This window comes from Mesorhizobium sp. 43Arga, assembly GCF_053714255.1.
The window spans coordinates 883,302-1,108,910 of the sequence record NZ_JBSKBO010000001.1; the positions used below are offsets into that span (position 1 = coordinate 883,302).

The window sequence follows — 225,609 nt, forward strand, 5'->3', positions numbered from 1 at the left end:
ACTGTCCTTGCATCTCGCCCATATCGCGGCGGAAGAGCGGCTGGAGCAGATCGACTATCTCTTATCCGAGCATCGCCGGGCACCATCCGAGGGCGGGCCGTGGAGCGGCGTCGATGACGAGCCTTCGCGCAACTGGACCAGCGGCGAAGCCGAGCCGGAAAATCCGCGGGCGGCGATCTGGATGGGCGATTTCAACATGGAGTCGGGCAGCGCCGAATACCGCCGCATCGTCGGCAGTACACCCTATCATCGGGGTGCTGCCTATCTCGACGGCTTCGTCGATGCCGCAGCCGTGGCGATCGAACCGGCTGATGACTTCCACACCCATGAGAAGATCATCGACGGCAGGCTGGCAAAGCGCCGGCTCGACCATTGTTTTGTCGGCGGGGTGTTCGCGGAGCGGGTCCGCTCGGTCGCATCCGATATAGGCGAAGTGGCGTCCGACCATTTCCCAGTCCGGGTCGACATCGATCTCGAGACGCCGCTCGGCTCGGGAGGTCGCTAAGGCCGAAATGACGCTTTTCGTCTTCTTCGCGGTGCTTGCCGCAGCCGCCATGCACGCGATCTGGAACGCGCTGGTCAAGGTGCATCTCGACCGCTTCCTGTCTATCACGTTGATGACATTGGGCATGGGGTTTGCCGCGCTGTTCGTGCTGCCTTTCGTCGAATTCCCGAAGGCCGAGGTCTGGCCATTCATTCTCGCTTCGGTGGTCTTCCACATGGGCTACCGAACCTTCCTGATCGGCGCCTACAAGGCCGGCGATTTCGCCCAGACCTATCCGCTGGCGCGCGGCACGGCACCGCTGCTGGCAGCACTTGGTGGCATCGTGGTGGTGCAGGAGGTGCCGGCGCCGTTTGCCATTCTCGGCATCCTGCTTTTGTCGGCCGGCACGCTGGTGATGTCGTTTCGCGGCGGCGCGCATCTGGAGAAGCTCAACCTGCGCGCCGTCGGCTTTGCGCTCGGCACGTCGATCTTCATTGCCAGCTACACACTGTCCGACGGCAGCGGCGCGCGGCTGGCGGCGACGGCGCAAAGCTACGCGGCCTGGCTGTTCGTCTGCGACGCGACATGGGCGCTGGTGCTGTGCCTCATCTTCCGCGGGCCCCAGTCACTGCCCGTGCTGGCGCGTGACTGGAAGGCCGGACTGTTCACCGGCGTGCTCAGTGGTGCGGCCTACTGGATCGTGATGTGGGCGATGACCAAAGCGCCGATCGCCTCGGTGGCATCGCTGCGCGAGACCTCGATCCTGTTCGCCATGCTGATCTCGGTCTATGCGCTTGGCGAGAAGATGACGGCCTGGCGCGGCGCAGCCGCGCTCAGCATCGTTGCCGGTGTCATTGCGCTCCGGCTGGGGTAAGCCGCCACTCAACCCAGGACGGTCATCACCTGGCCGCGCCGCTCCGGACTGAAGCGGATGACGACGATGATACAGACGGCGACCACGCCGGCGAAAAGCGCCAGCGCGTAACCGTAGCTGCCCCCGGGCGCCTCGGCGATTCCCGCCTGGTATGGGCCGCCATAGGACGCGGCGAGATTGCCGGCCTGATAGATGAAGCCGGGCAAGGTCGCCCGCACCGAGCCCGGCGAAAGCTCGTTGAGATGCACCGGGATGACGCCCCAGGCGCCCTGGACCGCGATCTGCATGACGAAAGCGCCGATGGCCAGCATGAACGGCGTGGTGCTGTAGGCCCAGAGCGGGATCGACGGCAGCGCGATCAGGCAGGCGAGGGTGATGGCGTTGATGCGGCCGATCTTCTCGGACAGCGCGCCGAACGTCAGGCCGCCGACGATGGCGCCGAGATTGGCGACGATCGTGATCCAACTCACCGTGTGCGGATCGAAGCCGTGCTGCTTCTTCAGGAAGGTCGGGTAGAGGTCCTGCGTGCCATGGCTGAAGAAGTTGAAGAACATCATCAGCACGACGGCATAGAGCGCGATGCCCCAGTGCTTCTGCAGCGTTTCCAGAAGCCCCGGCTTGACGGATTTCTGTGCCTCGACGAAGGCCGGCGATTCCGGCACATGCGAGCGGATGAAGAGCACGATCAGCGCCGGCAAGAAGGAAAGCAGGAACATGGCGCGCCAGCCGATCGTGTAGCCGCCGATCGTCTGCTGATAGAGCAGGCCGTAGACCACCGCCGCCAGGAGGTAGCCGGCGGGATAGCCGCATTGCAGGATGCCCGAGACCATGCCGCGGGCGCTGGGTGGTATGGATTCCATGGCGAGCGAACTGCCGAGTCCCCATTCGCCGCCCATGGCAATGCCGAACAGCGCGCGCAGGGCGAGGAAAATGCCGAGATTGGGCGAGAAGGCGGCGAGCGCGCCGATCACCGAATAGCTGACGATGTTGAGCATGAGCATGGGCTTGCGCCCATATTTGTCGGCGAGCATGCCAAAGAAAAACGCGCCGATGAAGCGCGTCGCCAAGGTCAGGAACAGTGCCTTTGAGACTGCCGGAACATCAGTGTGGAATTCACTGGCAATATCGGTGAGCAGGAATGTCAGAAGGAAGAAATCAAAAGCGTCGAGCGTCCAGCCCAGGAATGAGGCCAGAACGGTCTTCTTCTGTACGGCGGTGAGATTCAAGGCGTCCTCCCTTGGTGCCCCCAAAGGAACGATATGTCGCCCTGCTCGCAAAAGAGAACCGCGATCAGCCGGCTTTCGAAGAACAGCCGGTCACTTTTTCGTAAGGTCGAGGTCGAAGACCATCAATCCGTCCGTGCCGCCTTCGAGCGCGGCGACCAGCCGGGCGCCGGCGCGTTGATGAGCTTCATGTACCAGATAGGCGTCGCGGGCGGCGGCCTCGCGGAAATCGATGGTGAAGCCATGGCTGAAGCCGCGCGCGAAGGGCTCGGGGCTGACATTGGCGCTGAAGTGGACTGTGTCCATGCCGTCGATTACCTGCCGCAGCGCCTCGAGATCGGCATGGATGGCCGCGCGCTCGCTGTCGGGGACATCGTCGCGGAACCGGACGAAAACACAGTGCCTGATCATTCTCTTTCCCTTCAAGCAGCCCGGTTTCCGGTAAACACCGCCGGCGGCAGCGGTTCGTGACCGAGGATCAGGTCGGCACCCTTTTCGCCAACCATGATGGTCGGTGCATTGGTGTTGGAGGAGGGCACGCGCGGCATCACCGAGGCGTCGCAGACGCGCAATCCCTCGATGCCGCGCAGCCGCAAATCCGGCGTCACCACGGCCATGTCGTCATGGCCCATGCGGCAGGTGCCGACAGGATGGTGATCGGTCTTGGCGCTGCGGCAGGCATAGTCGAACAATTCGTCGTCGGTCGCGAGCGACGGGCCGGGCAGCACTTCGCGCAGCACGTAGGGCTGAAGCGCCTTCTGCCGCATGATCTCGCGCGCCAGCCGCAGGCCCTTGATCGACATGGCGCGGTCATAGGGATCGCTCCAGTAGTTAGGATCGATCAGCGGATGGTCGGCCGGGTCGGCGCTCTTCAGCCGCACCGTGCCGCGCGAGCGCGGCCGCAGGAAGGCCGAGTTCAAGGTGACGCCCGGGTTTTTCAGCTTCTCGACGCCGGCCTCGATGCCGGATCCCAGGCCGAGATGGAACTGGATGTCGGGCGAGGCGGCGGTCGGGTCGGCGTACCAGAAGCCGCCGGTCTCGAACAGGCTGGAGGCGACCGGCCCCTTCTTCAAAAGCAGATATTGCAGGCCGGCCCAGGCGGTGCGGTGCAGCTTGGCGTAATTGTCGTAGGTGTGGTCGCCAGTGCATTCGGCGATGACGAACAGATCGAGATGGTCCTGCATGTTGGAGCCGACGCCGGGCAGGTCATGCACCGGCGCGACGCCGACCGCCTTCAGGTGGTCGGCCGGGCCGATGCCGGATTGCATCAAAAGCTTCGGAGAGCCGATGGCGCCGGACGAGACGATCACCTCGCGCTCGGCGCGCAGGATATTCTTCTCGCCGCCCGGCCTGTCGACGATCTCGACGCCGACAGCGCGGCCCTTCTCTACGACGATGCGCGTCGCCAGCACATCGGTCCTGACAGTGAGGTTCTTGCGCGCACGGATCGGCTTGAGATAGGCGACCGAGGCCGAGGAGCGCCGGGCATCCTTCTGGGTCAGCTGGTAATAGCCGACGCCTTCCTGGGCAGCGCCGTTGAAGTCCGGGTTGAAGGGAATGCCCATCTCCTGGCCGGCGCGGAAATAGGCCTCGCAGATCGGCAGCGGCGAAATCGGGTTCGACACGCCGAGCGGGCCCTGGTCGCCGTGAAAATCGTTGGCGTAGCGCTGATTGTTCTCGGCACGTTTGAAATAGGGCAGCACGTCGCGGTAGCCCCAGCCGGCGAGGCCCTCTTCCTTCTCCCAGGCGTCGTAGTCGCGGGCATTGCCGCGCGTGTAGATCTGGGCGTTGATGGACGAGCCGCCGCCGACCACCTTGGCCTGCGTGTACCAGAAGACGCGGTCCTTCATGTTCTTCTGCGGCACGGTCGACCAGCCCCAGGAGGCGATGCCCTTGGTCATCTTGGCGAAGCCCGCCGGCATATGGATGTAGGGATGCCAGTCCTTGCCGCCGGCTTCCAGCAGCAGCACGGAATTGCCCGGGTCCTCGCTCAGCCGGTTGGCCAGAACACAGCCGGCCGGGCCGGCGCCCACGATGATGTAGTCGGTCATATCGTTTCCACCTACAGTCGCGGCACGGAGAGCGCGCCGTCGACATTGATGATCGAGCCGGTCGAAAAGCCGAGCCTGCCGGCGGCAAGCGTCGCCACCACCGCGCCGATGTCCGACGCTTCGCCCCAGCGTTTGGCCGGCACCAGCCCGCTGTCGATCAAGGCATCGTATTTGGCGGTCACGCCTGCCGTCATGTCGGTGCGGATGATGCCTGGCCGGATCTCGAACACGCCGATGTTTTCCGGGGCGAGCCGGAGCGCCAGGTTCTTCACCCACATGGAAAGCCCGGCCTTCGACACGCAGTAGTCGGAGCGCTCCGGCGAGGCCATCTCGGCGCTGACGGAGGTGACGGTGATGATCGATTTCGTGTGGTCGCCCGGTGTGGCCAGCATCGCCTTGGCGACGGCCTGGCTGAGGAAGACCGTGCCGCGCAGGTTGATGCCCAGCGTGCGGTCGAAATTTTCCGGCTTCAGCTCCAGCAGGTCGCCGCGCACGACAGCGCCGACGCCGGCATTGTTGACGAGGCAGTCGATGTGGCCGAAGGCGCCTATGGCCGTGTCGATCAGCGGGGCGTGGCTGGCAAGATCTGCGATGTCGCATTGGGCGTAGGCGAATTTCGCACCGTGGGAAGTGATGTTCTCGGCGAGCCCGTCAGGCGCCTGTTCGGCAAGATCGGCAACCAGAATGTCGAAGCCGGCATCGGCCAGCGCTTCCGCGCAAGCCAGCCCAATGCCGCGCGCGCCGCCGGTGACGATGGCTGCGGGGCGGGTCATTGGAAGCCAGCCCTGCGAATATGGTCCGCAACCCGCAACGCCTGAGCGGCGATCGACAGCGCCGGGTTGACCGCAGCCGAGTTCGGCAAAAAACTTCCGTCGACGACGAACAGGTTCTGGTGGTCGAACGACCGGCAGAACGGGTCGAGCGGGGAGGTTGCAGGATCATCGCCCATCCTGACCGTGCCGCACTGGTGCGATGGCGTGCGCTTGTCGAAGGGGCGCGACAGCACGATGGGATAACCGCAGGCGCGGAAGTTTTCGCGCATCACCTTGGTCAGCCCGTCGAGCGACTGCATGTTGGAGCGCCGCCACTGCATGACGATGTCCTTGCCGTCGACCATGATGCGGCTTTCCGGATCGGGCAGGTCCTCGCACATCAGGTACCAGTCGACGGCATGGCCGGCCACGAAGTCGAGCACGAATTTCGGCATCGTCTTCACATTGGCCTTGAGCATGTTGCCGTCGATCTTGCCGAGCAGCTGGACATTGCCGAGCGGCTTGCCGCCCTTGCCATCCGATAGATAATAGTCGTTCAGCATCAGCGTCTTCTGGTAGACGGCATCGTTGCGGCGGCGCGGATCGATGGCCAGCATGGCGCCGGAATTGTGGTTCATGAAGTTGCGGCCGACCTGGTCGGAGCGGTTGGCGAGGCCCTTGCCTCCCCGCTTTCCATTGGCGGATGAGGGCGAGCGCAGCAGGATGACGGCGGAATTGACCGCGCCGGCGGACAGGATGACCAGTTTTGGCGACACTTTCTTCGCCTCGCCATTCTGCCGGTAACGGACCGCGACGATGCTTTTGCCGTCGGGTGCCGCCTCGAGATACTCGACATGGCACCCGGTCTCGAGCCGGATGTTGCTGTCCCTGAGCGCCGCCGCCAGTGGCGCTGTCTGGGCGTCCATCTTGCCTTGGCCGGTGTTGGGGAAAGCGTCCCAACCGGTCTTGCCCTCCATCAGCCAAGTGTCGATGTCGACGCCGAGCGGCAGCGAGGCCGGGTGCAGGCCGAGGCCCTTCAATTCAGCACGCGCGCGCGCGATCGGCGCTTCGTCGGGCACCGGTTTGAAGGCGTAGGGAATCGAGTGGAATGGCTCGGTCGGATCCTCGCCCAGTGTGCCGCGCACGCGAAACAGCTGCTCGGCCCTGGAATACCAGGGCTCGAACTCGTCGTAGGAAAACGGCCAGGCCGGCGAGACGCCGCCAAAGTGTTCCATGGCCGAAAAATCTTGCCTGCGGTAGCGGATCAGCACCGCGCCGTAGAATTTCGAATTGCCGCCGACATAGTAGTAATTGCCGGGGTTGAAGGCAGCACCGCCAGCCTCGCGCCACATCTCCTTCGGCCGGTAGTGGCCGTCGACGAAGATCGAGCGGGTGTCGCGCGCATGCGGGGTTGCCGGCAGGGGCTCGCCACGCTCCAGCATCAGGATCGAGGCGCCGCCGCCGGCCAGACCGGAGGCAATCGTGGCGCCGCCAATGCCGGAGCCGATGATGACGATGTCCGGATTTGCCATGGCCGTCAGCGGATGCGGTTCTCGGTCGCCGGATCGAAGAACACCGCCTTGGTCAGGTTGAAGGCGAGCGGCGTGCTGGTGCCAGGCTGGATGTTGGCGTCGGCGCGCAGCCGCGCCACCACGCCCTTGCCGCCGAGATTGGTGACGGCGAAGGTGTCGGAGCCGGCCGGCTCGACGACCTCGATATGCAGGTCGGCGGTTGCGATGTTCGAGGCGTTGCGTTCGGCGCCCTCCGGATCGGTCAGTGCTTCCGGCCGCACGCCGAAGATGATCGACTTGCCTTGGAATGCCGAGAGACCCGCCGGTGCATTGGCCATCGGCAGCGTGATCGGCTCGCGCGCCTCGCGCTGCAACACGACGGACAGCGCATTGCCTGATGTGGCGATGGTCGCCGGGATCAGGTTCATGGCCGGCGAGCCCATGAAGTCGGCGACGAACAGATTGGTGGGGTTGTTGTAGATCTCGGCCGGGGTGCCGAACTGCTGGACCTCGCCGTCGCGCATGACGGCGATCTTGGTCGCCAGCGTCATCGCCTCGATCTGGTCGTGGGTGACGTAGACGATGGTGGTGCCGGTCGTGGCGTGCAGGCGCTTGATCTCGATGCGCATGTCGACGCGCAGCTTGGCGTCGAGGTTGGAGAGCGGCTCGTCGAACAGGAAGAGCTTGGGGTCGCGCACCAGCGCCCGGCCCATGGCGACGCGCTGACGCTGGCCGCCGGAAAGCTGGCTCGGCTTGCGCTGCAGGAGATGGCCGATCTGCAGGACCTTGGCCACCTTGTCGATCGCCTTCTGGCGCTCATCGGCCGGCACGCCGCGCATCTCCATGCCGAAGGAGATGTTCCCGGCCACCGTCATGTTCGGGTACAGCGCATAGCTCTGGAAGACCATGGCGATGTCGCGCTTCGAAGGGTGCAGATCGTTGATGGCGCGGCCGTCGACGCGGATTTCGCCCTCGGTGATCTGCTCTAGGCCGGCGATGGTGTTGAGCAGGGTGGACTTGCCGCAGCCGGAAGGGCCGACCAGCACCAGGAAGCCGCCCTTTTCGAGCTCGACATCGATGCCCTTCAGGATCTCAACATTCCCGAAGCGCTTCTTCAGCCCATCAATTTCCAGAAAAGCCATGGTCGTTCCTTCTGAATTGGTCAGCCTTTGACCGCGCCCGCCATCAGCCCGCGCACGAAATAGCGGCCGGCGACGACATAGACGATCAGGGTGGGCAGGGCCGCGATCATCGCGGCAGCCATGTTGACGTTGTATTCGACGACGCCGGTCGAGGTATTAACGACGTTGTTGAGCGCCACCGTCATCGGCATGGCGTCGCCGGTGCCGGCATAGGCCGAGGCGAACAGGAAGTCGTTCCAGATGTTGGTGAACTGGTAGATGACGGTGACGACGAAGATCGGCATCGAGTTCGGCAGCATGATGCGGCGGAATATCTGGAAGAACGAGGCGCCATCGACCTGTGCGGCCTTGATCAGCTCGTTGGGGAACGCCTCGTAGTAGTTGCGGAAGAACAAGGTGGTGAAGCCGATGCCGTAGACGACGTGGACGAAGACCAGATTGACCGTCGAATTGCCGAGGCCGAAGCTGGTTCCGACGGAGTTCTGCAAGCTCACGCCGAAGCGGCCGACGCTGCCAAGGATCGTCGCCATAGGCAAAAGCACCGACTGGAACGGAATGAAGCAGGCGAACAGCATCAGCCCGAACACCAGCGTCGCGCCGCGAAAACGCCATTTGGTCAGCACGTAGCCGTTGAGGGCGCCGAGCATGGTCGAGATCAGCACGGCCGGAACCACCATCTTGATGGAGTTCCAGAAATAGCCCTTGATGCCGGCGCAGGTGAGGCCGACGCAGGTCTCGCCCCAGGCCTTCAGCCACGGGTCGAAGGTCGGCGCCTTGGGCAGCGCCAGCATGTTGCCGTTCTGGATCTCGTCCATGGTCTTGAACGAGGTGACCAACATGACGAAAAGCGGCATCAGGTAGAACAGCGCGAACAGCGCCAAAAGCCCGTAGATGACGATGCGGTTGACGAGCTTGGTGTTGATGCCGCCGGAGGCCTGGCGGGCAGGGGTGGCGACAGCGCTCATCGCGGCTTCTCCCTGAGTTCCGAATAGAGATAGGGCACGATGATGGCGACGATGGTCATCAGCATGATCACCGCACTGGCCGAGCCGACGGCCATCTCGTTGCGCTTGAAGGTGTACTCATACATGAAGTTGGACGGCAGCCAGGCCGAGCCGCCGGGGCCGCCGGAGGTCAGCGCCACGACAAGGTCGTAGGACTTGATGGCGAGGTGGGCGAGCACGATGAAGGCCGACAGGAAGATTGGCCGCAGCAGAGGGATGACGATGCGGCGGTAGAGCTGGAAGGTTGTGGCGCCGTCGATCTGCGCCGCCTTCATGATCTCGCCGTCAATGCCGCGCAGCCCGGCCAGGAACATCGCCATGATGAAGCCGGAGGCCTGCCAGACGCCGGCGATGACCACCGTGTAGATGACGAAATCCTTGTTCTTGATCCAGTCGAAATGAAAGCTCGTCCAGCCCCATTGATGCAGCGTCTGTTCGAGGCCGAGACCGGGATCGAGGAACCATTTCCACGCGACGCCGGTGACGATGAAGGACAGCGCCATCGGGTAGAGATAGATCGGCCGCAGCATGCCTTCGCCGCGGATCTTCTGGTCGAGCAGGATGGCCAGGAACAGGCCGAGCGCCAGGCAGATCAGGATATAGAGAAAGCCGAAAATGCCCATATTGGTGATCGACGTGTACCAACTCGAGGGCGGGTCGGTGTCGAAGGTCCAGCCCCACAGCCGCTGATAGGCGCGCGGACCGGTGATGACATAGGACGGGAAGGTCTTGGAATTGGTGAAGGACAGATAGATCGTCCACAGGATGAAGCCGTAGACGAAGACAATGGTGATGGCGAAGCTCGGCGCCAGCACGATCTTCGGCAAGGCGTCCTGCAGGCGTGAGCGCACAGAGGGGCGTGACCGCTCCGGCGTCAGCTTGATCTGACTTGTTGCTATCGTGCTCATGAGCTCCTCCCGTTTCGGGTCGTCCGTGCTCTGCCGTCAGGCGGCAAGGCGGCCCCGTGCATACGGGTCTTCGGTCGGCATGGTGTCGAGCCGGCCAATCCTGAGATAAAACCTTCCCCGCCGAAGCGGGGAAGGTGTTCTTGTGCGTTGCGCTTACTTGGCGTCGTCGATCGCCTTGACCAGTTCGGTCACGGCCTCGTCCGAAGTCTTGATCTGACCATGGACGAACTTCGAGACGACATCCTTGTAGGCATTGGCGACAGCCGGCGGGGCGCCATAGCCCTGGGCCAGCGAGCCGAACAGCGTGCCGCCTTCATTGGCTTTCTTCAGGTCGGCGATGCCCTTCTTGCCACAGGCGTCGAAGTCGGTGTCCGGAACGTCGGTACGGGCCGGAACCGAACCCTTGACGACGTTGAAGGCCGACTGGAAGCTCTTCGACAGGGTGGCGGTGGCCAGCGCGACCTGGGCGGCTTTGCGGTCGTCCGGAACGTTGAACATGCCGAACATGTCGGAGTTGTAGATCACGGAGCCGTCAGTGCCCGGGAAGCGATAGCACAGGAAATCCGTGCCCGGGGTCTTCTTGGCGGCGTGGAACTCACCCTTGGCCCAGTCGCCCATCACCTGCACCAGGGCATCGCCCTTGATGACCATGGCGGTGGCAAGGTTCCAGTCGCGGCCCGAGAAGTTCGGGTCGACATAGGTGACGAGCTTGGCCAAATTGTCGAACGACTTCTTCATCGTGTCGGACTTGAGCGAAGCGTCGTCGAGGTCGTTGAAGGCCTTCTTGTAGAACTCGGGCCCGCCGGTCGACAGCACGACCGAGTCGAACATGGTGGCTTCCTGCCAGTTCTGACCGCCGAGAGCGAGCGGGATCACGCCCGCGGCCTTGGCCTTGTCGAGCAGGGCGACGAAGTCGTCGAAGGTCTTCGGCTCGGTGCCGCCGATCTTGTCCATCACCGCCTTGTTGATCCACAGCCAGTTGACCGAGTGGACGTTGACCGGAGCCGCCACCCACTTGCCTTCATAGACCGAGAACTTCTGCAAGGCTGCCGGGACCGACTTGTCCCAGCCTTCCTTCTTCGCCGTTTCGGTCAGGTCGCCCATCACGCCGGCAGCGGCATAATCGAGCACAGTGTAGCCGAGCATCTGCGAGGCGGTCGGGTAATTGCCGGCCGCGACCATCGCCTTCAGCGCGGTCATGGCGGCGTCGCCGCCACCGCCGGCCACCGGCACGTCCTTCCAGGCAAAGCCTTCCTTGGCCAGATCACCCTTCAGCACGTTGAGGGCAGCCGCTTCACCGCCCGATGTCCACCAATGCAGCATTTGCACTTCCTTGACGTCCGCGGCATGCGCCGAGAAGGCAAAGCTCGTCGCGAGAGCCGTTCCGATAAGCAGTTTGCGCAACATGTACTTCCTCCCTTGTTGCATTAAACGACCGGTGGAAGCCCACCGGGTTCTTCCCAACTCAGCCGACCCACCATCCGGTGCGCTGGCCGCGATGAAACTGGATTGTCTTTTCCTCGGTATAGTCCTCGACAGCGCGTTTGCCGAGTTCGCGTCCGAGACCGGACTGCTTGTAGCCTCCGAAAGGCAGCTCGGGATAACCTTCCATGAATGTGTTCACCCAAACCGTCCCCGAACGCACCCCACGCGCCACCGACATACAAGTGTCGATGCTGGCACTCCACACGCCTGCAGACAGACCATAGGGCGTGTTGTTGGCGATGTGCAACGCCTTCTCAATTGATTCGAAAGTGAGCACGGAGAGCACCGGTCCGAATACTTCCTCGCGTGCGATGGCCATGTCCTCGGTGACGCCACGGATGATGGTGGGGTCGAGATATTGGCCGGCATTGGAGGCCAGCGGCTTGCCGCCACTGTAGACGTCGCTGCCTGCGCCTGCCGCTGCCGTAACGTAACCCGTCACCTTGGCCAGATGGTCGAATGAGATCATCGCGCCGACCTTGGTTTGATTGTCGAGCGGGTCGCCGACCTTCACCCTGGCGGTGAGCGCCTTGACGGCGCTGAGAAAATCGTCGGCGATCGCCTCGTGCACGATCAGCCGGCTGCCGGCATTGCAGCATTCGCCGGCATTGAAGAAGCCGCCGAAAACCGCCGCGTCGGCGGCGGCCTCGAGGTCGGCATCGGGAAAGACGATCTGGCCGTTCTTGCCGCCAAGTTCCATAGAGACCTTCTTCAGCGACTGCGCGGCGGACGCCATGGTCATCTTGCCGACGCCGGTCGAGCCGGTGAACGACACCATCTCGACCAGGGGATGGCTGACCATCGGCGCGCCGACATCGGCGCCCAGACCGGCAAGGATGTTGACGACGCCGACGGGCAGGCCGGCCTCTAGCAGGATGTCGCCCAGCACGAAGGTAGAGGCGGAAGTCATTTCGCTCGGCTTGACCACGGCCGTGCAGCCGGCGGCGAGCGCGAAAGGCAGTTTCTGGCTGACGATCAGGAACGGGAAATTCCACGGCGTGATGATCGAAACGACGCCGATCGGTTCGCGCAGCACGACGCCCAGCATGGCGTCGCCGAGATTGGCATAGCTCTCGCCATGCAGTGTGCGGGCAAGCGAGGCGGCATAGCGCCAGATGTCGACGGCGCCGCCGATCTCGCCGCGCGCCTGGGCGATCGGCTTGCCCGATTCCAGCGCGTCGAGCCGGGCGATGTCTTCCAGCCGCCCCTCGATCAGATCGGCCGTCTTGAAGAGAATCGCGGCGCGCTCGCCGGCCTTCATGCGTGGCCAGGGACCGGTCTCGAACGCTTTGTACGCCGCCTGCACGGCCGCTTCGACCTCGGTCTCGCCGGCCTGCGCATAGCGCGAAACGGTGAAGCCGTGGCCGGGGCTCTTGCGCGCAATCGTGCGCCCGTCGCGGGCATCGACCTGCTTGCCGTCGATCAGCAGCCGGTAAGTTTTCGGCGCGGCTGAGGCCTCGGGGGGCATGGCGATGTTGAGGGGTGCGTTCATCAGGACTGTTTTCTCTAGCTTCTTGAAAATGCCGGCTTCCGCTTGGCCTTGAAGGCGCCGACACCAGCCTTGAGGTCGCCGGTGAGCGCGATGAAGCCGCTGGCCAATGCCTCGGTGGCGGCCGCACTTTCCTCGCCTTCGGCCACCGCGATCATCAGCTTGGCGGCTTCCGTCGCCAGCGGGCCGCGCTCGGCGATTTTTTCCCCCCAGGCCTTGGCTTCGTCGAACGCCTTGCCGGTCTCGGCAACGCGGTCAACGATACCCGAAGCCAGCGCGTCGGCAGCCAGAAAAACCTCACCACCCAGCGCCATGCGCCGCACTGTCTGCGCGCCGAAGCGGCGCACCGCGCGCTGCGTGCCGGACCAGCCGGGCACGACGCCGATTGAGGTTTCGGGGAAGCCCAATTTCACATGCGCCTCGGCGACCCGGAAATCGCAGGCGACGGCCAGTTCCAGCCCGCCGCCAAGCGCATGGCCGGACAGCACGGCGATGGTCGGTTGCCGCAGCCGCGCCAGCCGGTCGAAGACGCGGTGGCCGTAGCGTACCCATTGCACCTGGAAATCGGCGGCGCTCATTTGTGCCCAGGCCTCAACATCGCCACCGGCACAAAAGCCCTTGCCCTCGCCGCGCAACAGCACGGCGCGGATGCCCTCGGCCAGCTCAGTTTCGTCCAGCGCGGCTTCGAGCGCGCGCAGCATCGGGATATCCAGCGCGTTGAATTTTTCCGGGCGGCGCAGCGTGACGATGCCGATGGCGCCGTCTCTTTCGAAGGTGACGAGGCGCTCAGCCATGCGCGCCTCCGAGCGCGGCGCCGCCATTGAGAGACAGGCCGATCCGCCGATCCTGATAGAGCGCCGCCGGCGTCACCTTGAGGTCATTGGCGACGCCGAGCGGCATCTCGGCCTGCGCCAGGACATCGCGCTCGAGGTCGATGCCCGGCGCCAGTTCGGTCACCATCAATCCGTCCGGCGTCAGCTTCATCACGCAGCGCTCGGTGACATAGGTGATGTCCTGGCCTTGAGCCACAGCGCGCTTGCCGGAGAAGGAGATGTGCTCGACCTCGTTGACCACTTTCTTGACCTTGCCTTCCTGGTCGATGCGGATGCCGCCACTAGCCAGCGAAAGCTTGGCGCCGGCATTGAAGAAGCCGGAGAAGACGATCTTCTTCGCCCGCGCGGTGATGTCGACAAAACCGCCGGCGCCGGCGGTGACATGCGGCCGGGCCGACAGTTTCGACACGTTGACCGAGCCGTGGCGGTCGATCTGCAGGAAGGAGAGCAGCGAGGCGTCGAAACCACCGGCCTGGAAATAGATGAACTGGTGCGGCGAGGGCATGATCGCCTCGGCGTTGGAGGCGCAGCCGAACTTGAAGTCGAGCAGCGGCACGCCGCCGACCGCACCCTGCTCGATCACCCAGGTGACCTTGCCGTGCTGGCCTTCTTCGAGAAGGATGCGCGGCACATTGGCCGAGATGCCGAAGCCGATGTTGACGGCCATGCCGTCGCGCAATTCCATGGCGACGCGCCGCGCGATCACCTTCTGCACGTTCATCTCGGCATTGCGGAAGGTTGACAGCGGCCGGAAGATCTCGCCCGAAATCGCCGGGTCATATGGCGTCAGCGTCGTCTGCAACTGGTCGGGCGCGACCACGATATGATCAACCAGCACGCCCGGCACACGCACATCATGCGGCTTCAGCGTGCCGTTCTCGACAACGCGTTTGACCTGCGCGATGACGATGCCGCCGTTGTTACGGGCGGCGAGCGCCTGTTCGAGGCCGCCGAGATAGGCGCCTTCATGCTCATAGGTGAGATTGCCGCGCTCGTCGGCCGTGGTGGCGCGGATGATCGAAATGTCAGGCACGATCGAGCGGAAATAGAGCCATTCCTCGCCGTCGAACTGCTGTACCGAGACGATCGGCTCGCTTGCCGCCGCGTTCATGGCGCAGCCTTGGTGGCGCGGGTCGGCGAACGTGTCGAGACCGACCTTGGTCAGCACGCCCGGCCGTTTGGCGGCGGCCTCGCGGTGCATGTCGAACAGGATGCCGGACGGTACGTTGTAAGCGGCGACCGAATTGTCGCCGATCATCTTCCAAATCTGCGGCGGTTCGGCGGAAGAGGGGCCGGACGGATAGGAGCCGCACAGCGTGCGCGTCAACAGGCCGGGCTTGGCCAGATGATCGATGCCCTTGATGCCGTACATGTCGCCGGCGGCGATCGGGTGCAGCGTGGTGATGTTCTTGGGATGGCCTTCGCTGTCGAAGCGCTCGCCGATGGCGGCAAGCACCGCATCCGGACAGCCAAGACCGCTCGACGAGGAGACGGATACCGTCATGCCGTCCTTGATCAGGCCGGCTGCCTGTGCCGCTGAAACGACCTTGCTCACTTCATGCTCCCGAGTTTCGGGTCGATCTTGACGGCCTTGCCGGAGCTGGCCGATTGCAATGCCGCCTCGGCTGATTCCAGCGACCAGATGCCGTCCTCGCCGGTGGCGGCGGGCTCGCCCTTGCCGAGGATCGCGGCATGGAACTGACGCACCGATCTGACGTAGAGATCCTCGCGATCGAAGCTCAATTGCTCCTCGGCCCTGGCCGTGCGCAACAGAACCGAGCCGTCCGGCTTCTGGGTCATCACATCGCTGGCGATCAGCGAGCCTTCCGAACCATGCACCTCGAAGCCGGTGCCGGCGAATTTGGTGGTGAACCCTTCATGCGACTGGGCGATGAGGCCCGACTTGAAGCGCCAGATGCACATGGCGCCGTCCTCCAGCCCGCCGCCGGCCATGCCGACCGATTGCGTGAAGGCGGAGACCTCGACGGGATCTTCGCCAAGCACGAAGCGCAGCGTGTCGGCATCGTGCACGGTGATGTCGAGCACCACGCCGCCACCCGCTTCCGGCCTGGTGATGCGCCAGCCCTGCAGGGTCTCGGGCAGATAGACGGAATGGAAGACGCGCGCGGCGACCGGCTTGCCGATGCGCCCCGTTGCGATGGCGTCGCGCATGGCGCGATGCGCGCCGGCGTTGCGCAGATGATGGTTGGTGCCCAGCACGATGCCGGCCGCCCTGGCGGCCGCGACCATCTTGCGTGCGTCGGCGCTGGTCAGCGCCAGCGGCTTCTCGCACAGTACATGCTTTCCCGCTTCGATGGCGGCAAGGGCCTGTTCGAGATGCAGTTCGTTGGTGGTCGATATGTAGACGGCGTCGATGTCGGACTTCAACAAGGCATCCAGGGTCGACTCGGCGGCTGGAATGCCGTTTTCCCTGGCATAGGCCGTGGCGCGTTCCGGGTTGGAACTCATGACCGCCGTGATCTCGCCACCGTCTTGCGCACGAATGGCGTTGATCATGAATTGCCTGGCGATCGTGCTGGCGCCGATCAGCCCCCATTTGACACTCATGCGGCGCCTCCCGTTCCCGCAGGCCTGTTTCGCGTGCGCCGATCCGGACCGCAGCTTTCCCTGACCACGAGATTGACCGCGCCGATATGGTCTTCGGCCCGCGTGGTGCGCGACTGGATCAGCTTCAGCATGACGTGGGCGGCGCGTTCGCCGAGGCCGGCTGTGTCCACCGCGACGCTGGTGAGCGCCGGCATGTAGTGTTCGGCCTCGACCACGTCGTCGAAACCGACGACGGCGAAATCCGGTCCCGGCTCAAGCCGGCGCTTGCGCAATGCCAGCATCGCGCCAAATGCGACGGCATCGTTGAAGCAGAGGGCCGCGGTCGGCGGCTCAGCCATTGTAAGGGCGGTCTCCAGGCAAGCGAGGCCGCCTCTGCGGTTGGTTTCGCCCTCGACGACCAGCACGTCGCCGGCAGAAATACCCAGCGTCTCGCAGGCCTCGCGAAAACCGCCCAGCCGTTCCTGATAGACCACCAGATCCGAGGAACCGCCGAAGAAGGCGAGCCGGCGATGTCCTTTGGCGATCAGGTGGGCAGCGGCAAGGTAGGCGCCGCGATGATTGTCGGGCGCGATCACCGGGATGCGGCTTTCGGGCAGGCGGCGCATGGCGAAGACCACCGGCACGCCCGCCAATTCCAGCCGCCGGAAGGCGCCTGGCGTGGTGCCGCGCGCCGGCGAGACGATGAGACCGGCGACGCCCTGTTCCATCAGCGACTTCAGCACCTCTTCCTGGCGCACCGGATTCTCTGCCGTATTGGCGATAAAGGGCACGATGCCTGCCGACTGGAAGACACGTTCCATGCCGACCGCCAGCTCGGCGAAGAACGGATTGGTCAGGTCGTTGATGACCATGCCGATGACGTTGGAATGGGCCTTTCGCAGATTGGCGGCGCCGCGGTTGTAGACATAGCCGACATCCTCGATCGCCTTGCGCACCTTGACCGCGGTTTCAGGCCGGATCAGCCCGCTGCCCTGGAGCACGAGCGATACCGTCGATTTGGACACGCCCGCCTCGCGGGCAATGTCGAATATCGTGGCCTTGGCCCGGCTGGCCATGTCGATGCGTCCTCCCGGTTTCTCAATCGAATTTATTGGAACGTTCTAATCATTGCTTCAATCCTGAGTCAACTGTGAATTTTTTCTCGATCCGAAAACCTGATTGTTCGTACTCAAATGGCTTATCCAGAAAGGCTTTCCGTGCTGCAATGCAGCATTTTCAGCCAAATTCGCGTCGAATCTTAAAGCTTCTTGATTTATTGGAACGTTCCATTTAATAGCCGCTGCGAAGGGAGAGGTCGATGGATATTGTCTTGCCTGGTGAAGGTGGTCGCAGCTGCCGCTACGCGCTTGTCGGACAGCCGGTGCAGCCGGCGGTCGGCGCGCGGTTTTCGCGCATCGCCTATGCCGCCGCGCATGTCGTTGCCAACCCCCTCGAAATGACCGATCCATGGTCGCGGCCCGCGGTCGACTGGGACAGGACGATGGCGTTCCGCCATCATTTGTGGCGGCTCGGCTTCCGCATCGCCGAGGCGATGGACACGTCGCAGCGCGGCATGGGGTTCGACTGGGCCAATGCGAAGGAATTGATCCGCCGCTCGATCGCCGAGGCACGAACGGTCGACGGTGCTGATCTTGCCTCGGGTGCCGGAACCGACCATTTGGCGCCGGCCGCCGCCAGCACGCTCGACGATGTGATCGCGGCCTATGACCAGCAATTCGCTTTCATCGAAGGGCAGGGCGGCAAGCCGATCATGATGGCCAGCCGCGCATTGGCGGCTGTCGCGAAGGGTCCGGACGATTATGCGCGCGTCTATGACCGCATATTGAGCCAGGCCTCCGGCAAGGTCATCCTGCACTGGCTGGGGGACATGTTCGACCCGGCCTTGAAGGGCTACTGGGGCAGCGGCGATTTCGAGGTCGCGCTCGATACGGTGGTCGCCATCATCGAACGCCACGCAGACAAGGTCGAAGGCATAAAGATATCGCTGCTCGATGCCGGCAAGGAGGTCGCGCTGCGCAACCGGCTGCCGGACGGCGTCGTGATGTTCACCGGCGACGACTTCAACTACCCCGAACTGATCGCCGGCGACGGCAACAGGCATTCGCACGCGCTGCTCGGCATTTTCGACGCCATCGCGCCGGTCGCCAACGCCGCCCTGGCAAGGCTCGCCGAGGGCGACCGTGCCGGCTATGACGCGCTGATGGCGCCGACGGTGCCGCTATCGCGAAAAATCTTCGAGGCGCCGACCGAATATTACAAGGCCGGCATCGTCTTCATGGCCTGGCTGAACGGCCACCAGGATCATTTCACCATGGTCGGCGGCATGCAGTCGGCGCGCGGTATCCGCCACTATGCCGAAATCTTCCAGCTTGCCGACCAGGCCGGCCTGCTGGCCGATCCGGACCTGGCGGTTGCCAGGATGAAGGGTCTCTGCGCCGTCGCGGGTGTCCCGGAATGAATCTGGCCTCGTGCCCTGATCCATAGTCCTCTTTTCGTCTATGATTGACATCGCACGCGTGCGATTTCGAGAGGCCGCGCTGTCGATGAAACTAAGGATTTCCGTCGTTTTCGCGGGTTTTCTGGCGGCATTTCCCACATCCGCCGCGAAAGGCGATGACGGCGTCGATCAGGCCGCGGCCAAGGCGGCCCTGCTCGAAGCCTATCCCGGTCTTTTTACCATCTCGGGCAACACGCTGACGTGGTCGGATGGTGCCACGATGGTGTGGGACGATGGCAAGGCACGCACGCCTGAGGACCTGATCAAGTCCCCCGATATCGAGGACATGTTCCACTACGTCTATCCGACGGTCAGTGCCGGCGACCTTGTCCCTGATGTGGATTTCGATCCAGGTCGTGTTCGCAACGAGGCCTTTTTCAAGAAGCTTTATGGCGCCAGTGCCGCTGCAGTCGGCAGACATATAACGAGCATCAAATGGCTGCCCAAACAGGGCAAGTACCCGGTTCGGATAAGCTCACTCTTCGGCATCGATACGCGTCTCGCCAAAATCTCTGAAGCCTTGCAGGACATGCCCGCCGACATCAGCCGCTACGGCCTCAAGCCGGGCGGCGGTTTCAATTGGCGGGCCATTGCCGGCACCGACCAACTCAGCGTCCATTCCTTCGGCGCCGCATTCGATATCAATGTCGGTTATTCCGACTATTGGTTCTGGGCCAAGCCCGACGCCAAGGGCCGGATCCCGTTCAAGAACCGCATACCCTTGTCGATCGTCGCGCTGTTTGAAAAGCAGGGTTTTGTCTGGGGCGGCCGCTGGTACCACTACGACACCATGCATTTCGAATATCGGCCTGAATTGCTGATCTACACGAAGAAGCAGGGATAGCCGACACCTTGGATGCCTCACCGGCGGAAGCTCGGCGCAATGTGTCGATTGTCTGGTTTGGATGGTGGGCGTGACAGGGATTGAACCTGTGACCCCTGCAATGTCAATGCAGTGCTCTCCCGCTGAGCTACACGCCCATCCGACGTCGCGCATACACCATTTTTGGTCCGGCGCGTCAATAGCGAGAAAAAGGAAAGAAGGCGTCGTCTCGCCGCACCGGCAAACAAGTGCCGATGGCTAGAGCGCGCCGCGTCTAACCGGATTCAGGCGACGCGCTTTAGATCCTTGTTTTCGTGCATGTCGTCTCCCAAAATCGGGACCACCTTTGGGCGACATGCATTGGCTGGGAAGGCGGCTCAGGCCGCCTGCAGCATCTTCTCGACCTCGTTGACGAGATCGCGCAGGTGGAAGGGCTTCGACAGCACCTTGGCGTCCTTCGGCGCTTTGGAATCCGGGTTCAGCGCGACGGCCGCGAAACCGGTGATGAACATGACCTTGAGGTCGGGATCGATCTCGGTGGCGCGACGCGCCAGTTCGATGCCGTCCATCTCCGGCATGACGATGTCGGTCAACAGCAGCGAGAACGGTTCCTCGCGCAGCCGCTCATAGGCGCTGGCGCCATTGTCGAAATCGCTGACCTGGTAGCCGGCGCGTTCCAGCGCCTTGACGAGGAAACGACGCATATCGTCGTCGTCTTCCGCCAGAAGAATGCGTGCCATGATATCCCGTCCGAATCACCCGCCCGAGACTGCCGCCCAGGCAGCCCGTTAACCATCCTGTATATGAGGAGGTGACGGTAAACATCAAGTGAACGCGGCGAAGCATTATCCGCATCGGGCAGGGCGATCGGATGGCGAAATGCTGGACATGCGACCAGCAAGATGGCACTTTCAAACCATGATGCATCGGTGTTTTCGGGTTCGTGCAAATTGAAGACGGCAGCCGAGGATTTTTCGGTCGTTCAACCCTTCGAAATCCGATCGGGCGTCGAGCAGCGCGTCCCCTTCCTGTTCAACTCACCGCATAGCGGCCGCTACTATCCGGAGCGCTTCCTTGCCATGGCGAGGCTCGACCGCAACGCCATCCGCCGCTCGGAAGATTGCTACGTCGACGAGCTGTTCGGCGGCGCCGTGGCGCTTGGCGCGCCGATGCTGGCGGCGAATTTCCCGCGCGCCTATCTCGACGTCAATCGCGAGCCGTGGGAACTCGATCCGCGCATGTTCGCCGAGCCAGTGCCGTCCTTCTGCAATATCCGCTCGGCGCGGGTGGCGGGCGGCCTCGGCACCGTGCCGAAGCTGGTCGGCGAGGGGCTCGACATCTATTCCGGCCGCCTGCCGCTCGCCGAAGCCGTCGCCCGGATCGAGGCCGTCTACAAGCCCTATCACGAGACGCTGAAGCGGCTTTTGACCAGAACCCACGCCCGTTTCGGCTTTGCCGTGCTGATCGACTGCCATTCGATGCCGGCGAGCATCCGCGTCGGCGACAACGGCCTGCGGCCGGACTTCATCATCGGCGACCGTTTCGGCGTCTCGGCCACCGCGGCCTTGACAGAGACAGCGATCGGCCTCTTGACCGCGATGGGCTATACCGTCGCCCACAACAAGCCCTATGCCGGCGGCTTCATCACCGAACATTATGGCCGTCCGGCACGCCATCTGCATGCGCTGCAGATCGAGGTCAATCGCGGGCTCTACATGAATGAGCGGACGTTCGAGAAAGTCGCTGGCTTCGACGCGCTGGCCGACGATCTGACGCGATTTTCAGCGGATCTGATGGCGATGCCCGACCATCACTTCATCGACCTGCCGCTGGCCGCGGAGTGAAATAGCCGGGTCGAGACGCAGGTGTAAAAAAAGACCGCATCGTTTGCACGATACGGTCGAAGTCTAGGGAGGAAACGCCCAAGGAGGGCATGGACAGGAAACCCTGTCCGAGGTTGAGGGTATTGTGCGGTGCACAAATGTCAAGCGACCTTCAGGCTTTTTTAATTCAGAGTGATGTGGAAATTGCATTTTGGTGACGTTGGTGTGACATTTGGGCAACAAGTGTCGCGGCGAATAAATCGATAAACAGGCTTGTTTTGGCGGGAAAGTGTCGGCAGAGCCCGGTTGGGCACTCGGCAAATGCGGGAGAATCAGTTGGACGTCAGCATCGATTTCATGCGCCGCATCGCGCGCGCGGCAGCGGCCGAGACCTTGCCGCGGTTTCGGGCCCAGGGCGCCGTGGCCAACAAGGAAAAGGGCAGTTTTGACCCGGTCACGGAAGCCGACCGCGAGACCGAACGTGCCATCCGGGCGCTGATAGCGGCGCAGTATCCCGACCATGGCATTCTCGGCGAGGAGCATGGCAGCGAGAACATCTCCAGCCGGCATGTCTGGGTGATCGATCCGATCGACGGCACGCGCGCCTTCATCTCCGGCCTGCCGGTGTGGGGGACGTTGGTCGGACTGACGGTCGACGGCGACGCGGTCGCCGGCATGATGGCGCAGCCTTTCACCGGAGAGCTGTTCTACGCCAACGCCTCGGGCTCGCACTATGAGGGGCCGGGCGGTCCGCGCAAGCTTTCGACCCGCAAGACGACAAGGCTCGATGAGGCGACACTGTTCACCACCACGCCGGCGCTGTTCAAGGGCGAGTCGCGCAAGCGCTATGACGCGTTCGAGAAACAGGTGCAGCTCGCCCGCTACGGCGCCGATTGCTATGCCTTCGCCATGATCGCGTCCGGGAGCGTCGATATCGTCGCCGATCCCGGCCTGAAACCCTACGATATCGTGGCGCTGATTCCGATCATCGAGAAGGCGGGCGGCGTCGTCACCACCTTCGATGGCGGGCCGGCGGAAAAGGGTGGCGATGTGCTGGCGGCGGCGACGCCGGAGCTTCACGCCGCCGCGATGGCTGCGCTGCGCGGCTGATATCTCCGCGCTTTCTTTGAAGCAGTTGCTTCAGCGCGATCTGATCGAGCGCTGGAACTCCGCCGGCGTGCGTCCGTAGACCTGTCTGAACGACGCGCTGAAATGGCTGTGGCTGGAAAAGCCGAGGTCCATGCCGAGCGTGGTCAGATTGTCGTAGCGGCCAAGCAGGTCGAGCGCGCGCGCCAGCCGCAGGCGCAGATGATAGCGATAGAGCGGCATCGCTTCGACCTGCTGGAATATTTGCGTCAGATAGACCGGTGAGACGCCGACCTCGGCGGCAATCTCGGCCAGCGTCCAGCGCCGCGACAGATCCGACGCCAGCACCAGCTTGGCGCGGTCGACCAGCTTTTGCCGTCCGGGGCTGGCGCCCGCGATATGCGAGGTGCGCTCGCCGAGCGAGCGCCGCACCAGCGTCAGCGCCAGCGTCTCGGCCTCCAGCGTTTCGGCGACATTGCGGCTCAGGCTGTGGCGCAGCAGCGCCACCAAGGCCTGCGCGCGCGGATCGATGCGCCGGCGCTGGCGGCGAAACGCCAGGACGCCACCGGCGCGCAACTGGTCCTTCGCCGCCAGTTCCCGCAATTGGCCTTCTTCGATGACGAGGTCGAGGCAGGCGTCGCCGCCCTCGACAGGGTGGCTGATCTGGTAGGCCTCGGCCTCATTGAAGAACAGGAGCTGGTTGGCTTCCGCGACCGAGTCATTGCGGCCGACATGGCGCACGAAGACGCCGCGATAGGCAAACACCAGATGCGTCGCCGACGTGCACTCCTCATCGTTCCTGTGACGGCATTCGCCGCTACAGATGACATCCCGCACCCTGACGATGCCGGTGTCCAGAAGGAGCTGAATCGTGAATTGGGACATGGCCGTTGCGTTTTCGCTCGCGCCGGAGTGATTCCGGAATTGCGATGGGCACTCTATGCAAACCGCCTGCCCAATCCTGTCAGGAGACTTCTCGACGGACGCTTGTCAGTCCCACGGGCGACGCCTGAATTCCGAATAGGCTTCGCCGCGTGACAGACCGATGTCCTTGAGCTGTTCGTCTGTCATTTCCAGCAAGGCAACCCGGCTTCGGCGTTTCTCCATCTGGCGGGTGATCCATCTCGCCGCGGCGACGCATTGGGTGTGCAAGGCCTGCAGGGTGGTTTCGGTGCGGACTGGCGGCACCAGGGCCTGGCCAGCCAGGCGTTGTGCCGTTGCGGGATCGGTGCGCATGGCTCAATCCTCGCTCACGCCGACCGCTGAGGCGCCGGCCTCGTTCAGCGCCGTCGCGCATTCCTCGCAGCAGACCTCGACGGTCTTGCCGCCGACCTTGACGCGGATCGGGTTGGCATCCAGCTGGCAATCGCAGGCGGCGCAGGTTCTCTCGGTCATGATCTCATCTCCATGGCGTTCAATTCGACGCATTGAGATGAGCATTTCGGGACGGGCGGGGGCTGTCAGAATCTTTAGCGGTTTGCCTGCCGCGAGGAGCGGCCGGCCGATCATCCTGACAACGGTGTGTCAGCTATGCCGGCCTGTGAAGAGACCGCCGTCGGATCGTCCGAGCCGGGGATGAAGGCGTCGAAGGCGGCAAGGAATTGTTCGCGGTAGAGGTCGACCTCCTGCAGGATTTCGTGCTTCGAGCCGTCGATCATCAGCAGCGAACCAAGCCTCAGGCTTCTGGCGTAGGCTTCCACCGCCCTGGTCGAAACGACCCTGTCGGCGCCGGCGGCGATGATCAGCAGAGGCACTTGTATGCGGGCCATGAAGTCCGGGTCGCTGATGGCTTCCGACGCCTTTGCCGCCGCTTGCAGCCAGCGGATCGTCGGACCGCCAAGCGCCATTCGCGGATACTCTTCGTAGATGCGCGTGTTGCGGCGGTAGCGCTGCGGATCCGACGTCACCTTATTGGCCTCGAAAGGCAGCGTATGTCTGGGCCGTGGACCCCAGGCGGCATAGAGCCGGCCCAGCCCCAAGGCGCAGAAAACCGAACAGACGCGGCGGACCGTCCTGATCGAGACCGGCAGGTCGGGCAGGGTCAGGAATGGCGCGATCAGCACCATGCGGCGCACGCGGTTCACCATGGACGGCGCCGCAAGAAGCGCGATCACGGCCCCGGCTGAATGGGCGAGGATGTAATACGGGCCGCGGCAATCGGGTAGCACGATCTCCTCGAAGAACTGCTCCAGATCGGCCGTGTAGTCGCGGAAGGACCTGACATGGCCGCGCTGGCGATCGCGGATCAGCCGGTCGGAATCGCCCTGGCCGCGCCAATCGAGCGTGGCGACGCCAAAGCCGCGGGCGGCAAGGTCGCGGATGGTTTCGAAATATTTCTCGATGCATTCGTTGCGGCCGGACAGCACCACGACGGTGCCCCGCAGCGGGCGCGCCGCCGCCGCGAACAGGCCGTAGCGGATCTTCTTGCGGTCGCGCGTGGTGAAAAACCCGCCGGTGGCGTTTTCCGGTCGCGGATTGCCCTCGGTTTCGTGGAAAAGCGGCGTGTCGTGGAGAAGGTCCGTCATGCGGCGCTTTGTGCTCGGCGTCTTCAGGTGCCAGCCTGTCGCGGCTGGCCTCGTCAAGGTGATAGACGCCAATGCATCAAAAGCAAAGCAAATCCGGCTTGTGCCGGGACCCTGACGGGGAAGGCCGGAAGCCGCTCGAGGGCGTGCTTCCGGCCTCTGTCGATCCGGGAGGAAGGGACGTTAACACCCGGTTCGGCCTCGTTGCGGCGCCTCAGCAATCCGGCGCCGCCAATCCTTGATCCTGGAGCCACTTTAGCTGCGGCTGTCTGAACGGGCGCCGAAGCGCCGGTTCATCTGCCGTTCATCAAGGGGCAAGCCATTCCACTTTTTGCCGCCGGGCAAAAATCTTGAAATGCATTCGAGCGCTCCCCAAATGTGGAATGCGGTCGCCAATGTCGGGGCCGCTGGCCCTCCCGAAACGCCGCTTACGGGTTTCGCACCGGCCATACGCAAACCATGTTGCTCAAACAGGAGAACACCTCATGCGTCACGTTGATTTTTCCCCGCTTTACCGTTCGACCGTCGGCTTCGACCGTCTCTTCACCATGCTGGATTCGCTTGCGCAGCCCGATGGCGCGCAGACCTATCCGCCCTACAATATCGAGCGCACCGGTGAGGATTCCTACCGGATCTCCATGGCGGTCGCCGGCTTCTCGGACGAGGAAATCTCGATCGAAGCCCACCGCAACGTGCTGACCGTGAAGGGTGAGCGCAAGGACGAGGGTAACGGTGAAGGCTCCGAGCTGCTCTATCGCGGCATTGCCTCCAGGGCCTTCGAGCGCCGCTTCCAGCTTGCCGACCACGTTGAAGTCGTCGGCGCCACGCTGAAGAACGGCCTGCTCTTCGTCGACCTCAAGCGCAACATTCCCGAGGAACTGAAGCCGCGCAAGATCGCGATCACCTCGGCTCCGGCCAAGGCAAAGCAGATCGAGGCCAAGACCGCTGCGTAAATGTAGCCCAGGAACAGAAGCGTCTCCTCCCGAGACGGAAAGCGGCGCCGAAAGGCGCCGCTTTTTTGTTCTCTTTGTTTTGGGGCAATTCCTGTGGGAAACCGCCTCACACTTTTCCCGGAATTGCCCTGGGATATGGATTGTTATCCGGCGATCAGCTGGCCAAAACGGTCGACTTCCTCTGAAGTCGTGGCAAAGCTGGTGACGAAACGATAGAGCAGCTCGTCCTCGCCGATATGGCCGTCAAAGCCGTGCGGCTTGTGCCAGTCGTAGAAGGCCGCGCCCGCCGCCTGCAGCCTCCCGGCCTCGGTCTTCTTGATCACGGCGAACACCTCGTTGGCCTGCGGCAGCCAGGCCAGCTTGCCGTGGGCCGAATCCTCGATCGCCGCCGCGAGGCGGGCGGCCATGGCGTTGGCGTGGCGCGCTGTGTCGAGCCATTGGCCGTCCTCGAAATAGGCTTCGAACTGCGCGGCGACGAAGCGCGACTTCGAAAACAGCTGGGCGGCGCGCTTGCGCAGAAAGGCCAGTTCCTTGGCGCGGTCGAGGTCGAACAGCACGATCGCCTCGGCGCACCAGCAGCCATTTTTGGTGCCGCCGAAGGACAGGATGTCGACGCCGCGCTTCCAGGTCATTTCGGCCGGCGTCGTGTCGAGCGCCACCAGCGCATTGGCAAAGCGGGCGCCATCCATATGCAGCGGCACGGAATGCCGTTTTGCGATGGCCGCAATCGTCTCGATCTCATTGAGACCGTAGATGGTGCCAACCTCCGTCGACTGGGTGATCGAAACCGCCATTGGCCGTCCCCAGTGGACGATTTCCGGCGCGAAGCGGCCAATGGTCCCCTCCAGATTGTGCGGGTCGATCTTGCCCAGTGCGCCGTCGACGGCATGCAAGCGCGCGCCGCCGGAAAAATACTCCGGCGCGCCGCATTCGTCTTCGATGACATGCGATTCGCGATGGGCGAAGGAAATGCCGCCGGGTTTGTTGAATGTGGTCAGCGACAGAGAGTTGGCGGCGGTGCCGGTCGCCACGAAGAACACCGCGACCTCGCGTTCGAAAATCTCATTGAAGCGCTGGTATACCGCCTGGTCGAGCGCGCTGTCGCCATAGGCGGTGGCAAAGCCGCCGGCCGCGGCCGACAGGCCGGCAACGATATTGGGATGGGCGCCTGCCCAATTGTCGGAAGCGAAGAACATGCATCTGCCTATGTCTGGGAAAGATCGGGGTTTTGGGGAAAATCAGCACGGAGTTGAACGGTTCCAGGCGCCAACCGCAAGGGCCAGACGCCGGAAAACCGTTAAAGCCAGCCAAGCCGACGGGGCGTGGATCGGCGACTGAAGCTTACGTTTTCTCTCAACTTCACGTAATTTTATGTCGCGAAAGGCTCAAGTTTTTTGTGAATCGGTCTTGTGTGAGTCGGGGAATTCTGTCATAAAAATTTAGGACAGTAGTGCTGTCTTATTTTGTCGCACAAAACAGGCTGGATTGGCGTAACATATTGGCCTCTCCGGCTGTTGCTGCGAGCGACAGGTGGACGGCCGGACTCTGGCCTGTACGATACCAGACGCGAACCATGCGGAAAGCCGCCTGGTTCGGCAAGGATTTCGCAAGACGTGCCGCAAGGATCAGGGTGAGCCAAGCGCTTGCCGAGGCAAACCAGCGCCTGAAGGGCTGGAACGGAGGACAGGACAATGACGGACATGACGCTCTCTGCGACGAACGGCCAGGCCGCGCAGACGAAAGCGGCTGCCGTCAAAAATACGTCTCGAACCGACATTGGCCGAACCGACATCGGCCGAACCGGCTTTGCCCCACGGGGCCTCTACGATCCGCGCAACGAACATGATGCCTGCGGCGTCGGCTTCATCGTCAACATGAAGGGCGTGAAGTCGCATCAGATCGTGAAGGACGGGCTTGCCGTGCTCGAAAACCTGACGCATCGCGGCGCCGTCGGCGCCGACCCGCTGGTCGGCGACGGCGCCGGCGTGCTGGTGCAGCTTCCCGACCAGTTCTTCCGCGAGGAGATGGCGGTCCAGGGTATCGAACTGCCGCCGGCGGGCCAGTACGGCGTCGGACACTGGTTCATGCCGCAGGACGCCGCACTTCGCGCCCATATCGAGGACATCATCGCCGAATCGGCGCAGTCCGAAGGGCTGCCGCTCATCGGCTTCCGCGACGTGCCCGTCGACAATTCGTCGCTGTCGAAGGCGCCCGATATCGTCGCGTCCGAGCCGTTCCATCGCCAGGTCTTCATCGGCCGCACGGCCGAGATTCCCGATGACGAGGAATACGAGGCCCGGCTCTATCTGCTGCGCAAGGTCATTTCGGGCCGCATCTATGCCGAGAACGACAACAAGGACATCGGCGCCTATTGCGTGTCGCTGTCGGCGCGCACCATTGTCTACAAGGGCATGTTCCTGGCCTATCAGGTCGGCGCGTATTACAAGGATCTCAAGGACCCGCGCTTCGAGACCGCGCTGATCCTGGTGCACCAGCGTTTCTCTACCAACACCTTCCCGTCATGGAAGCTGGCGCATCCCTACCGCATGGTCGCCCACAATGGCGAGATCAACACGGTGCGCGGCAACAACAACTGGATGGCGGCGCGCCAGGCCTCGGTCGATTCCGAGCTGTTCGGCAACAACATCTCGAAGCTGTGGCCGATCTCCTATGACGGCCAGTCCGACACGGCGTGCTTCGACAATGCGCTCGAATTCCTGTTCCAGGGCGGCTATAGCCTCAGCCACGCCATGATGATGCTGATCCCGGAAGCCTGGGCCGGCAACAAGCTCATGGATGCCGATCGCAAGGCTTTCTACGAATACCATGCAGCCCTTATGGAGCCGTGGGACGGGCCGGCGGCGGTTGCCTTCACCGATGGCCGCCAGATCGGCGCCACGCTCGACCGCAACGGGCTGCGCCCGGCACGCTACATCGTCACCGACGATGACCGCGTCATCATGGCTTCCGAGGCCGGCGTGCTGCCGGTGCCGGAGGAGAGGATCGTGCAGAAGTGGCGGCTGCAGCCCGGGCGCATGCTTCTGATCGACCTTGCCAAGGGCCGCATCGTGCCCGACGAGGAGATCAAGTCGGAGATCGCCACCAGGCATCCCTACAAGACCTGGCTCGCCAACACGCAGCTCATCCTGGAAGATCTGAAGCCGGTCGAGCCGCGCGCGCTGCGCAAGGATGTCAGCCTGCTCGATCGCCAGCAAGCGTTCGGCTACACCCAGGAAGACACCAAGCTGTTGATGTCGCCGATGGCGACCACCGGGCAGGAAGCCGTTGGTTCGATGGGCACCGACACGCCGATCTCGGCGATGTCGGACAAGTCGAAGCTGCTCTACACCTATTTCAAGCAGAACTTCGCCCAGGTCACCAACCCGCCGATCGACCCGATCCGCGAGGAACTGGTGATGAGCCTGGTGTCCTTCATCGGACCACGGCCGAACATCTTCGACCTGGTCGGCAATTCGCGCCGCAAGCGGCTCGAAGTGCGCCAGCCGATCCTGACCAATGGCGATCTGGAGAAGATCCGTTCCATCGGCCACACCGAGGACCGTTTCGACACCAAGACCATCGACATCACCTATGGCTCGAATGAGGGCGCTGCCGGCATGCAGGGCGCCATCGACCGCCTGTGCGAACGCGCCGAGGCGGCAGTCGCCGGCGGCTACAACATCATCATCCTGTCCGATCGCCAGCTCGGGCCGGACCGCATCGCCATCCCGGCGCTGCTGGCGACGGCTGCGGTGCACCATCATTTGATCCGCAAGGGGCTGCGTACCTCCGTTGGCCTCGTCGTCGAATCCGGCGAACCGCGCGAAGTGCATCATTTCTGCTGCCTTGCCGGCTACGGCGCCGAAGCGATCAACCCCTATCTCGCCTTCGACACGCTCACCGACATGCACAAGCGCGGCGAGCTGCCGGAAGAGGTCGACGCCTACGAGGTGGTGTCGCGCTACATCAAGTCGATCGGCAAGGGCATCCTCAAGGTGATGTCCAAGATGGGCATCTCGACCTACCAGTCCTATTGCGGCGCGCAGATCTTCGACGCCATCGGGCTGAAGTCCGACTTCGTCGAGAAGTACTTTACCGGCACCGCGACGCTGATCGAAGGCGTCGGGCTGGACGAGGTCGCCGGCGAAACCGTCAGCCGCCACACGGACGGTTTCGGCAACGATCCGGTGCTGCGCAACAGCCTCGAAGTCGGCGGCGAATATCTCTTCCGCATGCGCGGCGAGGCGCATATGTGGTCGCCCGATGCGGTCGCCACCTTGCAGCACGCCGTGCGCCAGGGCTCGTGGGAAACCTTCAAGGACTATTCGGCGCAGATCGACAGCGAGACCGCCCGCGCGCAAACCATCCGTGGCCTGTTCAAGATCAGGCTGGCGGAGGAGACCGGCCGCGAGAAGGTCGCGCTCGACGACGTCATGCCGGCGGCCGAGATCGTCAAGCGCTTCTCGACCGGAGCGATGTCGTTCGGCTCGATCTCCAGGGAAGCGCACACCACGCTGGCGCGCGCCATGAACCAGATCGGCGGCAAGTCGAACACCGGCGAGGGCGGTGAAGAGGCCGACCGCTATTTGCCGCTGCCCGGCGGCGGCAAGAACCCGGAACGCTCGGCGATCAAGCAGGTCGCTTCGGGGCGGTTCGGCGTGACGGCCGAATATCTGGTCAATTCCGACGTCATGCAGATCAAGGTGGCGCAGGGCGCCAAGCCCGGCGAGGGCGGCCAGCTGCCCGGCCACAAGGTCGACGCGACCATCGCCAAGGTCCGGCATTCGACGCCGGGCGTCGGCCTGATCTCGCCGCCGCCGCATCACGACATCTATTCGATCGAGGATCTGGCGCAGCTGATCTACGATCTGAAGAACGTCAATCCGGCGGCCGATGTCTCGGTCAAGCTGGTGTCTGAAGTCGGTGTCGGCACGGTCGCGGCCGGCGTTGCCAAGGCGCGCGCCGACCACATCACCATCTCGGGTTATGATGGCGGCACCGGTGCGTCGCCGTTGACTTCGCTCAAGCATGCCGGTTCCCCATGGGAAATGGGTCTGGCCGAGACGCACCAGACGCTGGTGCTGAACGGCTTGCGTTCGCGTGTCGCGCTGCAGGTCGATGGCGGCTTGCGCACCGGGCGTGACGTCATCATCGGAGCGCTGCTCGGCGCCGACGAGTTCGGCTTCTCGACCGCGCCGCTGATCGCGGCCGGCTGCATCATGATGCGCAAGTGCCACCTGAACACCTGTCCGGTTGGCGTCGCCACCCAGGACCCGGTGCTGCGCAAGCGCTTCAAGGGCACGCCCGAGCATGTCATCAACTTCTTCTTCTACGTGGCGGAAGAGGTGAGGGCGCTGCTGGCCGAAATGGGCTATACCCATATCGACCAGATCATCGGCGACAGCGATCTTCTGGAAAAGCGCGACGTGATCCAGCACTGGAAGGCGCGTGGCCTCGACTTCTCGAAGATGTTCCACAAGCCCGATGCACCGCACGAAGCGGTGCACTGGACCGAGCGGCAGAAGCACCCGATCGACGACGTGCTCGATCGCAAGCTGATCGAGTTGGCCAAGCCCGCGCTGGAGGCCAAGCAGCCGGTCAAGATCGAGGTGGACATCCGCAATGTCGACCGTTCGACAGGCGCGATGCTGTCGGGTGAAGTCGCCAAGCGCTTCAAGCACAAGGGGCTGCGCGAGGACACGATCCAGGTGAAGCTCACCGGCACAGCCGGCCAGTCATTCGGCGCCTTCCTGGCGCGCGGCGTCTCGTTCGAACTCGTCGGCGCCGGCAACGACTATGTCGGCAAGGGCCTGTCGGGCGGGCGCATCGTCATCCGGCCGCCGGAAGAAGCCAGGATCGTCGCGGCCGACTCCATCATCGTCGGCAACACGGTGCTCTATGGCGCGACCGAAGGCGAAGCCTATTTCGCCGGCGTCGCTGGCGAGCGCTTCGCGGTGCGCAATTCGGGCGTCGCCGCCGTCGTTGAAGGCGTTGGCGACCATGGCTGCGAATACATGACCGGCGGTGTCGTCGTCGTCATCGGCAAGACCGGCCGCAACTTCGCCGCCGGCATGTCGGGCGGCGTCGCCTATGTGCTGGACGAAGCCGGCGATTTCGCCGAGCGCTGCAACATGGCCATGGTCGAACTGGAGCCGGTTCCGGAAGAAGACGACCTGATGGAAAGGCTGCTGCACCATGGCGGCGACCTCGACCACAAGGGCCGCGTCGACGTGTCGGGCGACATGACCAGCCATGACGAGGAACGGCTCTACCAGCTGATCTCGAACCATGTGCACTATACGGGGTCGGTGCGCGGCCGCGAGATCCTTGACGACTGGACGATTTTCCGGCCGAAATTCCGCAAGATCATGCCGGTCGAATACCGCCGCGCGCTGATCGAGATGGAACGCATGCGCATGGGCGTCGCGGCCGAATAGATCTGTGAGAATTGCCGGGGAGCCCAGGCTTCCCGGCCCCCTTCATCGACAGTTTGACCTCGGGCGCAAGGTTGCCATGGCTGCCTCAAGAGGTTAACGGGTGCGGCGAAAACCGCACCATCTGGACAGCAGGAACTGGACTATGGGCAAGGTAACAGGCTTTCTCGAAATCGACCGGCAGGTGCACAAGTACCAGCCGGCCTCCGACCGTATCCGGCATTTCCGCGAATTCACGCTGCCGATGTCGGACAAGGAGGTCGAGAAACAGGCCGCGCGCTGCATGGATTGCGGCATTCCGTTCTGTCACGGGCCGACCGGCTGTCCGATCCACAACCAGATCCCGGACTGGAACGACCTCGTCTACAACAGGGACTGGGACAACGCGATCCGCAACCTGCACTCGACCAACAATTTCCCGGAGTTCACCGGCCGCATCTGTCCCGCCCCTTGCGAGGAAGCCTGCACGCTGAATCTCGAAGACATTCCGGTCGCCATCAAGACGGTGGAACAGGCGATCGCCGACAAGGCTTACGAGACCGGCCACATCCGGCCCTATCCGCCGGAGAAGAAGACCGGCAAGCGGGTCGCCATCATCGGCTCCGGCCCGGCCGGCATGGCGGCCGCGCAGCAGCTCGGCCGCGCCGGCCATGACGTCCATGTCTATGAGCGCGAGAGCCGCCCGGGCGGGCTGATGCGTTACGGCATTCCCGACTTCAAGATCGAGAAGCACTATATCGACCGGCGCATCGAACAGATGCAGGGCGAGGGCGTGACCTTTCATTGCGGCGTCAATGTCGGTGTCGACAAGCCGGTGGCCGAACTGCTCGCCGAACATGACGCGGTGCTCTATTGCGGCGGCTCGGAAACGCCGCGTGCGGCCAACATTCCGGGTGACGATCTCGGCGGCGTGCATGACGCCATGCCCTATCTGGTGCAGCAGAACCGTCGCGTCGGCGGCGAGCCGATCCAGTCGGTGGCATGGCCCTCGCACCCGATCATCGCCGGCGGTCAGCATGTCGTCGTCGTCGGCGGCGGCGATACCGCCTCCGACTGCGTCGGCACCGCTTTCCGCCAGGGTGCGGTGCGCGTCACCCAGCTCGACATCCGCCCGCAGCCTCCCGAGAAGGAAGACAAGCTCGCCGTGTGGCCATACTGGGCGACCAAGATGCGCACCTCGTCCTCGCAGGCCGAGGGTGCGGAGCGCGAATTCCAAGTGGCGACGCTCGAATTCATCGGCGAGGACGGCCAGCTGACCGGCGTCAAATGCTGCGAGGTCGACGAGAAGCGCAAGCCGATCGCCGGCACCGAATTCGTCATCCGCGCCGATCTCGCCTTCATCGCCATCGGCTTTGCCGGACCGGCGATGGTGGGCGTGGCGAAGGAACTCGAGGGTGAGATGAAAATCACCACCGACAGCCGCCGCTCGCGGAATGTCGAGGCCAATGACCATGACTACAAGACCAGCGTCGACCGGCTCTACGCGGCGGGCGACGTGCGCCGTGGCCAGTCGCTGGTCGTCTGGGCGATCCGTGAAGGCCGCCAGGCGGCGCGCTCGATCGATGAGGCGTTGATGGGGACGAGCGTATTGCCCCGCTGAGTTGCGCGACGGTCTCAAGAACTCTGCGTGATTAAGGGGTGATCGCCGTCGTCGTGTCGGTCGCTGCGGCTGTCGCCGGCGGCTCGGCCTTCGGCGGCCAGGAGAAGTCGTCGGCGCGTCCTGGCGAAGCCTCCGGCGCCTTGCCTTCGATCACCAGTTTTTCACCGGGAAGCGCCGGATTGGCTTTTGCCGGGGGCGCGGCGCCGAGCAGTTCCGTGCCGCCGTCGAGCGCCGGGTCGCCGAGCAGCATGGGTGCGGTGCGGTCGATGACAATGGGTGCCGCTGCCGGCGCCGGTGCCTCGACGGGCACGCCCGCGGGTGCTGTCGCGGGGGCCACGCTGCCCGGCCCGGCCAGGCCCAGGATCTTCATTAGCGGCTTTTCGGTGTAGAAGGCGAGCTTGCGCTTGCCGGCTTTGGAGACGTTGATGCCGTCGTCGGCGCGCAGCCGCACCGGCTGGCCGTTCATGTCGGGGCCGTTGGTGACGAAGGCGCCATTCTCGTCGACGAACCCATCCCATACGTCGACGAATTCGCCGCCATGGCTTTCGGCGGCCTTGTGGTAGATGTCGTTGAAAGCCAGCATGTCGGAGGTCATCTTCGGTACCCGGAACGCTGGCAGGCCGACCCACAGGAAAGGCACCTTGGCGGTGGCGATGGCCTTGCCGAGTTCGTCGGTGCGGCGCTCATATTCCTTGGTCCAGTTCTCGGACCGGGGCTGCTCGCGCACGTCCCCCACCTTCATCTGCTGGCGGTCGTTGGAGCCCAGCATGACAACGACCGCGGCCGGTTTCTCGGTCTCGATCAGCGATTTGATCTGTTCGGGCCAGTTGTAGAAATCATCGCGCACGAAGCCGGATGAACCATTGGAGCGCGCGACGATCCTAACGGCCGGGTTGTCGGCAAAGGCTATGTCCAGGCCTTCGGCGAGGCCCGACGCCATGAAGTCGCCGACGACCAGGACGATGCGGGCATCTGGCGCCTTTTCCGCTATCGGTGTTTGTGGTTCGACCGGCGCACGCGGAACCCTTGGTTTACGCGGCTTTGGTTTTGCCTTCTGGATGTCGAGCGGCGGTTCGATCCGCTCGTTGCGGCGCGGAAACAGAAGGTCGCGCAACGACCAGCCACGATTTTGCTGCGGCTGCTCCTGCGCCATGGCCGGCACATGGAAGGCACCGGCGACGCCGATCGCCAACAGGACGATCGCCAGAAAAAGGATCGGCGTGCGACGAGCAAGGATCGCGATACGCGCGGCCGAAACCAATCACTCCTCCATCCCCTTGTGCCGGGTCCCGCGAACCGGAGCCGGTTTTGCGGCGGGGCGCAAGTTCAAAGTGCCGTGGCGCCTGATATGCGCGCCTAAAATGCGCGCGGCGCCATGGCCGGCTCTATTTTTGTCTGAGCCATTTGAGCACTTCCATGCTCGGATAGCCGTCCTGGGTCAAGCCGACCTTGGCCTGATAGGTCATGATGGCTGTTTTCGTGCCGTCACCGATCTTGCCGTCGAACTTGCCGTCATAAAGCCCGTGCTGCGAAAGCCGCTTCTGCAGCTCTTGCCTTTCCTCGAAGGTGAGCTTGGTGAAGGGCCGCTTCCAATCCTGGACAAGGCCGCTGCCACCGGCGATCTCGTCGGCGAGAAGGCCAACGGCCAGGGCATATTTGTCGGCATTGTTGTACGCCTTGATGACCGAGAAATTCCGGACCATCAGGAAGGCCGGACCGCCACGGCCGTCCGGCACTTTCAGCGTCGCCTTGTCGGTAGGGTTCTTGAACGGCTTGCCGCTCGCCCTGACGACGCCAAGCGCCTGCCATTGCGCCAGCGTCTTCGATCCGCCCGGCAGCTTGCCGGACGGTATGGTGACTTCGTAACCCCAGGTCTTGCCGGCTTGCCAGCCATTCTTCTTCAACAGATTGGCTGATGTCGCCAGCGCATCGGGGATGGAATTCCAGATGTCGCGCTTGCCGTTGCCGTCCATGTCGACGGCATAATGCTGGTAACTGGTGGGGATGAACTGGGTCTGGCCCATGGCGCCGGCCCAGGAGCCCATCAGATGGCTTTCGTCAATGTCGCCGGTCTGCAGGATCTTCAAGGCCGCGACCAGCTGGGTGCGGGCATATTTCGACCGCTTCGGGTCGCCGTAGCCCAGAGTCGCCAGAGACCGGATGACGTTGCGCATGATGTCGTCGCGCTTGAGGATCTCGCCATAGTTCGATTCCATCGACCAGATGGCCAGCAGAATGTAGCGGTCGACACCGAATCGGGCCTCGATCCTGTCCAGCCACGGCTTCCATTTCTTCGCCATCTGCTGCCCGACGGCGACCGACTGGTCGTGGACGCGGTTGTCGAAATAGTCCCAGGCGGGGGCTGTGAATTCCGGCTGGGTGCGCGCCTTCTCCAGCACGACCGGATCGGGCTCCTTGATGTCCCTGAAAGCCTGGTCGTAGACAGCGCCGGAGACACCGCCGGCGACAGCGGTGGCGCGGAAGCCGGCGACCCATTGGCGGAAACCGGCGTCGGCGAAAGCGGGTCCGGCAGGCATCAGCAGAGCGAGCGAGAAGCTGGCGGCCGTCATGACGCTGGTGAAACGTTTTGCGGCATTGCGAACGGACATGTTTTCCTCCTTCTCTGTCTCAGGAAAGACCATTCATCGCCGAACCGGGTTAGGAATTAGTTTACCATAGGCGTCGCCTGGAACGAAAAGACACCTCGATGCTTTAACCGGTGGAAGTTTCCCTCACCCGCCCCAGTAATCTTCAATTCCGGCGTGAAAATGTCGCGAGACGGGGATTGCGGAGCCGGCCAGCAAACGGATAATTGAAGGCATGAAGAGAGTTCGCAAGGCAGTTTTCCCGGTCGCCGGTCTCGGCACGCGGTTCCTCCCGGCCACCAAGGCTGTTCCCAAGGAAATGCTGACCGTCGTCGACCGGCCGGTCATCCAATATGTGGTCGATGAGGCGCGCGAGGCGGGCATCGAACATTTCATCTTCGTGACCGGCCGCAACAAGGCGGTCATCGAGGACCATTTCGATATCCAGTTCGAGCTCTATGACACGCTCGCCCAGCGTGGCAAAGACGAGCAGCTGGCCCGCCTGCAGCGGCTGCAGCCGGCGCCGGGGCAGACCAGCTTCACCCGCCAGCAGGTGCCGATGGGCCTCGGCCATGCCGTCTGGTGTGCGCGCGAACTGGTCGGCGACGAGCCGTTCGCGCTGCTCTTGCCCGACATGATCATGCAGTCGGAAAAGAGTTGCATGAAGTCGATGGTCGAGCTCTACGAGGAAACCGGCAACAACATCATTGCCGTGCAGGAATGCGACCCGGCGGAGGCCCACAAATACGGAATCGTCGGCCGTGGCGAGGATACGCATCACGGCTTCCGCATCACCGAGATGGTGGAGAAGCCGAAGACCGGCACGGCGCCGTCCAACCTCTACATCAACGGTCGCTACATCCTGCAGCCCGAGATCTTCAAGATCCTCGAAGGTCAGGAAAAGGGAGCCGGCAACGAGATCCAGCTCACCGACGCGATGCTGAAGCTGGAGAAGCAGCAGGCCTTTTACGGCTACCATTATCAGGGCCGCACCTTCGACTGCGGTTCCCCGGAAGGTTTCGTCGAGGCCAACGTCGCCTTTGCGCTGTGGCGCAGCGACATGAATGAGAGCATGGCCGGGGTGATCCGCACGCTTCTCGACGAGATGAAGCCATCAGAGCGACGTGGGGCTGCGTATTAGGCCACACCTTCGTCCACGGGCGGAGCAGGAAGCTTCGTCGCGGAGACCCCCTGGAGCTGCTCCGTTCGCGGTCCTGAACGATGTCTCCAGGCCCACCACCGCGGAGGCGCTCATAAGTCGCGGCATGGCCTGGGGTCTGCGCCGCGTCGCTTCGCTCCTTGCTACGCCCCAGGATGACGAAGATCAGACGTCCTCAGCGCTGCACTTTCAGGCCGAGATAGATGCTGTTGGCGGTGTAGTCGCGGCCGGGCAGGTTGCTGGTCAGCTTTTCGGTTCTCACCCGGGTGGTCAGGCCGGCATAGCGGTTCAGCCACCAGGTCAGCCCGGTCTCGGCGCTCAGGATCCTGTCATGGCCATCGATGCCGACATAGTCGCGCCAGTCGAGGCCCAGGGCCGCATTCGCGACAAGGTTGGCACGGATCTGCCGTTCACCGGTCAGGCGGCCGGAATAGAGGATATCGCCGCTTTCGCCCGCCGAGGTGGTGGTCTCGACCGTGGTCTTGCCGGTCAGGCCGATCGTGGTGCCGCGCTCCGGCGACCATTTGAGGTCGGCGTTGACGGTGGCGCCCGAAATCGCCCCCAGGCTCTTGTCGTCGATCGCCTCCCGCAGCCAGCCGGCGGAGAATTCGCCTGACAGCTTCTCACCCATGTCGAGCTGCAGGCCGGCGCGGGCGCCGAGGCGCGAGGAGGAACGCTCGAAGCCTTCATTGTCGATGCGCTGATCGTAGGCCCGGCGGCCGACCTCGATTTCGGTGAACGGGGTGAGGGCCGGAGAGATTTCGTAGCCGGTGCGTAAAGTCGCCGTGTAGAGCGTGTTGTCCCGATCCTTCTGCGACAGCGTGGTGCCGTCCGAAAGCTCGGCGTCGCCATAGAAGTCGTGCGAGACCGCACCGGTCAGCGTGTACCGCATCTTGCCGACGGCCTTTTCGACGCCAAGGCTGCCGTCGATCGTCTGCCGCAACGGCTGGCTGCTGACGCCGGCAATGGCGTTGGGCGAGGACGCCGTTTCCGGCACGGCCTCATAGCCGAGCTTGGCGATGGCGCGCAACTCGTTGTCGAGGTCGACATTGAGCTGGCCTTCGATGCGGCCTTGCGCATTGTGAACCCGGTAGCCCGACACGGTCTCGCGGAACAGGCCATAGCCGTCGATGGTGGCGGAGTTTTCGCGCCAGTCGGAAACGGCGGTAAAGCGCAATGCCGTTTCGGACAGCAGTGCCGACGTGCCGGCGCTGCTCGAATCGCCGTTCGTGGTGGCGGTCATGCCCTGTTCGATCGACGGGCGGATGACGAAGGAGCCCCATTTGACGCCGGTGGGCTGGAACGGATCTTCCTCGGCTTTCTTGTTCTGGCCTTCGATGGCGGCGGTGCGTTCGGCGCCGGGGTCGAGCTTCTGCCTGTCGGCGCTGTCGATGGTGAGGGCGCGACGGTTCGCTGCTTCCTGATCCGTCGTGGTGCTGCCGGTATCGTCGGTCGCGGCTTGAGTGGTGTCCGTGGTCGCGGTGGTGGCCTTCTTCTTTCTCTTCGACTTGCCGGTCGTCTTGGCGTCCGCCTTGGTCTTGTCCTGACCGGCCGTGTTCTGGCCAGCGCTCGGCGAACGGCGGCGAGGCTTGGGCGGCGTCGGATTGTCGGTGGACGTGTCGTCTGTCCCCTGCGGCGGATCGAAAATGCTGCCGGTGGCGGCATCCGTGCCCGGGTCGTCGGGGACGGCGCCGGCGCTGGCCGGCAAATAGGTGCGCGGCGGCGTATCGTCCTGCGCTGTGTTGGCCGGCTGTTGCCGGCCTTGGGTGGCAAGGGCGAGCTGCCTTGCCTTGCGCTGCTGGTCGGACCGAATCGCCGATTCGGAAACCTCGCCGCGCAGCTCCGTTTCCTGGGCGTGGAGAGGTGCCGGGCGCAGCAAAGCGAGCACACTGGTCGCCAGCAGCAAAGCGCAGACCGCCTTGCCCTGTCGTCCTCTTGATTTTTCTGGCTGGGCCCCGGACATCGCCACCACTGCTTGCGCGGCGCTGTGCGCGCCATACTTACCGAACCGTAAATGGGGATGGTTAACGGAGGGTTGAGGCGGCGATCGTTCGTCCGGTTAAAGTGCCGCTGTTTGCGGGAGCCTGTGACCTATCCGAGGCTCCGCCGCCTGGGCGCCAGCGCCATTTCTGTTGGACAGGCGGGCGGCAAAGCGCTAATCGCATCATCCATGCATGCGAGATCCCTCGATAAGAAGCCGCTGGACAGGCAAGCGTCGATCGATTCGGCGCTGAGAACGGTGGCGACCGAGCAGGCCGGGATCGCCGCCCTTGCCGAGGCGCTCGAGAACGGATTGGCCGCGCCTTTCGCGCAGGCGGTCGACGTGATCTCGAAGATCGAAGGCCGGCTGATCGTCACCGGCGTCGGCAAAAGCGGCCATATCGGCTCGAAGATCGCGGCGACGCTGGCTTCGACCGGCACGCCGGCCTTCTTCGTCCATCCCGTCGAGGCCAACCATGGCGATCTCGGCATGATCGCCAGGGACGACGCCATCATCGCCATCTCATGGTCGGGCGAGAGCAAGGAGCTGCTCGGCATCGTCGCCTATTCCAGGCGTTTTTCCATTCCGCTCATCGCCGTCACGTCAGGCGAGACATCGGCGCTGGCGCGCGCCGCCGACGTTGTGCTGCTCTTGCCGCGCACCCCGGAGGCCTGTCCGCATGGTCTCGCGCCGACGACGTCGACGCTGCTGCAACTGGTCATCGGCGACGCGCTGGCGATCGCGCTGCTCGAGGCGCGCGGCTTCACGCCGGACCATTTCCGCACCTTCCATCCCGGCGGCCAGCTCGGCGCCAACCTGACCATGGTCTCCGAGATCATGCGGGTCGGCGACCAGATGCCGCTGGCCGCGCTCGGCACCAAGATGCCGGAAGCGGTGATGACGCTGTCGCAGAAGAAGGTCGGCTGCGTGCTGATTGTCGACGCCAATGGCGAGCTGGCCGGGATCATCACCGACGGCGACGTCGCGCGCAATTTACACCGCAATCTGGCCGACGTCATCGTCGACGAGGTGATGACCCGTACGCCCAAGACGGTCGACCCGCAGACGCTAGCCGGTACTGCGATCGCGCTGCTCAACGAGCACAATATCGGCGCGCTGGTGGTGACCAGGAACAACATGCCGCTCGGCGTGGTGCATTTCCACGACCTGCTGCGCATCGGCGCTGCCTAAGGTGTATCGAGATTCAGGTCAGGCCGGTCTGCAAACGCAGGGTTCCTGCGCTTCCGGTGCTCACGTACTTTAAGTACGCTCCGCTCCGGTTCTCGGAACCCGCCTTGTTTGGTCGCTTCGCGCCCGTCTTCGACTCCGACTCGGCCTGACCTGAATCTCGACACCTTGCGCGCTGGCGCCGTTTGAAACTTAGACCCGCTCCACCGTCAGTTCCAGGTCCGTATCCGCGGCACTCGTCACGCGCACCTGCGTGCCGGCGGGCAGGTCCGGGCCGGAGACGCGCCACAGCGTGTCGCCGAGCTTGATGCGGCCGCGGCCGTCCTTGATCGGCTCGGCAAGCGTCGCCATGCGGCCGACCATCTGGGCGCCGCGCCGGTTGAGCAGTGGCTGGTCGGTCGGGTCATGGCGGCCGCCGACCAGCCTCTTGCCGACATAGGCCGAGACCAGCGACAGCGCCAGGAAGGCGAGGACCTGGACCTGCCAGGTCCAGATCGCCGCATCCCAGATCAGCAGCGATATCGCGCCGATAATCAGAGCGGCGATGCCGATCCAGAGCATGAAAATGCCGGGCGCGATGATTTCCAAGACCAGCAGCACGAAGCCCAGAACCATCCAGTTCCACGGTCCGAGTTCGGAGATGATGCGATCGATCATAAGAGTGACCTCCTATGGACTTTAGTTTTCGTTCGGCCGCACGACGGGCGGGCGGGCGGGCTGGCGCTGCGCACCGGTCGTGCCCTCGCTGCGGAAGACTTCCTTGGCGATTTCGCCGATGCCGCCAAGTGTACCGATCAGCGAGGAGGCTTCCAACGGCATCAGCACGACCTTGCTGTTGGTGGCCGAACCGATCCTGGTCAGGGCCTCGGTGTATTTCTGCGCGACGAAGTAGTTCAGTGCCTGCACGTCGCCTTTGGAAATCGCTTCCGACACCACCTGCGTGGCGCGGGCTTCGGCCTCGGCCGAGCGTTCGCGCGCCTCGGCGTCGCGGAAGGCGGCTTCCTTGCGGCCTTCGGCTTCGAGGATCTGCGACTGCTTGAGGCCTTCGGCGGCCAGGATCTGCGCGCGCTTGTTGCGCTCGGCAGTCATCTGACGGCCCATCGATTCGATCAGGTTGGCCGGCGGATTGATGTCCTTGATCTCGACGCGGGTGATCTTGATGCCCCATGGATGCGCCGCTTCGTCAACGACGCGCAGCAGGCGTTCATTGATGGCGTCGCGGTTGGACAAGAGCTCGTCGAGGTCCATCGAGCCCATGACGGTACGGATGTTGGTCATCGTCAGGTTGAGGATGGCGTTCTGCAGGCCGGAAACCTGGTAGGCGGCCTGCGCCGCGTTGAGGATCTGGAAGAAGGCGATGCCGTCGACACCGACGATGGCGTTGTCGCGGGTGATGATTTCCTGGCTCGGAACGTCGAGCACCTGCTCCATCATGTTCATCTTGGCGCCGATCCGGTCGACGAACGGGAAAATGAAATTGAGGCCCGGGCTCAATGTCTTGGTGTAACGGCCAAAGCGCTCCACCGTATAATTGTAGCCTTGCGGAATGGTCCTGATGCCCTTGATGAGAAGCACCAGTACCAGAAGGGCAAGTGCACCAATCGCAATGTCGAAACCACTGAAATCCATTTGGCTCTCCCTCAGAAGCAGGCCGCGAGAGCCACTCCCCCGCAGCCGACTTCACCAAAGACTTAAGTGTGTTTCAGGAGCGTTACAATCAGGTGATGATGGAATGTTTGTCTGTTTGCAATCAAGGGTTGAATGCGAAGAGATCTGCATCCGTGTCGACACTCCCATTGATCGAGGCCGAAATAATTTCGGAGGCGATGCTCGAGAAGGTGATGCCATTGCCGCCGTAACCCATGACCGCATGGATGCGCGGGTGCCTCGGGATGGCGCCGATATAGGGCAGGCCGGTGCCGGTTGTGCCGAAGGAACCGGCCCAGGCGAATTCAGGTCCGACGTCGAGATGCGGAAATATCAGGCCGAGTTTTTCAGAGATGCGCGCAGCCTTGTCGGGGGTCAGTTCGTCGCGCCGCGTCTCGTCGGCAAAATCCTCGTCCTCGCCGCCGCAGATGACCCTGCCGTCGGCCGTCGCGCGCATGTACAGGTAGGGGTCCGACGCTTCCCAGATGAACGCCGGACCCGGCCAGAGTTTTCGTGGCTGCGGGGGCGTCGCGATCGCCCAAGTCGAGATGATCCGGTGGGCGGCCGCTGGCACGATGTCGAGCAGTTCGTAGCCAGTGGCCAGAACCACATGCCGTGCGGTGATGGTCGGGCCATCCTTCGTGGCCACGACCACCTCGTCGGCACTGTCCTCGATCGCCGTCGCTTCGGCGGGAGCGTAAAGACGTGCCTTGCGCTCCAGCGCCTTGAGCAGCAGCCCGGCCGTCAGCTTGCGCGGGTCGAGCGCGATGTTGCCGTGGCTGAGGATGGCGCCGCCGCGGTCGATGCCGAATGTCTCGGCCAGCGGCCGCGGCGTCAGATAGGTGGCGGCGATGCCCGCTTGCCGGCGCGCTTCGGCTTCATCGTGTAGTTCTGCAGGGCCGAGCAGCGTGCCAGCCAGATAAAGCGACGGGGTGCGGCGCAGGCGACAGTCGATTGCGAGATCCTCGATACGGCCGGCCAGGTTGGACACTGCGAGGCGCGAGCGTCGCCAGGCTTGTTGTGCCCTGGTCTTGCCGATCATCTTCGAGAGCGTTGAAAGCGGTTGGTCGATTTCGAATTGCACCAGCGCCGTGGTTGCCGCGGTCGAGCCTTTCAGCGGGCCGCGCCGGTCGATGCAGATCACGGAATAGCCGTCCGCCGTCAATGCCTCGGCCGCCGTGGCGCCGCTGATGCCCATGCCGATGATCAGCACGTCGGTCTTGGCGTCCCGGATCAGATTGTCCGTCGGCACGGCTGGCGCCCGATAGGCGGACCAAACGGGTCGGCCAGTTCTGAGGTCGAGTTTGCGGGGCATCGAATTCTCCGGAAGGTGCGCCTCAACGCCCCGGAGTGGCCGTTGTTCCGGTGTTAGAGCGGCGAGCCGCTCTAACTCTTTGGTTGACGAAATTCCCAAGGGAAAAGCGCTATGCGCTTTTCCCGGGAAAACCGTTTCACACGTTTCCTGGAATTTCTCCTAGACCCAGCCGGACAGTTCGCGCCGCACCATCGCCTCGATCACCGCCATGCCCTCGGCGCTGTCGTTGAGGCAAGGGATGTGAGCGAAATTCTTGCCCCCGGCATGATGGAAGGTCTCGGCTGCTTCCCGGCCGATTTCGTCCAGCGTCTCGATGCAGTCGACGGAAAAACCGGGATTGACGATGGCGATGGATTTCACCCCGTCCTTGCCCAGTTTCTCCACCGTCTTGTCGGTGTAAGGCTGCAGCCATTCCTGGGCGCCGAAGCGCGACTGGAAGGTGGTGATCAGCTTCTTTTCATCCCAACCAAGTTTTTCGCGCAGCAGCCGCGTCGTCTCCAGGCAATGCGCCTGGTAGGGATCGCCCTTGTCGGAATAGGGTTTCGGAATGCCGTGATAGGAGGTGATGACCACTTCCGGCTCGAAATCGAGCGTTGCCAGATGCCGTTCGATCGAACTGGCGAGCGCCTCGATGTAGACGGGCTCGGCATAGTAGGGCGGCACGCTGCGGATGGCCGGTGCGCGGCGCAGCTTCATCAACGCGCGAAAAAGCTGGTCGTTGGCGGTGGCTGTCGTCGTCGCCGAGTATTGCGGGTAGAGCGGAAACGAAAGAATGCGGTCGCAGCCTTGCGCGACCAGTCTTTCGGCGACGCTCGCCGTCGAAGGGTTGCCGTAGCGCATGGCCCAGTCGACGACGACATCGGGCAGGTCGCGCAACGCCTCGGCCAGTTTTTCGCTCTGCGCGCGCGTGTAGGTGCGCAGCGGCGACTCGTTCTTCTCCTGGTTCCAGATCCGGGCATAATTGGCGCCCGACTTCTTCGGCCGCGTGGTGAGCACCAGGCCATAGAGGATCGGATACCAGATCGCCTTGTTGAGCTCGATGACGCGCGGATCGGACAGGAATTCCCTGAGATACCGCCACATCGGCTTGAAGTCGGTGCCGTCAGGCGTGCCGAGATTGACCAGCAGGACGCCGACCTTGCCGGCCCCGGCCGGCGCGTGCCCCACCGCCAGGCCAACCGGCTTGGCGGCTTTGGGATCGACAGCGGTGGCAGACGTCATAGGGGTTCTCCGGGCACGGCGTGAAACTAGCGATGGCGCGCCGGTTTTCAATGCCACGTCTGGCCGCACCTTAGCCTGAAAACGCAAAACCCGCCCGGTCTCCCGGGCGGGTTTGTCGTTGAAGGATGCGAGGGGCGTTATTTCGCCGGGATGGTCAGCGTCGCGCCGGGGGTAAGCCGATGCGGCCTTTGACCCTTGTTGGCCTCGTAGATGAGCTTCCACTTGGTCGCGTCACCATAGGCCTTCTTGGCCAGATCCCAGTAGGTGTCGCCGGTAACGATGACATGGCTGCCCGTGGCGGGTGCGGCTTCAGCGGGCTTTGCCGGTTCGGCCGGCTTGGCAGGTTCCGCCGGCGCCGGTGCCGCCAGTGCGGGCGCAGCCTCGGCTGGTTTCGCCGGTTCGGCTGGCGGCGCAGCTGCTGGAGTGGCGGGAGCCGGCGGAGCAGGTGGCGGAGGTGCCGCCTCGGTCGATATGGCCGGCGGCGTGTTGGCGATGTTGCCCGAGTTGGCGGGCAATTCGGGCATTGCCGGTGCCGCTTCCGCGGGCTTTGCCGGTTCAGCCGGTTTGGCTGCCTCGGCTGGCTTTGCCGGTTTGGCCGGTTCCGCTGCCGGGGCCGCCGCGACAGTCGCGGCGATCTCGGTGATGCGGCCGTCGAGCTTGGGCGTGTAGGGCCGGTGGGCGCCGAGATAGTCGGCAACCACCTGTTCGAGACCGGGGCCGTAGTCGTAGGCGTTCTTGGCCTTTTCGGCGAAGACCTTGTAGCCGTCGCCGCCCTGGCGGACATAATTGTTGGTGGCGACCAGATAGTCCTTGTCGGGCTTGATCGGCGTCCAGGCGCCGTTCTCCATGACCTCGACGGATTTGACGCGGCCGGCATTGGGCGCGACCGACTTGTCGAAGGAATATTTGAGGCCCGCCACCTGCGGGAAGCGGCCGGCGCCGTCCTCGATCTGGCTGAGGCCGCTTTCCAGCCCGGCGACCAGGTCGTTGCCCGAAATCTGGAAGGTCGCCAGCGTGTTCTGGAACGGCAGCACGGTCAGCACCTCGCCCATGGTGACGGTGCCCTTGTCGATCGAGGCGCGCAGGCCGCCGCCATTGGAGATGACGATCTCGACGCCCTGTCCCTTGACGCGGTCGAGTATGGCATCGGAGACGAGGTTGCCCATCGCGCATTCCTTGGCGCGGCAATTCTCGCGGCTGCCGTCGATGACATCGGTGGTCTCGGCCACTTCCTTGTTCTTCAGCGCCTCGATCGGTGCGCCGAGTTCCTTGATGCGGGCGAGCACGGCGGGGTCGGGCGTGATCGACTTGTCGAGAAAGATCGGGTCGCCACTCGCCGACTTGACGACGCCATTGTCGTCGAACACCACCTTGAACTCGCCGAGATATTTCGAATAGGACGCCGCCTGCACCACCGGCACCTTGTAGCCGTCCGGGTTGTCGACCATCGTCGGATAGGGGCCGGCCGCCTTCGGATCGGTGTTGGACAGGAGCGTATGGCTGTGGCCGCCGACGACCACGTCGATGCCCGCGATCTTGGCGATGATGTCGCGTTCCCTGTTGTAGCCGATATGGGTCACCGCGATGATCTTGTTGACGCCTTGTGCCTTGAGCTTCTCGACTTCCGCGGTGATCGACTTGACGTCGTCCGCAATCGCGATGTTTGGGCCGGGGGAGGCGAGTTCGGGCGTGTCGTTGGTGACGGCACCGATAATGCCGATCTTTTGGCCGCCGACCTCCACGACGATCGACGGCTTGATCTTGCCGGCTGCGCCGGACTTGTCCTTGGGCACGACATTGGCGCTGACGATCGGGAATTTCGCCTTGTCGAGGAAAGGCACCAGCGCGGTCTCGCCGTCGTCGAATTCATGGTTGCCGAGCGTCACCGCGTCGGGTTTCATCTGGTTGAGGAATTCCTCCTCCACGGTGCCCTTGTAGGTGGTGTAGAACAGCGATCCCTGGAAGCTGTCGCCTGCATTGAGCAGCAGCACGTTCTGGCCTTCGAGCTTCTTGCGTTCCTGGGCGATCGCCGTGATCAACCGGCCGGCGCCGCCGATGCATTCGCCCTTGGTCTCCTCGTCGGCCGAACAGGTCGACTCGTATTTGTTGTTGCCTTCGATCCGGCTGTGCCAGTCATTGAAATGCAGAATGTTCAATGTGTAGTCGGCAAAGGATGCGCCGGCCGACAGGCCAAGCGTCGATACCGACAGGGCGGCAATGGCGGCAAGCTTCTTCATCTTCGTCTCCCGGTAGGCTGATCAGAGGCGTTTAGCGCCCTTGCTTGGCTGGGGTATAACAGCCATCGCTTTGACCATGTTCCCATCGCGTTCGGGCTGACGCAAGCGGAAATGCCGCCCCTATCTGCAAGCACAAAAAAGGACGGCGGCCATTGGCCGCCGTCCTCGATGAGTCCAGCGTTCGCCGGTTTCAGGTGCGTCGCGTCAGCACGAAGTTCTGGCCGGACGAACTGGTGCAGTTCAGCTGGCTGGTGGAGATCAGCAGGCAGTTGAAGCTGACCGGCGTCTGGCGGATCAGCGACGTCCCGTTGATCTCGACCGACGTGGGGCCGGTCATCGTGTAGCTGCCGTCGGCGAGCTTCTGGCCGGTGTCGGTGGCGACGGTCGCGAACTTGCCAGCGGTGAAGGTCGACAGGCCGGTGCCCTTGGCATCGATCCAGGATCCCTCGACGCCTTTCGGCGCGGCCGCCATCGGCGGCGCGTCGGGACCGCTTGTGGTGCAGGCAGCAAGCATCATGGCAAAGGAACCCGCCATGCCGATCGAAAGAACTTTGCGCGCAATAGTCATCTGAAATCCTCTCCAAACGCATCGGTCCAAAAATCGGTTTCGATTTTGGCAGGCACGATGCGAACGTCCAAAGTGCTGGAACGGGCGGGCGTCCCGCAAGACGCACGCTGCCCCAGGCCGCATCTCTTCAATCGCCCGATTTCCGGGCGATTGCAAGGCAATGGCGTATGGTGTGCGCGGCGCTATCGCACGAGGATGTTGCGGAATTGCCACGGATCGCTGCGGTCGAGGTCCTCCGGGAAGAGTCCCGGGCGCCGGTCAAGCGGCGTCCAGTCGGTGTAATAGCCTTTGACCGGTCCAAGATAGGGCGACTGCACGTCCAGGCAGCGCTTGTAGTCCATCTCGTCGGCCTCGACGATGCCGGCATCCGGATTTTCCAGCGCCCAGACCATGCCCGCCAGAACCGCCGAGGTGACCTGCATGCCGGTGGCGTTCTGATAGGGCGCCAGCTTGCGCGCCTCGGCGAGCGACAGCTGCGAGCCGTACCAATAGGCATTCTTGTCGTGGCCGTAGAGCAGGACGCCGAGTTCGTCGACACCGTCGACCAGTTCGTTCTCGTCGAGCACGTGGTGCACTGGCTGAGGCTTGCCGGCGGCGCCGAACATCTCGTCCAGCGACAGCATCGCGTCGTTGGAGGGATGATAGGCATAGTGGCAGGTCGGCCGGTACTGGACCTTGCCCTTCTTGGAGCGAACGGTGAAGAAATCGGCGATCGAGATCGCCTCATTGTGCGTCACCAGCAGGCCATATTGCGCGCCCGGCGTCGGGCACCACGAGCGCACGCGGGTGTTGGCGCCAGGCTGCTCCAGATAGATCGCGGCCTTGGAACCGTGCTTGTGCTTCTTGCCGTTCTTCGGCATCCACTTCTCATGCGTGCCCCAGCCGAGTTCGGCCGGCTGCAGGCCTTCGGAAATGAAGCCCTCGACCGACCAGGTGTTCCAGAACACATCCATCGGCTTGGGCTTCTTGGTGCGCTGGGTGTCGCGCTCGGCGATGTGGATGCCCTTGACGCCGGCCTTTTTCATCAGCTTGGCCCAGCCCTCGCGGTCTTCCTGCGCCGGCTCCGAGAATTCGAGGCCAAGATCGGTGGCGAGGTTGACCAGCGCCTGCTTGACGAACCACGAGACCATGCCGGGATTGGCACCGCAGGTGGACACGGCGGTGGCGCCGCCGGGCTTGTCGAGTTTTTCCTCGATCATCGCCTCGCGCAGCGCATAGTTGGTGCGGCTGGCATTGTCGGCCTTGGCGTCGAAATAGAAGCCGAGCCACGGCTCGACGACGGTGTCGATGTAAAGCACGCCGAGCTTGCGGCAGAGCCGCATCAGGTCGACCGAGCCAGTATCGACCGACAGGTTGACGCAAAAGCCCTGGCCGCCGCCATTGGTCAAAAGCGGCGTCAGAAGCTTCTTGTAGTTCTTCTCGGTCACCGCTTGCTGGACGAAGGCGATGCCGCGCTCGTCGAGCAGCTTGCGATCGGTATCGCGTGGGTCGAGGACCGTCATGCGCGACTTGTCGAATTTGAAATGGCGTTCGATGAGCGGCAGCGTCCCCCGTCCGATCGAGCCGAAGCCGATCATCACCACAGGGCCGGTGATCTCACCGTAAACGGGCCAGTTTTCATTCGCCATTTTATCGAGCACTCCTCAAAAAACACTCCGGAACAGCCGCTTGGCCGCGGCGCGACAAACCATAGATCATTGTCACAATAAAGGGAAAAGCAGCGAAACGCCCGGGAACGCCGCTGTGGAGGTGCTTGGCGGTGCCACCGGGAGGCCATGGCCTGCCCGATGGCGGATGTTGAGCCGGCGTCGTATCAGCGAGCGCCACCGGACGCGTTGATGCGTTCGCCGGTCAGCCACGCCGCCTCATCCGAGGCGAGGAAGGCCACGGTCGGAGCGATGTCGTCTGGCTTGCCGAAGCGCTGGCCAAGGGGGACGCCAGCGATCAGCATACTGCCGAAATCGGTGCCAACCATGCCTTCGGTCATTTCGGTATGGGTATAGCCAGGCGCCACGATGTTGACGCGGATGTTGCGGGCTCCAAGTTCCCTCGACAGGCTAAGCGTCAGCGTATCGATCGCCGCTTTGCTGGCGGAATAGAGGCTGGTGTTCGGCACCGGGTTCCAGCTCGAGATCGTGCCGATATTGACGATGCTGCCGCCGGTCTCGGGGAAGTGGCGCATGGCCGCCTTTGTGGTCAGGATCGTGCCCAGCACGTTGGTGTCGAAGAGCCGCCGGTAATCCGCCTCACTGGCTTCCTCGAAAGTGCCGAAGCTGGCGGTCGCGGCGTTGTTGATCAGAATGCTTGGCTTGCCGAATGCGATCTCGGCGGCCTCGAACATCTTCTCGACTTCGGCTGCCTCGGCCACGTCACCCTGAACCGCGGTCGCCTTGCCACCGGCGGCGACGATCTCGTTCACCGTGCGTTCCGCAGCCTCACGGCTGGAGGCGTAGTTGACGACGACGGCGGCGCCTTCCGCCGCCAGCCGTTTGGCGATGCCCGCACCAATCCCTCGCGCGGCACCGGTGACGATGGCGACCTTGTTGTTGAGCTTGCCCATTTTGGTTCTCCGAATGGCTGGATGGATTTGACAATTCGCCAATTGGCTATTCCCAAACGGGTCAGGTAGGGTGAACATCCCCATATAACTAATTCCAAGGTGGAATAGATGGACAGGCTCATGGCGATGAACACCTTTATAAGGGTCATCGAAACCGGCTCGTTCTCGGCGGCCGCGCGGCATTTGCGCGTCGGGCAGCCGGCCGTCTCGAAGGCCATCGCGCAGCTCGAGGAACGGCTCGGCGTTCGCCTGCTGTCGCGCACCACCCGAGGTCTCTCGCCGACCGATGCCGGCCTCAGCTTCTATGAAGGCGCCAAGCGCGCGGTCGAGGAGGCCGACGAAGCAGAGAACGCGGCGCGTGGCGCTGCGGCGGCGCTTACCGGGTTGCTGCGCATCGGTACATCGGTAACCTTCGGCCGGCTGCATGTCGTGCCGAGGCTGAAAGCTTTCCTGGAAGTTCACCCGAGGCTCGACGTCGAGGTGGCGATGGACGACAGGAACGTCGATCTCGTCGAGGAAGGGGTGGATGTCATGCTGCGTCTGGGTGAAAACTTCGCCCCCGCCCATATCGGGCGCAAGATCGCCACCTGTCGTCGTCTCGTGGTGGTGGCACCATCCTACCTGGCACGTGAGGGCGAACCCATCGCGCCGGATGAGCTGTCCCGGCACGAAGCGATCCTTTTCGTCCGGGCCGGCACTTCCAATCGCTGGACATTCCGGCGAGGCGCCGAAGAGGTTTCGTTTGCCGGCCAAGGGCGGCTACGCGTGACTTCCGCCGAAGGGATACGTGAGGCAGTACTTGCCGGCATCGGCTACACCGTCGGCTCCGAATGGATGTTCGACGCGGAACTGCGCAGCGGTGCGGTACGGCCGATCCTGACCGAATGGACGCTGCCGCCGGTTGAATTGTGGGCGCTGTTTCCGGCCGGACGCAAGGCGAGCGCCAGGGCAAGAACATTCGTCGAGTTCCTGGCCGACAGCCTGTAGCGCGGCTCACCGTGTCATCGTCTTCAAATGTTCGATCAGCCGGTCGCGGTCCGATGTCAGGCCCTTGTAGTCGAGTTGGTCTAGATCGAGCGCTTCGAGCTGAGCGGCAAAGGACAGTGCGAGCGTCGCCCGGTCCGGGTGCCGCTCAAGCACGGCGAGTGGGTCGAGATGGATGCGGATGGTGAACAGGATGTCGCGTGAGGACGGCAGCTTGCGGAGCGTCTGCCGCTCGACGCGGATGAAGGCGTGCGTCCTGACGTCACCATCGGGGAAGCGCGACGGCCGGTTGGTGGCGCGGTCGATGCGCTCGACATTGGACAGCGGATGATAGAGCGCATTGTCGGCCTGGATCGACCAGTTGAAGCGTTCGACCGCCTGGCCCTGCAGGCCGTCGAACATGCGGTTGATCAATGCGGCGGGACGCGTTCCCGGACCGAAGCCCGGCACTGGCTCATGGATCTGCTGCAGCGGCTTGCCGAATTTTTCGGTGAGCGACCAGGATGAGGGGAAGCATAGTGACCCAGCGGCGAGCCGCCAGCCGCTGTCGTCGCGGCGCATCAGGATCAGGTCTTCCTGGACCAGCAGCGAGGCCGCGACGAGTGGCGCGTCGGCAAGAGCCGAAGGCAAAGCAGGGTGGTTCGCGGCGCCCACCAACTCGATGCCCGCATCGGTGCGGCGATGGGTGTGCGGAAATCGCTCCGGCAGATAGGCGCCGAGCAAGTCGAGCACTTCCCGCTGGGCGTCCCGAGTGCCGTCCTCTTCGACGAAAACCCGGTCGGGGATTTCGGCATAAAGCCGGCGCTTCTCGGCGAGATAAGGCAGAAGATGGCCGTCGACCTCGATCCAGTTTGCCGGCTCAAGCGGTTTCAGCCCGATGTTGAACAGCTTCGAGGAGCCGTCATAAGGGGTGTGGGTGGGCAGGGCCTCGACCAAACTCATGCTTCCTTGAGAGCGTCGAGACCGGCGGCGGTCATCCTGGCCAGGAATTCTGTGACCTCGTAGTCCGCGGCACCCGCCTTGGCAAAGGGGTCGGCAGCCAGCCTGGCATCGAGGATCTCGCGCGTGCATTGCGCGATTATGATGCCACCGGTTCGCGGTTTCTTCGGCCCGGAGGCGACGAAGATGCCTTCCGCATAGCAGCCCTTCAGCCATTCGATATGCGCCGCCTGCAAGCGGTCGATCTCGGTCAGAGGAACCTTGTAGTTCAGCGTAACGACGAACATGGCGCTCTCCTGGTTCACACAAGCTTTGCGGGAATCAAGCCGCGCAGCGAATTGCCGACAAAGAGTGCCTTGGCCGACTTCAGATCGTCGTAGCTGTAGATCGCTTCTTGGGCCCGGCCTTCATCCAGAAGCTCGGCGCGCAATACGCCAGGCAGCAGGCCGCAATCGAGCCGGGGCGTTGCCAGCACGCCGTCGCCGAAATCGGCGAAGACATTGGTGATGGTGCCTTCGCACATTTCGCCGCGCTCATTGGCCAGGATTACTTCGTCGGCCTGGGTGACGAGATATTCGGAACGGGCATGGGTGTAGAGCTGGCGCCGGCTGGTCTTGTGGCGCAGCAGCGTGTTTTGCGAATCGAGCCGCGTCCGCGCCAGCTGCAATATCCACACCTTGTCGGCGGCGAGCGGTTCGTAGGCCTCTGCCGAGGCCGTCGCGTCGCCGTTGCGCGCCAAAGCGAGCCGCGTGCGCATGGCGGTTCGGGCGCCATCAAGGGCATCGCTCAACACCTCGGCTATGCGTTGCGGATCGCAGGCGAAGCCGAGCTCCGCCGCCGAGCCATAGAGGCGTGCAAGGTGGCGATCGAAGCGCAGGAAGCCCGTCCCGGGCTGCCAGCGCATGGTTTCGATCAGCTCGAAATCGGCGGTGTCCCCGTCGCGAAGCGGGCTTTGAGCAGACACTCCTGATACTCCTCCTCAGCCGTCGAATCGAAGACGATGCCGCCGCCGACATTGTAGACGGCCTCGCCACTGGCAAAGAGCGAGATGGTGCGGATCGCCACGGAAAAGCGCATCGTGCCGCCGGGCGCGATCCAGCCGATGGCGCCGCAATAGACATCGCGCGGCGTGCCTTCCAGATCGTGCAGGATCTCCATCGCACGGATCTTCGGCGCGCCGGTGATCGAGCCGCAGGGAAACAGCGCTGCAAGGATCTGGCGGATGGTGAGGCCCGGCAGCAGCTTCGCCCTGACGTCGCTCACCATCTGGTGGACGGTTGGGTAGCTCTCGATGCGAAACAGTTCCGGCACCTCCAGCGTGCCGACCTCGCTGATCAGCGAGATGTCGTTGCGCAGGAGGTCGACGATCATCCGGTTCTCGGCCTGGTTCTTCTCGTCATTGCGCAGGAAGGTCTTCTGCCGCTCGTCCTCGGCCTTGGTCGCGCCGCGCGGGGCCGTGCCTTTCATCGGATGCGTTTCGATCTTCCCAGCGGCGTCGATCTCGAAGAACAGTTCGGGCGAGCGCGACAGCACGATGGGATCGCCCAGCGCCACCAGCGCGCCATACTTTACCGGCTGGCGTTCGGTCAGCGCGTCGAAGGCGGCAAGCGGGTCGCCGGACCATTGCGCCTGCACCGGAAAGGTCAGATTGCCCTGGTAGCAGTCGCCTTGCCTGATGTGCTGGTGCAGACGCGAGAAGCGCTTTTCATAGTCCTCGAAAGACCACGTCGCCCGCGCGTCGAAGATCGGGCCGTTCGGGGTTGCTGCGTTGCGTGGCGGCACCGCTTCTTCGACCGAAGCATCGAAGACACCGAGGCAGATCAGCGGCGCGCGACGTCCCCGCGGCAGCAAGGGAACGAGTTTCGGTTCGAGCAGATAGCCGGCCTCGTAGGAGAAATAGCCGGCCAGCCATTTGCCGGCGTCGTGCGCGGCCTGCGCCGCTTCCAGCGCCGGCCCGAAATCCCGGGCCTCATGCGCCACGATGATGTCGGCCGGCCGGTCGAATACGAGCTGACGCGCGCTTTCGTCGTTGCGGAAAATGGCGGCGGGCAGGGACATGGGGACCAGGATCGATGAAGCCGTCGATCGCTCTATATGGGGGACCGCTTGCGTGCAATCGAGGGAACGGCACCTTGCCCCTCAAAGCCGACCTCATGGCGGCCTTGCCTGCCAAAAAGAAATCGGCGGGGCCCATGGCCCCGCGGGCTTAACAATCTCGGCGGTTCAGGTGTTGCTGGCGGTTCCGGCTGTCGGAAATTGCTTGGCGAATTCCTTCTCGTCGCCGGCGGCGAGCAGCTTGGCTTGCTCGATCCAGCGTTCGCGGGCGATGCGGCCGTCGAAGTTCATCACGTCCTCGATCCGCTTGATGTCGGCGGCGGTCCAGGCGGCGATCTGGGCGAAAGTGGTGACGCCCTGCGCCTTGAGCAGCTTCTCGTTGACCGGGCCGATACCGATCAGCCGGCGCAGATTGTCTGATTTGCCCACCGCCGGCTTGGCTGCCGGCGGTGCGGCCTTCTTGGCGGCTGCCGGCTTGGGCGCGGCCGCACTCTTGGCTGTCGACGCAGCGGAGGCTGCAGGTTTGCTCGCGGCGGGTTTGGCTGGAGCCGCTGCCTTAGCCGCGGCTGGCTTGGCAGCGGTGGCTTTCGCCGGCGCGGCCTTCGCGGCCGGTTTGGCAGGCGCAGCCTTGGCCGCCGCAGGAGCGGATGCGGCGGCCGGCGTCGACATCAGGGCGGCCGGTGGCTGACTGGCGGCCTTTGCTCCACCCGTGGAAGCCTGCGCGTCGCGCAACTGGCGCTCGAGATCGGCGCGCGTCTTGCCGCATGCATTGAGTTCGCCGGTCAGGCGGTCGCCGTCGGCCCGCAGCCTGTCGCGCTCGCTGCGGGTGCGGTCGAGATCGCCGCGCAAACTGTCGAGCTCACCGCGTAGGCGACCCCAGATGAACCAGCCAACCAAAACGCCTACAAGGAACGCCAGGACCACGTAGAAAAAAGTGCCCATTGTCTCTCTCCAGTCAGATCCGTCTGCCGTGGGTCATGACCTTCGGCGATGGACTACTCGGTGATGGTTCCGCGGGTTCGCAGAACAGCCGGCTTCGGTTCGAGCTGTCGGCGATCGGCTTTTCCAGCCCATGGCCAACGGCCGTCGTCGCGTTCGCCTGAGCGTCACGGCCGGCTGAGATTTTCCCTCGCCGATCCGCATGGGCTCCGGCTGAGCTTGCGGCGAAGGCTATCATAGAGCTTGTGGAAAGCTATGAGAAAAACTTCCGCCGAGAGTTCTTCAAGAACAAATATTTAGCGAAAGAACAGTGCCGTCCCAACATGCATTCCGGCTAAACTGTTCTTGCAGGCGAGAGGCGTCTCAGCCGTCGAGCGTTTCCAGTTCATCGATCAGGCCGCTGATGACACCGAGCCCGATCTGCCAGAAGGCGGGGTCGGTGGCATCGAGGCCAAAGGGCGCCAGAAGCTGCGAATGATGCTTGGTGCCGCCGGCGCGCAGCATCTCGAAATACTTGTCCTGAAAACCGCGCTCGGCGTTCTGGTAGACGGCGTAGAGCGAGTTCACCAGGCAGTCGCCGAACGCATAGGCATAGACGTAGAACGGCGAATGGATGAAGTGCGGGATGTAGGTCCAGAATACCTCATAGCCTTCGCGCAGCTTGATCGCCGGGCCGAGGCTTTCGGCCTGCACTTCCAGCCAGAACTGGCCGAGCCTGTCGGATGTCAGTTCGCCGTTGCGGCGCTCGGCATGCACCTTGCGCTCGAATTCGTAGAAGGCGATCTGGCGCACCACCGTGTTGATCATGTCCTCGACCTTCTGGGCGAGCATGGCCTTGCGCTCGCGCCGGTCGGTGGTCTGCTCGAGCAGCGAGCGGAAGGTCAGCATCTCGCCGAAGACCGACGCCGTCTCGGCCAGGGTCAGCGGCGTCGAGGCCATCAGCGCGCCCTGGTCGGCGGCCAGCACCTGGTGCACGCCGTGGCCGAGTTCATGCGCCAGCGTCATCACGTCGCGCGGCTTGCCCATGTAGTTGAGCAGCACGTAGGGGTGGGCCGACGGCACGGTCGGATGGGCAAAGGCGCCTGGCGATTTGCCCGGGCGCACCGGCGCGTCGATCCAGTTGCGGTCGAAGAAGGTGCGTGCGATCTCGGCCATCTCGGGCGAAAAGCGTTGATAGGCGGACAGGACGGTGTTCCTGGCTTCGTTCCAGCCGATCACCGCTTGCGGCGTTTCCGGCAGCGGCGCGTTGCGGTCCCAGTGGTTCATTACCTCCATGCCGAGCCAGCGCGCCTTCATCGCGTAGTAACGATGCGACAGGCGCGGATAGGCCTCGCGCACCGCGGTGGCGAGCGCGTCGACGACGCCGCGCTCGACACGGTTGGCGAGATGGCGGGAATCGGCGATGTCCTCGAAGCCGCGCCAGCGGTCTGAAATTTCCTTGTCCTTGGCCAGCGTGTTGGTGATCAGGGTGAAGGTGCGCAAATTCTTGCGGAACGTCGCGGCCAGCGCCTCGGAGGCACGGCGGCGCTCCTCGCCATCGGCATCCTGCAGGCGATTGAGGGCCGGCTCCAGCGTCAGCTCCTCGCCGTCGACGTCGAAGCGAAGGTCGGTCATCGTCTCGTCGAACAGGCGGTTCCAGGCGCCGCGTCCGGTGATCGATTTCTCGTGGAAAAGCTGCTCGACGCGGTCCTCGAGCTGGTAGGGCTTGTCCATTCTGAGGTCGAGCACCCAGGGCCGGTAGTGGCCGAAAGCGGGATCGCTGGTGAGGGCGCTTTCGATCGCGGCGTCGTCAATCAGGTTCAGTTCGAGCGCGAAGAACAGGAGATGCGCGCTGGCGTCGGTCATCTTCTCCTGGACATCGCCATAGAGCTTGGCGCGCTGCGGATCGGCGGTGTTGCCGGCATAGACCAGCCCGGCATAGGAGACGATGCGGCCGATCAGTTCCTCCAGCGCCTCGTAGGCGACCAGCGCCTCGCCCAGTCTGCCGGCACCGCCGCGACCGGCCTCGGCGGCGAGCGTGCCCTTCCAGCGCGTCTCGAAAGCGATCGCGTCGGCGGCGGCTTTTGCGATGTCACGCTTCAGTTCCGGCGCTTCCATGCCGGCATAGAGGTCGGCAAGGTTCCATTCCGGCAGATCGCCAAGCTCGGCCGCGCCCTGACCGGACGCCGGTGCCGCAAGCCGCCGACCAAACATCATGCGCATCGACAATACCTTCTGTGAATTATGGGGTCAGAATCAAGCAGCAGAATCAGGGGGAACAGGGAAGCCGGTCAAATCCTAAGGAATTCGTTCACCGGGTTTTTTGAAACCTTATTTAGAACCCTGTGCCAAGATGATCCATGGGGATTTCGGGCGCAGGCAGTTCAAGACAGTCATGACAGGTTCCATTCTCATAGTCGATGACGATCCCGTGCAGCGCCGGCTGCTCGAGGCGGCGGTGACGCGGTTCGGCCACACGGCAATCGTCGTCGACGGCGGTGAGGCCGGCCTCGACGTGCTCGACGGGCCTGGCGCCCGCGACATCTGCGCGGTCATCCTCGACCTGGTCATGCCCGGTCTCGACGGCATCGGCGTGCTGAAAGCCATGCGCGAACGCGACATCACCGTCCCGGTCATCGTGCAGACCGCCCAGGGCGGCATCGAAACCGTGGTGTCGGCGATGCGCCACGGCGCTTTCGATTTCGTCGTCAAGCCGGCGTCACCAGACAGGCTGCAGGCCTCGATCGCCAATGCGCTCAAGGTCGAGGCGGTCGAGGGCGAGGTCAAGCGCACGTCGCGCAAGCGCGGCGGTTTGCTGACGTTCAGGGACATGATCACCCACAGTCCGGCCATGGACAGGGTGATCCGCCTCGGCCAGAAAGCGGCCGGATCCAACATCCCGATCCTGATCGAAGGCGAATCCGGCGTCGGCAAGGAACTGGTGGCGCGCGCCATCCAGGGCAGCGGCGACCGCCGCTCGAAACCCTTCGTCACCGTCAATTGCGGCGCCATTCCCGACAATCTTGTCGAATCGATCCTGTTCGGCCACGAGAAGGGCTCGTTCACCGGCGCCACCGACAAGCACACCGGCAAATTCGTCGAAGCGCATTCGGGCACGCTGTTCCTCGACGAGATCGGCGACCTGCCGCTCGACGTGCAGGTCAAGCTGTTGCGCGCTGTACAGGAGGGCGAGGTCGATCCGGTCGGTGGCCGTTCGACCGTCAAGGTCGATATCAGGCTGATTTCGGCGACGCATCGCAACCTCCTGCAGCAGGTCAAGGACGGCAAGTTCCGCGAGGACCTGTTCTACCGGCTCAACGTCTACCCGATCTTCGTGCCGCCGCTGCGCGATCGCCGCGACGACATTCCGCATCTGGTCGCGCATTTCATGGAGAAGGTGGCGCCCGCCGACCCGCGCCATCGCCTGCAAGGCATTTCGCCTGCAGCGCTTGCCGTACTGGAGGCCTATGACTGGCCCGGCAACATAAGGCAGCTCGAAAACGCCGTCTTCCGCGCCTCGGTGCTGTGTGAAGGCGACGTGCTCGATGTCGACGATTTTCCGCAGATCCGCGCGCAGGTGGAAGGCACCGTCAATCTCGAAACGGACGAGGCGGCACCTCGCCTCTCATCGCCTCCGGAGCTTCGCGATGAGGGGGGGGCGGCCGGCGATGCCGCTCCAGCCGGCGAGCCAGATCGGCCGGCCGTGCTTCAGCCCAGATTCGGCACGCTGCGGGCGCTCGACGAACGCGGCAATGTGCGCGCGCTGGCCGATGTCGAACTCGAGATGATCAAGCTCGCCATCGACCACTACAACGGCCAGATGAGCGAAGTCGCGCGCCGCCTCGGCATCGGCCGCTCGACGCTCTACCGCAAGCTCAAGGAATACGGCATCGACCCGGAGACGGGCCGTGTCGATCGGCTTGCTTCCTGAAGCGCGTCGCGTCGGAACGGATTGACGCGACGCGTTTTAGCTCGTTGTTCCCTGCATGTCGCTCGGCAAAACCGAGGTCCCTTTTTCGCCGTATGCATCCGACGCAAGGCCGGGACCAGCTTGCAATGGCAGGATCGGCCCTCTATCGGGGTTTCCGCCGGAATATGGCCGGCCTGTGGACAGCTCTGTTCACGCATTAAGGCTATTGGTAACAGATCGTGTTCGGCCAAAGCCGGAATCCTGATCTAAACCAGCGGTTTACCAAGAAACCTTGTGAACAATTTTTGACGGGATATCGCCATGGTGTTACCGCATTTCGGCTTCAATAAGCGATGATTAACCATTAGGATCGATATTCGGATGTGAAAACGACACATCCGTTTGGGCAAATCCGGGGACAAACGGCAGCCTGCAAGGCCTTTTGATTTGAACAGAATCGAACGACTCAAAAACGGGCGTCATGATCATTTGAGCGTCTGGCCAAGATGGCTGGCAGCGGTGATTGTCGCTTTTGGTTTTGTTGCCGCGGCGGCCACTGGCGCCAGCGCTGAAACGCGTTCGCTGAAGCTTTATCACCTGCACACGCACGAAAAGGCCGAGATCGTCTACAAGCGCAACGGCCGCTACATTCCCGAGGGCCTGCGCAAGATCAACATCATCCTGCGCGACTGGCGCCGCAACGAGCCGACCAAGATGGATCCGCGCCTGCTGGATCTGGTCTGGGAGGCCTATCGCGAAAGCGGCTCCTCCGACTATATCCAGGTCGTGTGCGGCTACCGTTCGCCGGCGACCAATTCGATGCTGCGCAGCCGCAGCCGGGGTGTCGCCGAAAAGAGCCAGCATATGCTCGGCAAGGCGATGGATTTCTACATTCCCGGCGTGCCTCTGAAAAAGCTGCGCAACATCGGCCTGAAGATGCAGGGCGGTGGCGTCGGTTACTACCCGACCTCCGGTTCGCCGTTCGTCCATATGGATGTCGGCAATGTCCGCCACTGGCCCGGCATCAGCCGCCAGGAACTGGTCAGCCTGTTCCCGAACGGCAAGACGTTGCATGTGCCGAGCGACGGCCGGCCGCTGCCCGGCTATGAGCAGGCGATGGCCGCCTACAAGGCCCGCAAGGGCGCTGGTACGCCCAATGTTGAGCTTGCGAGTGCCGGCGGCGGCGGCAAGAAGTCCGGTGGGTTCCTGTCCGCCTTGTTTGGCGGCGGCGGCTCCGATGAAGCCGACGACAGCGCCGATGTCGAGACCGCTTCGGCCGCCCCTGCGCCCAAGGCTCGGAACCTCAAGCCGGCCGCAACCGCCAAGAGCAGCAACCTGCCGGGCATCGCCGTCGTGGCGCCCGAGAATGCGCAGCGCGCCAACATTCCGCAGATTGCCGACGAGCAGGCGCCGGAGCCGGAAAAGGATACGCCGGAAACGATCATCGCCGCACTGCCGGCCAAGGAGATTCCGCTGCCCGATTTCGCGCCCCGGCCGAAGGCCAATGTCGGCGCACAGCCTGAGAACGTTCCGTTCGCCATGGCGGACGCGACGGCGACCACCGAACAGGCCGTGGCGACCGCGCAGGCGCCGGCGAACATGCCGTTCGGCAAGGCTGACCCCGCAGCGCTCGCTGCGGCGGCTGCCGCCGATCCGGCGCAGGTTGCCGTCAACAACATCCCCCTGCCGACATGGCGTCCCGAACGCACGCTGCCGGCGGATCTCGCGCCGCCGCCCAGCAAGGATGTGCTGATGGCGCTGGCGGATACGGCCGAACAGCGCAAGACCGCGACGGATGCGTTCTCGGTGCTGCCGACCGCGCGGCCCGAACCGGCCAAGCCGGACGCGGTCAAGGCCGTGCTTGACGAGGCCAACGCCCAGGTCGGCAATACCGTCGAATACAAGCAGGTTGGCAATGCGGACGAATACAAGGTTGCGTCGCTGGCTGAAGAGCCGCGCTCGGCCTTCAACGACCCGTCGGGTGTCGATGCCGCATCGCCGCGCCAGGCCGTTGCCGCACGTCCGGCCGGTTCCGATCCGGCCGCCGCGATCGGTGCCGGCGTGAAGACGACCCGCAAGGAAGCCAGGGCTACCGCCCGCGACCAGAAGCCTGGCCCCAGGGCCATGGTGGTCGCCGCGGCGCCCCAGGCCGCCCGCTGGGCGCTGACCAGCGGCGATAACGTCGCCACCGTTTCGAGCGCGACGACGGCGCCGGGCTACGCCTACAACATCGTGCACACGCCGCCGAGCGAGGTCTATACCGCCGGCTTCCAGACCGATGCCCAGGCGCCAGACCCCAGCCGCTTCACCGGCAACGCCGTCAAGTTCCTGTCGGTTGCCCGCTTCCAGACGAAGTAGCCGGCCGTCCAGACAAAGCAAAAGCCGTGCAGGGCAACCGGCGCGGCTTTTTGGTTTTCAGGATACGGCAGATGCGATGCCCCGATGCTGGGATACCACCTGACGCCGCGCGTATGTCTTGGTTCCGAGGTAGAGAAATTCCAGGAGGCGGTTTTCCCGGGAAAGGCGCCTAGCGCTTTCCCTTGGGAATTGCGTCGAAACAAAGAGTTAGGGTGGTTCACCGTTTCCATGAAACGGTGAACCACCCTAGTCGATTTCCATCGTGGCTGCTTCGCCCCTGGCCAGGAGCCGCGCGGCGTCACGCGCCGGCGGCAATCCGAAATGGCGCGCATATTCCCGGCTGAACTGGGATGCGCTTTCATAGCCGACGGCAAACGCGACACGCGTGGCGCTGCCTGGCTCCGCGATCAGCAGATGGCGCGCCTCCAGCAGCCGGACCTGCTTCTGGTACTGGATCGGGCTCATGGCGGTCGCTGCCTTGAAGTGGCGGTGAAACGAAGCGTTACTCATATGTGCCAGCGCGGCCAGCTCCGTCACATCGATAGGCTCGTTGTAGTGCGATCGTATCCAGGCGGTGGCGCGGCGGATCTGCGACAGGCGGCCGTCAGCGCGCGCGAGCTGGCGCAGCTTCGCGCCTTGCGGACCTTGCAGCAGGCGGAATGCGATCTCGCGTTCGAGCATGGGCGCGAGCACCGGAATTTCGGCCGGACGGTCGAGCAGCCGCAGCATACGGCGCCAGGCATCGAGCAACTCGTCATCCGCCCGATTGGTTACGAAGCTGTCGCCGTCGACCGCCGGTCTGTGGTCGATAAGCAGGCCGGCGATCAGCTCGATATCGATGGCGAAGGCGAGAGCCATGTAGGGACGGGCGCTGCTCGCCTCTATCAGCTGGCTGGTGGCGGGCGCCTCCACCGCATAGACGAAATAGCTACCGGCGCTGTAGGCAAGCGTACGGTCGCCGACCAGCACCGTTTTGGTCCCCTGCAGGACCAACAGCGCGGTCGGTTGACAGAGTTCGGGCAGGGGCGATGTCGGAACCTCGCTACGGCCGATCGTAACGCGCGGGATGGCTGTTTTCGTCCGCCGCCCGTGCGCATGCCGGCCCGCGAGGGCGATCAATTCCTGGAGTATGTCGTTCATCGTTCCAGAATTGCCGATCGACGAGGACCTCGCAACAGCGTGATCTGCAAACGCGCATCTGGTGACGCGCAAGCGCGCACCTGTGACGCGAAGACGCGCACTTGATTGAGAGGATTGGGCAAGAGGACGCGAGTATCCGGCGCGCATAGCCGGCCGGCACAGGTCATATCCAGGTCACCAACGGAGGCATGAACATGACGACGCAAAAGAATGCGCTGGTTACCGGCGCCAACAAGGGTATCGGCCTCGAGACCGCCCGCCGGCTGGCGGCGATGGGATTCAAGGTCTGGCTCGGCGCCCGCGACGCCGCGCGCGGCGAAGCGGCGACGCAGGCTTTGCGTAATGAAGGGCTCGATGTCGAATGGCTCGAGCTCGACGTCACCCGCGATGAGAGCGTGGCGGCCGCGGCAAGAAGCCTGGCGGCGCGGGCGTCCAGCCTCGATGCGCTGGTCAACAATGCCGGCGTCGCCCTTGGCTATGTCGAGGCGCTTGACGCGGACGGCCGCTACCAACGGCCGCCAAGCCTAGAAAATGTCGTGGATATGAAGGCCACTTATGACGTCAATGTCTTCGGCCCGGTTCGCGTCACCCAGGCGTTCCTGCCGCTGCTCCTGGCGGCGCCGGCCGCCCGCATCGTCATGGTCAGCAGCTATATTGGCTCGATCGCTCGCGCGGCCGGCGACAGCCAGTCGCCGCTTCTCATGAGTTACGGCAGCTCGAAGACGGCGCTCAACGCCATCACGGTGGCCTTTGCCAGGGAACTTGCGCCGCGCGGCATAGCGGTCAACGCGGCTGCTCCCGGCTACACCGCGACGGATCTCAACGCGGGTAAGGGTCGTCGCACGGTGCAACAGGCGGCTGAGATCATCGTGCGGCTGGCGACGCTGGAGACCGGCGGACCGACCGGCGGCTATTTCGACGAGAACGGTCCGCTGCCCTGGTGAGCGGGACCGACTATTTCCGGAGCTGGCTGGCAGCGCGTGCGAGCGCTTCGATCTCGTCCCATTTGCCGGCCTTGACCATGTCGTCGGGCGCGACCCACGAGCCGCCGACGCAGATGACGTTGGGCAGGCCGAGGTAGTCGGCGGCGTTCTTGCCGGTGATACCGCCGGTCGGGCAGAATTTGACATCGGCCAGCGGCGAGGCGAAGGCCTTCAGCGAGGCGATGCCGCCGGACTGCTCGGCCGGGAAGAATTTCAGGAAGCGCAGGCCGGCCTCGCGCGCGGCCATGATTTCGCCGGGCGTGATGGCGCCGGGCAGCAGCGGAACCTCGCTGTCGGCGGCCGCCGCCAGAAGCTCGCGCGTTATGCCGGGGCTGACGATGAAGCGAGAGCCGGCGCTCGCCGCTTCATCGAACTGCCTGCTGTCCAGAATGGTGCCAGCGCCGACAATGGCTTCCTCGACCTCGGCCGCCACCCGCCGGATCGCTTCCAGCGCATCGGCGGTCCGCAGCGTGATCTCGATCGCCGGGAGGCCGCCGCGTGCCAGGGCGCGGGCCAACGGCACGGCGTTGGCGACATCATTGATTTTCAGCACCGGGATGACGGGCTGGCCGTTGAGGAGCGACAGGAGTTTTTCGGTCTTGCTGGGCATCTGTCTCTCCATAGCCAAGGGGTGATTTCAACCGATTAGCAGACGGGTGTTTGCCTGTCCACGAAACCGGTCGCGTCGCGATGTCACGCGCTAGCGGACAGCTTACCGGCTCTTTCCCGACAGGGCCATGACAGGTGCCGAAGCCGGTTTCGCCTTGAATCGGCTTTTACGAGCGTCTAGTTGCTCTGGCAATGACACCGTCCGCTCCATCCCAGCCTGTCCGCGTCGCCGCGCTCTACCGGTTTGCCCGGCTCGACGCCTTCGAGACGCTGCGCGCGCCGCTCGCGGCCTTCTGCTGCGGCCGCGGCATCAAGGGCACGCTGCTTCTGGCGCATGAAGGCATCAACGGGACCGTCGCCGGCAGCGAAGCAGCGATCGCCGAGCTGATCGACTACATCGAAGCCATTGACGGGCTGGCGGGGCTCGAGATCAAATACAGCGCAGCCACGGAAATGCCTTTCCATCGCATGAAGGTGCGGCTGAAGCGCGAGATCGTCACCATGGGCGTCGAGGATATCGACCCGGAAACAAGCGCCGGAACCTATGTCGCGGCCGCCGACTGGAACGCGCTGATTTCCGAGCCCGAGACGATCGTCATCGACACGCGCAACGCCTACGAGGTTTCGATCGGCACCTTCAAGGGCGCGGTCGATCCGGCGACGGCGAGCTTTCGCGAGTTCCCAGCCTGGGTGGAAGCGCACCGGGCAGAGCTCGAAGGCCGCAAGGTGGCGATGTTCTGCACCGGCGGCATTCGCTGCGAAAAGGCGACCGCCTACGTGAAATCGCTCGGCTTCGAGGATGTGTTCCATCTCAAGGGCGGCATCCTCAAATACCTTGAGGAGGTTCCGGCCGAGCAGAGCCTGTGGCAAGGCGAGTGCTTCGTCTTCGACGAGCGGGTTTCGGTGTCGCACGGCCTCGCCGAAGGGGACGCGGAACTCTGCCGTGCCTGCCGCCATCCGCTGACGGCAAGTGAGCTGGCGTCGTCGAAATATGCCGCCGGCATCTCTTGCCCGCATTGCTTCGACGCCCGTACCGACGAGGACCGTCAACGCTACGCCGAACGCCAGCGGCAGGTCGAGTTGGCACAAGCGCGGGGCAAGGGGCCGCATATCGGCTCCTGATCCGGGCACCGGAGCCGCGGCGATGGCGGCCTGTCATTGCAATGTCAAGTTTCGGGACCTACGTCTTCGGCGTTCGAAACCTGCCCGTTCGGCCGGGCAAAAGCTGGAGGCACTGAATGTTCGATCCCAAGAAGCTTCTCGACGATCTGCTCGGCTCGCAAATTCCCGGCACCAGCGGCACCGTCCGCGACAAGGCGGGCCAGGCCGTGCAGATGGCCAAGGACAACCCGCTTGCCGCCGGTGCGCTTGCCGCCGTGCTGCTCGGAACAGGGGCCGGCCGCGAGGTGACCGGTGCCGCGGTGAAGCTCGGTGGATTGGCCGCGATCGGCGGCCTGGCCTACAAGGCTTATCAGAACTACAAGGCCGGCAACGCGCCGGAGCAGGCGCCCGCCGCCGGCGAACCGGAATTGCTGCCGCCGCCCAAGGACACCGCCTTCCATCCGTCGCAGGCACCGCAGGGCGAGGATGAGTTCACGCTGACCCTGGCGCGAGCAATGATCTCGGCGGCCAAGGCCGACGGCCATGTCGACGACGAGGAGCGCAGGAAGATCGCCGGCAAGCTCAGCCTTGCGGGGATCGGCTCCGATGCCGAAAAATTCCTGATGGCGGAGCTGGAACGCCCGCTCGACCTCGACACGCTGGTGGCAGGCGCCAAGACCGACGCGCAGAAGCTCGAACTCTACACGGCGTCGCGCCTAACCATCGATCCCGACACGCGCGCCGAGCGCGGGTATCTCGACCTGCTTGCCGGCCGGCTCGGCCTGCCGGACGGGCTGGTCGACCATGTCGAGGCGACGGTTTCGGCGGCCAAGGTTCCCGCAACAAAGGCCGGAACTTCGCCCAATCCACGCTGGTAGTATCAGATCGGGACAGGTGGTCTTTCGGGCGTTAAGCTTTCGTTAACTCAGGAAGCGCATGATTCTACACAGTCGGATCGGCTTTCCTCCTCCCAAGCCCGGTTCAGATCAGGGCGGTCGCCAATGACCGCCCTTTTTGTCGGCCTATGGTGGGGCTTTCTCCGAACCCAGAGTCCACTTTCGAGGGCATGCCCCCTAGGCTGCACTTGCCATCGCCGCCGTCATTTGCGATGCCTTCTGCCGAGCCAAATCCTGAAAATCAGTCGGGCACGCTCGGCGCTGCCGGAGGACATCGGCCATGACCGAAGAAAGAACCGCCATCGTCACCGGCGCCGGCACGGGTATCGGCAAGAGTGTTGCCACGGCGCTGCTCAAGGCCGGCTGGAACACGGTGTTCTGCGGCCGCCGCAAAGCGGTGCTGGATGCCGCGGTCGCCGAGGCCGGCCGGACCGAGGCCAAGGCCTTGGCAGTGGCCTGCGACATCAGCAAGGCAGGCGAGGTCGACGATCTGTTCGAGACGGTGGCGGAAGCCTTTGGCCGCGTCGACCTGCTCTTCAACAATGCCGGCATGGGTTACAAGTCGACGCCGATCGACGAGATCCCGGTCGAAGTGTGGAACGACATTGTCGGCGTCAATCTCACCGGTTCGTTCCTGTGCGCCCGCGCCGCCTTCGGCGCCATGCGCAACCAGCGGCCGATGGGCGGCCGCATCATCAACAACGGCTCGGTGTCGGCCTATGCGCCGCGCCCGGGCTCGGTGCCCTATACGGCGACCAAGCATGCCATCACCGGGCTGACCAAGACGCTGGCGCTCGACGGCCGGCCTTACGACATCGCCTGCGGCCAGATCGACATCGGCAACGCGCTGACCGACATGGCGCAGCCGATGACCGTCGGCGTGCCGCAGGCCAACGGCTCCATCGCCGCCGAAGCGGTGATGGATGTCCAGCACGTCGCCGATGCCGTCGTCCACATGGCCAGCCTGCCACTGAAGGCCAATGTGCTGTTCATGACCGTAATGGCGACCAAGATGCCGTTCGTGGGACGTGGCTGATCAGCGGACGCGGGCAGGGCTTTCGCCGCCGGCTCATTTGCCGGCCAGCGGCGCGCCGGGCTTGAACAGCACAATGGGCCTGATCTCGTAAACCGCGGTCGGATTGACACGGCGAAGGTCGCGGGCGATCGCGATGGCCTCGTCTCGCGTGGCGCAGTCGACGACATAGAGGCCGAGCAACTGTTCTTTGGTCTCGGCGAAAGGGCCGTCGATGACCACGCCGTCGCCCGGGCCACGCAAGGTGAAGGCATCCTGTGTCGCCCCCAGACGCGCGGAGGGTCCAAGCGTGCCTTCCTCACGAAGCCTTGTGTTGATCTTCAGCAACTCGGCCATCAGCGCCGCATCTTCCTGCGGCGTCAGCGCCTTGATCGCATCTTCCACGTGATAGGCAAGGATTGCATAGAACATCCGAGGAATCTCACTTCGATCTGTGTCCGAGGACCGTAGCCGTTCTCGAGATGCACGCCCAGCCTTGGCAGCTTGCCTCCGGACGGCTCATGACACCGCCATGGCAGCCGGCCACAAGCCATCCCGACCCGCGCGGCAGACGCTAAGCCTCACCTGGCGAGGAACGCCCCGATCCGTTCTAGCGCGCGCAAGATGTTTTCCTCGGAGTTGGCGTAGGAGAGCCTGACATAGCCTTCGCCGAGAATGCCGAAATCGGGGCCGCCGATCAGCGCCACGCCGGCGTCGTCGAGCAGTGCGGAGGCGAGCTTCTTTGCCTTCCAGCCGGTCTTCGAGACATTGGGGAAGGCATAGAACGCGCCCTTGGGTGTGATGCAGGAAATGTCGGGCAGAGCATTCAGCCCTTCGACCACGACCTTCCTGCGGCGGTCGAAGGCGCGCATCATGGTGTCGACGTCGTCCTGCGGGCCATCGATGGCCGCGATGCCGGCGAACTGGCTCGGCGCGTTGACGCAGGACCAGCAATTGACCGCCAGCTTGCGCACCTTGTCGTAGAGATGGGCGCCCTTGTCGCCATTCGGCCAGATCGACCAGCCCATGCGCCAGCCGGTCATCGCCCAGGTCTTGGACCAGCCATTGAGAACGATCAGCCGGTCACGGATTTCGGGGTAGCCGAGCAGCGAGCAATGAGCCTCGCCGTCATAGGTCATCACGTCGTAGATCTCGTCGGAGAGGATGGCGACGTCGGGGTGTTTTTCCAGCCCCTTGACCAGCTTCTCGATCTCCGCGCGTGGCGTGACGCCGCCGGTCGGGTTGGCCGGCGAGTTGAGGATCAAGAGCCTGGTCTTTGAGGTGATCAGCGCCAGCGTTTCTTCTGCCGAAAAGGCAAAGCCGTTTTCCTCGCGCATTGGCACGGGGACGGGAGCCGCGCCGGTGAATTCGATCATCGAGCGGTAAATGGGAAAGCCGGGGTCGGGATAGAGGATCTCAGCGCCGGGCTCGCCGAACATCAGGATGGCGGCGAACATGGTCGGCTTGCCGCCGGGCAGGATCATCACCGTCTCGGGTGACACCTCGACGCCGGTGGTGGTCAGCGTGCGCCGCACCACCGCTTCGCGCGTCGCCAGCAGCCCGTTGGCGGGCGTGTAGCCGTGGTGGCCGTCACGCAACGCCTTGATCGCCGCCTCGACGATATGCTGCGGCGTCTTGAAGTCGGGCTGGCCGATGCCGAGATTGACGATGTCGCGGCCCTGTTGGGCGAGTGCCGTGGCCCTCGCGAGCACCGCGAAGGCATTTTCCTCGCCGAGACGGTCGAAGGCCGAAATCGTGTGGAGCATTTTTCCCGTCCGTGTGGTTCTTACTGTGAGGTTGCGTTTTTGTGAGCTTCGGCCCGCAAAAGTCAAACGGATTGGAGTCTTCGGTGTCGGAAAATCTCAAGGATTGGCAGCCGCGCCCGCGCCCGGAGCGCAGGGCGATCGACGGCCGCTATGTCAGGCTTGAACCGCTGAGCGCCGCAAAGCACGGTGATGGGCTCTATGAAGCGTCTTCCGTGTCCGATGTCGACGGCCGCTTCGCCTGGCTGCCCGACTATCCGCCGGAAACCCGCACTGCCTTCCAGCCCTGGCTGGACAAGGTCGAGGCCAGCGAAGACCCGCTGTTCTTCGCCGTCATCGACAAGGCCAGCGGCAAGGTCGCCGGGCGTCAGACATTGATGCGCATCGATCCCGCTTACGGCGTCATCGAGATCGGCAACATCTATTGGGGGCCGCTGATCTCGCGCAAGCCGGGCGCGACCGAAGCGCAGTTCCTCTTCATGAAATACATTTTCGACGAACTGGGCTATCGCCGCTACGAATGGAAGTGCAACAACCGCAACGAGCCGTCGAAGCGGGCCGCGGAACGGTTCGGCTTCAAGTTCGAGGGCATTTTCCGCCAGCACCTCATCGTCAAAGGTGAAAACCGCGATACCGCATGGTATTCGATCATCGACAAGGAATGGCCGGCGCTGCGCAAAGCCTATGTAGCGTGGCTCGATCCGGCCAATTTCGACGGCGCCGGCCAGCAGAAGCGACGGCTCGAGGAGTTTCGCGCGGAATTCGGGGCGTGAGCTTCGGCGCGTAAGGGAGTTTGCCATTTGGCGCATACCCATTCCCACGACCATAGGGGCCATGATCACGGCGGCGCCGGCCATGTGCATGGCGCGACCGACAAGAAGCGCGTGCTGATCGCCGCCTGCCTGACGGCGGGTTTCATGGTGGCGGAAGCGCTTGGCGGCCTGTTCACCGGGTCGCTGGCGCTGCTGGCGGATGCCGGCCACATGCTTGCCGATGCGATCGCGCTCGGCCTGGCCTGGTATGCGTTCCATCTTGCGGGGCGGCCGGCGACCGGGCAGCTCACTTATGGCTTCGGCCGGGTCAAGACATTGGTCGCCTACACCAACGGCATCGCCATCTTCGTCATCGCGCTGTGGATCGTCTACGAGGCGTGGGCGCGCCTACGGGCGCCTGCCCTGGTGCTTGGCGGACCGATGTTGGTCGTGGCGATCCTCGGCCTGCTGGTCAATATCGGCTCCTTCCTGGTGCTGCATGGCGGCGACCGCGAGAGCCTCAACATGCGCGGCGCCATCCTGCATGTGCTGGGCGACCTGCTCGGTTCGGCAGCGGCAATCGTGGCGGCAGTGGTGATCCTTGTTACCGGCTGGACGCCGATCGACCCGATCCTGTCGGTGTTGGTCTCGCTGCTGATCCTGTCGACGGCATGGTCGCTGATGCGCGCCGCCGCCCATGTGCTGCTCGAAGGCGTGCCGCCAAGCCTCGACCGCGACCTCATCGCCACGGACATCCAGAGCGCGGTCAAGGGCGTGCGCGAGGTGCATCATATGCATATCTGGTCGCTGGACGGGACAAGCACCATGGCGACGCTGCATGCCTGCCTCGACGAGGGCCTCGATGCGCATCAGGCCGTCAGCGCCATCAAGAAGCGGCTTGCCAGCGAGCACGGCATCAGCCATGCCACCGTGGAACCGGAATTCGGCCAATGCGCCGACGAGGCCGACGACCACGATCATGAGCATGGGCACGATGCGGCCGCGCATCACAGCCACCATCACTAAGCCTGGTCGGGTACCGGCCCTGCCTCAGGAGTTCCAAAGCTTTGAAAGCCAGCTTGACGAATGCCCGCTGCCCCGGTGCTGCATGATGGACCGCGACACCAGGAATGCCGCTATTGCCGCGCTGTGGATCATGCTGCTTTTCGGCATCGCTGCCTTCTATCTGCCGACCGTGATGCTGGCACTCGGCAATCTTTCGACGGTGCTCGCCGGTATATTCGGCATTGCCTTCGTGCTGGCGTTTTTCCTCGTGTTCTGGCTGCGCGCGCGCAGCCAGCGCAAAAATCAGGGCAAGTAAGGGAATTTTGACATGCGCATTCTGATCACTGGCGCCGCGGGCATGGTCGGCCGCAAGCTCATCGCCCGGCTGGCCAAGGACGGCACGCTGCGAGCCGAGAAGATCACTGCGCTCGACCTGCACGACATCGTGCCGCCCCAGGCGCCGGCCATGGAGGGTGTCAGTATCAGCACCCACACAGGCGACCTGGCCGAGGCGGGCGCTGCCGAAAGCCTGGTCGCGTCGCGTCCCGATGTCATCTTTCATCTCGCCGGCATCGTGTCGGGCGAGGCGGAAGCGAATTTCGATCTCGGCTACCGCGTCAATCTCGACGGCACGCGCGCTTTGTTCGATGCCATCCGCCTGGCGGGCTTTACACCGCGCGTGGTTTTCACCTCGTCGATCGCCGTGTTCGGCGCGCCGTTCCCGGATGTCATTCCCGATGACTTCCATCCGACGCCGCTGACCTCCTACGGCACGCAGAAGCAGATGAGCGAGGCGCTGCTCGCCGACTATTCCAGGCGCGGCTTCCTCGACGGCATCGGCATCCGCCTGCCGACGATCTGCGTGCGGCCCGGCAAGCCGAACAAGGCGGCCTCTGGTTTCTTCTCCGGCATCATCCGCGAGCCCTTGAGCGGGCAAGAGGCGATCCTGCCGGTGCCGCGCTCCGTCGTGCATACCCATGCCAGCCCGCGCTCGGCGGTGAATTTCCTGATCCATGCGGCCGGGATCGACGGCGCTGCCGTCGGGCCGCGCCGCAACCTGACGATGCCCGGCGTCGCCGTCACCGTAGGCGAGCAGATCGAGGCGCTGGAGCGCATTGCCGGATCGAAGACGGTAAGCCTGATCCGCGAGGTGCCGGACGAGACGATCTGGGCGATCGTCAAGGGCTGGCCGACCCGCTTCGAGGCGAAGCGGTCGCGAGAGCTCGGCTTCAGCGCCGAGAAGAGTTTTGACGAGATCATCCGCGCCCACGTCGAGGATGAACTGGATGGCAAGGTGTCTTGATATTCAGGTGATGCCGGCCTGCGAACAGCTGATACCTGCGCTTCCCCGTCCTACTGCGTCGCAGTAGAACTGAGCTCACGTACTTTAAGTACGCTCCGCTCCGGTTCTCGGCATCAGCAGTTCTCGGCGCGGCCTGAGCTGAATCTCAACACAGCTTCGGGTGCCTACTTATAGTCAAACGCTGCCCGTCAAACTCGCCGACAGCAGCAGCAGCCCGAACAGGAACACGAAGGCCGCGCCGCCGATCTCGACGATCGAGTGGATGCGGTTGCCCATACGGCCGTCGCCGGCGAAGTGCACCGCCCAGTTCTTGGCGGTCACGGCAAGCGTTGCCAGCGCCGAGACGGTGATCGCGGTGCCCAGGGACATTGCCAGCACCGACAGCAGGCCGCCGAGCCAGAGCCCGTTGAGCAGCGCGAAGCTCAGCACGATCAGCGCGCCGGAGCAGGGGCGTATACCGACAGCGGCTACCGCCGACCAGGCTGTGCGCCAGTCGAAACGGTCGCCCGACAGCAGCGCCGGGTCGGGCGCATGCGAGTGGCCGCAGGTTTCGCAGACCTCGACCGCCGCGTGATCGCGATGCGCATGGTCATGGTGGGCATGATCGTGCGCGCCATGGCCATGATGGTGGTCATGCGCGGCGTGGTCGTGATGGTCGTGCGAATGGTCATGGTCGTGGTCGCCATGCCCGTGCAGCACGTGCGAATGCGCATGAGCCGAAAGGCTGTGCGCGGCATGCGAATGGCCGGCGTGGGAATGACCCGCGTGAGAATGACCCGCATGCGAATGCCCGGCGTGCGCCGCCGACAGACTGTAGGCGGGTGCCTTGCCGAACAGGCGCAGGATGGACGGGCCGAGCTTGCGCCACAGCAGCCAGGCGCCGAACAGGGTGACGAGGCCAAAGCTCATGATCTCCATGAACCAGGCCGCGTCGGTCATCGAGATGGTGGTGCCGCGCAGAACGAAATAGGCGAGCAGCATGACGGCGATCGCCGTCAGACCCTGCAGCAGTGCCGAGACGAAGGACAACAGAATGCCGCGCTTGAGCGCCACTTCATTGGCCACCATGTAGGACGAGATCACCGCCTTGCCGTGGCCGGGCCCGGCGGCATGGAAGATGCCATAGGCGAAGGACAGGCCGATCAGCACCCAGAGCTTGCTGTTGTCCTGGCGCATCGCCTTCATGGCCGTCGCCAGCGCGCGGTAGAATTCCTGTTGCCGCACATTGATCCACATCAGGATGTGGGCGAACGGACCGGTGGTGGGCGCCATGCCGTCATTGACGCCGATGCCGAGCGAGGACTGGGCCTGCGCGGCATTGGCGAAATGCATCGCGGCAAAGGTGAGGGCCAACAGGCCGAATGCCAAACGCAGGGACGGTTTCGTCACCGGCTTCATCCTTCTGGCTGACAGGTCAGTTCGAGCTTGGTGGCAAAGATCTTGCTCATGTCGGTGCCTGTCGGGTCGTTGAAGAAGGCATCCGTCAGGGTCTTCTGGTTTTCCTTGATGGCCTCGTCAGGGTCCGGACGGACCACCTTGCTGGTGCAATTCGACGGCAGGCCAGCAACCGTGATGTTGGAATCCTCGGTGAAGTCGATCGCCGTGTAGAAGGTCGGGTCATAGACGCCGATGTCGATCGTGCCGGTCAGCTTGATCGGCGCCTTGGGTGCGGACTCAAACAGGATGATCAGCTGGTCGTTGTCGAAATTGGCCATCAGATGCGGGGGCGGCACCATCGTCACGTCCTTGCCGTTCTGCGTGACGAGCTGGAAATAGTTGAATTCGGCCAGCGAGGCATGAACTGTGTCGGCGACCTCCTTCAGCTCCTTGTCGTCAAGCTTCAGGTCGGAATTCTTGTCGAACTCCATCATCACCGTACTCGAAAACAGGTCGTCGAAGCGCCAGAGATGACGCAGCGCTTTCACACTTTGGTGATCCGGGGACAGGATGACGTCCAGCCGGGCCTCGGCGAAGACGTGCGGATGCACGTAGGCCGGTCCGGTGGCGGCAAGGGTCGCCGCCAGGGCCGAAGCCAGTATGATTGCGTGCCGTTTGAGCTGCATTCCCGGTCGCGATTCCCTTGGCTTTGGAGAGATGTCGAGAGTTACCAGAAAGCGGGCGAAATTGGGACCGGGACGCGGCGAAGGTGGGTCAAGCGACCTCACGCGTCCTGAACCACTGCACAAGGAAGTCGACGAAAACACGGACCTTGGCCGGCAGATAGCGGCGGTGCGGGTAGACGGCGAAGATGCCGCCGCCCGACAGGATGCGGTCGTCGAGCGCCGTTACCAACTGGCCGCTCTTGAGATCGGGCGAGGCGATGAAATCCGGCAGGATGCAAAATCCGAGTCCCGACAGGGCCGCGGCCCGCGCCGCCATCGGGCTGTTGACCTCGATAGGGCCTGTCACCGCGACGCTCAGTTGATCGTTGTTGTCGCCCTTGAACGCCCAATTGTTCAGCCCGCGGCCATTGGTGTCGACGATGCAGGGCATGTGACCGAGATCCTGCGGTCGTGTCGGCATGCCATGCCGGGCGATCAGTTCGGGCGAGGCGCAAAGTTTCACTGAAAACGGCGCGAGCCGTCTCGCGATCAGCGACGAATTCTCCAGGCGCGAGATGCGCACGGCGAGATCGAAACCTTCCTCGACCAGGTCGACGAAGCGGTCGTCGAGCTGGATGTCGAGCACGATGTCGGGATGCTGCTTGGCGAAGTCGATCAGCGACTGGCCGATCGGTGCGTCGGCGAAGGTGCGCGGCGCCGACAGTTTGATCCTGCCGCGCACGTCGCCGGACGATTCGCGCACGGCATCCGCCAGGCTGTCGACCTCGCGCACGATCTCCGAGGCGCGCCGGTAATAGGTGTGGCCGGCCTCGGTCATCGAGAACTGGCGTGTCGTGCGGTTCAGCAGCAGCGCGCCGAGTTCGTCCTCCAGCTCGCGCACATATTTCGACAGCAGCGCCTTGGAGCGGCCGATCTTGCGCGCCGCCGCCGAAAAGCCCTCGGCCTCGACGACGTCGATGAAGGCGCGCATGCGGGTCAGTGTGTCCATGGTTCAGGCCCTTTGTGCTGCGTCGAGAAGTTTTCGGCCGAGCCGTATCAGGGCAATGTCGCTGCCGGAAGGGCCAAGCAGCGAAAGGCCGAACGGCGCGCCGGCGACCGAGCCGATGGGCAAGGTGATCTGTGGGAAGCCCGACAGGCCGGCGAGGCACAGAAGATGCAGGGCGCGCTCGCGATAGGCCTGGAACTGCTCCGGCGTCGAGTCGGCATAAGGTGCCGGGCCCGGCACCGTCGGCAGGACAAGGAAGCCGTCCTTGCCGAGCAGGGTGCTGAGCTCGCCGCGGAAGGTCAGGCGGCGCACTTTCTCGGCCTGCGCCGTGCGGTCGTCGACGGCGCGGCCAAAGCCGAAACGCTCCTCGACGCCTGGGCCAAGGTCGCGCTCGCCGCTGGTGATCCATTCGCCATGCACGCGCCAGGCTTCCCTGGCCTGCAGCCGCCGAAAGCACCAGTAGAGTTCATCCGGGGAAGAGCTGAAGCGCGTGGTCGAGGTCGCCGGCATACCGAGCACCGCGCCCGCCAGCGCCTTCATTGCGGCATATTCGGCAAGTGCGGGGCGAGCGACCATCTCGTCCAGCCAGGTCAGCGATATCGGGCGGTCCAGTGAATGCTGGTGCGGGTCGCGGCCAAGCAGCAGCTTGCCTGTTGTCTCGTAGGTCTCGATGTCGTCGGCGAACCAGCCGAACGTGTCGAAGCTCGGCGCCAACTGCATCGCGCCGTCGAGCGAGATGCGCCCATGCGTGGTGCGCAGCCCGATCAGTCCGCAAAAACTCGCCGGCGCGCGGATCGAGCCGCCAGTGTCGGAGCCGGTGGCGATGTCGGCCAGCCCGCCCGCCACTGCCGCCGCCGAGCCGGACGACGAGCCGCCGGTGACGCGGTCGGGAGCGGCCGGGTTCACCGGAAACGGAAAATGCGCGTTCTGGCCGAACAGCGCGAAGGCCAGTTCGTCGGTCTGCGTCTTGCCGACGAAGCGCGCGCCGGAATCGAGAATCGTCTGCACGGCCGGCGCCGTGCGCGAGGCGGCATTGCTTTCGGCGAATTTCCTGGAATTGCCGCAACCGGTGCGGTAGCCGGCGACGTCGTAAATGTCCTTGACGGCCAGCCGCAGGCCGCCGAGTGGGCCGAGTTCGGCATGGGCCACAGGCATCTGGCGAAGATCGAGGAAGGCGTTGTAGGGACCGTGCGTGCCTGTCATTGTTCGATATCCGGATACGGTTGCACTTACATTGTTCGATGCCGGAAATTTTACAACCTGCGATACGATTTTTATTGATTGTGAAATCCATCGCCCCTATATCGCGCTTGCCCAAAGTCGCACGTGCCTGTGGGTGTCCGCCGATCCTCGAATGGTGAGGGAAATCGGTAAGGTAACTGGAGCCAACCCCTCCAGTCGGTCTAGCGGCCAACCGCCAGCCCGAGGACACCTTGAAGCAACGACGGTGCGGGCCTTTCTGGTTCTCTGCCGGTTGTCCAAAGACCGGGGTTACTGAAGAGGCACACCTTCATTGCCGGTAGTGCGGAACGGGGTTCTCCCAATCCAAGCCAAGGCAGACAAAGCGGACCGAAGCCGGGCAAGGCCGAGGTTCATCGCCGCGAGACGGCGTTTCATGGTTCCGGGGTCTCCACCGGCTGGTTCCATGGATTTTCCGTCCCGCCTTTGTCCACCGCGTGTTCGCGAGGCCGACAGCCCGCGTCCGCACCCTTGTGCGCGCCGAAAGGCGTGTTTGGAGAAACCCGATGGCTACCCAGCGCATCCTCGACTTCCTCGCCACCCGACGTCCGTCCGGCCCTTGCCTCGTCGTCGACCTCGATGTCGTGCGTGACAATTTCCGCGCCTTCGAGAAGGCGCTGCCCGATTCCAAGATCTACTATGCGGTGAAAGCAAACCCGGCGCCGGAAATCCTGCGCCTCCTTGCTGCGATGGGCTCGTCCTTCGACACCGCTTCGGTTGCCGAAGTCGAGATGGCGATGGACGCGGGTGCGCCCGCGGACCGCATCTCCTTCGGCAACACCATCAAGAAGGAGCGTGACATCGCACGCGCCTACCAGCTCGGCATTCGCCTGTTCGCGGTTGATTGCGTCGAGGAGGTCGAGAAGATCGCCCGCGTCGCTCCCGGCGCGCGCGTGTTCTGCCGCGTGCTGACCGACGGCGAAGGCGCCGAATGGCCGCTGTCGCGCAAGTTCGGCTGCGTGCCTGCCATGGCCGTCGACGTGCTGCGCCATGCCAAGGGCCTCGGCCTCGACGCCTATGGCGTGTCGTTCCATGTCGGCTCGCAGCAGACCGACCTGACCGCCTGGGACCGTGCGCTGGCCGACGCCAAGAAGGTGTTCGCCACGTTGGCCGAGGAAGGCATCGTCTTGAAGATGGTCAATATGGGCGGCGGTTTCCCGACGCGCTATCTGCGTGACGTGCCGGCGGCCCAGGCCTATGGCCAGGCGATCTTCTCGGCGCTGCGCAAGCATTTCGGCAATGCCATTCCCGAAACCATCATCGAGCCGGGCCGTGGCATGGTCGGCAATGCCGGCGTCATAAAGTCGGAAGTCGTGCTCATCTCGAAGAAGGCCGACAATGACAATGTGCGCTGGGTGTTCCTCGACATCGGCAAGTTCGGCGGTCTGGCCGAGACGATGGACGAGGCGATCCGCTATCCCCTCGTCACCCGCCATGACGGCTCGGAGACCGCGCCTTGCGTGCTCGCCGGCCCGACCTGCGATTCGGCCGACGTGATGTACGAGAAGACGCCGTATCCGCTGCCTCTGTCGCTGACCATTGGCGACGAGGTGCTGATCGAAGGCACTGGCGCCTACACGACCACCTACTCGGCGGTCGCCTTCAACGGCTTCGAGCCTCTCCGATCCTACGTGATCTGACGGTTCTTTATTTGGCGCATTTTCGGACGGCGAACCGGATGCCACTTCGCCTGAAAAAGCGCTGAGAACCGATCAGATCATCCCGGGCAGGCGCTTGCCGCCCGCCCGGGCTCGCTTGTGGAACAGATCTCCGCTTGCCAGGGATTGCGGAAATGGAAATGTCAGTTGAAATCGTAGCTCATGCGCCGGCCTTTTCGATGGTCGCCGAAACCGTCGCAGACGTCGCGGCACGCGAAGCCTTGCTTGATCGTGCCATGGGGCCGATGCGGCGGAAAAAATCGTCTGAGAAGCTGCGGCGTGGCCGCCGGCCTTCGGAAGGCCTGGCCTTCGTCGCGCGCGATGCCTCAGGCGGCGTCGCCGGCACGGTGCGGCTGTGGGATGTCAGGCTGGGCGAGGGCGGCCCGGCGGCATTGCTGCTTGGCCCGCTCGCCGTCGATCCGTCGCTCAAGAATGCCGGCATCGGCTCGGCGCTGATGCGCCACGCCGTGGCCGAGGCGGCGCGTCTCGGCCACGCGGCGATCCTGCTGGTCGGCGATGCGCCCTATTACGGACGCTTCGGCTTCTCGGCCGACAAGACAGGCGGGCTGGCGATGCCGGGCCCCTATGAGCGGCATCGCCTGCTGGCGCTGGAACTGGTGGACGGCGCGCTGGATGGCGTGCACGGCACGCTGAAGGCTTGCGGCCGCAAGCTGAAGGGCACAGGCGCCGACGCTGGCCGCCTGAGGGCTGAGAACCGCTATTGACCATTCAAACGAAAACGCCGCCCCAAAAGGCGGCGTTTTTTGTGACTTCGGAGCGAGGCTGATCAGCCGATCAACTGGCTGAGCGCCATGGCCACCGTCATGTCGCCTTCGACTTTGATCTTGCCGGTCATGAACGCCATGGTGGGGTTCAGGTCGCCTGCGATCAGCGAATCGAGATCGTCGAGCGAGAGCTTGATGGTGCAGTCGGTGGGGGCATCGGTGTTCGAGACGGTTGCGCCATCGATGATGATAACGCCGTCGCCGCCGGTGTCGAACTTCACGGAACGATCAAACCCGCTGCTGGCCACGCGCGACTTGATCTTCTCGGCAATCTCCTGAACGCTCACGCTGTTCTCCCTGTCTGGTTGCACCTGTCGCACAGGGCATTTCGGTCCGGCCGAAGCTCGTGCGGCATTTCTGGCGACCACGGTCGCTGCCGCATATAGCTTTGGGTTGACGTTTACGTCAACGCGAATCCTGGAGGCTGGTTCCTATCGCCGCACCAGGTAACCTGTCGGGGCACCAGGGGTCAGTGAGCCGGCGGCGCGTCCGCTTCGGCCGACTTGGCGGTCCCGGCAGCCGAGGGGTCGGAATCCTGCCGGCGGCGCAGCCAGTTGTCGCGGATCTCGTCCTTGCTCAGGAAATTGACCTGATCGACCAGAACCTCATGCACCAGGTTCGCTCCGACGCGGGCGTTGACGGTGTCGCGGATGGCGGCGCGGAAGGCATCGAGATCGATCGACGCCTTCTTGGTGAAGTCGATCTGCGGATTGGCGTAGAGATAGCTGTAGACCTGGTCGGTGATCAGCGCTTCGGCCGGAATCGACAGTTTCTTTATCTGCTCCGGTTCGACGGTGTAGACGAGCTTGGCTAGGAAATAGCCGCCGATCTTGGAGTCGCGGATCAGCGGCACCGAAATGACGTCGGTCTTGACGTAATCCAGTCCGCCCAGCATCGGCTTGGGTTTCTCGCCGACGCCGCGTTCGCCGGCTGCCTGGAACGAATAGAAGACGGCGCCGAGCGTGGCGGCGCAGACCCAGACCGCGATGGCGATGATCTTGATCATTCAGAGCCCGACATCATCGCGCTCTAGAGCCTGTTCCATCCCGATTCAATCGGGATGGGGCTCTATCTCTTTGTTTGAGCGTGATCTTTTCCGAAAGCCGGCATCCACTTTTCGGGATCATGCTCTAGCCCTTCATCCGGCCGAACTCGCCTGCGGAGTAGGTGCCGTCGGTTTCGGCGCGCTGGATGGCGCTGCGCAGCAGGCTGGCGACCTCGTTGACGGCGCTCAGATGCGCCAGGATCGCCGCCTCGTTCTTCGCCAGTTTCTGGCGCAGCCGGGTCAGGCCCTCGCGATGCTGTTCGAGGAACTCGGCTTCGCTGCCGCCCTTCATGGCGCGGGTCAGCTCATAGAGATAGCGGCTCTTGCGGGCGTTCGACGCCTTGAGATCATAGCTGGTATCTCTGCGGATGCCGGCGGTCTCTTCCTCGACTACCTCCTCGATGCGGCCGATGATGGCGGCGAGGTTTCCGGGCCGCGCGAACAGGATCGGAGCCTCCGACGCGGCCGTGCGCGCCGGCAGGTTGGCAGTGAATTCGGAAGAATCGGCCATGGTGTTTCCCAGTCTAGATCTTGATGTCTGTTTTTATGGTTGTCTCGTCACCGGTCATCGACCTGGCGGCCTTGCGCTGCAGTTCCTGGACGAGCGAGGTGGACAGACGGGCCTGCTGATCGATCTCGGTCTTTTCCGGTCCGTTCGAAACCGGGCCGATCGGCACCTTGCGCTTGCCGTCCATATAGTGGTCGGCAACCAGCGATTTGGCGATGCCGATGCCGCCGCGCTCGGCCATGACGTCGGCAACGCGTTCGGCGAGCTGCGACTTCCACATGTCGCCGGCCAGACCCGTGCCGTAGACGCCCTCCGTGTCCTTGGGCAGCATGTTCTGGATGAAGGTCTGCAGGACCATTGCCTCGAACTTCTTGAATTTCTTGGCCGGATCGGCCGTCGCCGCCGCCTTGTCAGCCGTGGCGCGCGACAGAATCGAGCCGGCGTCAACGGACGCCGCGGTATCCAGCGAACCGGGGGTGTCGACCGAAAAGGCCCCGGCAGCGCCACCCGCGCGCTTGGTCAGCGCGGCACGGGCAGCCTCGATATCCATCGGATCGGCAGCTCGGGCAACATCCATAACGATGTCGCTGGGTGGAGAAATCGCCAAGAAAGTCCGCCTTTTATCGGGTTTCCTTAGCCAGACCATGCCTCAACAAGCTTGTGGCAGGCTTGCGCGCGGGGGAGGGAGGCGGAATGTGGGGATTAAGCGGCTGCTTCGGGCTCTCGCCGTCCTTTCGGCGGCAGGCGGATGGCCGGAGTGCCATGCCAACGCCGAAAGTCGACCCGCTGCCTCTACAGCTCTTGACGGGAATTGGTGTGCCTGTTTGAGAACGGGGGGAGACATTTGCTGCATGGGAGACGGGCAAGCGGTGGGCAAACAGTGAAGCGCGTTCTTCGAATGCTTGCCGCGGTGATCGTGGCGTCCGGCCTGGCCGGGTGCACCAGCATTTCCTACTACGCGCAGTCGGTGGAGGGCCACGTGCAGATCATGGCCGCGCGGAAAAATGTCGGAAGGCTCATCCGCGATCCCTCGACGCCCGAGGCATTGCGCGCCAAATTGACGTCGGCCAGCGCCATACGCCGCTTTGCCACGGAAGAACTGGCGCTGCCCGACAACAGCAGCTATCGCAGCTATGTCGACATCGGTCGGGCCGATGTGACCCTTGCCGTTTTTGCCGCGCCGAAATTCTCGCTTACGCCAATAACCTGGTGCTTTCCGGTCTTCGGCTGCGTTCCTTACCGGGGTTATTTTTCCCAGAAATCAGCGGCTGAAAGCGCCGCCGAACTGCAGCGACAAGGACTGGACGTCTATGTGTCAGGCGTCACCGCCTATTCCACGCTGGGCTGGTTCAGCGACCCGCTGCTCAGCACCATGCTGCGTCAGGACGACACCTATATCGCCAGCCTTATCTTTCATGAACTGGCGCATCAGAAAATCTATGTGAACAACGACTCCGCGTTCAACGAGGCCTTCGCCGTCGCCGTCGAAACCAGCGGTGTGAGGAAATGGCTCCGCGCCACTGGCGATCGCGCCGGATTGCGGCGCTACGAGACGAACCGCAAGCGCCAGGCGGATTTTCTCGGACTGATAGCGAAAACACGGGATGAGTTGCGGCAGGACTATGGAAGTCCCCGCGTCCCTGACCAGATGGCGGCTGCCAAAGCAGCCACGATCGACAGGCTGCGGATACGCTACCGGCAGATGCGCGACAGGCGCTGGGCCGGATACCGGGGATACGATGCCTGGTTCGATGCCCCGATCAACAATGCAAAGCTCGCCGCGACTGCCGTCTACGGCGAACAGGTCCCGGCGTTTCTTCATCTGTTCGATTTGTGTTCCGGCGATTATCCAAGGTTCTACGCTTCTGTTCGCCGGATCGCGGAATTGCACGAACCTTTCCGTGCCGAAGCGCTGAAGGCCGCGAATACGTGCAATTGACTTGAACAGGCTCGGGACCTAGCTGCCTGGCATCGCGTTGCTCGCCGACAGTAACGATCCGATGTCTGCGTCGAGCGCGAAACGCTCGCAGCGCTCGCCGTCGGACTCATCGATGAAGCTCTCGATATGTTTGAAGCCGAGCTTCGCCAATATTCGCAGCGACGCGAAATTGCGCGCCGCCGCCTCGGCGCTCACCCGTTCAAGCGCCAGGGTTTCGAAGGCGTAGCGAAGGACTTCGCGCGCCGCCTCGCTGCCCAGTCCGTGCCCCCAATGCGCCCGCGCCAGCACAAATCCCAATGCGGCTGCCTTGGCGCCGGTCGCGTCGAAGGACAGGGTTATCGTCCCGATCGCGTTCGACACTCCCGCCTGGTCCATGGACCACTGGATCGCTTTGCCGTCGGCGAACCGCTGACGCGAGCGGGCGAGCCATCGCTCGCCCGCTCCTATGTCGTCGGGAACGGGATCTCCGGCAAGGGAGGCGGATTCGATATCCGTCGCGCGCGCAAACCATGCCGGGATATCTTGTTCGCTTGGCGCCCGCAGCACCAGCCTCTGTGTCGTGAGCTTGGGAAATCGGACTGCTTCCATGGAGGCATTTTCGACCCGAGGCGGCGCCAATGCAACGGCGCCGGCGGGCTGCGTCCACTACCTGCCAATGACGCCCCTTGCGCCCGCAACGAACCATTCATCAGCCCGTGAGGCGCCCACGAAACAAGGCGGTGCCGTCCGTCAGGCGCGACCTGGAGATATCCCGGAATCCAGCCTCGGTCATCCACGCGCGATACTGACCTTCAGTGTACGATTCGCCATGGCGATAGAGGTTCAGGAAGGTGAGATTGAGAAAGACACCCTCGGACGGGCCGAGACGGTCGTCATCGACGACACCCCACCCGGCAATTGCGATCTCGCCACCCGGCGTGAGGCAACGCGCAGCGTTCAGGATCGCACTGCGTGCCTGGTCCGGCGGAAGGACCTGGACGACGGCCTTAAGGATCGCCAGATCATGCCGACCGATCGACGGCGCGACGGTTATGTCTCCCTCTTCGACAACCACGTCGTCGGCACTGTATTCCGACAGGATGGCTGGCGCGACTGCTGCCACCGTCGGGAGTTCCATCAGCGTCGCCGCAATCTGCGGCCGCCGCTCGCGAAGCCCGACGAGAATGGTCCCTGAGCCCCCGCCGATGTCGATCACCGAACCGATGGCGGAGAGGTCGATCTCCTGGGCCAGATGTCGGCCGAAAATCACCCCGCCCGGTGCGAGCATGCGGCTGAAGGCTGCCGCGGCCTCGGGTCCCGCTTCGGAAAAGTCGTGCAGCGCGGCCGGCCGGTTCTGGCGCAGCGACTCTGCCGTCAGCAGGTCGGCTCCCCAGAGCTCGCGCAGGAGCGCATGATCGCCACCGCGATAGGTCGGCTGGGACGCGTCGAGGAAGGCCGACGCTTCGGCTCCGTTGCGAAACTGACCGTCCTTGACTTCGAGGAGATCGATGCTGGCGAGCGCGTAGAGGAGCCGCGACAGGCGATCGGGCTCGACCTTGAGCGCGGCCGCAAGGCTGTCAGCCGTCGCAGCATCGCCACCGAGCCGGGTGAAGATGCCAAGGTCTAGCCCGGCTCGAAGCGCCAAGGCGGGGGGCACAGCTGCGATCAGTCTGTCGATCCGGTCAGAATCCACCATGTCGCGTCCCTTCCGCCATCAAGGCCGACTTTGAGGCAGCCCCCAAAAAGATTAGAGCTTCCGTTCTCCGGAAAGTGAAGACGAAATCATTGTTTCGGACGACCGACATGGGGCGTAAAGCTGCCGTTCGCGTCGTGCAGGACGGGCGCCGCAACGGGCCATAACCAATTCCCGCAGCTACTCCTCGTTCCGCTTCTGCGCGATCAGATCCAGTCGTTCGCGGTCGGAGCGTTCGCGCTCGTCGCGGTTGCGCACGTCCTTGTAGGCGCGCTCGACCATGTTGGTGCGGGCGTTTGCCGTGGCGATGAGGCCGGCCTCTTGTTTCGCGCTTTCCAGGCTTTCCTCCTGGCGCACCACCGCCTGGGCGATGCGGCGATGATAGAGATCGGGGAACAGGCCGGAGAGCGAATTGTCCTGGTTGAAATGGCCGAGCAATTCCCTGGCCTCGGCTTCCGCCGCGTTTGCGGCGGCCAGGAAGGTGGCGTGGCGGGTCTCGTGCAGCGCCTTCAGCTGTTCCTGCACCTTGACCAGTTTCTTCAGGCGGTCCTTGCGCGTGCTCATCTCACCTCGCCAGAGTCAGGTTGACGAAGCCGTCGACGAACAGCGACAGCATGGTGCCGATGGCGAAATAGAAGATGATCATGCCGCCGGCGATGACGAAGGGCTGGGAAATGAAATAGATCGGGATCTGCGGGGTCAGCTTGTTGACGAAGCCGATCGTCAGATTGACCAGAATGGCATAGGCAACGAACGGGCTGCCGAGGCGGATGACCAGGAAGAAGGTGTCCGACACGGTGTCGGTGATGTCGACCAGCGCCGCCTGCGGGTTGAAGAAGACGTTGACCGGCGCGACCGTGTAGGACGCCACCAAAGCGCGGACAATCTCGTGGTCGAAGTCGAAGACGAATAGCATCAGCAGCGCCGAGAACGAGATGATGGCGGCAAGGGCTGCCTGCGGTTCCGGTTCCTCGATCGCCGGCCCGCCCGAGCCGCCATAGCCGATCAGCATGGCGATGGCCGAGCCCATGAAGCGCAGCGCTTCCATGTAGAGCCTGGTCATGGCGCCGATCAGCCCGCCGATCAGCAGCTCCGAGATGATCATCGGCACCAGGATCTGGGGGCGCGGGTCGACGAAGGGAATGATGCGGTCCCACAGGAAGGCGAGCAGGCCGCCGGTGGCGGCCACCGCCACGAACAGCCTGACCTGCACCGGCACGCGGGCGCTGGACAGGCCCGGCATCAGCATGAAGCAGGCGCCGATGCGGCAGAAGGCGAGGAACGCCGCGATGACGACGCTCTGCGAGAGAACGCTCACGATATGGTCCCGAGCACCCTGATCTCGACGCCCTTGGCGATTTCGACATGGGAGAGCACCGGCAGCGTGGTGAACAGGCGCTCGATGATCATGCGTACATAGGGGCGGGCGTCGGGCGCGGTGACGAGAACGAAGCGCTCGCCGGCTTCGAGGAATTTCTTGATCGCCTTGGTGGCGTCCTGGCCGAATTCCTCGAGCTGGCGCGGATCGATGTCGAACTCGCGCACCTCGCCCTTGGCGTCGCGCTTGAGACTTTGATGGAAGGCGAGGTCCCAGCGGTTGCCGAGGCGCAGCACCTTGAGCACGCCACCTTCCGAGAGGTCGCCGCAGATCTGCTGGGCCATGCGGATGCGGACATGCTCGACGATCTGCTCGGTGCGGCGCACATGCGGCGCGATCTCGGCGATGGCCTCAATGATCAGGTGCAGATTGCGGATAGAGACGCGCTCGGCGAGCAGCAGCTTCAGCACCGCCTGCAGGCCGGGATAGGAGATGTGCGTGGTGCAGATCTCGTCGGCGAGCTTGCGGTATTCCTGGTCTTGGCGTTCGAGCAGCGCCTTCATGTCCTTGTAGGACAGGAGCTGCGGCAGGTTGTTGCGGATGACTTCCGAGAGATGGGTGAGCAGCACCGACATGTTGTCGGCGAAGGTGTAGTTCTCGCGCTTCAGATCCTCCGCGAAGGTTTCCATGACGGAATAGGCGCGCATGCCGAAGGCCGGCTCGCGGATCTCCTCGCCCGGAATTTCGGGCACGTCGCGGCTGCCGAGCAGCACCATGATCTCGCCGACACGCATCGAATATTCGGCGACCACCGTGCCATGCACCTTGATCTGGTAGCTTTTCGGCGGGATGGCGAAATCATCGGCGACACGCACTTCCGGCACGACGAAACCGTATTGCTGCGCGAATTTCTTGCGCATCTTGCCCATGCGGAAGACCAGCTCCTGATGCGACACCAGCAGCCGGGTCGACAGCTGCTTGCCGATCAGCAGTTCGATTTCGGCGGTGGCGAGCGAGGCCTTGACCGAGTTCTTTTCTTCCTCGGCCCTGGTCGCCTTTTCCTGCGTCTTCAACGCCTCGGCCTCGGCGAGCACGCGATTGGCGCGCATCGGGATGACGTAGCCGAGGCCGGCCATGCCGCCAGCCAACGCGAAGAATGGGAAAAGCGGCAGGCCGGGCATCAGGCCGAGCAACACCAGCAACGCCGCCGCCACGTAGAGTGCGCGTGGATGGGCGCCGAGCTGGCCGAACACGGCCTGGTTGGTCGAGCCGCGGGTGCCGCCCTTGGAAACCAGCAGGCCGGCGGCGAGCGAGACGATCAGCGCAGGGATCTGGGTGACGAGACCGTCGCCGACCGACAGCTTGATGAACACGTCGGCGGCCTCGCCCATGCCCATGCCATGCCTGATATAGCCAATGGCGATGCCGCCGACGATGTTGATGGCGGTGATGATGAGGCCGGCGATGGCGTCGCCGCGAACAAATTTCGAGGCGCCGTCCATCGAGCCGAAGAAGGAGCTTTCTTCTTCCAGTTCGCGGCGGCGCAATTGGGCGGTCTTGTCGTCGATCATGCCGGCGGAGAGGTCGGCGTCGATCGACATCTGCTTGCCGGGAATGGCGTCGAGGGTGAACCGGGCGCCGACTTCGGCGATACGCGTGGCGCCCTTGGTGATGACGATGAAGTTCACCACGATCAGGATCATGAAAACGATGAGGCCGATGACGAAGTCGCTGGCCATCACCAGCTTGGAGAAGCCGGCGATGACATAGCCTGCGGCGTGCGTGCCCTCATTGCCATGCGACAGGATCATGCGCGTGGTGGCGATGTTGAGGGACAGCCTGAGCATCGTGGCGATGAGCAGCACGGTCGGAAACGAGGAGAAATCGAGCGGCCGCTGGATCCACAGCGCCACCATCAGGATCAGCACCGAAAGCGCGATCGAGAAGGCGAGGCCGATGTCGATGAGGAAGGCCGGGATCGGCAGGAACAGCACGGCCAGGATGATGACGATGCCGAGCGCGAAGAAGATGTCGCGGCCGTTCTTGGCCACCGCGCCGGGCTGGATGCTTTCGCTGATCGCCATATAAGTCCTCGAACCATAGACTGCCGCGCATAGGACAGCCCGGCGAGGGTAGCTGGCCAAGCTTGCGCGAGGGTGGGAGAGTGGCTAGATCGACGATCCCATCAGAAGGAACACCATGCTTCTCATCATCGGCACGATCCGCTTGCCTGCCGGAAAGCTGGAGGAAGCAAGGCCGGTGATGGAGCGCATGATCTCGGGCAGCCGCGCCGAGGATGGCTGCCTCGAATATTCCTATGCGCTTGACGTGCTCGATGACGGACTGATCCGGGTCATCGAGGTGTGGCGCGACAGGGCGGCCCTTGATGCGCATTTCCGCTCGCCGCACATCGCCGAGTGGCGCGCGAACTGGCCGGCGCTTGGCATCGGCGAGCGCAATCTCGTGCTCTATGAAGCCGGTGAGCCCACACCGGCCTGATCGGTTGCGGCTTCGGGCTGCCGAGCTGCTCCGGTGCCCTCCAGAAACCACAGCGAAATCCACACCCGCCGACTTGGCGCCGTGCTCATCAGATCGATCCCGCCGCGCTCCGAAGACTAGAACACCTAGCAGGCGTTGACCTGTCTGCAGGACCAACCGCCACCATCGGTATCGTGGCAATCTTCGTAGCTGCCGTAACACATGTTCGTTGAATTACGGTACCAGGGATATCCGCCAGGACAGCAGACGTCCTGCTGCGCAAGCTGAAGAAATCCTTCTGTCGGCCGGCTCTGTCTTTCCGTATTGCCGCCGGGCAAAAGAGACATGGAGTATGAAATATCCTGCTTAACCGGCATATCCATGCTTGAGTGGCTCATTGCAGACGAGCTCAAAAAAAGCGTGCAAGCCACTAACGAAATAAACCCCCGCGCACTCATGTTCTCCTCCTTGAGGAAATAGAGACGGACCAAATACCACTTTTCGGGCGTTGGGTCGATTTCGCAGGCTAACGGGAGGAGGGTATCGCTGCGAATCCGGTGTCGGATTTTCAGATGACCGACCGACTTGTGCCTTTGGGCTCGGGGATTGATCAAAAGAAGCGTCTAGACCGTTCGAAAACGATCCACGCAGTGGGGAGCCGGCATCGCGGTTGCCATGCAGTATCGCTGGGCGTATCAGCCTTCCACGTTCCCTTGATATCGGCGAGCCGCCCGAGTGCTTTCCAGAAACCAGCCACAAGTCTATGCCCGCCGGCTGCGCGCGGTGCTGCTACGGTCAATTCCGCTGCTCGAGGCGCGCGGCATCGCCGTGGTCATGCTGGCTGGCGGCGTCGGCGTCATGGCGGGCATTCTGGTCACGGCGATGAGCCAGATCGTGCAGGATCTGCACGGGCTGTTGTTCGGCGTTCAACCCGGCGGCCGGCTTTCCGGCATGTTCTCGCTCGCCAATCCCATGCAGGCGCTGATCCCGGCGGTCGGCGGCGCCCTGCTCGGGCTGACGGTGATCTGGCTGCGGCTGCGGAAATTCCGCACTCCGGTCGATCCAATCGAGGCCAACGCGCTCTATGGCGGGCGCATGTCGCTGACCGATACGTTCATCATCGCCGGCCAGACCATGATCTCCAGTGGCTTCGGCGCCTCGGTCGGCCTGGAAGCCGGCTACACGCAGGTCGGATCCGGCTTGGCATCGCGGCTGGCGCGCATCTTCCGGCTGCGCCGCAACGATGTCCGCGTCCTGGTCGGCTGCGGTGCGGCCGGCGCCATCGCCGCCGCTTTCGACGCGCCGCTGACCGGCGCCTTCTACGGTTTCGAACTGGTCATCGGCATTTACTCGGTCGCCAATGTCGCGCCGGTCATGACGGCCGCGATCTCAGCTTCGCTGACGGCGGAAATGTTCGGCGGCGTGCCGTTCCCGTTGGAGCTTTCGGGGCTGCCGCAACTGACCCCCAGCCAGTATGTGCCGTTTCTCTTGCTCGGGCTGCTGGGTGGCGCGGCCTCGATCGCTATCATGCAGTTGGTGACGCTGATCGAACGCGGTTTCAACAGGCTGTCGGTCGATGCCTCGCTGCGCCCCGTCATCGGCGGAGTCATCGTCGGCCTGCTAGGGCTGATCACGCCGCAGGTGCTGTCCAGCGGCCATGGCGCGCTGCACCGCGAATTCGCCATGAACTATGGGCTGACCGTGGTGGCCAGCGTCTTCGTGCTGAAGCTGGCGGCGTCAGCCATCTCGCTGGGCTCGGGCTTTCGGGGCGGCCTGTTCTTTGCCTCGCTGTTCCTCGGTGCGCTGCTTGGCAAGGCATTCGCCGGCGTGATGGCGCTGGTTTCGCCGGCGACCGGCATCGACCCTTCGGTTGCCGCTGTCGTCGGCATGACCTCGCTTGCCGTCGGTGTCGTCGGCGGCCCGCTGACGATGACCTTCCTGGCGCTGGAATCGACCCGAGACCTGACACTCACCGGCGTCGTGCTGGCCGCCTCGATCATGGCGGCGATCCTGGTGCGCGAAACCTTCGGCTATTCGTTCTCGACATGGCGCTTCCATCTGCGCGGCGAGACGATCCGCAGCGCCCACGATGTCGGCTGGATGCGCAGCCTGACCGTCGGCTCGATGATGCGCAAGGACATCAAGACCATCGATGCCTCGACGACGCTGGCCGACTTCCGCAAGCAGATCCCGCTCGGTTCGGCCCAGCGCGTCATCGCCGTCGACCCCGGCGATCAGTATGTCGGCGTGCTGATCGTGGCCGAACTGCACAGCGATCCCGCCGGCGGCGAGCTGCCGGTGCGCGATCTCGCCCAGTACAAGGATGCCGTCCTGGTGCCCAGCATGAACGTGCAGGCCGCCGCCGAGACATTCCAGCGCGCCGGCGCCGAGGAACTGGCGGTCGTCGAGGATTTCACCGACCACATCGTGCTCGGCCTGCTGACCGAGGGCCACCTGATGCGGCGCTATGCCGAGGAACTCGAAAAGGCGCGCCGGGATCTGTCGGGCGAAGGATAGGGCTTTTCCCTACGCGTCCCCTTGTTAATCGGTGGCGCGGCTTACTCACGTGCCCTCCCGACCTGCAGGCTGGACCAGCGATTGCCGCCGTGCTGGCGCCGATGTGTGGCTTGTCACCTGTACAGTGGTACTGTACATTTTGTTAAGTGCGGTGAGGAGACGGCATGCGCAAGGGGTCCGACAAGGCTTCGGTAAAGACGGGCGACGCACCGGCAGCGACGCATGCCCATCAGGTGCTCGGCATGCGCCTCAAGAGCCTTCGCCTCGCCCGCAGGCTGTCCTTGCGGGAGCTTGCGGAGGCGACCAGGACGAGCGCCAGTTTCATCAGCCAGCTCGAACGCGGCCTGACTGGGGCCAGCACCGCCTCGCTCAACCAGATGGCTTCGGCGCTCGGCGTCAGCGTCGCCATGCTGTTCGAGGAAAGCACGGCGCAAAACCACGGCGTTCTGAGGCGAAGCGAGCGGCCGAGCCTGCCGCCCAGCGATGGCTGCCGCAAGATGCTGCTGTCGCGCCCGCCGCTGAGCGACATGGAAGTCTATGTCGGGGACTTCGACATTGGCGGTTCGACCGGGCCTGATCGCTACACCCATGGCGACGCGCACGAGATGCTCGTCGTGCTGCGCGGGGTCGTCGAGGTCTCGCTCGGCGAGGCGCGCCACGTGCTCGAGGAGGGCGACAGCATCGAATACACGACCTCGACGCCGCATCGCTCAGAGAACATCGGCAGTGGCCGAGCCGAAGTGATGTGGATCATCGCGCCGCCGACCTCGGTGCGCGCCGAACTCGAACAATACACGGCCTGGAAACCGCTCGCGGCCAGGTAGGTCCTATCCAAAACGCGGGCATGAATGGGAGAGTTAGAGTGATGTTTAATTCGAGATTTGCAGGCCTTGGCGCCATCCTGGCGCTTGGCGTTGTAGCCGGCGCGGCCTTTGCACAGGAGAAGCCGGTGGCGGGCGAGGTGAAGGAAGGCTCGCTCAAGGGCAAGACCCTGACGTTCGTCTCCTATGGCGGCATCTACCAGGACGGCCAGGCGGCGGCGCTGAAGGAGTTCGTCGACAAGTCCGGTGTCAAGCTGCTCAATGACGGACCGACCGAGATCGCCAAGCTGCAGGCGCAGGTCGAGTCCGGCAATGTGGCCTGGGACGTCGTCGACACCGACGACCTGCCGCCTTACGTCTATTGCGGCAAGCTGTTCCAGAAGCTCGATCTGACGAAGCTCGACGTCTCGAAAATCCCGGAAGGCCAGGTCGGCGAATGCTCGGTGCCGGCGATGAACTACGGCGTCGTGCTGATGTACAACACCGAGAAGTACAAGGATAACCCGCCCAAGAGCTGGGCCGACTTCTTCGACACGCAAAAATTCCCCGGCGTGCGCGGGATCGACGGCTCCGGCAGCCCGACGGGCGGCCTGCTCGAACAGGCGTTCAAGGTTGCCGGCGGCGATCCGAAGGCGATGACGGTGGCCGATATCGACAAGGCCATCGACGTGGTCCGCAAGCTCGGCCCCGATACGATCTTCTGGAAGACCGGCGCTGAATCGCAGCAGCTCGCCGAATCCGGCGAGGCCGACATGCTGATGATGTGGACGGGCCGCGCCATGACCGCGGTCAAGAACGGCGCCAAATACGCGCCGGCCTGGCAGGACTGGCTGGTGGTGATGGATCAGATGACGATTCCGGTGGGCGTCAAGGACACGGACGCATCCTACGCGCTGCTCAATGCCTATCTCGGCAAGCACGCACAGGAGGTCCTGGCGGAGCAGACATCCTACACGCCGATCAACAGCGACGCGCAGCCCAAGGTCGACGCTTCCGTCTCCGCCTTCCTGACCAACACGCCTGAACGCCAGAGGCAGGGCTACAAGCAGAACTTCAAGTTCTGGGTCCCGAACTTCGCGGTGGCGCAGGAAAAGTGGTCGGCGCTGATGGCCGGCAACTGAGCGAGCGTCGGAGAGGCAGGCCGTGAGCGCGTCGGACCCGACAAACGGACCCGTTGCCCAACCCGCCGCCGAAGGGCGGCCGGGGTGGGCGTGGCGGCCGTTCGCGCTTGCGCTGCCGGCGCTGGTGCTGCTCGTCGCGGTGATCGGCTATCCGTTGTTCACCATCGTGCTGCGCAGCCTGTCGGAGCCGCAATGGGGCGTGCAGAACTATACCTGGTTCTTCGGCGCGCCGGTCAACCTCACCGTGCTCCAGCGGACCTTCGCCATCTCGGCCTGGGTCACGCTGGTGTGCATGATCGCGGCCTACCCCTACGCCTATCTGATGACCGCGGTCGGGCCGCGCGTCCGGCTGGTGCTGGTGCTTTGCGTGCTGATCCCGTTCTGGGTGAGCGGGGTGGTTCGGACTCTCTCCTGGGTGATCCTGCTGCAGGATTCGGGCGTCATAAATTCGCTGCTGCGCGCGGCCGGATTCGACGGCGTCAAGCTGATCCGAACCCAGACCGGCGTGGTGATCGGCATGGCGCAGGTGTTGTTGCCGTTCATGATCCTGCCGCTCTATTCGGTGATGAAAGGCATCGACCTCAGGCTGATGCGGGCGGCGCAAAGCCTGGGCGCCCGGCCTTCGCGCGCATTCTTCACGGTGTACCTGCCGCTGTCGCTGCCGGGCGTCTATGCCGGCGCGATCATCGTCTTCATCCTGGCGCTGGGTTTCTACATCACCCCGGCCTTGCTCGGCGGGCCTCGCTCGACCATGCTGTCGACGCTGGTGCAGACCCAGGTTCTCAGCCTGCTGCAATGGGGCAGGGGCGGCGCGATGGGCGTGGTGCTGCTCGTCGCAACCTTCGTGCTGCTGGCGCTCGCGGCGCCGGTGATGCGGTCCAGGTACCGCGAAGCGGGGCGGAGCTGATGGAGATGAAGCCGCTCACGCGCCTGCTTTTGGGCCTGGTCTGCCTGCTGGTGGCGATATGGCTGGTGGCGCCGACGCTGGTCGTCGTGCCGATGTCGTTCAACGAAAACAAATCGCTCGCCTTTCCGCCGCAAGGCTTCTCCTGGCAATGGTATCAGAATTTCGCCACCAGCCCGGAATGGTTCGCGAGTTTCCTCAATTCGCTCAAGGTCGCCTCGGTGGTGGCGGTGCTGGCCACGGTGCTTGGCACGCTTGCGGCCTTCGGCCTCGACCGCATGAAGGCCGGGCCGGCCGGCCTGCTGCGGATGCTGATGCTGACGCCTATGGTGGTGCCGGGCGTGGTGCTGGCCATTGGCATCTACGCCGTCTACCTCGACGCCCATCTCGTCGGAACGCTGACTGGCTTCGTGCTTGCCCACACCATCCTTGCGCTTCCCTTCGTGCTGATCGCGGTCTCGGCCAGCCTCGGAGTGTTCGACAGGCGCCTCGAGACGGCGGCGGCGAGCCTCGGTGCGGGGACGATGACCGCTTTCCGCACGGTGACGCTGCCGCTGATCCTGCCCGGCATCCTGTCCGGCCTGCTCTTCGCCTTCGCCACCTCCTTCGATGAGATCGTCGTGTCGCTGTTCATTACCAACCCCTATCTCAAGACCTTGCCCGTGCAGATATTCTCCTCCATCACCCGCGACGCCGACCCGACCGTTGCCGCCGTCGGCACGATCCTGCTTTTGGCCACCACGATCCTGATCGGCGGCGGCATGCTTCTTCTCGGTCGCGAGCGTAAAGGACGCCAATGAAGCCGGGACAGGAGAGCAAAGGCGCGGCGATCGATCTCGAATCGATCAGCAAGGCCTATGGCGGCTTCAAGGCGCTGGATGGCGTGTCGCTGCGCATCGAGCCCGGCGAGTTCATGACGCTGCTCGGCCCGAGCGGTTCCGGCAAGACCACGACGCTGAATGTCGTGGCCGGCTTCACCGATCTGACGAGCGGCAAGCTGCTGGTCGGCGGCAAGAACGTCGTCGGCGTGCCGGCGCATAGGCGCAACATCGGCGTCGTCTTCCAGCACTACGCGCTGTTTCCGCATATGAGCGTCGGCCGCAACGTCGCCTATCCGCTGACGCTGCGCGGCGTCGACCAGGCAGAGCGAAAGGCGCGCGTGGCAAGGGCGCTCGACATGGTCAAGATGGGCGACTTCGCGCATCGCTATCCCAGCGAACTGTCGGGCGGCCAGCAGCAGCGCGTGGCGCTGGCCCGCGCCATTGTCTTTGACCCGCCGCTGTTGCTGATGGATGAGCCGCTCGGCGCGCTCGACAAGAAGCTGCGCGAATGGCTGCAGCTCGAGATCAAGCGCATCCACCGCGAGCTCGGTACCACCTTCGTCTATGTGACGCACGACCAGGAGGAGGCGCTGGTCCTGTCGGACCGCATCGCCGTGTTCAACCGGGGGCGCATCGAGCAGGTCGGCAACGGCCGCGAACTCTATGATGAACCGGCGACGCTGTTCGTCGGCCGCTTCATCGGCGACTCCACGGTGCTGCGCGGAGAGGCGCGAAGCGACGGTGCCAGTACGGCGCTGCGCATTGCCGGCGAGACGGTGACGGCGCCGCGCCGGATCGCGGGCGAACCCCGCCCGGTCATGTTGCTGCGCCCCGAAAAGCTCGCCATCCGCCGGCCCGGCCAGGACGCGGCAGGCACCACCAACCGGCTGCCGGGGACGATCGCCGAAGCCATCTATCTCGGCTCGGGATCGAAATACGAAGTCAGGCTCGCCGACGGTTCCACGGCGATCGTGCGCTCGCCGCTGACCGGCGAAAGCTTCGAGCTTGGCGACAAGGTGGAGCTTTGCTTCGACGGTGCCGACGCCAAGCTCCTGGCCGACGACAGCGCGGCCGATACCACCCTTACCTGACTCCATCCGAAAGTCATTCCATGCAAGCCAAGCGCAACGGCGACATATCGTTCTGGTATGCGGATCTGGGAGGGGTTCCCGCGCCCCGGCCACCCTTGCCCGGCGATATCGAGGCCGATGTCGCGATCGTCGGCGCCGGCTATACCGGCCTGTGGACCGCCTACTATCTGAAGAAGGCGAGGCCCTCGCTGCGCATCGCGCTGATCGAGCGCGAGTTCGCCGGTTTCGGCGCTTCGGGCCGCAATGGCGGCTGGCTGTCGGGCGGCTTCTCCTGGTCGCGCGAAAAATATCTCAAGACCTCGACCCGGCAAGGGGTGAGCGCCATGCAGGCGGCCATGGCGGGCTGCGTCGACGAGGTGATCCGGGTAGCGAGCGCGGAAGGCATCGATGCCGATATCCGCCGCGTTGACAATCTGACGGTGGCCACCAACCCCGCACAGCTCGAACGTGCGCGCGAGGAATGCGAAACGATCCGCGACTGGGATGTCGATCCGGACCGCGTCGAAATGCTGGATCAAGCGGCGACGCGGGCGCGCATCAACATCCGCAATGTCATGGGCGGCTTCGTCGTCCACGGCCAGGCGCGGGTGCAGCCGGCCAAGCTGGTGCGCGGGCTTGCCGCCGCCGTCGAGCGCCTGGGCGTGGCGATCTATGAACAGACGACAGTGAGGGCGATCGCCAAGGGCAGCGTGGCGACGAACCGCGGCACGGTGCGGGCGGAAACCATCATCCGCGCGACAGAGGGGTTCACATCAGGCATTCCCGGCGAGGAGCGGACCTGGCTGGCGCTCAACAGCGCGCAGATCGTCACCGAGCCGCTGTCCGAGGAGCTCTGGCGCCAGATCGGCTGGGAAGGCCATGAGCTTCTCGGCAACGCCGCCCACGCCTATTGCTATGCGCAGCGCACGCGCGAGGGGCGCATCACCATGGGTGGGCGCGGCGTGCCCTATCGCTATGGCTCGCGCACCGACGTCAACGGGCAGACGCAGCAAGCCACGATCGACCAGCTGCATCAGATCCTGACGACGCTGCTGCCGCAGACGGCGAACTGCCGCATCGAGCACGCCTGGTGCGGTGTGCTCGGCGTGCCGCGCGACTGGTGCACGACCGTTGGCCTTGATCCCGCGACGCGCATCGGCTGGGCTGGCGGCTATGTCGGGCTTGGGGTATCGAGCTCCAATCTTTCGGGGCGCACGCTGGCCGACCTGATCCTCGGCCGGGAGACGGAGCTGACGAAGCTGCCTTGGGTCAACCGCAAGGTCAGGCCATGGGAGCCGGAGCCGTTCCGCTGGCTCGGCGTGCATTCGATGTACCAGCTTTATCGCATCGCCGACGGGCGCGAAGCCGCCGGGCTTGAGCATACATCGAAACTGGCCGCGCTCGCCGACAGCATTACGGGCCACTGATTGATGGAGACCAATTTGATCGACCTTTCGACCTTCCACGATCTCGCCAAGGCCGACATCGGCGCGTTCTCACCCAAGCCCACCTCCATCGAGGGGGATCAGGTCGAGGCGGTGCGATCGCTTTTCCAATCGCCAGACGGGACCGTCGATATCGGCATCTGGGAGTGTACACCGGGCCGCTTCACCGCCGACCGCACGGGTTCGTCGGAGATCTGCCATATCATTTCGGGGCGGGTCGAGGTGAGCCGCGCCGACGGCGAGGCGCGCGAACTGGGGCCTGGCGACCTTCTCGTGCTGCCGCAGGGTTGGAAGGGCGAATGGCGCATCCGGGAAACCACGCGCAAGCTCTACATGATCCAGTCGGCCGGCTGATCGACTGATACCAGCCAGACAGCATCAGTGCTCGATCGGCCCCTTGGCCATCACGAGCGCTGTGCCGGCGGTGGTCGGACGCTCGATGACGCGACGCACGCGCGGCGGCTCGTCGCCGCTGTGCAGCGCCCGCAAGCGCTCGCCGACCATGGCGTCGGCATGGGTGATGCGGCCATTGTGGCGCACATATTCGAGCCAGGTCGGCGTGTGGTAGTGCTCGATCCATATCGAGGGATTTTCGAGATCGCGCGCCAGTGTCCAGTTGCGGGCGCCGTCGCGGCGGCGGATGCGGCCGCGCTCGGCCATGGTGGCGAGGAATTCCGCCTCGTCCTCGTGCCGAATGATGTATTCGATCATGATGGCGATCGGACCGCTGCGCGGCTTCAGGTCGAGCGCCAGATGCGGCTCCTTGAAGCGGTTGAGCGGGTCGAGGTTCAGCACCTGCTGCTGCGGCAGCGGCAGGAGAAGGCCGATGGCGCCGCCGGCCAGCATGGCGATGGCGGCGGCGATCAGCGCCGTCTCGGCGCCATGCGCATCGGCGACGACGCCCCAGATCCAGCTGCCCAGCGCGATGCCGCCGAAGGTCGCGGTCTGGTAGACCGACAGAACCCGGCCGACCACCCAGCGCGGCGTCGCCATCTGCACGGTGACATTGAAGTGCGAGAGCGCGATCACCCAGCAGGCGCCGCCCACCAGCAGGCCGAGCGAGGTCTGCCAGGCGTGATGGCTGAGCGCGGCATTGAAGGCGCAGACGGCGAAGCCGGCAAAGGCACCGCGCACCATCGTCTCGCTGGAAAGCAGCTGCCGCAGCCGCACGCTGATCAGCGCGCCGCCGACGGCGCCGATGCCGAAGGCGCCCAGCATGATGCCGTAGGTCAAGGCATCGCCCTTGACCACGTCTCGCGCGACCAGCGGCAAGAGCGCCAGCACCGCGCCGGCGCTGAAGCCGAAGGCAGCCCCCCTGACCAGCACCTTGCCGATGTTGGGCGACATGGCGACATAGCGCAGGCCGGCACCCATGGCGGCGCCCAGCGACTCGCGCGGCAAGGTCGACACCGGCACATCCGGCCTCCAGCGTGCCATCACGATGATGAGGCCGATATAGCTCACTGCGTTCGCCGCGAAGGCGGCCGCGGCGCCGGCGGCCGCGACGATGATGCCGCCGATCGCCGGACCGACGCTGCGTGTCAGGTTGAAGCCCATGGAGTTCAGCGCAACGGCCGCGGGCACCTTGTTGCGGGGAACCATGTCGCCGACGGACGCCTGCCAGGACGGACTGTTGAGCGCGGTGCCGCTGTCGATCAGGAAGGTGAAGGCAAGCAGCGTCCAGGGCGTGAGCAAATTGTAATAGGTGAACACCGTGAGGAGCACCGAAACGACCAGCATGAAGGTCTGCGCCACCAGCATCACCTTGCGCCGGTCGAAGCTGTCGGCGATGGCGCCGGCGACAAGCGCGAACAACATGATCGGCAAGGTGGTCGAGGCCTGGACCAGGGCGACCTGATAGGGCGAGGTGGCGATCGTGGTCATCATCCAGGCGGCGCCGACGCCCTGGATCAGGCCACCGAAATTGGAAACCAGACTTGCCGACCAGACGGCGCGGAAAATGCCATGCCGGAACGGCGCCAGCGCCGAAACGCCTTCGCTATCCGGTTTCTCGTCAATCATGGATGGGTTCCTGCCACGGCGTGCTGATCTTTGCGGTTTCTCCGCATCGTTTGCCGAAACTATGGCATCGAGCCGCAAAGGGCGAACGTCATGCGCGCAAGATCATGGTCCAACAAGGGGATAGAGGGGGGCCAGCTTTTGCTTGAGAGGGGCCGAGCTCGTCCGCGCGGCATGCCTTGCATGCACGCTGTGAAATCGGCCGATATTTGGAGCCGCCTTTTTGAGCCTTCACGTTTTGAAGCGGAATGTGCTTTTCAGCGGCGTTCTTCAGAAGCCGTTCTGGATGCGCTGGAAGATGACGTTGGTGAAGGCCGATATCTGGCCGCCAATGAACGGGCCGGTGAGCGCCACCACCAGCATGATGGCGACGATTTTCGGCACGAAGGTCAGGGTGATTTCCTGGATCTGCGTCAGCGCCTGGATGAGGGCGATGCCGATGCCGACCGCCATGGCGACCAGCACCACCGGAGCCGACGCGGTCAGCACCGTCCACACCGCGTACTGGACGATGTCGAGAGCGTCGGCCTCGTTCATGCGGCGGTGGGCCTAGCTTGCCGGCTTGATCGACACGCCCGGGCCGACGGGGACCTTGGTGCCATCCTGCAGAACGGCGATCAGCCCGCTGCTGGCGAGCGTTACCGAAGCCACTGTTCCGGTGGTCTTGCCGTCGGCCGACGTGATCGAGCGGCCGATGATCGCATCGGCCTGCGACAGCGCCGAGGACTGCATGATCTGGTCGAGCTTGGTGTTGCTCTGCACCGATTGCTCGACCTGCGAGAAGGTGGCCAGCTGGGCGACGTACTGCGTCGAATCCATCGGCTTGGTCGGATCTTGGTTCTTCATCTCGGCGATCAGAAGCTTCAGGAAGGACTGGTAGTCGACAGCTGTCTTCGAGGTCGACTTGGTGGTCGAATTGGCACCGACCGGTATCGTCGTCGTCATGTCCACGGTCATCAGTAGCGTGCTCCCACGGCCAGTGGGCGCGGTGCGCCCGGAACATCGTCATTGCCGCCAAGCGCGCGGCGTTCGAGAGGATAGAGCGAACGGATCGCCTTCAATGCCTCGTAGATATGATCTTCGCCGACCATGCGGTCGATCTGCTTCAGGGCCCTGCAGATCTCGGCGTCCTCGAAACTTGCGATGAGCAGCGGCAGCGAGCGGCGGAACATCTCGCGGGCGTCATCGGCGCCGGCCGGGTTGATCAGCATGACCTGCACGATGAAGTAGAGCTGCCTGAGTGGCGTCGATGCCTGGTCGGCCTGGATGACATGGCCTTCGAGCAGGAACTGCACATCGTTCATCAGTTCGATGGTGACCTTGCGGTCGACGCGGATAACCGCGCCGTTGATGTAGATCTTCTCGTTGGGCTTGAGCGATATCTTCAGCGTGTTGGTCATTGAATGCCGTCGCGGATGATCTGGGACACTTCGATCAGCCCTTCGAAATTGTTGGTGCGGCCCTGGCGGATGTCCTCCGCCTCGCGCAGCAGCCAAAGGCCGATGGAAATCAGGTTGGCACGCAGTTCCTTGGGAAGCGCATTGTCGCTGGAGCCAAGGTCCTCGACGAAGATTGTCCAGACGCGGTTGGTGAAATTGAGCGCCTCGATCGCCTCCATCGAATCCTGACCGGCCGCGGCGGCCGCCGACAGCATGTCGATCGAGCGGGTCAGGAGTTCGCGCTCACGGTCCTTTGCGTCCGAGACGGAGGTGCTTTGGACGTCGGCGTAGGAGAATTGGTACATCGTCGGCTCTACCGTTCCGCTGGAAGTTATCAGGTCAGGTACTTCAACAGGCTGAGCTGCTGCAGGCGCGCTGTCAGGGCGAAGGACGTCTCGATATGCTGTGTCAGATCCGCGACCCTGGTGGCGGCCGTGGCGGGGTCGACGGCTTCGAGATCGAGGATATGGCGTTCGAACAAATCGATCTGCGTCTTCATCCGGTCGCTGGCGTCGGAGACGCGCTTCTGCACGATGCCAGTCTCCGACTGGACCTGCGCGATGCCGCTCAGCGCCTCGCCGACCAGTGTCTGCGAGTGGCTGACGATGCTGTCCTTCGCCGCCCGGCTGATGTTGGTGGACATCAGGGTTGAGACCATTGCCGCGGCCATGGCGAGCTTCCTGATGCCGTCGCTGTTGGCGCTGGTCGAGGTCTCGGTGGTTTCGTTGAGCGCGATGCGGCTGACGATCTGCTGGTCGGTGGCGTTCGACATGTTGGTCTGCCAGCCGGCGCCAAGGAACTGCGGTGCAACGTAGTTGGTGACGAAATCGTCCATCTGGGCGGCGGTGATGTTGGCCGCCGCCGGATCGTTGGGCGTGAAGCCGAATTTGGCGACGAAGGAGGCGTCGAAGGCGGCCTTGGCCGGTGAGCCGGCGGCCGTGAAATCGTTGATCGGCTTGACGTCGGTATTGGTACCGGCAAACAAATATTCGCCGTTGACGCTGGTGTTGAGGATCGAGGTAAGCTGCTGGATGGTCGTCAGGCCGGTCGATTGGGTCAGGCTGTTGGAGTTGTCGCCCGACGACGCGGTGGTCAGGGCGGACAAGAAGGTCTGCGCCACGCCGGAGAGCTGGCCGAGCGACGTCTGCGTCGACGCAAGCCTAGCCGTGACCAGCCCGTTGGAATCGACGATCACGTTCAGCCGGTCGAGGTCGCGCGAGAAGGTGACGGACTGGGCGGTGCGTCCGCCCAGCGCCAGGCCGACATCGGCGACCCTGCCGGTCGAGGATTCTTTCGTGGCTTTGACGAGGTCGGCCTGCATGCGCATCTGTTGATAGCGCATGGCGTTGGTGAGGGCGGCCGAAGAGACTGAAGTCATGGATTATCCCACCGCGTTCAACAGGGCCGTCAGCATGTCGTCGACGGTCTTCATCATCCGGGCCGATGCCTGATAGGTATGTTCGAGGTCGAGCATCAGCGACATTTCCTGATCGACATTGACGCCGGTCGCATTGGATAGCGCCTCGGAGCTGCGCTGCGCCAGCGCTTCCTTCGCGTCGGCGGCGGTCGAAGCCTGCTGGCGCATGCTCTGCAGCCAGCCGATCGAATTGGCGGCGTAGTTGGAAACGCTTGACGTCGCCGAGATGCCGGCGGCGGGGTCGAACGTCATCGGCTGGTCGAGCCTGTCGCCATAGGCAACCAGGAGGCTGGAATAGGAAGCGCCGCCGGTGGTGTTGGCGACATAGGCAGCACCGTTGGCGCCGCCGTCGCGCAGCAATGTCGGATTGCCGCCGGTGCTCGGATTCATTGCCGCATTGATGCTGATCGTGCCGGCCAGGCCATTGACCAGCGTGCCCGCCGCCGGCACCGCCGGCGCGCCGGACCAGGTGAACAGGCCCGCGGCATTGGGCATCGCGGGCGCGGTCTCGGCAAAGGCTGTGATCAGGCCGCGCGCGGTCTCGTCGAGCTGGCTTTGCATGGTCGAGGCGACGCCGTCGCGCAACTGCAGCAGGCCGGCAAGCTTGCCGCTGGCGGTGGTGTTGCCGCCGCTTCCCGCCGAGACCGGCACATTGTCGATATAGATGGTGTTGCCGGGGGCTCCGGCGGCATAGCCGGCCGCCGGCGTGAAGCTCACCGCGCGCGGTATCGTCTCGAACAGCGTGGTGCCGTCACCCGTGGTGATGACCATGTCGTTGTCGCCGCGTGTGAAGGTCGATATCGGAACATAGTCAGCGATCTTCTTCAGCAGCGCGTCGCGCTGGTCGAGCGCATCGGAAACATCGGTGCCGGAACGGGTTCCGGAAATGACCGCCTGGTTGGCGTTCTGGAACTGACCGAGCAGCGAGTTGAGGTCCTTGACGGCCGTGTCGATCTGGCCGTCGGTCTGGGTGCGGAAATCCTGAATGGCCTTGGAGCCTTCATTCAGGGAGCGCACGACCTGCTTGGCCGCGTCGATGACGCTGGAGCCGAGATTCTGGTTGGACGGCGAAGTGGCGTAGAGCTGCAGCGCCTTCTGCAGATTGGCGATGGCGGTCGAGGGTGAAGAAGCATTGTCGACGCCATTGACCGACACGTCCAGCTGATCCATGCCGCTGTAGAGCGCGTTCTGGCCGCTATAGGCCGACAAGGCACTGAGATTCTGCCGGAAGAGCAGGTCGTTGGCGACGCGCTGGATATCAACCGAACGCGCGCCGGGCGCCGTGCTGGTGACGACGGCGATGCGGCGCGCATAGTCCGGATTGGAGGCGTCCGAGACGTTGCGCGTGACAACGCTGGTCTGACGCGCGGTACTCAAAAGCGCCGATTGTGCGATGCTCAATGCGGAAGATAACGACATGCTGGTCTTTCACGGGCCATGCCCGGTTTATCTCTTCAGGTTGACGAGGACGTCCATCAGGTCGGAACCGGTCTGGAAGACTTTCGAATTGGCGGTGTAGCTGCGCTGCGCCGCGATCATGTCGGTCAATTCCTCGGCGATATCGACGTTGGAATTTTCGAGTGCGCCGGAGATGATCGAACCGGCCTTGCCTTCATTGGCAAAGCCGACACGGATCGCGCCGGAGTCGGTGCCTTGCGCATAGACGTTGCCGGGCAGGGCCTTGAGTTGGTCAGGGCTCTGCACGTCGGCCAGTGGAATCTTGTAGAGCGGCTTGGTGGAGCCGTCCTTGAACTGAGCGTAGATGGTGCCGTCCTTGCTGATCTGCACCTTGTCGATGGTGCTGGGCGCGTTGCCGTTGACCTGGGCGTCGGAAACGGTGAAGCCGGTGCCGAGCTGCGTCAGCTTCGACAGATCGAGATTGAGGCTCGCGCCGCCCGGCACGGTAAATGAAACGCTGGTGGGCGCGCCGGTGAGCTTGCCGGTCGTGGTGTCGAAGGTCAGGTTGGCCGTGCCGAGCGCGCCGCCAGTGTAGGGGAACGATGTTCCCGGCGTCGCCTTCGACTGATCGAAAACCGCGACCTGCCAGGTGCCGGTACCCGTATTGGTGAAATAGACGTCGAGCAGTTTCTTGTTGCCGAGGTTGTCATAGGCGACCATCGACGATTTCGAGGTGTACTGGGCGGTGGCGGCGTTGGCGCCGGGCAGGTTGGCGGCGGCGACCGGCGTCGCCCCTGCCGGCAGATTGCCGCTGTAAGTACCCAGGGTGCTCGGCGTCGCGGTCAGGCCCTGGTCGGAGATGACGACCGGCTGCAGACCTTCGAAGCCGTTCACCGTCGCCGCCGGCGTGCCATTGGCGTAGCTGTAAGCCATCAGCTGGAAGCCGGCCGCGTTGACCAGCCTGCCCTGTGCATCGGGAACGAAGGCCCCGGCGCGGGTCAGGAAAGGCGTGCCGCTTGGATCCTGGACGACGAAGAAACCATCGCCGCTGACGGCGAGGTCGGAGACAGAGGTCGTGTATTGCAGTACGCCCGGATCGCTGACAGCCTGCCGGATCGTGGTGGTGACGCCGCCGGAATTATAGGCGCCGCCCGTCGATGGCATGATCAGGGTCGAGAACTCGGCCGAGGACCGCTTGTAGCCGGTGGTGTCGGAGTTCGCGATGTTGTCGGCGGTTGTCGACAGGCGGTTGGCCTGTGCGTTCATGCCGGAAACGCCGGTCCGCATCATTCCGTAGAGGCTCATCGAGATGTCTCCGCAATATCCATGCCACTGGCGGCGAGGCTACGCGTCCTGTCTTGCGCGAGGCTGGCGCGGCGCGGCATCAGAAGACGAGCCGGTAGCCGAGGAAACGTTTGGAATCGATCGGGTCGGTGCCCAGCTTCTCACGCAGCTTCTTGCGCAATTTGCTGATGTGGCTCTCCACCACGTTCTCCTCGACCTCTTCGTCGAAGATGCCGTAGATGGCGTTGAAGACCTGGGTCTTGGTGACGCGGCGGCCGCGGTTGCTCGCCAGGTATTCGAGGATGCGGCGTTCCCGGCGCGGCAAGGGCAGCGGCTGGCCGTCGATCTCGGGATCGCGGCCGTCCATGAAGATGCGCATGGCGCCGATCTCGGTGTAGGCGACATCCTCGTGGGCGCGACGGCGGATGGCGGTGATGCGGGCCAGGATCTCTCTGATATGGACGGGCTTGCGGATGACATCGTCGACGCCGCTCTCGAACAACCGCAGCGTGTTTTCCAGTGAATGCTGCTCGCTGAGCGCAATGACCGGAGCGCCGGTGCGGTCGCGGATCTGGCGCGGAGAGATGGCGCCGTCCCGGCAGTCGCCGATCAGGAAGGCCCGCACCGACCGCAGGTCGGTGTCGGCGGCCGAGTTGACCCACTCGCCGAATTCGCTGGGCGCGAAGCCCGCGCAGGCGACGCCCTCGCGATCAAAAAGTGAATTGTATCCCTCAGTTACGAGCTCTCGCTCGTCAACGATCACGATCATCGGCCCCGCCTCCGAATCAGCACATTTGCCCCGTGGGAAAAGGCGTAACCGTTGGCGGGAATCCTGAACAACCGTCATTTCTTGTAACTAGTTTCTTGGGAGTCTGGAATCGCACCGGTTGCATTAGCGTGCCGCCAGATATGCTTGTGGCGGGAAGTTCTGAGCAAGTTCAAAGCGGCAACCCAAGCAGCGTGGTTGGCGTATTGGAAGCAGAAAACACGCTTACGGGTTGCAGAAGGCGCGGGCGTTGGTTGTCCATTTGCCAAAACCGGTGGCAACCATGTTGGCGATCACCCTGCAGACATAGACCTTCTGCGCCGGGTCGTTGTCGGGGCCGGCATGGTAGCGGGCGACGGCCATGGACCAGGTCTCGTGGCGGGCATGGAGACCGGCCAGGAAACGCGCCGCATAGTCGACGTTCTGGCGCGGGTCGAGCATGTCCTCGACGCTGCGGAAATGCGAGGAATGATAGTGATGGTTGATCTGCATGCAGCCGAGATCGATCAGCGTCTTGCCCTCGCGCTGCGCGCTGGCGAAGGTGGCAAGCGCTTCGGCCCGGCTCTTGGGAAAGATCGCTTTTCCTTCTATATTCAAGGCGTTGGGCTGGAGGCTGCCTTTCCTGCCCGTCTCGGCCAGGCCGACGGCATAGAGGATGCCGGCGGGCACGCCATAACGGTCGGCGGCGCGCAGGATCTCGGGCTCGCAGGGATTGGTGGCGGCGAGGGCGGCGTTGGCGAGGCTAGATAAACATATCGCCGCCAGCGCGCTCGCGAGATGGCGAAGCGGCGCGGCCGTGGGCTTGCGCGTCATCATGATTACCCCTTGCGGACTGCTGGCCCGGTTGCTGGCCGCCGGCTCCACTGCCGCCGCCACTGGAGTTTCCCGGCTGAAAGGCGGACTGGTCGCGGCCAGGCGCGGCAGCGAGCGAGGCGGTTGCATCGGTCCGGGTTGCAGCCGGAACGGCCACTGACGGTTGCATGATGGTGACCTTATCAACCTCGAAGCCCAGCCCGCGCAGCGACTTGACGATTGCCTCGCTGTCGCTGGAAAGCCGGCGGTAGGCATCGTGTGTTTCGGGCTTCAATTCAATCGAGAGTTGTTCTCCCGAGAGGCGAAGATGGGCGGTGACCATGCCCAGTTCGGCCGGGTGAAGTTCGATCTTCAACACATGTGTCGGAACGGCAACAGAGCCGGCCATATGGGTAGTCGCGGAGGCTGTCGAAAACGCCTGCTGCGGGCCAACATCGGCCGCTACGGCGTTGATTACGTTGAGTGCTGCCTGGCTTATCGGCGTCTGCGGCGGGGCAGGGAAGCTGCGCTCGGAAACCACGTCGACGCGGGCCTGGGCCGAGAGCGGTTTTCCTGGCTCGGACCGCAAGGAGGACTGGACGTCGGCGATGGACTTCAGGTGCGGGGCCGCCTGCTTCGGCTCGACGCCCGGCACCTCGGCGGTTGTCGTCTCCGGCAGCGGGTTAGCGGCCATTGCATTGTCACGCCGTGGCGCGCCTGGGCCGGCGCTTGCGTCGCGGGCGGGCTCCAGCTTCGTCAGCGGCCCGTCGACGAGTGAGAGCCGCTCGGGCTTCGGCATCGGTTCGAGGTCGTCGTGCCCGGCGGCGGATGTCGGCCGATAGGCTTTTGACAGGAGCTGCCCGTCGAGCGCTGGTTCCTGTCCGGTCTCGCCTGCGTCGGCTGACTTGGCCGCTGTCGAGAAATGGCGCAGGTCATGAAACGCCATCAGCAAAGGCAGGTGATCGTCGAGCGGCGTTGCGGTGGCGTCGGCCCCCGGCGTTTCGGTATCGGCGTCCTTGTCCGCCCCGACGTCCTTGCCGTCCTTCGTGGATTTCGCTGCCGTCGATCCGGTGGGCGTGGTCCTCGCCTTGCCGGCCGGCATTGGTTCGTCCTCGCCTGCCTGTGCCGCAAGGCCGGCGGCAAGCTTGCTCCAGCGCGGATCACGGGCGCCGCGTTCGGCCGTCGGCTGCTTTTCCGTGTGGCCTGCGCCGCCATGCACCATCTTGCCGAAACCAGCATCATCCTTCTTGCCGGTCGCGGCCGGCTGCTCCGTCGTGCGGGCGGCGGTAAATCCTGGCAGGGCCGGGCCGAGGCTGGGGGTCATTTCGGGGCGGCTCCTAGCATCTGATCGATCAGGTCGAGCTGTCGACGGGTTTTCATCATGGCTGCGTCGGTCGGATCGGTCGCGTCGGGACCGGCAGAATTTGCCGGCGCCGCCGCCGGCAGCACTGTCGCGGAATCGGTTGAAGGCGCCGGTGCGCCCGGTGCGGCGGCCCCGCCAGATGGCGAGGCGGCGGGCTGTTCGGAGACGGCACCCTCGACGGGCGGCAATCCGGCCTCGTCGGCAGGCTGCGCGGCGGCGACCTCAGGTTTGGGCTGCGGTGCAAGAGGTGCAGGAGCCGCGGCCGGAAGGGATGCAGGCGGCGCCACCACCTCACCGGCGATCGCCTGAGCGGCGTCGAGCAGGGCACGGTCACCGTCCGACAGTTTGCTGCGGTCGATCTTGCCGAGCTTGGTGCGCACATCCTCGATCGTACCGGAAGTCACGGTGGACAGGCTGGAGTAGAGCAACGCGCGCGGATCGCCCTGATTGGTGTTGCCGTCGCGGCCCTGCTCGGCCCGCGCCGAGGCGAAGGCCGACAATTCGCTGAGGCCGTCGATCGCGGCGCGGCGGGCGATGCGCAGATAGATCACCTTCTCGCGCTCGGGATCCATCATCGAGGTGATGTCGGCGAGCTTGCCCTGGCTGATCGACATATGCAGCGTGATGACGCCGGAGACGAAGGAATCCGCGAACTGGCTGGCATAGGGCGAATAGAGATAGCGCTCGACATACTGGGTGGAGACAAGCGCGAACCGAGCGGCGTCACCTTGCGCCACGGCAATACCAACCGAGCGCCGCAAAGCCGCTTCCTCGACCAGTGTGCCGGGGCTCAAAAGCTTGGCCTCGTCGAGCAGCGTCAGCGCCATCACCGGGTCGTCCGTCGCCATCAGCGATCCTTTGACCAAGGCAAGAAAGGCGCCGAGGTCGCTAGGCAGTGTCATAGGATCGATTGGCTTCAAGACCTCGATTGCGCCGGCGGGCCGGCCAACCAGATAGTTTACGACGCCCTTGGCGATTGAGAGGTCTTGGGCATCCACGGACTTGGCACGAGAAACCGCCGCCTCGACGGTCACCGGATTGCCGCCGCTCATGCCGTAGACCAGGAGCGCGCGAAAATTCTTGGGGTCCTTGAAGTCCTCCGCATCCGCTTCGCGCAGCCGGATATCGATCATCTCGAGCAGCTTGGCCTGCATCGGCATCGCGGCGTGATCGCCGGCGGCGATGCGGTCCTGGACCAGCTGCAGCGAGCGCACCAGTTGGTAGGGCTGCAGCGTATCCTGGGCGAAGCCGGCCGACGGATATCCGGCTGCCAGCAGCAACAGGCCCATCAGCCGGCTGGTGACCGCCGCCCTCTTCATCCGCCGGTCGCCATCAGGATTTCGATGCGGCGGTTGGCCGCCGACAGCGGATCAGTCGCATCCTTCGGCTGGCGGTCGGCGAAGCCGGCGACCTCGGTGATGCGGCGTTCGTCGACGCCGCCGCGCACGAGCATGTAGTAGGCGGAATGCGCGCGCGCCGTCGACAGCCGCCAATTGTCGTAGCTGGCGCTGCGGAAGGGGCGCGCATCGGTGTGGCCGTTGATGCTGATGGTTCCCTTCTGGCTGTTGACGATGCGGCCGATCTTTTCCATCGCCAGGACCAGTTCGCGGCTGGGCACCGCCGATCCGACTTCGAACATGCCGAAGTCGAGCTGATCGGTGATCGAGATGACGACGCCCTTGTCGGTGGCTTCGACCGAAACGCCGTCGCGCAGCTTGTCGCCGGGCTTGAAGGCATCGGCCAGCTGGCGCTTGACGTCGGCCGCGGCCTTAACCGCAGCGGCGGTCGGCGGCTTCTCCCCGGCTTCAGGCGGGGTCGTCTCTTGCGCGGCGCCTGCGGTATCCGCCTTGGCGGCAGCCACGGCCTTGCTGTCTCCAGTCTTGGCGTCGCCGGCTTTGGTTTCGCCGGCCTTGGCCATCGTCGCGGCGGCGTCCTTGCCGTCTCCGGCCAGGGGCTCGAGCGGAGCATCCTTGACGGGCGGCGCCGGCGGCACGGCCTTAACCTTGGCGACCTGACTCTCCGCGGCCTTGTCGCCTGGCTTGAGCGGATCGCCCTCGATCTTGGGGCGCTGGGCACTCGCCTCGGCGGCGGGCGTGGCCACCTGCTGCGACCAGAAATCCGGCTCGAAAGGATCGCGATAGGACGCGCCGCCCGAGGCGCCCGTGGCCGGACCGGCGCTTTGCGCACCGCCATCGCCTTTCTGGCTGACATTCTGCATGACGCCGGTGTCGGTGGCGATTTCGGAGAGCACGGCGTAGGGGTCGGCGAACAGATGATCGTCGGACTGCTCGGCCTTGTTCGGCTCCTGCTTGTCCTGCTTGCGGTTGGATGAGCCGGCCGCGCCGATGCCGTCCTGTCCGGACTTCTTTGTTGCCTCCTGTGGGTCGTCGGCCGTCAGCCCGACCGCGCGTGGCCCATTGCCGAGGTCCTCAAGGCCCTTGCGGCTCGACTCACGGTCGACGAGCTTGACGGGGTTGAAGTAGCTGGCGACGGCCGCCTTGGTCTGTTCGTTGGCGGCGTTGATCAGCCACATCACCAGGAAGAAGCACATCATGGCGGTCATGAAGTCGGCAAAGGCGATCTTCCAAACGCCGCCGTGATGGCCCTCGTCGTGGTCGTCATGTGCCCGCCGCACGATGATGATCTCGTGCCTGCCGTGATCGGCGTCGACGACACTCATGACAGGACCTCGGAAAGGGTCGCCGACCATTCGGCAATGCGTGTCTCGAACACGGCCTCGTCAATCGTCACGGTCAGGTCGAAACCTGGCGCCTCGGTGAAGTCGAGATTTGCAATGCGTGGTCCAAGCGATGCCTTCAGCGTTTCGAACAGCGACAGTGGCCCGCGCACGGCGATGCGCACCGCTTCGCCATCGCCGACGGCCTCGCGAACCGCGCCGGCAAGCGCTTCGAGCGAGCGCTTCTGCAGATCGTCGCTGACGACGCCGCCTATGATGCGGGCGACGGTGGCGGCGACGAGGTCCGTCACGCGCGTCTCCATGGCGTCGATGCGCAGCGAGACCGCCTTGCCGATATCGCCGCCGAAGCTTTCGAGGAAAACCCTCGCTTCCTCGGCATTCGCCTGGCGCTCCGCCTCCAGCGCCGCGTCATGGGCAGCGACGAGCCGTTCCGCCAGCGTTGCCTCCGCCTGGGCGACCGCCTCGGCGATCAGCGTGCCGATATCGGCCTGTGGTGCGGATGCTTCCGGCTTGTGGTCGGACGCTGCCTGGGGCTGGCTGACGCGCGGCGCGCGCGAGCCGAAATCAGGGAGAAGATCGAAAAGGGCTGCGGAGGCCATGGTCTACGCCGCGACTTCCTGGGCCGCCCATTTGCGCAGGATCTGCGCGGTGCGCTCCTCGTTGAGGTCGACCATGCGGGCAAGCCGCTCCTGTGGCGCCGGCCTGATCTTCTGGCGAAGATCATCGAGCGGATTGGCGCCAGGCCGCGAGCCGGGCAAGGCGCCGATGGCGGCACCCGCGTCGGCGGAAGCAGCTGCCTCAGGTGTCGGCAGTGACCGCTGGACTTCGTCGAAGTTCGGGCCCGACAAGGCGGGCGTCGCTCTTGCCGTCAGCGCCGTCGCCATCGGCCGCAGGCCAAAGAAGGCCACCAGGAACACCACGACGATGAAAGCACTGGCGTTGATCAGCGTGCCGGCGTGCTGGCCGATGGAATCCAGCATTCCAGCCTGGGGGATTGCCTCGCCGTCCAGCCCGTCGATGAATTCGACCGCCGAGACGTCGATGACGTCGCCACGCTTGTCGTCAAGGCCGGTGGCCGACGTCACCATCTTCTGGATCTCGGCGACGCGCTTGGCGATCTGCTCCGGTGTCGCGTCCTTGCCCAGGATCGTCTTCAGCCGGTCCTGGTTGACGACGACCGCGATCGACATCTTGGTGACGGTGTAGCCGTTGGAGACGGTGGCGATCTTCTTGGAGTTGATCTCGTAGTTGGTGATCTCTTCCTTGCGGTCGTTCGCCGAGGTGGTTTGCGGGCCCTCGGTGCTGGTCGCCTGGGTCTCCGGCAGGTTCTGTTCGACGCTGGCCGGGGTCGAGGCCTGCTTCTGGTTGCTGTTCTCATTGGCGCGCACCGACTGCACCGAGCGCTCGACACGTGAATTCGGATCGAAGATCGTCTCCTCGGTCTGGCGGGTGTCGGTGTTGACCTCGGCCTTGACGCTGGCGCGGAAATTGTCGGGCCCGAGATAGGGGGTGAGCGCGCGGCGGATGTTGTCGCCGATCTGTGCCTCAACGGTCTGCTCGACGCCGAGCGTGCGGGCAGCACTGGTGTTGGAAGGATCATCGCCGGCGGCGAGCAGGTTGCCGTTGGAATCGAGCACCGTCACCTTGTCGGCCGACAGGCCAGGCACCGCGGCGGCGACGAGATGGCGGATCGACTGGGCGCTTTTCTCGGCGTCGATACCGGCATAGCGGATGACCACCGATGCCGAGGGCTGCTGTTCGTCGCGGCGGAAGTTGGCGCGCTCGGACATGACGATGTGAACGCGTGCCGCCTTGATGCCCGATATGGACTGGATCGTGCGGGCGATCTCGCCTTCGAGGGCCCGCACGCGGGTGATCTGCTGCATGAACGAGGTCAGGCCCATCGCGCCGACATTGTCGAACAGCTCGTAGCCGGCATTGGCGCTGGTCGGCAGACCCTTTTCGGCAAGCAGCATGCGCGCCTGCGCCGTGGTGCCTGCCGGCACCAGAACCGAGGTTCCGTCGGCGCCGACGTCGAAGCCGATGCCGGCCTCGCCCAGCACCAGGCCGATCTGGTTCACGTCGGCGCGGTCGAGCCCGACATAGAGCGTGTCGTAGGCCGGGCGGTTGAGGTAGACCGAGGCGATGCCGATGACGCCCATCACCAGAACGGCGATGCCCGCCAGCATGGCGAGGCGCTTCACACCAAAACCGCGGAGATTCGAGATGATGCTCTGGATCTGTTCCGGCACGATAGAGCGACTCCCAGCATGATTGTCCGCCGGAACACTAGCCCTCGAAGCTTGTGCGAAAATGAAATCGGGCCGCGCTTGCGGCGCGGCCCGTGAATTGGAAGGAGCAGTGTCTGCCAGCTACGGCCGGATCAACCGTTCTTGAACAGCGACAGGATCGACTGCGAGGAGTTGTTGGCGATCGATAGCGACTGTATGCCGAGCTGCTGCTGCACCTGCAGTGCCTGCAGGCGGGTCGATTCCTTGTTCATGTCGGCATCGACGAGCTGGCCGACGCCGCGGTCGATGGAGTCCATCAGACTCTGCGTGAAGGTCTTCTGCAGGTCGATGGAGCTCTTGGCGGCGCCGAGGATAGTGGCCTGGTCGGTCAGCTGGCTCATGACCTTGTCGATCTTGCCGATCATCTGGGTGATGATGTCGTCGGTCACGCCCGCTGTCGTGATGTCGAGATTGAAGGCGGAAACGTTGTCGATCCTGGGGACCACTGCGCCCGCGGCTGTCTGGCCAGCGGTGTTGGCGGCGATGTCCGTGCCACCGCCGGCGATCGCAGCCGCATAGGCTGTGTCGTAAAGGTTCTGGGCGGCCGCTGTCGCGTATACGGAAGTCTTGCGGTCGAGCGTGCCCTGGTTCTTGACGGCGGTGGCAAGACCGTTGTCGAACAGTTTCGTGCTCTCGACGTTGATGTCGATCGTTCCGAGCGAGATGGCGCCAGAGGAGGAACGATTGAAGGACGCGACGATCTTGGCGTTGGCTTGGACGCCGTCATTGGGGGCAGCGACCTGCGTTGACGTCACCGAAAGGTAGTTCGAGCCCGAGAAGGTGGCGGCGTCGGCAAAGGACTTCATCTGCGCCTGAAGCGTGGTGATTTCCGTCTGCGTCTTTGCCTTGGCCGCGGCCGTCTGGCCAATGGTGGAGAGCAGCTTGGTCTTGAGCTGGCCGATCGACGTCAGAACATTGTTCATGCCGGTATAGGCGGTGTCGACTTTCGAGGCGCCGAGGCCGAGCGCATCCTGCACCGTGGACAAGGCTGCGTTGTCGGAGCGCATCGTCGTGGCGATCGACCAGTAGGCGGCGTTGTCGGAGGCCTCGGAGACCCTGTAGCCCGTCGAGATTCGCGACTGTGTATGCTCAAGCGATTTGTTGGTGGCGTTGAGGCTTTGAAGTGCGGTCAACGCCGCAGCGTTTGTCATGATGCTCGCCAAGAAACTCGCTCCTTTTTCCCAGGCCGGTCTTTGTCAAATCCGGCATTGCCCTCGCGAGCCGCTGGCCCGCCCATCGATTGCCGTCGACCCGACCGGGCCGATTCGCCAATCCGTTGTAAGCTATGGTTAACCATGACTAGCGCGTTATGGTTAACGGCCTGTTAAAGGCTCGCTTTCGAGGGTTAAGGAACGAGGGTTGCGCGGGGCTGGAGCAAACGCAAAAAGGGCCGCGCTTTTGGCGCGGCCCTTTTTCTTAATTGGTCGGTCTAGGGCGATCAGCCGCGGAAGAGCGACAGGATCGACTGCGACGAGCCGTTGGCGATCGACAGCGCCTGGACGCCAAGCTGCTGCTGAACCTGCAGCGCCTGGAGGCGGGTCGATTCCTTGTTCATGTCGGCATCGACGAGCTGGCCGACGCCGCGGTCGATGGAGTCCATCAGGCTCTGCGTGAAGGTCTTCTGCAGGTCAATGGAGCTCTTGGCGGCGCCGAGCTTGGTGGCGGCGGTCGTCATATCCTTGAGAGCGGCGTCGACGACGGTCATCATCTGCGAGATCTGAGCGTCGCTGGCGGCCGTGGTACCCGAGAAGATTTTCAGCGAGGCGACCGAATAGGTATCGCCGGCAGCGGGAGCGGCACCAAGGGTCGGGTTCTGTGCCGTGGTGGTTGCAGCGCCAGTGGTGCCGAGGCGGGCCGTATCCAGAAGGCCCTTGGCGGTCGGCGCGGCGCCGGAGTCATAGAGCTTGATGCTTTCCACGTTGACATCGATCGTCGAAAGCGAAACAGCGCCGGTGGAACTGCGGTTGAAGGCCGATACGATCTGGACGTCGGCGGCCGTGCCCGTGGCGGTGGACACCGACAGCATGTTGGTGCCGGAGAAGGTGGCGGAGTCAGCGTAACCCTTCAGCTGCTGCTGAAGAGCGGCGATTTCGACCTGGGTCTTTTCCTTGGCGGCATCGGTCTGACCGTAGGACGCGGTCAGCTTCTGCTGGATCGCGTTGATGGTGGTGATCGCGCTGTTCATGCCGGTGTAGGCGGTGTCGACCTTCGAGGCGCCGAGGCCGAGCGAGTCCGAAACGGTGGACATGGCCTGGTTGTCGGAGCGCATCGTGGTGGCGATCGACCAATAGGCGGCGTTGTCCGAAGCCTGGGAGACGCGGTAGCCCGTCGAGATGCGGGACTGGGTGGTGGAGAGGCTGTTCTGGGTGGCGTTGAGGCTCTGCAGGGCCGTCAATGCGGCGCTGTTCGTCATGATACTGGCCATGGCTACTCGTACCTTGTTTTTACAGGTGTTTTTTTGACATACCGGCTTTTCCGGTATGACGGAGCGGCATCATGCCAATGATCGTCGAGAGATCACCCGCCATCTGCGAGCGACTATGGCGGCGAGTTCCTACCAAAGGACTAAATCGGACGGTTAATCGAAAATAATTCGAGGAAAAATCGACGATGTCGGCGTACTGCCCGTCCTCGGGTAGACGCGGGATGGCCGGGTCAGGTGAAGGAGCGCACCAGGCTGCCGACGAGCAGGTTCCAGCCGTCGATCAGGACAAAGAACAGGATCTTGAACGGCAGCGACACCACCGTGGGCGGCAGCATCATCATGCCCATCGCCATGGTGATGGTGGCGACGATCAGATCGATGACCAGGAAGGGCAGCACGATCAGGAAGCCGATCTCGAAGCCGCGGCGGATCTCGGAGATCATGAAGGCGGGCACTAGGATGCGCAGGTCGACCGTCTCCTTGGCAACGACCTGGCCGCGCTCGCGGGCGAGGTCGGCGAAAAGGTCGAAATCCTTGTCGCGCACATTGTGCAGCATGAAGGTGCGGAACGGATCCGAGATCTTCTCGAAGGCCTCTGTCTGGCTGATCTGGTTGTCCATCAGCGGTTTGACGCCGGTGTTCCAGGCCTGATCGAAGGTCGGCGCCATGACATAGAAGGTCATGAACAGCGACAGCGAAATCAGGATGAGGTTTGCCGGCGTCGACTGCAGGCCGATGCCGGCACGCAGGATCGAGAAGGCGATGACGAAGCGGGTGAAGCTCGTCACCATGATCAGCAGCCCGGGTGCCACCGACAGTACGGTCAGCAGGCCGAACATCTGGATGATGTAGCCGACGGTGGCGCCGTCGGCCTTGCCGATGCCGCCAAGGTCCAGCTGCTGCGCCGCCGCGACGGAGGTGGCGGCGCCGATCAGCGCCGCGGCGAGAAGGAACTTCTTCATTCGAGCAGCAATGTCCTGATGAGAACCTGTTTGGCGTGCCCCTGGCTGCGGACCGAGGCTCGTTCCTCGATATCGGCTTTCAGGTGCTGGTAACCGCTGGCGCCCTCGATCTGATGCATCTTCAGCGTCCGCACGTAGGCCAGGAGGTCCTGATGGATGTCTTCCGACATCGCCGGCGGCTGCGGCGTGTCGTAGACCACGGATACTTCCATCCTGATCCAGGTGTCAGCGGGGGAGGCGATGTTGGTGGTGATCGGCGCCAGCGCCACAAGCGCCGGCCCCGTGCCAGGCTGTTGCGCGGCAGCGGGTTCGGTGACCTTGCCCTCATTTTCAGGTGCGACCGGCACCGATGACGGTGCCCCGGCGCCCTTGAGATAGCCGCCGGACATCCAGCCCATGCCGATGGCGGCGGCCGTTACCACCAGCAGCATGGCGCCCTGGACCACAAGGGATGGACCCTTGCGAGGCTGGAGTTGTTCGACATTGGCCACGGCGCTTTGTTCTCCAATTCCTAGAACGGAAGAACCTGGTCGAGAACCTGCTGGCCGTAGGCCGGCTGCTGGATCTCGGTGATGCGGCCGCGCCCGCCATAGGAAATGCGCGCTTCGGCTATGCGTTCGTAAGGGATCGTGTTTTCGGCGCCGATATCTGCCGGCCGAACGATGCCGGCGATGGTCAACACCCTGAGCTCGGCGTTGACGCGCACTTCCTGCGACCCAGTGATCATCAGATTGCCGTTCGGCAAGACGTCGGTGACGATCGCCGCGACATTGAGTTCAAGCGTTTCCGATCGTTTGATCTCACCGTCGGCCGTCGTGTCCGTGGCGGAGTTGAGCGCGCCAGCACCCTTGCCGGCGGTGCTCCACTTGTCCCATTGCGCGCTGAGGTCGAAGCCGAGCTTGCGGTTGGCGGTGCGGCTCCTGTCGTTCTGGTTCTTGAAATTGGCGCGGTCGTTGATCTTGATCCTGACGGTCAGGATGTCGCCCTGCGAGAGCGCCCGGGGATCGGTGAAGAGGCGGCTCTGGCGATCGTCCCACAGCGAAAACTTCTTCACCGGCGCGCGAGGCGGCTCGGGGTATTTGTACAGGGAAGAGGTGTTGCCGCCGTCAATGCCTGAGCCGACCGGCGACAGCGACGGCTCCTTGCCGACTTCCCTCAGGTTGGTGCCGCAGCCGGACAGCGCTGCCACCGCGCACAGGATGAGCGTTCTGCGGATCATGACGGATCTACCCTTCGGGCTGCGCTGGCCATGATGCCGGTGAGCGTCGCCGCCGCCTTCTGGTCCATTTCGTTGAGAATGACGCCGGCCTTGCGCGAATCGAGCTTCATCAGGATGGCCGCGGCCAGGTCGGCGTTGACGATCGCCAGTCGTTCGGCCGCCGCATCGGGCTTCATGCCGGCATAGATCTTGACGACGCCGTCCTCGGCCCGGGCAAGGAACACTTCGCGCCGCTTCAGCCAGGTCTCGTATTCGGCCTTTTTCGCGTCCAGCGCTTTCATGCGCTCGTCGATGCCGGCTTGCAGTTGCTTCAGTTCCTCGGCCTGCAAGGCATAGCGGCGGTCGCGGGCGGCGTCGGCGATGTTGGAGCAGAAGCGCTCGATCTCGCTCTGATCCGGCGCCTTTTCCCGCGTCAATTGCTGGGGCGCGACCGGCGGCTGTGCTCCGGGCAGAACCTGGCGAACGGCATCCTCGCCATGTGCGCCGCCACTGGCAACGGCCATGGCCGCGAGAACCGCGGCCGCCAACAGGATGGCGCTGGAGGAGCGTCTTTCGGGGGATGGGAGGGAGGGGATCATCGGCATCGCCTATTGGAGAACCAGATCGGCTTGCAGGGCGCCGGCCGACTTGATGCCTTGCAGGATGGCAATGATGCCGTCCGGTTTGACGCCGAGACGGTTGAGGCCGGAAACGAGGGTTTGCAGGTCGGGTCCGTCAAGCACGGCGACGCGGGCATCGGGCCGGCTGGCATCGATGGCGGTGAACGGCTCGACGGCGGTTTCGCCCTTGGAGAAAGGCTCTGGCTGCACGACGCGCGGCGCTTCGGTGATGCGCACCGTCAGCGTGCCGTGGCTGATGGCGACACGCGAGATCTTGACGTCGTTGCCGATGACGATGGTGCCGGTGCGCTCGTCGATGACGACGCGGGCCGGCGTATCGGATTCGACCACCAGGTTTTCGATCTCGGCATAAAAGCGCGCGGCCGAAACGCCCTTTGGCCTTCTGATCTGCACGGTGCGGGAATCGCGCTCGCCCGCCACGCGCATGCCGAAGCGCTGGCTGGTATAGTCGTTGATCGCGTCGGCGATGCGGATGGCGGTCGAAAAATCGGGATTGCGCAATTGCAGCGTCAGTGTCGACTGGTCGTCGAACTCGGCCTTCACCGAACGCTCGACGATGGCGCCGTTCGGCACCCGGCCTGCGGTCGGCACGCCTTGCGTCAATTGCTCGGCCTGACCCTTGGCGGTGAAGCCGGAAACGATGACCGCGCCCTGGCCGACGGCGTAGATCTCGCCATCCGCCGCCTTCAGCGGCGTCATGATCAGCGTGCCGCCGGCAAGCGAGGTGGCGTCGCCCATCGAGGAGACGTCGATGTCGATGCGGGCGCCCGACTGCACATAGGGCGGCATGTTGGCGGTGACGATGACGGCGGCGACGTTCTTGGCGCGCGCGCTGCCGCCTTCGGTGGCGATGCCGAGATTTTCCAGCATGGCGCGGATCGACTGCTCGGTGAACGGCGAATTGCGCAGGCTGTCGCCCGAGCCGGCGAGGCCGATGACCAGGCCGTAGCCGACCAGCTGATTGTCGCGCGAACTCTGCAACTGAGCGATGTCCTTGATGCGCGAGGCGACCTGGCCGGGCGGCAGCGAGCTTGGCCCGGGCGAAACGCGGAACATGCGGGTCGTGGTGGCCGGATCATATTCCGGATCATTGTCGACGCCGCCATTCTTCGCGGCGAGCTCGCGCTTGGCCTTGGGTGTCAAGCCGTCGGCCAGGGCCGGCTGCAGGCCGAGCGTGGCCGCGAGCAGAAGGGCAAGCAGGCGCATCATGAAGCGCTGACCTGGATGGTTCCGTCGACCATCACCGTGCCGGAGAGGATCTTGCCGCTGTCGCTGTTGCGAACCTTGATGAGGTCGCCGGCCGAACCTGGCTGCAAGGTCACCGCGGTGGCAGTTATCGTCAGTCCGCCGGCGATGAAGAACACCTGCACGGCGGCACCTTGTTCGACCAGCCAGGCTTCGCGGATGGCGGCGGTCGGGATGTAGCGTCCGGGCAGCAGCGTGCGCTTGGCGATCTTGCCCTGGAGTTCTTCGGAGCGGGTCGCCATCGCATCGGGCTTGTGCTTGCCGGCGATGAGGGTCACTTGTTTCAGGGCGGCGAGCTCGATGGTCTCCCCGGGATAGATGACGCGGTTGGGGATCAGCACGACCTCGCCGGTGGGCTGATTGCCGGCGATCTGCGTCGCCGATTGATTTGTCGATTGATTTGTCGATTCCTGGGCGAAAGCCGGCATGCCGCCGGCCACCAGCGCAAGGATCAGCGCGGTGCGGCGGAATGCGGAGCAGGAGATCGGCATGGCCATCATCCCTTACCTGATGTTCTTGGAGACGACCGAGGCCATGTCGTCGGCGGCCTGGATCACTTTGGAATTCATCTCATAGGCGCGCTGCGCCGAGATCAGCTCGGTGATTTCCTTGACCGGGTCGACGTTGGAGGCCTCGAGATAGCCCTGCTGGATGGTGGCGAAGCCGGGATCGCCGGGCACGCCGGCATTGGCCGGGCCGGAGGCCGTCGTTTCCTGGAACAGATTGTCGCCGAGCGGCGCCAGTCCCGCCTCGTTGGCGAAGTTGACGATCTGGAGCTGGCCGAGAGTCTGCAGGTTGGTCTGGCCGTCGATGCGGGCGAAGACCTGGCCGGTCTTGTTGACGATGACCTCGACCGCATCGGTCGGCACGGTGATGGCCGGAATGACGTTGGCGCCGTCCACCGTCACCAGCTGGCCGGTGGCGTTGGTGTTGAAGGCGCCGGCGCGGGTGTAGAGCGTGCCGCCATCGGCGCCCTCGATCTGGAACCAGCCCCTGCCGGTCAGCGCCATGTCGAAGCTGTTGCCGGTGCTGGTCAGCTCGCCCTGGGTGTGCACGTTGCGCACGGCCGTCGTCTTGACGCCGAGACCGATCGAAACGCCTTCCGGCACCAGCGAGGCGTTGGAGCGGTTGGGTACGCCTTGCGTGCGGTCGACCTGATAGAGCAGGTCGGAGAATTCGGCGCGCGCCCGCTTGTAGCCGGTGGTGTTGATGTTGGCGATGTTGTTGGCGATGACTTCCAGATTTGTCTGCTGGGCATTCATGCCGGTGGCGGCGATGGCAAGTGCTTTCATGGCCTACTCCTCAGATACCCATTCGACTGACTTCGAGATAGGCCGAAACGACCTTGTCGCGGATGGCGACGGCGGTCTGAAGCGCCTGCTGGGCGCTCATCACCGCGTCGACGACCTGGCGGGTATCGGCATCGCCCTTGAGCGCCTGGAGCGACACCTGCTCGGCATTCTGCAGCGTATTGACGGTCTTGGAGGCTGCCTGGCTCACCGCTTCGGCGAAGGAGGTGCCAAGGTTGCCCGATGTCGCCGGCGCAACACCGCCCTGAAGCAGGTCGGTCGCCGTATCGCCCAGCCCGGGCTTCAGGTTAAGCGCGCCGATGCCGTTCACGATCATTGGTTCCTCATCAGGTCGATGGTCATTGAAATGAGGTCGCGCGCCTGCTTCACGACTTGCAGGTTGGCCTCGTAGGAGCGGTTGGCCTCGGTCATGTCGGCCATTTCGATCAGCACGTTGACATTGGGCATCTTGACGTAGCCCTTCTCGTTGGCGGCCTCGTTGCCGGGCTGGAATTCGACGGGGAAGACACTCGGATCGCGGTCGATCGAGTTCACTTCAACCTTCGAGGCGCCGGAAGCCCGGTCGAGCTCGGAGACGAAGCTGATGGTCTTGCGGCGATAGGGATCGGCGCCGGGCGTGGTGCCGGTCGACTGGGCATTGGCGAGGTTTTCAGAAACCACGCGCAGGCGCTCGGACTGAGCGCCGAGGCCGGATGCTGCGACTTTCAGGGCTGCGGTCAGTGCGTCCATGGTCAGCTCTTCACCGCCATCATCATCATCGAGTGGAAGGCCTTGACGATCGCCGTGTTGAGCTCGAAGGAGCGGCGCACCTCGCCGGCCTTGAGAAGCTGGTCCTCAAGCACGACGGAGTTCTTGGACGGCATGACCACGCCGTCATCTTCCTGCGGCTTGATGGTGAAGCCGGCATTGGTCGCCGCGCTGCCGAGATGGCCGGCCTCGGTGGTCTGCAGCGACACAGCCGTGCGGTCGAGCACCTTCTCGAAGGGCTCGACATCGTTTGCCGTGTAGCCCGGCGTGTTGGCGTTGGCGATGTTGCCGGCGATCGCCGACTGGCGCACGGAAAGCCACTGCGCTTGCTTGGCGGCGAGATCGAAAAGGGAAACAGGCTCCATGGGAATCTCCGGGCATGTGCCCAAAGACTAGGCCGCCAGTCTTGCGCGGACCTTGCGGGCAGCCGCTACCTGGAAAGCTGGATCACCTGGTTGGTGCTGGTCAGCATGACCCATTTGCCGTTGCGCTGCTCGATCGACGAGACCGTGCTCGAGTCCGGCAGTACGGAGCCGCGCTGAACGATCCACAGGCCGGTATCGTCCTCGATCATGGCGCGGCCGTTGGCGACATGGACCATGCGGAATTTCGCGACATCGGCCGGAAAAGGCTGGTCGCCGGGCGGCTGCGCCGGGCTGGCGTCATCCTGCACCGTTCCGGTGGCGAGCAGGTCGATGCTGGTGTTGGGAAGGTCCTTGGCCGTCAGCGGCGCGCTGCGCGAGGTCGCCACGCCACCACCCGCGCGTCCCGAATTGGTGCCAGTGCCGCCAAACTTGATCGCTTGAACGCCGAACTGCTCCTGGTTGAAGAAGATATACCAGGGAAACAGCGCGCAGATCAGGCCGAGCGTGACGCCGAGCGCGGCGATGACGAAGTCGCTGCGCCGGTCCGCCTTCTTGCTCAATTTTGGAAATTGCGCCTTTGGCGGTTGCGGCCATTCGGTGACGGGAAACAGGCCGTCGATCAGCGATTCGCGCCTTGCCTGGGTCATCTCGACGGCCTCGACGCTGGCAACCACAGGCATGGCGGGCACGGCAGCCCGAGCCACGGGTTCGGGTCGGGGCAGGACCGGCTTGACGGCTCTGGCCAGAACAGCCGCGGTCTTGGCCGCGATGGCGCTGGCGGCCCTTGCCTTGGCGCTCCTCTCCTCCTCGGCCCGAGCTTTCTCGGCGGCGTTCGCCGCGGCGATCATCTCGTTCAGGATGCGCTCGGTGTACTGGCGTTCAGTCTCCTGCATTCAGCTTTCCCTTGAGATGGCGGGCGAGATCGGAGAACGGATCGACCGACGGGCGGTCCCTGGGCGATTGCGTCAGCGCCTCGTAGATCAGCGGCACCTGGCGCACGGCGATGTCGAGCTCGGCGTCGGCGCCGCCCTGATAGGCGCCGAGCAGGCGGATGTCGCGCGTGTCCTCGAAGCGGGAGATCATCGACTTCAGCCGCGTCACCAAAGCGCGCTGTTCGACGCTCCAGGCCTTGCCGGCCAGGCGCGATATGGACGACAGCGGATTGACCGGCGGGTAGCGACCCTGTTCGGCGATCGCGCGGTCGAGCACGACATGGCCATCAAGGATGCCGCGTACAGAATCCGCGACCGGATCATTGTGGTCGTCGCCGTCGACCAGCACGGAAATGATGGCGGTGATCGACCCCTTGCCTTCGGCCCCCGGTCCAGCGCGCTCGAGCAATTTGGGCAGTTCGGTGAAAACCGAGGCGGGATAGCCGCGGGCGACCGGCGGCTCGCCGGTTCCCGTCGCTACCTCGCGCAAGGCATGGGCGAAGCGGGTGATCGAATCCAGCACCAGGAGTACGCGGTGGCCCTGGTCGCGAAAGTGCTCCGCGACGCGCATGGCGGTGTCGGGCGCGCGCCGGCGCATCATGGCGCTCTCGTCGCTGGTGGCGACGACGGCCACGGTCTTGGCCATGCTGTCGCCAATCGTGTCCTCGAGGAATTCGCGAACTTCGCGGCCGCGTTCGCCGATCAGCGCCACGACGACGGTGTCGAACGCGTCGGCGCCAGCGAGCATGGCGAGCAGCGTCGACTTGCCGACGCCCGAACCGGCAAAGACGCCCATGCGCTGGCCGAAGCACAGCGGCGTGAAGATGTCGATGACCTTGACGCCGGTCATGAAGGCGGTGCCGACGCGCTGCCGCGCCATGGCGCCGGGCGTCGTGGCGCTGCCCGACAGGTCTTCGCCCCTGATCAGCGGCGGACCGCCATCGATGGCCCGGGTGAGCGCGTCGATGGTGCGACCGCGCCATGAAGCGTGCGGCGCCACCGCGAGCGGACCCCTGCGGAACACAGCGTCGCCGATGCCGGCATCGGCGCTGCGTTCGAACGGAGCGACGACGACCTCGTCGCGGCTGATCTTGACGATCTCGCCGCGCCGCGCGCCGGACTGGCCGCGCTGCTCGACGATGTCGCCCAGCCTGGCGAAATCGGAAAGGCCGTGCACCTTGTAGTGCGTGGACGTGACTTCTGTGACGAGACCGCCACGCTTGACCAGCCCGTCGGTCTTGCTGAAACGCCGAATTACCCGTTCCAGTGCGGCGAGCCGATCCTCGGGCGCCGGCTGCAGCTGCCTTTCGGGTGCACGGATGGAGGACCGGCCTGATGACATGCTACGACTTCGAGCCGAGCGTCTTGATCGCCTCGTCGGAGGAGGAATCCGTCTGCCGCATCAGGGCGGCGGTGTTCTCGAAGGCGCGCTGGACCATGATCAGCCGGGTCATCTCCAGCACCGGATTGACGTTGGATTCTTCGACGAAACCCTGGGCGATGCCGACATCGGAGCGGTCGGTGACCGGCTCGGGGGTGCGCGCGGGCACGATGCCGGAATTGCCGTAGCGCACGAAATTCTCGCCCGGGTCGAAATTGTAGAGGCCGATCGAGCCGACAAGCTGGTCGTTCTGGCGCAGCGAGCCGTCGGCGCCGGCCTTGGGCGGGCCGTTGCGGGGATCGAGCTGGATCGGCGCGCCGCCGGCGTCGAGCACCGGATGGCCCTCGACCGACATCAGCTCGCCATTCTCGTTCATCGAGAAGCGGCCGTCGCGGGTCATGACGGTGCCGGCCGGTGTGTCGATGGCGAACCAGGCGTCACCCTGGATAGCGAAATCGAACGGATTGCCGGTCTCGCTCAGGGAACCGTGGGCGCCCGACAGATAGGTCTTGCCCGACGAGGCGAAGGACACCGATTTCTGCCCGGTGCCCGATACCATATCCTCGAATTTCACGCCGGTGGCGCGAAAGCCGACGGTGTTGGCGTTGGCGACATTGTCGGCAATCGTGTCGAGCCGGCGCTCGAGTGCCATCTGCGCGGAAAGGGCGACGTAGAGACTGTCTCGCATGATCAGAACTTCAACTTCTGCATGGCCATCATCAGGTCGGTGGAAATGCTCGCGGTGGCCGGCTGGGCGAACAGCACGCTGACTGACGTCACGGCCGGCGAGGTCGGGTTGTTCATCTCGTACATGCTGGTGAAGCGGGTCAGGAACTTGCCGAGTTTCACGGGGTCGGTGAAATCCGAGATTTTAAGCTTCTGTCCGAAGAGCTGCACCTGCTTGTCGATGTCGGCGGTGGCGAAGGAATCGGGGAGCCCCAGCGCGGTGCGCACGACGCTGGCAAGAGCCGTGTCGGCCAGCACGTCGTACCAGCTGGTGATGTCGGGCGCCTTGCGCTGGAAATAGAGCGCCAGCCGCACGCCTTGATTGGTCTTGCCGGCATCCTCTTCAAGCGACTGGCGCATATACTTGTCGACGGTCGGTTGCTGCGCCGGATTGATGGTGGTGGCGGCTTCGCCATATTGTTCGAAGTTGAAGGCGCTGGCGAGCCCGGCGTAGGCTTTGTTGGTCATCTTGTTGGCGACGCTGTTGGGGTCGCGAATACCGCCGGTGAGCACGCTGCGGATCAGGTCCTTGCTCACCTTGGCCGGATCGAGCCCGAAGGACGAGAGCGCGTAGTTGTACAGCCGGCTGTCGGCCATCAGGTCGTCGATGGACTTCACTTTGGTGACGTTGGCCAGATAGTATGCGGTCTCGGACTTGATGTAGTCCGCATTCGGCTTGATCAGGCCAAGCGCCGATTCCGTGGTGTAGATCTTTGGCGTGTCCTTCTGCACCGCGTCACGGGACGTTGTCTGGTCGCCATACTGGGCAAAGTTGAAGGCGGTGACGAAATTGGCGTACCGCTTGTCGGTCAGCTTGTTGGCGGGGCTGTTCGGGTCGCTGACGCCGCCCGAGAGCATAGTGCGGATCTGCTGCGGCGTTTCGGTCGACGCATCCAATCCGTACGAAGCCATGGCGAAGGTCAGCAGGCGCTTGTCCGCCATCAGGTCGTCGATCGACTTCACCTTGGAGATGTTTGCCGCGTAGTAATCGGCCTCGCCCTTGATGTACTGCGCGCTCGGCTTGACCAGCGTCAGTCCGGCTCCGGACATGTATCCGTTCGGAACCGCCTGCTGGACATCGGTGCGCGCGGTTGTCTGATCCCCATACTGGGCGAAGTTGAATGCCGAGACGAAGTTGGCATAGCTCTTGTTGGTCAGTTTGTTGGCGGGACTGTTCGGATCGCTGACGCCACCTTCCAGCATCGCCCTGACGGTGGCGGCCGGTTCGGTTGTGGCGTCGAGCCCGAATGCGGCCATCGCGTATGTCAGCAGGCGAGAGTCGCCCATCAGGTCGTCGATCGACTTCACCTTAGAAATATTGGTGACGTAGTAGGCGGTTTCGCTCTGGTAGTAGGAGAACCCCGATTGCGATGCGCCGATCTGGACTTGCAGCGCAAAGTTGCTGGTCACCAGCTGCTGCGCCTTGTTGTAGATGGTCGTGTTGGCACCATTGGCGACGAAGTTGAAGGCGCTGACGAACTGGGCATAGCGCTTGTCGGTCAGCTTGTTGGCGAAACTGCTAGGATTGGTGACGCCTTCCTTGAGCGCCTTGACCATGAAGGCCTTGGCGTAGGCCATGTCCTCCAGCCCGTAGGCCTTCATGGCATATTTGAACAGCCGGTCATTGTTGACGAAATCGTCGATCGATTTCACCTTGGTGATGTTGGCAAGGTAATATTTGGTATCGCGATCGACCGTCGGCTGCTGCTCGATGCGGTCGATCGACTTGTTGATGTCCTTGGTAATCAACTGGTAGCTGGTAAAGGTATTGAGCAACGTCATGCCTCCGGCCGAAGCTTAATGTCGCGACAATAACTTCACTTCCTTGCGCGAAACTGAATCGCCCAGCATTCGGTTCCGTGGCAGCCCGGATTCAAGCCTCACACAAGGCACGGGGGCTATCCCTTGCATCTGTTGTGAAATGCGGAAGGACCTGTCGTGGGCATTCTGATTGGACTTGTGGTGACGCTCGGCTGCGTCCTTGGCGGCTTCATGGCCATGGGCGGGCATCTGCACGTGCTGGTCCAGCCTTGGGAAGCCGTGGTCATCTGTGGCGCCGCACTGGGGACATTCCTGGTCGCCAACCCGATGAAGACGGTCAAGGATACCGGCAAGGGCATCCTTGAAGCCTTCAAGCAGGCGGTGCCGAAAGAGCAGGATTATCTGGAAACGCTCGGCGTCCTGCACAGCCTGATGCGCGAATTGCGCTCGAAGTCGCGCAGCGAGGTCGAGGCGCATATCGACAATCCGGAAGAATCAGCCATCTTCCAGGCTTTCCCGACGGTGCTCAAGAATCACGATCTGATGAATTTCATCTGCGACTACTGCCGCATCATCATCATCGGCAATGCCCGCTCGCACGAGATCGAGGCGCTGATGGACGAGGAGATCCAGACCATCCGCTCCGACAAGATGAAGGCCTATCACGCGCTGGTCGCGGTCGGCGACGGCCTGCCGGCGCTGGGCATCGTCGCCGCCGTGCTCGGCGTGGTCAAGGCGATGGGCGCACTCGACCAGTCGCCGGAAATCCTCGGCGGCCTGATCGGCGCGGCGCTTGTCGGCACCTTCCTCGGTATCTTCCTGTCCTACGCCGTGGTCGGGCCTGTCGCCACCAAGATCAAGACGGTGCGCGAGAAGAAGAACCGCCTCTACATCATCGTCAAGCAGACGCTGCTCGCCTACATGAACGGCGCGCTGCCGCAGGTGGCGATCGAATTCGGCCGCAAGACCATCTCGTCCTATGAGCGGCCGACCATCGACGCCGTCGAGCAGAGCACGATGAACACCGGCAGCGCCGAGAAGAAGGCCGCTTGAGCGATGCACGACAGATCGGTGCCGACACGGCCATGACTAGCCCAGGCAGCCCCGCGCAAGCGCGTTCGCTGATCATCGAGCGCCTGGTCGGCGACAGCGGCGAAGCCGCCCAGGTCATCGGTACTGGCCGCGGCATGGCCGAGCGCGCCGCGCCGCTGTTGCAAAAGAGCCTGACCAGTGAGCTTGGCGTTCCGGTCACCGTCGATCTCAGGGCCGTCGAGGTCAGCCGCGTCGCGGAGGCGCGCTCGCGTGCCGGCGATACGTTTGCCATGACTATCGTGGCATCATCCACGTCTTCCGATGCCATGACCTTGGTAATCGATGCGCCGGCGATAGCGATCATGGTCTGCACGCTGTTCGGTGGCGACCCGGAGACGCCGGCATCGCCGATCGAGCGCGATCTGTCGCAGATCGAGGTTGATGTCTCGACCATGCTGTTTCAGCAGGTCGCGCAGGCCCTGAACGGATCGGGGCGGCGCTCGCTCGACCTGCGTCTGCCCGTACCGCGCGCGATGTCGGGCACCGAAGCCAAACGGCACGTTTTGCGAGATGGTGCGGCACTGCGCATCGTTCTTGGCATCTCAACACCAGCCGACAGCGGCACGGTCACTGTGACGATGCCGCAGCGTATCGTTCTGGCCAGCCGCGACAGCGCCGCCGGCACCGGCGGTGATGACCACGGCCCGAGTTGGCGGGAGCGCTTCTCGGAAGAGGTGATGCGCTCGACAGTGGCGCTCGAAGCCACCATGCCGCTGGCGCGGCTGACACTTGGCGACCTCGCCAATCTCGAAGTGGGCCAGGTCATCGACTTCGACGAAACGGCGCAATCAAGGGCGCGCCTCAGCGCGCGCGGCCAGACGCTGTTCGTATGCGAGTTCGGCAAACTGGGGCAGAATTACACCGTCCGAATCAGGCATCCTTTCGATGCGGGGCAGGATTTTATCGATGGGCTCATGCCGGCCAGTGCCGGGCGCGCCTGAGCTTTTGGAGACAACGCATGGCCAAGACCAAAGTGGAAGCAGAGATCGATCAGCCGGACGAGCAGCTCGACCGCGCCATCGAGGAATTGCGCGGGGTCCTGCATGAAGAGGAGCAGCGCCCCGACGCTGCGTTCAAGGCCGCCGCGGGCGCCAATTCGAACGTGATCATGAACATCCCCGTCGATGTCCAGATCATCCTCGGCAGCACCGAGATGGCGGTGGCCGACCTGATGGCCCTGCAGAAGGGCTCAACGGTGGCACTCAACCGCCGCATTGGCGAACCAGTCGACGTCGTGGTCAATGGCCGCAAGATCGCCCGCGGCGAGATCACGGTGCTGGAGAGCGACCCCTCGCGCTTCGGCATCAGGCTGACCGAGATCATCGCCGGCACGAAGGGCGCCTAGACATGGCTGGTGGGGCTTGCCGGTTGCAGCGGAGGCGAGAGGCAGCATGACGCCGCTGACGACCCTGACGCGCGCGCAGAAGGCGGCCGCCATATTGGTGGCGATGGGCAAGCCGTCCGCCAGCCGCCTCTTGAAATTCTTCAAGCAGGAAGAGCTGAAGGCGCTCATCGAGGGCGCGCGGCTGCTGAGGACCATTCCGCAAAGCGATCTCGAACGCATCGTCGCCGAATTCGAGGCCGAGTTCACCGAGGGTGCCGGCCTGCTCGATTCCGCCGACAGGATGGACACGATCCTCAACGAGTCGCTGTCGCCCGAAGAGATGAGCGCCATCATGGGCAACAAGAAGCCGGAGGCAGCGCCTGAAGGGCCGCCGCCGATCTGGCCCGATCTCGAAAAGCTCGAACCCTCGCGGTTGGGCACTTTCCTGGCCGGCGAACATCCGCAGACGGCGGCCATGGTGCTGTCGAAGCTGGCGCCGCAGGCGGCGGCGAGCGTGCTGTTGACGCTGACGAAGCCGATGCGCGGCGAAATCATCAAGCGCATGGTGACGATGGCCAATGTTCCGGACGCCGCTGCCCGGATCGTCGAGAACCGGCTGCGCGCCAGCGTGCTTGCGGAAACCTCGACCAAGGACACGTCGGCCGGGCAGGCGCGCGTCGCCAGCGTGCTCAACGAACTGGACAAGCCGCTGCTCGAGGAGGTCATGCAGGACCTGGAAGCCGCCGGCACGCCCGACCTCGACGGTGTGCGAGCCCGCCTGTTCGCTTTCGACGATCTTCCGCTGCTCACGCAGAAGGCGCGCGTGCTTTTGTTCGACGGGCTGTCGACCGAGCTTGTCACGCTGGCGCTGCGCGGCACGTCGGCGGCACTCGCCGAAGCGGCGCTGTCGGCGATCGGCGCGCGGTCGCGGCGCATGATCGAAGCCGAACTCGGACAGGGGTCGGAAGGGATTCCTCTCGCCGACATAATGACGGCGCGCAAGACCATCGTGACGACGACCATCCGGCTTTCGCGTGAGGGCGCATTCGAACTCCCCGCGACACAGAACGCCGCCTAGAGCAAAGGATTAGAGCATGACGTCATCCGAAAACCGCTTCACACTTTTCGGCATCATGCTCTAGGGCATGTCTGACGCCGCCGACAAGGACTCCAAAACCGAAGAAGCGACGGAAAAGAAAGTCCGCGACACGATCGAACAGGGCAAGCTGCCCCATTCGAGGGAAACCGCGCTCCTCGCCTCCTTCGTCGCCATACTGGTGTTCACCGTCTTCTATGCCAAGGACGCGGTCGTCAACCTCGGCATGTTCCTGTCGATGTTCCTCGAGAAGCCCGAGGCCTGGCCGATGAACACCGAGACCGATGTCATCGATCTCTACAAGATCGTCATGCTGGAAGTGGGCCGCGCGGTCGTCAGCCTGCTGGTGCTTTTGACCGTCGCCGGCATCGGCGCCTCGGTGCTCCAGAACATCCCGCAATTCGTCGGCGAGCGGATCAGGCCGCAGCTTTCGCGCATTTCGATCACCAAGGGCTGGAACCGGATGTTCGGTGCCCAGGGCTGGGTCGAGTTCCTGAAATCCCTGGCAAAGGTCGGCTTCGCCATTGCCGTGCTCACCTTCACGCTGTCGGAGGATCACCGCAAGCTGCTTGCCGGGATGATCACCAATCCGGTCGCTTTCGGCCTCGTTATCCGCGGCATCGCGGTCGACATATTGGTGGCGATCGTCTTCGTCATGGGGCTGATCGCGGCGATCGACATCGTCTGGTCGCGCTTCCACTGGAAGCAGGACCTGCGCATGACCAAGCAGGAGGTGAAGGACGAGTTCAAGCAGTCCGAGGGCGACCCGATCGTCAAGTCGCGGCTGCGCTCGCTGGCACGCGATCGCGCGCGCAAGCGGATGATGACGGCGGTTCCGCGCGCGACGCTGATCATCGCCAACCCGACCCACTTCTCGATTGCGTTGAAATATGTGCGCGACGAAGATTCGGCGCCGCTCGTGGTGGCCAAGGGGCAGGATCTGGTAGCGTTGAAAATCCGCGAGATCGCGAAGGAGCACAACATTCCGATCTTCGAGGACGTGACGCTCGCCCGCTCCATGTACAAGCAAGTTTCGGTCGATAATGTGATCCCGTCGCAATTCTACCAGGCCGTCGCCGAACTGGTGCGGATCGTCTACTCGAAAAAGGCTGAGCGCAGACAGATTTCATGAATCGCCAACCGCACGCAAAATCCCGCGAGATCATCGTCGCCAGCGCCATCGAGCAGGTGGTTGGCGAACTGAGATTGATCGATGTCGCCGACTACATCGCCTTCATCCGGCTGGAGCATTTCGCCTGCCTGTCGGATCTGGTCGATTCAGCGGTGGAGCTGTTCTTCATGCCGGGCACGCTCAAACTCGGTCATGGCGGCGAGGCGCATGTCGACTGGAGCGGCAGTCCGCGCATCGTGCTCGACCTCGAACTCAGGCCACCAGGGGTGACCGTCTATTTCCAGCTGACGCTGAGCGAGACCGGCAATTCGGTCGCGGTCAACTACGTGTCGTTCGAAAAGCCCGGCGAGGACCCCGAGCACAATACGGCGCTGCTGGAGGCAGTGATCGAACAGGCCCGGATTCGCAAGGTCGAGCCTATGGCCTTCTGAACGCCCTGTCAGGCGGCAGCTGTTACTCGATCAGGCCCAGCCGCAGCGCCTTGGCGACCGCCTGGTTGCGGTTGACGGCGTTGAGTTTCTGCGTCGACTGGGTCAGGTACTGGTTGGCCGTGTGGACCGACAGCTTCAGAAGCCGCGCGATTTCCTCGCTGGTGTTGCCGTTGGCGGTCAGCTTCAGGCATTCGAGTTCGCGCTTGGAGATGGCGCGCATCCTGCCTGCATCGCCCGGACGGATACGCGCGACAGCGGCGAACAGGGAAAAGCAGCGGGCGTGGATTTCGTAGAGCGCATCCTGCGGCAGCGTGATCTCCGATCCCAGGAAGACGACAAGGCCGCATTGACCGCGATCGGCATGGACGGGAAAGGCAATGCCGCTGGTGCCGGGCGCCAGGGGGGATATTTGCGCGGTCCAGGCGAGGTTGCCGAACATCTCGGCCATGGTCGCGACGCCGTCATCGGTCCACCAGCGTGGCTCCGTCGAGTTGTGGGCGTGGCGCACGATCTCCTCGCCATTGGCGCCCGAGATGAACTTCGTCGCCACGGCAACGCCGGGATAGTCGGAATCGAAACACGGCACCAGCCGGGCCCGCTCCGGCGACGGGCTGACGAAATACAGGCCGAAGCCCGAGGCGTTGATGTCGACTGATATCCAGCGGCAGCGGCGCACGGCATCGGGAATGGTGACGGCGTGATGTGTTTCAGAACTGAGCGAGAAAGCCCCGAAGGGACTGCGCTGCTCGTTGAAAAGGGCCTCCGCGGTGTCCTTGATGTCGGCGTGTTTCAAATGATGCCACTCCTGATCGCCGTGGCGATGGCCATCGCACGGTTGCTGGCCGCGAATTTCTGGATGGCGTGGGTGATGTAGCTGTTGACGGTGTTGGAGGAGACGCCAAGGATGACCGCCACCTCATCGGTGGTCTTGCCTTCCGAGACCCAGAACAGGCATTCGCGCTCGCGATCGGACAGCGGATCCTGCATGGCGGCGGCGGCGATCAGCTGCGGGATATGCGAGAGCGCGTAGCAGCATTTCAACTGCGCCTTCATTAGCGCCGGCTGGTCGATCTGGCCTGATGTCGCCGCCGAGAACAGGGCGAACAGACGCTGGCGGCCGACATTCAGCCGCAGCGAATAGATCTCGGCATGGCCGAGGACATCGAGAAGGCGGGCCTCTTCGCCGGAGACCAGCCCGTCGGCATCGGGCGCCTCGGCCGCCACCAGCGGTCTAGGCCGGATGCCGGGCGCGACCGTGAGGGTCCCCTGGGCAAGACTGGCGATCAGCCGCTTGCCGATCAGTTCGATGGCGTCGAAGATCCAGTTTGAGGAGACGATGCGCGCGTCGTTGCGGTCCTGATCGTGGACGATGGCAACCAGCATGTAGCTGTCGGCCCCGATCTCGGCGGTCAGCTCCATGAAGAAGCTGGTCAAATCACCGCGCGACGTCAGGCGCGAGCCCAATGTGTCGGATTGAAGAAGCGCGGCGGGACTGCTCATTTGCTGCTTTTTGGCCGGAATCGTTTCTGCCGCCCGGATGCTGGAGACCAGCCGCCGAACCCTAAAACGCGTTACTTCTACGAGACACACACGAGGCGCGGGGCCGCGCCCAACCAGACGGAATCCATTCAGGGAACGCGAAGACATCCGCGTCTGGCGCCGGAAAAATCCGGAACGTGAGACTTTGGGTGGTCGCCGCGCCCCCCGAGGACCGGCTGATTCGGGTCTAATCTACTCGCAGATGAATCCGACATCAAACGCGATTTGACAAAATCGAATCCGGCGGACTCGCATGCGACTCAGAGGTCGATTTTCGCGGCCTTCGAGCGTGTGAAAATGCCGGGACTGCGCAAGCCCGCCATATCCGCGCGCTGCCAGTTGCGATAGATTCGCAAGCGCCGAAGGGGTGGGCACCTGCGGCAACGGAGTTCGTAGCTGCATTATGGCCGCGGTCGTCCGCGGCAGTGCCATGCGGGCTCCTGGCATCTTTTGTTTCGGGGGGAAACGATGAGCGATTCATTTCGGGAAGTTACTTCAGTCTCGTGGTTCGGACGGATCAAGCGCGCGGTCGGTGGGGTCGTCTTCGGCCTGCTCCTGATCGTGCTGATGGTGATAGGGCTGTTCTGGAACGAGGGCCGCGCGGTGCAGACGGCGCGCTCGCTGGCCGAAGGCGCCGGCGCCGTGGTCTCGATCGACGCCGGCAGCGTCGATGCCGGCAATGACGGCAGACTGGTGCATGTCAGCGGGCCGGTGACGGCCGATAGCGGCCTGTCCGATCAGGATTTCGGCATCGTCGCGCAAGGACTGCGTTTGTCGCGCAGCGTCGAGATGTACCAGTGGAAGGAGGAGTCCAAATCCGAAACCACCAAGAAGCTTGGCGGCGGCGAGGAGACGGAGACCACCTACAGCTATTCGAAAGTGTGGGACGACAGCCAGATCGACTCTTCGGACTTCAAGAAACTGGACGGCCATCAGAATCCGCCGATGGCGATCCACAGCCGCGCCTTCCAGATCCCCGAAGGCAAGCTCGTCGCCTTCGACCTGGATACGCCGGTGCTCGACCGCATCGACGGTGACAAGGCGTATGCGCTGTCCTCAAGCCAGTCGGCGGCGATCAAGGCCGCCTATACCGGCACGAAGCCGCTCAGCATCGTCGACGGCAGGATCTATCTCGGCAGCGACAACACGACACCCGCACTGGGCGACTACCGCATCGGCTACGAACTGGCGCCGCTCGGCGTGGTCAGCATTGTGGCACGGCAGGCCGGCAGCCGGTTCGAGCCCTACCAGACGCAAGCGGGCGATGCACTGCTGATGGTCGATACCGGCAACGTGCCGGCCGACAAGATGTTCGCCGAGGCGGTGAGCGCCAACACGCTGATCACCTGGCTGCTGCGCGCCGCCGGCCTCTTGCTGCTGACCATCGGCTTTGCCCTGTTGCTCGGCCCGATCGGCGTGATCCTCGACGTCATCCCGTTCCTCGGCAGCATGGCGCGGATGGGAACCGGCGTCATCGCCTTCTTCCTGGCGATCCTGGTCGGCACGACGACGATCGCGATCGCCTGGTTCTGGTATCGGCCGGTTCTGGCGGTAGGCATACTGGCGGCCGGCGTCATCGCGGCGGCGGCGGTCTACTATCTCGGCCGCTCACGCAAGGCGGCCGCACCGATGGCCACGCCGAGCACCGGCACCGCAACGTAGCTTGCAAAAAAGGGCTGATATGCCGCCCTTTTTTCGTACCTGTTGTTGTCCGCTGTGGGTTCGCGCAGGCCTACCGGTCCTCGAAGCCGGTCAGCACGCCGACGGCGTTGATGCCGATCTCCTCCACGGCATAGCCGCCTTCCATGACGAACAGGGTCGGCAGGCCGAGTTTGGCGATGCGGCGGCCGATCTTGGGATAGTCGGGGCTTGTCAGCTTGAACTGGCTGATCGGGTCCTTCTCGAAGGTGTCGACGCCGAGCGAGACGATGACGATGTCGGGCGCGTAGGCGGCGAGCCTGGCGCAGGCATCCTCCAGCGAGGCGTTCCAGGCGTCCCAGTCGGTGCCGAACGGCATGGGATAGTTGATGTTGAAGCCTTCGCCGGCGCCCGCACCGCGCTCATCGGCATGGCCGAGGAAGAACGGGTATTCGACCATCGGATCGCCATGCAGATTGAGGACCTGCACGTCAGCGCGGTCATAGAAGATCTCCTGCGTGCCGTTGCCGTGGTGGTAGTCGACGTCGAGGATGGAGATACGTGTGGCACCCTGGTCGAGGAACCACTGCGCGGCGACGGCGGCGTTGTTGATGTAGCAATAGCCACCCATGAAGCCTGCGCCGGCATGGTGGCCCGGCGGGCGGCAGAGCGCGAAGGCCGACCTCTCGCCGCCCTTGACCAGGCCGGCCGCGGTCAGCGCCACGTCATAGGACGATTTGATAGCGGCCCACGTGCCTTCGACGAAGGTGGCGCCGGCGTCGAAGGAATAGTAGCCGAGCAGCGCATCGACACGCTTTGGCGGCACGTCGCCGCGCAGGCCGCGCGTCGGCCAGGTGAAGGGCATGGCCGTGCCCTCGTGACCGGAGGCCACCCATTGCGGCCAGACCGTCGGCAGGAAGTCGATATAGTCTGATTTGTGGATGCGCTTGGCGGCGGCAAGATCATGCTCGAGCGGCAGGACGACCGGACCGAGCTTCTCGCTTTCGACCCGCGCCTTGATGAATTCGGCCCGCGAGGGCTTTTCAAAACCAGGCACGATGGCTGAGGTGACCAGTTCCATCTGGCCGGCATGGCCAGCATGAAGCGGCGAATAGACAGTCTTCATGAAATTCCTCTCGAAATGCGAAATCAGTCCAGGTTGAGATAGGGGCTCACCAGCGCGAGCCACATCGTTTCGACATCGTCCTCGATGAGGTCGTATGTCCTGCGATCTCTCTTCAATCCGACAAGCCGGCAGGCGTGCCCGACCTCCATCATCACCACACCGAGCCGTTTGGCGATCTTGTCTTCGAGAGCAGGATTCACATGCCGCAGCCAGGCGGCGTAAAGCGCTATGATCTGCTCGTCATATTCGTCCTGGATAGGCCTGAGATCGGCGTTGCCGGATATCGCCTCGATCACTGGCATCAGGGTCGCGTTCTCGAGATAGATACTAGACGTGTCGATGAAAAGCTTGCGCACTTCGCGCCGGAATTCTTCGCGGTTGGTGGGCCGGGGGACCTTGATGCGCTTCTCGATCACCTCCGGAAAGGAGGACAGCCAGCGCCGGGCGAGGTCCAGAAGAATGGCTTCCTTGTTGGGAAAGTATTGATAGACCGAACCGACCGACAGGCCCGCGCGCTGTGCAATGGCGAGCGTCGTCGGCGTCCTGGTTCCTTGCTCCCGCGTCAAGATCAGCGCCGCGTCGAGAATCCGGTCGACCACCTTGCTCGACCGTTGCTGTCGCGGCTGCTTGCGCGGCTCGAGCGCTATCCTGGTTTTGCGGTCGAGACTGCGCTTCACTGCTTGGTGTCCTCGTTCCCCGCCTGGTCCCAACACAGGGGCAGGGTGCTGTCCACAATACATTCTAAATTCCGCATGTTGACAAACGCGAATAATCAGTCGCATTCTTTATCCACGCTGTCCCTAGGGATAACAAGGGGAATTTCGAAGGCAGCGGACTGGCATCGTTTTTTGTTCCGTGGCGCCGCTCCGGTGGAGTGGCAAGTCGTTGAGCGCAGGGCTGTCGGTCTCAGTCGGTCATCAAAAGCGCGGAGTCGCGATGTCTGTTACGGGTGCGGGTCACAATGCGGATCTGATCGTCATCAATGGTCGTGTGCTGACCATGGACGGTGGCAATCCCGTAGCCGAGGCCGTCGCCGTCAAGGATGGCGCCATCATCGCCGTTGGCAGCCGCGCCGCCATCGAAGAGCTCAAGGGAACGGCCACGCAGGTGATCGACGCCAAGGGTGGTTCGGTCCTGCCCGGTTTCATCGAAGCCCATATGCATCTGTTCTCGGGAGGGGCCGAGCTCGCGCATCTTCAGCTTGGCGGCGTCCATGGCTTCGAGGCTCTGAAAAAGGCGATCCGCGACTATGCATCGACCAAGCCCGAGGCGAAAATGCTGGTCGGGCAGGGCGTCGACTACACCGTGCTCGGCGACGAGCGGGTGACGCGCCACCATCTCGACGCGATCCTGCCGGATCGCCCGTTCTGCATGGCCGCGCCCGATCACCACACGATGTGGGCCAACACCAAGGCGCTGGAGATGGCGGGCATACTGCATGGCCGCGCGCTTGGTCCGGGCAATGAAATCGTCATGGGCGACGATGGCCTGGCAGCCGGCGAATTGCGCGAGGGCGAGGCCTTCGGCCCGGTGCTCGATCTTGCCGGCGAGGGCCGTGTGCGGCTGGGGCTGGCGACCGGTGGCGAGCCGGATCCCATGCCGTCCGCGGCCGAACGCGCCGCCGACCGCGACATCATGCGGCGCGGCCTTGCCTGGTGCGCGCGCCACGGCATCACCTCCATCCAGAACATGGACGGCAATCTCTACCAGCTCGAACTGCTGGCCGAGATCGACGCCGAGGAGGGATTGCCCTGCCGTGTGCAGATACCCTTCCACTACAAGAATTTCATGACGCTCGACATGCTCGACAAGGCATCGGTCATGACCGAGCGCTACAACAGCGAATGGCTGTCGTCGGGCATGGTCAAGGTGTTCTATGACGGCGTGCTCGATTCCTGGACGGCGGTCATGGTCGAGCCCTACGCCGACCGTCCGGACTGGGTGGGCGAGCCGCTGTTCACGCCGCAACAGTTCATCGATCTGGCCGTTGCCGTCGACAAGCGCGGCCTGCAGATCGCCGTGCACTCGATCGGCGACGGCGCGGTGCGTGCGGTGCTCGACGGCTACGAGGCGGCGCAAAAGGCCAATGGCAAGCGCGACAGCCGTCACCGCGTCGAACATATCGAGGTCACCACCACGGCGGACGTGCCGCGTTTTGCCGAACTCGGCGTCATCGCCTCGATGCAACCGCCGCATCCGCCTGGCGCCATGGATTTCCCGCTCGAGCCGACCGTGTCGCGCATCGGGCCGGCCCGCTGGCCGCTGAGCTATGCCTGGCGAACCCTGAAGAATGCCGGCGCGCATGTCGTCTTCGCCTCGGACTGGCCGGTGTCGCCGATCGATCCGATCCTGGGCATTCAGGCGGCAGTGATGCGCAAACCATGGGCAGACAGCGACCCGGACCAGAGTTTTTCGCTGCAGGAATCGATCGCCGCCTACACGGTCGAGGGCGCCTATGCCGAATTCGCCGAACACCGCAAGGGCACGCTGAAATCAGGCTATATGGCCGATCTGGTGGTTCTGTCGGCCGACATTGAGAAGACGGCGCCGGCCGATCTGCACAAGGTGCGCCCGGTGACGACGATTTGCGGCGGCAAGATCACCTTTCAGGCCTGACAATGGCATGAGGCTTGCTGGCTAAATACGGACTGAACTGTGATTCAATGCCGGGCTTGCCAACCTACCGGGCGTGTGGTCACATCGAACAGGGGAACAGCTCCGCCAGCAAGAGCGGGGTCAACAGTGAGGCGTAATCGTGCCGGACAAACCGGATCGGAATGCGATTGAAGTAGTAAACGTCAGTAAAATTTTCGGATCGGGTGAGGGGCAGGTCGCTGCCCTCGACAAGGTCTCGGTATCCATTCGCGAGAACGAGTTCTTCACGCTGCTGGGACCGTCCGGCTGCGGCAAGACCACCCTTTTGCGGCTGATCGCCGGCTTCGACTTTCCAACCGCCGGTGAAATCCTGCTCTACGGTCAGGACATCGCGCCGCTGCCGCCCTTCAAGCGGCCGGTCAACACCGTCTTCCAGTCCTATGCGCTGTTCCCGCACATGACGGTGGCCGACAATATCGGTTTCGGCCTGGAGATGCTCGGCAAGCCCAAGGCCGAGATCAAGGCGCGCGTCGCCGAGATGCTCAAGCTGGTCAAGATGGAAGCGCTGGCCGGCCGCCGCACCGCCCAGATTTCCGGTGGCCAGCAGCAGCGCGTGGCGCTGGCCCGGGCGCTGGCGCCCCAGCCGAAAGTGCTGTTGCTCGACGAACCGCTCTCCGCACTCGACTACAAGCTGCGCAAGGAGATGCAGATCGAGTTGAAGCGGCTGCAGCACGAGACCGGCATCACCTTCATCTTCGTCACCCATGACCAGGAAGAAGCGCTGACCATGTCGGACCGCATCGCGGTGATGTCGTCGGGCAAGATCCTGCAGGTCGGCTCGCCCTGGGATATCTACGACAAGCCGGCCGAGCGCTTTGTCGCCGACTTCATCGGCGAGACCAATTTCCTTACCGCCGCCATATCCGGTAGCGGCAACGGCAGGGCGCGCGCGACGCTCAAATCCGGGACGACCATCGAGGCGACCGTTGCCGAGGGGTTCCAGCCGAAGGACAACGCCACCGTGGTGGTGCGGCCCGAGCATGCCAAGCTGACCAAGGACAAAGGGGACCTGTCGGGCACGGTCGAGAACATCGTCTATTTCGGCACCGACACGCATATCCATGTCCAGCTCGACGGCGGCGAGGCCTTCACCGTGCGCCAGCAGAATACGCGCAGCGCCGGCTGCGGTTTCGAGCGCGGCGACAAGGTCGGCATCCTGATCGGCAACGATGCCGCGCAAGTGCTGAGGGACTGATGGCCACCGCGGAAGAAGTCGCCAAGGCAGCGGAACGGCGCGACATCCGTGACCGCTGGCTTTTGTCAGCGCCGGCGCTGCTGGTCATCCTGCTCGCCGCGACCGGCCCCTTGCTGATCGTGCTCGTCTATTCGTTCCTGACGCCCGGCGCCTATGGCGACGTGAAATGGCAGTTTTCGCCCGACGCCTGGGTGTCGGTGTTCATGGAACGCGACATTTTCGACGACACGCTCTCGCTCGCGGCGGCGCATGTCACCATCTTCTGGCGCTCGATCAAGCTTGCGGTGGTGACGACGCTGGCCACTTTGGCGCTGGGTTTCCCGACCGCCTATTTCATGGCGACGCGCAGCGAGAAGACCAGGGATCTGTGGCTGTTCCTGATCACCATCCCGTTCTGGACCAACCTCCTGATCCGCACCTTCGCCGTGCTGCAGATCATCCGCAACGAAGGCATCATCAACACGATCCTGCTCAAGCTCGGCATCATCTCGGCGCCGATCCAGATCCTCTACACCGACACCGCGATCCTGATCGGCATGGCCTATGTCTACCTGCCGCTGATGGTGCTGCCGATCTATGCCAGCATGGAGAAGCTCGATTTCCGCCTGGTCGAGGCCGGCTATGATCTCTACGCGACACGGTTCAAGGTGCTGCGGAAGATCATTTTCCCGCTGGTCAAACCAGGCGTCATTGCCGGCTCGATCCTGGTCTTCATTCCGGCCCTCGGCGCCTATGTGACGCCGGTCGTGCTTGGCGGCGGCAAGAACATGATGCTGTCCAACCTGATCGAATTGCAGTTCGGACAGGGCCGCAACTGGCCACTTGGCTCGGCGCTGTCGATCACGGTGATGGTCATCGTCATGCTGGCGTTGCTTGCCTATGTGCGCAACGCCGGCAAGTCAGGGGTGCGTCATGGCTAGCAATTTCTCCATCAAGCACCAGCCGGGCTTCACGACGATCGCGGCGACCTGCTTCATCGTGCTCTATTTGCCGATCATCGTGCTGGTCGCCTACGCCTTCAACGCGGCGAGCTCGACATCCGAATGGGGTGGCTTTTCGCTGCGATGGTTCCAGTCGGCATACCAGAACACACAGGTCATCGACGCAACGCTGAGGTCGTTCCAGATCGGGGCCATCGCGGCAGTGCTGTCGACCATCTTCGCCACCATGGCGGCACTTGCCACCACGCGCACCGCCGCGTATCCCGGCCTCACCTTCAAATATGCGGCAATCAACCAGCCGCTGATGGTGCCCGAGATCGTCACCGGCGTGGCGCTGCTGATCTTCTTTTCGCGCATCAAGATCTTCACCGGCTATTCCGGCCTCGGCTACCTGATCGCCGCGCATACGGCGTTCTGCATCCCGTTCGCCTATCTGCCGATCCGCGCACGGCTGGAGAATATGGACCTGACGCTGGAACGCGCCGCGGCCGATCTTTACGCGACCCCGTGGAAGACCTTCCGCCGCATCACGCTGCCGCTTTTGTGGCCCGGTATCCTTGCCGGCCTGATGCTGGCCTTCGTCATCTCGCTCGACGACGTCGTCATCACCGAGTTCGTCAAATCCGGTGGCCAGGACACTTTGCCCACTTACATGCTCGGCCAGATCCGCCGCGGCGTCACACCCGAGATCAACGCGATATCGACCGCTTTCCTGCTGCTTTCGGTCGCGATCGTCACGTTGTTTTTCTTCGTCAGCAGGAAACGAGACTGAAAACCGATAATGGGAGTTAGAACGATGAACTGGAAGACAACGGCGACCGCCATGGGGTTGGCGCTGCTCGCTTCGACGGGCCTCGCCCGCGCCGAGGGCGTGCTCAACATCTACAATTGGGGCAACTACACCAGCCCCGACGTGATCAAGAAGTTCGAAGACAAATACAACATCAAGGTGACCATCACCGACTACGATTCCAACGACACCGCGCTCGCCAAGGTTCGCCAGGGCGGTACCGGCTTCGACATCGCCGTGCCGTCGCAGACCTATGTGCCGATCTGGATCAAGGAAGGCCTCCTGCTCGAGACCGATCCGGGCAAGATGGAGAACTTCAAGAACGTCGCGCCGGAATGGGCCAATCCTGAATTCGATCCGGGCCGCAAATATTCGGTGCCGTGGGCCTGGGGCACGATCGGCGTTGTCGTCAACACCGATGCCTACAAGGGGCCGGCCGATACGTGGGGTATCGTGTTCAACACGCCCGACGAGCTGAAGGGCAAGGTCAACGTCGTTCCCGAGATGAACGATGTCATCTTCGCGGCGATCAAATATGTCGGCGGCCAGCAATGCACCGACGACAAGGCGGTGCTGAAGAAGGTGCGCGATCTGCTGGTGGCGGCCAAACCGAACTGGATCGCGATGGAATACAACACCATCGAGAAGATGGGCGCCGGCGACTTCAAGGCAACCAGCGACTGGAACGGCTCGGCGTTGCGCCAGCGTCTGGCCAATGCGGCCATCCATTACAACTATCCGAAGGAAGGCTTTGGCCTGTGGAGCGACAACGTCGTCGTCCTGAAGGAGGCCAAGAACGTCGAGAACGCCAAGCTGTTCCAGAACTTCATCATGGATCCGGAAAACGCGGCCGGCCTCTCGGCCTTCCATCGCTACGCCAACGCCATCACCGGCTCGGACAAATACATGCCGGCCGACATGAAGGACGCGCCGGAAGTCGTCATTCCGGCCGACGCCAAGCCGAAAGGCGAGTTCCAGAAGATGTGCGGGCCGGAAACGCAGGAACTCTACACAAAGATCTGGACCGAACTGCAGAAGTAATCGCTGCATGCCGGACCCGGCGGCGTACGCCGCCGGGTCTTTTCTTTTCCGGGAATGCCTTTCATGGACTCCTATCGCGACAGCGATCCGCGGCCGCCTATCATGCGGGGTTCGCCGCCCATCTTGGTGCCGCCGAAGCTCGACTGGGACCGGCCGCCATGGAACCGCTGGGCGTTCCAGCACATCAGGGAAATTCTGCCGACCGCCGAAGTCTGGCGCGGCAATGGCCACCGCCATCGTCTCGAACGCGCCGAGACCGATCTCGACGGGCTGCCGGTCGAGGACAGCGAGGGCAGGCCCTCGACGCTCGCCGGGCTGCTCGACGAGACCTATACGGATGGGTTCCTCGTGCTCAAGCAAGGCCGGATCGCCTATGAGCGCTATTTCAACGGCATGGACGAGCGCACGCTGCATCTGTCGCAGTCGATGGCCAAGTCCATCACCGGCTCGGTGTTCGGCATATTGGCCGGGCGCGGCCTGATCGATCCGGCCAGGCCGGTCACAGATTACCTGCCTGAACTCGGCGCCACGGGCTGGGCCGGCGCCAGCGTCCAGCATGTGCTCGACATGACGACGGGCGTGCGTTTTTCCGAAGAGTATACCGACCGTTATTCCGACATCGGCCAGGTCGATGTCGCCACCGGCTGGAAGCCGGTGCCGCCGGGCAGCGATCCGGACTTCCGCTGGCCCTCGCATATGTTCGAGCTGATCCTGGGCTTGAAGCACAAGGTCCGGCCGCATGGTGCTGCGTTTGAATACCGCTCGATCGAGACCGACGTGCTCGCCTTCATCATGGAGCGGGTGACCGGCAAGCGTCTGGCGCAGCTGATCTCGGAGGAACTTTGGCAAAAGCTCGGCGCCGACGAAAGCGCCTGCTTCACCGTCGACAGCGCCGGCTATGCGCTGGCCGATGGCGGCTTCAACGCGACGCTGCGCGACTATGGCCGCTTTGGGCAGCTGATCCTCGACAATGGCGGCGGCATCGTGCCGGCCGGATGGATCGAGGCGACACGCAATGGCAGGCACGGCCCTGATTTCTCCGCCAGCCTGCCGCAGGGCAGCTACCGCAACCAGTTCTGGATCGAGAATCCCACCTCGCGCGCGCTGATGTGCCGGGGCGTGTTCGGGCAGATGATCCATATCGACTGGAATACGGGGATGGTCGTGGTGAAGCTTTCGACCTGGCCGGATTTCAGCAATCTCGCCTACTCCACGGCGACGCTGAAGGCCGTGCACGCCATCGCCGCCGCACTGCTCTAAGCCCCCACAAGAAACGACCCGGAAGGAAACGCCATGACCGGCAAGACCGCGTTCGAGATCCGCTACGGCTTCGCCCGCAACCAGGTGTTGCTTTCCAACTGGCGCGAAAACCCGTTCAACCGATGGTCGTTCCAGAACCTTGGCGAACTGGTGCCGACGGCACGCGTGGCCGCGGCATCGGCTGCTGCCGAGGCACCCGCGAAGGATTTTGCTGGTTTGCTCGGCGAAAAGGTTTCGGTGGCCAGCAAGCCGGAAACGGTGGCTGAATTCCTCGCGCGCTCCAGCACCGACGCGCTGACGGTGATGAAAGGCGGCAAGGTGATCGGCGACTGGTTCGCGCCGCACATGGATTTCGGCGTCCGCCACATCATCTTCTCGATCAGCAAGTCGGTGACCGCCATCGTCGCCGGCATATTGGAAGGCGAGGGGGTGTTCGATCCGGAAGCGCCGGTGACGACCTACATTCCGGAAGCCGCCGGCTCGGCCTATGGCGATGCGAGCACGCGCCATGTGCTCGACATGAGCGTCAGCCTCGATTTCGAGGAGGCCTATCTCGATCCGGAAAGCGCCTTTGCCCGCTATCGCCGCGCCACGCTGTGGAACCCGGGCGGCGGCACCGAAAGCCTGCGCGAATTCATCCTATCCTTGCAGCGGCTTGCCGAGCCGCACGGCCAGACCTTCCGCTATCGCTCGCCCAATTCCGACCTGCTCGGCCTGTTGCTCGAGCGCGCATCCGGCCAGCGCTTCAGCGACCTGATGCGCGAGAAATTGTGGCTGCCGCTTGGCGCTGTCAGCGAGGCCTCGATCGGCGTCGACATGGAAGGCACGGCGCGCACCGCCGGCGGCATTTCGGTGACGCCGCGCGACCTGGCGCGTATCGGCGAAATGATGCGGCAGGGCGGCACCGTCAATGGCCGCCGCATCGTCCCGGAGGCCTGGGTGCGTGATACTGTCAGCACTGGCGGCAGTGCGGAAGCCTGGAAGCGCGGCACCATGCTTCCGCTGTTCCCGCAAGGCCGCTATCGCAACAAATGGTACCAGTCAGGCAAGCCGAGTGGCGCCTATTGCGGCATCGGCATTCATGGCCAGTGGCTCTATGTCGATCCGAAGGCGGAGGTAGTCATCGCCAAGATGTCGTCGCAGCCTGAGCCGGTCGATGACCCGCTTGATCTCGAAATCGTCGCCTTCTTCGAGGCGCTGACCCAACTGGTCTGAGCCGTCGGGCGCGGCTTCGTTGCCGCATGCTTTCCTGTGGACCGCCGGCGACGGTTGAAAACGTCGCGGTTGGCGAGACAGGCGTCTGCGCCTATGGTCGCCGCTCTTTGGTGAGAGCAGGAACGACATGGCATCCGACATCAAGCGTATCGCAGCCATCATCGCGGCGGAGATCAAGGCGCGGCCCGAACAGGCGGCGGCGGCGATCGAACTGCTCGACGAGGGCGCGACGGTGCCGTTCGTGGCGCGCTACCGCAAGGAGGTGACCGGCGGGCTGGACGACACGCAGCTGCGCGACCTTGCCGAGCGGCTCGCCTATCTGCGCGAGCTCGACGCCCGCCGCGACACCATCCTCGGTTCGATCCGCGAACAGGGCAAGCTGACCGAGGAACTGGAAACCAAGATCGCGGCGGCGGCGACAAAGGCGGAACTCGAAGACATCTATCTGCCCTACAAGCCGAAGCGCCGCACCAAGGCCGAGATCGCCAGGGAACGCGGGCTGGGGCCGCTGGCGGAGGCCATCCTTGTCAACCGTTCGCTCGTGCCTGCCGAGGCAGCGTTGGCCTACGTCACCGAGGAGGTTGCCGACACCAAGGCAGCCCTTGAAGGCGCGCGTGACATCCTGTCGGAGCAGTTCGCCGAGAATGCCGATCTGGTCGGCAAACTGCGCACCTACATGAAGGATCGTGCCTTCATGCGGGCCCGTGTCGTCGATGGCAAGCAGGAGGCCGGAGCCAAATTCTCGGACTATTTCGACCATGTCGAGCGCTGGGCAAACGTGCCGAGCCATCGCGCGCTGGCCATGCTGCGCGGCCGTAACGAAGAGGTGCTGTCGCTCGACATCGAGGTCGATGCCGACGATGCGTCGCCGGTGAAACCGGTCGAACGGATGATCGCCAATGCCTATGCGATCGGCGCCAGCCTGCCCGGCGACCGCTGGCTGATGGAGGTCGCCGGCTGGACGTGGCGCATCAAGCTCTCACTGCACCTGACGCTCGATCTGATGCGCGACCTGCGTGAACGGGCCGAGGAAGAGGCGATCCATGTCTTTGCCCGCAATCTCAAGGATTTGCTGCTGGCGGCACCGGCCGGCTCGCGGCCGACGATGGGGCTTGATCCCGGCATCCGCACCGGCGTCAAGGTGGCCGTTGTCGACGGCACCGGTAAGCTGGTGGCGACGACGACGGTCTATCCGTTCCCGCCGAAGAACGATGTGCGCGGCACGCAGGCCGAACTCGCCAAGCTCATCCGCTTGCACAAGGTCGAGCTGATTTCGATCGGCAACGGCACCGGCAGCCGCGAGACGGAGAAGCTGGTGGCGGACATGCTGTCCGACATGCCTTCGGATGGCGGCCCGAAGCCGCTGAAGGTGATTGTCAGCGAGGCCGGCGCCTCGGTCTATTCGGCTTCAGCGACGGCGGCAACGGAATTTCCCGGCCTCGACGTGTCGCTGCGCGGCGCGGTGTCGATCGCGCGGCGCCTGCAGGATCCGCTGGCCGAACTGGTCAAGATCGAACCCAAATCGATCGGCGTCGGCCAGTACCAGCACGATGTCGACCAGTACCGGCTCGGCCGCTCGCTGGAGGCGGTGGTCGAGGACGCGGTCAACGCCGTCGGCGTTGACCTCAACACCGCCTCGGCGCCATTGCTGGCGCGGGTTTCGGGCCTTGGCGCATCGCTTGCCGACGCCATCGTTGCGCATCGCGATGCGTCCGGTCCCTTCGCCAGCCGCAAGGACCTGCTCAAGGTCTCTCGCCTAGGACCTCGCGCGTTCGAACAATCCGCGGGCTTCCTGCGCATCGCCAATGGCAGCGAGCCGCTCGATGCCTCGTCGGTGCATCCGGAAGCCTATGGCGTGGCCAAGAAGATCGTCGCCGCCTGCGGCCGCGATGTGCGCTCGCTGATGGGCGACAGTGCCGCGCTCAAGGCCCTTGATCCGCGCGTCTTCGTCGACGAGCGTTTCGGCCTGCCGACGGTGCGCGACATACTGGCTGAGCTGGAAAAGCCCGGCCGCGATCCGCGCCCCGGCTTCAAGACGGCGACCTTCGCCGACGGTGTCGACGACATCAAGGACCTCAAACCCGGCATGCTGCTGGAAGGCACAGTGACCAATGTCGCCGCCTTCGGCGCCTTCGTCGATATCGGCGTCCACCAGGACGGGCTGGTGCACGTCTCGCAACTGGCCGACCGTTTCATCAAGGACGCGCATGAGGTGGTCAAGGCCGGCGATGTGGTCAAGGTGCGCGTCGTCGACGTCGACATCAAGCGCAAGCGCATCGCGCTCTCCATGCGCAAGGACGGCGGCGAGGGTGGTGCACCGCGTGGTGGCCCGCGCGACAATGGCGGCGGAAGGCCGGCGCCGCGCTCGCCAGCGCCGCAACGCCAGCCAGAAAGGCCGGCCCAGCAAGGGGCCTTCGGTGCGGCACTGGCGGATGCACTGAAGCGGAAGTAGCTACCAAGCCAGAACAGCCGGCTCCTTCTCAACCTGCTCCAGCAGCCAGTCGCGAAAGCTGGCCACCGGGGGATGGTCGCGCTTGTCGTGCGGGACGACAAGGTAATAGGCGCTGCGGCTTTGCATAGGCTCGCCTGGTGCCGGCACGAGCTGGCCGCGCTGCAATTCACCCGCGATCAGGAGCAGGGGCAACAGCGCCACGCCAAGCCCCGCCATGCAGGCCTGGGCGGCGGTGCCGAATTGTTCGAACTGCATGCCGGGTCCGGCCGGCGCGCCCAGGCCCTGATGCTCGAACCATTCGGTCCAGGCGCCGGGGCGCGTCGCCATGTGCAGCAGTGGCAGGCGGCCGACATCGGCCGGCGTGGCGATGGCGCGGCCGGCGAGGAATTCCGGCGACGCCACCGGCGCCACGGTTTCGCGCACCAGCAGCGTCGAATCGGCCTCCGGCCAGTCCGGCAGGCCATAATGGATGGCGGCGTCCAGCCTCTCCCTGGCGAAGTCGAAGCGGCCGACACGGGTGACGAAGTTGATGGTGATGTCGGGGTTGTTCTCGACGAAATCGGGGATCATCGGCATCAGCCAGCGCGTGCCGAAGGTCGGCAAAATGGCGAGGTTCAGGATGCCACTATGCCGATTGCTCATCAGTCCAAGGGCTGCGTCGCGCAACTGGCTGAGGGCTGAACGCACCGCTTCGGCGTAGATTTCCCCTTCCGTCGACAGCCGGACATTACGGCTGTCGCGCTCGAACAGACGCCGCCCGAACTGGTCTTCGAGCAGCCGGATCTGCCGGCTGACCGCGCCCTGGGTCAGGTCCAGTTCCTGCGCGGCGGCGGTGAAGGACCCGAGCCGAGCCACCGCCTCGAAGGCGGCAAGCGCACTGATGTTGGGCAGGAGGCGGCGCTGGACACTCATGATCCATTCCTAGCGCTCATTGATCCGTGAAGCAATTTCGTTTGATTTTTTAAGGCCGCGGGCCGATAAGCCGGGCTTCACTCCGTTTGAGGACCGATTGCCATGGCCGCCGACAAGAATGCATTCGTCTGGGAAGACCCGTTCCTGATCGAGGACCAGCTTTCGGAAGAAGAGCGCATGGTGCGCGACGGCGCGGCGGCCTTCGCCGCCGACAAGCTCGCGCCGCGCATCGAGGATGCCTACCTCAATGAGAAGACGGATGCCGGCATCTTTCGCGAAATGGGCGAGGCCGGTCTGCTCGGCATTACCATCCCGGAAGAGTATGGCGGCCTCGGCGCCAACTACGTGACCTACGGGCTGGTCGCGCGGGAGGTTGAACGCGTCGATTCCGGCTATCGCTCGATGATGTCGGTGCAGTCGTCGCTGGTGATGTATCCGATCTACGCCTATGGCTCGGACGAACAGCGCAAGAAATATCTGCCCAAGCTCGCCAGCGGCGAGTGGATCGGCTGTTTCGGCCTGACCGAGCCGGATGCCGGCTCGGACCCGGGCGGCATGAAGACGCGCGCCGAGAAGACCGCCCACGGCTACAAGCTTTCCGGCTCGAAGATGTGGATCTCCAACGCGCCGATCGCAGACGTGTTCGTCGTCTGGGCGAAGTTGAAGGGCGAGAACGGCAAGGACGAGATCCGCGGTTTCGTGCTGGAAAAGGGCATGAAGGGGCTGTCGGCGCCGAAGATCGGCGGCAAGCTGTCGCTGCGCGCGTCGATCACCGGTGAGGTGGTGATGGAAGGCGTCGAGGTCGGCGAGGACGCGCTGCTGCCCAACGCCAGGGGCCTTGGCGGTCCGTTCGGCTGTCTCAACCGGGCTCGCTACGGCATCTCCTGGGGCTCGATGGGTGCGGCGGAAGATTGCTGGCACCGCGCCCGCCAGTATGGTCTCGACCGCAAGCAGTTCGGCAAGCCGCTGGCCGGCACGCAGCTTTACCAGAAGAAGCTTGCCGACATGCAGACCGAGATCGCGCTCGGGCTGCAGGCATCCTTGCGCGTCGGACGGCTGCTCGATGCAGGCAAGATGGCGCCGGAAATGATCTCGATCGTCAAGCGCAACAATTGCGGCAAGGCGCTCGACATCGCCCGCCAGGCGCGTGACATGCATGGCGGCAACGGCATCCAGATCGGCTACCACGTCATGCGCCACGCGCAGAATCTGGAGACGGTCAACACCTATGAAGGCACGCATGACGTGCATGCCCTGATCCTGGGACGGGCGCAGACGGGTATCCAGGCATTCTTCTAAGCCATGCCTTAAGCCGGCTTCGGCTGCTTAAATTAGGTGCACCGCAACATCTGTGCTTGGAGAATGGCCAGCAGATGTGTCAGGGTTCGGCGACTTCGTTTGAAACGCCGATCTCCGGGGCCCCATGGCAATTCTGGCAGCCGTCTACCATCTTACCCATTACAAATACGACCGGCCGGTGGTTCTCGGGCCTCAGATCATCAGGCTTCAGCCGGCACCGCATTCCCGCACAAAGGTGTTGAGCCATTCGCTCAAGGTCGAGCCGGCGAACCACTTCGTCAATCTGCAGCAAGACCCTTACGGCAACTTCCTCGCCCGCTTCGTCTTTCCCGAGCCGGTGACGGAATTGAAGATCGAGGTCGATCTCGTCGCCGACATGACCGTCTACAATCCGTTCGATTTCTTCGTCGAGCCGTCGGCCGAGACGTTCCCGTTCGAATATCCGGAAGAGATCAGGGACGATCTCGCGATCTACCGAACGCCCGAACCGGCAGGGCCGCTGCTCTCGACCTTCCTGAGAACCATCGACACAAGCGCGAAAAACACCGTCAATTTCCTCGTCGACCTCAATGCGCGGCTGCAGCGCGAGATCGCCTATATCGTGCGTATGGAGACCGGTGTGTTCTCGCCGGAGGAAACGCTCTCCGCCGGCAAGGGCTCGTGCCGGGATTCGAGCTGGCTCTTGGTGCAGATCCTGCGCAATCTCGGCATCGCCGCGCGCTTCGTCTCCGGCTATCTGATCCAGCTCAAGCCCGATCTCATTGCGCTTGACGGCCCGGCCGGCACTTCGGTCGATTTCACCGACCTGCATGCCTGGTGTGAGGTCTATCTTCCCGGAGCCGGCTGGATCGGCTTCGACCCGACCTCGGGTCTGCTCACCGGCGAAAGCCATGTGCCGCTTGCCGCAACCCCGCATTTCCGCAATGCCGCGCCGATTTCCGGCATGGCGAGCTTTGCCAATGTCGAGTTCGGTTTCGACATGCGCGTCGACCGCATCGCCGAGCATCCGCGCATCACCAAGCCATTCTCCGATGAAAGCTGGCAGGCGCTCGACGCGCTCGGCAAAAAGGTCGATGCGGCACTTGGCGAAGGCGACGTTCGGCTGACGATGGGCGGCGAGCCGACCTTCGTGTCGATCGACGATTTCGAATCCGCCGAGTGGAACACCGCGGCTGTCGGGCCGACCAAGCGCGAAAAGGCCGATGCGCTGATCCGCAGGCTGCGCGAGCGTTTCGCGCCGGGCGGCTTCCTCCACTACGGCCAAGGCAAATGGTATCCGGGCGAAAGCCTGCCGCGCTGGACCTTCTCGCTCTACTGGCGTGCCGATGGCCAGCCGGTGTGGAGCGATCCGTCGCTGATCGCGCGGGAGAAAAGCGAAGCCAAGGTTGGCCCGCAGCAGGCCGAAAGCCTGCTGACGGCGATCGCCGGCGAACTCGGCATCGACAAGGCCATGGTCAGCGAAGCCTATGAGGATCCGGCCGAATGGCTGCTCAAGGAAGGCAAGCTGCCGGAAAATGTCGATCCGTCGAATTCCAAGCTTGAAGACCCGGAAGAACGCAGCCGCATGGCAAGAGTGTTCGAGCGCGGGCTGACCAAGCCTTCCGGCTACGTGCTGCCGGTGCAGCGCTGGAACAGCCAGGCGTCGGGACCGCGCTGGCGTTCGGAGAAATGGAAGACGCGCCGCGGACGGCTGTTCCTGGTACCGGGCGATTCACCGGTCGGTTATCGCTTGCCCCTGGGCACGCTACCCTACGTGCCGCCGGCGCAGTTCCCCTATGTCGTGCCGGTCGATCCATCGCTGCCGCGCGGCCCATTGCCGGCACGCGAAGCGATCCTGCCCAACGCGGCTCCAGCCGAGCTTGAAGGCGCCGACGAGATGGCGCGCCGCCAGCAGGCGGCGTCGTTCACCGCCGCGACCGGTCAGCAGGACCGGGTCGAACAGGAGATCACCGAGATCGGCGGCGCGGTGCGCACCGCAGTCTCCGTCGAGCCGCGCGATGGGCGGCTGTGCGTGTTCATGCCGCCGGTCGAGGCGCTGGAGGATTATCTCGAACTGGTCGCTGCCGCCGAGAATGCGGCGCGTGCCATCGGCCTTCCCGTGCATATAGAGGGCTATAGTCCGCCGCATGATCCGCGCCTCAACGTCATCCGTGTCGCACCCGATCCCGGCGTCATCGAGGTCAACATCCATCCGGCTTCCAACTGGCAGGATTGCGTGGAGACGACAACGGCGATCTACGAGGAAGCGCGGCTGACGCGGCTTGGCGCCGACAAGTTCATGATCGACGGCCGCCACACCGGCACAGGCGGCGGCAACCATGTCGTGGTCGGCGGCGCGACGCCCAATGACAGCCCATTCCTGCGCCGGCCCGATCTGTTGAAGAGCCTGGTGCTGCAATGGCAGCGGCATCCGTCGCTGTCCTATCTATTCTCGGGCCTGTTCATCGGTCCGACCAGCCAGGCGCCGCGCTTTGACGAGGCGCGCCACGATTCGCTCTACGAACTCGAAATCGCCATGGCGCAGGTGCCGCATCCCGACCAAGGCGCGGCACCGTTGCCGTGGCTGGTCGACCGGCTGTTCCGCAACCTGTTGACCGACGTCACCGGCAACACGCACCGCTCGGAAATCTGCATCGACAAGCTGTTCTCGCCGGACGGGCCGACCGGCCGGCTGGGACTGGTCGAATTCCGTGGCTTCGAGATGCCGCCCAATGCGCGCATGAGCCTGGCGCAGCAACTGCTCGTCAGGGCGATCATTGCCCGTGCGTGGAAGAACCCGCTCGACGGCCGCTTCGTGCGCTGGGGCACCTCGCTGCACGACCGTTTCATGCTGCCGCATCATGTCTGGGCGGACTTCCTCGATGTGCTCGACGACCTCAAGCTCAACGGCTTCGAGTTCCGTCCCGAATGGTTCGACGCGCAGCTCGAATTCCGTTTCCCGTTCTGCGGCGAGGTCCAGCACGCCGGTATCAAGCTGGAGCTACGGCAGGCGCTGGAGCCCTGGCATGTCATGGGCGAGCAGGGCGCGATCGGCGGCACCGTGCGCTTCGTCGATTCCTCGGTCGAGCGGCTGCAGGTCAAGACCGAAGGCCTCAACACGGAACGCCATGCCGTGGTCTGCAACGGCCGCATCGTGCCGATGAAGGTGACCGACAACCGTGAGGTCGCGGTGGCGGGCGTACGCTTCAAGGCCTGGCAGCCGGCTTCGGGCCTGCATCCGGCGCTGCCGGTCAACACGCCGCTGGTGTTCGACATCTACGACCGTTGGTCGGGCAGGGCGGTCGGCGGCTGCGTCTACCATGTCGCGCATCCCGGCGGCCGCAACTACGACACCTTCCCGGTCAACGGCAACGAGGCGGAAGCACGGCGGCTCGCCCGCTTCGAACCGCGCGGCCATACACCATCGGTCTATGTGGTGCGCGAGGAACAACCGGCGGAAGATTTCCCGATGACCCTTGACCTCAGGCGGCCGGCAAGACTCTGATCAGCGATGGCAAAGGGGAATCACAAGAGGATACGCGGTAAGCCGCAGATCCATAGCCTGCTGGAGCACTACCAGCCCATCGACGGCGTCGTCGACGAGATGGTCGACGCCGCAGGCAATCCCCGTCCGGTCTGGAAGCATTTCATCGAGGCGCTCGACGATCTCGGTGCCGAAAAACTCGGCCAGCGTTTTGCCCGGGCCGACCAGTATCTGCGCGACGCCGGCGTCTATTACCGCGTCTACGACAAGGCCGGCGCCAATGAGCGCGAATGGCCGCTGGCGCATGTGCCGCTGCTTATCGAAGACAGCGAATGGGCGGCGATCAGCGCCGGTCTCGTGCAGCGCGCCGAACTGTTCGAGGAAACCATCGCCGATATCTATGGGCGCAACCGGCTGATCGAAAAAGGCATCCTGCCGGCGGGATTGATCGCCGCCAGTCCCGAATATTTGCGGCCTGTCGTGGGTACCACGCCGGCCGGCGGCCATTACCTACATTTCTGCGCCTTCGAGCTTGGCCGTGGGCCTGGCGGCCAGTGGTGGGTGCTGGGCGACCGTACGCAGGCGCCATCCGGCGCCGGCTTTGCCCTGGAGAACCGCGTCGCCACCACGCGCGCGCTGTCCGATATCTATGGCGAGATGCATGTGCATCGCCTTGCCGGCTTCTTCCGCCGTTTCCGCGATGCGCTGATCGGCATGGCCAGGGAGAGCGCCGGTCGCGTCGCCATATTGACGCCGGGGCCGCTCAACGAAACCTACTACGAACACGCCTACATAGCCCGCTATCTCGGGATCATGCTGCTCGAAGGCGAGGACCTGACCGTTTCCGGCGGCAGGCTGATGGTGCGCACCGTTTCGGGCCTGATGCCGATCAGCGTGTTGTGGCGGCGACTCGACGCGGCTTTTGCCGACCCGCTCGAGTTGCGCTCGGATTCGCAGATCGGCACGCCTGGGCTGGTCGAGGCGGTCCGCCAGGGCGCGGTGGCGACCGTCAATGCGTTGGGCTCCGGCCTGATGGAAACACGCGCGCTGCTCGCCTTCCTGCCCAAGATCGCACGCGAATTGCGCGGCGAGGAGCTGCTCTTGCCGAGCGTCGCGACATGGTGGTGCGGGCAGGCGACCGAACGCGCCCATGTGCTTGCCAATATCGACCGCATGGTGGTCGGCCCGGCGCTGTCGACGAGACTTGCCTTCGAGGATGATGGCCAGACCACGCTGGGCTCGACGCTGTCGGCCGGCGAGCGGGCCGAGCTGGTGGCGCGTATCGAACGCGATGGCGGCGCCTTCGTCGGCCAGGAAGCGGTGACGCTGTCGACCACACCGGTCTTTGTCGGCGGCTGGCTGGAGCCGCGTCCGGCGAGCCTGCGCGTTTATCTGGCACGCACGCCTGACGGCTGGACGGTGATGCCGGGCGGGTTTGCCCGCGTCGGCCTGTCGCTCGACCCGACGGCGATCGCCATGCAGCGCGGCGGCCAGGCGGCCGACGTCTGGGTGGTCAGCGACAGGCCGGTCGAGCGCGAGACGCTGCTGCCGCAGGAGGGCGACAGCTTCACGCGCACCAGGCCGGGCAGCCTGCCCAGCCGCGCGGCGGAGAACCTGACCTGGCTCGGCCGCTATATAGAGCGTTCGGAAGACACGGTGCGCATCCTGCGCGCCTATCATGTGCGGCTGGCCGAAACATCCGATCCGGACATGCCGTTGCTGGCCGACATCAGGGACTATCTCGAACCGTTCGGCATCGACGTCGCTACGGCGATCCCGCTGGGGCTGATCGGCACGCTCGACAGCGCCGTCTATAGCGCCGGGCAGATCCGCGACCGCTTCTCGCCCGACGGCTGGCTGGCGCTGAAGGACCTGTCGAAGACCATCCATCAGTTCGCCAAGACGGTGGCGCCGGGCGACGACGCGACACGGGCAATGACCGTCATCCTGCGCAAGCTCGCCGGCTTTTCCGGCCTGCTGCACGAGAACATGTACCGCTTCGCCGGCTGGCGTTTCCTCGAGATCGGCCGGCGGCTGGAGCGCGGCATCCAGATCGCCGGCACGCTGTCCAGGCTGACCGATCCCAAGGCGCCGGATGGCGCGCTCGACATGATGCTGGAGATCGGCGACAGCGTCATGACCCATCGCCGGCAATATCCGGTGCAGGCCGGCCGGCGCACGGTGATCGATCTTCTGGCGCTCGACCCGCTCAATCCGCGCTCGATCCTGTTCCAGCTGGAAAGGCTGAAGGCCGAGATCGGCCTGTTGCCGTCGGTCGGCGGCGAGGGGCACATGTCGCCGGCGGCGAAGGAGATCCTGCAGCTCAACACGGCCATCGCCATCAAGGAGCCTTCGGACATGACGGCAAAGGCTCTGGACGAACTCGCCTACGAGATCGGCGGTCTCTACAACAGCCTCGCCAAAGCCTATTTCGGCTAAGCAGGTTCCGCAAAAGTGTCGCACGGTTTTGGGGCAAGAACCTGCGGCAAAACAAGAAAAGTAGTCCATGCTTTACGACATCAGGCTTCATCTCCATTACGATTATGCAGCGGCGGCGGGTGGCGGCCGCCACCAGATCCGCGTGCTGCCGTCGACGATATCAGGCGTGCAGCGCGTCATCGCGGCGTCCCTGTCGTTCACGCCGCCGCCCAATGAACGGTCGGACTTTTCGGACTTCTTCGGCAACAACGTCACCTCGATCGCGTTTCGCGATGCGCATGATGCGCTCGACATCAGGATGAGCGCCCGCGTTTCGGTGTCGCGGCCCGAGCCCGGGCTCGACGTATCGCCCGATATCGGTCGGCTGCGGCAGGAACTGGCCGCGGTCCGGTCGTTGGCGTCTGCCTCGCCGCACCATTTTCTGGTGGGAAGCGCCCACTCCGGCATCGACGCGGCGATCACCTCCTACGCGCGAGACAGCGTCGTCACCTCGGCCGCCGGTACGGCAATGGATCTGTGCAACCGCATCCATCGCGATTTCACCTATGACGGCGAGGCGACCACGGTGCGGACCCGGGCCAGCGATGCCTTCAAACTGAAGCGTGGCGTCTGCCAGGACTTTTCGCACATCATGATCGCCGGCTTGCGCGGGCTCGGCATTCCGGCCGGCTATGTCAGCGGCTTCCTGCGCACCATCCCGCCCAAGGGCAAGCCGCGGCTGGAGGGCGCCGACGCCATGCATGCCTGGGTCAAGGTCTGGTGCGGGCGAGACGCCGGCTGGCAGGAGTTCGACCCGACCAACGGCATGCGGGCCAGCAACGACCATATCACCGTCGGTTACGGCCGTGACTATTCCGACGTCGCGCCGATCGTCGGCGTGCTGAAAACCACCGGCGGGCAGGTCGGCGAGCAGGCTGTCGACGTCATTCCGGTCGCGCTTGAGAAGGTATGAAGCGAGGCGTTCCGCGACCGCAATTCTGGGTGGACGAAGCGGCTTCTCAAACATCGAAGGGGCCGCTAATCTCTCTTCGTTTCGAGGGACAGCCATTGTGCTGCCAAAGGGCGCGGGCGCGGGGTCTTGTAGTTGAAAGCGGTCAGCGTCGTCATTCCTGCCTACAATGCGGCGGCTACCATAGCGATAACGCTGGCGTCGCTTGGCAGTGAGGCAGAGGTCATCGGCGAGGTTCTGCTCGTCGACGATGCATCGACTGATAACACGGCTGATGTCGCGCGGCAGGCGGCGGCGCAATTGGCTTTGCCGCTGCGTGTGCTGCCGGCCGAATGCCGCGACGCCGGCGGTGCCCGCAACGTGGCGCTGGCGCAGGCGCTCCATCCCTGGGTGTATCTGATCGACGCCGACGATTTGCATCTTCAGGGCGGATTGCGCGCGCTGCTGCGGCAGGCGGAGAACCAGCCGAAAGCCGGCATGATCGTTGGCGCCTACCGGCGCCGGGTGAACGGCCAGGACCGGCCGATCAAGATTCCGGACGGCTATCAGGCCGCGTGCCTGGCAAATGCTTCGGCCTATGTGAAAGGCGATATACGCTCCGTCGCCGTGGGCAGCGTACTAGCATCCCGGCAGCTGATCGGCGATACACGGTTTCCGCTGGGCCTTGCCTATGACGAGGACACGCTGTTCTGGGCGCGGCTGATGAGCAAGGCTTCACTGGCCATGACGCCGCAACCCGTCATGGTCTATGAGGTTTCGCCGGCCCGTTCCGACGACCGCTTTGCAATAAACCCGGTGCGGCGCTTCCTGGAATGGCGCCGGGAATTGCGCACGCTCACCGATTGCAGCATCCCGGTCTCGGCGCTCAAGACCAGGGAGGGGCTTGTCGCCCTCAAGATCGCCCGCGTCCACTATGCGCGCGGCGACCTGGACGTCGCCGCGCGCTTCCTCGCAGTGGCCGCTGCCGCGCCAAAGCGGCGGTCAGAGGCCTGGCGCTGCCTGCGCTACAGGCTCAAGCTCGCGGTGCGACGTCGGCTGTCGGCACCGCGGGTAGAACTGCAGGGCGTCTTGTAGTCGTAAGGCTCCGCCATTCGCTTATCGCCGCCGGCTGACTTTCACTGGGCGCGGAACCAGCTGTCGGCCAACAGCTTATCTACGCATATTTGCGTGGAGCTTACATGCTGCGGAGATCCGGATTGCCGCCCGGCCGGTCAACCGACGGTGACGCCGCGCCGAAGAGCGGGGCGCAAAGCGCGGCCGAGCACGTCGTACTGACCTATGTCAGCGATGCCGAGCCCGGCATCCGCCGGCTCAAGACAGGCAAGGGATTTTCCTACAAGGGACCGGACGGCAAAGCGGTCTCGGATGCCGCCAGGGCGCGTATCGAGGCAATCGTCATCCCGCCGGCCTGGACGGATGTCTGGATCTCGCCTGATGCCAACGGGCACATCCAGGCGACCGGCAGGGATCAGCGGGGGCGCAAGCAGTATCGCTATCATCCGCAATGGGCCGAAGAACGCGACGGTGCCAAATATTCGAGCCTCGTTGCCTTCGCCGAAAGCCTGGCCAAGCTGAGGCGCACGATAGACAGCGATTTGCGCCGCCACGGCCTGCCGTTCGAGCGCGTCGTCGCCGCGGTCGTCTGGCTGCTCGACAACACGATGATCCGTGTCGGCAATGCCGCCTATGCGCGCGACAACAAGAGCTTCGGCCTGACGACGTTGCGCGACCGCCATGTCGATATCAAGGGGTCGAGCCTGCGCTTCGCCTTCAAGGGCAAGTCCGGCAAGGAATGGAAACTGAGGCTGGTCGATCGCCGTATCGCCGGCATCGTGCGGGGTGCGCAGGACCTGCCGGGCCAGAAACTGTTCCAGTATCTCGACGAAGACGGGAGCAGACGTCCGATCCGCTCCGACGATGTCAACCGCTACATCAGGGACGCCGCCGGCGATGCGTTCAGCTCCAAGCATTTTCGCACCTGGGGCGGCACTATCCATGCCGCGTCGCTGTTCGCAAAGACGGAGCTGCCCGAAGCCCAGACCCAGCAAAAACGGGTGATGAACAGCATCATCGACAAGGTGGCCGAGCGGCTGGGCAACACACGCGCCGTCTGCCGCAAATGCTATATTCATCCGCAGGTTTTCGAGGCCTGGTCGCAGGGACGGCTGCTGGCAGAAATGGCCAAAGCCAGCGAGCGCAAGCGGCCCATCGAGGGTCTCGATGACGAGGAAGCGATCGTGCTGAGATGGTTGAAGACGCATCAACGGTGACTGGTGGCGATTGACGGTCGCTCTATCCGTCTTTTTTTATCGACGTCGTGTCGGGATCGGTCATACTGTTTCGTCCTTTGATACAGAAAAGGACCAGTCATGCTCTACGCCATACTCTGCTATGCCTCCGAAGACGTCGTCAGCTCCTGGAGCAAGGCGCAGGACGACGAAGTCATGGCCAATCTCATCAACGTCCAGGACAAGTACGCCAAGGCCGGCCGGCTTGGCCCGGTGGCGCGGCTTTTGCCGACGACTGCGGCGACGACGCTGAGGAAAGTGAAAGGCGAATCGGTCGTCATCGACGGGCCCTTCGCCGAGACCAAGGAGCAGTTCCTGGGGTTCTACACGCTCGAATGCGCCGATCTCGACGAGGCCGTCGAATTCGCCCGTGAGCTGTCCGAAGTCAACCCGAGTGGCGGATCCTATGAAATCCGGCCGGTCTCGGTGTTCAATCCCACCGGGGTTGCTGTATGACCGAACTTGCCTGGATAAGCTCCGCGATCAGCGCTGCCCGCCCGCAGGCAATGGGCGCGCTGCTGCGCTATTTCCGCGATCTCGATACGGCGGAGGAAGCTTTCCAGGATGCCTGTCTCAGGGCGTTGAAGAATTGGCCGCAGAACGGGCCGCCGCGCGACCCGGCGGCATGGCTGATCTTCGTCGGCCGCAACAGCGGCATCGACGCGGTGCGCAAGCGCGCCAAGCAGGCGCCGATGCCGGAAGAGGACCAGATTTCCGATCTGGAGGATGCCGAGAGCGACATCGCCGAGCGGCTGGACGGCGCGCACTATCGCGACGACATATTGCGGCTGCTGTTCATCTGCTGCCATCCGGACCTTCCGGCAACGCAGCAGATCGCGGTCGCGCTGCGCATCGTCTCCGGTCTCACCGTCAAGCAGATCGCGCGCGCCTTCCTGGTCGGCGAAAGCGCCATGGAGCAGCGCATCACCCGCGCCAAGGCGCGCATCGCCGACGCCGGCGTGCCGTTCGAGACCCCGGGCGCTGTCGAACGCTCCGAGCGGCTCGCTGCGGTGGCGGCGATGGTCTATTTGATCTTCAACGAAGGCTATTCGACCAACAGCGGCGAGGCACCGGCCCGCGCGCCGCTGTGCGAGGAGGCTATCCGGCTCGCCCGGCTGCTGCTGCGGCTGTTCCAGACCGAGCCGGAGATCATGGGGCTGACGGCGCTGCTTTTGCTGCAGCATGCGCGCGCGCCGGCCCGTTTCGACGAAGACGGCGAGATCGTGCTGCTCGAGGACCAGGATCGCGGCCTGTGGAGCCGCAAGATGATCGACGAGGGACTGGCGCTGGTCGACAAGGCGTTGCGCCATCGCCAGCCGGGTCCCTACCAGGTGCAGGCGGCAATCGCCGCTTTGCATGCCCGGGCAGAGAAAGCCGAGGACACCGACTGGGTGGAGATCGACCTGCTCTATGGCCTGCTTGAACAGATGCAGCCGTCGCCCGTCATCACGCTCAACCGCGCGGTGGCGGTCTCCAAGATACGCGGCCCAGAGGCGGCGCTTGCCATGATCGAGCCGCTGGAAGAAAGGCTTTCCGGCTATTTCCATTTCTTCGGCCTCAAGGGCGGGCTACTGATGCAGCTCGACCGGGGTGAGGAGGCACGGGTTGCCTTCGACCGAGCCATCGCGCTGGCCAACACGGCGGCGGAAGCGGCCCATATCCGCATGCATATCGACCGTTTGATGAAAGACGGCGCCGTGCGCGTGCCGGCGAAAAAGGCCAACTGAGCCGCGTTTGACCATCTGGCTCAATCGTGTCGCCTGGCTCAATCGTGTGGTTTGAGCTTAGACCATGCCGGGGTGGCGATTTTCCCTTGAAACGAGTAAGGCCACGCCATGACTGTGCCTGAAGTGCCTTTTCGGCGTGCGGGCGAATGGCGCGAGGCTTTGACCCGACGCCATATGATGACGACGGGATCTGAAAGGAACAAAAATGACCATTGCGAAGGAAACGGCCGAGCTTCTGGCGAAACTGGGCGTGGCCAAGGACGCGCTTGTCGGCGGCGACCTGATCGTGCACAGCCCCGTGACGGGCGAACAGATCGCGGCGCTGAAGACCATCTCGCCGGCCGATGCGGCCAAGACCATCGATGCCGCGCACAGGGCGTTCCAGTCCTGGCGGCTGGTGCCCGGCCCGAAGCGCGGCGAACTGGTGCGGCTGCTCGGCGAGGAATTGCGTGCGCACAAGGCCGAACTTGGCCGGCTGGTGTCGATCGAGGTCGGCAAGATCCCGTCCGAGGGGCTCGGCGAAGTGCAGGAGATGATCGACATCTGCGATTTCGCCGTCGGTCTGTCCCGGCAATTGTATGGCCTGACCATCGCCACCGAGCGTCCGGGCCATCGCATGATGGAAACCTGGCATCCGCTCGGCGTGATCGGCGTCATTTCCGCCTTCAACTTCCCGGTCGCGGTGTGGTCGTGGAATGCGGCACTGGCGCTGGTCTGCGGTGACGCGGTGGTGTGGAAGCCATCGGAGAAGACGCCGCTGACGGCGCTTGCCTGCGAGGCGATCTTCAAGCGCGCGGTCAAGCGTTTCGGCGCCGACGCGCCGGAGGGGCTGGCGCCGGTGCTGATCGGCGACCGCGTCGTCGGCGAAATCCTGGTCGACCATCCCAAGGTGCCGCTGGTTTCGGCGACCGGCTCGACCCGCATGGGCCGTGACGTCGGCCCGCGCCTGGCCAAGCGCTTTGCGCGTGCCGTGCTGGAGCTCGGCGGCAACAATGCCGGCATCGTCTGCCCGACCGCCGATCTCGACATGGCGCTACGCGCCATCGCTTTCGGCGCCATGGGCACGGCCGGCCAGCGCTGCACGACGCTGCGGCGCCTGTTCGTGCATGAGAGCGTCTACGATGCCTTGGTGCCGCGACTGAAGAAAGCCTATCAGAGCGTCTCGGTCGGCAATCCGCTGGAGACCTCTTCGCTGGTCGGGCCGCTGATCGACAAGGCGGCGTTCGATGCCATGCAGAAGGCGTTGAAGGAAGCCACCGCCCATGGCGGCAAGGTGACCGGCGGCGCGCGCGTCGAGAATGGCCACCCGGATGCCTATTATGTGCATCCGGCCCTGGTCGAGATGCAGAGCCAAGTGTCGCCGGTGACCGAAGAGACCTTCGCGCCGATCCTCTATGTGATGAAATATTCGGATTTCGACGCCGTGCTCGACGAGCACAATGCGGTGGGTGCGGGCCTGTCGTCGTCGATCTTCACCCGCGACTTGCAGGAATCCGAGCGTTTCCTCGGTGTCGACGGTTCGGACTGCGGCATCGCCAATGTCAATATCGGCACGTCGGGCGCCGAGATCGGCGGTGCTTTCGGCGGCGAAAAGGAAACCGGCGGCGGCCGCGAGAGCGGCTCCGATGCGTGGAAGGCCTATATGCGGCGCGCCACCAACACGGTGAACTATTCCAAGGCGCTGCCGCTTGCCCAGGGCGTTTCGTTCGACATCGACTGAGAACGCCGGGGTCAGCGCAAGGTCAGCGTCGGTGATGCTCGGCGAGCATCAATCGACACAGGTGGAGGGCGTACACGCTAGCCGGCATGATGGATTCGTGCATCTCCCGCGCGCGGGGGATGCCGCACCGGTCAGCCGTCGGCGGTCGCACCGAAGACGCAAAAGCACATTTTCAGCCTTCGCGGTTTCCGGATGCTGGCCGTCAATAGTGGGTGAATGCATAGCGGGCACAAATCATGGACGCAGCTTCATAGCTGCGCGGAAGCGCAAAGTCGGTGTCTCTTCTTGTCCGACCTAATTGCGGACGGAAAATCCGCCTCACGCTTTCCCCAAAACCAGCGCTTGTGCGGGGCGCTGCTCAGTCACCGTCTTGCGGTGGCGGAAAACAAGCCTTGAAGGCGTTGTCGACGACAGCCAGCTTGGCGGCCTGCACGGTCATGTATTCCTCGTAGAATCCGTGCGACACCCACATCACCGAATGGCCGCGTTGGCCGAGCCAGCCAATGCTGCCGAGTTCCTCGGCGGTGCGCAGTTTGCGGCCGAGATGGGTCCGCGACAGCTTGAGCCATTTGGCGAAATCGCCGATCGAAACCACGCTGGTCGGAATCCGCTCCAGGCCTGCATGGTCCGGATCGATGCCGGACATCAGCCAATCCATGACGATGCCGCCATTGTTGAGCCAGATGAAAAGGGAAAAGGTCTGGTTGGGTTCGCGCACCGGCTTTGAGGCCAGCAGGCCGTCAGCGATGAGCGGCTGCAGCGTGGCAAGCATGTCGGGCCGGTCCAGATATCTGCCCAGCCGGTCGCCGCCATCGATATGGTCAAGCGTGCGCAGATGGGCGGTCACCCAGCCGGTGAATCGCTCGATGGTGGCCGCCGTCGGTTGTAGGGGATGCGTGCGGCCGTCCCCGCCCGCCACATACTCGGCGATGTTGTAGTGCAGCATCTCCTTGATGAAAGCATCCGCCGTGTTGCGGCTGGCCACGGCGTTCTTGTGCACGACCTCGATGAAACGCGATACCGTCAGCTCCTTGCGACGGTCGTTCGGGTCCCGCCGGAAGTGCATGGCAAGGCCGACATGGGCCATCAGCCAGCGTTGCTGCGTGGCAAAGATGGAAGCCAGTCGCGGGGTTTCCTCATAGATTCGGATCAGGGACTGCGACTGTTCCTGTACGTAGCGGTGCAAGGCCGGATGGGCCGCTATGTCTTCCAGATTCAGCACGAATCTCCCGATCCCTCGAAACAACTCTAATAGCGAAGTTGCGTTCCCTATCTTTCAGCCTTCAACACTTGTGTCCAGACTTACCATTTGCGGAGAACAGGGCCAGCCGAGGCGTGGATCGACAGCGACAGCTTCATGGTTCGGTCCGCTAACTGATTGCCATGGCTTAGAAAACCCTCCAACAATAGTCAGCCGAACGGCGGCCCGTTGAATTGACCTTCCTCGGGCCAGGCATAGTTTCCGCCTCATTCGAACGGCGGGGCCGTAATGCGCGACGGCCGACAGCGGCACCATGGTCTCGGCTCCGGTTCTGACCGCCGAGCCGGCCGCTCAATCGCACGGGATTGCAGCTCACTCGGCCGCTTGAACGCGGCTGGCCTGGATGAGGGCGCGGATCTCGGACCGGCAGGAGCCGCAATTGGTGCCGGCCTTCAGCGCGCCGCCGATGGCTTCGACGGTGGTGCAGCCCGCTGCCACCGCGGCCACGATCTGGTTGGCACCGACGTTGAAACAGGAACAGACGGTGGCACCGGCATCCGGCCGTTCGGCACCGGCGCGGCCGGCTACGATCCTGAAGCGCCCGCGCTGGCTGGCGTGGACCTCTTCGAGCTGCTCGGCCGCCCAGCCGCGCGATACCGCGACCGGGCCTGGCGCGACGAACAAGGCGCCGACAAGGTGCTCGCCATCGAAGGCGGCGATGCGGTGCGGCGTCGCGGTCGTGATAGGCGAGCATTCCGGCCGAGGGGGCTTCGAAGAGCGAGCCGGCGAAGGCTGTCCAGTCGGCGTCATCGGCGGCAAAGGCAAGCTCGACCCGCCAACCGCCCCGGCATTTGGCAACCGCCCAGTAGCTCGCGTCGACCCATTCCGGCTTCTGGCGCATCACGGCGAAAGCAAAGGCTCCTGCGGCAAATTTCTCCATGCGGGCCGCGACATGTTTCAGCGCCGGCTGGCCTGAAACGGGATCGATGAGCGGTGCGGTCAATGCGTCGAGCCGGGCTTTTGCCGCGAACTGATCGGTCCAGTGCATTGGCGCGAAGACGCTGCCTTGGCGCTGGCGGGGGGTGATCAGGGCGCGGACCAGCACGTCGCCGCGCGGGCTGGAGATACGCACAATGTCGGCGTCGCCGATGCCGTGGTGCTGCGCGTCAACGGGGTGGATTTCGACGAAGGGCTCGGCGATGTGCTGCGACAGACGCGGGCTTTTGCCGGTGCGCGTCATGGTGTGCCAGTGGTCGCGGATGCGGCCGGTGTTGAGGACGAGCGGGAAGTCGGGCGTGGTGCGGGTTTCCGTGATGGCGCGGATGGCGATGAAGCGGGCTTTGCGGTCGGCTGTGTAGAAATGGCCGTTGGCGAAGAAACGGGTGGGTTGCTGCTCCTCCGTGTCGCCTCCTGGGTTTGGCGCCGGCCATTGGAAAGGCTCAAGCGCTGCATAGGTCTCGTCATCGACACTGGCATAAACCCCGATGTCGAAATCCCGCTCACCATCATTCTCGAACGTCGACAGCGCGGCATGCTCGGCAAAAATTTCAGCAGGTGTTTCATGCGCAAATGCCTCGCCAAAGCCCATCCGCCGTGCCACCTCGGCGATGATCCACCAGTCCGGCCTCGATGATCGAGGCGCGGATGCGATTTTCATCGATCACCAGGACGGCTAGGGAGGATCGGACCATGCCTGCATTGTGGGCAAGGCCGCGAAATTGTGCAATGCGGCACAGCCAGATCCTAAAGGAACATGGCTATGCCCGCTGCCGAGGATTACATCGGGTCAGGGTTAGCCGCAAACGCGAACTTCTTCGACCACCCTGTGGTGGTGGCGCCAATGCACGACCGTTTCCAGGTGGCAGCGATGGTGCCGGTGGTGGCGCCGGTATTGGCCATAATTATCGTACTGAACGCTCTGGTCGTCATCATATTGGTTATATTGGTTGTCATAGCGCCGGTCATGGTGCCGGCGAATAACAATTCCGCCATTGTCGGAATCGTCATCCGGTGAATATTGGTTGTCGTCGGACTGGATAATCACACTTGCAGCATGCGTCGGCGCAATGACCGATGCGGTTGCGGCCAATGCCAACAGGGACGCTAAAATCAGCTTTTTCATTTTGTCCTCCTGAACGTTCAAGACATATAACTCGGGGAACAACCGAGCGTTCCGCCGTAGATCTACACGCTTTGCGACGCTTAGAGCCAGATGATTTCAGGTCGACTCGACCTGAAATCTGAATCCGGCTCTAAATCAAAGAGATAGAGCATGATGTCCTCCGAAAACCGTTTCACACTTTTCGGCATCATGCTCTAGGACATCACGGCGTTATCGGCGGAAACCATCTGGTCCAGGCGAACGAATGCCGTGAGCGGCAGATGGTCGGAGGCGACGCGTGAAAGCGGTGTGTCATGGGCTTCGACCGCTGCGATCATGCCATGCCGATTGGTCATGATCCGGTCGAGCGCCAAGAGCGGCAGGTTCGATGGGAATGTGGGGACCGCCGGCGGCTGAGGCCCGAACGTGGCGTGCAGCGTGTTGAGCGCTGAGCGGTTGCCGAGCCGCCATTCGTTGAGGTCGCCGAGCAGCAAGGTCGGCTTTTCGTCGGCGCTGCTCATGATGTCCAGCACGACGCGGGCCTGCTGGGAGCGCGAGTGGTGCAACAGGCCGAGATGTGCGGCGATGACGCGCAAGGTGCGGTTTCCGTCGAGGTCGATCTCCGCCACCACCGCGCCCCGCGGTTCCAGGCCCGGAAGCCTGATCTGATGCACGTCACGGACGACGCCTTTCTTGAACAGGAGGACGTTGCCGTGCCAGCCGTGGCCTTTTCCGGTGGCTGAAATCGGCACCGGCACCAGGCCGGTTTCCCGCTCGAGGCGGGGCAGGTCGAGAAGCCCGTCACGGTCGCCGAAACGGTTGTCCGCTTCCTGCAGCGCGATGACGTCGGGGTCGATTTCGCGGATGACGCGGCTGGTGCGCTCGGGATCGAATTTGCGATCGACTCCGATGCATTTGTGGACGTTGTAGGAGGCAACCAGCGTGCCTGTAGTGGCGGTCGCCTTGTGCGCAGCCGCGTTTGCCTTGCGCATCCGCCTGTCGCGAATGGACAAAAGCATGGTTGCCGGGAGGCTGCGTCCGTTCATCCGCACCGTGTGCCTGCCATGCCTGCTGGTCTCACCATGCACCTCAAATAGAGTCTTTGCGCTTATGTTCCATGGCCGACACCAAACTATCCGTCAAACAAGTCGTTTTGTTAAAGCCATCTAGAGATAGGGCGATCCCAGCCACAGGATGCGGTCGAACAGCCGGATGATGAACGGCCGGGCTCGCAAGGAGTCCAGCGTGACGGGGATGGCCGTTTCGATGGCCGAGTCAATCCGGGCCTCGATCTCTCGGGCAAAGCCTGCATCGAGGACCTCCAGATCGATCTCGAAGTTCAACCGCAGCGAGCGGGCGTCGAGATTGGACGAGCCGACATAGGCCCACACGCCGTCGATGGAAAGCAGCTTGGAATGGTCGAAAGGGCCCTCCGTGCGCCATATGCGGCAATAGTTCTTCAGGATCTGGTCGAATTGCGCGGTCATGGCGCGGTCGACGAGGAAGAGATTGTTGACCGCCGGCACCACGACATCGATCTCGACGCCGCGCCGGGCGGCGGTGACCAAGGCGCTGATCAGTTCGCGGTCCGGCAGGAAATAGGGCGACATCAGGCGGATCGATTTGCGCGCCACCGAGAAGGCGCCGATCAGCAGCTTGTGGTTGGTCTCATTGCTGGCGTCCGGCCCGGATGCGACCGCCCGCACCAGCATCGGCTGGCCGGGTGCCGGCGACAGCGGGGCAATTCGCCAGGCATCGCCCTTCAGCGCTTCGTTGGTGGCGAAGCGCCAGTCTTCGGCCGCGACCGAGAACAGGTCGGCGACGACAGGTCCGGTGACCTTGAAATGCGTGTCCCTGGCGGTGTTGGAGCCTGCGAACTCGGCCGAAAAACCCTTGCGGATATTCATGCCGCCGGTGAAGGCGACCGTGCCGTCGACCACCAGGATCTTCCGGTGGGTCCGGAGATTGGCGTAGGGCAGGCGCAGGCCCATGACGATGTTGCCATTGAAGACATCGGCGGGGATGTTGGCGCGGCGCAGATGGCCAAGGATGCTGGGAACGGAGTAACGGGCACCGACGGCGTCGATCAGCACGCGAACGGTGACGCCGCGCTGGACCGCGCCGGCCAGCGATTCCACGAAAAGCAGGCCGACGGCATCGTTGTCGAAAATATAGGTCTCGAGCAGGACGCTGCGTTCGGCGCCGTCGATCGCCGCGCACATGGCGGCATAGGCCTCGTCGCCGGTCTCCAGCACGTCGATGACGTTGCCCGGGTTGAGCGCGCGCCGCGCGACCCTGTCGCCCAGTGTCCGCAGGCCGGTGAAGCGCTGACCATAGCGCTCGACGATCAGGGCCTCCTCGGCGGTGATGTCGCGCTCATCCTTGGCGGATACCACGTCGCCGGCAAGCGGGCGCTGCGCGGTGATTGTGGCGCGGCGGATGCGGTTGATGCCGGCAACCGCATAGATCAGCACGCCAAGGATCGGTGACAGCACCATCACGCCGACCCAGCCGGTGGCGGCGCGCACATCCTCCTTGGTCATGACGGCGTGGGCGATGCCGACCGTCGCCATCATTACCGAGATGATCGCCAGGATTTGGGTCCAGTGAGTCGCAATAGTCTCGAACATTGCGGGGACTATCCAGCGAGCGGTCGCAGAAGGCAATGCGGCCAATCCATGCCTCGCATTCGCCGGGCAACGATCGCGACCCGGCTGAGGAGGTCTAATCCCAGGCAGGGCTCGGGCCGATGAAGTTCCTTTGAACTCCCGCACGGGCAAAGCCAAGTTGACGCCAGGGAAAGCATAGAGACGGCGCGGTCCGGCATCGTCCCGTGCAGCCTGGTGAACCAGGGCTTCCTGTACTTTGGTACCACATCTGTTGTATATCAGAGGGAACGAAACCAGCCGTATAAACACTTTGGCTGGAGGCGAGGGGGAGCGCCGGATGACGAAATTCAACTTCGAGGGGCCTCCCCTGGGGGATGCCGACATATCGGCCCAGTGCCAGGGCCAGTTGCTGCCTCTCATCCGTGAAATCGTCCAGGCGGCGGTCGCGGCCGGCTGGAACCAGGACGACGTTCTCCTGGCTTTTGTGGAACTCACCTGGGATCTGTACGAGAAACGCCGTGGTGATCTGTAGCGGCCGGCCGTAACCTGTCCGGCTCGTCGCCCGTCGCGTAGCCGCCGACCTGCCAACCGTATGGAATAGAATGCTCGCCGGCCTCCTTGATCGGTCATTTTTTCTGTCTTTTCGCGAATAAGAATTTTTCTTTGCGCGCGGGAGTTCTTCCCTAGCCGAGACGCGTGGGTTACGCTGTCTTTGGGTCGGCTCAGGGGATATCAGGCAGCGGCACAGCGGCTGAGGCGACGTGATGAAAAATGCGGACGAGGCTCGGGAAAACGGCGTTTCCCGAGGCGTCGATCGGATGGCCCGATATGTCCTGGACATCATTCCAGAGAGTGCCGGTCCCAGAAGGGCCACCGCGCGTGGCAGCGTCATCCATTCCGTCCGCGGCCCAGGCTCGCAGGCGTTCCTGGCCAGGGAGCATTCCGCGGGCATCGTGCTGAGGCCGGGACGCAAATTCAGAGCCTCGCTCGGCAGTGACCAGATCACCGAATACGATGCGCCGGTCGGATGCCTCGTCATCAATCCCGCTGGGGTCGACAGTACGTTCGCCTGGTCGCAGACCAGGGAGAACGCCGTCGTCTCCATATCGCCAGAAGCGCTGTCGGAACTGGCCGCGCACGAATTCGATCGCTGCGACGTGGAGCTTGAGCCGCCTGCGTTCGGCACGGTCGACCTGAGGGCGCTCAACATCGCCCAGATGATCACCGCCGAGCTGACCGGCAAGCTGCCGCCGAACGAACTCTATCTGGACTCGCTGCTCACCGTGTTCGGCGTGCATCTGTTGCGTACCTACACTGGCCGCAGCAGGCAGTCCGCGTCGCCGAAAGGCGGACTCTCCGCCGACGGGGCTCGACGCGTGCGCGAATATCTCGACGAGAACCTCGCGCGAAAAATCATGGTGGCCGAACTGGCATCGATCGCGGGGGTTTCGCCGAATCATTTCATAGCAAGGTTCGCCAGCACGTTCGGGATGCCGCCGCATCGATACCTGATCAATCTGCGCCTAGACTTCGCGGAGAAGTTACTCGTTGACGGCGAGTTCGCAATCGCCGAAGTCGCCTACCTCGCGGGGTTTTCGGATCAGAGTCATCTGGCCGCAACCATGAAGAAGTACCGGGGAAGGACGCCGACCATGACCGGATATGCGCCGGGCAGAAACTGAAAGCCCGGTATGGCAAAGTGGCAACACCCGCCGCCCAACGATCCGAGACCGGAATTTCCTACAAAGCTTCCGGAGTTTTCCAAAATACGTCCGTCACAACTGTGCCCCAAGGCATTACGGGAGTCATTCGAATGGCATGGAGCCTGTGCATTATTCGCCTTCTAGCCGGGCTGATCGAATGAACCGGAGCGACAATGCGGCCACAGCTCGATCAATCACGAATTGTTTTTGGGGGGAACGGGGAGGGTGGTCTCGGGTTGAATTCCATCTGCGAAATATCAAGGGGCCGAAAGATGCGGTCTGATGATGGCCCTTCGGGTTCGATTTCCCGAACGAATTCAGCGCGGCAGCCGGTGCTGAACGTAAGAGGCGGGCTTTCCACCCTCAGCGTTCGCAAGGTGCAGGAATTCCTGGATCAGAACTTTACGCGCAAGCTGGCGCTGTCCGAGATGGCCGCGGTCTGCGGGCTTTCGCCCTATCACTTCATGCGCGCCTTCTCCCGGACGTTCGGGATGCCGCCGCATCAATATGTACTCGATCTGCGGCTGGACTTCGCCGAAAGACTGCTCGCCGACAGCCGCATGACGATTACCGATATCGCCCATCTCGCCGGCTTTTCCAGCCAGAGCCATTTTACCACGGTAATGAAGAAATACCGGGGCGTAACACCTTTGCAGTCACGAGTAGGCAACATTGATCCCAAGGTTAAATGATATTCTTCACGAGTATATTTTCAATTCATCCTTGTAGAAGCTTTTACTAAAGTAACTAATCGTTAACTTCCGTCGACTTGTGGCTGCTTTTTCTCACGACACAGCAATTTCCTGAAATACCGCAGCCCAGAATCATGTCTTTCTGCGAGGGTGGTGGAATTGTCAGACATTTCCTGGCAACTGGCGAACGGAGAGGGACTCATGACCGGCAATCGCATTTCGAGTGACTCGTTTGTTCGGCATCGCGCGGCGCATTTCGCCGGGCACTGGATTGCCGGCGCCGATCACGGCTCCCGCTCGGTTCGCCGTCGCCTGATGGCGGTGCTGCGCGTGGCGCACTGCGTGCTCGGCATGGGGCGCAAGCGCCTGGGGCTGGGAGCGCTTGGAGCCGGCGGGATGCTCGGCGCCGTAGTGGGGATCATGATCCCGCAGGCGGCGTTCGCGCAGGTTGTCATTGGCAACGGGGTTCTGACCAATGTCGCGAACTGCACGACTCCTTCCGCAGGGGGGCAAAGCATAGCGATCGGTTGTGGCAACACCGCCCCCGGCTCCGCCTCAACCGCGGTTGGCAGTAACGCCCACGTGAATGGCAACAACGGCGTGGCGTTAGGCACCGCTATCACCGCAACGGGCGATGCTTCGATCGCCATCGGCTATACGATGAGTGCCACTGGCCTCAACGCCATAGGCATAGGTGTCTTCGCGAATGCCAACGGCGTCAATGCTCTTGCCGTAGGCGGGAACGCCCGCGCACTTGTGGATGGCGCATCGGCCTTTGGTGTCAACAGCACCGCAAACGGGGCGAACGCCGTCGCCCTCGGCTCAACGGCCAGCGCCTCCGGTGGTGCCTCCGTGGCGATTGGATTGTCCTCCAACGCCTCATCTTCAAACGGTTCAGCCATAGCCATGGGGGTCGGCGCCAAGGCAAACGCTGGAGCGGGCGGCGGTTCTCCGGTTTCCATCGGCACGAATGCCAATGCAAGCGGCACCGCTCCTGCCGGCTTCACGTTCGAGGCCGTTGCGCTCGGCACAGCCTCAACCGCAACGGGGGCATGGTCGGCCGCGGTAGGCTCGAGCGCATCGGCGACGGGGACCGGGTCCAGCGCGTTCGGAACCTCCGCCACAGCGTCGGCGAACCAGTCCACGGCAATCGGCAACGGGGCGGCTGCCTCCGGTGTTGGCACCACGGCCATGGGTTACCTGGCCAAAGCCGCCGGGACGAATGCCGTTTCGATTGGCAATCAGGCCAGTGCCGGGGGGTTGAACTCGCAAGCTCTCGGCAACGTCGCCAATGCTTCGGGCAACTTCGCATTGGCACTGGGCAACCAGGCTGTGTCGAGCGGTATCGGCTCTGTCGCTGCTGGCTCGGGATCCCAAGCCACGGGCGTGTCCGCCACGGCACTCGGCAATAACGCCGCGGCGACCGCTGCGAACGCAAGTGCGCTAGGCTTGGGCGCAACCGCGAGCGGTGTAGACGGCACGGCGGTCGGCAAGCAAGCCAATGCGAGTGCGCAAGACGCCATCGCCATGGGCACCACCTCAATTGCGAGTGGCACCGCCAGCACGGCGGTTGGTAACGTCGCCGTCGCCAGCGGCGCAAACGCCTCCTCGTTCGGGTCCGGAGCAACTGCGGCTGGAGACAATTCTCTCGCCGCCGGCGTCAGCGCCAACGCCGGCGGAAGCGCCAGCACCGCTCTCGGCATCGGGACCGTAGCCAGCGCCGACAATTCCACTGCCGTCGGACGTGAAGCCCGCGCCACCGGACTCAACAGTACCGCGCTCGGCCGCGGCGCCCAAAGCAGCGCCCTGAACTCCATCTCTCTCGGCGCAGGGACGAGGGCGTCCGGGATAGGCGCCGTCTATGTCGGCTCGAGCACTTTTGCAACGAGCGCCAGTGGAGACAACGCCATCGGCATCGGCACGGATGTGACGGCATCCGCGGACGACGCCCTTGCGATGGGACGCGAAAGCCAGGCGACCGCAACTAACGCCATCGCGGTCGGTCTGCAGTCCGCCGCGCTCTCCGCCGACTCCGTCTCCATCGGCACGGGGGCGACCGCCGATGGCGGCAAGGCCGTTGCCATCGGTGCCGGCAACACAGCTTTTGGTGACGGCGCGGTCGCCATCGGCGATCCGAGCTATGCCAGCGGCACCGGCGCCTTCACCGGCGGCGCCAACAACATCGCCAACAGCGATGGCACGGCGAGCGCCACCGCCGCCAACCAGGCGGCAGGCGCTGTCGCTATCGGCAACAACAACAAGGCGATCGGACAGGGCTCTGTTGCCCTGGGCAATGGCTCGACTGCTGGTGGCGCCGGCCTCGCGGGCAATGTCGCGCTGGGCAATGGCGCGACGGCGGCGGCGAGCTCCGGCGACGTGGCGCTGGGCTCCGGCTCGGTGACCGTCGCTGCGGTGGGCACGCCCAACGCCGTGATCAACGGCACGACTTATGCCTTCCAGGGCACAAATCCGACCTCGACGGTCAGCATCGGCGCCCCCGGCGCGGAACGCACGCTCACCAATCTGGCGGCGGGGCGGATCAGCTTGACGTCGACCGACGCGATCAACGGCTCGCAGCTCTTCGCCACCAACCAGGCGGTCGATGCCATCGGCACCACGCTCAACAACATCAATGTCGGCGGCGGCATCAAGTATTTCCACGCCAATTCGGCCTTGCCGGATTCCCAGGCGCTTGGAACGAATTCCGTCGCTGTCGGACCCAACGCCGTGGCCAACAATGCCGGCGATGTGGCGATCGGCCTGAATTCAGCATCGGGCGCAACGACCAATGTCGGTGGAGCCACGATCGGCGGCGTGAACTACACCTTCGCCGGTGGCACGCCGGCGGGCGCGTTCTCGGTCGGGTCGGCTGGCGCCGAGCGCCAGATCCAGAACGTCGCGGCCGGACAGTTGAATGGCGGCTCGACCGATGCGGTCAATGGCTCGCAGCTTTTCGCCACCAACCAGCAGGTGACGCAGAACACGACCGACATCGCCGCCAACACCGCCGACATCACCAATCTCGGCAACACGATCACCAACATAAACACTGGCGGCGGCATCAAGTATTTCCACGCCAATTCGGCCCTGCCGGATTCCCAGGCGCTTGGAACGAATTCCGTCGCTGTCGGACCCAACGCCGTGGCCAACAATGCCGGTGACGTCGCGATCGGCCTGAATTCGACGTCAGGAGCCACGACCAATGTCGGCGGAGCCACGATCGGCGGCGTGAACTACACCTTCGCCGGCGGCACGCCGGCGGGCGCCTTCTCGGTCGGGTCGGCCGGTGCCGAGCGCCAGATCCAGAACGTCGCGGCCGGACAGTTGAACGGTGGCTCGACGGACGCGGTCAACGGCTCGCAGCTCTTCGCCACCAACCAGCAGGTGACGGCCAACACCACCGCCATCGCCAATATCGGCAGTGGTGTCACCAATCTCGGCAACGTCGTCAACAACATCGCCGGCGACACCTCGACCGCCTATACCGACGCCAATGGCATAGGCATCCGCTACGCCCGCACCAACGAGGCCGGGCTGGCGCAAACCGATTCCTTCGCGCAAGGGGTCGGCTCCACCGCCGTAGGCTACCAGGCGACAGCGACCGGTGTCAGCGGGCTGGCGCTCGGCCGCGGCACCCTGGCCAGCATCGACGGCAGCGTGGCGCTTGGTTCCGACTCCGTCTCCGATCGCCCGCTGGCTCCGGCCACCGGGCAGATTGCCGCCGGTCCTTCCAACTTCATCCAGTACAACACCACAGACAAGGTGCTGCTCGGCGCGGTGTCGGTCGGCACCAGCACGTCCTACCGCCAGATCACCAATGTGGCCGACGGCACGCAGGCGCAGGATGCCGTGACCGTGCGCCAGCTGCAGGGCGTGATCGCCTCGGTCTCGGCGACGTCGACCAAGTACTTCCATGCCAATTCGACGGCCGGCGACTCGCTCGCGGTGGGGGCCGAGTCGGTCGCGGTCGGCCCGACGACGGTCGTCAACGGCGACAATGGCGTCGGCATCGGCAACGGCGCCATCGTCGACCAGACCGCGCCCGGCGGAACGGCCATTGGCCAGAACGCCCATGTGATGCTGGCCGACGGACTGGCGCTCGGCACCAATTCGCTGGCGTCCGGCATCCAGTCGGTGGCGCTCGGCGCCGGCGCCCAAAGCACCTTCATCAACAGCGTCGCGCTGGGTGCTCAGTCCATCACCTCGGTCGGGGCCCAGGCCGGCTACACGGCCTTTGCGCTCACCGCCCCGCAGACCTCGGTCGGCGAGGTGTCGATCGGCGGCGCGGGAGCCGAACGCAAGCTTACCAACGTCGCGGCCGGTTCGGCCAACACCGATGCCGTCAACGTCTCGCAGCTTAAGGGTGTGTCGCAAAACATCACCAACCTGTTCGGCGGCGGCACCACGGTCAATCCCGACGGTTCGATCACCGGCCCGACCTACACCATCCAGGGCAACAATTATTCGACCGTCTATGACGGGTTCACGGCCGTCAACAATGCGCTGACGACCATCAGCAATGGCGGCGGCATCAAGTATTTCCACGCCAATTCGACGCTGGCCGACTCCACCGCCAGCGGCACCGACAGCGTGGCGATCGGGCCGGCCAGCGTGGCCAGCGGCAACAACAGCCTTGCCGCCGGCAATGGCTCGACGGCCACGGGCCAGGGCGCTGTGGCGCTCGGCCAGGGCGCCAAGGCCAACAATGCCAATGATGTGGCGCTGGGTTCGGGCTCGGTGACGAAGACCGCGGTGGGCACCTCCAGCACCGTCATCAACGGCAAGACCTATGCCTTTGCCGGCAACGCCCCGGCCGGGACGGTCAGCGTCGGCGACGCCGGCGCCGAGCGCACGATCACCAATGTCGCCGCCGGACGGGTCAACGCCGGCAGCACCGATGCGATAAACGGCTCGCAGCTCTACGCCACCAACACGGCCGTCGAGGATTTGAAATCGGGCCTCGGATCGCTCACCCAGAATGCCGTCACCTATGACACCAATCCGGACGGCAGCAAGAAGAACAGCATCACGCTGCAGGGTGGCGACGTCAACGCGCCGGTGGTCATCTCCAATGTCGGCCCCGGTGTTGCCGGCACCGATGCGGTCAACGTCACCCAGATGAACAACCGCGTCGATTACGCCATCAACACGTCCAACAGCTACACCGACAAGGTGGCCGCCACGACCTTGCAGCAGGCCAACAACTATACCGACCAGAAGCTCAGCCAGCTCAACAGCGACTTGGGCGGCATACGCGACGAAGCCCGGCAGGCGGCGGCGATCGGCCTTGCCGCGGCCTCGCTGCGCTACGACGACCGGCCCGGCAAGCTGAGCGTCGCGGCGGGCGGCGGCTTCTGGCGGGATTCGAGCGCCTTGGCCTTCGGTGCGGGCTACACGAGTGAGGACGGCCGCATCCGCGGCAACGTGTCGGGCACGGCCGCCGGTGGTCATGTCGGTGTCGGCGCCGGCATCAGCTTCACCTTGAACTGAGGCAGGAATGAAGGGACTTGCCGTATTGACTTGCCTGGCGCTCTGCGGCGGCCTCGCACCGGCCGCGGGGCAGGTGGCGTCGCCCTACAGGATCAAGCCTTCGGATGTGGTGCTGCCGCCCGACGTGAAACTGGGAAGCTATCAGCGCACGATCCGTCCGTTCGAGAACTGGACACTGATCTGCGATGAGAACCTCAAGGCGCGCAAGAAGGTCTGCAATGTCTCGCAGGTGATCGAAGATACCTCGGGCAAGATGGCCTTCAGCTGGTCGCTGGCCGCCACGCAGGACGGCAAGCCCTACATGATCGTCCGCACCGCGCCGAACGCCAGGAGCGACGGCCTGGTGTCGCTGAAGTTCGACGGGCGGGACCAAGCGATCGACGTCCACCTGAACGGCTGCAATGACGTGGTCTGCGTCGGCATGCTGCCGGTCGGGCCTGTCATGCGCCAGCAGATCGCGCAGAACGCGACGCCGGCGATTTCCTATTCGACCGTCGACGGCAAGACGATCACCGTGACGGCGGCAACACTCAAGGGGCTGTCGGAAGCCCTTTCGCCACTCAAATGACCGGGGCAACACAATGAGCCAGCAGGACCAGTTCACGTCCGTAAAACGCAGCAGCCCGGCCGTCGAGGCGGAGCGGCAGAGGCTCATCGAACCCACACGCCTGCGATGGCCGCGCGTCGTCGGAGTTTCATTGCTGGGGCTCGTCTTGGCGGGCCTTGGCTTCGCCGCCGGGAACTATGCCGCGATCGCCAACCTGGTCGGCAGCGCGACGGCCGCACAGGCTGAGACAGCCAACCCGGCGCTTCCGGACACGCCTTTCCTCGAGCACGTCAAGCAGGCCGGGGTGCAGGCCTGCTCGACCATCTATCCGGTGCTTGGGCAGATTTTGACTACCGGCACGAAATACAGCGTCAAATCCTTGTGGAACGACCAGGCCGCCGACAAGCATGCGGTCCAGGCGTTCGTCGGCATGGACTATGCGACGGAACGCTATAGCGGGCCCGCCGCCGGTGTCGTTTTCGCGTCGCCCACCGCTTCGGGTTGCGAGGGGACGATGGTGCGCGTGGCGCCGTTCGTCAGCCCGTGCGCCGACCTGCCGTCCATTCTTCCGCAAGGCAGCAAGATCACCGACCATCTCGGACAGGTCGAGGTGTACGAACTCGGCGGCAATGCCGGTGAGGCCCTTCTCTTGCCGACGGGCAAAAGCTGCGTGGTGATCTCCGTCGCTTCGGCGGCGAAATAGGCGAAGCGATCAGGATCAAGGAAAGGGGTGCCGACCATGAGATTGCGGGCTTTGGCAGTTTTGGGCTCGACCCTGTTGTGGAGCGGACACGTCGTCTCGGCCGACCTGGTGGCGCCGTCGGAGCCGCAGCAGGAGGAAAAAGGCATCTGGGCGGCCATCGCCTATTCGCAGTCCGACAGCAAATACGGCTTCTTCTGGGGCGCCGACAAGCGGCAGGAGGCGAAGGACATCGCGCAGAAACATTGCGAGAATGCCGGCGGCAAGGCCTGCAACGTCGTCTCCGTCTTCCGCAACCATCGCCATTGGACTGACGATGACGAGACCGGCTTTCCCTACAAGCATTGCGGCGCGCTCGCCATGGCCGACAAGGTCGAGAACCGTTTCACGCCCTGGGGCGTGAACTCGGCCGAGACCCGCCGAGAGGCCGAAGATCTCGCCTTACAGGCCTGCGAGGCGTCAGGGGCCAAATGCAAGATCCGTGAATGGGTCTGCACATGAAGCGTGGCCTCAAGGCCGCCTGTGCATACGGGGCAATCGCATTCTCGTTGATGTCGCCAGCGTCGGCTGAACAACAGACTGCGGCCGCTCCAAATGGGCCGTCGTCGCTGCGCGAAGTCTATCAGGACTGGAGCGTGGCTTGCTCTGTCCAGGAGAATGCCCGGGTCTGTACGCTTTCGCAGGACCAGGTCCAGAAGAATGGCCAAAGGCTGCTTGCCATGGAGATACAAAGGCGCGCGGACGGGTCGACGACGGCCACCCTGCTTCTGCCCTTCGGCATCCTGCTCGATCCGGGCGTGACGCCCCAGATCGACGATCAGCCGCCATTGTCTCCGCAGCGCTTCAGGACCTGCCTGCCGACAGGCTGCATCGCGGTGTTTTCCATTGACCGATCCGTGCTCGGAAAGCTGAGGGTAGGCGAGGTGCTGAAGCTCAATGTCACGACGGATGCAGAGACGCCACTGACATTCCCGGTGTCGCTGCACGGCCTGACCGCGGCGCCGACCGCATGGTCGCGTTGAGCGCACGGTAACGACAAGCGCGGCGGCCTGCGATGCCGGCCGCCTTTGATGCCAGCCGCTTTGGCTGGGTTCCATGGAACGTTGGCGTGCCGAGGTCGTTTAGTCCCGGTGCCACCGCCAGCGGATCGTGATGATGAAGAAAGCCTACGTCAAACCCACACTTGTGAAACGCGGAAAGCTGACCGAGCGCACCGCACAAATCGTGGCATCCGGGGTCGTATTGGGCGAGTAATCGTATCTTCTGGCGCCTAATGGCTATTTTTCGCGCATCGCCCGGGGGTTCTGGGTGATCGGCTCGGCGAGGTAGGAAAGCACGGTGCGGGCGCCAGTCCGGATCATCGCCTCGCTCGACATGCCAGGCAGCTGCTTGCGGCCCTCCAGCTTGACGATCTCGTTTCTGTCGATCAACACGGTCGCGGCTACGAAGCTGTCGCGGCAATCGGCGCGTCTCGCTGGCAGCGGGGTACGCTGTAAAGCACGACGATGAGCGCCGCCCATTCGCACGAGATTCTCGGGAAAATCGTGCTGATGGCCAGCACGAAGCAGAATAAAGTGCAATTCGGCGGCCTGCAGCCGACCGATCGCTTGTGATGGGGAGAATTTGATGCGGAACACGATGCTGGGCTTCGCGGCACTTGCCCTGGTTGCGTGCCAATCGGCTCCCGTGGAGCCGCAACCCGCCGCTGTCCAACCTCCGTCAGGTCCGGTTGCCGCTCCCCCTGCGTCGGCTCCCGGGACTGCTCCTGCTGGTTCGACAATCATGGATCCATCGGTGACGATCACGCCCCCGGCGAAGGGCGTTCCAACAAAGTACGCCGCTTTCTCGGGCATGTGGGCTGGGCGATTGGAGGGCACGTATGAAGCCAGAGTAGCCGTGCAGACGATTTCGCCAAACGGCAAGGTGACGGTCACCTTCGCGTGGGGCAATCTGGGCGACAACAATCCGGGAGAGGCTGCCGGTGAAGGAAGAATTGTTGGGACCACATTGAAGCTCGGGCGCCTGCCGAACGGCGCGGACATCAGTTTGACGATGTTGCCTGACGGCACGCTGGCCGGAACCTATACGCTCGCCGGCCAAACCTACACGGGCGCGTTCACCAAGCAATGATCAAGGAAGCGTCCGCATGTTCCCGGCCGGGGCCCGGCGCCTCGGCCGGGAGGTCCGCCGGTCAGACGCGGTTCGCGTCGCGAGCGCCGTCGCGTCCGATTTCATTGGATCTGTAGTCGTCAGCGTCCGCGTCAAAGCCCGTCCAGCCACCGGCCCGATACTCGCCGCGGCGTTCTTCCAGGTTCACGGAGTTGGTCTGACTAAGAATCCTTTCAGCGTCCGAGACCAGCGGGTCGTCGACCTTGGCAGTGACCAGCGTGCCGCCGCGTCGAACGCCCTCGGCGTAGACATGGGCATCTTCCTCCGGGACACCGGAATCGGTGAGCGCGCCGACGATGCCACCCGCGGCGCCGCCAACCACAGCACCGCCGACAGCGCCCACTGCCGTGGCAGCCAGCCATCCAGCGGCTACCACCGGGCCGACGCCGGGAATGGCCATCATGCCGAGCCCCGTGAGCAGCCCACCGGCGCCACCGATCACTGCACCAAGCCCGGCACCGCTTGCCGCGCCTTCCCCGGCTTCGGAGTTACCGTTGTGATGCCGGCTATCACCGTCATGCCGATTGTCCGCGTTGCTGGCGACGATGCTGATGTCGGAATGCGGAATGCCCGTGGCTTCAAGTTCGCCAACGGCATCGGAAGCATCGTCATAATTGTCGAACAGTCCGGTTACGGTTTTCATGATTTCGATCTCCTCGGTCTCAGTTTCAGTTGGTGCTGCCGGCAACGACGTTGCCCTTGTAGTCCAGTGCCACCGTGGTGTTCTTGCCGTCCTTGCTTGCCTGACCGCGCCAGACGCCCTGGTCGTCCTTGGTCAGCTTCGACACATCGGCGAAGCCGGCATCCTGGATGCGGCCTTTGGCCTGGGCTTCGGTGAAGGAGTTTGCGCCAGCGAGCGGAGGGGTGGGCACGGGTGTGCCGCCGACCGTGTTCTTTGGCGTCTCGGAACTTGACGACTGGGTGGCCATGTTCGTCGCAATCTTTTCGATCATCCCCTGGTGCATCTTCAGCGTCGGCACCGTCTCCTGGGCGAACGTCTTCAACTCGGCGTTGTCGCCATCCTTGGCGTAGCTTTCGAACAGCTTCACCACGTCGGCGTGTGCATCGCGCTGCATCTGGACATAGGGGCCGTCGATCGGATCCTTGCCGTTCTGCAGAGCGTCGACGTCAGCCTTGTGCTTGGCATCCAACTCCTTCGGAGCCGTCAGCTTCTGCTCGCCGGCGATCGTCTCCAGCTTTGCGTTGGCGGCGCCGTGATCGTCGATCATCTTTTGAGCGAAATCCTTGACGCTCCGATCCTGCACCTTGCTTTCGGCAACCTTGCTGGAATCGACCTCGAACATGCCGCCGGCGGCGGCCTTGTTGACGAAGTCCTGTGCGCTGTCGGCGGCGAGTGCGGGCAGGGCGAAAGCCATGGCTGTGGCTGTGGCCAGTGAGGCCAGGAACAAGCGGGTTTTCATGAGAAAAGATCCTTTTCACGCACACATGTGCTGCGACCTAACTTGCGCCTGCAGGCTTTGTTCCGACGGGTCGAAGATAAACCGACATCACAGACGTTGATTAATCTTGGGGCTGGCGAAGGTCTGCCACCATCGAGATTTTTCATCAGGCTCCGGCACTGCTCCCGCACGGGGCAGAAAAATGCCTGGCACGAGCAGCGGGCCCACGAGCCACCCTTCCATTGTCTCAAGCCCGACGCCCTGTTGGCGACGGGCTTGAGCATCAAGGCCGGGTCAGTCGTAGACTTTGATGATCTTGCGCGTGCCCGGGTCCACAAGAACCGTCCGGTTGTCGATCACGACATAGCGATACTTGACGTTGGGGGACTTCGTGCAGTTCGACCGTGTCCGGCAGCGCCGAGCCGATGTTGAGTTCGACGCCGGGAACCTTGACCGAAGCCAGAGGCTGCTTCTTCACATATTGACGGATCACCGTTTCCTGTTCCGGCTGGATGATCACGTCCTGAGCAGCGACCGCGCCGACGCCGGCGAACAGCAGCAACGCCGCAGCGGCGCCTGTAAGATGCATATTCATCATTATCTCCTTGTGAGGCCGGCGCACGACGACATCGTCCAAAAGCCGCCCTGCAGACCGAACTTGAAGCGGCCCCGAACGTTCCTCGACAGGGGCTTCGGTCGGACGGGGCGCAAGACTTAAGTCTAGCCGCAAAACGCAATGGTCTTGCCAGTTGGTTTGCGTGGAACAGCCCCTGTCCGTGGTTGTTGTCTCCCGGAAAAGTACGGAGAAAACAGATGGATAGGAGTGTTGGCCAAGCGCGCTGGCTGCTCGCGCCGCTGTTCGCGACGGCCCTCGGATTTCTGGTGATGGGAATGCTTCTTGGCTGACATTCCGCAGATCGGCGCGGCTACGTCCCTTCCCTCGCCGGTAGGGTTCGCTCGCTTCTCCGGTTGAAGCGGGCGAACCCTCTATGTTCAACGACGCAGCGTGAGATGCAAAATGTTTAGCGACAAGGAGACCCGAATTGTGGAGGCCGGACTGTTTCTGGCGGTGCCGCTCTCAATCCTGATCGCGGTGCTCGTCGCAAGCCTTTTCTAGGCTCGATTTTGGGTAAGACCCGGCACCGTACAACGACTTCCCAGCCATCTTTTGTGAATGTGAGCCAGCAATTGTTCCGCTACAGGCCTCGTACCAGTGCGGCGCGTTCCTTGCTGCAACGGAGGAGCGTAATTGAGTAAACATAAACAAGATCCGGTCGTTGAGCCTTCAAAGCCACGGCTGCTCAGCGTTCTGGGGCCAGGCCTCATTACCGGGGCGTCCGACGACGATCCCAGTGGCATCGCCACCTATTCCCAGACTGGTGCGCAATTTGGCTTCGGGCTCACCTGGACGATGTTGTTCAGCTACCCGCTGATGTCGGTCGTGCAGGAAATCAGCGCCCGCATCGGACGGACCACCGGTCGCGGCATCGCCGGTAACATGCGAAAGTACTATCCGAACTGGCTGCTGCAGGCGGTCGTCGTCTTGCTGCTCATCGCCAATATCATCAATATCGGCGCCGACCTCGGCGCCATGGCCGACGCCTTGAAACTGATCGTCGGCGGACCTTCCCTTGCCTATGTCGTTGCCTTCGGGGCTGTTTGCGTGGTCCTGCAAATCTTCCTGAAATACAGCCGCTACGTCTCGATCCTGAAATGGCTGACGCTGTCTCTATTCGCCTATTTCGGCACCGTCCTGTTTGTGCATGTGCCGTGGGGCGAGGTAGCGCGCGGGCTTTTCATCCCTGAATTTACCTCGGAGGCAAGTTTCTGGACGTCGGTCGTGGCGATCCTCGGCACGACGATCAGCCCCTATCTGTTCTTTTGGCAAGCGTCACAGGAAGTCGAGGATGAGAAGGCCAAGCCTGAACGTCAGCCGCTCAAGCAAGCTCCGGAGCAGGCAGAAAACGCCATCGGGCGCATTCGGCTCGATACCTATGTCGGCATGGCGTTCTCCAATATCGTGGCCCTGGCAATCATGGTCACGGCCGGCGCGACATTGCACGCCAACGGCGTCACCAACATAGAATCGACGAGCCAGGCAGCCGAGGCGCTCAAGCCGGTTGCCGGGCCCTTTGCATTTGCGATCTTCGCGCTCGGCGTCATCGGAACGGGTCTGCTGGCAATACCGGTCCTTGCCGGTTCGGCGGGGTACGCTTTGGGCGAAGCGCGCAAATGGCCGACAGGCCTTGACCGGAAGCCTCTCGAGGCCAAGGCATTCTACGCGACCATTGCGGTGGCAACCCTTCTTGGCGCGTGCCTGAATTTCACGCCTGTCAATCCCATCAAGGCGCTCTACTGGAGCGCGGTTGTCAACGGCGTAGTGGCGGTGCCGGTGATGGCCGTGATGATGCTGATGACGGCGCGCCGCGATATCATGGGCGAATCCACCGTCCCTCTGCTGATCAGAGCCATAGGTTGGATCGCGACAGCGGTCATGGCTGTTGCCGCGATCGTCATGATCGCCCAGATCCTGTGGAGATAGCACCCCGCCGCAGGGGCGAACCTCTCCGATAAGTTCACACGGGTGTGTTGTGGCGCCGAGGCGGTCTTTGTTTGCTAATCAGTTGAGAGAACTCAGACTGCCGGAGTCGCATCGCTGATACTACTCGCCAACAAATCTATAATGATACCGCTTTGCGCCCATGCGGACGTCAAGGTCGGCAAGGCATCCTCGTCTTAGCCGACATTTTGGTGAATCGTTGCAGTTGCGCCATTAAAGCGCGTCGCGCTGGAGCGGATTCAGGTGACGCGCTTTAGTCTTTGTTTTTATGCATCTCGTTCTCCCAACACCGCTGCGCACTTTTGGGCGACAAGCACTAGAGCGTTTCACCGTTTCATGGAAACGGCGAACCACTCTAACTCTTTGTTTTGACGCAATTCCGGACGGAAAACCGCTCACACTTTTCCTGGAATTGCTTTAGCGCCTGACCAAGGCTGACTTCCGTGTTCTGCGGCGCGATCAACCTGACGGAACCTGGCGTCGCTGCACACATCGAGCACGGCGCGGTCACCCAACCTCGATGTTCATCGCCGCGATCAGCCGCTCGCGCCCGGCGAGCGAGTTCAGCGCCTTGTCCCCGAGCTCCCGGGCGACGAGGTTGAGCAGGGCTTCGCAAAAGACGACATAGGCGCCCATGCTGTTCGAATAGAAACTGCTGGCGTGCGGGATGAAGAAGGCGTGCTCGGCGGGCGGAACGAGCGGCGAGGATCGGGAGTCGGTGATCGCGATCACGCACTGGCCGTTCGCCGCAGCGATCCGGCCGACCTCGGCGACGCTGCGCGTATAGGGCGCGCAACTCGCGACGATCACCGCGTCGCCTGGCTCGAGCTGTGAAAGCGCCTCGGCAACGCCCAAACGCGGCGCGTCCAGAAGCGCCACGTCGGAGCGCACCATGCCAAGGCCATAGGTGAGAAAGCTCGCCAGCGAATGGAACTGGCGAACGCCATGGACGCGCACACGGTGTGCGCTGGCGAGCAGCTTTGTCGCCCCTTTCAGCGAGTCGCCGTCCAACTGGCCGAGGAAGCCGTCGACATTTGCCGCCGTTTCGCGCGCCAACTGCTCGAAGACCTCGGCTTCGGCACCGCCTGCTGATGGCGTCGTCATGAGACGTCCGGCCTGGCGGCTGTAGAAATATTGCTGATCGTTGGCGATGGCCTTGCGGAAGACGGCTTGGAAATCGCTGAAGCCTTCGAAGCCGAGACGCTTGGCCAGCCTGGTCAGGGTCGATGGATTGATGCCGAACTGATCGGCGAGTTCCGAGATCGTGCGGACGGCCGACTGCTCGGGCGCCTCGACCAGCTTGGCGAACACGTCATGTGCTTTGGAGCCGAGGGAGAAGCCCGCTTCGTCACGGCCAATCGAGAGCGCCAACGCCCTCAATTCCTCGATGGTGCGCGGCGGCTCCGCGGCTGCTTCCTCTGGCATCGTTCCTGTTCACCCCGCGACAGGGACCAGCCCATCCCGCATGTCGAAACGCACTGCTTCGTGCGCTCCATCGTAGACAGCCCACTCGACCTTGTCAGCCCCGACGCGGAAGACGGCGCTTGCCATGGTGTTCTCGACATCGCTGTCGGCCGGATCGGTGCGATAGATCGGCAGCTCCGCGTCGGCGGCGTCCCACAAGATGGCGAGCGCGCGACCTTTCGGGTCCGATTGAGACTTCTGGCCGAGCAGGGCTTCGGCCCGTCGCTGGCGCACGCCTGACGAGCCGGTGACGATCTGAGATATGCGCCCGGTGTCGGCATGGATCAGATGGTTGGAATGGACACGCGCCGCTTCGACCCGGTCGGCCGACAGCGCCTGCGCGGTGAACTCGATGCTCAGCAGCCGCTCGTCGCCTGCCTGCGCCAGGGTCAGGTGGAAGGCGCCGGCGCGCGGCACCGATCTGAGCAGGGCCAGCGCCGCGTCGAGGTCCGGTGCGTCGAGTACAGCGCGGGCGAGTACCATGCGCGGCGCCCCCGCGCCGCCGGCCAGCGGCCTGATGTTGTTGACAGTTTGCACCAGCCCTTTCGACGTAACCGCGAGCGTATGCCCGGGCAGCGAGCCGGGATAGACGAAGGCGGTGAATTCATTGCCACCTTCCGAGGCGACATGCGCGAGCGCACAGTGGCCGGCGAAATCCGGATCGCCATCCTCGTTGTGACCGATGACATTGGGGGAACCGGGCAATTGAACGGTCGTGCAGCCATCCGGCGCCATCGCCCAGATGTCACCGCGGCAGTTCCACAGGAACACATCGTCGAACCCCAATTCGAGCCCGGCGGCGAGGCCGTGCAGTTCGGCCCAGTATCGGGGAAACCGCTCCCGCACGATCGTCGCCATCGTGCCGATGCGCGGATCGGCACGCCGCGTGTTGAGCTCGCGCCATGCCGCGGACGTCTGGAAATGCTCGTGCAGCGCCGCTCGGCCGAAATGCCCAAGGGCAGCCCCGACGTCATAGGGCGACCCGGCGACATCGATGAAGGAAAGCCGGCGGCCGGCATCACGCGACATGCTGGAGAAACTCTTTCAAGCGGGGGTTTTGCGGGTTTGCAAGCAGGTCCCGCGGCTCTCCGTCAACAGCGATCTTGCCGCCTTCCATGAAGATCAGCCTGGTCCCGACCTTGCGGGCAAAAGCCATCTCGTGCGTGACGACGATCATCGTCATGCCTTCCTCGGCCAGCGCCTGCATCACGCGCAGCACTTCATGCCGCAATTCGGGATCGAGCGCCGAGGTCGGCTCGTCGAACAGCATCAGTTTCGGCCTGACGGCCAGCGCGCGGGCGATAGCGACGCGCTGCTGCTGGCCGCCGGAAAGCTCGCTCGGAAAGTGATGCGCCCGTTCGGCAAGGCCGACCTTGGCGAGCATTTCCAGCGCCTGCTTGCGTGCCTCCTGCCGCGTTTCGCCACGCACGCGGCGCGGGCCGAAGGCGACATTCTCGAGTGCCGTCATCTGCGGAAACAGATTGAACTGCTGGAAGACCATTCCGGCTTCCTGGCGGATCAGACGGACCTTGCGGCCGCCGGATTTGACGCTGATGCCATCGACAACGAGGTCGCCGCCGTTGATCTCCTCCAGCGCGTTGATGCAGCGCAGCAGCGTCGACTTGCCGGAGCCGGATGGGCCGATCAGGACAACCTTCTCGCCGGGCTCGATCGAGAGATCCACCTGGTCGAGGATGGTCACCTGGCCGAAGCGCTTGGTGACTTGTCTGAACTCAACGATGCTCACAGGATGCGCATCCTCTTTTCGGTCAGTCTCAGGATCAGGGTGAGCGTGCCGGTCATGATGAGGTAGAATATCGCCACCGCCGACCAGATCTCAACGGCGCGGAAGTTGGCAGCCATGATCTCCTGGCCCTGCCGGGTGAGTTCGCCGACGCCGATGACGATGAACAGCGAGGTGTCCTTCAGGCTGACGATGAACTGGTTGCCGAGCGCCGGGATCATGCGGCGGAAGGCGAGCGGGCCGATGATGTAGAGAAGCACTTTCCAGAAGGGCAGGCCGAGCGCCAGGCCGGCCTCGCGCAATCCGCGATGCACGGAAAGGAAAGCGCCGCGCACGATCTCGGCGATATAGGCGCCGGCATTGATGATGATCGCCATGACGGCCGCCGCCAGCGGGTTGATGCGGACATCCGCCAGGATCGGCAGCGCGAAATAGATGAACATCACCTGCACGATGATCGGGGTACCGCGTATGATCTCGATGTAGACCATGGCGATGGCGTTGAGGACGATGTTGCCGTAGGCGCGCGCCAGGCCAGCGGCGAAGCCGATCACCAGCCCGCCGGCGAGCCCGGCCAGCGCGATCAGCACCGTGAGGCGGGCGCCCTTCAACAGCTCGGGCAGGGCCTGCCAGATGACGGACCAGTCGAAATCCATGAGAGCTATCCTTCAGGGAAGGCGCGCCGGCCATGCCAGCGCGCCCTGAGATCCAAGGGGAAGATCCAAGGGACCCCCGTGATCAGCTCTTCGGCGGCTCGGTGCCGAACCACTTCTTGTAGATGTCGGCGTAAGTGCCGTCGCCCTTCAGCTTGGCGATGGAGGCATTGACCTTGGCGACGAGCGGGCTGCCTTTCGGGAAGGCGATGCCGTATTGCTGGGCCATCATCTGCGGGCCGACGGTCTTCACTTTCCCCTGGCCGTTGGTCTTGATGTAGTAGAGCACGTTCGGCGTGTCGTGCATGGCGGCGTCGGCGCGTCCCGTCGCGACCTCGAGATAGGCGTTGTCGCTGTTCGGGAACAGGCGCAACTCCGTGCCCTTGAAGTGCTCCTTGGCGTAGTCGGTCGCCGACGTGCCGGTCTTCACGGCGAGCGTCTTGCCGACGAGATCATCCGGACCCTTGATCGTGCTGTCTACAGGCACCATCAAAAGGAAGCCGCTGTCGTAGTAGCCATCTGAAAAGTCGATGACCTTCTTGCGCTCGTCCTTGATGGTGATGCCGGCGAGCCCGACATCGACCTGCTTGGTCTGCAGCGCCGGGATGATGCCGTTGAAGTCCATCGGCTGCAGCGTATAGGTCACGCCGATATCCTTGGCGACCGCGGCCCACAGGTCGATGTCGAAGCCGACATATTTGTCGCCTTCCTTGAATTCGAACGGAACAAAGGCGGTGTCCGTCGCCACGATCAGGTCGTCGGCGAGGGTCGGCTGGCCAAGGATGAGCGTTGCCGCGACGGCCGCGGCGGCGGTGAGACTTGCAAGTGCGAACTTCATTTTCGGGTTCCCCTTTTTGTTGGAATTGCGCGGGAACCCTAGCACTGTCGACGCGGTGTCGCAAATCGAAAATGCTTTTGTGTATCAAATGCACTGCAGATTTGCATTTCGACGACGCCCAGCGGAAATTCAAATGCTTCCGGCGGCGCCCCACTGGTGTCTAAGCGCGTCGGCGCTTGCGACAGCGAGCCCGCAGGCTTCGACTGCCCGCCTCGTGGCCGTCACGAGGTCCTGATTTCCGGGGGCGAGCGCCCTGTCGGGCAGGAAAAGATTGTTCTCGAATCCGACGCGGGCATGGCCGCCGAGCAATGCCGCGGTGGTAACGCAGGCCGTTTCCTGGCCGCCGAAGGCGCAAACCATCCAGTGGCCAAAGGACGGACTGCCGGGCGCCAGGAACGGCAGGAGGTCGGCTGGAGCGGACGTCTGCCCCACCGTATAGCGGCCGAGCACATAGAGAACCGGCAGATTGTCGAAGGGGATCACGCCGCGGCCCGCAAGCGCCGCCAAGTATGTTGCTTCTTCAGGCGAATAGAGGATGATCTGCGGGATTACTCTCTCGGCGCGCAGCTTTTCGAGGAACGAGGCAAAACCTGCCTCATGCGCTTGATCCGGTACAAGCTCGCGTAAGGCGAGCGAAACCGCCTCGGGACGTGTCTCGAGCACCACCCGCCTCTGCTGTTCTGGCCGGTAGATGCCAAGCGCCTCGCTGGTGATCTGGATGACGAGCCGGTCACCGACGCTTGCCCTGATCGCCGTCGTCGCGGCCCTGTAGCTATCGGCGTCGAGCAAATGGCGCCCGTCACGGTCGCGCACATGGACATGGATCATGGCGGCGCCGGCTTCGAGCGACGCCGCGGCCACATCCGCCAGTTCATCCGGTGTCATCGGTAGGGCGGGATGATCGGCCTGGGTGCGCCGACCGCCATTCGGCGCCACGGCGATCGCAACGCGATTTTGCCCCGACATCAATAGCTCCATTTGTTGCAGATTGGAAATTTATGCACCATATATTGCACGGCGCCGCGTTCGCGTCTATGGTTGCCGCATGATCCGCGCGCCGCTCACCGATGCCATCGTCGAAGTCTTCGACAGCTTGCCGGCGCAGCTTCAGGGTGCCGCCCGCTATCTTCTCGACAATCCCGAGGATGTGGCGCTTCTGTCGATGCGCGAACAGGCGCGGCGCGCCGGCCTGCAGCCCTGGACGATGGTGCGCCTGGCCAAGCGCCTCGGCTTCGACGGCTACGAGCCGCTGCGCTCGCTCTATGCCAATGCCATGCGCCAGGGCGAGCTCGGCTTTGCCGGCAAGGCCGGCACGCAGCTTGCGCGGCAAAGCGAGGTCGGCGACCGCGTCCTGGCCGGCGAGATGTTGAGGTCGCTGTTGGAGCAGATCGCCCTGCTTGGCGAACCCGCACGGCTCGATACGCTTGCCTCGGCAGCCGAACGGCTCCACGCGGCACGCCGGATATTCTGCCTTGGATTGCGCTCCAGCCATCCGGTCGTCGCGCATTTTTCCTACGTCATGTCCTTCCTCGGCGAGAAGGCTCTGATGCTGGACGGCGCGTCCGGAACCGGCACCGACGCCATTCGTCTCGCGACACAAGAGGACGTCCTGTTCGTGGTCAGCGTGGCTCCCTACACCAGGCTGACCGTCGATCTTGCCCGTCGCGCCGCCGCCGGCGGCGTGCCGGTGATCGCGCTCACCGACAGCGCCGTCTCGCCGCTCGCCCGCCTGGCCGCCTTGTCGGTGCTGGTGCCGACCGAAAGTCCGTCCTTCTTCCACGCCATGGCGCCGGCCTTCGTCGTCGGCGAGATCCTCGCCGCGCTGATCGCCGGCAAGGGCGGGGACAAGGCGCTGGCCGCCATCCGCCGCACCGAAGACCAGCTCTCCCAACTCGACATCCACATCTTGCCGCCGCGCGGCCGGAGGAAAGCATGACCCATATCCTGCATCGCCAGATCCACGGCTCGCTTCCCGTCGCCAGCGGTGGCAAGGGCATCGAGCTCTTCGACAGCAACGGTCGCGCCTATATTGACGCGTCCGGCGGCGCCGCCGTCTCGTGCCTCGGCCACGGCCATCCCGATGTCATCGCCGCCATGCACCGCCAGGCCGACAAGCTCGCCTATGCTCATACTTCGTTCTTCACCAGCGACGTCGCCGAGGCGCTCGCCGACCGGCTCGTCGCCGACGCGCCCGCCGGCATCAGCCACTGCTATTTTGTCTCAGGCGGTTCGGAAGCGGTCGAGGCGGCGCTCAAGATGGCCCGGCAGTATTTCGTCGAGGTCGGTGAGCCGGGGCGTCGCAACATCATCGCGCGCAAGCAGAGCTATCACGGCAACACGCTGGGCGCGCTGGCGACCGGCGGCAACGAATGGCGCCGCGCGCAGTTTCGCCCGCTGCTCATCGAGACCCATCACATCGACCCATGCTTTGCCTATCGCTTCCAGCGGGCCGGCGAGGCGGACGAGGACTACGCAGCCCGCGCGGCGCGGGCGCTTGAAGACAAGATCCTCGAGCTCGGGCCGGAAACGGTCATGGCTTTCGTCGCCGAGACCGTGGTCGGCGCGACCGCGGGCGCCGTGCCGCCGGTGGCGGATTACCTGCGCCGCATCCGCGACATCTGCGACCGCTACGGCGTGCTCTTGATCCTCGACGAGGTGATGTGCGGCATGGGCCGCACCGGAACGCTTCATGCCTGCGAACAGGATGGTGTTGCTCCCGACCTGATGACGATCGCCAAGGGGCTCGGCGGCGGCTATCAGCCGATCGGCGCCGTCCTGCTCAGCCAGAAGATATTCGACGCTTTCGCGAACGGCTCGGGCCTCTTCCAGCACGGCCACACCTACATCTGCCATCCCATGGCTTGCGCCGCGGCTCTTGCCGTTCAGCAGGTCATCGCGCGCGACAGGCTGCTCGACAACGTGAAGACCATGGGCGCGCATCTGGCGCGCCGGCTCGGCGAGCGCTTCAGCAACCATGCCCATGTCGGCAACATTCGCGGACGCGGCCTCTTCATGGCGGTCGAACTGGTCGAGGACCGCTCGGCCAGGCTGGCTTTCGACCCCAAGCGAAAGTTGCATGCGCGGATCAAGAAGGAAGCCATGGCGCGCGGCCTGCTCGTCTACCCGATGGGTGGTACAATCGACGGAATCAAAGGCGACCACGTGCTGCTGGCTCCGCCGTTCATTTGCGATATACCCGCTATTGACGCGATCGTGGATCGGCTTGGCGATGCCATCGACGCGGCATTGCGCGCATCAGATTAGCCGACGTTCTGCCCCTTGTTGCCGCAGGTCCGTTTTAGGTCGAATACACAGGCTTTTTGAAAGTCCGCTTCTGAGCTTGCGAAGCCTCAAGCTCTCTGTCAGCCATCGCTCCCCTGCAGCCATTCGCGAGATTCACGGCGGATGATCGTGTCTGGCGCTTCTCGCTGTTCTGGACCCCGCATGCTCCTTTCCGTCCAAAGCTGTTGATCTGCAGGGCGGCCGTCGCCCGCCAGGGCGTGACGTCCGCGCGGCTCCATCGGGAGTGGGCGCACCTCCGCTGATCGATGATGCATGTTGTAATTGCACACTCAGCGAGAACAGCCGTCGTCCGCACTCGGACTTCATCTCGAATGTATCTGCTTGAAGCGGCCATGGGCACCGGTCGGTAATCGTTCAAACTTTGAAATTATTGAGGAATTTTGCCCGATGGCGCTGCCGATAGCGCCTGGTTTTCCAGTTATTTCAATAACTTAGGTGATTTTGGTAGAGGGAGAGCGCTACCGCCTTTCCCCCCGCTCAGAACCCCGGCGATATTTTCTACGGTGTTGGGCGTGATGGACCTGTCTTGGTGCTGCAAAGACCGGCGGGGAACGAGAAAGTCTGACCTGAAACCGACGAACGTTTTCCACGACGCGAACGGCAGCTTCGCGCCTCATATCGGTCATTAAATGGATCGTGATGGCACGCAAAGAGCGGACGTTGCCATTTGCGGATACTCCGAGGGGCTTGCGCAGTATCGCGACATGCTGGAGCCTGGCCGCTCGGTGGTGATCACCGTTTCGGCGGAAGACCGGCCGGATGGCATCAATCTGCGCATCCAGACCGTGCAGTCCGGTGGAGGACGAGGCCAGCCGCATCCAGAAGGCGCTGCGCATCTTCGTGCGCGATTCCGCACCTCTCGGCACGCTCGCCAACCAGCTTTCGGTCAAGGGGTGAAGGGCAGGTGAGCTTCGTGCTGATCAAGGATGCCGGACAGGGCGAGGTCGAGATCGAATTGCCTAACCGCTACCGCATCTCGCCGCAGGTGGCGTCGGCGATGCGGGCGGTGCCCGATGTGGTCGAGGTGGAGTTGGTTTAGGCCAGCTCGCCCCCGGCGCTGCAGGTTCAGGGCAGGCATTTTTCCTCCGGTCTCGCAGCCTTGTCATACGCTTCGGAGAGGAAGGGGTTGGGACCGCTCCCCCACAAGGGAACGGTCCCATCATTCTATGCCGCCTGAACGGTGCCTCGGCCGACGAGGCTGATGTCGTCCGGATTGATGAGGTCTGAACTCGTCCAGCCGGAAAGGTCATATTCGCTCATGCAGTCCTTCACGATGGATTGCATCGAGGCCAGATCTCCGGTCGCGGTGGCGGCGTTCAGGGTTTCGATCCTCAGGTTCTCGTAGTTGCCGGCATAGTTTCGTTCATACAGTTCGTGGCGTCCGCCGAATTCGGTTCCGATGGCATCCCAAAGCAGCTTCAGCAGTTTGACGCGATCGAGCGCTGCATAACCGTTCGAACCGCGCACGAAGCGGTCGAGGTAGGGCCGGATCGCCTCGCTCTCGAAATCGGCCGAACTCGACGGCAGGTAGATCAGGCCGCTGGCGACGTGCCGTTCGATGAGCTCCTTGATTCTGGGGTAAGCCATCGGCGCGAGCACGCGGTAGGCAAGGCCTGCGTTCAGGTTGGGGAGATTGTAGCCGGCGGTACCGTCCCATGGAACCGGCGATTTGACCATGGCGTCGCCGAGCGCATGGAAGGTGTTGCGCCATGCGATGACTTCGCCGACGCCTGCCTGGACGCCGCGGAAGTCCTTTGATCCCGTCGCCTCGACAGCCATCGAAAACAATCCGGCGATGAAGTCCAGTTTCACCGACAGGCGCGTCAGGCCATGCAGGGTGAAGCGCGGGACGAAGCCGGATGCCGGGAAGAACTGGTTGATCTTGTCGACGTCGCCATAGATGAAGATGTTCTCCCACGGAACCAGAACCTTGTCGAAGACCAGGATCGAGTCGTTCTCGTCCAGACGGCTGGAGAGCGGATAGTCGAAGGGCGATCCGGTTGCCGCCGCGTTGAACTCGTAGGACGAGCGGGCGATCAGCTTGATGCCGGGCGAGTCCATGGGCGCGGTGAAGATCAGCGCGAAGGACTTGTCCTTGATCGGGATGCCGTAATGGGCGATGAAATTGTAGTGGGTCAGCGCCGAGCCGGTCGCCACGACTTTCGCGCCCGACACCACCACCCCCTTGTCCGTTTCCTTGTCCACATGCATGAACACGTCGCGGACTTCCTCGATCGGACGGTCCCGATCGATCGGAGGGTTGACGATCGCGTGGTTCCAGTAGTCGAGACGTTCCTGGGTGCGGGCATACCAGTTGCGGGCGTTCCCTGCATAGTCTCCGTAGAAGGCCGAATTGGCGCCGAGCGTGCCAAGGAAAGAAGCCTTGTAGTCGGGCGAACGTCCCATCCAACCGTAGGAAACCTTCTGCAATTCGGCGATCGCATCGCGCGACCTGACCAGATCCTCGGTGGTTTTGGAGCCGAGGAAAAAGGGATGCGTCAGCTTCCCTGAGCCGGTGTCCGTCAACACGCCGATCTCGTTCTTCTTTTCGTGGAAGCGGTCGTACCAGCGCGCAACCATCCGGGCCGAGTTGCGGAATGCCGGATGTTGGGTGACATTCTTGACGCGCTCGCCATAAATATAGATTTCACGGCCGTCCTGGATGCTCTCCAGGAATTCGGCACCGGTGTAGGCATCGGTGCCCGGTGCTTGGGTATCAAGCACCGGCTTGGCAGCCAGATTATGCATATCCTGTACTCCTCCATTGGGCCGGACCAGGCATTCGCTAGCCGGCGTCGGGCTTAGAAAAGGGTTCCTCTTCCCTTCCAAGACCGGAGGCTACGCGCCGATGAAGTGCTAATGATAGGTATCATGCGATACCGGATCGGGTATCGCTGGCGTCGCCACCTAGCGTTAGATTTCGTTCGTCGACGGTGCCGAGAGGATGGCGCCCCCGGTCGCGAACATGGGAGGAGACCATGGTTCACCGCAGAGAAATCGAGACGTCCGTCCATGGTGAGGACATGCTCAGGCTTTCCGCCAGCGTCCTGACGATCGGGTCGTTCGACGGCGTGCATCGCGGGCATCAGGAACTGATCGAAACGGCGGTCATCGCGGCCCGCACGCTGGGTGTTGCGTCGGTGGTCTACACGTTCGACCCGCCTCCCAAGGCGCTGCTGTGCGGCGTCCGGCCGCTGACGTCGATCGAGGACAAGGTGGCGAGGATCAGCCTGCTGGGACCGGACCACATCATCGTCGCTCGCTTCGACGCGGCGTATCGGGCCCGCACGGCAGGTGACTTCGTCGGCGAGATCGGCGCGCTGATGCCACAGGTCATCTGGGTCGGAGCAGACTTCCGGTTCGGTTCCTGCAAGAGCGGCGATCCGCTGCTCCTCGCTCGCTACTTCGACACCCGCATCCTTCCGGCCGTGCGTTGCGAGGCCGGAGAGATCGTGTCGAGCTCGCGTATCCGCGCCCTGAGGGCCGCGGGACGCTCTATCGAGGCCGAGATACTCGAAGGGTGGTCCGGCCGGCCATACGCCCGTGCTGTTCATGCAAGCGGAGGATCACATGTCACAGCTTGAGCAACGGACGTTCCGCGACGCATGCGGGCTTTTCGCCACGGGGGTCAACGTCATCACCACCCATTGGGATGGATACGACCACGGGATGACCGCCAATGCATTCATGTCGATATCGCTCGACCCGCCGCTGATTGCGATCTCGGTCGCCGAGAAAGCGCGCATGCTTGGAAAGATACAGGCCTCGGGCCGATTTGCTGTCAGTGTTCTGGCGTCCGGCAAGGACAAGATCGCCTGGCATTTTGCAGGCAAGCCCAATCCTGAGCTTCACGGTCTGTTCGATTCACTCGACGGGCTGCCGGTGGTCCGCGGCGCGCTCGCCACCTTTTCGGCGGAAGTTCGCGACGAGATCCTTGCCGGCGATCACACGATCTTCGTCGGCCACGTCCGGGCGCTCAACTGGGACAGCAATGCCGATCCGCTGCTGTTCTTCAAAGGCAAGTTCGGCTCGCTCGAAGACACCCGCAAGGCCCCTGCGAGCATGCCGCAGATCGAAACTGAACTCATGTGGTGACCCAAAAACAAACCCACGCTGCCATTCAAGGAGGAAAATATGCGCAATGTGACCCAGCAAAACATCTCGGACGTTGTGATCGGAGCCTTGTCTTTGGATATCCCGGCGCGCAATCGCCAGATTCTTGAGAATCTGATCCGGCACATCCATGCGTTTTGCATCGAAACCAAGGTGACGCATGCCGAACTGATCCAGGCCTGCCAGTTCCTGGTTCGCGCCGGCCACATCTCGGATGACGCCCGCAACGAATTCATCCTGCTTTCCGACATCCTCGGAATAGAGGTCCTCGTCGACATGCTCGACCACACCGTCACAGACGGCGAAAGCGAGTCGACCGTTCTTGGGCCATTCTATCGCGAGAATCCGCCGGTGCTGCCGAAAGGCGCCTCGATCGTCCAGAAGAGCTTCGAAGGCTGTCAGAGCGTGCGCGTCAGCGGCGCAATCAGCGACACGTCGGGGCGGCCCATTCCGGGCGTCATCATCGATGTGTGGGAAGACGCTCCGAACGGTCTCTACGAACAGCAGGATCCGGACCAGCCCGACTATAATTTGCGGGGCCGTTTCCTCACCGATGAAGAGGGCCGGTACGAATTTGTAGGTATCCGCCCGGCGCCGTATCCAATTCCCTACGATGGGGCGGCCGGCGAGTTGCTGAACTATATGGGCCACCATCCGTGGCGGCCGGGGCATATCCACTTCATGATCCAGAAGGACGGTTACCAAAGCCTGGTCTCGCAGATCTACGACGCCGACACGAAATACCTCGACAACGATGCGGTCTTCGCCGTCAAGGAAAGCCTGATCGGCAAGTTGCACAAAGCGCCTGCCGGATCGGACACGGACCTGGTCATGGAATTCGACTTCAAGCTCAAGCCAAAGGCTGCCGAAATCGCCGTCGCGGCCGAATAACAGTCAGCAATCGACCCGCCTGGTGCTTGCCCAGGCGGGTTCTCCCGAGGGCAGTCGGTATGTCGATCAACGTCACCGAGAACATTCCACCCCGCGCCGCTCCCATCGAGCTTGCGCGCGACACGCGGGTCAGATCGATTGCCGCGACCATCATCGAGGCGCCGACAGTCCGTCGCCACAAGCTTTCGAATACCGAGATAGCGCACCAAGGGTTCGTCCTCGTACGCGTCCAGCTTGAAAACGGCGTCACCGGGATTGGTGAGGCCTCCACGCTCGGAGGACCGCGCTGGGCCGAAGAAAGCGTGGAATCCATCTGGGCCGCCATAGCGAACTACCTCGAACCTGCGCTTGTTGGTCAGAACGCCATGCTCTTCGAAGCCAATGCCGTGCGCATGGCCAAGGCCGCAACGCGCAATTTCGCGGCAAAAGCAGCGGTGGAGTCGGCGCTCTTCGACGCCGTCGGCCATACGCTCGGGCTGCCCGTCAGTGCCTTGCTTGGCGGACAGGTCAGAGATCGGATGGGTGTCATCTGGGCGCTTGCTTCGGGTGATGCCGGGCAGGAACTCGAGGAGGCGAGGGAAAAGCTCCGGCTGCGCCACCACAAGGATTTCAAGATCAAGCTCGGCTTCAACTCGCCTGAGGCCGACATCGTGCGCTTGCAACATCTTCGTGCCGGCCTGGGTGACGACGTGAAGCTGATCGTCGATGTCAATCAGGCGTGGACCGAGGCGCTTTGCATCCGGCTTTTTCCTGCTCTTGAGGAACTCAATGTCGCGTTGATCGAACAGCCCGTTCAAGCAAGCCAACGCGAAGCGATGGCGCGCGTCGCGGCCCGCACGCACATTCCGCTTCTCATCGACGAGGCTGCGTTCACCAATTCGGAGCTGGCCAGCGTGGCGACGCAGGCCTGCGGCAGCGTCTATTCGCTGAAGCTGGTCAAGAGCGGCGGCCTCCTGGAACTCAAGCGGGCCGCCGGCATCGCCCAGGCGTTCGGAATCGAACTCTACGGCGGCTGCCTGCTGGAGAGCAGCATCGGCGCCGCGGCCCACATGGCCGTCTTCTCGACACTGCCTCGCCTCGAATGGGGAAGCGAACATTTCGGTCCGCGAATACTGGTCGAGGATCTTGTCGCTACGCCGCTGGTGTTCGAGGAATTCGAAATACGCGTGCCGGCCGGGCCGGGGCTCGGTGTGACGCTGGACGAGGACAAGGTGCGCATGATGGCCCGTAAGATGTGAGACCGACCATGCCGCGCGTTCGAAATTTACGCCAGCGACTCGACGACATGGCGGCCGCCCTCGAGCGGAGACCTCATTTGCTGCGGCTTGGCCGCCTCTTCAACGAAACCATCCTGATCGAGGTCGACCAGGACGAATTCTACCTGACCTTCGAGAAGGGAAGGGTTGTCGAGATCAAGGAAGGTCCGAGCAAGAAGCTTCCTTGGCGGTTTGCGCTGCGAGCGAAGGGCGATGCATTGCGCGAATTCTGGCAACCTCTGCCAAAGCCGGGTTTCCATGACATTTTCGGACTGGTGAAATACGGGAACGGCAGCATCGACGGCGATATCCTGACGCTGGTCAAGAACTTGCGGTACTTCAAGGAATTCATGGCGTTGGGGCGCAAGGAGCGTTTCTCATGAAATCTTCGATCGAGCCGATCGTGGGCCGCTATGTCAATCTCACGGTGGGAAATGCCCGGCAGCGCATCTACTTCGAGGAAGCCGGCCAGGGCCATCCGGTCGTGTGCCTTCACACGGCGGGCGCCGACACGCGGCAGTGGCGGTCCGTCCTGAACGACGAGGCGTTCACCCGATCCCACCGGTTCATCGCCTTCGACATGCCCTGGCACGGAAAGTCGCTGCCGCCGGAGGGGTTCGAGACCGCGGAGTATCTGCTCTCGACCGAGACCTACATGGAGACGGTGCTGGCATTCTGCCGTGCGGCAGGGCTGGAAAAGCCTTTGCTGGCCGGATGTTCGATGGGTGGGAGGATTGCGCTGCAACTGGCAGCCCTCCATCCTGAATCCTTCTCGGGTTTCATCGCGATCGAGGCGTCCGATTTCCAGCCGGCATGGTATGATATCGATTGGTTTCACCGGCCCGATGCGCATGGCGGTGAAATGGGCGCCGCCCTCGTCTCGGCCAACATCGCGCCGCAGGCGCCCGACGCAGAGCGTTGGACCACACTGTGGATGTTCATGCAGTCCGGGCCAGGCGTTTTTCGGGGAGACCTCAGCTTTTACACGTCCGATGACAGCCTCGTCGGCCGGCTCGCGTCCATCGATACGCGGCGCACGCCCGTCCATATCATGTGCGGCGAGTACGACATGACCTGCACTCCTGAAGACGCGCAACGCACGGCAGCCGCGATCAAGGGTGCCACTCTTGCGATCATGAAGGATCTTGGTCATTTTCCGATGAGCGAGAACCCCGCTGCCTTCAGGGCCTATTTCAAGGAGGCACTGGAAAGGGTCACGCGGGTGCCTGCGCGGCTGATGGATGCCTGACGGACGGCGATGGACTTCAAACGGCTGAGCTATTTCCTGGCAGTGGCCGAAGAACTTCATTTCGGGCGCGCCTCGGCGCGGCTCGGAATTGCTCAGCCTCCATTAAGCCGACAGATCGCTCAGTTCGAAAGGGAGATCGGCGCGGCCCTGTTCGACCGCAGCCGCAGCCAGATTCGGCTCACCCAGGCAGGCGAATTGCTGTTGGAGCGGGCAAGGGAAATCCTCGAACGCGTCGACCAGACGGAACGTGAGGTGATGCGGATCGGGCAGGGTGTCGCGGGGCGCCTGCGGATCGCGTTCGTCGGAACGGCAACCTTCGGTGTTCTGCCCAACATCATCAGGGCTTTCCGCGGCGCGCATCCGGATATCGAACTGGCGCTTTCGGCCATGAACAATGCCGAGTTGCGACGAGCCCTGATCCAGCGGGAAATCGACATTGCGGTGGCGCGCCCGTCGATCGACGACGCGGAGGTCAAATCCGAAACGCTCGTGAAGGAACCGCTGGTTTTGGCGCTTCCCGACAGCTATGCCAATCGTGAGCAACCATTCCATCTCGCAGATTTCAAGAATGCTACTTTCGTCCTCTTTCCGCGGCGCCCACGGCCAAGTTACGCGGACTATGTGCTCGACGTATGCAAGGTTGACGGCTTTGTTCCTGCCTTGCAGGTCATGGCCCAGGACTATCTTACAGCGATGAGCCTGGTTTCGGTTGGCGTCGGCATCTCGGTCGTGCCAGCATCGGTCAGCGAAAATCAACGGCCCGGCATTGTTTATCGGAAATACGGAGGCCACAATCCGGGAACCGAGCTTTCACTCAACTATCGACGAGACAACCGCTCGCCGCATTTGTTCGGCTTTCTTGAATTGGCTCGGAAAATAGCGCGGGCTTCGCACTCGGGTCCGCCGGTCTGAATACGTCGCGTCGGTGATGCGATGATCGCGGACATAACCGAAGTGGAACCGGTTTAGCTCAAGGTGTCGCCGCCTATCGATGAGTTGATACCAGAATGGCAGCTCAACTGGTCCTCAAGGCCAACACCAGACCGTCCGCAGTCGGCCCCATTGCCGCCGTCCAAAATCCAAAAGTGCGGGATCATTTCGCTCGTAACTTGGCTACCGAGCGACACACAAACTCTTGCCAACGGGCACCGACGCCATGTCGTTGAAATTGCTGACATCACAAGCTGGGGGTCGAAACGGCCTAGTCCCCAGCTTTGGAGAATGTGGGCCAATTCGGAGAACAATCTGCGCTCCGTAGGCCAGGGCCAATCCCCAGCTTCCGACAGCAACCCGCGCCAGCGCTGGGCTTCAACGGCGCGGTGTCCGCGACAGAGAATTGTTTGCGTTTTTAGGATTGGTAGCGGGAGAGGGACTTGAACCCCCGACCCCAGGATTATGATTCCCGTGCTCTAACCAACTGAGCTACCCCGCCAGGGCGGCGAAAGGCCCGAAATCCGCCTTAAATCGAAAGGCATTTCGAGGCGTTCGCCAAGGTCGCGCGGATATAAGGTTGGGAGGGCGAGCCTGTCAAGCTTCGAAGCATTCCATATCGCCGCATATTCTCATTGCCGAAAAAGCTTTGCCGCATGGACATTTGGTTGCAACCGCCGGGGTTGAGTTCGAAGGGGCACGTCGCTATGTCTCGGCCACGAGTTTTTAGAGTTTGAAACAGATGAAGCCGCGCATTGCAGTCCTCGGTTGCGGATACTGGGGCAGCAACCATATCCGCACCCTCAAGGCGCTTGGCGCGCTGCACGCGGTTTCCGACGCCAACCGGGCGCGTGCCGAAGGCTTTGCCAGCGAACAGGATTGCCTGGCGATCGAGCCGGACCAGCTGTTCGGCCGGGACGACGTCGACGCCATCGTCATGGCCTTGCCGCCGCAATACCATGCCGACCTTGCCGTGCGCGCCGCTGAAAACGGCAAGGACGTGCTGGTGGAAAAGCCGATCGCGCTGACGGTGCCGGACGCCGAACGCGCGGTGCAGGCGGCCAAGGACAATGGGCGCGTCTTCATGGTCGGCCATGTCCTGCGTTTTCATCCCGCCTTCGAGACGCTGAAGGGGCTGATCGACAATGGCGAGCTTGGCGAGGTCCGCTATATCCACTCGCACCGGCTTGGCCTTGGCAAGTTCCATACCGAGAATGATGCGCTGTGGGACCTGGCGCCGCACGATCTGTCGATGATCCTGGCCATCACCGGCACCGAGCCGATCGACGTGCGCGGCGAGGGTGCGGCACTCCTCGACAGCCTCAGCGACTTCGCGCATCTGCACATGCGCTTTCCCAACGGCCTGCGCAGCCATCTCTTCACCTCGCGACTCAATCCCTACCGCGAGCGACGGCTGACCGTGGTCGGCACCAAGGCGATGGCGGTGTTCGACGATGTCGAGCCATGGGAGCGCAAGCTTGCCGTCTACCGCCATGCGGTCTGGCAGGATAGCGGCCAATGGGCCTTCACCACCAACGAGCCGTCCTATGTCGCGGTCGCGCAAGGCATGCCGCTGACCCGCGAGCTGGAGCATTTCATCCACTGCATCGAGACGCGGGGCGAGCCGCGCACCAGCGGCGAGGAAGCAATCAGGGTGCTGCGCATCCTGACGGCGGGCACGGTCACCCACACGAAGTCTTGAAGGAAGGCCGCGTCGTACCCTTAGTGCGACAGAGCAGGCGATTGCCTACTCGGCGGGAACCTGCGCTGGCCTTGCTGCGAGCTTCGTCAGCATGGCTTCGGCCTCGGCGCCGCGCTCGGAGCGCTCGATGAAGCCGCCGCCGAAGACGCGCGCTTCGTTGCCGTCGTCGGAATAGAGCACGCAGGCTTGTCCGGGCGCGATGCCGGACTCGCCGTCGGCCAGTTCGACCGACGTCACGCCCGCGATGTGGCGCAGCACCGCCGGACGCGGCGGCCGGGTCGAGCGCACCTTGGCGAACAGTTCGAGGCCGCCGGCGGGAATATCGCTAAGCGGCCCGTCGCCAAGCCAGTTCATGTTGCGCAGATAGATCTTGTGGGTCTCCAGCGCCTCACGCGGGCCGACGACGACGCGCGCCCGTTCGGCATCGAGATGGACGACATAGAGCGGCTCGCCCGACGCGATGCCGATGCCGCGGCGCTGGCCGATCGTGTAGCGCAATATGCCTTCGTGGCGGCCGAGCACGCGGCCGTCGATATGGACGATGTCGCCTGGATTCGCGGCGGCCGGCTTCAGCTTGGCGATGATGTCGGAATATTTGCCTTGCGGCACGAAGCAGATGTCCTGGCTATCCTGCTTGGCGGCCACCGTCAGCCCCATCTCCTCGGCTATGGCGCGAACCTGCGGCTTCGACAGGCCGCCCAGGGGAAAGCGCAGATAGTCGATCTGCGCCTGCGTGGTGGCGAACAGGAAATAGCTCTGATCGCGATCGGCATCGACCGGCCGGTAGAGCGCGCGGTGGGCGCCATTGGCGCCGGAGCGGATGTAGTGGCCGGTGGCGAGCGCGTCGGCGCCGAGCTCCTTGGCGGTGGCCAGGAGGTCGGCGAACTTCACCGTCTGGTTACAGGACACGCAAGGGATCGGCGTCTCGCCGGCGACATAGCTCTCGGCGAAGGGGTCGATGACCGCCTTGCGGAAGCGCTCCTCATAATCGAGCACATAGTGGGGAATGCCCAGCGTCTCGGAAACGCGGCGGGCATCGTCAATGTCCTGTCCAGCGCAGCATGAGCCGGCCCGGTGCGTGGCCGCGCCGTGGTCGTAGAGCTGCAAGGTGACGCCGACGACATCATAACCTTCGCGTTTCAACAGGCCGGCGACCACGGACGAGTCCACGCCGCCCGACATGGCGACGACAATGCGGGTGTTTTCGGGACGTCCGGGAAGGTCGAGACTGTTCATGGATGCTTTCATTTTGCGCGGCGTCTCAATGCCAATGTCGAGAATATAGGTCAAGCTTTCCGCCGGCGCCAGCTTGCAAGGCGATCAACGGATTGCGGGCGATCCGCGATCGGCCGGATTTTTTCCAACCAATTCAAGGCTTCCAGCCGGATGTTTCAAATGCCTGCGAAAACACTAACGCGGCGTTCACGATCCTTACCTAGTCATTAGGGTCTGCTTAGGCAATTTTTAAAGCTGTGGCGGTAACGTGGCGGGGATTGGGTCTTTGAGTTTTTTGTAGAGAGTACGATGACCGATCTGGTTAGACCTAGAGTTAAGTATGTTATCGGGCCCGACGGCAGCCCTCTCACGATTGCCGATCTGCCGCCGACCAACACGCGTCGCTGGGTTATCCGGCGTAAGGCGGAAGTGGTCGCGGCGGTGCGCGGCGGGCTTTTGAGCCTCGAAGAGGCATGCCAGCGCTACAAGCTGACCACCGAGGAATTCCTGTCCTGGCAGGCGTCGATCGACGAATATGGCCTTGCCGGGCTGCGCACGACGCGCATCCAGCAATACCGGCACTAGAGCCGGGCTGAAGATACAAAAGGGCGCGGCATTCCGCGCCCTTTTGCTTTTAGGTCGTGTCTTTATTGGTCAAACCGTCAGCGCCACCTTGCCGATCGGCCTGGTGGCGAGAAAAGCGTGGGCGGCCCCGGCCTCTTCGAGCGGGAAGCTCTTGGCCACGTGAACGGCGAGCTTGTTCGCGTCGATCAACCGGCCAAGCTCCACCAGGCCCTCGCGGTCGGGCACGACGGACATGCGCTCGACGCGGATGTCGCGCGCGCTGGCCAGCGCCCTGGTGGCGTCGTTCAGGTTCAGCAAGGACACCAGCACGCCGCCGTTCCTGATGACCTTCAGCGAGCGTTCGGCATGGTCGCCGCCGATTGGGTCCAGCACCAGATCGATGTCGCTGATCAGGCCGGTAAAATCGCCCTGGGTGTAGTCGATGACCTCGTCGGCGCCGAGCTTGCGGACGAAATCGAGCTTGTTGGGGCTGGCTGTGGCGATGACGTAAGCGCCGCGCGCCTTGGCGATCTGCACCGCCAGATGGCCGACGCCGCCGGCGGCCGCGTGCACCAGCACGCGCTGGCCCGATTTCAGGGCGCCATGGCGGACAAGGCCCTGCCAGGCGGTCAGACCGGCCAGCGGCAACGCGCCTGCCTGGATATGGTCCGCCGCCTTCGGCTTCAGCGCGACCTCGTCGGCCGGCACTGCGGCGAGCTCGGCGTAAGCCGCCGCCTGCTTGGGGAAGCGCGGCATGCCGAACACCTCGTCGCCGACCTTGAGGCCGGTGACACCGGCGCCGAGCGCCTCGACGGTTCCCGAAATATCCCAGCCGAGGATGAAGGGCGGCTCTCCGAGAAGCTTATAGTGACCAGAGCGGACGGCGCCGTCGACCGGATTGATGCCGGCTGCCTTGACGCGAACCAGCACTTGACCGGGCTTTGCCGTCGGGTCCGGCTGGTTGGCAATGACAAGGACTTCGGGTCCGCCTACGGAATTCTGGATAACGGCACGCATGGTATCTCTCCTGCTTGGTTAGCGCCGCTATCATTTGGATAGTAATATTCCCTTGTCCAGTATGTACCTTTTTGATATATACGCACCTCATGGATAGTAATGACGACTCCCCTTTCGGCTATGATGCGTTCCGGCGGATGTGTCCTTCACACACCGTGCTCGAAATGCTGGCCAGCAAATGGGTCTATCTGGTGGTCTGCGCGCTGCGCAAAGGCCGGCTGCGCAATGGCGAACTCGCCCGCAAGCTCGAGGGCATCACGCCCAAGATGTTGGCGCAGACACTGCGCGTGCTGGAGCGTGACGGCCTGGTGCGGCGTGAGATCTTCCCGGTCATTCCGCCGCGCGTTGAATATGAATTGACCGAGCTCGGCCAAAATCTGGGGGCTTTGCTTACCCAGATCAGGGCATGGGCGGAGGAGCACGCGCCCGACATTAAGGATGCCCGTGCCAGGGCGATCGCCGCAAATGACGGGGATTGGGCCGCCTAGGGCAATTCCTGGGGAGCCCCGTTCACACTTTTCCTGGAATTGCCTGGGATCGGTGATCTCCGTGGCAATTCGGCCGGACCAGGCATTTTTCCTGGAATTGCTCCAGGCGCGCACCCGCGCGAATGCGCCGATGCGGATCTCGGCCGGTTCAGCCGATCATGGCGCTGCGGCCACCGGTTTCGGCTTCGCGGACCTTGGTGTCGCGCGATTCCAGCATTTCTGCCTTGGAAAGCTCCGCTTCAGCTTCACCGAGTAATGATTCGGCAGCGCTTCGCTGTTGGGCGAGGTCGCTTTGCGAATTTCTGAGGTTGTCGCGGCGCAAGCGCGCCGCCTTGGCGAAGGTCGGATAGGCGAAATGATTGATGTCGGTGATGCCGGCTTTCTTTTCCTCGGCGGTGATCTGAAGCTCCAGTTCGACGGCCATGCGTTCGAACTCGGCGATCATCATGTCGAGCTGCAGCAGCTGCCGCCGCTTCTCATTCACCTGAAACTGTTTCAGCCGAACGAGGTTTTCACGTGACTTCATGATTCGGTACTCCCGGAAACGCACACCCGCACATATCGTCCAAACCACCTGGAAAGGCCCAGGCGTTGCCCGTGTCCACCGGCATCTCCCGAACTATAGGAAACAAAACCCTAAAGTTTTTTGCCGGCGGTAACCATTCGTTTACGGGCATTGTTAATCATACGGGTCAGGACTTAAGGCCGGGTAAAAATTCCGGCCGCCGAAGCGAAGGCGCGTCGATGAGTCCCTGGAGTCGCTTAGTCCAGGTTGTTAATGTGTTGCATTAGGAATTTGGGTATGAGATTCGTTATTAGATTCAAGAGGGTGTAGAAAGGCGTTAAAAAATCTGATACCGTCATGGACGGGAAATTAGGTTTTGTTAACCATTCAATGGCAGCCTCTGCACAAGGCAACCACTGCTCCGGGGCAGGACGGGTCGTGAAATGGTCCGGCAGCAGAAAAGGGGAATGAAATGCGTGTTCTGCTGATAGAAGATGACAGTGCAACCGCACAAAGCATCGAACTGATGCTGAAATCGGAAAGTTTCAATGTCTATACGACGGACCTCGGCGAAGAGGGTGTCGATCTGGGCAAACTCTACGACTACGATATCATCCTTCTCGATCTCAACCTGCCCGACATGTCCGGCTACGAGGTCCTGAGAACGCTTCGCCTCTCCAAGGTAAAGACGCCGATCCTGATCCTCTCCGGCATGGCCGGCATCGAGGACAAGGTCCGCGGCCTCGGCTTCGGCGCTGACGACTACATGACCAAGCCGTTCCACAAGGACGAGTTGGTGGCGCGCATCCATGCCATCGTGCGGCGCTCCAAGGGCCACGCCCAGTCGGTCATCACCACCGGTGACCTAGTGGTCAACCTCGACGCCAAGACCGTTGAGGTCGGCGGCCAGCGCGTGCACCTCACCGGCAAGGAATACCAGATGCTGGAGCTGCTCTCGCTGCGCAAGGGCACCACGCTCACCAAGGAAATGTTCCTCAACCACCTCTATGGCGGCATGGACGAGCCGGAATTGAAGATCATCGACGTCTTCATCTGCAAGCTGCGCAAGAAGCTCGACGCTGCGTCCGGTGGCCAGAACTATATCGAAACGGTCTGGGGCCGCGGCTACGTGCTGCGCGAACCCGAAGACATCCGCGTCAGCGCCTGAGCGGCGAGCGCCGCCCGAATCATTGCCATCTTCGAAAAAAAACCCGGCTTCGGCCGGGTTTTTGCGTCACGCATCGGCGATGAGAGGGCTCCGCCGCCTCAAGCGGCGATTTTCAGGTTGCGAAAGCGCTCGAGCAGTTGCGGGCGATTGAACGGCTTCAGGAGATAGCCCTGGGCGCCGGCGCGCTTGGCCCGCATGATCGAGGCGATGTCGAGCTCGACCAGCGAGATCAGGATCTGCGGCTTTATCGGGCTTTCCATGGCGCGCACACGGCGGATGAGGTCAACCGCCTGCACGTCCGGCAGGGCGCCATCGACGACGATGATGTCGGGCATGTCGGCGGCGCACATCTCCAGTGCATCAAGCCCGCTGGCTGCTTCGATGACCACCATGTCGGAACCGCCCAGGATGCGTTTTGCAACTTTCCTGATGACGCTTGAATCGTCGACGAACATGCAGCGTTTCATTTCCGGGTCCTCTTTGCCTTGGGGCAATCCGGTCGTGCGGGGCATCTGACGAGCACCCTAGGCCGATCTGGTAAAGAACCCGAAAAGTCTTTAGGTAAAATTTTTGGAAAGATGCCTTCGGAGAAGCTTTTCTTCACGAATGCTTCGCTGCCACCGCGGATTGAGCCGTCGCGGCAGTATTACGCTGTTGAAATACTTTGTTTTCCCGGCAAACTGGCCGGACGCTCAGGCTGCCGAAAGCACAATTTCTTCCGCCGTCGCATGGATCGATATCGTCATGCCGGCCTCGCGGGCCAGCAGCAACGTGTAGTAGGGCTGCACCGAATGCGCATCGATCGGCTCTTCCGGCTTGTGACCGGAATGCAGTTCGAGGAATTTCGGCGGCACGCGGAGCATCGGGCCGCTTGCCGAAAGGGAAATGCGCGGCTCGGTTTCGAGATTCTCGAGGGTGACGACCAGCTTGCCGCCACGCGGAATGGCGGCGTTGGCGACCAGGATCAGGTTGAGCAGCAGCTTGACCTTGTTCTTGGGCAGCAGCGCGCGTGCCCCGTTCCAGGTCAGATCCGGCTTTTCGTTCTTGAGGAAGGCGATTGCCACCGCTTCGGCGTCGCCGGTGTCGATCAGCATGCCGGCGGAGCCTGCCGCTCCGAAGGCGATACGGGCGAACTGCAATCGGGCCGAGGCATTCCTGGCGCTCTGGCGGATGAGCCGCATGGCGTCCTCGTCGGCGCCGCCCTCGTCAAGCAGTTCAAGCCCGTTGTTGATCGCGCCGACCGGCGAGATGATGTCGTGACAGACGCGGCTGCACAGAAGCGCCGCGAGGTCAGGCGCGGAAAGGGTGAACAGATCGGCCATCGGTGAAAATCCCTGCAAAATTCCACAATTCCTGGCCGAGCGATTGATCGTCGCGCCTGCCCACACGAATCACGCTTCAACCCGAGGCTTTCTGAATACACAGCACTCGTATGTACAGCAACAAATCCAAAATCGTCGTCGGGGCAAATGGCGCGTTTGCGCGGACTTTCAGCGCCGCGCGACCCCAAAAGCCAGCCTTCGAACCGCCATCTTCCTGTGGGAGTTAATGGTTGAAAAAGGATTACGGCATAGTTTGCCCCTAACAGTCATCCTTAACGGCCGCCTAAAGAGCCGGACCGGATGCGAGGCGTCGGCGAAAGTGCTTCATGACGGAGATTGGAAGCATGTTTTCCCGATTCTACGACCGGAGTTTCCTCCGTGTCATCTCAGGCCGGAAGTTTCTCCGTGTCTGCTCAATGGCGATCACGCTCATGGGCGTTCTCGTCTTCTCGACTTCAGCCCTGCGGGCCCAGGAGTACACCGCTCAGGAGATTATCGATTCCGGTCACAAGTTCTTCGGCGCGACATCGGGTGGGCTCGCCACCGTCGTCGAGAAGATCTTCGCCTCCTACGGCTTGCCCAATGGCTATCTGCTCGGTGAGGAGGGGTCGGGCGCGCTGATCGGCGGCCTGACCTACGGCGAAGGCACACTCTACACCAAGAATGCCGGCGACCACAAAGTGTTCTGGCAAGGCCCGTCGCTGGGCTGGGATTTCGGCGGCGAGGGGTCCCGGGTGATGATGCTGGTCTACAATCTCGACGATGTCAGCAACCTCTACAACCGCTATGGCGGCGTCGCCGGTTCGGCCTATGTGGTGGCGGGCGTCGGCTTCAATGTGCTGAAGAACAACAATGTGCTCCTGGTGCCGATCCGCACCGGCGTCGGCGCCCGGCTCGGCGTCAATCTCGGCTATCTGAAACTGACCGAGCGGGCGACCTGGAATCCGTTCTAAAGTCCAACCGATCGTGACCGCAATGCCAAGTTTTCGGTGGGAATTGTAGGCCTGTGACCCTCCACGCGCTGCGGCAAGCTCTTGCCGCAGCGCCGGATTTCCGCCATGCCAGTATGATGCGGTCCAGTTCCGGCGGTTGCCGCCGATAGCGGGTAGTCCTTTGGTTCAATCGGTCCTGTTCTTTGCCCTCGGCTTTCTCTGCGCCGGCTTTCTGGCGCTGATCGTGGCTCCGGCCGTCTGGCGGCGTGCCGTCGCGCTGACCCGCAGGCGCATCGAGGCCTCTATCCCGCTCACGCAGACCGAAATCCAGGCAGACAAGGACCGCGTCCGGGCGGAATACGCCATGGCAAACCGCCGCCTCGAAATGAACGTCAAGGCGCTGCGCGAGAAAGCGGCCGAACAGCTCGTCGAGATCGGTCGTGGCCACGAGGCGTTGAAGGGGTTGGCGATTGAACGCACCGACAAGAACCACGCGCTCGCCGAACTCGGCGCCAAGAACGAGGCGCTGCGGCAGCGCGAAGAGGAACTGCACCGGCTTTCGGAGCTGCTCAAGGAAACCGAACGCAAGCTGGAGAAGCGGGCGCTTGAGCTCGAAAAGCTGGAGCGCATGTATGACGATGCCAGTTTTTCCTCCTCCAGCCGGCAGATCGAGCTCGTGGCGCGGGAGTCGGAATTGCAGAAGCTAGCCAGCGATATCGCGCTCCTGCGCGGCCAGCGCAAGGAAGCGGACCGGCGCCAGCAGGAGATCGCGGCCGAAAGCAAGGCCGCGCGCGACGCACTGAAGGCGGAGAAGAAAAGGGTGGCCGAACTCGACAAGAAGGTCGAACGGCTGCTGGCGACGCTCGCCGATCGCGAGGACAAGCTCGATCGCCGCGAAAAGGAGCTGGCGCGGCTGCGCGAAAAGGCGAAGGCCGAGGACGGCGGACCGACCTTGCGGCTGGTCGGCAAGCCGGATGAAGCGGGCAGGCATGACGAGGCCAAACAGCGCGATGATCTGGACCAGGCGATCGCCAAGCTCGACAGCGACCGCGAGCGGCTGGAGGCCAGGCTGACGGCACTGGCGCGCGAGAACAAGCGGCTCAAGGCGGATCTCGGCGCTGTTGCCTCGTCGGGTGCTGCGAATGGCAGTGCGGCGCTGCGCGAGCAGATGAACGAGCTGGCGGCTGAAGTCGTCCACCTGACGGCCAAGCTCGAGGGGCCTGATTCCCCGATCGCCAAGGCGCTGGCGGCGCCGCAGGACAGCCGATCCAACAGCGGCGATCGCAGCCTCGCCGACCGCGTGCGGGCCTTGCAGAAGGCGGACGCGAACTGAAGCGGCGGTGCGGCCGTCGCCCTTGCTCAACGATGCGAGAAGTGATGCAGGGCAATGGCCGACGCGGCCGCGACGTTCAGGCTGTCGAAGCCCTTCGACATGGTGATCCGCACGGTTTGCAGGCGCGCAAGCAGGCTTTCGGGCAGGCCTTCGCCCTCGGTACCGAGATAGAGCGCCAGACGCCTGGCCGGCTTTGCATCGCGTATGTCGGTTCGTCCGCGCGGCGATAGGGCAAATTGTTCAAAGCCCCGTTCGGCGAGCATCGCCGTAAAGCCTGACGTGTCGGTGAAGGATGCGAACGGGATCTTGAGCGCGGCGCCGACCGAAACGCGGATCGCCTTGCGGTACAGCGGATCGCAGCATGTCGTATCCATCAGCACCGCATCGGCGCCGAAGGCGGCGGCATTGCGGAAGATCGAGCCCATATTGTCGTGGTTGGCGATGCCGACGAGCACCACCACCAGGGCCCGGTCGGGCAAGGCATCCAGCAATGGCTCGGGCGCTTGCGGCGTCTCCTTGCGGCCGATGGCCAGGATGCCGCGATGCATGTGGAAGCCGGCGATCGCATCCATCACCGCGCTGGTAGCGACGTAGACCGGCAGGTCCGCCGGCGCCTTGTGCAGGATGTCCTCCAGGCCGCCGAGCCGGTTTTCCAGGACAAGAACGGATTCGGCGCCGAAGCGGCCGGACGACAGAAGCAGATCGAGGACCACCTTGCCTTCGGCGACGAAGCGGCCTTGCCGGCCGGCAAGATCGCGTTCGCGGATATCGAGATAGGCGGCGACGCGTGAATCCCGTGGGTCGTCGATGCGGATTGGGTCCATGTCCTGCGCTCAAATATCGAGAGCGTGGTCCGTGCGTCGGAAGAGACGCACAAGCCACGCTCCGGAAATCGTCAGCGAGGTAAGCGGGCCCAGGAGCGTCCGGTCAAGTCCCGGCGCGGCGCAATCTCTGTGCCATCTGGGACAGGTCCTCGTTGCCGGTGCCGAAAATACCATCCAGCACGATAAGCAACTCGCGCACCGCGTCGGATTTGCAGGAGTAGTAGATCATCTGACGGTCGCGGCGGGTTTCCACGAGGTCAAGCGCCCGCAGCTTGGCCAGATGCTGCGAGAGCGCGGATTGGCTGAGCATCACCTTGTCGGCGATGGCGCCGACCGACATTTCACCGTCGATCAGATAGCTCATAATCAACAGCCGCTTTTCGTTGCCCATGAGCATCAAAAATTCGGCAGCGGATTCGGCGTTGGCGATTAGCTTTGTCGAGACCATGAATGCCCCATGCTGTTTGCTCATCGAGGCGCCATGGGGGCAATGGTGCCTGAATCCATAAATTCACTTGCGAAAGGCCACCGACGAGTCAGTGCCATCTGTGAAGGGTAGAACATTTCTTTCAAATCTCAAGTGTTGCTTTTGATCAAATGCAATTAAGTTTCATTATTTGCCGGCCTGGCCACCCGGCCGCTCCTGGCCATTTCGACCAGAACGGGCCTCAATTCCTTCGCTGCTACCAAGGGTTGTGGAAAGAATATCCGGCAAACATTGTCTCCCGACACCAGATCCATGCCATCGGCGTCCAAACCGGCGATGCCCCAGCCGTCGGCAGATGCCCCGGCGCAATGATGCGCGTAAATGGCGATCGCGTCCAGATGGTCCGCGTTCATATGCGCGACGGCGGATTGTTCGCTCGCCGCGAGTTCTTCGACGATGGGTCCGACGGTGATGAGATCGGAGCGATCGAGCATATAGGCCTTGCCGAAACCGCCATTGAGGCTTGCGCGCTGCGGCCCGAGGCGAAAGATCGAGAAGTCGCCGAGCCCGGCATAGAGGCTGGCCTTGGGATTGCGGTTGAGATAGCGGCGCTCGGCGCGGGCATGCGCGTCGGTGCCACGCTCGAGCCGCGATGCCTGGCAGATCAGCGTCAGGCGCGGATGCGCGAGCGGGTCGCCCTTGCCGGGCTCGCCGAGCAGCAGGGAACAGCGTGGATCGGCAAGCATGGCGGGCGTGTGCGCCGAGAGCATCGAAACCAGGATAAGCGGCGCGCCGTCGATATCGGTGGCGACACCGACCCGGCTCGCCAGCGGCGCCCCGGTCTGCGGCTCCAGCACCGCCAGCGCGCCGAAGCGGGCGCTGCGCAGAAGTGTCTTCGCCAACCGGATCGCGTCGGCGTCGGTCTGGCGGATCACGTCCTTCTTTCGATCGTCCAACGGTCTCGTCCTGCTAAGTTGATCGTTCTATTCCACTTATCAGGCGACGATGCCGGTCTTGGCAAGCATTCCATGCAACTCGCCCAGGACCGCATCGCACTTCCGGGTGCCTTATACTACTTCGGCGCCATGCGGATGGCACCGTCGAGGCGGATGGTTTCGCCGTTCAGCATCTGGTTTTCGATGATGTGCAAGGCAAGTGCCGCATATTCGGATGGTTCGCCGAGACGGGACGGGAAGGGCACCGCGGCGCCGAGCGAATCCTGCACCTCCTGTGGCATGCCAGCCATCATCGGTGTCTTGAAGATGCCGGGTGCGATGGTGCAGACGCGGATGCCGGAACGGGCAAGGTCGCGCGCCACCGGCAGGGTCATGCCGACCACGCCGCCCTTCGAAGCGGAATAGGCGGCCTGGCCGATCTGGCCGTCATAGGCGGCGACGGAAGCGGTGTTGACGATGACGCCACGCTCACCGCCCTGCAGCGGCTCGAGCCTGGCGGCGCGGTCGGCGACCAGGCGGATCATGTTGAAGGTGCCGATCAGATTGACCTCGATCACCTTGCGGTATTGATCGAGGGGATGCGGCCCGTCCTTGCCGATGGTCTTCACGCCAATGGCGATGCCGGCGCAATTGACCAGGATGCGTGGCTCGCCGAGCTTGCTCGCTGTTTCGGCGAGGGCCGCAGCACCGCTGTCGGCGCTGCTGACGTCGCATTGGACCGCAATGCCGCCGATTTCGGCCGCGACCTTGGCCGCGCGCTCGATGCCGACATCGAAGATGGCGACGCGGGCACCCTTGGCGGCAAGCGCCCGCGCCGTTGCCTCGCCAAGCCCGGAGCCGCCACCGGTGACGATCGCGATCTGGCCGTTCGGATTCATGGCGTCATCCTCTCCCGGAGCAATTCATTATTTCACGAAAGCCCCGAACCGTTTCACATCTTCCTGGAATTGCTCCAAGAAAACAGGGACGGATCAGGCCCGGATCGACGGCCAAGGTCAAGCTTTTGCCTTAAGCGCGTCGCGTTGAAACGGATTCATACGAGGCGCCTAAGTTTTTGTTTTATGCACGTCGTTCTCCCAAAACCGCTGTGCACTTTTGGGCGACATGCATTAAACGTGCTCGGCGACCCTGGCCTGGGTGGCATGGCCGACCTCGCCGGTGAGCCTGGCCACCGCGCCCGGTGTGATCTCGTGCGACAAAAGCCGGTCGAGATCGACAGGGCGCGGCATCGAGATCTGGCCGCGCGGGATGCGCTTGAAGCCGAGCGGCCCGTAATAGGGCTCGTCGCCGACCAGTATGACGGCGGGCGCGCCGGCCTTTGCAGCCGCCTCCAGTGCGATTGCCACCAGCCGGCGGCCGATCCCCAGGTTCTTGTAGGCCGGCCGCACCGCGAGCGGCCCGAGCATCAGCGCGCGGCCGGCACCGGCGGCGATGCGGGTCATGCGCACCGAGGCGACGACGAGATCGCCTTCGACCGCGACAAAGGACAGCGCGCGCTCGTGGCCGCCGGCTTCGCGGATCTTGTAGGCGGCCAGCACGAAACGGCCGGGCCCAAAGGCCTCGTCATTGATGGCTTCGATTTCAGGGTCGTGCGCCGGAGTTTCCGGCAGGTATTTCACGTCGGCAAGGCTCATGGTCTTTGCGTTCCGGTAGAGGAGGAAAGGTTGCTGCAAACGGCAGTATTCGCCAGTCAGCGCTTCATCAAGCGCGGGCGCCCTTTCGTCGTCGGTCAAACCGGATCGAAGCAAAGTCGAACATGCGGAGTGTCCGCTAGCATCAATTTTCGGCCGCCGCAATTGGCCTGATGTGTTCGCCGTCTCAGTCAAGTGACGGACTGTTCAGTACCTGACGTCTTCGACAGGGCAACCCTGCGCCTAGGTAATGGACAGGACGCAAGGAGATTCGCATGGGATTGCTGGTCGAGGGCAGGTGGCAGGATCGCTGGTATGATACGGCGGACAATGGCGGCAGGTTCGTCAGGACGCAGTCGCAATGGCGTGACTGGATCACCGTCGACGGGGCGCCGGCCGAAGGCCGGACGCGCGGCTTCAAGGCCGAGCCGGGGCGCTACCATCTCTATGTCTCGCTCGCTTGTCCCTGGGCGCACCGGACGCTGATCTTTCGTGCGCTGAAGAGGCTCGAAGGCATCATCTCCGTCTCGGTCGTGCATCATTTCATGGGCGCCAACGGCTGGACATTCCTGGCCGAGGACGGCGCTACGGGCGACAGGCTTTACGGTCTCGATTTCCTGCACCAGATCTATTCGAAGGCCGATCCCGCCTATTCCGGCCGGGTGACTGTGCCGGTGCTTTGGGACAAGAAGGAGCAGACCATCGTCTCCAACGAGTCTTCCGAGATCATCCGCATGCTCAATTCGGCGTTTGACGCATGGGGCGATGCAAGCCTCGATTTCTATCCCGAGGACCTGCGCGATGAGATCGATCGCGTCAACGCGCTGGTCTATCCCGCAGTCAACAACGGCGTCTACCGCGCCGGCTTCGCCACCACGCAGCGTGCCTATGAGGAGGCGTTCGGCGAATTGTTCGCGGCTCTGGATAGGCTGGAGGAGCGGCTGTCAAAACAGCGCTATCTCGTCGGCGATCGCATCACCGAGGCCGACTGGCGGCTGTTCACCACGCTGGTGCGCTTCGATCCGGTCTATGTCGGCCATTTCAAATGCAATCTGCGGCGCATCGCCGACTATCCGAACCTGTCGAACTATTTGCGTGACCTCTATCAGGTGCCTGGCGTCGCCGCGACCGTGAACCTGCATCATATCAAGGCGCATTACTACGGCAGCCACGAGACGATCAATCCGACACGGATCGTGCCCGTCGGGCCGAAACTGGACTATGGCGCGCCGCATGACCGGGCAAGGTTCGCGATCTGAGATCTGCAACCCCCGCCGCGGGCGAGCTTACCAATAGGGCGACGCGGGCTCCTCCCCAAAAACCTCGGCAATGCGCCGCAGCGTCGCCGGCGTCGTGTCCCTGGGCAAGCGATCCAGCGGGAAGAAACCGGCCTCGGCGATCTCATGGTCGGGGAGCTTCGGTGTGGTCTGGGTGAACTGCTCGATCAGGTAGAAGCCGACATGGTCGCGCCGGCTGGAACGGCGGTTGAAATGCATCGACTTCAGCGCCGCGGGGGCGGTCAGCGCGATGTTGCCTTCCTCGGCGAGTTCGCGCACCAGCGCCTCAGCCAGCGTTTCTCCGACCTCGACGCCGCCGCCGGGGAGCTGCCAGCCGGGCACGTAGGTGTGGCGGATAAGGAAGATGGAATTCGTCGCGGTATCATGAACGAGGCCGCGCACGCCGAGCGTCATTGGTCGCCGCAGCACGAAATAGAGATGGAACAGCCGCGCCCGCAAACCCGGCCAGCCGGTCTGGCGGAAGGTGTCTTGCGGGTTTGCCATCAGGTGCGAAACCGGTAAGGAAACCTTGAGTGGAAAGCGGGGCGCTGGTCGCCTATGAGGGATGGATGTTCAGGCTCGCGCATATTTCCGATGTCCATCTGGGGCCGCTCCCCGATGTATCCTATCGCGATCTCGCCTCCAAGCGCGTGCTCGGCTATGTCAACTGGCAGCGCAATCGCCGGCGCCACATGCATGACGCCGTCATCGACGCCATCACCACCGACATCAAGGCGCAGAACCCCGACCACCTCGCCGTCACCGGCGATCTCGTCAATCTGGCGCTCGACGGCGAGATCGAGATGGCCAAGCACTGGCTGGAGACGCTGGGATCGCCGCACGACGTTTCCGTGGTTCCGGGCAACCACGACGCCTATGTGCCGGGCGCCTTCGACAAGGTCTGCCGCTCATGGGCGGCCTGGATGAGCGGCGACGGCGTCAACACGCCGGTCGACCGCAACGCGTTCCCCTATCTGCGCGTGCGCGGCAACGTCGCGCTGATCGGCGTCTCGACGGCGCGCGCCACGGCACCTTTCATGGCCAATGGCTTCTTCATGGAAGGGCAGGCCGAGCGGCTCGGCAAGATCCTGCGCGACACCGGCGGGCAAGGCCTGTTTCGCGCGATCATGATCCATCATCCGCCGGTGCGCGGCGCCGTCTCGCAGCACAAGCGGCTGTTCGGTATCGCCCGCTTCCACAAGGTCATTCGCAAGAACGGTGCGGAACTCGTCCTGCACGGTCATTCGCATCTGCCGTCGCTGTTCCAGATCGGGCTGCGCGGCACCAAGGTTCCGGTGGTCGGTGTCGCCGCCGCCGGCCAGGCGCCGGGCAGCAAGCACCCGGCGGCACAGTACAATCTGTTCGACATCGATGGCGAAAAGGGCAATTGGCGCATCCGCCTGACGCGGCGTGGCCTGACCGGGCCGGCGATACCGCCCGCCGATCTGCAGACCATGGAACTGGGTGTGGAGGCCAGCGCCTCTATGGCCGCAGGCTGAACACCATCGCCACGAGGCGGTCCCAGAACAGGGCGACCGACACCGCCAGGCCGACCAGCGCGCCGGCGGCGACCAGGCCAAGGCCTGACAGGAAGGCAGACCAGCCGATGCTGCGTTGCGGCGACCGCAGCGGCGGCTCGGCCTCCGCCACCTCGGCGCGCCTCATGCCGGCTACAGCCGGCTCGACCCCGCCCTCCATCATCCTCTGGCGCTCGACAATGCGCTCGGCGACATAGCGCGTCACGGAATCGGCAACCGGCTTCACCTCGGTCGATTCGGCAAGCACCACGCGGCCGATGCGGGTGTCCTTGAGGAAGCGGTAGGTGCGGCGGTCGCGCCCCATGGCGACATGGCTGACGGCATCGATCCACAGGCGCGGCTGCAGCCCTGCCGAAACGACGAAGTCGAAATTGTCCATGTCGGCGGGCACGTCGGCAAAGACGGGTGCGAGTTCGGCGGCCAGGAGATCGAGGCGCATGCGATGCGCCTCGCGCATGTCGACGACGACATCGTCGCGGTCGGCGAAGGCATTCTTTACGTCACGGATGGCATCGGACAGTTTTCTTGACGGATCGATCTTTTCGCCTGCGTCCTTCATGGGCGTCTTGCCTCGCGGGTTTGGTTAACACGGGGTTAACACAGACGCCGGCAAAATGCACTGGCGAGATCAAGGGCACCAAGGCGCTCCGGGGATATTGCGCAGAAGCGAGTCGCGTTACATGACGCGCTCAGGTCTTTGTTTCATGCATGTCATTCTCCCAAGACCGAGGTCACTTTTGGGCGACATGCATTAAGCAACTCAACTGGGCGCGGCGGCGAGTTTGGGGCGGAGGGGCCTGGCGCGACGGTTCATATTGCGGCGGATGATGCTGGCGATCAGATCGGGCGCTTCCTCGATCAGCATATGGCCGGCCTCCAGCACATGATGCACATGAAAGCGCGCCGGCAGGTCATCCGTATGGGTGAAGGGCAGCACCGCGTCATCACTGCCCCACACCACCATCACCGGCATGGTCAGCCTGTCCAACTGCTCGCGCGGGATGACGCCTTGCCGGTCGTCCCTGGTCATGGCGGCGGCGATCTCGACGAGTTTTTCCGATTGTCCGGGCCGCTTGCGCATTTCGCAGAGCGTATCAGCGATATGATCAAAAGGCAGCGCCCGTGGACCCGACATGGCAGCGAGGCAGGCGAGGATCTCGGATGGGCTCCGTGCGCCGGCATAGCGACGCAACAGCGGCCCGTTGATCTCCGGGCCGAAACCGCCAGGCGCCAGAAGCGTCAGCGAGGCCACCTTCTCCGGCTCGGCCAGAGCCATCAAGGTCGCCACCGCGCCGCCCATCGAATGGCCAACGAGATGGATGCGTTTGACCCTGCGGGCCGCAAGGTCGGCAAGAACGGCCCTTGCCGCGACCTTCGCAGGCCCAGCATCGGGAAAGTCGAGCGACAGGCCATGCCCCGGCAGGTCATAGGCAAGGGTGCGCGCGGAAAGGGAGAGCGGGGCGATCACGTCGCGCCAGACGTCGGAGCAACCGCCGAAACCGTGCAGCAAGACGATGGCCTTCGAGCCGGCACCCTGTTCGGCAGCATGGAGCGATGAGATCATGAAAGCGGGTGCTAAATTACGGGAAGCTCGGATCTAGCTGGATGCTCTTTGTCCAGCTGGATGACCAGTAAAATTTTCGCGATTAGGCGCGGGCGCGAGCATACCATTCAACGGATTTGCCGGCGAAAGCCGGGAAATCAGCCTGATTGGCGTTCTGCCGTGCTCGCGCGAGCACGGCACAATTCCATGTCCAGATAGTCCAGCCTGCCGATCATCAACTCGCGCTGCCGAGCCCGGCGGCGCGCAAGGCGCCGACCAGCCGATCGGTCAGATCGGCCGGATATTTCCGCTCGACGAAGGTCGAGCGCGGATCGGCGGCAAATTTGGGGAACTTGGCGTTCAGCTCGTTCAGCAGCGTGGTGACCAGACTGTCCTGTCCGGCAGCCTTGGCGCCGATCAGACGCGCCGCCAGATAATGCGATTTCGTTGCCGTCGTTCTCAATGCCATGCTGGCCGCGATGGCCTTGTTCATGTCGCCCAGCATGAAATCACCGACGAACAGCCCGTAGTCCCACCATGTCGAGTGGCCGCTGAAGGTTTCTGCGGCATGGGTAAGAATCGGCGTTCCCTCCGCGTATCGGCCGGCGAAGATCAGCCCGTAGCCGTAAGCGGCGGCCATGCCGAGATCATAGGGATTGAGTTCATAGGCCTTGCGCATCCAGCGGATCGCCTCGTCCGTATTGCCGAGGCGCGAACTGACGTAGCCATAGGCGCGATGCGCATAAGGACTGGTCGGTCCCATCTGCACGCCGCGGTGGGCAAGCTCGACGGCCTTTTCGATCGTCGCATTGGGCGGATAGACGTAGTGATCGGAGACCGCCTCAACCTGTAGAGACGCAAGTTCCGAATAGACGAGCGAGGATTTCGCCCCGGAATTGGCTAACGACTCGAGGCAGCGATAAGCGGCCTCGTGGGTTCTGGCATTCTGGTCGAGATAATATTTGTCGTTGAGCAGCAGGCATTCGGTCAGGCCGTTTGGCGTGCCCGTCTGCTCGATATAGTTGTAGATCGTACCCGAGGCGGGAAGTGCCGAGCTCAGCATGTCGGCAACGCGGTCCTCGATAGCTGTAGGGGTGCTGTCGGCCGACGTGAGATTGCGTGAAAGAAGCACCCGGCCGGATGCCACGCTTTGCAGTTCGATCGTAATATCGCCTGTGTTCGGCCCAGGCAGAATGTCGAATATGAAGCTGGTGGGGTCGTTGACCGGATCGGTCTTGCCGACTGTGTCGCGGCCGATGAAGTCGATCGTATCGAAGCCGCTCAGGCCGGCGCGCAACGACGCGGCGATGCGGCTGGCGTCGGCGCCGCTGGCCTTGACGGCGATGTAGACAAGCGGCAGGGCCTCGCTGACCGGGGACGGCGCGATGCTGCTGGTCAGGCCGGCGCTCTCGAATGTGGCCGGCAGATCGCCACCGGCCAGCAACGTGCCGCTGCCCTGGCGCAGGATCAGGACGCCGAGCATGGCAATGACCACGGCGATAGCCATCCAGAAGAATTTGAGATGGCGCGCCACCGAGGGGGCGGGTGCCGCCGCCGGCGCCAGCAATGCGGCGGGCGCAGCGGCATCCTCGGCAGCATTGGGGTGCTCGGCTGGAGCTGCTGCCGCCGACGCCTGCTCGGCGGGTTTGGCCGCTTCCGGCAGACGGATCGCGTTGAGCTCATAGGCCGGCACGTAGCCGCCGCGTGGAATGGCGATGCGGAAGGGCTCGGCGATGCCCTCATTGGCGAAATACTGCTGCAGCAGCTCGCGCAGCCTGCCTGCCTGCACCCGCACCACGGCATCGGTCGACGGATCGAAATCGCCGTCCTTGCCGAAGACGTCCATGGCGATGGAAAAGCCCTTGAGCCTGTCGGCTTCGCCGGCCTGCTCGCGTTCGACAAGATAACGGATCAGCTTGCGCGCACGCTCGGATCGTCCGAAGGTTTCGCTGGCAAGCAGTCGTTCCAGTGTTTCGCGCACTGCGGGGGCGGCAGGCGTGGCATGCGGCAAGTGTCGATCCTCTCGAAGTCGGCACAGGTTGAGGCACGATCATATAGGGCCAGCAACGCCGCACAAGCATACACACATTATGCGATCGCGTACCACACGGGATAATTTTCCGGTGGTTAATGGCGCGGCCGAAGTCGGCTACAGGGTGAGCGCGGCACCGCCAGTGCCAGCCATTCATGGCTAAAGCCCTGTTCGGGCTTAAAAAATGAATGGCGCGAGAGTTGTTCAGATCTCTCGCGCCAATCGGAAAATGCTATCGCGCCTTGCGGCCGACGATGCGGTTGGCGGCCGAAGTCACCGCTTCCAGCGAGGCTGCGACGATGTTGGTGTTGATGCCGGCGCCGAACAGCTTGCCGCCGGGATATTCCATTTCGACATAGGAAATGGCGGATGCATTGGAGCCGCGCTGCATCGAGTGCTCGGAATAATCGAGCACCGACATCTCGATGCCGACATGGCGTGACAGCGCATCGACGAAGCCGTCGATCGGGCCTGTGCCAGTGCCTGATATGGTCACTTCCTTGCCCTTGTCGAGGATCACTGCCTCGATCACGCGCCGGCCTTTGACCACGGTGTCCGGATAGGTGTGGTGGTCGAGGAATTTCAGGCGAGCGCCCGGCTGGTCGACATAGGTTTCGAGGAAGCGCTCATGGATGCGCTTGGCCGGCACTTCCTTGCCTTCGGCGTCGGTGATCGCCTGGATCGCCTGGCTGAATTCGATCTGCAGATTGCGCGGCAGATTGAGGCCGTAGTCGGCCTGCAGCACATAGGCGATGCCGCCCTTGCCGGACTGCGAGTTGATGCGGATGATCGCCTCGTAGCTGCGGCCGACATCGGCCGGGTCGATCGGCAGATAGGGCACTTCCCACAGGCTGGTGTTGGCCTTTTTCAGCGCCTTCATGCCCTTGTTGATGGCGTCCTGGTGCGAGCCGGAAAAGGCGGTGTAGACGAGTTCGCCGACATAGGGGTGACGCTCGGGGATCTTCAACTGGTTCGAGTATTCGTAGACGTCCTTCATGCGGTTGATGTCGGAGCAATCGATGCCCGGATCGACGCCTTGCGTGTACATGTTGAGCGCCAGCGTGACGATGTCGACATTGCCGGTGCGCTCGCCATTGCCGAACAGCGTGCCTTCGACGCGGTCGGCGCCTGCCATCAGGCCGAGCTCAGTGGTGGCGATGCCGGTGCCGCGGTCATTGTGCGGATGCAGCGAGATGATCAGGTTGTCTCGGTTGTCGAGATTGCGGCACATCCATTCGATGCGGTCGGCATAGATGTTGGGCGTCGACATCTCGACCGTCGACGGCAGGTTGATGATCAGCTTGTTATCCGGCGTCGGCCTGACGATCTCGGTGACGGCGTTGCAGATCTCCAGCGCGACTTCGAGTTCGGTGCCGGTAAAGCTTTCCGGCGAGTATTCGAAGCGATAGCCGCCGCCGGCCTTGGCCGCCATGTCGGTGATCATCTTGGCCGCGTCGGTGGCGATGCGCTTGATGCCGCCGACATCCTTTTCGAAGACGACGCGGCGCTGCAATTCGCTGGTCGAATTGTAGAAATGCACGATCGGGTTGGTGGCGCCCTTCAGCGCCTCGAAGGTGCGGGTGATCAGTTCGGGCCGGCATTGCACCAGCACCTGCAACGAGACGTCGGCGGGAACGTTGCCTTCCTCGATGCACCAGCGGGCGAAGTCGAAATCGGTCTGCGAGGCCGAGGGGAAGCCGATCTCGATCTCCTTGAAGCCCATGTCGAGCAGCAGGCCGAACATGCGCGCCTTGCGCTCATGGCCCATCGGGTCGATCAGCGCCTGGTTGCCGTCGCGCAGGTCGACCGAACACCAGATCGGCGCCTTGTCGATGACCTTGTTGGGCCAGGTGCGGTCGGTGAGGCCGACGGTCGGATAGGGTTGGTATTTGCGGGCCGCCTCACGCATGCCGCGGGCTGGCTCCACATCCTTGCCGGCGACCGCGGCATCAGGGCGGATTTGTTCTCGTGCGTTCATCGTCTTGTTCTCCCGGCTGCCCTCGGATCCGTCCTGGACGGATGGCTGGCGAGTGGCGCCTTTACCAGATTTTCGTTCGCTTGATGTGACTGCCAATTTTGAGACTGGCCAAGGAGCATGCGCTTGCGCGGCGGTTCGACCGCCGGGCGCTCCTTCAGCGAACCCGGCGATCGCCGATAAGGCCGAGAAGAAGCAGGGTCGAGGCAAGCGCGCGCACGGTCTCGCCGGCAAAGCCGGTCTGACGGGAAGCGATAGTGGCGCGCGTGTTCATGCCGGTTCTCATACAGGAGCGCCCCTGCAGAGGCAAGCGGGGGCTGATTCCGTTGAACATTATCCCAAATGCGGGTGCTCTTCCCCAGGGGCCGCAAATGCGCCAGACTTGAGCGTCGGCGGGGCTGCGGTGCGCCGCCATGAGGGGGTATCCATGAATTTCGTGTTCTTCTCGCCGCATTTTCCCGCCAACGGCGCCGATTTCTGTGACCGGCTGAAGAAGGCCGGCGCCACCGTGCTCGGCATTGGCGATGCGCCCTATGATGCGCTGGACGGAAGACTGAAGGCGGCGCTTTCGGAATATTACCGCGTCGCCGACATGGAGGACTACGATCCAGTGTTCCGGGCGATGGGCCATTTCATCCACAAATGGGGCCGCATCGACCGGTTCGAATCGCTCAACGAGCACTGGCTGGAGCTGGAAGCCAACATCCGCACCGACTTCAACATCTACGGCACCAAGCTCGATTTCGTAAGGAATTTGAAGCGCAAGAGCCGCATGCGCGCCTTCTTCCGCAAGAGCGGTGTCGAGACGATCGCGCAGCGCAAATGCTCCGACCGCACTGGCGCCATGACCTTCATCCGCCGCGTCGGCTACCCCGTCGTGGTGAAGCCCGACAGCGGCTCCGGCGCCTCGAACACCTTCAAGATCTCCAACACAGGGGAGCTCGACCAGTTCTTCCGGGACAAGCCCGAGGACGTGACCTTCGTCATGGAGCAGTTCATCGAGGGGCTGGTGGTGACCTATGACGGGCTGGTCAACCGCGACGGCGAGGTGGTGCTGGCGGCCAGCCACCGCTACGACCAGAGCGTCATGGAGGTGGTCAACAAGGACCGCCATATGAGCTACACCTGCTTTCCCCATATCAGGCCAGCGGTCGAGGAGGCCGGCCGCAAGATCCTGAAGGCGTTCGACGTGCGCGAGCGCTTCTTCCACATCGAACTGTTCGAAACCAGGGACGACCGGATCATCGCGCTGGAGGTCAACATGCGGCCGCCCGGCGCCTGGATGACCGACGCCATCAATTACACGTTCGACATCGATGTCTATGCGGCATGGGCCGACATGGTGGTCAAGGATGCCGCCGGCGGACCCTATGAGGGCAAGTATTTCACCGCCTACGCCAGCCGCAAGCGGCACCTCCACTATTTGCACAGCCATGAGGACGTGCTAGCGGCGCACCGCGACAAGATCGTCCACCATCAGGCCATCGAAGAGGTTTTCAGCCGCGCCATGGGAAATTACGCCTATCAGATGCGCTCGAAGGATCAGGCGGAGCTGCGCGAGGCGGTCGCCTATATCCATGCGGAAAAGGCCTGAGGCGATGGACATCTCCTATCACAAGCATTTCTCCGGCAAGCTCGGCCGCGACATGGAATACAAGCGCTACGGTCATGCCGGCAGGCCGGTGGTGGTGTTCCCGACCTCCCAGGGGCGGTTCTACCAGTTCGAGGATTCCGGCGGGGTGGGCGCATTGGCCGAGTTCATCGACACCGGCCGCATTCAGCTGTTCACGGTCGACGGCATCGATTCGGAATCCTTCTTCGACAAGCATGCGGACTCCGCGCATCGCATCGGCCGCCACGAGGCCTATTTCCGCTATGTGCGCGAGGAGGCGCTGCCGGAAATCCTGTCCACCGCATCGGCCGCCAATGGCGGGCGCAGGCTGAAGCCGCTGTTCTCAGGCTGTTCGATGGGCGGCTACCATTCGTCGAATTTCGTCTTCCGCTTTCCCGAACTGGCCAGCGGCGTCATCTCGCTGTCGGGGGTCTATTCGGCACGCGACTTCTTCGGCAAGGCGCTGGAGGGCGACATCTTCTACAACTCGCCGCTCGATTATCTGCCCGGCATTGTCGATCCGAAGCTTTTGGCCCGGCTCAAGACGCTGCGGCTGATCTTCTGCTGCGGGCAGGGCGCCTGGGAAGAGCGCATGCTGGTCGAGACGCGCCAGCTGGAACAGATCCTGCGCGACAAATCCATTCCCGCCTGGGTCGACTATTGGGGCGGCGACGTCAGCCATGACTGGCCGTGGTGGCACAAGCAACTGGTGTATTTCTTCGGCCGCTGGCTGGATGATGATTTGATGCACAGGCTCGATTGATGACGACCCCCGAGCCCATCCGCCGCTTCGTCGAGGCCACCAATGAAGGCGACACGGAAGCCTTTCTTGGTACCTTTGCCGACGATGCGTTCTTGAGCGACTGGGGACGATCGTTCCAGGGGCGCGAGCAGATCGCCCGCTGGAACCAGTCGGACAATATCGGCGTGAAGTCGTATCTGAGCATCGTCGGCATCACGCCGGCGGAAGGCGCCTATCGCGTTCGCATCGCCGTCAAGGGCGAGGGCTTCAACGGCGAGGGCGACATGACTTTCACGCTGGATGGCGACCGCATAGCGAGCCTTGTCATCACCTGACAGAAGCCTGGGCAGGCTAACCTTCCTGGCAAACCGGCACAGAAACAGACTCGTGCTCCGCCGCCGATCCGCGACGCAGGCCGAGGAAGACGACAAGGGCGGTGACGATGGTGATTGCCGCCAGCACGATCAGTAGCCTGTCGAACGCCGTCTCATAGGCCTGGACCAGAGCCACGGCGCTGGCCGTCGGCAGATGTTGCGCCGTTTCACCGACATTGCCCGTGACCAGCAGTTGCGCCGCGGCCGCCGCATCCCTGGAGGAGGCTCCTTGAGTGGCGAGTTGTGCCGCGGTGAAGCCCGACAGGGTCGCCATGACGATGGCCACCGCCACGCCCTCGCAAGCAACACGGGTGGTGTTGAAGATGCCGACCGCCATGCCGGCACGCTCGCGCGGCACCACGCTGACGGCGAGCCCGTCCATCAACCCCCAGGGCAAAGCGATGCCGATACCGATCAATACCAGCGGCGCCACAAGCGCGATGGCAACCGGCGGCGTCAGGCTCAACCAGACGAGGCCGGCGGCGGCGATGAGCAGGCCAGCGCCGCAGATCGTGGCCGGCGCGATCCAGCGCGGGAGCTGGCCGGCAAGCAAGGGCAGGATCAGCAACGGCCCCGAAAGGCAGATCATCAATTGCCCGGCCTCGATCTCGCTCATCCCTTCAATGCCGATGAAGCGGATCGGCAACAGCACCAGCAGGACGACGAAGCCATAGGCCGGCGCCGCCGCCAGGAACTGGACGCCGACGAAGCGGGGAAAGCGAAACAGCGTGAGGTCGAGCATCGGCCGGCGCACGCGCCGCTCGACGACAACGAACGCGGCGAAGAACAGGGCGGCGGCCGCAAGCAGGGCGATGACGATGGGATCGGCCCAACCGCTCTGCGGCGCCTGCAGGACACCATAGGTCAGCAAAGCCAGTGCGATCGTGAAAGTGCCGGCTCCCGCCCAATCGAGGCCGGTCGCATCCGGGTCGCGCGATTCCCTGATGGTGCGCAGGCCCAGCACCGCCGAGGCGATCGCCAGCACTGCCACCAGAACAAAGATCGACCGCCAGCCGAACGCGGAGATGAGCAGGCCCGAGGCGATCGGGCCGAAGGCTAGGCCGATGCCGAAACTGGTGCCGAGGAAGGAGAAGGCGCGCAGCCGCAGCGGCCCTTCGAATTCCTGGGCGAGTGCCGAGGCGCCGCCGGCGAAGGCCAAGGCACTGCCGATGCCTTGCGCGGCCCTGAACATGTCGAACCAGACGATGCCGGGCGACAGCATAGCGCCGAGCGACGCCAGGACATAGAGGCAGAGGCCGGCGAGGAAGATGCGCTTGCGGCCCTGGTTGTCGGCC

At 63.7% G+C, this 225,609-nt stretch carries 207 protein-coding genes, 2 tRNA genes and 5 pseudogenes (2 of these 214 running past the window's edge); 89 read left to right on the forward strand and 125 right to left on the reverse strand.

Annotated features, from left to right (window positions below; all coding sequences use genetic code 11):
- A protein-coding gene (locus tag ACWGS8_RS04415) for an endonuclease/exonuclease/phosphatase family protein (RefSeq protein WP_454579767.1) crosses the window boundary here: on the forward strand, positions 1 to 505 show its 3' portion. 404 nt of this gene lie to the left of the window's left edge; only the last 505 of its 909 coding nucleotides appear in the window; the start codon falls outside the window, past its left edge; its stop codon occupies positions 503 to 505.
- 7 nt (positions 506 to 512) lie between these two features.
- Positions 513 to 1,358 carry an EamA family transporter gene (locus ACWGS8_RS04420; RefSeq protein WP_454579768.1) on the forward strand — a complete coding sequence of 282 codons (846 nt, stop codon included), beginning with the start codon at positions 513 to 515 and terminating at the stop codon, positions 1,356 to 1,358.
- Between the two features lie 8 nt (positions 1,359 to 1,366).
- On the opposite strand, the gene ACWGS8_RS04425 is transcribed toward ACWGS8_RS04420, so the two are convergent.
- From ACWGS8_RS04425 to ACWGS8_RS04490, 14 genes are all read right to left on the reverse strand, one after another.
- Positions 1,367 to 2,584 (reverse strand): MFS transporter, encoded by a 1,218-nt coding sequence (locus tag ACWGS8_RS04425; RefSeq protein WP_454579769.1) that lies wholly within the window; start codon positions 2,582 to 2,584, stop codon positions 1,367 to 1,369.
- A 90-nt stretch (positions 2,585 to 2,674) separates the two neighbouring features.
- Positions 2,675 to 2,992 carry a Dabb family protein gene (locus ACWGS8_RS04430; protein ID WP_454579770.1) on the reverse strand — a complete coding sequence of 106 codons (318 nt, stop codon included), beginning with the start codon at positions 2,990 to 2,992 and terminating at the stop codon, positions 2,675 to 2,677.
- Between the two features lie 11 nt (positions 2,993 to 3,003).
- The gene (locus tag ACWGS8_RS04435; RefSeq protein ID WP_454579771.1) at positions 3,004 to 4,632 is read right to left on the reverse strand and encodes a GMC family oxidoreductase; all 1,629 of its coding nucleotides are present in this window, start codon (positions 4,630 to 4,632) and stop codon (positions 3,004 to 3,006) included.
- 11 nt (positions 4,633 to 4,643) lie between these two features.
- Positions 4,644 to 5,405 carry a 3-ketoacyl-ACP reductase gene (locus tag ACWGS8_RS04440; RefSeq protein ID WP_454579772.1) on the reverse strand — a complete coding sequence of 254 codons (762 nt, stop codon included), beginning with the start codon at positions 5,403 to 5,405 and terminating at the stop codon, positions 4,644 to 4,646.
- Positions 5,402 to 6,916 (reverse strand): FAD-dependent oxidoreductase, encoded by a 1,515-nt coding sequence (locus ACWGS8_RS04445; RefSeq protein WP_454579773.1) that lies wholly within the window; start codon positions 6,914 to 6,916, stop codon positions 5,402 to 5,404. Before ACWGS8_RS04445 ends, ACWGS8_RS04440 begins: the two co-directional genes overlap by 4 nt.
- Before the next feature lie 5 nt (positions 6,917 to 6,921).
- Positions 6,922 to 8,037, reverse strand: coding sequence for an ABC transporter ATP-binding protein (locus ACWGS8_RS04450; protein WP_123166791.1), 1,116 nt, complete (start codon positions 8,035 to 8,037; stop codon positions 6,922 to 6,924).
- Positions 8,038 to 8,057: 20 nt separating this feature from the next.
- The gene (locus tag ACWGS8_RS04455) at positions 8,058 to 9,002 is read right to left on the reverse strand and encodes a carbohydrate ABC transporter permease (RefSeq protein ID WP_454579774.1); all 945 of its coding nucleotides are present in this window, start codon (positions 9,000 to 9,002) and stop codon (positions 8,058 to 8,060) included.
- Positions 8,999 to 9,949, reverse strand: coding sequence for a carbohydrate ABC transporter permease (locus ACWGS8_RS04460; protein WP_454579775.1), 951 nt, complete (start codon positions 9,947 to 9,949; stop codon positions 8,999 to 9,001). The genes ACWGS8_RS04455 and ACWGS8_RS04460 overlap by 4 nt, the downstream gene beginning before the upstream one ends.
- A 153-nt stretch (positions 9,950 to 10,102) precedes the next feature.
- Entirely contained in the window at positions 10,103 to 11,356 is a 1,254-nt protein-coding gene (locus tag ACWGS8_RS04465) for an ABC transporter substrate-binding protein (protein WP_044548311.1), read from the reverse strand.
- A 58-nt stretch (positions 11,357 to 11,414) separates the two neighbouring features.
- Positions 11,415 to 12,926: an aldehyde dehydrogenase family protein gene (locus ACWGS8_RS04470; RefSeq protein WP_454579776.1), complete on the reverse strand. Its 1,512-nt coding sequence runs from the start codon at positions 12,924 to 12,926 to the stop codon at positions 11,415 to 11,417.
- Positions 12,927 to 12,940: 14 nt separating this feature from the next.
- Positions 12,941 to 13,717, reverse strand: coding sequence for an enoyl-CoA hydratase/isomerase family protein (locus ACWGS8_RS04475; protein ID WP_454579777.1), 777 nt, complete (start codon positions 13,715 to 13,717; stop codon positions 12,941 to 12,943).
- Positions 13,710 to 15,311, reverse strand: coding sequence for an acyl CoA:acetate/3-ketoacid CoA transferase (locus ACWGS8_RS04480; protein WP_454579778.1), 1,602 nt, complete (start codon positions 15,309 to 15,311; stop codon positions 13,710 to 13,712). The genes ACWGS8_RS04475 and ACWGS8_RS04480 overlap by 8 nt, the downstream gene beginning before the upstream one ends.
- Positions 15,308 to 16,324, reverse strand: coding sequence for a Gfo/Idh/MocA family protein (locus ACWGS8_RS04485; protein WP_454579779.1), 1,017 nt, complete (start codon positions 16,322 to 16,324; stop codon positions 15,308 to 15,310). Before ACWGS8_RS04485 ends, ACWGS8_RS04480 begins: the two co-directional genes overlap by 4 nt.
- A complete protein-coding gene (locus tag ACWGS8_RS04490; protein WP_454579780.1) occupies positions 16,321 to 17,379 on the reverse strand; it encodes a LacI family DNA-binding transcriptional regulator in 1,059 nt (352 codons plus the stop codon). Before ACWGS8_RS04490 ends, ACWGS8_RS04485 begins: the two co-directional genes overlap by 4 nt.
- 242 nt (positions 17,380 to 17,621) lie before the next feature.
- On the opposite strand from ACWGS8_RS04490, the gene ACWGS8_RS04495 reads away from it, so the two are divergent.
- Together ACWGS8_RS04495 and ACWGS8_RS04500 are read left to right on the forward strand one after the other, a co-directional pair.
- A complete protein-coding gene (locus tag ACWGS8_RS04495; protein ID WP_454579781.1) occupies positions 17,622 to 18,782 on the forward strand; it encodes a dihydrodipicolinate synthase family protein in 1,161 nt (386 codons plus the stop codon).
- Between the two features lie 85 nt (positions 18,783 to 18,867).
- The gene (locus tag ACWGS8_RS04500) at positions 18,868 to 19,665 is read left to right on the forward strand and encodes a M15 family metallopeptidase (protein WP_454579782.1); all 798 of its coding nucleotides are present in this window, start codon (positions 18,868 to 18,870) and stop codon (positions 19,663 to 19,665) included.
- A gap of 62 nt (positions 19,666 to 19,727) precedes the next feature.
- On the opposite strand, the gene ACWGS8_RS04505 is transcribed toward ACWGS8_RS04500, so the two are convergent.
- A tRNA-Val gene (locus tag ACWGS8_RS04505) sits at positions 19,728 to 19,802 on the reverse strand.
- A 219-nt stretch (positions 19,803 to 20,021) separates the two neighbouring features.
- Positions 20,022 to 20,384 carry a cell cycle two-component system response regulator CpdR gene (gene cpdR, locus ACWGS8_RS04510; protein WP_006199474.1) on the reverse strand — a complete coding sequence of 121 codons (363 nt, stop codon included), beginning with the start codon at positions 20,382 to 20,384 and terminating at the stop codon, positions 20,022 to 20,024.
- A 162-nt stretch (positions 20,385 to 20,546) separates the two neighbouring features.
- Between cpdR and ACWGS8_RS04515 the strand changes: the two genes are divergently transcribed.
- Both ACWGS8_RS04515 and hisN read left to right on the forward strand, forming a co-directional pair.
- On the forward strand, positions 20,547 to 21,488 hold the full coding sequence (locus ACWGS8_RS04515; RefSeq protein WP_454579783.1) for an N-formylglutamate amidohydrolase: 942 nt from the start codon (positions 20,547 to 20,549) through the stop codon (positions 21,486 to 21,488).
- A gap of 315 nt (positions 21,489 to 21,803) precedes the next feature.
- Positions 21,804 to 22,577, forward strand: a complete 774-nt coding sequence (gene hisN, locus ACWGS8_RS04520; RefSeq protein ID WP_454579784.1) for a histidinol-phosphatase — start codon at positions 21,804 to 21,806, stop codon at positions 22,575 to 22,577.
- A 30-nt stretch (positions 22,578 to 22,607) separates the two neighbouring features.
- Here hisN and ACWGS8_RS04525 read toward each other — a convergent pair whose 3' ends face one another.
- From ACWGS8_RS04525 to ACWGS8_RS04540, 4 genes are all read right to left on the reverse strand, one after another.
- A complete protein-coding gene (locus ACWGS8_RS04525) occupies positions 22,608 to 23,438 on the reverse strand; it encodes a helix-turn-helix transcriptional regulator (RefSeq protein ID WP_454579785.1) in 831 nt (276 codons plus the stop codon).
- A 105-nt stretch (positions 23,439 to 23,543) separates the two neighbouring features.
- Positions 23,544 to 23,789: a DUF1127 domain-containing protein gene (locus ACWGS8_RS04530; RefSeq protein ID WP_454579786.1), complete on the reverse strand. Its 246-nt coding sequence runs from the start codon at positions 23,787 to 23,789 to the stop codon at positions 23,544 to 23,546.
- A gap of 3 nt (positions 23,790 to 23,792) precedes the next feature.
- On the reverse strand, positions 23,793 to 23,948 hold the full coding sequence (locus ACWGS8_RS04535) for a hypothetical protein (protein ID WP_454579787.1): 156 nt from the start codon (positions 23,946 to 23,948) through the stop codon (positions 23,793 to 23,795).
- A gap of 110 nt (positions 23,949 to 24,058) precedes the next feature.
- Positions 24,059 to 25,078, reverse strand: a complete 1,020-nt coding sequence (locus ACWGS8_RS04540) for an alpha/beta fold hydrolase (RefSeq protein WP_454579788.1) — start codon at positions 25,076 to 25,078, stop codon at positions 24,059 to 24,061.
- A 482-nt stretch (positions 25,079 to 25,560) separates the two neighbouring features.
- Here ACWGS8_RS04540 and ACWGS8_RS04545 point away from each other — a divergent pair, with 482 nt between their 5' ends.
- Complete coding sequence (locus ACWGS8_RS04545) at positions 25,561 to 26,028, forward strand: Hsp20 family protein (protein WP_010911365.1); 468 nt, start codon at positions 25,561 to 25,563, stop codon at positions 26,026 to 26,028.
- A 143-nt stretch (positions 26,029 to 26,171) separates the two neighbouring features.
- Here the strand turns inward: ACWGS8_RS04545 and ACWGS8_RS04550 are convergent, their stop codons facing one another.
- On the reverse strand, positions 26,172 to 27,224 hold the full coding sequence (locus ACWGS8_RS04550) for a threonine aldolase family protein (RefSeq protein WP_454579789.1): 1,053 nt from the start codon (positions 27,222 to 27,224) through the stop codon (positions 26,172 to 26,174).
- Between the two features lie 495 nt (positions 27,225 to 27,719).
- Between ACWGS8_RS04550 and gltB the strand changes: the two genes are divergently transcribed.
- Positions 27,720 to 32,465, forward strand: a complete 4,746-nt coding sequence (gltB, locus tag ACWGS8_RS04555; RefSeq protein ID WP_454579790.1) for a glutamate synthase large subunit — start codon at positions 27,720 to 27,722, stop codon at positions 32,463 to 32,465.
- Positions 32,466 to 32,607: 142 nt separating this feature from the next.
- Positions 32,608 to 34,062, forward strand: a complete 1,455-nt coding sequence (locus tag ACWGS8_RS04560; protein WP_454579791.1) for a glutamate synthase subunit beta — start codon at positions 32,608 to 32,610, stop codon at positions 34,060 to 34,062.
- A gap of 31 nt (positions 34,063 to 34,093) precedes the next feature.
- On the opposite strand, the gene ACWGS8_RS04565 is transcribed toward ACWGS8_RS04560, so the two are convergent.
- Together ACWGS8_RS04565 and ACWGS8_RS04570 are read right to left on the reverse strand one after the other, a co-directional pair.
- Positions 34,094 to 35,323, reverse strand: a complete 1,230-nt coding sequence (locus ACWGS8_RS04565; RefSeq protein WP_454579792.1) for an SGNH/GDSL hydrolase family protein — start codon at positions 35,321 to 35,323, stop codon at positions 34,094 to 34,096.
- A 124-nt stretch (positions 35,324 to 35,447) separates the two neighbouring features.
- A complete protein-coding gene (locus tag ACWGS8_RS04570; protein WP_454579793.1) occupies positions 35,448 to 36,671 on the reverse strand; it encodes a lytic murein transglycosylase in 1,224 nt (407 codons plus the stop codon).
- A 202-nt stretch (positions 36,672 to 36,873) separates the two neighbouring features.
- Between ACWGS8_RS04570 and galU the strand changes: the two genes are divergently transcribed.
- On the forward strand, positions 36,874 to 37,788 hold the full coding sequence (gene galU / locus ACWGS8_RS04575; RefSeq protein ID WP_454580116.1) for a UTP--glucose-1-phosphate uridylyltransferase GalU: 915 nt from the start codon (positions 36,874 to 36,876) through the stop codon (positions 37,786 to 37,788).
- A gap of 193 nt (positions 37,789 to 37,981) precedes the next feature.
- Here galU and ACWGS8_RS04580 read toward each other — a convergent pair whose 3' ends face one another.
- A complete protein-coding gene (locus ACWGS8_RS04580; protein ID WP_454579794.1) occupies positions 37,982 to 39,769 on the reverse strand; it encodes an outer membrane beta-barrel protein in 1,788 nt (595 codons plus the stop codon).
- A 207-nt stretch (positions 39,770 to 39,976) separates the two neighbouring features.
- Here ACWGS8_RS04580 and ACWGS8_RS04585 point away from each other — a divergent pair, with 207 nt between their 5' ends.
- Positions 39,977 to 40,978 carry a KpsF/GutQ family sugar-phosphate isomerase gene (locus ACWGS8_RS04585; protein ID WP_454579795.1) on the forward strand — a complete coding sequence of 334 codons (1,002 nt, stop codon included), beginning with the start codon at positions 39,977 to 39,979 and terminating at the stop codon, positions 40,976 to 40,978.
- 189 nt (positions 40,979 to 41,167) lie between these two features.
- Here the strand turns inward: ACWGS8_RS04585 and ACWGS8_RS04590 are convergent, their stop codons facing one another.
- The 8 genes from ACWGS8_RS04590 to ACWGS8_RS04625 all read right to left on the reverse strand — a co-directional run bounded on the left by ACWGS8_RS04590 (position 41,168) and on the right by ACWGS8_RS04625 (position 50,523).
- A complete protein-coding gene (locus ACWGS8_RS04590) occupies positions 41,168 to 41,632 on the reverse strand; it encodes an NfeD family protein (protein ID WP_454579796.1) in 465 nt (154 codons plus the stop codon).
- A 21-nt stretch (positions 41,633 to 41,653) separates the two neighbouring features.
- Positions 41,654 to 42,604 (reverse strand): SPFH domain-containing protein, encoded by a 951-nt coding sequence (locus ACWGS8_RS04595; protein WP_454579797.1) that lies wholly within the window; start codon positions 42,602 to 42,604, stop codon positions 41,654 to 41,656.
- Positions 42,605 to 42,725: 121 nt separating this feature from the next.
- Entirely contained in the window at positions 42,726 to 43,937 is a 1,212-nt protein-coding gene (locus ACWGS8_RS04600; RefSeq protein WP_454579798.1) for an NAD(P)/FAD-dependent oxidoreductase, read from the reverse strand.
- 159 nt (positions 43,938 to 44,096) lie between these two features.
- On the reverse strand, positions 44,097 to 45,158 hold the full coding sequence (hemH, locus tag ACWGS8_RS04605; RefSeq protein ID WP_454579799.1) for a ferrochelatase: 1,062 nt from the start codon (positions 45,156 to 45,158) through the stop codon (positions 44,097 to 44,099).
- A gap of 137 nt (positions 45,159 to 45,295) precedes the next feature.
- Entirely contained in the window at positions 45,296 to 47,395 is a 2,100-nt protein-coding gene (locus tag ACWGS8_RS04610) for a 5'-nucleotidase C-terminal domain-containing protein (protein ID WP_454579800.1), read from the reverse strand.
- A 190-nt stretch (positions 47,396 to 47,585) separates the two neighbouring features.
- Positions 47,586 to 47,963, reverse strand: coding sequence for a hypothetical protein (locus ACWGS8_RS04615; protein ID WP_454579801.1), 378 nt, complete (start codon positions 47,961 to 47,963; stop codon positions 47,586 to 47,588).
- 182 nt (positions 47,964 to 48,145) lie between these two features.
- Positions 48,146 to 49,591, reverse strand: coding sequence for a homospermidine synthase (locus ACWGS8_RS04620; protein WP_454579802.1), 1,446 nt, complete (start codon positions 49,589 to 49,591; stop codon positions 48,146 to 48,148).
- 185 nt (positions 49,592 to 49,776) lie between these two features.
- On the reverse strand, positions 49,777 to 50,523 hold the full coding sequence (locus tag ACWGS8_RS04625; RefSeq protein WP_454579803.1) for an SDR family NAD(P)-dependent oxidoreductase: 747 nt from the start codon (positions 50,521 to 50,523) through the stop codon (positions 49,777 to 49,779).
- Between the two features lie 108 nt (positions 50,524 to 50,631).
- Between ACWGS8_RS04625 and ACWGS8_RS04630 the strand changes: the two genes are divergently transcribed.
- Complete coding sequence (locus ACWGS8_RS04630) at positions 50,632 to 51,510, forward strand: LysR family transcriptional regulator (protein WP_454579804.1); 879 nt, start codon at positions 50,632 to 50,634, stop codon at positions 51,508 to 51,510.
- A 6-nt stretch (positions 51,511 to 51,516) separates the two neighbouring features.
- On the opposite strand, the gene ACWGS8_RS04635 is transcribed toward ACWGS8_RS04630, so the two are convergent.
- The 6 genes from ACWGS8_RS04635 to ACWGS8_RS04660 form a co-directional block, all read right to left on the reverse strand.
- Positions 51,517 to 52,449, reverse strand: a complete 933-nt coding sequence (locus tag ACWGS8_RS04635) for a heme-dependent oxidative N-demethylase family protein (RefSeq protein ID WP_454579805.1) — start codon at positions 52,447 to 52,449, stop codon at positions 51,517 to 51,519.
- Positions 52,446 to 52,733, reverse strand: a complete 288-nt coding sequence (locus ACWGS8_RS04640) for a YciI family protein (protein ID WP_454579806.1) — start codon at positions 52,731 to 52,733, stop codon at positions 52,446 to 52,448. The genes ACWGS8_RS04635 and ACWGS8_RS04640 overlap by 4 nt, the downstream gene beginning before the upstream one ends.
- A gap of 14 nt (positions 52,734 to 52,747) precedes the next feature.
- Positions 52,748 to 53,410, reverse strand: coding sequence for an aminotransferase class IV family protein (locus ACWGS8_RS04645; RefSeq protein ID WP_454579807.1), 663 nt, complete (start codon positions 53,408 to 53,410; stop codon positions 52,748 to 52,750).
- A complete protein-coding gene (locus ACWGS8_RS04650; RefSeq protein WP_454579808.1) occupies positions 53,359 to 54,504 on the reverse strand; it encodes an aminodeoxychorismate synthase component I in 1,146 nt (381 codons plus the stop codon). Before ACWGS8_RS04650 ends, ACWGS8_RS04645 begins: the two co-directional genes overlap by 52 nt.
- A gap of 165 nt (positions 54,505 to 54,669) precedes the next feature.
- A complete protein-coding gene (locus ACWGS8_RS04655; protein ID WP_454579809.1) occupies positions 54,670 to 55,443 on the reverse strand; it encodes a proton-conducting membrane transporter in 774 nt (257 codons plus the stop codon).
- A 360-nt stretch (positions 55,444 to 55,803) separates the two neighbouring features.
- The gene (locus tag ACWGS8_RS04660; protein ID WP_454579810.1) at positions 55,804 to 57,642 is read right to left on the reverse strand and encodes a M3 family oligoendopeptidase; all 1,839 of its coding nucleotides are present in this window, start codon (positions 57,640 to 57,642) and stop codon (positions 55,804 to 55,806) included.
- Positions 57,643 to 57,814: 172 nt separating this feature from the next.
- Here ACWGS8_RS04660 and ACWGS8_RS04665 point away from each other — a divergent pair, with 172 nt between their 5' ends.
- Together ACWGS8_RS04665 and ACWGS8_RS04670 are read left to right on the forward strand one after the other, a co-directional pair.
- Positions 57,815 to 59,350 carry a sigma-54-dependent transcriptional regulator gene (locus tag ACWGS8_RS04665; protein ID WP_454579811.1) on the forward strand — a complete coding sequence of 512 codons (1,536 nt, stop codon included), beginning with the start codon at positions 57,815 to 57,817 and terminating at the stop codon, positions 59,348 to 59,350.
- Positions 59,351 to 59,848: 498 nt separating this feature from the next.
- Positions 59,849 to 61,687 (forward strand): DUF882 domain-containing protein, encoded by a 1,839-nt coding sequence (locus ACWGS8_RS04670; protein WP_454579812.1) that lies wholly within the window; start codon positions 59,849 to 59,851, stop codon positions 61,685 to 61,687.
- A 246-nt stretch (positions 61,688 to 61,933) separates the two neighbouring features.
- On the opposite strand, the gene ACWGS8_RS04675 is transcribed toward ACWGS8_RS04670, so the two are convergent.
- Positions 61,934 to 62,827, reverse strand: coding sequence for an AraC family transcriptional regulator N-terminal domain-containing protein (locus ACWGS8_RS04675; RefSeq protein WP_454579813.1), 894 nt, complete (start codon positions 62,825 to 62,827; stop codon positions 61,934 to 61,936).
- Positions 62,828 to 63,021: 194 nt separating this feature from the next.
- On the opposite strand from ACWGS8_RS04675, the gene ACWGS8_RS04680 reads away from it, so the two are divergent.
- On the forward strand, positions 63,022 to 63,771 hold the full coding sequence (locus ACWGS8_RS04680; RefSeq protein WP_454579814.1) for an SDR family NAD(P)-dependent oxidoreductase: 750 nt from the start codon (positions 63,022 to 63,024) through the stop codon (positions 63,769 to 63,771).
- A gap of 10 nt (positions 63,772 to 63,781) precedes the next feature.
- On the opposite strand, the gene ACWGS8_RS04685 is transcribed toward ACWGS8_RS04680, so the two are convergent.
- On the reverse strand, positions 63,782 to 64,420 hold the full coding sequence (locus ACWGS8_RS04685; RefSeq protein WP_454579815.1) for a 2-dehydro-3-deoxy-phosphogluconate aldolase: 639 nt from the start codon (positions 64,418 to 64,420) through the stop codon (positions 63,782 to 63,784).
- A gap of 191 nt (positions 64,421 to 64,611) precedes the next feature.
- Between ACWGS8_RS04685 and trhO the strand changes: the two genes are divergently transcribed.
- The 3 genes from trhO to ACWGS8_RS04700 all read left to right on the forward strand — a co-directional run bounded on the left by trhO (position 64,612) and on the right by ACWGS8_RS04700 (position 67,452).
- Positions 64,612 to 65,541, forward strand: coding sequence for an oxygen-dependent tRNA uridine(34) hydroxylase TrhO (gene trhO, locus ACWGS8_RS04690; RefSeq protein WP_454579816.1), 930 nt, complete (start codon positions 64,612 to 64,614; stop codon positions 65,539 to 65,541).
- A gap of 116 nt (positions 65,542 to 65,657) precedes the next feature.
- On the forward strand, positions 65,658 to 66,398 hold the full coding sequence (locus tag ACWGS8_RS04695; RefSeq protein WP_454579817.1) for a tellurite resistance TerB family protein: 741 nt from the start codon (positions 65,658 to 65,660) through the stop codon (positions 66,396 to 66,398).
- Between the two features lie 298 nt (positions 66,399 to 66,696).
- The gene (locus ACWGS8_RS04700; RefSeq protein WP_454579818.1) at positions 66,697 to 67,452 is read left to right on the forward strand and encodes an SDR family oxidoreductase; all 756 of its coding nucleotides are present in this window, start codon (positions 66,697 to 66,699) and stop codon (positions 67,450 to 67,452) included.
- Positions 67,453 to 67,485: 33 nt separating this feature from the next.
- Here ACWGS8_RS04700 and ACWGS8_RS04705 read toward each other — a convergent pair whose 3' ends face one another.
- Together ACWGS8_RS04705 and ACWGS8_RS04710 are read right to left on the reverse strand one after the other, a co-directional pair.
- On the reverse strand, positions 67,486 to 67,860 hold the full coding sequence (locus tag ACWGS8_RS04705; protein WP_454579819.1) for a YciI family protein: 375 nt from the start codon (positions 67,858 to 67,860) through the stop codon (positions 67,486 to 67,488).
- A gap of 149 nt (positions 67,861 to 68,009) precedes the next feature.
- Positions 68,010 to 69,194, reverse strand: coding sequence for a pyridoxal phosphate-dependent aminotransferase (locus ACWGS8_RS04710; RefSeq protein WP_454579820.1), 1,185 nt, complete (start codon positions 69,192 to 69,194; stop codon positions 68,010 to 68,012).
- Between the two features lie 83 nt (positions 69,195 to 69,277).
- Here ACWGS8_RS04710 and ACWGS8_RS04715 point away from each other — a divergent pair, with 83 nt between their 5' ends.
- The 4 genes from ACWGS8_RS04715 to denD all read left to right on the forward strand — a co-directional run bounded on the left by ACWGS8_RS04715 (position 69,278) and on the right by denD (position 72,251).
- Positions 69,278 to 69,964: a GNAT family N-acetyltransferase gene (locus ACWGS8_RS04715; protein WP_454579821.1), complete on the forward strand. Its 687-nt coding sequence runs from the start codon at positions 69,278 to 69,280 to the stop codon at positions 69,962 to 69,964.
- Between the two features lie 27 nt (positions 69,965 to 69,991).
- On the forward strand, positions 69,992 to 70,969 hold the full coding sequence (locus tag ACWGS8_RS04720) for a cation diffusion facilitator family transporter (RefSeq protein ID WP_454579822.1): 978 nt from the start codon (positions 69,992 to 69,994) through the stop codon (positions 70,967 to 70,969).
- Between the two features lie 82 nt (positions 70,970 to 71,051).
- Positions 71,052 to 71,264, forward strand: coding sequence for a hypothetical protein (locus ACWGS8_RS04725; protein WP_454580117.1), 213 nt, complete (start codon positions 71,052 to 71,054; stop codon positions 71,262 to 71,264).
- A gap of 12 nt (positions 71,265 to 71,276) precedes the next feature.
- Entirely contained in the window at positions 71,277 to 72,251 is a 975-nt protein-coding gene (denD, locus tag ACWGS8_RS04730; protein WP_454579823.1) for a D-erythronate dehydrogenase, read from the forward strand.
- Between the two features lie 174 nt (positions 72,252 to 72,425).
- On the opposite strand, the gene ACWGS8_RS04735 is transcribed toward denD, so the two are convergent.
- The 4 genes from ACWGS8_RS04735 to ACWGS8_RS04750 form a co-directional block, all read right to left on the reverse strand.
- Positions 72,426 to 73,649, reverse strand: coding sequence for a nickel/cobalt transporter (locus ACWGS8_RS04735; protein ID WP_454579824.1), 1,224 nt, complete (start codon positions 73,647 to 73,649; stop codon positions 72,426 to 72,428).
- Positions 73,646 to 74,314, reverse strand: a complete 669-nt coding sequence (locus ACWGS8_RS04740) for a DUF1007 family protein (RefSeq protein ID WP_454579825.1) — start codon at positions 74,312 to 74,314, stop codon at positions 73,646 to 73,648. The genes ACWGS8_RS04735 and ACWGS8_RS04740 overlap by 4 nt, the downstream gene beginning before the upstream one ends.
- Positions 74,315 to 74,402: 88 nt before the next feature.
- Positions 74,403 to 75,302 carry a LysR family transcriptional regulator gene (locus ACWGS8_RS04745; RefSeq protein WP_454579826.1) on the reverse strand — a complete coding sequence of 300 codons (900 nt, stop codon included), beginning with the start codon at positions 75,300 to 75,302 and terminating at the stop codon, positions 74,403 to 74,405.
- A gap of 3 nt (positions 75,303 to 75,305) precedes the next feature.
- The gene (locus ACWGS8_RS04750) at positions 75,306 to 76,502 is read right to left on the reverse strand and encodes an amidase (RefSeq protein WP_454579827.1); all 1,197 of its coding nucleotides are present in this window, start codon (positions 76,500 to 76,502) and stop codon (positions 75,306 to 75,308) included.
- 542 nt (positions 76,503 to 77,044) lie between these two features.
- Here ACWGS8_RS04750 and odc2 point away from each other — a divergent pair.
- Positions 77,045 to 78,178 carry an ornithine/lysine decarboxylase gene (gene odc2, locus ACWGS8_RS04755; RefSeq protein WP_010911321.1) on the forward strand — a complete coding sequence of 378 codons (1,134 nt, stop codon included), beginning with the start codon at positions 77,045 to 77,047 and terminating at the stop codon, positions 78,176 to 78,178.
- A 152-nt stretch (positions 78,179 to 78,330) separates the two neighbouring features.
- Positions 78,331 to 78,921, forward strand: a complete 591-nt coding sequence (locus tag ACWGS8_RS04760) for a GNAT family N-acetyltransferase (protein WP_454579828.1) — start codon at positions 78,331 to 78,333, stop codon at positions 78,919 to 78,921.
- Positions 78,922 to 78,983: 62 nt separating this feature from the next.
- On the opposite strand, the gene ACWGS8_RS04765 is transcribed toward ACWGS8_RS04760, so the two are convergent.
- From ACWGS8_RS04765 to ACWGS8_RS04780, 4 genes are all read right to left on the reverse strand, one after another.
- A complete protein-coding gene (locus tag ACWGS8_RS04765; protein WP_454579829.1) occupies positions 78,984 to 79,268 on the reverse strand; it encodes an SCP2 sterol-binding domain-containing protein in 285 nt (94 codons plus the stop codon).
- Positions 79,269 to 79,450: 182 nt separating this feature from the next.
- The gene (locus ACWGS8_RS04770) at positions 79,451 to 79,987 is read right to left on the reverse strand and encodes a hypothetical protein (protein ID WP_454579830.1); all 537 of its coding nucleotides are present in this window, start codon (positions 79,985 to 79,987) and stop codon (positions 79,451 to 79,453) included.
- Between the two features lie 124 nt (positions 79,988 to 80,111).
- The gene (locus tag ACWGS8_RS04775; RefSeq protein WP_454579831.1) at positions 80,112 to 80,537 is read right to left on the reverse strand and encodes a hypothetical protein; all 426 of its coding nucleotides are present in this window, start codon (positions 80,535 to 80,537) and stop codon (positions 80,112 to 80,114) included.
- A 13-nt stretch (positions 80,538 to 80,550) separates the two neighbouring features.
- Positions 80,551 to 81,180 (reverse strand): rod-binding protein, encoded by a 630-nt coding sequence (locus ACWGS8_RS04780; protein ID WP_454579832.1) that lies wholly within the window; start codon positions 81,178 to 81,180, stop codon positions 80,551 to 80,553.
- 252 nt (positions 81,181 to 81,432) lie between these two features.
- Here ACWGS8_RS04780 and ACWGS8_RS04785 point away from each other — a divergent pair, with 252 nt between their 5' ends.
- Positions 81,433 to 82,473 carry an aminopeptidase gene (locus ACWGS8_RS04785; RefSeq protein ID WP_454580118.1) on the forward strand — a complete coding sequence of 347 codons (1,041 nt, stop codon included), beginning with the start codon at positions 81,433 to 81,435 and terminating at the stop codon, positions 82,471 to 82,473.
- An 18-nt stretch (positions 82,474 to 82,491) separates the two neighbouring features.
- Here ACWGS8_RS04785 and ACWGS8_RS04790 read toward each other — a convergent pair whose 3' ends face one another.
- The 5 genes from ACWGS8_RS04790 to flhA all read right to left on the reverse strand — a co-directional run bounded on the left by ACWGS8_RS04790 (position 82,492) and on the right by flhA (position 87,547).
- Positions 82,492 to 83,091: a GNAT family N-acetyltransferase gene (locus ACWGS8_RS04790; RefSeq protein ID WP_454579833.1), complete on the reverse strand. Its 600-nt coding sequence runs from the start codon at positions 83,089 to 83,091 to the stop codon at positions 82,492 to 82,494.
- Between the two features lie 70 nt (positions 83,092 to 83,161).
- Positions 83,162 to 84,148, reverse strand: coding sequence for a methyltransferase (locus ACWGS8_RS04795; protein ID WP_454579834.1), 987 nt, complete (start codon positions 84,146 to 84,148; stop codon positions 83,162 to 83,164).
- Between the two features lie 177 nt (positions 84,149 to 84,325).
- Positions 84,326 to 84,709 (reverse strand): hypothetical protein, encoded by a 384-nt coding sequence (locus ACWGS8_RS04800; RefSeq protein ID WP_454579835.1) that lies wholly within the window; start codon positions 84,707 to 84,709, stop codon positions 84,326 to 84,328.
- Between the two features lies 1 nt (position 84,710).
- Positions 84,711 to 85,463 (reverse strand): flagellar biosynthetic protein FliR, encoded by a 753-nt coding sequence (gene fliR / locus ACWGS8_RS04805; protein ID WP_454579836.1) that lies wholly within the window; start codon positions 85,461 to 85,463, stop codon positions 84,711 to 84,713.
- Positions 85,460 to 87,547 carry a flagellar biosynthesis protein FlhA gene (gene flhA, locus ACWGS8_RS04810; RefSeq protein ID WP_454579837.1) on the reverse strand — a complete coding sequence of 696 codons (2,088 nt, stop codon included), beginning with the start codon at positions 87,545 to 87,547 and terminating at the stop codon, positions 85,460 to 85,462. The genes fliR and flhA overlap by 4 nt, the downstream gene beginning before the upstream one ends.
- A gap of 115 nt (positions 87,548 to 87,662) precedes the next feature.
- Between flhA and ACWGS8_RS04815 the strand changes: the two genes are divergently transcribed.
- The 9 genes from ACWGS8_RS04815 (at position 87,663) to ACWGS8_RS04855 (ending at position 96,994) form a co-directional block, all read left to right on the forward strand.
- Positions 87,663 to 87,962: a putative quinol monooxygenase gene (locus tag ACWGS8_RS04815; protein WP_454579838.1), complete on the forward strand. Its 300-nt coding sequence runs from the start codon at positions 87,663 to 87,665 to the stop codon at positions 87,960 to 87,962.
- Between the two features lie 714 nt (positions 87,963 to 88,676).
- Entirely contained in the window at positions 88,677 to 90,458 is a 1,782-nt protein-coding gene (locus tag ACWGS8_RS04820; RefSeq protein ID WP_454579839.1) for a chloride channel protein, read from the forward strand.
- A gap of 164 nt (positions 90,459 to 90,622) precedes the next feature.
- Positions 90,623 to 91,282: a helix-turn-helix domain-containing protein gene (locus ACWGS8_RS04825; RefSeq protein ID WP_454579840.1), complete on the forward strand. Its 660-nt coding sequence runs from the start codon at positions 90,623 to 90,625 to the stop codon at positions 91,280 to 91,282.
- A gap of 41 nt (positions 91,283 to 91,323) precedes the next feature.
- Positions 91,324 to 92,400 carry an extracellular solute-binding protein gene (locus tag ACWGS8_RS04830; RefSeq protein ID WP_454579841.1) on the forward strand — a complete coding sequence of 359 codons (1,077 nt, stop codon included), beginning with the start codon at positions 91,324 to 91,326 and terminating at the stop codon, positions 92,398 to 92,400.
- Positions 92,401 to 92,422: 22 nt separating this feature from the next.
- Complete coding sequence (locus ACWGS8_RS04835; protein WP_454579842.1) at positions 92,423 to 93,307, forward strand: ABC transporter permease; 885 nt, start codon at positions 92,423 to 92,425, stop codon at positions 93,305 to 93,307.
- Entirely contained in the window at positions 93,307 to 94,104 is a 798-nt protein-coding gene (locus ACWGS8_RS04840) for an ABC transporter permease (protein ID WP_454579843.1), read from the forward strand. The genes ACWGS8_RS04835 and ACWGS8_RS04840 overlap by 1 nt, the downstream gene beginning before the upstream one ends.
- Positions 94,101 to 95,216, forward strand: a complete 1,116-nt coding sequence (locus ACWGS8_RS04845) for an ABC transporter ATP-binding protein (protein ID WP_454579844.1) — start codon at positions 94,101 to 94,103, stop codon at positions 95,214 to 95,216. Before ACWGS8_RS04840 ends, ACWGS8_RS04845 begins: the two co-directional genes overlap by 4 nt.
- Before the next feature lie 20 nt (positions 95,217 to 95,236).
- Positions 95,237 to 96,622: an NAD(P)/FAD-dependent oxidoreductase gene (locus ACWGS8_RS04850; protein WP_454579845.1), complete on the forward strand. Its 1,386-nt coding sequence runs from the start codon at positions 95,237 to 95,239 to the stop codon at positions 96,620 to 96,622.
- A gap of 3 nt (positions 96,623 to 96,625) precedes the next feature.
- Positions 96,626 to 96,994: a cupin domain-containing protein gene (locus ACWGS8_RS04855; RefSeq protein ID WP_454579846.1), complete on the forward strand. Its 369-nt coding sequence runs from the start codon at positions 96,626 to 96,628 to the stop codon at positions 96,992 to 96,994.
- 24 nt (positions 96,995 to 97,018) lie between these two features.
- Here the strand turns inward: ACWGS8_RS04855 and ACWGS8_RS04860 are convergent, their stop codons facing one another.
- The 31 genes from ACWGS8_RS04860 to ACWGS8_RS05010 form a co-directional block, all read right to left on the reverse strand.
- Complete coding sequence (locus ACWGS8_RS04860; protein ID WP_454579847.1) at positions 97,019 to 98,662, reverse strand: MFS transporter; 1,644 nt, start codon at positions 98,660 to 98,662, stop codon at positions 97,019 to 97,021.
- A 267-nt stretch (positions 98,663 to 98,929) separates the two neighbouring features.
- Positions 98,930 to 99,196 carry a flagellar biosynthesis protein FliQ gene (gene fliQ / locus ACWGS8_RS04865; RefSeq protein ID WP_010911298.1) on the reverse strand — a complete coding sequence of 89 codons (267 nt, stop codon included), beginning with the start codon at positions 99,194 to 99,196 and terminating at the stop codon, positions 98,930 to 98,932.
- Positions 99,197 to 99,208: 12 nt separating this feature from the next.
- Positions 99,209 to 99,616 (reverse strand): flagellar hook assembly protein FlgD, encoded by a 408-nt coding sequence (gene flgD, locus ACWGS8_RS04870; protein ID WP_454579848.1) that lies wholly within the window; start codon positions 99,614 to 99,616, stop codon positions 99,209 to 99,211.
- Positions 99,616 to 100,059, reverse strand: a complete 444-nt coding sequence (gene flbT, locus ACWGS8_RS04875) for a flagellar biosynthesis repressor FlbT (RefSeq protein WP_454579849.1) — start codon at positions 100,057 to 100,059, stop codon at positions 99,616 to 99,618. Before flbT ends, flgD begins: the two co-directional genes overlap by 1 nt.
- On the reverse strand, positions 100,056 to 100,403 hold the full coding sequence (gene flaF / locus ACWGS8_RS04880) for a flagellar biosynthesis regulator FlaF (RefSeq protein ID WP_010911295.1): 348 nt from the start codon (positions 100,401 to 100,403) through the stop codon (positions 100,056 to 100,058). The genes flbT and flaF overlap by 4 nt, the downstream gene beginning before the upstream one ends.
- 29 nt (positions 100,404 to 100,432) lie before the next feature.
- On the reverse strand, positions 100,433 to 101,476 hold the full coding sequence (locus ACWGS8_RS04885; protein ID WP_454579850.1) for a flagellar hook-associated family protein: 1,044 nt from the start codon (positions 101,474 to 101,476) through the stop codon (positions 100,433 to 100,435).
- Between the two features lie 3 nt (positions 101,477 to 101,479).
- Entirely contained in the window at positions 101,480 to 102,934 is a 1,455-nt protein-coding gene (gene flgK, locus ACWGS8_RS04890; protein ID WP_454579851.1) for a flagellar hook-associated protein FlgK, read from the reverse strand.
- Positions 102,935 to 102,961: 27 nt separating this feature from the next.
- A complete protein-coding gene (locus ACWGS8_RS04895) occupies positions 102,962 to 104,218 on the reverse strand; it encodes a flagellar hook protein FlgE (protein ID WP_454579852.1) in 1,257 nt (418 codons plus the stop codon).
- A 79-nt stretch (positions 104,219 to 104,297) separates the two neighbouring features.
- The gene (locus ACWGS8_RS04900; RefSeq protein WP_202352825.1) at positions 104,298 to 104,966 is read right to left on the reverse strand and encodes a response regulator transcription factor; all 669 of its coding nucleotides are present in this window, start codon (positions 104,964 to 104,966) and stop codon (positions 104,298 to 104,300) included.
- A gap of 222 nt (positions 104,967 to 105,188) precedes the next feature.
- A complete protein-coding gene (locus tag ACWGS8_RS04905; RefSeq protein WP_454579853.1) occupies positions 105,189 to 105,776 on the reverse strand; it encodes a transglycosylase SLT domain-containing protein in 588 nt (195 codons plus the stop codon).
- Complete coding sequence (gene fliK / locus ACWGS8_RS04910) at positions 105,706 to 107,079, reverse strand: flagellar hook-length control protein FliK (RefSeq protein ID WP_454579854.1); 1,374 nt, start codon at positions 107,077 to 107,079, stop codon at positions 105,706 to 105,708. Before fliK ends, ACWGS8_RS04905 begins: the two co-directional genes overlap by 71 nt.
- A complete protein-coding gene (locus tag ACWGS8_RS04915; RefSeq protein ID WP_454579855.1) occupies positions 107,076 to 108,437 on the reverse strand; it encodes a chemotaxis protein MotC in 1,362 nt (453 codons plus the stop codon). The genes fliK and ACWGS8_RS04915 overlap by 4 nt, the downstream gene beginning before the upstream one ends.
- Positions 108,434 to 109,798 (reverse strand): MotB family protein, encoded by a 1,365-nt coding sequence (locus ACWGS8_RS04920; protein ID WP_454579856.1) that lies wholly within the window; start codon positions 109,796 to 109,798, stop codon positions 108,434 to 108,436. The genes ACWGS8_RS04915 and ACWGS8_RS04920 overlap by 4 nt, the downstream gene beginning before the upstream one ends.
- Entirely contained in the window at positions 109,795 to 110,415 is a 621-nt protein-coding gene (locus tag ACWGS8_RS04925) for a hypothetical protein (protein ID WP_454579857.1), read from the reverse strand. The genes ACWGS8_RS04920 and ACWGS8_RS04925 overlap by 4 nt, the downstream gene beginning before the upstream one ends.
- 3 nt (positions 110,416 to 110,418) lie before the next feature.
- Positions 110,419 to 112,068: a flagellar basal-body MS-ring/collar protein FliF gene (gene fliF / locus ACWGS8_RS04930; protein WP_454579858.1), complete on the reverse strand. Its 1,650-nt coding sequence runs from the start codon at positions 112,066 to 112,068 to the stop codon at positions 110,419 to 110,421.
- Between the two features lie 131 nt (positions 112,069 to 112,199).
- The gene (locus ACWGS8_RS04935; protein ID WP_454579859.1) at positions 112,200 to 113,270 is read right to left on the reverse strand and encodes a flagellin N-terminal helical domain-containing protein; all 1,071 of its coding nucleotides are present in this window, start codon (positions 113,268 to 113,270) and stop codon (positions 112,200 to 112,202) included.
- Positions 113,271 to 113,545: 275 nt separating this feature from the next.
- Positions 113,546 to 114,532 carry a flagellin N-terminal helical domain-containing protein gene (locus ACWGS8_RS04940; protein ID WP_454579860.1) on the reverse strand — a complete coding sequence of 329 codons (987 nt, stop codon included), beginning with the start codon at positions 114,530 to 114,532 and terminating at the stop codon, positions 113,546 to 113,548.
- Positions 114,533 to 114,762: 230 nt separating this feature from the next.
- Positions 114,763 to 115,494, reverse strand: coding sequence for a flagellar type III secretion system pore protein FliP (gene fliP / locus ACWGS8_RS04945; protein ID WP_010911282.1), 732 nt, complete (start codon positions 115,492 to 115,494; stop codon positions 114,763 to 114,765).
- On the reverse strand, positions 115,491 to 115,985 hold the full coding sequence (locus ACWGS8_RS04950) for a flagellar basal body-associated FliL family protein (protein ID WP_454579861.1): 495 nt from the start codon (positions 115,983 to 115,985) through the stop codon (positions 115,491 to 115,493). Before ACWGS8_RS04950 ends, fliP begins: the two co-directional genes overlap by 4 nt.
- A 20-nt stretch (positions 115,986 to 116,005) precedes the next feature.
- A complete protein-coding gene (gene flgH, locus ACWGS8_RS04955; RefSeq protein ID WP_454579862.1) occupies positions 116,006 to 116,713 on the reverse strand; it encodes a flagellar basal body L-ring protein FlgH in 708 nt (235 codons plus the stop codon).
- A complete protein-coding gene (locus ACWGS8_RS04960) occupies positions 116,710 to 117,297 on the reverse strand; it encodes a MotE family protein (protein WP_454579863.1) in 588 nt (195 codons plus the stop codon). The genes flgH and ACWGS8_RS04960 overlap by 4 nt, the downstream gene beginning before the upstream one ends.
- Before the next feature lie 3 nt (positions 117,298 to 117,300).
- Positions 117,301 to 118,542, reverse strand: a complete 1,242-nt coding sequence (locus ACWGS8_RS04965) for a flagellar basal body P-ring protein FlgI (RefSeq protein ID WP_407660560.1) — start codon at positions 118,540 to 118,542, stop codon at positions 117,301 to 117,303.
- Positions 118,539 to 119,075: a flagellar basal body P-ring formation chaperone FlgA gene (flgA, locus tag ACWGS8_RS04970; protein WP_454579864.1), complete on the reverse strand. Its 537-nt coding sequence runs from the start codon at positions 119,073 to 119,075 to the stop codon at positions 118,539 to 118,541. Before flgA ends, ACWGS8_RS04965 begins: the two co-directional genes overlap by 4 nt.
- A gap of 6 nt (positions 119,076 to 119,081) precedes the next feature.
- On the reverse strand, positions 119,082 to 119,870 hold the full coding sequence (flgG, locus tag ACWGS8_RS04975; protein ID WP_010911276.1) for a flagellar basal-body rod protein FlgG: 789 nt from the start codon (positions 119,868 to 119,870) through the stop codon (positions 119,082 to 119,084).
- A 10-nt stretch (positions 119,871 to 119,880) separates the two neighbouring features.
- Positions 119,881 to 120,204 carry a flagellar hook-basal body complex protein FliE gene (locus tag ACWGS8_RS04980; protein ID WP_019860949.1) on the reverse strand — a complete coding sequence of 108 codons (324 nt, stop codon included), beginning with the start codon at positions 120,202 to 120,204 and terminating at the stop codon, positions 119,881 to 119,883.
- On the reverse strand, positions 120,201 to 120,617 hold the full coding sequence (gene flgC / locus ACWGS8_RS04985) for a flagellar basal body rod protein FlgC (protein WP_454579865.1): 417 nt from the start codon (positions 120,615 to 120,617) through the stop codon (positions 120,201 to 120,203). Before flgC ends, ACWGS8_RS04980 begins: the two co-directional genes overlap by 4 nt.
- A gap of 2 nt (positions 120,618 to 120,619) precedes the next feature.
- Positions 120,620 to 121,000: a flagellar basal body rod protein FlgB gene (flgB, locus tag ACWGS8_RS04990; RefSeq protein WP_027056837.1), complete on the reverse strand. Its 381-nt coding sequence runs from the start codon at positions 120,998 to 121,000 to the stop codon at positions 120,620 to 120,622.
- A gap of 65 nt (positions 121,001 to 121,065) precedes the next feature.
- Entirely contained in the window at positions 121,066 to 121,893 is an 828-nt protein-coding gene (locus tag ACWGS8_RS04995; protein ID WP_454579866.1) for a hypothetical protein, read from the reverse strand.
- The gene (gene fliI / locus ACWGS8_RS05000; protein WP_454579867.1) at positions 121,880 to 123,274 is read right to left on the reverse strand and encodes a flagellar protein export ATPase FliI; all 1,395 of its coding nucleotides are present in this window, start codon (positions 123,272 to 123,274) and stop codon (positions 121,880 to 121,882) included. The genes ACWGS8_RS04995 and fliI overlap by 14 nt, the downstream gene beginning before the upstream one ends.
- A 1-nt stretch (position 123,275) precedes the next feature.
- A complete protein-coding gene (gene flgF / locus ACWGS8_RS05005) occupies positions 123,276 to 124,001 on the reverse strand; it encodes a flagellar basal-body rod protein FlgF (protein WP_454579868.1) in 726 nt (241 codons plus the stop codon).
- A gap of 2 nt (positions 124,002 to 124,003) precedes the next feature.
- The gene (locus ACWGS8_RS05010; protein ID WP_454579869.1) at positions 124,004 to 125,821 is read right to left on the reverse strand and encodes a DUF1217 domain-containing protein; all 1,818 of its coding nucleotides are present in this window, start codon (positions 125,819 to 125,821) and stop codon (positions 124,004 to 124,006) included.
- 156 nt (positions 125,822 to 125,977) lie between these two features.
- On the opposite strand from ACWGS8_RS05010, the gene motA reads away from it, so the two are divergent.
- From motA to ACWGS8_RS05040, 6 genes are all read left to right on the forward strand, one after another.
- The gene (gene motA, locus ACWGS8_RS05015) at positions 125,978 to 126,853 is read left to right on the forward strand and encodes a flagellar motor stator protein MotA (protein ID WP_010911268.1); all 876 of its coding nucleotides are present in this window, start codon (positions 125,978 to 125,980) and stop codon (positions 126,851 to 126,853) included.
- A 32-nt stretch (positions 126,854 to 126,885) separates the two neighbouring features.
- Entirely contained in the window at positions 126,886 to 127,833 is a 948-nt protein-coding gene (locus tag ACWGS8_RS05020; protein WP_454580119.1) for a FliM/FliN family flagellar motor switch protein, read from the forward strand.
- A gap of 17 nt (positions 127,834 to 127,850) precedes the next feature.
- On the forward strand, positions 127,851 to 128,237 hold the full coding sequence (gene fliN, locus ACWGS8_RS05025; RefSeq protein ID WP_454579870.1) for a flagellar motor switch protein FliN: 387 nt from the start codon (positions 127,851 to 127,853) through the stop codon (positions 128,235 to 128,237).
- A 46-nt stretch (positions 128,238 to 128,283) separates the two neighbouring features.
- Entirely contained in the window at positions 128,284 to 129,294 is a 1,011-nt protein-coding gene (locus ACWGS8_RS05030) for a flagellar motor switch protein FliG (RefSeq protein ID WP_454579871.1), read from the forward strand.
- Positions 129,295 to 129,361: 67 nt separating this feature from the next.
- Positions 129,362 to 130,444, forward strand: a complete 1,083-nt coding sequence (gene flhB, locus ACWGS8_RS05035; RefSeq protein ID WP_454579872.1) for a flagellar biosynthesis protein FlhB — start codon at positions 129,362 to 129,364, stop codon at positions 130,442 to 130,444.
- Positions 130,441 to 130,875 (forward strand): hypothetical protein, encoded by a 435-nt coding sequence (locus ACWGS8_RS05040; protein ID WP_454579873.1) that lies wholly within the window; start codon positions 130,441 to 130,443, stop codon positions 130,873 to 130,875. Before flhB ends, ACWGS8_RS05040 begins: the two co-directional genes overlap by 4 nt.
- Positions 130,876 to 130,897: 22 nt before the next feature.
- Here ACWGS8_RS05040 and ACWGS8_RS05045 read toward each other — a convergent pair whose 3' ends face one another.
- Positions 130,898 to 131,668, reverse strand: a complete 771-nt coding sequence (locus ACWGS8_RS05045; protein ID WP_454579874.1) for a response regulator transcription factor — start codon at positions 131,666 to 131,668, stop codon at positions 130,898 to 130,900.
- Entirely contained in the window at positions 131,665 to 132,375 is a 711-nt protein-coding gene (locus ACWGS8_RS05050) for a helix-turn-helix transcriptional regulator (protein WP_454579875.1), read from the reverse strand. Before ACWGS8_RS05050 ends, ACWGS8_RS05045 begins: the two co-directional genes overlap by 4 nt.
- Positions 132,376 to 132,882: 507 nt before the next feature.
- On the opposite strand from ACWGS8_RS05050, the gene ACWGS8_RS05055 reads away from it, so the two are divergent.
- Positions 132,883 to 134,076, forward strand: a complete 1,194-nt coding sequence (locus ACWGS8_RS05055; RefSeq protein WP_454579876.1) for a TMEM43 family protein — start codon at positions 132,883 to 132,885, stop codon at positions 134,074 to 134,076.
- Positions 134,077 to 134,146: 70 nt separating this feature from the next.
- Here ACWGS8_RS05055 and ACWGS8_RS05060 read toward each other — a convergent pair whose 3' ends face one another.
- Together ACWGS8_RS05060 and ACWGS8_RS05065 are read right to left on the reverse strand one after the other, a co-directional pair.
- Positions 134,147 to 135,178, reverse strand: coding sequence for a histone deacetylase family protein (locus ACWGS8_RS05060; protein ID WP_454579877.1), 1,032 nt, complete (start codon positions 135,176 to 135,178; stop codon positions 134,147 to 134,149).
- A 23-nt stretch (positions 135,179 to 135,201) separates the two neighbouring features.
- Entirely contained in the window at positions 135,202 to 135,855 is a 654-nt protein-coding gene (locus ACWGS8_RS05065; protein ID WP_454579878.1) for a TetR/AcrR family transcriptional regulator, read from the reverse strand.
- 259 nt (positions 135,856 to 136,114) lie between these two features.
- Between ACWGS8_RS05065 and ACWGS8_RS05070 the strand changes: the two genes are divergently transcribed.
- From ACWGS8_RS05070 to ACWGS8_RS05105, 8 genes are all read left to right on the forward strand, one after another.
- Positions 136,115 to 137,794 (forward strand): amidohydrolase, encoded by a 1,680-nt coding sequence (locus ACWGS8_RS05070; protein WP_454579879.1) that lies wholly within the window; start codon positions 136,115 to 136,117, stop codon positions 137,792 to 137,794.
- Positions 137,795 to 137,933: 139 nt separating this feature from the next.
- The gene (locus tag ACWGS8_RS05075; RefSeq protein ID WP_454579880.1) at positions 137,934 to 139,028 is read left to right on the forward strand and encodes an ABC transporter ATP-binding protein; all 1,095 of its coding nucleotides are present in this window, start codon (positions 137,934 to 137,936) and stop codon (positions 139,026 to 139,028) included.
- Entirely contained in the window at positions 139,028 to 139,948 is a 921-nt protein-coding gene (locus ACWGS8_RS05080) for an ABC transporter permease (protein ID WP_454579881.1), read from the forward strand. Before ACWGS8_RS05075 ends, ACWGS8_RS05080 begins: the two co-directional genes overlap by 1 nt.
- Positions 139,941 to 140,741: an ABC transporter permease gene (locus ACWGS8_RS05085; RefSeq protein WP_454579882.1), complete on the forward strand. Its 801-nt coding sequence runs from the start codon at positions 139,941 to 139,943 to the stop codon at positions 140,739 to 140,741. Before ACWGS8_RS05080 ends, ACWGS8_RS05085 begins: the two co-directional genes overlap by 8 nt.
- 24 nt (positions 140,742 to 140,765) lie before the next feature.
- Positions 140,766 to 141,800, forward strand: coding sequence for an ABC transporter substrate-binding protein (locus tag ACWGS8_RS05090; protein WP_454579883.1), 1,035 nt, complete (start codon positions 140,766 to 140,768; stop codon positions 141,798 to 141,800).
- 63 nt (positions 141,801 to 141,863) lie between these two features.
- Complete coding sequence (locus ACWGS8_RS05095) at positions 141,864 to 143,060, forward strand: serine hydrolase domain-containing protein (RefSeq protein WP_454579884.1); 1,197 nt, start codon at positions 141,864 to 141,866, stop codon at positions 143,058 to 143,060.
- 33 nt (positions 143,061 to 143,093) lie between these two features.
- Positions 143,094 to 144,275 carry a serine hydrolase domain-containing protein gene (locus tag ACWGS8_RS05100; protein ID WP_454579885.1) on the forward strand — a complete coding sequence of 394 codons (1,182 nt, stop codon included), beginning with the start codon at positions 143,094 to 143,096 and terminating at the stop codon, positions 144,273 to 144,275.
- Between the two features lie 127 nt (positions 144,276 to 144,402).
- Positions 144,403 to 146,727, forward strand: a complete 2,325-nt coding sequence (locus ACWGS8_RS05105; RefSeq protein ID WP_454579886.1) for a Tex family protein — start codon at positions 144,403 to 144,405, stop codon at positions 146,725 to 146,727.
- Here the strand turns inward: ACWGS8_RS05105 and ACWGS8_RS05110 are convergent, their stop codons facing one another.
- Positions 146,728 to 147,639: a LysR family transcriptional regulator gene (locus tag ACWGS8_RS05110; protein WP_454579887.1), complete on the reverse strand. Its 912-nt coding sequence runs from the start codon at positions 147,637 to 147,639 to the stop codon at positions 146,728 to 146,730. It abuts the gene before it with no gap.
- Positions 147,640 to 147,741: 102 nt separating this feature from the next.
- Between ACWGS8_RS05110 and ACWGS8_RS05115 the strand changes: the two genes are divergently transcribed.
- The 9 genes from ACWGS8_RS05115 (at position 147,742) to amaB (ending at position 161,524) form a co-directional block, all read left to right on the forward strand.
- Complete coding sequence (locus ACWGS8_RS05115; protein ID WP_454579888.1) at positions 147,742 to 148,938, forward strand: acyl-CoA dehydrogenase; 1,197 nt, start codon at positions 147,742 to 147,744, stop codon at positions 148,936 to 148,938.
- Positions 148,939 to 149,062: 124 nt separating this feature from the next.
- Positions 149,063 to 152,422 (forward strand): transglutaminase family protein, encoded by a 3,360-nt coding sequence (locus tag ACWGS8_RS05120; protein ID WP_454579889.1) that lies wholly within the window; start codon positions 149,063 to 149,065, stop codon positions 152,420 to 152,422.
- Positions 152,423 to 152,428: 6 nt separating this feature from the next.
- Positions 152,429 to 154,840 carry a circularly permuted type 2 ATP-grasp protein gene (locus ACWGS8_RS05125; protein ID WP_454579890.1) on the forward strand — a complete coding sequence of 804 codons (2,412 nt, stop codon included), beginning with the start codon at positions 152,429 to 152,431 and terminating at the stop codon, positions 154,838 to 154,840.
- Between the two features lie 67 nt (positions 154,841 to 154,907).
- Positions 154,908 to 155,792, forward strand: a complete 885-nt coding sequence (locus ACWGS8_RS05130) for a transglutaminase family protein (protein WP_454579891.1) — start codon at positions 154,908 to 154,910, stop codon at positions 155,790 to 155,792.
- Positions 155,793 to 155,924: 132 nt separating this feature from the next.
- Positions 155,925 to 156,863 (forward strand): glycosyltransferase family 2 protein, encoded by a 939-nt coding sequence (locus ACWGS8_RS05135; protein ID WP_454579892.1) that lies wholly within the window; start codon positions 155,925 to 155,927, stop codon positions 156,861 to 156,863.
- A gap of 104 nt (positions 156,864 to 156,967) precedes the next feature.
- Complete coding sequence (locus tag ACWGS8_RS05140) at positions 156,968 to 158,059, forward strand: DNA topoisomerase IB (protein WP_454579893.1); 1,092 nt, start codon at positions 156,968 to 156,970, stop codon at positions 158,057 to 158,059.
- Between the two features lie 99 nt (positions 158,060 to 158,158).
- Positions 158,159 to 158,533, forward strand: a complete 375-nt coding sequence (locus ACWGS8_RS05145; protein ID WP_143975410.1) for a YciI family protein — start codon at positions 158,159 to 158,161, stop codon at positions 158,531 to 158,533.
- Positions 158,530 to 159,804, forward strand: coding sequence for an RNA polymerase sigma factor (locus ACWGS8_RS05150; protein WP_454579894.1), 1,275 nt, complete (start codon positions 158,530 to 158,532; stop codon positions 159,802 to 159,804). The genes ACWGS8_RS05145 and ACWGS8_RS05150 overlap by 4 nt, the downstream gene beginning before the upstream one ends.
- Before the next feature lie 205 nt (positions 159,805 to 160,009).
- Positions 160,010 to 161,524, forward strand: a complete 1,515-nt coding sequence (gene amaB / locus ACWGS8_RS05155; RefSeq protein ID WP_454579895.1) for an L-piperidine-6-carboxylate dehydrogenase — start codon at positions 160,010 to 160,012, stop codon at positions 161,522 to 161,524.
- Positions 161,525 to 161,882: 358 nt separating this feature from the next.
- Here amaB and ACWGS8_RS05160 read toward each other — a convergent pair whose 3' ends face one another.
- From ACWGS8_RS05160 to ACWGS8_RS05185, 6 genes and pseudogenes are all read right to left on the reverse strand, one after another.
- Positions 161,883 to 162,797 carry a hypothetical protein gene (locus ACWGS8_RS05160; protein WP_454580120.1) on the reverse strand — a complete coding sequence of 305 codons (915 nt, stop codon included), beginning with the start codon at positions 162,795 to 162,797 and terminating at the stop codon, positions 161,883 to 161,885.
- Between the two features lie 300 nt (positions 162,798 to 163,097).
- Positions 163,098 to 164,370 (reverse strand): annotated as a pseudogene (locus ACWGS8_RS05165) (nitrate reductase); the annotation flags it as partial.
- Positions 164,342 to 164,416: pseudogene (locus tag ACWGS8_RS05170) on the reverse strand (two-component system response regulator); the annotation flags it as partial. The pseudogenes ACWGS8_RS05170 and ACWGS8_RS05165, both read right to left, overlap by 29 nt.
- A gap of 101 nt (positions 164,417 to 164,517) precedes the next feature.
- Positions 164,518 to 164,847: a hypothetical protein gene (locus tag ACWGS8_RS05175; protein ID WP_454579896.1), complete on the reverse strand. Its 330-nt coding sequence runs from the start codon at positions 164,845 to 164,847 to the stop codon at positions 164,518 to 164,520.
- Between the two features lie 194 nt (positions 164,848 to 165,041).
- On the reverse strand, positions 165,042 to 165,878 hold the full coding sequence (locus tag ACWGS8_RS05180) for an endonuclease/exonuclease/phosphatase family protein (RefSeq protein ID WP_454579897.1): 837 nt from the start codon (positions 165,876 to 165,878) through the stop codon (positions 165,042 to 165,044).
- A 114-nt stretch (positions 165,879 to 165,992) separates the two neighbouring features.
- Positions 165,993 to 167,456, reverse strand: coding sequence for a phospholipase D-like domain-containing protein (locus ACWGS8_RS05185; protein ID WP_454579898.1), 1,464 nt, complete (start codon positions 167,454 to 167,456; stop codon positions 165,993 to 165,995).
- Between the two features lie 316 nt (positions 167,457 to 167,772).
- On the opposite strand from ACWGS8_RS05185, the gene ACWGS8_RS05190 reads away from it, so the two are divergent.
- The 8 genes and pseudogenes from ACWGS8_RS05190 to ACWGS8_RS05225 all read left to right on the forward strand — a co-directional run bounded on the left by ACWGS8_RS05190 (position 167,773) and on the right by ACWGS8_RS05225 (position 177,600).
- Positions 167,773 to 167,967, forward strand: a complete 195-nt coding sequence (locus ACWGS8_RS05190; RefSeq protein ID WP_454579899.1) for a hypothetical protein — start codon at positions 167,773 to 167,775, stop codon at positions 167,965 to 167,967.
- A 232-nt stretch (positions 167,968 to 168,199) separates the two neighbouring features.
- On the forward strand, positions 168,200 to 169,117 hold the full coding sequence (locus tag ACWGS8_RS05195) for a helix-turn-helix transcriptional regulator (RefSeq protein ID WP_454579900.1): 918 nt from the start codon (positions 168,200 to 168,202) through the stop codon (positions 169,115 to 169,117).
- A gap of 293 nt (positions 169,118 to 169,410) precedes the next feature.
- Positions 169,411 to 169,830, forward strand: coding sequence for an AraC family transcriptional regulator (locus ACWGS8_RS05200; RefSeq protein WP_454579901.1), 420 nt, complete (start codon positions 169,411 to 169,413; stop codon positions 169,828 to 169,830).
- A gap of 201 nt (positions 169,831 to 170,031) precedes the next feature.
- Complete coding sequence (locus ACWGS8_RS05205; protein ID WP_454579902.1) at positions 170,032 to 175,320, forward strand: beta strand repeat-containing protein; 5,289 nt, start codon at positions 170,032 to 170,034, stop codon at positions 175,318 to 175,320.
- Positions 175,321 to 175,327: 7 nt separating this feature from the next.
- The gene (locus ACWGS8_RS05210) at positions 175,328 to 175,888 is read left to right on the forward strand and encodes an invasion associated locus B family protein (protein WP_454579903.1); all 561 of its coding nucleotides are present in this window, start codon (positions 175,328 to 175,330) and stop codon (positions 175,886 to 175,888) included.
- Positions 175,889 to 175,901: 13 nt separating this feature from the next.
- The gene (locus tag ACWGS8_RS05215; RefSeq protein ID WP_454579904.1) at positions 175,902 to 176,570 is read left to right on the forward strand and encodes a hypothetical protein; all 669 of its coding nucleotides are present in this window, start codon (positions 175,902 to 175,904) and stop codon (positions 176,568 to 176,570) included.
- A gap of 36 nt (positions 176,571 to 176,606) precedes the next feature.
- Positions 176,607 to 177,068 carry a DUF4189 domain-containing protein gene (locus ACWGS8_RS05220; RefSeq protein WP_454579905.1) on the forward strand — a complete coding sequence of 154 codons (462 nt, stop codon included), beginning with the start codon at positions 176,607 to 176,609 and terminating at the stop codon, positions 177,066 to 177,068.
- A pseudogene (locus ACWGS8_RS05225) lies at positions 177,053 to 177,600 on the forward strand (invasion associated locus B family protein). The gene ACWGS8_RS05220 and the pseudogene ACWGS8_RS05225 overlap by 16 nt, the downstream one beginning before the upstream one ends.
- Positions 177,601 to 177,844: 244 nt before the next feature.
- Here ACWGS8_RS05225 and ACWGS8_RS05230 read toward each other — a convergent pair.
- Positions 177,845 to 178,204: a hypothetical protein gene (locus ACWGS8_RS05230; RefSeq protein ID WP_454579906.1), complete on the reverse strand. Its 360-nt coding sequence runs from the start codon at positions 178,202 to 178,204 to the stop codon at positions 177,845 to 177,847.
- A gap of 157 nt (positions 178,205 to 178,361) precedes the next feature.
- Here ACWGS8_RS05230 and ACWGS8_RS05235 point away from each other — a divergent pair, with 157 nt between their 5' ends.
- Positions 178,362 to 178,697, forward strand: coding sequence for a hypothetical protein (locus ACWGS8_RS05235; RefSeq protein WP_454579907.1), 336 nt, complete (start codon positions 178,362 to 178,364; stop codon positions 178,695 to 178,697).
- 61 nt (positions 178,698 to 178,758) lie between these two features.
- Here ACWGS8_RS05235 and ACWGS8_RS05240 read toward each other — a convergent pair whose 3' ends face one another.
- From ACWGS8_RS05240 to ACWGS8_RS05250, 3 genes and pseudogenes are all read right to left on the reverse strand, one after another.
- Positions 178,759 to 179,379, reverse strand: a complete 621-nt coding sequence (locus ACWGS8_RS05240; RefSeq protein ID WP_454579908.1) for a general stress protein — start codon at positions 179,377 to 179,379, stop codon at positions 178,759 to 178,761.
- A gap of 25 nt (positions 179,380 to 179,404) precedes the next feature.
- Positions 179,405 to 180,157, reverse strand: coding sequence for a DUF4142 domain-containing protein (locus ACWGS8_RS05245; RefSeq protein ID WP_454579909.1), 753 nt, complete (start codon positions 180,155 to 180,157; stop codon positions 179,405 to 179,407).
- Positions 180,158 to 180,430: 273 nt separating this feature from the next.
- Positions 180,431 to 180,731: pseudogene (locus ACWGS8_RS05250) on the reverse strand (DUF1236 domain-containing protein).
- Between the two features lie 654 nt (positions 180,732 to 181,385).
- On the opposite strand from ACWGS8_RS05250, the gene ACWGS8_RS05255 reads away from it, so the two are divergent.
- The gene (locus ACWGS8_RS05255; protein WP_454579910.1) at positions 181,386 to 182,678 is read left to right on the forward strand and encodes an Nramp family divalent metal transporter; all 1,293 of its coding nucleotides are present in this window, start codon (positions 181,386 to 181,388) and stop codon (positions 182,676 to 182,678) included.
- A gap of 525 nt (positions 182,679 to 183,203) precedes the next feature.
- On the opposite strand, the gene ACWGS8_RS05260 is transcribed toward ACWGS8_RS05255, so the two are convergent.
- From ACWGS8_RS05260 to ACWGS8_RS05285, 6 genes are all read right to left on the reverse strand, one after another.
- Positions 183,204 to 184,121: an SIS domain-containing protein gene (locus ACWGS8_RS05260; protein WP_454579911.1), complete on the reverse strand. Its 918-nt coding sequence runs from the start codon at positions 184,119 to 184,121 to the stop codon at positions 183,204 to 183,206.
- Between the two features lie 9 nt (positions 184,122 to 184,130).
- The gene (locus ACWGS8_RS05265; RefSeq protein WP_454579912.1) at positions 184,131 to 185,189 is read right to left on the reverse strand and encodes a C45 family autoproteolytic acyltransferase/hydolase; all 1,059 of its coding nucleotides are present in this window, start codon (positions 185,187 to 185,189) and stop codon (positions 184,131 to 184,133) included.
- Positions 185,179 to 185,907 carry a glutamine ABC transporter ATP-binding protein GlnQ gene (gene glnQ / locus ACWGS8_RS05270; RefSeq protein ID WP_454579913.1) on the reverse strand — a complete coding sequence of 243 codons (729 nt, stop codon included), beginning with the start codon at positions 185,905 to 185,907 and terminating at the stop codon, positions 185,179 to 185,181. Before glnQ ends, ACWGS8_RS05265 begins: the two co-directional genes overlap by 11 nt.
- Positions 185,904 to 186,560 carry a glutamine ABC transporter permease GlnP gene (glnP, locus tag ACWGS8_RS05275; protein WP_454579914.1) on the reverse strand — a complete coding sequence of 219 codons (657 nt, stop codon included), beginning with the start codon at positions 186,558 to 186,560 and terminating at the stop codon, positions 185,904 to 185,906. Before glnP ends, glnQ begins: the two co-directional genes overlap by 4 nt.
- A gap of 82 nt (positions 186,561 to 186,642) precedes the next feature.
- Complete coding sequence (glnH, locus tag ACWGS8_RS05280) at positions 186,643 to 187,395, reverse strand: glutamine ABC transporter substrate-binding protein GlnH (protein WP_454579915.1); 753 nt, start codon at positions 187,393 to 187,395, stop codon at positions 186,643 to 186,645.
- A 129-nt stretch (positions 187,396 to 187,524) separates the two neighbouring features.
- Positions 187,525 to 188,361: a 3-keto-5-aminohexanoate cleavage protein gene (locus tag ACWGS8_RS05285; RefSeq protein WP_454579916.1), complete on the reverse strand. Its 837-nt coding sequence runs from the start codon at positions 188,359 to 188,361 to the stop codon at positions 187,525 to 187,527.
- Between the two features lie 79 nt (positions 188,362 to 188,440).
- On the opposite strand from ACWGS8_RS05285, the gene ACWGS8_RS05290 reads away from it, so the two are divergent.
- The 3 genes and pseudogenes from ACWGS8_RS05290 to ACWGS8_RS05300 all read left to right on the forward strand — a co-directional run.
- On the forward strand, positions 188,441 to 189,331 hold the full coding sequence (locus tag ACWGS8_RS05290) for a MurR/RpiR family transcriptional regulator (RefSeq protein ID WP_454579917.1): 891 nt from the start codon (positions 188,441 to 188,443) through the stop codon (positions 189,329 to 189,331).
- On the forward strand, positions 189,328 to 190,659 hold the full coding sequence (locus ACWGS8_RS05295; protein WP_454579918.1) for an aspartate aminotransferase family protein: 1,332 nt from the start codon (positions 189,328 to 189,330) through the stop codon (positions 190,657 to 190,659). Before ACWGS8_RS05290 ends, ACWGS8_RS05295 begins: the two co-directional genes overlap by 4 nt.
- A gap of 713 nt (positions 190,660 to 191,372) precedes the next feature.
- A pseudogene (locus tag ACWGS8_RS05300) lies at positions 191,373 to 191,737 on the forward strand (DNA polymerase III subunit alpha); the annotation flags it as partial.
- A gap of 125 nt (positions 191,738 to 191,862) precedes the next feature.
- Here ACWGS8_RS05300 and ACWGS8_RS05305 read toward each other — a convergent pair.
- On the reverse strand, positions 191,863 to 193,446 hold the full coding sequence (locus tag ACWGS8_RS05305; RefSeq protein ID WP_454579919.1) for a 4-hydroxyphenylacetate 3-hydroxylase N-terminal domain-containing protein: 1,584 nt from the start codon (positions 193,444 to 193,446) through the stop codon (positions 191,863 to 191,865).
- Between the two features lie 230 nt (positions 193,447 to 193,676).
- Between ACWGS8_RS05305 and ACWGS8_RS05310 the strand changes: the two genes are divergently transcribed.
- From ACWGS8_RS05310 to ACWGS8_RS05340, 7 genes are all read left to right on the forward strand, one after another.
- Positions 193,677 to 194,282 carry an FAD synthetase gene (locus ACWGS8_RS05310; RefSeq protein WP_454579920.1) on the forward strand — a complete coding sequence of 202 codons (606 nt, stop codon included), beginning with the start codon at positions 193,677 to 193,679 and terminating at the stop codon, positions 194,280 to 194,282.
- Positions 194,269 to 194,793, forward strand: coding sequence for a flavin reductase family protein (locus ACWGS8_RS05315; protein WP_454579921.1), 525 nt, complete (start codon positions 194,269 to 194,271; stop codon positions 194,791 to 194,793). Before ACWGS8_RS05310 ends, ACWGS8_RS05315 begins: the two co-directional genes overlap by 14 nt.
- Before the next feature lie 39 nt (positions 194,794 to 194,832).
- Positions 194,833 to 195,702: a dioxygenase family protein gene (locus tag ACWGS8_RS05320; protein WP_454579922.1), complete on the forward strand. Its 870-nt coding sequence runs from the start codon at positions 194,833 to 194,835 to the stop codon at positions 195,700 to 195,702.
- A 59-nt stretch (positions 195,703 to 195,761) separates the two neighbouring features.
- Positions 195,762 to 196,940, forward strand: coding sequence for a muconate/chloromuconate family cycloisomerase (locus ACWGS8_RS05325; protein ID WP_454579923.1), 1,179 nt, complete (start codon positions 195,762 to 195,764; stop codon positions 196,938 to 196,940).
- A gap of 77 nt (positions 196,941 to 197,017) precedes the next feature.
- Positions 197,018 to 197,341, forward strand: coding sequence for a hypothetical protein (locus ACWGS8_RS05330; RefSeq protein WP_454579924.1), 324 nt, complete (start codon positions 197,018 to 197,020; stop codon positions 197,339 to 197,341).
- Positions 197,338 to 198,207, forward strand: a complete 870-nt coding sequence (locus tag ACWGS8_RS05335; protein ID WP_454579925.1) for an alpha/beta fold hydrolase — start codon at positions 197,338 to 197,340, stop codon at positions 198,205 to 198,207. Before ACWGS8_RS05330 ends, ACWGS8_RS05335 begins: the two co-directional genes overlap by 4 nt.
- Positions 198,208 to 198,216: 9 nt before the next feature.
- Entirely contained in the window at positions 198,217 to 199,119 is a 903-nt protein-coding gene (locus ACWGS8_RS05340; protein ID WP_454579926.1) for a LysR substrate-binding domain-containing protein, read from the forward strand.
- Positions 199,120 to 199,562: 443 nt separating this feature from the next.
- Here ACWGS8_RS05340 and ACWGS8_RS05345 read toward each other — a convergent pair.
- Positions 199,563 to 199,639, reverse strand: a tRNA-Met gene (locus ACWGS8_RS05345).
- Between the two features lie 240 nt (positions 199,640 to 199,879).
- On the opposite strand from ACWGS8_RS05345, the gene ACWGS8_RS05350 reads away from it, so the two are divergent.
- Positions 199,880 to 200,839, forward strand: a complete 960-nt coding sequence (locus ACWGS8_RS05350) for a Gfo/Idh/MocA family protein (protein ID WP_454579927.1) — start codon at positions 199,880 to 199,882, stop codon at positions 200,837 to 200,839.
- Positions 200,840 to 200,884: 45 nt separating this feature from the next.
- On the opposite strand, the gene mnmA is transcribed toward ACWGS8_RS05350, so the two are convergent.
- Complete coding sequence (gene mnmA, locus ACWGS8_RS05355) at positions 200,885 to 202,075, reverse strand: tRNA 2-thiouridine(34) synthase MnmA (protein ID WP_454579928.1); 1,191 nt, start codon at positions 202,073 to 202,075, stop codon at positions 200,885 to 200,887.
- Positions 202,076 to 202,363: 288 nt separating this feature from the next.
- Between mnmA and sciP the strand changes: the two genes are divergently transcribed.
- Positions 202,364 to 202,639: a CtrA inhibitor SciP gene (gene sciP, locus ACWGS8_RS05360; protein ID WP_006203587.1), complete on the forward strand. Its 276-nt coding sequence runs from the start codon at positions 202,364 to 202,366 to the stop codon at positions 202,637 to 202,639.
- 69 nt (positions 202,640 to 202,708) lie between these two features.
- On the opposite strand, the gene ACWGS8_RS05365 is transcribed toward sciP, so the two are convergent.
- The gene (locus ACWGS8_RS05365) at positions 202,709 to 203,635 is read right to left on the reverse strand and encodes an NADP-dependent oxidoreductase (protein ID WP_454579929.1); all 927 of its coding nucleotides are present in this window, start codon (positions 203,633 to 203,635) and stop codon (positions 202,709 to 202,711) included.
- Positions 203,636 to 203,772: 137 nt separating this feature from the next.
- Between ACWGS8_RS05365 and ACWGS8_RS05370 the strand changes: the two genes are divergently transcribed.
- Positions 203,773 to 204,123, forward strand: coding sequence for a winged helix-turn-helix transcriptional regulator (locus ACWGS8_RS05370; protein ID WP_454579930.1), 351 nt, complete (start codon positions 203,773 to 203,775; stop codon positions 204,121 to 204,123).
- Positions 204,124 to 204,271: 148 nt separating this feature from the next.
- Here the strand turns inward: ACWGS8_RS05370 and ACWGS8_RS05375 are convergent, their stop codons facing one another.
- Positions 204,272 to 204,649 (reverse strand): flagellar export protein FliJ, encoded by a 378-nt coding sequence (locus ACWGS8_RS05375; RefSeq protein WP_027030743.1) that lies wholly within the window; start codon positions 204,647 to 204,649, stop codon positions 204,272 to 204,274.
- Between the two features lie 451 nt (positions 204,650 to 205,100).
- Between ACWGS8_RS05375 and ctrA the strand changes: the two genes are divergently transcribed.
- A complete protein-coding gene (gene ctrA, locus ACWGS8_RS05380) occupies positions 205,101 to 205,796 on the forward strand; it encodes a response regulator transcription factor CtrA (protein ID WP_006203583.1) in 696 nt (231 codons plus the stop codon).
- 98 nt (positions 205,797 to 205,894) lie between these two features.
- On the opposite strand, the gene ACWGS8_RS05385 is transcribed toward ctrA, so the two are convergent.
- Positions 205,895 to 206,263, reverse strand: coding sequence for a response regulator (locus tag ACWGS8_RS05385; RefSeq protein ID WP_454579931.1), 369 nt, complete (start codon positions 206,261 to 206,263; stop codon positions 205,895 to 205,897).
- Positions 206,264 to 206,488: 225 nt separating this feature from the next.
- Positions 206,489 to 207,118: a histidine phosphotransferase ChpT gene (gene chpT, locus ACWGS8_RS05390; protein ID WP_454579932.1), complete on the reverse strand. Its 630-nt coding sequence runs from the start codon at positions 207,116 to 207,118 to the stop codon at positions 206,489 to 206,491.
- A gap of 416 nt (positions 207,119 to 207,534) precedes the next feature.
- Here chpT and ACWGS8_RS05395 point away from each other — a divergent pair, with 416 nt between their 5' ends.
- Both ACWGS8_RS05395 and ACWGS8_RS05400 read left to right on the forward strand, forming a co-directional pair.
- Positions 207,535 to 208,071, forward strand: a complete 537-nt coding sequence (locus ACWGS8_RS05395; protein WP_244277619.1) for a DUF1134 domain-containing protein — start codon at positions 207,535 to 207,537, stop codon at positions 208,069 to 208,071.
- A 160-nt stretch (positions 208,072 to 208,231) separates the two neighbouring features.
- Positions 208,232 to 209,383: a hypothetical protein gene (locus ACWGS8_RS05400; RefSeq protein WP_454579933.1), complete on the forward strand. Its 1,152-nt coding sequence runs from the start codon at positions 208,232 to 208,234 to the stop codon at positions 209,381 to 209,383.
- Positions 209,384 to 209,409: 26 nt separating this feature from the next.
- On the opposite strand, the gene ACWGS8_RS05405 is transcribed toward ACWGS8_RS05400, so the two are convergent.
- From ACWGS8_RS05405 to ACWGS8_RS05425, 5 genes are all read right to left on the reverse strand, one after another.
- Positions 209,410 to 210,207, reverse strand: a complete 798-nt coding sequence (locus tag ACWGS8_RS05405) for a TrmH family RNA methyltransferase (RefSeq protein ID WP_454579934.1) — start codon at positions 210,205 to 210,207, stop codon at positions 209,410 to 209,412.
- 103 nt (positions 210,208 to 210,310) lie between these two features.
- Positions 210,311 to 210,655, reverse strand: a complete 345-nt coding sequence (locus tag ACWGS8_RS05410) for an ArsR/SmtB family transcription factor (RefSeq protein WP_454580121.1) — start codon at positions 210,653 to 210,655, stop codon at positions 210,311 to 210,313.
- 155 nt (positions 210,656 to 210,810) lie between these two features.
- Complete coding sequence (locus ACWGS8_RS05415; RefSeq protein ID WP_454579935.1) at positions 210,811 to 211,590, reverse strand: HugZ family pyridoxamine 5'-phosphate oxidase; 780 nt, start codon at positions 211,588 to 211,590, stop codon at positions 210,811 to 210,813.
- A gap of 116 nt (positions 211,591 to 211,706) precedes the next feature.
- Positions 211,707 to 212,468: a 3-hydroxyacyl-CoA dehydrogenase gene (locus ACWGS8_RS05420; RefSeq protein ID WP_454579936.1), complete on the reverse strand. Its 762-nt coding sequence runs from the start codon at positions 212,466 to 212,468 to the stop codon at positions 211,707 to 211,709.
- Positions 212,469 to 212,699: 231 nt separating this feature from the next.
- The gene (locus ACWGS8_RS05425; RefSeq protein ID WP_454579937.1) at positions 212,700 to 213,224 is read right to left on the reverse strand and encodes a GNAT family N-acetyltransferase; all 525 of its coding nucleotides are present in this window, start codon (positions 213,222 to 213,224) and stop codon (positions 212,700 to 212,702) included.
- A 272-nt stretch (positions 213,225 to 213,496) separates the two neighbouring features.
- Between ACWGS8_RS05425 and ACWGS8_RS05430 the strand changes: the two genes are divergently transcribed.
- Positions 213,497 to 214,480: a glutathione S-transferase family protein gene (locus ACWGS8_RS05430; RefSeq protein ID WP_454579938.1), complete on the forward strand. Its 984-nt coding sequence runs from the start codon at positions 213,497 to 213,499 to the stop codon at positions 214,478 to 214,480.
- 27 nt (positions 214,481 to 214,507) lie between these two features.
- Here ACWGS8_RS05430 and ACWGS8_RS05435 read toward each other — a convergent pair whose 3' ends face one another.
- Complete coding sequence (locus tag ACWGS8_RS05435) at positions 214,508 to 215,002, reverse strand: NUDIX domain-containing protein (protein WP_454579939.1); 495 nt, start codon at positions 215,000 to 215,002, stop codon at positions 214,508 to 214,510.
- Between the two features lie 65 nt (positions 215,003 to 215,067).
- Between ACWGS8_RS05435 and ACWGS8_RS05440 the strand changes: the two genes are divergently transcribed.
- On the forward strand, positions 215,068 to 215,997 hold the full coding sequence (locus ACWGS8_RS05440) for a metallophosphoesterase family protein (protein WP_454580122.1): 930 nt from the start codon (positions 215,068 to 215,070) through the stop codon (positions 215,995 to 215,997).
- On the opposite strand, the gene ACWGS8_RS05445 is transcribed toward ACWGS8_RS05440, so the two are convergent.
- The 4 genes from ACWGS8_RS05445 to leuA form a co-directional block, all read right to left on the reverse strand.
- The gene (locus ACWGS8_RS05445; protein WP_454579940.1) at positions 215,981 to 216,595 is read right to left on the reverse strand and encodes a hypothetical protein; all 615 of its coding nucleotides are present in this window, start codon (positions 216,593 to 216,595) and stop codon (positions 215,981 to 215,983) included. The genes ACWGS8_RS05440 and ACWGS8_RS05445 overlap by 17 nt on opposite strands.
- 201 nt (positions 216,596 to 216,796) lie before the next feature.
- Positions 216,797 to 217,600 (reverse strand): alpha/beta fold hydrolase, encoded by an 804-nt coding sequence (locus tag ACWGS8_RS05450; protein ID WP_454579941.1) that lies wholly within the window; start codon positions 217,598 to 217,600, stop codon positions 216,797 to 216,799.
- Positions 217,601 to 217,814: 214 nt separating this feature from the next.
- Positions 217,815 to 219,590 carry a tetratricopeptide repeat protein gene (locus tag ACWGS8_RS05455; protein ID WP_454579942.1) on the reverse strand — a complete coding sequence of 592 codons (1,776 nt, stop codon included), beginning with the start codon at positions 219,588 to 219,590 and terminating at the stop codon, positions 217,815 to 217,817.
- A 253-nt stretch (positions 219,591 to 219,843) separates the two neighbouring features.
- Entirely contained in the window at positions 219,844 to 221,589 is a 1,746-nt protein-coding gene (leuA, locus tag ACWGS8_RS05460) for a 2-isopropylmalate synthase (protein WP_454579943.1), read from the reverse strand.
- Between the two features lie 424 nt (positions 221,590 to 222,013).
- Here leuA and ACWGS8_RS05465 point away from each other — a divergent pair, with 424 nt between their 5' ends.
- The 3 genes from ACWGS8_RS05465 to ACWGS8_RS05475 are packed head-to-tail and all read left to right on the forward strand — an operon-like array spanning position 222,014 to position 224,275.
- Positions 222,014 to 223,180, forward strand: a complete 1,167-nt coding sequence (locus ACWGS8_RS05465) for an ATP-grasp domain-containing protein (RefSeq protein WP_454579944.1) — start codon at positions 222,014 to 222,016, stop codon at positions 223,178 to 223,180.
- Positions 223,181 to 223,184: 4 nt separating this feature from the next.
- The gene (locus ACWGS8_RS05470) at positions 223,185 to 223,961 is read left to right on the forward strand and encodes an esterase family protein (RefSeq protein WP_454580123.1); all 777 of its coding nucleotides are present in this window, start codon (positions 223,185 to 223,187) and stop codon (positions 223,959 to 223,961) included.
- Complete coding sequence (locus tag ACWGS8_RS05475) at positions 223,961 to 224,275, forward strand: nuclear transport factor 2 family protein (protein WP_454579945.1); 315 nt, start codon at positions 223,961 to 223,963, stop codon at positions 224,273 to 224,275. The genes ACWGS8_RS05470 and ACWGS8_RS05475 overlap by 1 nt, the downstream gene beginning before the upstream one ends.
- A gap of 16 nt (positions 224,276 to 224,291) precedes the next feature.
- Here the strand turns inward: ACWGS8_RS05475 and ACWGS8_RS05480 are convergent, their stop codons facing one another.
- A protein-coding gene (locus ACWGS8_RS05480) for an MFS transporter (protein WP_454579946.1) crosses the window boundary here: on the reverse strand, positions 224,292 to 225,609 show its 3' portion. It continues 215 nt past the right edge of the window; 1,318 of the gene's 1,533 nt are visible here — the last part of the coding sequence; the start codon falls outside the window, past its right edge; it ends in the stop codon at positions 224,292 to 224,294.

What these genes read in the sequence shown, in the direction of transcription:
- ACWGS8_RS04420 (WP_454579768.1), top strand. Translation starts at nt 513, where the DNA reads ATGACGCTTTTCGTCTTCTTCGCGGTGCTTGCCGCAGCCGCCATGCAC.
- ACWGS8_RS04430 (WP_454579770.1), bottom strand. Translation starts at nt 2,992, where the DNA reads ATGATCAGGCACTGTGTTTTCGTCCGGTTCCGCGACGATGTCCCCGAC.
- ACWGS8_RS04435 (WP_454579771.1), bottom strand. Translation starts at nt 4,632, where the DNA reads ATGACCGACTACATCATCGTGGGCGCCGGCCCGGCCGGCTGTGTTCTG.
- ACWGS8_RS04440 (WP_454579772.1), bottom strand. Translation starts at nt 5,405, where the DNA reads ATGACCCGCCCCGCAGCCATCGTCACCGGCGGCGCGCGCGGCATTGGG.
- ACWGS8_RS04445 (WP_454579773.1), bottom strand. Translation starts at nt 6,916, where the DNA reads ATGGCAAATCCGGACATCGTCATCATCGGCTCCGGCATTGGCGGCGCC.
- ACWGS8_RS04450 (WP_123166791.1), bottom strand. Translation starts at nt 8,037, where the DNA reads ATGGCTTTTCTGGAAATTGATGGGCTGAAGAAGCGCTTCGGGAATGTT.
- ACWGS8_RS04455 (WP_454579774.1), bottom strand. Translation starts at nt 9,002, where the DNA reads ATGAGCGCTGTCGCCACCCCTGCCCGCCAGGCCTCCGGCGGCATCAAC.
- ACWGS8_RS04460 (WP_454579775.1), bottom strand. Translation starts at nt 9,949, where the DNA reads ATGAGCACGATAGCAACAAGTCAGATCAAGCTGACGCCGGAGCGGTCA.
- ACWGS8_RS04465 (WP_044548311.1), bottom strand. Translation starts at nt 11,356, where the DNA reads ATGTTGCGCAAACTGCTTATCGGAACGGCTCTCGCGACGAGCTTTGCC.
- ACWGS8_RS04470 (WP_454579776.1), bottom strand. Translation starts at nt 12,926, where the DNA reads ATGAACGCACCCCTCAACATCGCCATGCCCCCCGAGGCCTCAGCCGCG.
- ACWGS8_RS04475 (WP_454579777.1), bottom strand. Translation starts at nt 13,717, where the DNA reads ATGGCTGAGCGCCTCGTCACCTTCGAAAGAGACGGCGCCATCGGCATC.
- ACWGS8_RS04485 (WP_454579779.1), bottom strand. Translation starts at nt 16,324, where the DNA reads ATGAGTGTCAAATGGGGGCTGATCGGCGCCAGCACGATCGCCAGGCAA.
- ACWGS8_RS04490 (WP_454579780.1), bottom strand. Translation starts at nt 17,379, where the DNA reads ATGGCCAGCCGGGCCAAGGCCACGATATTCGACATTGCCCGCGAGGCG.
- ACWGS8_RS04495 (WP_454579781.1), top strand. Translation starts at nt 17,622, where the DNA reads ATGGATATTGTCTTGCCTGGTGAAGGTGGTCGCAGCTGCCGCTACGCG.
- ACWGS8_RS04500 (WP_454579782.1), top strand. Translation starts at nt 18,868, where the DNA reads ATGAAACTAAGGATTTCCGTCGTTTTCGCGGGTTTTCTGGCGGCATTT.
- cpdR (WP_006199474.1), bottom strand. Translation starts at nt 20,384, where the DNA reads ATGGCACGCATTCTTCTGGCGGAAGACGACGACGATATGCGTCGTTTC.
- ACWGS8_RS04515 (WP_454579783.1), top strand. Translation starts at nt 20,547, where the DNA reads ATGGCACTTTCAAACCATGATGCATCGGTGTTTTCGGGTTCGTGCAAA.
- ACWGS8_RS04525 (WP_454579785.1), bottom strand. Translation starts at nt 23,438, where the DNA reads ATGTCCCAATTCACGATTCAGCTCCTTCTGGACACCGGCATCGTCAGG.
- ACWGS8_RS04530 (WP_454579786.1), bottom strand. Translation starts at nt 23,789, where the DNA reads ATGCGCACCGATCCCGCAACGGCACAACGCCTGGCTGGCCAGGCCCTG.
- ACWGS8_RS04535 (WP_454579787.1), bottom strand. Translation starts at nt 23,948, where the DNA reads ATGACCGAGAGAACCTGCGCCGCCTGCGATTGCCAGCTGGATGCCAAC.
- ACWGS8_RS04540 (WP_454579788.1), bottom strand. Translation starts at nt 25,078, where the DNA reads ATGACGGACCTTCTCCACGACACGCCGCTTTTCCACGAAACCGAGGGC.
- ACWGS8_RS04545 (WP_010911365.1), top strand. Translation starts at nt 25,561, where the DNA reads ATGCGTCACGTTGATTTTTCCCCGCTTTACCGTTCGACCGTCGGCTTC.
- ACWGS8_RS04550 (WP_454579789.1), bottom strand. Translation starts at nt 27,224, where the DNA reads ATGTTCTTCGCTTCCGACAATTGGGCAGGCGCCCATCCCAATATCGTT.
- gltB (WP_454579790.1), top strand. Translation starts at nt 27,720, where the DNA reads ATGACGGACATGACGCTCTCTGCGACGAACGGCCAGGCCGCGCAGACG.
- ACWGS8_RS04560 (WP_454579791.1), top strand. Translation starts at nt 32,608, where the DNA reads ATGGGCAAGGTAACAGGCTTTCTCGAAATCGACCGGCAGGTGCACAAG.
- ACWGS8_RS04570 (WP_454579793.1), bottom strand. Translation starts at nt 36,671, where the DNA reads ATGTCCGTTCGCAATGCCGCAAAACGTTTCACCAGCGTCATGACGGCC.
- ACWGS8_RS04580 (WP_454579794.1), bottom strand. Translation starts at nt 39,769, where the DNA reads ATGTCCGGGGCCCAGCCAGAAAAATCAAGAGGACGACAGGGCAAGGCG.
- ACWGS8_RS04585 (WP_454579795.1), top strand. Translation starts at nt 39,977, where the DNA reads ATGCATGCGAGATCCCTCGATAAGAAGCCGCTGGACAGGCAAGCGTCG.
- ACWGS8_RS04590 (WP_454579796.1), bottom strand. Translation starts at nt 41,632, where the DNA reads ATGATCGATCGCATCATCTCCGAACTCGGACCGTGGAACTGGATGGTT.
- ACWGS8_RS04595 (WP_454579797.1), bottom strand. Translation starts at nt 42,604, where the DNA reads ATGGATTTCAGTGGTTTCGACATTGCGATTGGTGCACTTGCCCTTCTG.
- ACWGS8_RS04600 (WP_454579798.1), bottom strand. Translation starts at nt 43,937, where the DNA reads ATGCCCCGCAAACTCGACCTCAGAACTGGCCGACCCGTTTGGTCCGCC.
- hemH (WP_454579799.1), bottom strand. Translation starts at nt 45,158, where the DNA reads ATGACGTCTGCCACCGCTGTCGATCCCAAAGCCGCCAAGCCGGTTGGC.
- ACWGS8_RS04610 (WP_454579800.1), bottom strand. Translation starts at nt 47,395, where the DNA reads ATGAAGAAGCTTGCCGCCATTGCCGCCCTGTCGGTATCGACGCTTGGC.
- ACWGS8_RS04615 (WP_454579801.1), bottom strand. Translation starts at nt 47,963, where the DNA reads ATGACTATTGCGCGCAAAGTTCTTTCGATCGGCATGGCGGGTTCCTTT.
- ACWGS8_RS04620 (WP_454579802.1), bottom strand. Translation starts at nt 49,591, where the DNA reads ATGGCGAATGAAAACTGGCCCGTTTACGGTGAGATCACCGGCCCTGTG.
- ACWGS8_RS04625 (WP_454579803.1), bottom strand. Translation starts at nt 50,523, where the DNA reads ATGGGCAAGCTCAACAACAAGGTCGCCATCGTCACCGGTGCCGCGCGA.
- ACWGS8_RS04630 (WP_454579804.1), top strand. Translation starts at nt 50,632, where the DNA reads ATGGACAGGCTCATGGCGATGAACACCTTTATAAGGGTCATCGAAACC.
- ACWGS8_RS04635 (WP_454579805.1), bottom strand. Translation starts at nt 52,449, where the DNA reads ATGAGTTTGGTCGAGGCCCTGCCCACCCACACCCCTTATGACGGCTCC.
- ACWGS8_RS04640 (WP_454579806.1), bottom strand. Translation starts at nt 52,733, where the DNA reads ATGTTCGTCGTTACGCTGAACTACAAGGTTCCTCTGACCGAGATCGAC.
- ACWGS8_RS04650 (WP_454579808.1), bottom strand. Translation starts at nt 54,504, where the DNA reads ATGTCCCTGCCCGCCGCCATTTTCCGCAACGACGAAAGCGCGCGTCAG.
- ACWGS8_RS04655 (WP_454579809.1), bottom strand. Translation starts at nt 55,443, where the DNA reads ATGGGCACTTTTTTCTACGTGGTCCTGGCGTTCCTTGTAGGCGTTTTG.
- ACWGS8_RS04660 (WP_454579810.1), bottom strand. Translation starts at nt 57,642, where the DNA reads ATGCGCATGATGTTTGGTCGGCGGCTTGCGGCACCGGCGTCCGGTCAG.
- ACWGS8_RS04665 (WP_454579811.1), top strand. Translation starts at nt 57,815, where the DNA reads ATGACAGGTTCCATTCTCATAGTCGATGACGATCCCGTGCAGCGCCGG.
- ACWGS8_RS04675 (WP_454579813.1), bottom strand. Translation starts at nt 62,827, where the DNA reads ATGAACGACATACTCCAGGAATTGATCGCCCTCGCGGGCCGGCATGCG.
- ACWGS8_RS04680 (WP_454579814.1), top strand. Translation starts at nt 63,022, where the DNA reads ATGACGACGCAAAAGAATGCGCTGGTTACCGGCGCCAACAAGGGTATC.
- ACWGS8_RS04685 (WP_454579815.1), bottom strand. Translation starts at nt 64,420, where the DNA reads ATGCCCAGCAAGACCGAAAAACTCCTGTCGCTCCTCAACGGCCAGCCC.
- trhO (WP_454579816.1), top strand. Translation starts at nt 64,612, where the DNA reads ATGACACCGTCCGCTCCATCCCAGCCTGTCCGCGTCGCCGCGCTCTAC.
- ACWGS8_RS04695 (WP_454579817.1), top strand. Translation starts at nt 65,658, where the DNA reads ATGTTCGATCCCAAGAAGCTTCTCGACGATCTGCTCGGCTCGCAAATT.
- ACWGS8_RS04700 (WP_454579818.1), top strand. Translation starts at nt 66,697, where the DNA reads ATGACCGAAGAAAGAACCGCCATCGTCACCGGCGCCGGCACGGGTATC.
- ACWGS8_RS04705 (WP_454579819.1), bottom strand. Translation starts at nt 67,860, where the DNA reads ATGTTCTATGCAATCCTTGCCTATCACGTGGAAGATGCGATCAAGGCG.
- ACWGS8_RS04710 (WP_454579820.1), bottom strand. Translation starts at nt 69,194, where the DNA reads ATGCTCCACACGATTTCGGCCTTCGACCGTCTCGGCGAGGAAAATGCC.
- ACWGS8_RS04725 (WP_454580117.1), top strand. Translation starts at nt 71,052, where the DNA reads ATGATGGACCGCGACACCAGGAATGCCGCTATTGCCGCGCTGTGGATC.
- denD (WP_454579823.1), top strand. Translation starts at nt 71,277, where the DNA reads ATGCGCATTCTGATCACTGGCGCCGCGGGCATGGTCGGCCGCAAGCTC.
- ACWGS8_RS04735 (WP_454579824.1), bottom strand. Translation starts at nt 73,649, where the DNA reads ATGAAGCCGGTGACGAAACCGTCCCTGCGTTTGGCATTCGGCCTGTTG.
- ACWGS8_RS04740 (WP_454579825.1), bottom strand. Translation starts at nt 74,314, where the DNA reads ATGCAGCTCAAACGGCACGCAATCATACTGGCTTCGGCCCTGGCGGCG.
- ACWGS8_RS04745 (WP_454579826.1), bottom strand. Translation starts at nt 75,302, where the DNA reads ATGGACACACTGACCCGCATGCGCGCCTTCATCGACGTCGTCGAGGCC.
- ACWGS8_RS04750 (WP_454579827.1), bottom strand. Translation starts at nt 76,502, where the DNA reads ATGACAGGCACGCACGGTCCCTACAACGCCTTCCTCGATCTTCGCCAG.
- odc2 (WP_010911321.1), top strand. Translation starts at nt 77,045, where the DNA reads ATGGCTACCCAGCGCATCCTCGACTTCCTCGCCACCCGACGTCCGTCC.
- ACWGS8_RS04760 (WP_454579828.1), top strand. Translation starts at nt 78,331, where the DNA reads ATGGAAATGTCAGTTGAAATCGTAGCTCATGCGCCGGCCTTTTCGATG.
- ACWGS8_RS04770 (WP_454579830.1), bottom strand. Translation starts at nt 79,987, where the DNA reads ATGATCAAGATCATCGCCATCGCGGTCTGGGTCTGCGCCGCCACGCTC.
- ACWGS8_RS04775 (WP_454579831.1), bottom strand. Translation starts at nt 80,537, where the DNA reads ATGGCCGATTCTTCCGAATTCACTGCCAACCTGCCGGCGCGCACGGCC.
- ACWGS8_RS04780 (WP_454579832.1), bottom strand. Translation starts at nt 81,180, where the DNA reads ATGGTCTGGCTAAGGAAACCCGATAAAAGGCGGACTTTCTTGGCGATT.
- ACWGS8_RS04785 (WP_454580118.1), top strand. Translation starts at nt 81,433, where the DNA reads ATGCTTGCCGCGGTGATCGTGGCGTCCGGCCTGGCCGGGTGCACCAGC.
- ACWGS8_RS04795 (WP_454579834.1), bottom strand. Translation starts at nt 84,148, where the DNA reads ATGGTGGATTCTGACCGGATCGACAGACTGATCGCAGCTGTGCCCCCC.
- ACWGS8_RS04800 (WP_454579835.1), bottom strand. Translation starts at nt 84,709, where the DNA reads ATGAGCACGCGCAAGGACCGCCTGAAGAAACTGGTCAAGGTGCAGGAA.
- flhA (WP_454579837.1), bottom strand. Translation starts at nt 87,547, where the DNA reads ATGGCGATCAGCGAAAGCATCCAGCCCGGCGCGGTGGCCAAGAACGGC.
- ACWGS8_RS04815 (WP_454579838.1), top strand. Translation starts at nt 87,663, where the DNA reads ATGCTTCTCATCATCGGCACGATCCGCTTGCCTGCCGGAAAGCTGGAG.
- ACWGS8_RS04825 (WP_454579840.1), top strand. Translation starts at nt 90,623, where the DNA reads ATGCGCAAGGGGTCCGACAAGGCTTCGGTAAAGACGGGCGACGCACCG.
- ACWGS8_RS04830 (WP_454579841.1), top strand. Translation starts at nt 91,324, where the DNA reads ATGTTTAATTCGAGATTTGCAGGCCTTGGCGCCATCCTGGCGCTTGGC.
- ACWGS8_RS04840 (WP_454579843.1), top strand. Translation starts at nt 93,307, where the DNA reads ATGGAGATGAAGCCGCTCACGCGCCTGCTTTTGGGCCTGGTCTGCCTG.
- ACWGS8_RS04845 (WP_454579844.1), top strand. Translation starts at nt 94,101, where the DNA reads ATGAAGCCGGGACAGGAGAGCAAAGGCGCGGCGATCGATCTCGAATCG.
- ACWGS8_RS04850 (WP_454579845.1), top strand. Translation starts at nt 95,237, where the DNA reads ATGCAAGCCAAGCGCAACGGCGACATATCGTTCTGGTATGCGGATCTG.
- ACWGS8_RS04855 (WP_454579846.1), top strand. Translation starts at nt 96,626, where the DNA reads ATGGAGACCAATTTGATCGACCTTTCGACCTTCCACGATCTCGCCAAG.
- ACWGS8_RS04860 (WP_454579847.1), bottom strand. Translation starts at nt 98,662, where the DNA reads ATGATTGACGAGAAACCGGATAGCGAAGGCGTTTCGGCGCTGGCGCCG.
- fliQ (WP_010911298.1), bottom strand. Translation starts at nt 99,196, where the DNA reads ATGAACGAGGCCGACGCTCTCGACATCGTCCAGTACGCGGTGTGGACG.
- flgD (WP_454579848.1), bottom strand. Translation starts at nt 99,616, where the DNA reads ATGACCGTGGACATGACGACGACGATACCGGTCGGTGCCAATTCGACC.
- flbT (WP_454579849.1), bottom strand. Translation starts at nt 100,059, where the DNA reads ATGACCAACACGCTGAAGATATCGCTCAAGCCCAACGAGAAGATCTAC.
- flaF (WP_010911295.1), bottom strand. Translation starts at nt 100,403, where the DNA reads ATGTACCAATTCTCCTACGCCGACGTCCAAAGCACCTCCGTCTCGGAC.
- ACWGS8_RS04885 (WP_454579850.1), bottom strand. Translation starts at nt 101,476, where the DNA reads ATGACTTCAGTCTCTTCGGCCGCCCTCACCAACGCCATGCGCTATCAA.
- flgK (WP_454579851.1), bottom strand. Translation starts at nt 102,934, where the DNA reads ATGTCGTTATCTTCCGCATTGAGCATCGCACAATCGGCGCTTTTGAGT.
- ACWGS8_RS04895 (WP_454579852.1), bottom strand. Translation starts at nt 104,218, where the DNA reads ATGAGCCTCTACGGAATGATGCGGACCGGCGTTTCCGGCATGAACGCA.
- ACWGS8_RS04900 (WP_202352825.1), bottom strand. Translation starts at nt 104,966, where the DNA reads ATGATCGTGATCGTTGACGAGCGAGAGCTCGTAACTGAGGGATACAAT.
- ACWGS8_RS04905 (WP_454579853.1), bottom strand. Translation starts at nt 105,776, where the DNA reads ATGACGCGCAAGCCCACGGCCGCGCCGCTTCGCCATCTCGCGAGCGCG.
- fliK (WP_454579854.1), bottom strand. Translation starts at nt 107,079, where the DNA reads ATGACCCCCAGCCTCGGCCCGGCCCTGCCAGGATTTACCGCCGCCCGC.
- ACWGS8_RS04915 (WP_454579855.1), bottom strand. Translation starts at nt 108,437, where the DNA reads ATGAAGAGGGCGGCGGTCACCAGCCGGCTGATGGGCCTGTTGCTGCTG.
- ACWGS8_RS04920 (WP_454579856.1), bottom strand. Translation starts at nt 109,798, where the DNA reads ATGAGTGTCGTCGACGCCGATCACGGCAGGCACGAGATCATCATCGTG.
- ACWGS8_RS04925 (WP_454579857.1), bottom strand. Translation starts at nt 110,415, where the DNA reads ATGGCCTCCGCAGCCCTTTTCGATCTTCTCCCTGATTTCGGCTCGCGC.
- ACWGS8_RS04940 (WP_454579860.1), bottom strand. Translation starts at nt 114,532, where the DNA reads ATGGCCAGTATCATGACGAACAGCGCCGCATTGACGGCCCTGCAGAGC.
- fliP (WP_010911282.1), bottom strand. Translation starts at nt 115,494, where the DNA reads ATGAAGAAGTTCCTTCTCGCCGCGGCGCTGATCGGCGCCGCCACCTCC.
- flgH (WP_454579862.1), bottom strand. Translation starts at nt 116,713, where the DNA reads ATGATCCGCAGAACGCTCATCCTGTGCGCGGTGGCAGCGCTGTCCGGC.
- ACWGS8_RS04960 (WP_454579863.1), bottom strand. Translation starts at nt 117,297, where the DNA reads ATGCCGATGATCCCCTCCCTCCCATCCCCCGAAAGACGCTCCTCCAGC.
- ACWGS8_RS04965 (WP_407660560.1), bottom strand. Translation starts at nt 118,542, where the DNA reads ATGATGCGCCTGCTTGCCCTTCTGCTCGCGGCCACGCTCGGCCTGCAG.
- flgA (WP_454579864.1), bottom strand. Translation starts at nt 119,075, where the DNA reads ATGGCCATGCCGATCTCCTGCTCCGCATTCCGCCGCACCGCGCTGATC.
- flgG (WP_010911276.1), bottom strand. Translation starts at nt 119,870, where the DNA reads ATGAAAGCACTTGCCATCGCCGCCACCGGCATGAATGCCCAGCAGACA.
- ACWGS8_RS04980 (WP_019860949.1), bottom strand. Translation starts at nt 120,204, where the DNA reads ATGATCGTGAACGGCATCGGCGCGCTTAACCTGAAGCCCGGGCTGGGC.
- flgC (WP_454579865.1), bottom strand. Translation starts at nt 120,617, where the DNA reads ATGGACGCACTGACCGCAGCCCTGAAAGTCGCAGCATCCGGCCTCGGC.
- flgB (WP_027056837.1), bottom strand. Translation starts at nt 121,000, where the DNA reads ATGGAGCCTGTTTCCCTTTTCGATCTCGCCGCCAAGCAAGCGCAGTGG.
- ACWGS8_RS04995 (WP_454579866.1), bottom strand. Translation starts at nt 121,893, where the DNA reads ATGCAGGAGACTGAACGCCAGTACACCGAGCGCATCCTGAACGAGATG.
- fliI (WP_454579867.1), bottom strand. Translation starts at nt 123,274, where the DNA reads ATGTCATCAGGCCGGTCCTCCATCCGTGCACCCGAAAGGCAGCTGCAG.
- flgF (WP_454579868.1), bottom strand. Translation starts at nt 124,001, where the DNA reads ATGCGAGACAGTCTCTACGTCGCCCTTTCCGCGCAGATGGCACTCGAG.
- ACWGS8_RS05010 (WP_454579869.1), bottom strand. Translation starts at nt 125,821, where the DNA reads ATGACGTTGCTCAATACCTTTACCAGCTACCAGTTGATTACCAAGGAC.
- ACWGS8_RS05020 (WP_454580119.1), top strand. Translation starts at nt 126,886, where the DNA reads ATGACTAGCCCAGGCAGCCCCGCGCAAGCGCGTTCGCTGATCATCGAG.
- fliN (WP_454579870.1), top strand. Translation starts at nt 127,851, where the DNA reads ATGGCCAAGACCAAAGTGGAAGCAGAGATCGATCAGCCGGACGAGCAG.
- ACWGS8_RS05030 (WP_454579871.1), top strand. Translation starts at nt 128,284, where the DNA reads ATGACGCCGCTGACGACCCTGACGCGCGCGCAGAAGGCGGCCGCCATA.
- flhB (WP_454579872.1), top strand. Translation starts at nt 129,362, where the DNA reads ATGTCTGACGCCGCCGACAAGGACTCCAAAACCGAAGAAGCGACGGAA.
- ACWGS8_RS05040 (WP_454579873.1), top strand. Translation starts at nt 130,441, where the DNA reads ATGAATCGCCAACCGCACGCAAAATCCCGCGAGATCATCGTCGCCAGC.
- ACWGS8_RS05050 (WP_454579875.1), bottom strand. Translation starts at nt 132,375, where the DNA reads ATGAGCAGTCCCGCCGCGCTTCTTCAATCCGACACATTGGGCTCGCGC.
- ACWGS8_RS05055 (WP_454579876.1), top strand. Translation starts at nt 132,883, where the DNA reads ATGAGCGATTCATTTCGGGAAGTTACTTCAGTCTCGTGGTTCGGACGG.
- ACWGS8_RS05060 (WP_454579877.1), bottom strand. Translation starts at nt 135,178, where the DNA reads ATGAAGACTGTCTATTCGCCGCTTCATGCTGGCCATGCCGGCCAGATG.
- ACWGS8_RS05070 (WP_454579879.1), top strand. Translation starts at nt 136,115, where the DNA reads ATGTCTGTTACGGGTGCGGGTCACAATGCGGATCTGATCGTCATCAAT.
- ACWGS8_RS05080 (WP_454579881.1), top strand. Translation starts at nt 139,028, where the DNA reads ATGGCCACCGCGGAAGAAGTCGCCAAGGCAGCGGAACGGCGCGACATC.
- ACWGS8_RS05085 (WP_454579882.1), top strand. Translation starts at nt 139,941, where the DNA reads ATGGCTAGCAATTTCTCCATCAAGCACCAGCCGGGCTTCACGACGATC.
- ACWGS8_RS05090 (WP_454579883.1), top strand. Translation starts at nt 140,766, where the DNA reads ATGAACTGGAAGACAACGGCGACCGCCATGGGGTTGGCGCTGCTCGCT.
- ACWGS8_RS05095 (WP_454579884.1), top strand. Translation starts at nt 141,864, where the DNA reads ATGGACTCCTATCGCGACAGCGATCCGCGGCCGCCTATCATGCGGGGT.
- ACWGS8_RS05100 (WP_454579885.1), top strand. Translation starts at nt 143,094, where the DNA reads ATGACCGGCAAGACCGCGTTCGAGATCCGCTACGGCTTCGCCCGCAAC.
- ACWGS8_RS05105 (WP_454579886.1), top strand. Translation starts at nt 144,403, where the DNA reads ATGGCATCCGACATCAAGCGTATCGCAGCCATCATCGCGGCGGAGATC.
- ACWGS8_RS05110 (WP_454579887.1), bottom strand. Translation starts at nt 147,639, where the DNA reads ATGAGTGTCCAGCGCCGCCTCCTGCCCAACATCAGTGCGCTTGCCGCC.
- ACWGS8_RS05115 (WP_454579888.1), top strand. Translation starts at nt 147,742, where the DNA reads ATGGCCGCCGACAAGAATGCATTCGTCTGGGAAGACCCGTTCCTGATC.
- ACWGS8_RS05120 (WP_454579889.1), top strand. Translation starts at nt 149,063, where the DNA reads ATGGCAATTCTGGCAGCCGTCTACCATCTTACCCATTACAAATACGAC.
- ACWGS8_RS05125 (WP_454579890.1), top strand. Translation starts at nt 152,429, where the DNA reads ATGGCAAAGGGGAATCACAAGAGGATACGCGGTAAGCCGCAGATCCAT.
- ACWGS8_RS05130 (WP_454579891.1), top strand. Translation starts at nt 154,908, where the DNA reads ATGCTTTACGACATCAGGCTTCATCTCCATTACGATTATGCAGCGGCG.
- ACWGS8_RS05140 (WP_454579893.1), top strand. Translation starts at nt 156,968, where the DNA reads ATGCTGCGGAGATCCGGATTGCCGCCCGGCCGGTCAACCGACGGTGAC.
- ACWGS8_RS05145 (WP_143975410.1), top strand. Translation starts at nt 158,159, where the DNA reads ATGCTCTACGCCATACTCTGCTATGCCTCCGAAGACGTCGTCAGCTCC.
- ACWGS8_RS05150 (WP_454579894.1), top strand. Translation starts at nt 158,530, where the DNA reads ATGACCGAACTTGCCTGGATAAGCTCCGCGATCAGCGCTGCCCGCCCG.
- amaB (WP_454579895.1), top strand. Translation starts at nt 160,010, where the DNA reads ATGACCATTGCGAAGGAAACGGCCGAGCTTCTGGCGAAACTGGGCGTG.
- ACWGS8_RS05175 (WP_454579896.1), bottom strand. Translation starts at nt 164,847, where the DNA reads ATGAAAAAGCTGATTTTAGCGTCCCTGTTGGCATTGGCCGCAACCGCA.
- ACWGS8_RS05185 (WP_454579898.1), bottom strand. Translation starts at nt 167,456, where the DNA reads ATGTTCGAGACTATTGCGACTCACTGGACCCAAATCCTGGCGATCATC.
- ACWGS8_RS05190 (WP_454579899.1), top strand. Translation starts at nt 167,773, where the DNA reads ATGACGAAATTCAACTTCGAGGGGCCTCCCCTGGGGGATGCCGACATA.
- ACWGS8_RS05195 (WP_454579900.1), top strand. Translation starts at nt 168,200, where the DNA reads ATGAAAAATGCGGACGAGGCTCGGGAAAACGGCGTTTCCCGAGGCGTC.
- ACWGS8_RS05200 (WP_454579901.1), top strand. Translation starts at nt 169,411, where the DNA reads ATGCGGTCTGATGATGGCCCTTCGGGTTCGATTTCCCGAACGAATTCA.
- ACWGS8_RS05205 (WP_454579902.1), top strand. Translation starts at nt 170,032, where the DNA reads ATGACCGGCAATCGCATTTCGAGTGACTCGTTTGTTCGGCATCGCGCG.
- ACWGS8_RS05210 (WP_454579903.1), top strand. Translation starts at nt 175,328, where the DNA reads ATGAAGGGACTTGCCGTATTGACTTGCCTGGCGCTCTGCGGCGGCCTC.
- ACWGS8_RS05215 (WP_454579904.1), top strand. Translation starts at nt 175,902, where the DNA reads ATGAGCCAGCAGGACCAGTTCACGTCCGTAAAACGCAGCAGCCCGGCC.
- ACWGS8_RS05220 (WP_454579905.1), top strand. Translation starts at nt 176,607, where the DNA reads ATGAGATTGCGGGCTTTGGCAGTTTTGGGCTCGACCCTGTTGTGGAGC.
- ACWGS8_RS05240 (WP_454579908.1), bottom strand. Translation starts at nt 179,379, where the DNA reads ATGAAAACCGTAACCGGACTGTTCGACAATTATGACGATGCTTCCGAT.
- ACWGS8_RS05245 (WP_454579909.1), bottom strand. Translation starts at nt 180,157, where the DNA reads ATGAAAACCCGCTTGTTCCTGGCCTCACTGGCCACAGCCACAGCCATG.
- ACWGS8_RS05260 (WP_454579911.1), bottom strand. Translation starts at nt 184,121, where the DNA reads ATGCCAGAGGAAGCAGCCGCGGAGCCGCCGCGCACCATCGAGGAATTG.
- ACWGS8_RS05265 (WP_454579912.1), bottom strand. Translation starts at nt 185,189, where the DNA reads ATGTCGCGTGATGCCGGCCGCCGGCTTTCCTTCATCGATGTCGCCGGG.
- glnP (WP_454579914.1), bottom strand. Translation starts at nt 186,560, where the DNA reads ATGGATTTCGACTGGTCCGTCATCTGGCAGGCCCTGCCCGAGCTGTTG.
- glnH (WP_454579915.1), bottom strand. Translation starts at nt 187,395, where the DNA reads ATGAAGTTCGCACTTGCAAGTCTCACCGCCGCCGCGGCCGTCGCGGCA.
- ACWGS8_RS05285 (WP_454579916.1), bottom strand. Translation starts at nt 188,361, where the DNA reads ATGTCGGGGCAAAATCGCGTTGCGATCGCCGTGGCGCCGAATGGCGGT.
- ACWGS8_RS05290 (WP_454579917.1), top strand. Translation starts at nt 188,441, where the DNA reads ATGATCCGCGCGCCGCTCACCGATGCCATCGTCGAAGTCTTCGACAGC.
- ACWGS8_RS05295 (WP_454579918.1), top strand. Translation starts at nt 189,328, where the DNA reads ATGACCCATATCCTGCATCGCCAGATCCACGGCTCGCTTCCCGTCGCC.
- ACWGS8_RS05305 (WP_454579919.1), bottom strand. Translation starts at nt 193,446, where the DNA reads ATGCATAATCTGGCTGCCAAGCCGGTGCTTGATACCCAAGCACCGGGC.
- ACWGS8_RS05310 (WP_454579920.1), top strand. Translation starts at nt 193,677, where the DNA reads ATGGTTCACCGCAGAGAAATCGAGACGTCCGTCCATGGTGAGGACATG.
- ACWGS8_RS05315 (WP_454579921.1), top strand. Translation starts at nt 194,269, where the DNA reads ATGTCACAGCTTGAGCAACGGACGTTCCGCGACGCATGCGGGCTTTTC.
- ACWGS8_RS05320 (WP_454579922.1), top strand. Translation starts at nt 194,833, where the DNA reads ATGCGCAATGTGACCCAGCAAAACATCTCGGACGTTGTGATCGGAGCC.
- ACWGS8_RS05325 (WP_454579923.1), top strand. Translation starts at nt 195,762, where the DNA reads ATGTCGATCAACGTCACCGAGAACATTCCACCCCGCGCCGCTCCCATC.
- ACWGS8_RS05335 (WP_454579925.1), top strand. Translation starts at nt 197,338, where the DNA reads ATGAAATCTTCGATCGAGCCGATCGTGGGCCGCTATGTCAATCTCACG.
- ACWGS8_RS05340 (WP_454579926.1), top strand. Translation starts at nt 198,217, where the DNA reads ATGGACTTCAAACGGCTGAGCTATTTCCTGGCAGTGGCCGAAGAACTT.
- ACWGS8_RS05350 (WP_454579927.1), top strand. Translation starts at nt 199,880, where the DNA reads ATGAAGCCGCGCATTGCAGTCCTCGGTTGCGGATACTGGGGCAGCAAC.
- mnmA (WP_454579928.1), bottom strand. Translation starts at nt 202,075, where the DNA reads ATGAACAGTCTCGACCTTCCCGGACGTCCCGAAAACACCCGCATTGTC.
- sciP (WP_006203587.1), top strand. Translation starts at nt 202,364, where the DNA reads ATGACCGATCTGGTTAGACCTAGAGTTAAGTATGTTATCGGGCCCGAC.
- ACWGS8_RS05365 (WP_454579929.1), bottom strand. Translation starts at nt 203,635, where the DNA reads ATGCGTGCCGTTATCCAGAATTCCGTAGGCGGACCCGAAGTCCTTGTC.
- ACWGS8_RS05370 (WP_454579930.1), top strand. Translation starts at nt 203,773, where the DNA reads ATGTGTCCTTCACACACCGTGCTCGAAATGCTGGCCAGCAAATGGGTC.
- ACWGS8_RS05375 (WP_027030743.1), bottom strand. Translation starts at nt 204,649, where the DNA reads ATGAAGTCACGTGAAAACCTCGTTCGGCTGAAACAGTTTCAGGTGAAT.
- ctrA (WP_006203583.1), top strand. Translation starts at nt 205,101, where the DNA reads ATGCGTGTTCTGCTGATAGAAGATGACAGTGCAACCGCACAAAGCATC.
- ACWGS8_RS05385 (WP_454579931.1), bottom strand. Translation starts at nt 206,263, where the DNA reads ATGAAACGCTGCATGTTCGTCGACGATTCAAGCGTCATCAGGAAAGTT.
- chpT (WP_454579932.1), bottom strand. Translation starts at nt 207,118, where the DNA reads ATGGCCGATCTGTTCACCCTTTCCGCGCCTGACCTCGCGGCGCTTCTG.
- ACWGS8_RS05395 (WP_244277619.1), top strand. Translation starts at nt 207,535, where the DNA reads ATGGCGATCACGCTCATGGGCGTTCTCGTCTTCTCGACTTCAGCCCTG.
- ACWGS8_RS05405 (WP_454579934.1), bottom strand. Translation starts at nt 210,207, where the DNA reads ATGGACCCAATCCGCATCGACGACCCACGGGATTCACGCGTCGCCGCC.
- ACWGS8_RS05410 (WP_454580121.1), bottom strand. Translation starts at nt 210,655, where the DNA reads ATGGTCTCGACAAAGCTAATCGCCAACGCCGAATCCGCTGCCGAATTT.
- ACWGS8_RS05420 (WP_454579936.1), bottom strand. Translation starts at nt 212,468, where the DNA reads ATGAATCCGAACGGCCAGATCGCGATCGTCACCGGTGGCGGCTCCGGG.
- ACWGS8_RS05425 (WP_454579937.1), bottom strand. Translation starts at nt 213,224, where the DNA reads ATGAGCCTTGCCGACGTGAAATACCTGCCGGAAACTCCGGCGCACGAC.
- ACWGS8_RS05430 (WP_454579938.1), top strand. Translation starts at nt 213,497, where the DNA reads ATGGGATTGCTGGTCGAGGGCAGGTGGCAGGATCGCTGGTATGATACG.
- ACWGS8_RS05435 (WP_454579939.1), bottom strand. Translation starts at nt 215,002, where the DNA reads ATGGCAAACCCGCAAGACACCTTCCGCCAGACCGGCTGGCCGGGTTTG.
- ACWGS8_RS05440 (WP_454580122.1), top strand. Translation starts at nt 215,068, where the DNA reads ATGTTCAGGCTCGCGCATATTTCCGATGTCCATCTGGGGCCGCTCCCC.
- ACWGS8_RS05445 (WP_454579940.1), bottom strand. Translation starts at nt 216,595, where the DNA reads ATGAAGGACGCAGGCGAAAAGATCGATCCGTCAAGAAAACTGTCCGAT.
- ACWGS8_RS05450 (WP_454579941.1), bottom strand. Translation starts at nt 217,600, where the DNA reads ATGATCTCATCGCTCCATGCTGCCGAACAGGGTGCCGGCTCGAAGGCC.
- leuA (WP_454579943.1), bottom strand. Translation starts at nt 221,589, where the DNA reads ATGAACGCACGAGAACAAATCCGCCCTGATGCCGCGGTCGCCGGCAAG.
- ACWGS8_RS05465 (WP_454579944.1), top strand. Translation starts at nt 222,014, where the DNA reads ATGAATTTCGTGTTCTTCTCGCCGCATTTTCCCGCCAACGGCGCCGAT.
- ACWGS8_RS05470 (WP_454580123.1), top strand. Translation starts at nt 223,185, where the DNA reads ATGGACATCTCCTATCACAAGCATTTCTCCGGCAAGCTCGGCCGCGAC.
- ACWGS8_RS05475 (WP_454579945.1), top strand. Translation starts at nt 223,961, where the DNA reads ATGACGACCCCCGAGCCCATCCGCCGCTTCGTCGAGGCCACCAATGAA.